Source organism: Brevibacterium sp. CSND-B09 (assembly GCF_052906525.1).
Window position 1 is genome coordinate 2922507 of sequence record NZ_JBREGI010000001.1, and the last position, 230686, is coordinate 3153192.

Sequence of the window (230686 nt, forward strand, 5' to 3'; positions counted from 1 at the left end):
CGGCTTCTGCCGCAATACGCACCGACTCGAGGAAGTCCCTGGTCTTCTTTCCTTTGTCGAGACGCCCGCCCCAAAAGATGATGCTCGGGCGCTGGCGGGTTTCAACAAGCCTGATATCAGCGCTGTCTCCCTGAAAGAACCATCTGATCGTTCGATCGGAGGCCTGCCCATCGTCGTAAGGGCCGAATTTCGCCTGCGCTCGTCGGTATTTCTCATCGGGAGTGTATGACCGAGCTGTCAGGTCGCTGACTGTCGCAATCAGCTCGTCGCTTGTTGTGACGATTGGTCCGGGGAGCTCACTCTTGTCGAGTAGGAGTCCGCGCTCTTCCGCGTATGCCTCGTAGTCATACAGGTAATGGACGATAGGTTTGTTCGTGGCCAAGAAGTCGAAGAAGATGCTTGAGTAGTCGGAGATGAGCAGGTCCGTGACAGCAAGCAACTCGTTGGTGACAATGCTGGGTGGCGGCACGATGATATTGCCATAGTCGACGTCCTTGATGTGCCGGAGCATGATGTGGTGGGCCTGGAAGACCACGTTCGCATCGAGCTTGGTCAGGCTGTCGATGTCCTTTTCGAGCTGGTCCGCATCGAAACGAGCTGTGCCCTTGTTTCCACGCCAAGTCGGTGCGTACAGCACTGTCTTCCTGTCGGGGTCGAGTCCCAGTTCCTCCTTGATGCGGCTTGCCCGATCCTGGTGCATATTCAGCATCAGGTCTTGTCTCGGATATCCGATCTCAGCCAGAGATCCTGAGAAGACTCCGCGCAGAGAGAACCTCGACAGTTCGGTCTCGGTCATGAACGGGCAGGGAGTGAGAACATGAGTGGCCTGAAGCAGGTTGTAGACACTTCCCGCGGCACCTAGAGGCGAATCCTCGGTTCGGCCCAAGGCCTTATATGCAATCCCATGCCACGTGTTGAGGTACTTCTGATCGGTCTTCCGCACAAAATGTTCTGGCAGCAGGGAGTTGCCGATGATGTGTCCGGCCAACGCAAGGAAATACATGTGAGCGTCGGTATTTCGTGTGACGAAGGTGACTCGTGGCTCATCTTTGAGCTCGTCTGGCACCAGATCCTGAGATCGGACCGACCACACGTGGTGATGGTCGCGAAACGCGGGATCGTCGAAGATGCGAGCAAAGAGAGCGTATGGTGAGTCCATCATTCGGGCGCCCGACATGCTCTCGTAGAAGATCACTTTGGCGTTCGTCGGGACGGCTTCGTTGTATTCGGCTTGTCGAGTTTTCAACTCTTCTGCGTCACGCAGCTTCTTCTTCCAGAACTCGTCGCCGGTTGTTCGACGATGGCGTAGGAGGCCCTTTGGCGCTTCTAGGGTGTTGCGGCCTGGCACGTCTGGACTCTCCGATCGATTGTTGTTGGCCTGGCGGTGCTTTGCGAAAAACACGGATCTGTGGGTTCACTGCTGCGGTTGTGCAGGTACGCCATGCTTTCATGTCGTTGCCGATGCCAGCCCCGTCCGCCGTTAGAATACCCAATGACGAAGAATTCACTATATCTTTGATCGCCGTCGGCCCGGCGTTCATTTTCTGGTCATTGAAACTGATTTGGAGCACTGTGCACTTAGGACCTCAGACAAAGCAAGTTCTGTTGAAGACACTGCCGTCGGCACTGTCGGCCTATCTTCGCCGAGAGCGCGTCCAGTGGGCGAAGCAGCTTCGACAGAACAGACAATCGCTCTCATCCGCGGTGAAGTCACGAGCGTTCGTCAAAACTCTGTCGGCTCCGGTGCGCAAGAAGACGATTGTGTGGGAGTCGTTCTCGGGAAACGGCGCACTCTGCAACCCAGAAGCACTCTTCCGACAGATGATCGAAGATCCCCAATACCGACAGTTCCGTCATACCTGGGTCCTGTCTGCCAAAGCCTGGGACTCGCCATTTCGCGGAGAGTTCGCCGACCACCCGCGAGTGGACTTCGTCAAGTACAGATCCACGAGTTACTTCGAGAAGCTGGAAAGCAGTCAGTACCTTTTCAACAACGCCACTTTCCCTGCTGAAATTCATCAAGAGGCCCGACCAGACCTATGTCAACCTGTGGCATGGTACTCCGCTCAAGAAGATGGGCTATGACATTGAGAACGGGGCTGACGGCGCCAGAAACGTTCTACGCAACTTCATGTCAGCCGACTATCTGGTCTCCCAGAATTCCTTCATGACGAATGAGATGTATCTGGGTGCGTACAAGCTGGCGAATGTCTTCGACGGCGCGATCATCGAAGAGGGCTACCCGCGAACCGATTCGATGTTCGCGTCCAATGCCGGCAGTCTGGCCAGAAAGGCGCTGCGCGGACGCGGCATCGAGACGGACGGAAAGAAAGTCCTCCTCTATGCGCCGACCTGGCGCGGTGAGTCGTTCTACAAGCCGAATGCGGACGCCAATCGACTGAAGGCCACGGTCCGGGCACTTCGTGAACGTCCTGAACTCAAGGACTGGGTAGTTCTCCTCAAGGCTCACCAGGTGATCTTCGACCAGCTGATCGAAGATCCGGAACTTTCAGATTTCCTGATCCCCAATGATGTGCCCGCAAATGAAGCGCTGGCCATGTCTGACATTCTGCTGACAGACTATTCGAGCATCTTCATCGACTATCTGGCAACAGGTCGGCCGATCGCGTTCCACATTCCGGATTCCGACAGCTATTCGAGTGATCGCGGAATGTATCTCGATCCGACAGACCTCCCCGGCCCCACGTCTCGCACAGACCAACAGCTGGTGGAGAACATCGTCGCTATGGCCGAAGCCGAGCAACTCGCATCGGCGTTTCCGCTAGAGCGCGATCGCTATTCCAAACTGGCGTCGGAACTCACAGGCAAGGACGACGGCAAGGCCGGATCTCGCATTCTCGATGTCATATTCGGAGAGAACGAGGCCAAATACAATGTCAGACGCGGATTCAGCGACGGCCGTAAGAAGCTGGTCATCTACCTCGGAGGAATGATCACCAATGGGATCACCTCCTCCGCCCTGAACCTGCTTCACAGCATCGACAGCGATGAATACGACGTCACGGCATTCTTCTATCGTTCCGGGCAACGCGACCGGAAAGAGAACGCTGCAATGATTCCTGGGCACGTACGACAAGTGATCAGGGACGGAAGCATTCTTCAATTGCCTTTGTTGGGCAGCATGAACGACTTGGAGAATTCGAGTTTCGAAGAGCTTCCCGAGACCGACGATGCTGAAACCATCTGGGACTGGGAATGGCGACGGATCTTCGGGCATGCTCAATTTGACGCAGCTGTCGATTTCAGCGGTTACTCCTCGTACTGGACCCGAATAGTCGCACATGCGACTGCGCCGCGGAAAGTGATTTGGCTACACAACGATCTGGTCGCCGACGCCGAGCGTGAAGTCAACGGCGTGCGACCTCACTTTCGGAACCTGACTGGAGTTTTCAAGCTCTATCGAGATTTCGACGCACTGGTCTCTGTCTCGCCTGACTTGGACGGGATCAACCGGGAGAGTCTTGGCAGGTACGTCCGCGGTCAGAAGTTCACCAGCGCTCGCAACACCATCAACGTTGACCGAATTCGTTCCGGCACTGGTGGATCTATGGCGAGCAACGACGCCGGAGGAGACACTTCACTTCAGAATCTGGGCGACGCAGTCAAAGCGCTCGGGCAGCTCTATTCATATGACGAGATCATCACTGAGGCTTCCAGACAGCGCAGTCTCTCGAGTTTTGTGGGCGACAACGGCGGGTCTACCTTCGTCACCGTGGGCAGACTTTCGCCAGAGAAGAACCACGCAAGACTGATCAGAGCATTTGCGCAGATCGCCGTGGACGAGCCCGACGCGAAGCTGGTGATCATCGGCGAGGGCCCGTTGCAGAACGAGTTGAAGCAGCTGTCCGTTTCCTTGGGTATCGCCGGTCAGGTGCAGTTCACTGGTCGACTGCGAAACCCGTATTCAGTGATGTCCGCCTGCGACTGCTTTGTGATGTCGAGTGACTATGAAGGTCAGCCGATTGTCATCCTTGAAGCCAGAGTGCTGGGGTTGCCGATTGTGACGACCCGATTCGGTTCCGTCGAGAGTGCTATGGAGGACAGCGGAGGACTCATCGTCGACACGGACGAGGACGCACTCGCCGAGGGGTTGAGGAAGTTCCTCGACGGGCAGATCCGCGCTCGTGCATTCGACGGGGACGACTACAACCGAACGGTCATGAAAGAGTTCGTCGACGTGGTCTTCGGAACTGACGAAGATACGGTTGCAAAAGCGACGTCGGCGGCCCGGCCGGTCACATCCACTTCTTGACTCGGAAGACGATATAGAGGACGACGCCCAATCCGAACATGAGTCCCAGGGCCATCGGATATCCGAACGCCCAATGGAGTTCGGGCATATCGTCGAAGTTCATGCCATAGATCGCTCCGACGAGGGTGGGGGCGAAGAGGATCGCTGCCCAGCCGGAGATCTTCTTCATGTCCTCGTTCTGCCGCTGCGCGACGAGGGTGGAATTGACGTTGAGGATCTGCGACAGGGCTTCTCTCAGTTCGCCCGCTTCGGCGAGAACTCGCGTGAGGTGGTCGGTGACATCATTGAGGTAGGCGCGAAGGTCGTCGGGAATCGCATACTTGGCTGCCCCGTTCCCCAGCGCCTGCGTCAGCCGATTGAGGTGGGTGGAGTTGTGAAGGACATCGATCACCTCCTGGCTGAGGAGATAGATGCGTTCGGCCGCGGCAGTGTCTCCGCTGAAGACCTGTCTCTCGATCCCGTCTTTGTCGTCTTGCAATCCGTCGAGAACAGGGAAGTACCCATCGACCGCGGTGTCGAGCAGGCGGTAGATGAGTGCTTCTGGTCCGAGCGCGAGCAGTTCGCGGTCTTTCGTCCAGCTGCGCTTCTCGTTGGCGAAGTACTCCTGGATTCCACCTGTGTCCGACGGAATCGGGGTGCCATCGATGAAGCGGTCCCCTTGGCAGATGATGACGAGCGCATCGCCCTTCATAAGAAGATGGAATTCGTTGAACTCCACCTCTTCTTTGGCATCGATGTAGACCGCAGACTTGAGTACGACGAAGAGCACATCACCGTATCGCTCGACTTTGGCCCGCTGGTCAGCGTGAAAGAGATCGTCGACGAGGACCGGATGCAGGTCCCAGGCTGAAGCAAGTTCTGCGAGGAGTTCGGGAGTCGACCAAGGAATGATCACTTGAGTGGTCGACTCTGTCACGTTCGATTCAGAGCTATCGGCAGTAGACGCGGTCAGGACATCGTGAAATGTATGTGCGGTGTGCAGGTCTCGAGGTTCGCTGCTGACGATCCTGCGGCTGAATAGTGCCGTAGCCCGAGGTATGGACTCTTCGGAGCCGGGAGTCGCTCGTTTTCGCAATGACGGACGATCGAACCGTTGACGGCTTTCAGGCGGCATGTGCTCCCTTTCGCAGAATCTCACCCAAAACTAGCCGATTGGTGCTGGATGAGTCGATTGAAGTTCGCACAATGGTTCACCAGGAACGGAGGCTGAGTTCAGGTCGAACACAGATAGGCATGCACAATAGTCTCCATGACCTTCCTACCGGCAGAACTGCCGCATACCGCAGTCCGTGGTGCCTCTTTTGCGCAGTCAGTGGCCAAGCTCGCGGCGCAGCGATTGCGTGAACGCGTCCGTGAATCACGGCTATCCGACGATTTCAACCCCCAGGACGACGACGAATTCGTCGTGGCCGCGTACTTCGCTGGGGATCTCAGTTCGGTCTATCAGCTCGAGCAGTGGCTGTGGCCCTTCGAACAGCTCGAATCCCGTCTGCAGGAACTCGGCTACAGTGATCGTCCGTTCGGCATCATCGTCCGAAATTCGCTCGTCGCCAAACACCTGAAAGGTGTCACCTCTTTTCCCGTCCGCTTCTCGCGTCTGACAAAGGGACTGGACGAGTTCATGCAGTCGTCGACTCTGCGTGCGGTGTTCTATGTCAATCAGGGAACGAGCAATTTTCAGGCCCTGCGTTACCCTGAGCCGGCTCACGTACACCTCAGCCACGGCGAGAGCGAGAAGATCTCGATGATCTCCAACCAGCTCAAAGGTTACGACTACGTCTTCACCGCCGGCCAAGCCGCCAGAGAGCGGATCGCACAGACGCTCTACGGCATGGGTGATGAGCGGATGTTCGACGTCGGACGGCCCCAATTGGATCGACCGCGATCAGTCCCTCCCGAGTGGAAAGAGTTCGTGGCGAAGAATCCAGATGGCAAAGCCGTGTTCTACGCGCCGACGTGGGAAGGAGACTCTCCGTCGATGGCGTATGGAACCATCGCCTATAACGGAGTGGAGATCGTCAATTCGCTTCTGGAAGCCGGTCACCGAGTGATCTTCCGACCGCATCCTCGCACCGGAGTGATGCGCCACGAGTTCGAAAAAGCTGTAGAAGATGTGGCGGAGATAGTCGAGTCCGATCCTCGAGGCTTCCTCGACGAGAGCCCAGATGTGTCGTGGCAGTTGGATGAAGCCGACGTGGCCGTTGTCGAGATGACTTCGGTGGCTTTCGACTGGCTCGCGTCCGGAAAGCCCTTGGTGATGGTCAAGCCTCATGAGCCAGACGCAGAAGTGCTCGAGGGCGGTCTGCTCGATCGATGCCCAGCAGTCGATCCAAAAACCAGTGACGACGTCGTCGACCTCATAGATGCCGCTGTAGCCAGTAGCGGCCTGGCCGCTGAATTGGCCCAATTGTATTTGGGCGACACTGCGGCAGGCGAGCAGACAGAACGGTTCATCCGGTCGAGCGAGCGAGTGATCAGAAACCGGTCGGAAGAACGTCGCCTGAAGCACGCTGAGTGAGCCGTGTGACATTTTCTTAACTTGAAGTAACAGAATGATAAACTAACGCGGAACTAATTCTGCGGCTCACGAGGTGAGCTTTGACCTCTGGACGGAATCAGCAATGAAACGAGTCATCACGTACGGAACTTTCGACCTGCTCCATTATGGGCACATTCGACTGCTCCAGCGATGCAAAGAGCAGGGCGATTACCTGGTCGTTGCCTTGTCGAGCGACGAGTTCAACGCTGGCAAGGGCAAGAAGTCGTACTTCTCCTACGAAGAGCGCAAGCATATGCTCGAAGCCATTCGCTATGTCGATCTCGTCATTCCTGAAGACAATTGGGAGCAGAAGTCGACCGACGTGGAGAAGTATCACATCGACACCTTTGTCATGGGTGACGATTGGGAAGGTAAGTTCGACTTCCTCAAGGACAAGTGCGAAGTTGTCTATCTGGAACGCACTCCCGAGATCTCGACCACGCGAATCAAGAGCGAGCTGGGCAAGTCCTGACTGTAACGGCGCGAACTTCGCGCTATCGTTGCTGGACATCATCGATGGATCTGAGAGGAACGGACGTGCCCGAAAAGTCGTCGGCGAAACATCCGACACTGTCGGAGCTTCGGGCGAAAGCACAGCCGATAGAGGTCCGCAGTCGCAAGAACGCGGAGCACTGGTCGGCGCAGCTCTACCTCCGCCATATCTCGATCTACTTCACGATGCTGCTCGTGCGCACAAGGATCAGCGCAAATGGCGTCACCGGCCTGATGATCTTGGCCGGCTGGTGCATCGCCTTCAGCCTTCTGATTCCGGGTATCTGGGGAGCGGTCCTTGCTGTCTTCTTCTCCCAAGTTCAGATGTACATTGACTGCTGTGACGGTGAGGTCGCCCGATGGCGCGGAACCAGCGGCGCCAAAGGTGTGTTTCTGGACAAGGTCGGCCACTATACGACCGAAGGCCTGGTGGCGGTTGCGCTCGGAATCCGAGCGGTGGGGGAGTGGAACAATCTCATCGACGACCCCGCCGGTTCCTACCCGCTCCTGCTTGCCGGAACGGTTCTGGCGGGACTGGTGCTTCTCAACAAAGCCCTCAACGACATGGTTCACGTCTCTCGTGCATTCAACGGACTCGATAAGCTCGCGGATTCGAAGGAAGCCACAGCGCTGAACCCCGGAGTTGTTGCCACTCTCAAACGAATCGCTCGGTTCGTGCCTTTCCACCGCATATTCCACTCGGTAGAGATGTCATTGATGGCACTGGCGGCGAGTATCGTCACCGCGATAGCAGTATCGGCAGGAGCTGAGCCTCTATTCGGCGAACGATGGCTCGTCCTCATCATGGCTCCGCTGTGCCTGCTCTCCGTCATCGGCCATTTCATGTCGATCATGGCATCAAGGAGGCTGTCATGAGCGAGTCATCGAGGATCCTCTCCCAGCGCTTCGAAGACAATCGACGTTACACGTTCGGCGTTGTCGTTCTCAGCCAAGGCAAGCGGCTGGACGACCTCAACCGTGGATTCGAGTCGCTGCTGGCGCAGAAGGGCGTCGATCTCGACATCGTCTGCGTAGGAAACGGCTGGGAGCCGGAAGGCATACCGGACCAGGTCAAGAAGCTGGGATTGCCAGAGAACCTCGGAATCCCTGCCGGCCGCAATGCCGGAGTCCCTCACGTCGACGGCGAGTTCCTGTTCTTCCTTGACGATGACGCATGGCTGCCGGACGACACGTCGCTGATGCGCATGGCACAACTGATGCGGACTAAACCGCAGATCGGACTGATCCAGCCGAGGGTTGAGGAGCCCGGTGGGCCAGATGCACCGAAACGGTGGATTCCCAGGCTGAAGAAGGGAAGCGCCGACCATTCATCGAATGTGTTCTCGGTGTGGGAAGGCGCAGTCTGCATGCAGCGTCGAGCCTTCGACGAGTGCGGAGGATGGCCTGCGCCATTCTGGTACGCGCACGAGGGAATCGAACTCGCGTGGAGGGTCTGGGACGCCGGCTACATCGTCTGGTATATGGGTGACCTCGCCGTCGCCCACCCGGTGATCGACCCTAGGCGCCACGACGAATACTTCTACATGAATGCGAGAAACCGAGTTTGGCTGGCGCGGCGTAATCTGCCGTGGCCGTTCAGCTGGGCCTATGTGGGTTCATGGACATTGATGCAGTTCATCAAGTGGGCCAACAAGCCACACCAACTCAAAGCGTGGATGGAAGGATGGCGTGCCGGATGGCGTCTCGACCCGTGGGGTCAGGACGAAGACCGGCAGAAGCTGTCAAGAAGAGGTGTACTTCGAATGTCCCGGCACGGCCGGCCGCCCATCGTGTGACCTCACGCCGCTATGGCGGAGAGGTGCGCGTCGATACAGCAGCAATCAAACTGGAGGAGTCTCCGGGGAGCATGCTGTCTGCCGCGTACCAAAGAAGCGAGTAATGACAGGGACCGCAGTCGGGTCCGAACCAACCGGCTGAGAAACTGAGTGGAGCCGATTGATGCAGTCGACAGCCCCCGTCGCTGAAAACTCCCCACAGAGGTCGAGCGTGCCCGAATCCTCGGGATTCCGTTCCGATATCCAGGGGCTGCGAGCCCTGGCAGTGGGAATCGTTCTGCTCTATCACCTGTGGCCCGATCGGTTCGTCGGCGGGTTCGTCGGTGTCGACGTTTTCTTCGTCATCTCCGGCTTCCTGATCACCAGCCACCTCATCAAGTCCCCGCCACAGAGCTGGGGGGACGTGGCAAAGTTCTGGGCACGACGGGTTCGTCGATTGCTGCCGGCGTCCCTGCTCGTCCTGTTCCTCGTCGGTATCGCAACTTTCCTCGTTGCTCCACAATCGATTTGGGCTGATACCGGGCGCCAGATTCTTTCCGCAGGGCTCTACGTCGTGAATTGGGATTTCGCCATTTCCAGCGTTGACTACCTGGCTGCGGACAACGCCCCGTCGCCCGTTCAGCATTTCTGGTCGCTGTCGGTCGAAGAGCAATTCTATTTCGTCTGGCCGATGATCATCGGCTTGGCTTTCCTCGTAGGGACGAAACTCGGAAGGTCCAAGAAGTTCGTCGGATTCACCGTCCTCGGGATCTTCCTTGCCTCGTTTGTCTTTTCTATCTGGTACACCGCCAACGAACCTGCAATGGCCTATTTCATCACCCCGACCCGGATGTGGGAACTGGCCACCGGCGGCCTCGTCGCCGTCTTCGTGCTCTATGTTCGACCAGAGCGGCTTCCATTCAGTTCAGTGCTCGGGTGGAGCGGTCTCGCCGGTATTGTGGCTGCCACTTTCCTCGTCCGCGCAGACATGCCGTTCCCCGGCTACATCGCGCTGGTCCCTGTGGTGTCGACTGCACTCGTCATCCTCGCCGACTCCCGGGGCAGGGCGTCTGTGCTTCCACTGTTGTCGCTGCGTCCGGTGCGCTTTCTCGGTGACATTTCGTATTCCGTCTACCTCTGGCATTGGCCCCTCATCGTCCTCGTGCCGTACCTCTCGGCCAAGCTCGGACGTTCGGAGAGTCTCGGCGTCCTGGACAATATCGCCATCATCTTGGTCTCGATCATCGCGGCCTGGGCTTCGACAACCTGGGTCGAGAACCGATTCCGCAAGTCGTCGTTCTTCAGCAATTCGAAGAAGACTTTCGCATTCGCGGGACTTGCTATGGCTCTTGTCGCTGCCCTGGGGCTCAGCCAGATGGTCATCGCCAACACCATCGTCGAGCAGAACGAAGACAAACTGCAGGCCCAGTTGGACGATCCCGACTCCTGCCTCGGCGCCGGGATTCTCCTCCCCAGTGCCAAGGACAATTCCAACTGCGAAGACAAGGACTCGCTGCAGATGGAGCCCGCTGCGGCGAAGAAGGACAAGTCAAAAGCCTACGCTGATGGCTGTTGGGCCAGTGCCCCATACGCAAGCAAACCGGAATGCACCTATGGAGACGGGTCGAAACATGTCGCGCTGGTTGGAAATTCACATGCCGGTCATTGGCTGCCGACACTCGAGCGCTTGGCAGATGAACAAGATCTGACGATCACCACTTTCCTCGCCTCGAACTGCAGCATCTCTACCCTGCCTCAGGACCTTTCGACGCCGGACGAAACCAAGGGGTGTCAGGACTACGCCGATTGGGTCTCGAAGAGAACGACCGAAGGAGGATTCGACGCAGTGATCACTTCCGAGCGGCAGTCCACGCCGCTGGAAGGTATGGACTGGGAAGAAACAGAGAAGAAGGCGCCTGAAGGGCATCGTGAGATCCTGCAGCGTTGGGTCGATGCTGATTTGGATGTTGTGGTCATTCGGGATACCCCATACCCAGGCGGGGCAGGTGTCACCGTGCCGGATTGCGTTGCCAAGCATGAAGACGACCTCGAAGAGTGCTCCGGAACTCCGGAATCATGGCACTGGATGGATCCGCTCGCAGCCTCCGCGAAGACCATAGATTCGAAGAAGATGTCGGTCATCTACCCCCAAGACTGGTTCTGCCCCGAGGGGCGCTGCGAGCCTGTCATCGGCGGCGTCATCACCTATTTCGACACCGCCCATATCACCGCGACCTATGCGCAGACCCTTGCCCCGCAATTCGACGCTAGCCTCCGCAAGACGGGCCTCGGCACCTTCGATTGAGACCGCTGCGGTTCAACGAACTGACAGTCAAGTCGTATACCGTGTGCCTGATTGCTCTTGACCACCGACTGCTACGAACGACCGATCACCGAAACCTCTGCAAAGGACTGAACGAGTGACCACTGGACGAAACGCTGCCGACCGATACTTCAGCAAGGGACGCGAACTGGTGAAGCCAGTCGTCCACGGAATCGCCCGTCGCGCCCTGCCCGTGGTCGAGCGGGCCTCGGGAACGAAATACGTGCGTGAACGTGCCGCCGGGGGAGCTGGAGCGGGGAAGTCTGGCGGTTCTGCGAAGAAGATTGCGACGGACACCGCTCGCGCGTATCGGACGCTGGCCTCAGGGCTCAAAGGCAAGACGGCGGACGACACGAACGGTTGGACCGTTGCGCCGTCAACTCGAGAGGTCGACGCAAAATCGCGCCAATTGGCTCGCGTCAAGGCTCATGCGACCCTTTCGGAAGCACTGGCACAGGGTGAAGCTCTCGGGGAATCAGTTGTTGACGCGGGGAGAGTGATCGTCGGAGAGGGTTACCTGGCGGAGGCTGTGTCCATCGGACTGAATCTGCGCAGCCACGTGTCGACCGAGGAAGCAGGCAGAGTGATCCTCGGAATGGCCCATCAGCGATCATCAGACCCGGAAGTGGCGTGGGCCGAGTTTGAGAAGATCGACGACCGCGACATCATCGTCTCCGCAGCCGAAGAATACTTTCCTACTGCGATCGACACACTAGGGCAGGAGGCTCTGCCGCTTCTCGACCACTCGAAGCAAGCCGGCGAAACCGACCGTTGGAGCGACAAAGCAGTGCTGCGCACCGCTGAATCGGCATTCTGCATCGGAGCCTTCGACCATGTGCGCACCCTCGTCGAGGCACGTCTCGATAGGCCGTCGGATCAGATGGACTCGGCGGTACGCTACGAGCTCAACCGCATGCTCGATTGGCTTCCGGGCGGAAAGCACCTCGAGCCTCTCCCGACCACAGTCGGCAAGCGCAACTTCGGTGTGCTCAGCTATGACCAGCCGGGAATCCGTTCCCGCAACATCGGCGACTACATCCAAACGATCGCGTCGATCGGTCATCTTCTGCGGTACGAAAACCTCAGCTTCTCGGGTGACCAGGGGTTGACCGAGCTCTTCAAGAAGTTCCGCAAATCAGTCAAAGAGGAACGAAAGTACGCTGGACCTGAAGCTGAACTTAATCTCGTCGAGGTCTACAGGGACGGCAACGTCTATCAGGACATTCCGGAAGACACCTGGTACATCGCCTTCGGCTGGTACATGCACGACATCTTCGGAAAATCATTCAACATCCCGTTCCACCCGAACCTGCGGCCGATTCTGCTCTCAGTCTTCGTCCGGTACCCGGAGATGCTCACCCCCGACGCCATCGACTACTTGAAGAAGTACGGCCCGGTGGGATGCCGTGACTGGCAGTCGGTCGCGGTGCTCAGAGCCGTCGGTGTACCGGCATTCTTCTCCGGCTGCCTCACCACCACGGTCGATACCCTGTTTCCTGCTCCGCCGACTGACCGCCGGTCCGGCACGCTGCGAATCGATTGGACCAAGGGTGGAAAAGGTCCGAAGAAAAAGCAGACAGTCACTGCGATCCGTGACAAGAGCTTCCCCGAGAACCTGGAACTTGCTCGCAACTGGGTCGCCGACTACGCCTACAAATACAAGCGAGTTCTCACCTCGCGGCTACATGCGAACCTGCCCGCGCGGTCGGTGGGTGCTGAAGTCGATTTCGAACCGAAGAACAAATCGGATTCACGTTTCGGTGGGCTGATCGGCATCGACGAGAACGAGTTCGACGCCATCCGGGACGGGATCCTAGACAAACTGTCCGTAATGATCCCGCTCATCGCGACTGGAGCTTCGGAAGACGAGATCTACTCGAAGTGGTCAGAGATCACCTCGGACGACATGGCCGCCGCCGATGAGTATCTGGCAACAGCTGAGCTTCCCATCGAAGACAGCACTGCGATCGATGCGGCAGTGAACAAGGTGGACAAGGTAACTCCCGAAGCACAGGTCACCGACGTCTTCATGACCGTCGAGAAGGGCGAAGAATCTCTGGTCTCAACGGCCATTAGGTCCATCGACGCCCATGCCTCAGGACGGTACCGCATCTGGCTGCCGTCAGGAGCAGCGAGTGCGGAGGGCATCGCCGAGATCCAGGCACAGCTCTCGCTGGGAGCCGTCGAGAGCTTGGGCGCTTTGTCCTATGCAGACATCACGAACGAGAATGACCTGGCACAGGCTCTGCTTCCGGTGCTGTTCCCGAATCATGAACGCCTCGTAGTTGTTCCCGCAGCCGGCGAGTTCTCCTCAGACATCGTGGAGCTCTCGAAGGCTGACCTCGGGACAGCACTGATCGCCGCGAAACATGATGTGAGGAAGAACCGCTCCAGCGGTCTCACTCTGATGAGGAGGATCGCAAGCTCATTCGGCGACGATCATGTCGGAGCACTCAACTTCGTCTTCGCAAGTCATGCCGGCCTCACCGAAGATTTCGTTCCCTTCGACCCGCAGATTGCCGTACTCAACCTCAGCCAGCTGCGCAGCGAAGATCTCGTCAGCAAGATCATCGGTCTGATGAATGACCTCAAGCTGAGCTATGTTGATGCAATGCAGATGATCATCTGTGGGCGGTACTCTGACATCGGCGACGAGTGGAACGTCCGTGCACAGTGGGAGACTTCGGACAACCCTAAGCTCGTCAACTGGCGTCGTCAGACACGCCACTATGGTCGTATGGCACTTTCACGTTGATCAATGCCGCTGAGACCGACGCACGACCAGAGCTGAGAAGGATACCACTTGTGAAGTTCATGCCTCGACAGACGTATGACGCCAACGACAACCTTCGGGTTCGGAATGCGTCCGACCACAAGCTCGGAACCGATGAAGTGCACGTCTACAACGTCTTGTGGTGGATCCCTGAATCCATGGGTGGGATGACGACTGCGGCACTTCGCCGCATTCGCAGCTTCCAGAGCTTCGGGAAGACCTTGTCGCAGACCATCCTGACGTTCAGTCCTCGAATGGACACAGATGAGATCCGAGATGGATTGATTTCGTCGGGACGTATGCGCGATGACGTCGATCTGGTGAACATCTGGCAGGATCTGCGCAACAGGTCCGACCACGAACTCTCGCAGCTCGCGGGCGAGCAACCGCGGAGTCCGATTCCGGACGTGGACGGTGAAATCGAGAACATCACCGCCTTCTACGATGCGGTCCGTGACGCGCGCAGCGGCAAGATCACCCGTCGTCACTATTACAGGGAAGACGGAAGTCTTCTTGTCGCGGACATCCGGGATCCGAAACTGGGCAGAAGGTTCATCCTCCATTCGCTGGACGGAACGCCGATGACAGAGTGGCGACGACCACGAGATTTCTACAACTCTTGGATCAAGTCAGTTGTGAACAAAGAGCCCGCTGTCGTCATCGTCGATGACAAGAAGGTCAGCGAGTTCATCCACGAGATCTCGGATCGGAATTTCGCGCTCGTTCTGTTCCTCCACGGAACTCATCTTCGCCATCCGTGGAATGGCGACCATGGCCAGGTGCTTCCTCGCAGAGTTGAAACTGTGCGCAACTTCGACCGCTTCGACGTGGTGGGTGTTCAGACACGTCAGCAGGCGAATGCCGTTCGCGCCATCGGTTTCACTGACGACAACATCAAACTTCTGACCGGTGAACTGCCGGCAGGGTCGGTGCTGACGGAGGCCCCGAAAGAACGGCCGATCAACAAGGCGGTGATGATCGCCAACCTCATCGAGCTCAAACGTGTGGACCATCCGATACGGGCGGTGGCGAAACTGCGTGACCGCGGAGTCGACGTCTCTTTGACCATTTTGGGGGAGGGACCGGAGCGAGACCGGCTGGAACGCCTCGTCAATGCCCTAGATGTTCGAGATCGAGTGGAATTGCCCGGCTACGTCAACGATGTCCCCGACAGGTTGAAGTCTGCTTCATTCTCCATGCTGACGAGCACGAGTGAAGGGCTTCCGCTGTCGATGATGGAGTCGATGGGCGCCGGGTGCATTCCGATTGTCTACGACATCACGTACGGGCCGCGTGACTTGATCGAGCAGGGGCACAATGGTTTCATCACGCCGATGGGCGATGTCGAGGCCCTGGCCGATCAGATTGAGAAATTTCTCTCTCTGAGCGCAGATACCGTTTCGGTGATGCGCAGCTCTGCCATGGATACAGTCGAGCATTATCTGCCTGAAGCTGGGTACCGTCGCTGGAAATCGGTCATCGAGGAATTTCCGGTGGCGCAGGTCTATGATGATCTCATCCAATCAGCGGGCTCTCCTGTCGCAGTGAAAAGAGCGGCGTGCGAGAGCTTGTCTGAAGTCTGTCGGATCGAACTCGAATTCGCTGATCTCCGTCGAGACGTCAGTGAAAACGTGGAGATGGTCGTGTCTGCACGCGACGTCAATACCTTCTTCGTGTGTGGAGGCTCTTTGACGTCCACTGGTCGGATGGGCAGGCGGCATGCGGTGTCATTCGACGTGGACTTCGAAAGTTTCTCTGAAGCGATGGGGGAGACTTTTGACGTCTATCTCCGAATGCCCCGCAGCCTGTGGGAGTCGAAGCGGAGGATTCGACTCCCTAAAGGATTCCGTGCAATGCGGACAGGGCAGTGGGAATGGTATTCCACGAAGTACGGGAACCTCTCGGTACGACCTGTGAAATCAACGTAGCAAGAACAACCACCCTGAACTGGGAAACCGCCGCCAGGTGGAGCTGCTTACCGCCGCCTTCTATTCGCTGGTGGATTCGTCCTCGGACTCGGCGTTGATGCTGTCATCGGAATGGAAGTGCTCCAGGTCGACTGTACGAGCGGCGATCAGTTTCGACACCGCGTCGGTGAACAGGACTGTCGATGTTCCCTTCCCGCCTTCGCCGAAGTAGTGACGACGAAGATCGAGACGGGCCTCCGCAGCCGAATCCTCGGACAGAATCGCTTGGAACATCAGCTCCAAACCGTCGGCCGTCGTTCGGTCGATGATCGGAGTGGCGCGACTGATCGGCGCTTCTGCGTTGAGCGAAATGGTGTCATTGCGGCGATCCGTCAATACAAGCGGCTTCTCGGGGTGCAGGTAGAGAAAGTCGAGCCCGACACTGGAGATATCGGTGACGAGCAGATCGACCGCGTCGAACATAGCAAGAATATCGCCCTGCATGAGCACCTGATGTTGCATGGACTCGTCCGAGATCGAATCGTTAGCCGCCTCGAGGAGTTCAAGGATCCGAGCGTTCGCTTCAGTCATCGCCGGGTCATTGGATGTCTCAACTCGGGGATGCGGTTTGTAGATCACTCGGGCATTGGGAATCTGCAATGCCGCTTCGACGATCTGCGGACCGAAAAGATCGACGGACGTGTAGTTGTTGGATTCGTTCTCACCCTCCCACGTGGGCGCATACATGATGGTTCGCGCGTTTGAGGGTTCCAGCTCCACCGGGCGCTCGATGTCGAGCTGTGGCCGTCCGACCTTGACGAGGGCGGACTCATCGAAATCGATGAGGGCTCTGCGGTGCCGTTCGATAGCGGCGTCGCCAGCGACGAACACTTTGTCGTATGACTTGGCTTGGTTCGAAACCATGCTCAACTTGTCCGACTCTCCGTGGTTGACGTGCACGTGCACCATCGGGGCGAAGGCCAGCGACTGGAAGTTCGTCATCCCGTTGTTGACGTAGAGCGCCAACTTGAAGTCGTTGGCATGGTAAAAGGTGTGCAACGGGTCGAACCGTCGTTTGAACACCACTGGGAGGTTGGTGGTTTCGAGCGTGCGAAGCAGCGCAGAGCCTTTGCGCATGACCAAAACGACCCTGTGACTCTTATGGAGTTCTTCGAGCACAGGAATCCACTGCTCAAGCTGATAGAACTTCGAGCTCCGATCGCCGAAATAAACCACTACCTCGGCCTTGACGTAGCTACCGTCGTACTCGTCTTCGAGTCGGTTCCACTTCTCAGTGCCCCTGATCCATTTGCTGGTGCGTTTCCACGCGCTAGAGCTCACCGCGGTGCGTGCGACCCATCGGACCGGGTTATCCACTGTTTGAACTCCTCGCAGTTGTGAATGCGCAGCGGCAACGGCTCAGTGCCTTAGATGCAACCGACGACTCGGCCAGACTATCGTTTCATGACAGCCTATGAGAACACGAAGTCATCGACTCGGATGCGGCCCACGGGCGTGTAGTTAAGTTACCGACTGCCACAGGCAAACTGCTAGGCTATCAACGTTAACTGAGAATGAACGAGTCGCGTCAGCATTTCAAAATCATGCTGGTGAGGGGAACCTGTGGTCGATGAGCTGACAATTGAAAGAATCTCGTGGGAACGTGTGATTCTGACATTTATCGTCAGGGTTTCCGGTGATGCCCCTGACTCATTTTTTCTCACGTCGAACTCGCGTCCATACGAAGTTGAGCTCCCCGTTCGCTCAGAACCCTTGGGAGAGGGACGCTTTCAGCTCACGATCAACGTAACTCAATTCAATCGTCGGGCTCAGGTCCCCAACGGAACGTACTATCTCGTGGCTCGACGGGGGGAAGAGAATCTGCCTGCTGCCTACCCCTTGGAGAGAGCTGAAGAACTCGGGGATGCTTCGCGAGCATTCGTCTACAACAAGAACTTCTCTGCCTATACCGTGACGTTCGGTATCTCCGACGACGAGGCGGCGCCTTTTCTTCTCATGCGCACTTACTCCTTCGGGCGTTCCGGAGGTAAGCCCTCGTCCACGGTGGCACGCCTGAAGTCGAAAGCTCGAAAGAAGTGGACGAAGACCAAGCGGAAGGCTCTGCGCACCGTATTCGCCATCTCTGCTTTCAAACGGCCGTCTGACGGAAGCAATATCCTGTTCGCGTCCGAAGCCCGTCCTAATATGCAGGGCAACCTCAAAGCTGTCCACGATCGTATGCTCGAACGGGGTCTCGACTCTCAATTCAAGTTCGGCTATTCGTTCCGTACGGGGCGAACTAGCAGCCGCCAGAGCGCTTTCGCCCTTGCTTGGGAAATGGGCAAAGCCAACACGATCCTCATCGACGACTACTTCGCCATCCTCAAAGATCTGGGGAATCGAGACGAGCAGAAGATCATCCAGCTTTGGCACGCTGGCAGCGGATTCAAATCAGTGGGGTACAGCCGATTCGGGCAATATGGATCGCCGAATCTGAAGAACGCGCATCGTCTCTATTCCTACGCGATCTGCGGATCCCAGCATCTGCGCGACGTGTACAGCGAAGCGTTTGGAATCGAGCGAGAGGCTGTAATCGCAACCGGACTTCCGAGGATCGACGGGTTCCTGCGCGAGGGGCGTGCCGAGGAAGTCCTCGCCGACTTCGAGACTGATTTCCCGGCGGCAAAGGACAAGCGAAAGATCCTCTTCGCTCCCACATTCCGGGGCCGTGGTTCAGGCGATGCTCACTACGATTACGAAAAGATCGATTTCCGCGAACTTTACAATTCTTGCGGCGAGGATACGGTCGTTCTGTTCCGTCAGCACCATTTCGTGCCGGATCCAGCACCCATTCCGGAGGAGTTCAGCGACCGGTTGATCGACGTCGCCGCATACCCCGATACGAATGACCTGATGCTGATCTCCGATGTACTCATTACGGATTATTCCTCAGTCATCTACGAGTACTCGCTGCTTGAGCGTCCGATGATCTTCTTCGCCTACGACCTTGACACGTATTCGGCAACCCGAGGCATGCACAAAGACTATCGCGAAGCTGCTCCCGGACAGATCGCCACTACATTCGATGAACTGGCCGAGCTCATCCGCGCGCCTGAACTGAGTAACAAGGAGACGAAGGAATTCGTCAAAGAGAATTTCGACTATGTGGACACTCACAATTCCGACCGGGTGATCGACTCCCTCATCCTCAGCGAGCCCGCTTCGGAACCGCAGGTGCCCACCGAAGGCGAAGAGCAAGAGATCACCGAACGTGTCGGTGAGGAAGATCCGGGTGCTCCCGGCCAAGAGGACCAGCTGAACGAGCCGACAGACAACGACTCCGAGAGCGGCTACAAAACCGAGGAAGAGGACGAAGAGAACCAATGGCAAACATCGCAGTAGTCTTCGCAGGAGGCGTCGGCGCTCGAATGGCGCACAGCTCACGTCCGAAGCAGTTCTTGGAGATCCACGGCCGACCGGTGATCGTGCACACGCTCGACATCTTCCAGCAGCATCCGGAGATCGACTCGATCGCAGTCGCTATCCTTCCGCAATATCGCGAGCACCTGGAACGCCTGGTCAAACGTTACGAGCTGGACAAGGTGCAATGGATCGTCGACGGCGGGTCGACCGGCCAGGAATCGCGACACAATGCGCTCAAGGTCGTTGCCGAACACAACGACCCGGACAGCATCGTGCTCATCCACGATGGTGTCCGGCCCTTAATCGACGCCGACCTCGTCTCCCGGAACATCGAGAGTGCTCGTGAATTCGGTTCGGCAGTCACCTGTACGAAGATGACAGAGACAGTCGTCGTCGAAGAAGGCGCCGGCATCAAAGAGGTCATTCCTCGGGACCCGTTGTGGACCGCCCAGGCCCCGCAGACATTCCCGCTCAAGGACGTCCTTGCCGGATACGACCGTGCTGTCGCTGAAGGCGAGAACGATTCCATCGACACATGCACGCTCATGAACGGCTTCGGATATAACGTGCACCGAGTCGAAGGTCCGCGGACGAACATCAAAATCACCACTGCCTCGGACTACTATGTTTGCCGGACATTCCTCACTCTCATCGAAGACAGGGAGGCCTTCGGTGGCGAATGAGCACGGAGCGGTCGCATCTGTTTCGGAAGCAACGGACGTCGTTCTCTTCGACACGCCGGTATTCGCTGAGGACGTCGCACGCATCGCCTCGGCTCGGCTGCCATGGGAACAGTATCGGAATTCGAAGATTCTCGTTACCGGTGCCTCCGGCATGATCCCGATGTACATTGTCGGTTCACTCCTGGCCGCGAACGATGCCTACGACCTCGGACTCCATGTCACGGGAATGGTGCGCAACTGGGACAAGGCAGTAAAGCGATTCGGCTCCGCGCTCGAGCGCTCAGATTTCACCTTGCTGACTGGCGACGTCATCGACACGAAGAGTTTCGAACGCAAGTTCTCGACGATCTTCCACGGCGCTTCTCCGGCTCGGCCGAGCTTGCATAAGTCGTCCCCCGTCACGACCCTTAAGGCGAATACCCTCGGAACGATCAACCTCCTTGACGCGCTTGTCGACGCACGTGGGAGGTCCTTTGTCCTCCTGTCCTCGTCAGAGGTTTACGGGGCGGTCAAAGGCAGCGGCCTTATCAGCGAAGACGACGAGGGAACCTTGCAGCATTTCGCGCCGCGCGCCAGTTACTCAGAAGGCAAACGCATCGCCGAGACCGCCCTGGCTGCCTATGCTGATGAGTTTGGTATCAGGGGACTCAGCCTGCGTTTCGGGCATATCTATGGCCCCGGGATGGCTCTCGACGACGGCCGGGTACAGGCTGACTTCCTGGCAGATGTCGTCCGTGGGCGCAACGTCCGGATGATGAGTGCCGGTGCTGCGACGCGGACCTATACCTATGTCGCTGACGCAGTTGAGGGGCTGTTCTTTGCGCATCTGCTGGGCGAGGAGCAGGTTTACAACGTCGCCGACCTCTCAGGGAACATCAGCATCCGCGAGCTCGCCGAGGCCTTTGCGGGGGCTCGACCTGAAATGAAACTCGAACTGGACTTTGCCAATCCAGAGGACGGCCGTGCTTTCTCTCCAGTGGCTTCACTTGGTTTGGACTCGCGTCGGCTCAAGAAGCTCGGATGGGACGCTAAGACGTCATTATTTGAAGGTGTCTCCCGGACAATCAGATCGTTCGAGGATGGTCCCCTCGTCCGCAGATGAGTATGCGGACGCACGGTCCGAACTTTGGATGGCATTTCATGCCACAATCTCGATTATGGCGAAGTTCGCCGCGGTGATGAGGAGACCTGAACCACAATGAGCCCAACTCGAATCCTGTTGTTGACGAATCGTGATTCCGACAATGTCGGAGATCAGATCATCGAAGCCACGGTGATTTCGATTGTCAAAGGGGTGATGAAGAATCTTGGATTCACCGCTGACGATTTTGTGATCTCCAGTCGCGCTGCCGGCATCATCTCGAAGAAATATATGAAGACCAGAGATGAGGAACTGCTCAAACCGGCGCGAGATGCCATCTCTGCTGCCGATCTGATCATCTTCGGCGGCGCTCCGCTGTTCAACTACAAGTATCAGAATTTCTATCTGCGCACTATCAGGACTCTTGAGCTAGCGCAGGAGTACGGTGTGCCCGTCATCTTCTCGAGTATTGGCGTCGAGGCGTTCGATCCGACGAACAAGAAGTGCATCGCACTCAAAGAAGCTTTGGCGCTCCCTGTCGTCCGGCAGATCACCACTCGAGACGACGTCGAGTCATTGCGAAAGTACGTGGAAGGCACTGATATCCCGGTCGCACATGTGGCCGACCCGGCAGTCTTGGCCGATATCGTGTATCGGAAGAAGCAGGAGCCAGCTCCTGCGCCGAAACCGGTGCCGTCGATACCAGTGCGAGCAAAACGCAAACTCAAGAGGATCCTCCGTCGTGTGGCCGCATCTGCAAAGCCGTCGGCAGCCGAATCTGCCCCAGTCCTGAGCAGCTCGAAACCGACGGAGTCCACGGTCGCGGAGACGAAACCGAAGCGGATCGGGCTCGTGGTCACTCGCGCCGGTATCTTTGCCGACAACGGGATCGAGTTCTCGGAATCGGATCAACGCCGGTTCTGGTTGGACACCATGGCGATGCTCGAGGAACGCGGTTACGACTATAAGCTCTTCACCACCGGCCACTTCTCTGACGAGGTCTTCCTCGACTCGCTCGTCAAAGACAAAGGCATTCCGGCCGCACACGCTGCGGTAACCGTGAACTCCCCCGACGAGTTGCTGCGGGAACTGAGAGCTTGTGATGGAGTCATCGCGTATAGGCTGCACGCCAGCATTACTTCCTTCGCGTTGGGCATTCCATCGGTCGGTCTGTCGTGGAACTTCAAGGTTCCGTACTTCTACGAGTCCGTCGACTATCCCGAGAGAGCGATCGAACCAGAACGCTGGACCGCCGATGAGGTCGTACCTGTGCTCGAAACCGCAATGGCCGAAGGGGTTCACAAGGACTACGAGTTCCTCAAATCGGTCTATGACACACTCTTCAACGGAATAGGCAGTGTCGTTGCTCCGGAATCTGCTGTCGAGCCATTCGCGTTCGACGCCCTCTGGGAAGGTCTTCCTCGGCAGGTCGCAATCGGTCCGAAGGGCTACCGGGAGCGCGTCAATCGTAAGTTCCGTCGCACCTACGAGAATTATCAGAAACTCGCGCTCAAAGCCCAGAACTCCTGAGCCCTGTCGCTCCAAGAGAAAAGGTCCGTTCCAATGCCCAACACTGAAGTGCTGCTGCTGACCAATCGCGATTCAGACAATATCGGTGATCAGATCATCGAAGCATCCGTGATCAGCTTGCTGAAAACGGTCGGGAGCAACCTGGGTATCGACCCAAAGTCGCTGACGATTCGGAGCCGAGCCGCGAGCATCATCAGCCGCAAGTACATGAGCACTCGAGATGAGTCGCTCCTGGAACCCGCGAGACGAGCCATTTCTCGCGCAGACGTGATCGTGTTCGGCGGTGCTCCTCTATTCAACTATCGCTATCAGAGCTTCTATCTACGGACGATTCGAACCCTGGAGCTTGCGGCAGAATATGATGTTCCGGTGCTCTTCTCAAGCATCGGTGTGGAGCCGTATTCGGAGACCAACGACCGATCACAGCAGCTGAAGCAGGCTCTCCGTCTGCCCGTAGTCCGGCAGCTTACGACCCGGGATGACCTGGAGTCAGCGAAGAAATATGTGGAGGGGACCCAGACTCCCACTGCGCTCGTTTCCGACCCTGCGGTTCTGGCGGACTCGGTTTTCGGCGTCGATTCTCGGCCCGTTGAAGATTCTCAGGCAGACTCTGGCAGGTGCATAGGCCTGGTGGTGACCCGCGCTGGAATCTTCAAAGACAACGGCATCGATTTCAGTGAAGCCGATCAGCGTCGATTCTGGCTCGACATCATCAGTCAGCTGGAGTCTCGCGGAGATGACTACAGGATCTTCACCACGGGCCACTTCTCCGACGAGATGTTTCTCGACTCACTCGTTCGTTACCACGGTGTACCGAACAAGAAGGCAGCTGTCACGCTCAACGCTCCTGAGGAGCTGATCGCGGAACTGCAGAAGTGCGACGGTGTTATCGCTTACCGTCTGCATGCCAGTATCACATCATTTGCACTTGGAATTCCTTCGGTGGGTCTGAACTGGAATTTCAAAGTGCCAGACTTCTATCGGTCTATGGGCTACCCCGAACGGGCGCTCGAGAATTCAGATTGGAATTCCGCAAAGGTACTGCGAACGCTGGACGTTGCTATGAGTGAAGGCGTTGCGAAAGACCCGGATACGCTGATGTCCGTCTACCGGACACTGTTCACTGGCATGAAAGGAATCATTGCCCCGGATTCCGAGGCTGATGCCTATTCACTTTCTGAAATTGAGAGAGAAAATGCCGACCTACGCCGGAACGTCTCGGAAGCAGTACCAAGAGAAGATGCGACGAAAGCTGCGACGCTCCTACGAGTATTACCAACAGCGGATCAGCATGGATGTTGCGAAGACAGAGAAAATTGGGGCTGCGAGTGACAATAGTCGTTCCGGGCTCCGGCGGCTGAAGTCTAGCCTCAAACGTGCACTGAATCGATAAGGTCACCTGCGGGTCCGTTCTGATTGAGCGGTGTCAATAGTGTCCAAGAGCATCCGCTGCACAACCGACCGCTGTTCTGATTAACGGCTGACGCCAATCGAAGGTAGGGTGACGACGTTTCCCTCCTTGTCAGTCAGTCGTAACGCCCAACCCTGTCGTTTCGTCAGTGACCGAGAAGCCACAATTGACGCGTGAGTTGTCGAATGAATGAAGAGTTTGGCAGGCTTCTCTTTTGCTGTGCCATTCGCGCGTATGGAAGCGGAGTCCAAGTGCTCGCAAGGTCCATTGAGAACTAGGACTGCGGACCGTCCGACTTGGAAATTGTCGATGATCTGAATTTCGCTGCTCGTGACAGGATCGAGGTGATTTTCCGTCGGTCCGATGTCAACGGCGAGTGTCTCGTTTCGTGTGAAGAAGGCAATCGCTTCCGTAGGATCACCTACGAGAATTGGGCAGGTCTCTAATGCGTTCGACCGCAATTCACCGAAAGGTTGACGGAGCACGACTGAAGACCAGCTGGCCTTGATGATTGCTTCCCAAACACCCGAGTCGTTGAACTTCGTCAAGTCGACTATTGAGGTAAACCGTGCACGAACGCCAAAGCTGCGGCTGTAGGTTCGGGAGACGTCGAGCTTGAAAACGACTTTGGTCCCGAGCTTCCGATGGCGAAAAATCAGTTGAGCGCTGTCCGACGCAACCTCTACACCGGGTATGCCAATCTCTCCTCTGATTTTGAGCGAGCGACCTACTGAGGAGATTGTTTCAAGAGTCGCCTCAGGTTTGATCCTCAGGTCGCCGATTGAAGCACCAGTATCCGGGACGTAGACAAATTGATTGCGATCGCTGTCGAAAGTCAGTGGCAAGGGCTTCTTTTCAAGCAGAAGCTGACTGACGGTTTCGATTTCGTCGAGATCGTTGCGAATCGCCAGGTCTACAAGTATTTGAGACACGGGTAAGCCGTGGTCGCGGATAGGTGGATTCCACAGTGGTGTGACGAGATCGCGAAACTCTTTGAGCATCGCTTCACGTTCGAGGCGGTCGTGGGCGGGCAGCATCTTCTTTCCGAACACCGAGGTAACTCCCGATGATCCGATGATCGGTCGTCGCAGCAACCTGTCGCGCAGTTCGCCGGGTTCAGTGTTGTCGACGATCGTCCTGATGAGCGTCAGTATTCGTTTCAAGTGTTTGCGGGGTGGCTGACCAGTGCTGGTGACATTGGTTCCGTCACCTCGGCCGCGAGCCCAGTAGTAGACCTTGTCGGCGAGAATTGACACGTGAGGGCTGTGGAGGTATGCCTGCATCGTGAAGGCCTGGTCCTCCCCAACGACAAATCCCAGAGGAAAACGCACGTTGTGCTCTTTGATGATTGAAGACCGAAAGAGCTTCAATGCGCCCAGCGTGGACGAAGCTCGTGACTCGACGAAATCGACCGCGAACTTGGTCGCGCCGAACGCAGCCGAGGGGACATTGCCAGCTCGTTTCCCGGCACCGAACTCTCCCATCTTGCACAGGACTACCCCAGAGCCGGTTTCGTCTGCCGTAGTAACGGTTTTGCGCAAAGTATCGGGAGCCAATTTGTCGTCGGCGTCCAGGAAGAATATGTACCGCCCATGTGCTTTGTCCACACCTTGATTTCGGGGCGCTGCCGCGGATCCGCTGTTCGGGATCGAAAACACTCGCAAATCCGATTCGCCGTTTGCAAGGCGATGAAGAGTCTCGAGCGAGCCATCGGTTGAGCCGTCATCAACGGCGATGATCTCGTAGCGTCCTTCGCCGATATCCTGTGCGCGCACTGATCCGACAGTTTCCTCGAGGTATCGCTCGCAATTGAAAACAGGTATCACCACGCTGACGTCGACTTGGGGCTCGTCGTCTGTGGACGTTGTTGAGGACGTATCGGGAATCAAGTGCGGCTCCGGGCGGATCTCAGAAGTTCTCTTGCTAACTAAACAGGCTACATCTGAAGTTGCTTCAGCCATAGGAGGCGCGGCGTATGGTCGGCAAGTGGCAGAAGGTCTCGGTGTTTGGAAGAGTGATCTGACGGCAGCGGGCTACCCCGAATCCCAGTAAGTCTTGCCAAAATCGCAACTTGTGTGCAGACTGTAGTGGTGGTCACGACAGGCAATGGTGCTGAAAGCACAGAGACGTCTCTGGTCAGTCGTGTCCGCATCGCCATCAGAGACGCGGGAATCAACCACAGCGAAGTCGCCCGACAGATCGGACTCGACGCGAGCAAACTGTCGAAATCCCTCGCCGGAACACGAAGATTCCGAGTCGAGGAGATCTCTCACATCGCCGAACTCACCGGGGTCACCACGGATTGGCTGACGACCGGGCGAACGGCACGGCCGCCTCGGCGAACAATGGTCGCCGACGTTCTTCCTGCTCTCAGTGAATCACCTGCCGACGATTTCGCAGATGATCTCGCGGATGATGTGCGCATGGAGCTGGTCGGTGGGGGAGCGGCTCTCGGGCCGACCTCCGAGCAGGACTGGATGTCGAGGGGCACCCGCAATCGGCTGAAGATCATCGCGGCCGCCTGGCGACTCTATGCCGATCTCGGCATCGACAAGGTCCGAACCGAAGACGTCGCGGACGTCGCCGGGGTGAGCGCCTCGGCGGTGAATTACCACTTCCGGACGAAAGACCAGCTGCTGCAGGCGGCCCTGCGCCACTCCCTCGACGTCATCGCCGAGACCCGCCACCTCAACGATTCCGCCGACCCCATCGGCGTGCTCCGCCACTTCGCACGCATCCATGCCGGAGTCGACCTGAAGATCCGGAGAGTGTGGTCGATCTGGCTCCAATGCTGGGCCCGTGCAGCCACCGACGAAAGCGCCCGTGCGAACCTCACCGCCGTCTACGGCGAATGGATGGACATGATCACCACCGTCATCGACGGCGGCCAGCGCATGGGAACGATCCGGGAAGGCAACACCCCACTGATGGTGAAATCCCTGTCGATTTTCATCGACGGCCTCGGCGTTGCCCGCACCACCGAGCACATGCCCATCACCGATGACGAGGCACTGACCATGCTCGAGAACTACCTCGCCGCTCACATCCTCAACAATGACGCGTCCACCGACGACAACCGACGCCCGAAGTCAGACCGGGCCGCCACTGCCGGCCGACTCGACCCGACGTCCTAGGAAGAAGGCACATGAACACACCGAACCGAAGACAAGCGCTGGGCGCAGGCCTAGCCGTGGCCGGAGTCGCCGGGCTGAGCGCCTGCGGCGGCAGGGAAGTCGGTGCCGCCGACGCCGGCAAGCCTGTCAAAGGCGGAACCCTGCGCGTCGGTGTCACCGGCGGTAACTCCGCAGACACCGTCGACGCCCACATCCCCGTCAACAACGGCGACGTCTGCCGAGCCGTCAACCTCTACAACGCCCTTTACGGCTGGGACGACGACTCCCAGGTCGTGCCGCTGCTGGCCGAATCGATCAAAGCCAACTCCGACTCCACCGTGTGGACGTGCACGCTGAAGGACGGCATCAAGTTCTCCGACGGCAAGCCGATCACCTCCGAAGACGTCGTGTTCACCTTCGAGCGGATCAATGACCCCGACGATCCGAAGACTGCGGCCGCAAACTTCTCCATGCTGGAGAAAGTCGTCGCCAAAGATGACCGCACCGTCGAATTCCGACTCAGCGAACCCAACGGCCTGTTCAAGGACGCCGTCGCCGAATACACCGCCGCCATCGTCCCCGTCGGCTACGACCCGGAGAACCCGGTGTGCTCGGGACCGTTCAAACTCAAATCCTTCACCGCCGCCCAGTCGACGGTGCTCGTGCCCAACGAGCACTATTTCGACTTCGACAAGATGTACCTCGACGAGGTGGAGGTGCTCAATTTCAACGACGACGACGCCCTCATCAACGCCCTACTGTCCACCCAGGTGGACGCGATCGCCGGCATCCCACTCGCCCTCGTCGAAGTCATCGCCGCCGATGAGCGCATGTCCATCCTCAACTCGAAGACTGGCATGTGGCTGCCCTTCACCATGCGCGTGGACAAGAAGCCCTTCGACGACGTCAAGGTCCGACAAGCCTTCCGGCTCGTCGTCGATCGCGAACAGATGATCGAGCAGGTGCTCTCCGGCTACGGCACCCTGGGCAACGACATGTTCGGCCCGCTGAGTGAGAACTACCCGAAATTCCCGCAGCGCAAACAGGACCTGGACAAAGCGAAGAAGCTCCTCGCCGAGGCGGGCTACCCTGACGGACTCGACGTCGAACTCGTCACCGCCCCCATCCAATCCGGAGCAGTCGAGGCCGCCCAGGTCTTCGCCCAGCAGGCCGCCGACGCCGGAATCCGGGTCAAGATCCGCAAGGTCGACGCCACCACGTTCTTCGGCGACGGATACCTCCAATGGGACTTCGCACAGGACTTCTGGTACACACGTGACTTCATGCCGCAGGTCATCTCCTGCGCACTGTCCGAATCACCCTTCAACGAAACCCACTGGGACGAACCGAAGTTCAACAAGGTCTTCGACAAAGCTCGAGCCATTCCCGACGCAGGGGAGCGGCGAGACCTTGAGCACGAGCTGCAGAAGATGCTCTACGACGAAGGCGGCTACATCGTGTGGGGCTTCGCCAACCAGGTCGACGCCTTCCAGAAGTACGTCGGCGGGCTCGTCCCCAACTCAACAGGACGACCCCTGAGCGGTTGGAGATTCGACCGCGTATGGATCGGAGAGGTCTGACATGTTCGGAAAAGTCATCGGTAAGCGGCTGCTCTTCTCCGCGTTCATCCTCATCGCAGTCTCCCTGCTCGTCTTCGGCGCCACCCTGCTGCTGCCCGGCGACGCCGCTAGGGCGATCCTCGGCCAACAGGCCACACCGGAGCGCATTGCGGCCCTGAACGAACAGCTGGGACTCGACCAACCCGCCTGGCAGCGGTACTTCACCTGGCTGGGAGGACTGTTCGTCGGCGACTTCGGAACCTCCTCGGCGACGGGAGGATCCGTCGGGGCACTCCTCGGCGATCGGATCGGGGCCTCCTTCATCCTCATGGGACTGGCCGCGATCATCTCCGTGCCCTTGGGCATCGGCCTCGGCGTCTATCAGGCTCTGCACCGCGGGAAGCGCCGCGACCAGGCGATGACCGGAGTCAGCCTTGTGCTGGCGGCCATGCCCGAGTTCGTCATCGGCATCGGCCTCATTGCCATCTTCGCCACCTCGGTATTCCAGATCCTGCCGGCCGTCACCCTGGCCCCGCCGGGAGAACCCGTGTGGAACCGGCCGGAGCAGCTCATCCTGCCGACCCTGACACTCATCCTCGTCGTCACCCCCTATATCGTGCGAATGATGCGAGCGACGATGATCGAAGTCCTCGACTCCGGTTTCGTCGAGATGGCCAGGCTCAAAGGTGTCCCGGAGAAGCGCGTGATCATGCGCCATGCCGTGCCCCACGCACTCGGACCGGTCGCTCAAGTCGTCGCGATCCAGCTGGCGTGGCTGGCCGGCGGTGTGGTCGTCGTCGAGTTCCTGTTCCGCTACCCGGGACTCGGCCAAGCACTCATCGATGCGGTCACCTACCGTGACGTGCAGGTCGTCCAAGCGATCTCCATGCTCGTCGCCGCCGTCTACGTCGTGGTGAACCTGGCGGCCGATGTCGTCGGCATCCTCACCAACCCGAAACTCAGGAGCGCAGCATGAGCACCGACGCCAACAGTCTTGATGACCTCAAGTCCGCGGCCACCGATGCCGCAGAGGTGCCCAAAGAATCCGCCACCACATACGTTCCCTTCTACAAGCGGGTGCTCGCGCAGAAACAGGGCAAGATCGGCCTGATCATCACCGTGGTCGTCGTCGCGCTCGCCCTGTGCGGTCCGCTGCTGCTGCCCTGGGCGACCGGCAACACCGCTACCGAGTTCGTCACGAAGCCGTTCAGTCCCTACGGTCTGTTCGGTTCGGACAACCTCGGCCGCGATGTGTTCTCCCGGTTCCTCGCCGGCGGTGTGACCCTCATCGTCTACGGTGTGCTCGCCACGGCGCTCGGCATGGTCGTCGGTGCGATCATCGGCATGCTCGCCGCCTATGTCGGAGGAACCTTCGACGCCGTGATCATGCGGCTCAACGACGTCATCCTCGCTATCCCGCAGCTCGTGTTCGCCCTCTTGGCAATCACAGTGTTGGGCCCGCAGGGATGGGTGCTCGTGACCGTCATCGGCCTCACCCACGCTCCGCGCATCGCCCGTGTCGCGAGGTCCGCGACCCTGGGCGTCATCACCGAGGACTACATCAAGGCGGCAGAGATGTACGCGATGCCCCGGTGGAAGGTGCTCATCCGTGAGCTGCTGCCCAACATCACCGGACCGCTGAGCGTGGAGGCGGGCCTGCGCCTGACCTACTCGATCGGCTACATCGCGTCGCTGTCGTTCCTCGGACTCGGTCTGCAGCCGCCCGCGGCCGACTGGGGTCTGATGATCAACGAGAACCGCATCGCCCTGTCCATCCAGCCCTGGGGTGTGCTGCTGCCGGTAGTTGCGATCGCGCTGCTGACCATCGGCACCAACCTGCTCGCGGACTCCTTCGCCCGAGCCACCGCATCGACATCCGTGGAGGCATGATGAGCCCGAAGACAGAGACCGTTCGCCACGATGATGCGAACGAACCGAACGAGAAGATCGTTTTGCGCGTCAGCGACCTGCGCGTGCTCACGAACGCCGGGGACGAGATCCTCCACGGTGTCGACTTCGCCCTGTCCCGAGGCGAGATCCTCGGGTTAGTGGGGGAGTCGGGTTCCGGTAAGACCACGGCTGGTCTGGCCTGCATGGGGCACTTCCGGGAGGGCCTGAAGTTCGGGTCCGGGTCCGTGAGCATCTGGCCGCGGGGCGACGCCATCCACCTTGAGGTCGGCGACCTCGACGAGGTGGCCCTGCGCGATCTGCGCGGATCCCGAATCGCGTACATCCCTCAGGACCCGGCACTCTCGCTCAACCCGGCCATGCGTGTGGGCGAGCAGATCCGGGAGGTCCTCGACATCCACGGATTCGGAGCCTCGGATCGTGAGCGAACTGATCGCGTCGCCGAGGTGCTCGTCGACGTCGGACTGCCCGGGGATCGTGCCTATCAGCGACGCTGGCCCCATCAGCTGTCCGGCGGTCAGCAGCAGCGCATCGGCATCGCCATGGCCTTCGCGATGTATCCCGACGTGCTCATCCTCGACGAACCGACGACCGGCCTGGACGTGTCCACGCAGTCCGTCGTGCTCGACACGATCCGGCAGATGACGGTGGCGAACAACGTCGCCGGTCTCTACATCACCCACGACCTCGCGGTGATCAAGGACATCTCCGACCGGGTGGCTGTGATGTTGCGCGGCGACCTCGTCGAAGAAGGGCCCGTATCGGCAGTGCTCGAACGTCCGCAGCACGAGTACACGAAGATGCTCATGGCAGCAGTGCCCGACCTTGCCGGACGCAAGACCATCGGCGACGGGGCCTCGGAAGCGAAAGCCGTCGCCGAGGCTGATGAGAAGACGCACATACTCGTCTCGGCGGGGGAGAAGCCCGGCGATTCGGAATCGGATCGGTCCGGTACTGACGGGGCGGCCGCCGCGGCGAAGGACCGGGGCAGCGGGGCCGCGAATGCACCTCTGCTCGAGGTCAAGGATGTGGCGCTCGCCTACGGGAAGGCGCAGATCCTCGACGGGATCAATATGGTCCTGGAACCGGGGGAGTGCACGATGCTGCTCGGCGAATCGGGGTCGGGCAAGACGACACTGTCACAGTGTGTGGCCGGGCTCAACGACGACTACAAGGGATCTGTTCGACTGCGCGGCACGGAACTGGCACGGTCGACGCGCAAACGCACGAATGAGCAGCGCGTGGGCATCCAATACGTGTTCCAATCGCCGTTCTCCTCGCTCAACCCGCGGCGGTCGATCGGTCAGTCGCTGACGGTGCCCTTGGAGATGAGCGGTCAGGAGACGGCCGCGAGCAGGAAGGCCGCTGTCGAGGAAGCACTCGATTCGGTGCGGCTGGGACGATCGTTCTATCACCGGCGTCCCGGTGACCTCTCCGGCGGTGAGCGGCAGAGGGCCGCGATCGCCCGAGCGCTGGTCAACGCGCCGTCGGTGATGGTCTGTGACGAGATCACCTCGGCGCTCGACGTCAGCGTGCAGGCGTCGATCGTCGCCCTGCTGCGGACCCTGCGGGAAGAGCGTCAACTGGCAATGCTCTTCGTCACGCACAACATCGCGCTGTCGCGGCATATCGCCGACAACCTCGCGGTGCTCAACAAGGGCAAGATCGTCGACTACGGACCGACCGCGCAGGTGCTCGAGGATCCGTCGCACGAGTACACGCGGGCGCTGATCGCCGACGTGCCGAAGTTCTGAGGGGCGTCTGTCCGGTAGGGCTGGGGCGAGGTCAGCGCAGCAAGGCCCCGCCCCCTTTTTTCGCTGAGTCTGTGGGTTGCTGCGTCTGAGAGCTGGGGATGGCTGCAGCCGGAAGGCGCAGCCAAACTGCGTCCCCTATGTCAGTGACGACAGATACAGTCGATCTATGTCACAGCAAAGACGCGCTGGCAGCGATTCGAGATGCTGCACCCGGCAAGATTCTCCCTTGGTTTGGCGGGACTATGTTGATGATCTGCACCCGTCCGTGGTTGCAATGGACCGTTGGTTGGATGGCCTTGTTCCGTTCGAGAGATTACATCAAGAAGGGGAGAATGCAGAGCTGATGGAAGCAGCTGCCGCCGGGGAGCTGTGGGACAGCGGCGATGAAACCACCCGAATCAAGCCGATTTACAGTGATCCTGATGTGTACGAATTGCGGAGACGAGCGTTGACCAAAGCTCTGCGTTTCTATCATGCTGAACCATTCGAACTGCCGACTTCATTGGTCTCACTGCACAGGCATATCAAGTCAGGTTTTCCAAGCCAGCAGCGTGAGATCGATTTTGCAGTAGAGCGCTACCGAGCTGGTGCGGGGAACGGTTGGCAACCGCGCTCCACGCCACCTAACAACCTGTAAGTTGTTTCTGTATAATGAACGATATGACTGCCGCGCGGAAGAATGCTTTGTCGACCCTGAATCCTGAGCTCGTGCGAGCGCGCGCAAAAGTTCTTGCGCGTGAAGATCGGGAGCTCAAGGCAGAATTGATCAGAATCCGCCAAGAGTCCGGTCTTACTCAGAAAGAGCTCGCCGACATCATGGGAGTGACGCAGCAGGCTATTCACAAACTTGAGCGATACGACTCTGATCCGAAAGCGTCGACGTTGCGACGATACGCGAATGCCCTCGGCGCGTTTTATGAACACCAGGTGCATAAGGATCAGGGGCAGTCGGTGTGGCTTGCAGCCCGCCGCGAGTGGGAGATTGCGCGAACGACAACTGTTTCAGTGTCTTCGGCTGGTGGTGGAAGTGCACCTGCCGCTGGTAGATCATGGCGCACCGTCAAGCAGTCCGACTTCGGACTTGCGAGGTGATCTTCCATGACGTTTGAAGGCGACGACCCTCTTGATGAAGTTCGAGCTCTCATGGACCAGGTGCAACTCGAATCTGTGGAATTCCATGAAGTGTCTGCCCGCCGTTTCGACTCCCGTTCGGACGGAGAGGACGGGGAGATCTCGATCGAAGTGCAGATCAGAGAAGGGCCAGGCGGGTTCGGCGTTCGGTTGATAGCCACCGCAGAAGTGGCAATTGGCGAAGCTGTCGTCAGCGTGGCGGGCGAGTATTCGATGTCTGAGGGCGCCGACCCCAGCAGTCGGACGATCAAGCAGTTCGTCAATGAAGTTGCTGTCATGACCGTGTTGCCCTACCTCCGTGAGGGGATGACCACGATCACCGCGAAAGTGTTCGGCAAGGCGCTGTACATACCGATCATTCCGCGTGGCGATATTGCCGTGGAGCTGGAAGGCGATGACGTTGTGGAAGAAGACGCTCAGGCGTAATCGGCTCATCCGAGCGTCGATCCACCCCGGCATCGGTCATAAGCTGCTGCTGTGATCTGGGCTGCGACGCCAGTGGACCGCCGAGGTGTCAGTCACCTTGTGCGGGAATCCGCGACCGCACCCGCCAGGTCGCCGGAGAGCTCTTCGCGGGTGAGGTGGGTGAGGCGACTGATCGCCCTGATGAGCCCATCGGATCCGAGGTAGCCGACGGATCGGGCAGCGGAGGCAACTGTGAATCCTGCGCGGATTCTGCGCAGGGCCAGGTTGAGTCGCTTCCGGGTCCTCCAATGCACGAAAGACATGCCCAGGTCGTCTTTGATGATCCGTTCGACGTGCCGTTTGCTCATCGAATGTCGCTCGGCAACGGCGGTCAACGGCACTATCAGGTTCATAGGGTCGTTCACGATCGCTTGGACTGCACGGTGCTGCGGTTCCGGAATCGGGAAGTCATCGACGGCGAAGGTGACCAGCTCTCCGTCGAGGGCTTCCCTGAGCGGCCGGCGCTCGGCCTCGCTGTTCGGAGACGAGGCGAGGATGAGCAGGGCGGTTTCGCGGATGGCAGTTGATCGGCGGATATGGAGGAACCCTTCGGGCGGTTCCGTCTGCGGTGACAGTCGCGGGCCGAGCATGATGGAGTCCGATTTCGTCGTGACCGAGTGGTCGATGCCCGACCCCAGCCACAGGCTGGACTCGGAGGCGAGGCTGAGATGCGTCATTCCGAACCCGCGTCCGCGCAGATGGACGTCCACGGAGCCGCTGATGACATGAACGAGCAGTGGGTATGAATGGCTGTGCCAATCATGCCCGGTGAGGAGCACTGGTCGTTCCGTCTCGCTGTCGTCTCGTCGCAGGCGAGCGTGTCGTGTTGGTCGGGTGATGATGTCGCCTTTGTCGTAAGTGGGCCGAGAAGTTTGGTTAGGCTGGGCTATGTTCTTCGAGTCTAGTCCGTGCCCGTCAAGCGAGGTAGTCAATGTCCGTGCTCCGTCGAATCAGTGCGCTCTTCATGGGGGCATGTCTTCTACTCATCACCGCTTGTGCAGGTCCCACGAATACGTCCGAGAATGGTCCCTCGGCGAATGGAACCGAGACCCGTACGATCGCGACCGAACAGGGCAAGGTCGAGGTTCCGGCCGATCCGCAGCGGGTGGTTGTGCTCAACTACGCTCTCGCCGGTTATCTCTTCGACCTCGATGTGCCGGTCGTGGGCACGACTCCCGAGGTCACGGAAACCGACGGGGAGTTCTCGCCGTTCTGGGCTGAGAAGGCTGAGGCCCAGGGAACCGAGTTCTTGCCGTGGAGCAACGATGGATTCGACCTCGAAGCCATCATCGAGGCCGAGCCCGACCTCATCATCGCCGGAGGGATCGGATTCCCGCTCAAACATGCGACCGACTCCTACGACAGACTGCAGGAAGTGGCGCCCACGGTACTCGTATCAGGAGACAAGCAGACCTGGCAGGACCAGTTCTCCTTCATCGCCTCCGAAGTGCTGGGCCGACAGGCGGACTATGAGGAGTTCGAGTCCGCGTATGAGGATCGCGCCGCCGAGGTGAAGGACACCATCTCGATCCCCGATGGAGAGATTTCCATCCTCACGCTCGACAGTAAGGACACTCCCTATATCCTCATCGAGGGCAAGAGCCTGTCGGCGGAGCTGGAGCCGCTCGGCTTCACAACCGCTCCGCTGTTCGAAGAGAACGATATCGAACCCTACACTGCGGGCGGAGACATGTTCGGACCCTCGCTCGAGGTTCTCCCGGACGTCCTCCGCTCCGAGACGTTGTTCGTGGTCGGCTTCAACAATGCGAGCATCGGCGTCGACGACCTCAAAGACGAAACGCCGTACGATCGCATACCCGCGTTCGAAACCGGTCAGGTCCACGATCTCCCGTACTGGTCGATGCGCGGCGACTATGACGAGGCGATGGCTCTGCTCGACATCGTCGAGGAAATGTTCCCCGCGAAGCAGTGACGACGAAGGCGGTCAGCGATCGGGCTGCTGGGGACGGGGGTTCCAGCTGCCAGTTCAACGGCGTATGGTCGTCTCAAAGTCGCTGTCGATCATCTGAAGGGGTGGGCCGCGATGAGCCGAGGTTGGTTGGCCGTGGTGTCTGCCGAACACGTTGCCATCGGAGTGCAGCGAGGTTTCGCGCAAGTCAACCACGGCAAGCGGTCACCGCTGGCGAAGATGGCTGCGGGAGATGCGCTCGTCTACTATTCGCCGACCACAGTGCGCGGAGTATCCGACGGATGCCGTTCGTTCACAGCAATCGGGACGTTGCCCGACGACGAGATCTGGCAGGCCGACGAAGGTTCGTTCAAACCGTTCCGCAGGCGGGTCGACTACCTGCCTGGAAACCATGTGCCGGTCAATGATCTGCGGGACAGGCTGGCGCTCGCTGCGGACGCGCGTTGGGGGTATCAGCTGCGCCGAGGATTCCTCGAACTGGACCCAGCGGACGTGCACATCATCCGCACGGCGATGACGGCACAGAAATAGTCCGCAGTCAGTGGACAGCGAAGGCGGTCATCGATCCGTTGAGGGCGAGTCGATCGTTGATGCGTCATCCTCGGAAGGCGCATCCTCGTTTCGGCTCTGATCCTCGCCGGTCTCGTCCTTCCGCCCGAAGTCGTCGGGGTCGACCTTGTCGAGGTACTCGGATGACGGTGCGCCTCCCGCCTCGTGGTCGAGGTTCTCCGCAGCCTTGCGCATGCCGTCTGATGTGCTGCCTTCGGTGCTGTTGTCGTCGGTTGACATTCTGACCACCTTTCGCTGGAGAGCGCGGACGGAAAATCAGTCTACGGGGTGGTCTTGAGCACGTCGGTCAGGCTTGAGGTCTGGAAATTTAAATACCTTTGAGGATAATGTATCCAACGGGTTAACGAAGTGTGTAGGGTTGGCTCATGGAGCCCCACCACTCGACGTCGCCCGGCGACGAAGTCATCCGACAGGCCCACATCCCGCGCCGAGTCCTCGTGCTCGGCGCGACCGGTTACATCGGCGGTCGCCTCGTGCCTCGACTTCTGCAGGCCGGTCACGAGGTCCGAGTCGGGGTGCGGCGACCTGAGAAACTCGAACAGGTTCCCTGGGTAGCCGACGTCGACGTGAGAGCTCTCGACCTCGACAGCGGTCGCGGACTATCCGACAGCCTCGTCGGCATCGATACGGTCTACTACCTTGTCCACTCCATGGGGTCCGGCGGGGACTTCGAAGCGGCCGAGGCCCAAGCCGCCAAGCGCTTCGTTCGTGAGGCCGCATCAGCCGGCGTGCGTCGCATCGTCTACCTCGGAGGGCTGCATCCGGAAGGGCGCAGATTGTCGAAGCACATGCGCTCGCGGGCGACCGTCGGACGGATTCTGCTCGACTCCGAGGTCAACGCGATCGTCTTCAACGCCGGCATCATTATCGGCTCCGGCTCCGCCTCGTTCGAAATGATTCGCCATCTCGCCCTGACGCTGAGGTGGATGCCGGCACCGGACTGGGTGGCCAACCGCGTCGAACCGCTGTCGGTCCGTGACGCTCTCTACTACCTTCTTTCCGCCGCGGATGTGGAAGGAGCGGTCAACCGCTCGTTCGATATCGGTTCGCGGCAGATCCTCACTTATGCGGACGTGATGCGGACCTTTGCCGCTGTCGCCGGCCTCAAGCCCCGTCACGTCATCGCGCTGCCGCTTCCCGCCCCGACCCTGTCAGGTATCTGGGTCGGGCTGGTGACACCGCTGCCGTTCCGCCTCACACTCCCGCTCGTCCAGTCTCTGCAGGAGGATGCGGTGGCCTCATCACACGATGTCGACGAGGTCATCCCACCGCCCGAGTCCGGGCTGATCAGGTTCGACGACGCCGTCCGACTCGCGTTGCGTCGTGAGGTCGAGGGCGCTGTGGATACGAACTGGGACGCCGACGCAGGAGGGCTCGACGAGGCTGCCCAACCGTTGCCCAATGATCCGCAGTGGTCGGGCAGGCGCATCTTCACCGATGAACGGTCGGCGACGATCCCCGGTCTCTCGGCCGCCGAGGTGTGGCCCGTGATAGAGGGCGTCGGCGGGTCCAACGGGTGGTACTCCTGGCCCCTGGCCTGGAAAGTCCGCGGATTCTGGGACAAAGCCGTCGGGGGAGCCGGCCTCAAACGAGGTCGGCGGCTGCCGGACACCCTGCGCATCGGCGACCCGGTCGATTGGTGGAGAGTCGAACGCCTGGAGCGAAACTCTCGCCTGTTGCTGCGCGCCGAGATGAGAGTCTCCGGTCACGCGTGGCTCGAATTCACACTGGCGGACTCCGACGACGGCTGCGAGTATCACCAGACAGCGACCTTCATCCCCACCGGGCTGCGCGGCCACATCTACTGGGCCCTCGTCGCCCCGTTCCATCGGTTCATCTTCCCCGCAATGGCGAAGAACATCGCCGCCGAGGCGCGGCGTCGTGTCCGACGGCGAATGATCCACGGAGCAGGCTTTGATCAGGAGCGGTCCATCAGCATCGATGCGAAGCCGTCCCGGTAGGTGGGGAACTTCAGTTCACCCACGAGCGAGCCGAAGCGAGTCCCATCGATCCGTTTGCCGCCCGGCTTCTCGTCCTCGACATGGCCGGGGACGGGCACGCCGAGGCGGTCGGCGATGAAGGCGGCGACCTCGCCCATCTGAGCAGGCAGGGAATCGACAGCGTGGACCAGGTCCGGCGGTTTCGAGTCAAGCGCCAAGCGCTCGAGGCCGTGGACCAGGTCGTCTCGGTGGACGCGATTCGTCCACCGCTGATGGTTGAACTGCTGTCCGCGTCGCACGGAGTCGATGAGACGGGTGCGGCCAGGCCCGTAGATACCAGCCGGGCGCACGATCGTGAGGTGGTCGAAGAGCTCGGCCGCCTCGGACTCGGCCGCAGCGAGGACCTCACCCGGCCCGGGCCCTGGAGCGATCGGAGCGTCTTCGGTGATCACACGCGTCGGGTCCTCAGCAAGGACACGCGTGGAGGAGACCAGGACGACTCGGCCCGGCTGTGACTCGAGCACGCGGGCCAGCCCCCGCACACCGCAGAGGTAAGAGCGTTCGTACCCGGCCCTTGTAGACTCGTCAGGAGTGAGGGTCACGATGACGGCGTCGAGATCGGCCAATCGAGAATCGCTGCGGGCGGAATGGTCCGCGCGACTGGCGGCGGGAGCACCGTTACGGGTGAGATCCATCGCGATGGTCTCGAAGGCATCGGGCAGTTCGGCGACGCGCCGACGCAGTCCTATCACCTCGTGCCCCTGTGCGACCAGCCGCAGGCCCAGTCTTGTGCCCAGGTCCCCGCACCCGGCCAGGAGAATCCTGCGTCCGTTCGTCGTGCTCATTCCGCCTCACTCTTCATCCGGTCATAGGCGGCCAATGCCGCTTGGCGCGATGCTTTGAGGTCGACGAGCGGCTCGCGATCGCCGTGTGACCGTTCCGTTCGGGTGAGACCGCCCGGTCCGCGGCCCAGCCACCTGCCGACGTACTCGTTGTGCGGGTCGAAGCGCTCACGTTGGCGTTCGGGATTGAAGATCCGAAAATACGGCGCCGCATCGGCTCCGCACCCGGCCACCCATTGCCAGGAGACGAGATTGTTGGCTTCATCGGCGTCGACGAGCGTGTCCCAGAACCACTGTTCGCCGTGCCACCAGTGGATGAGCAGATTCTTCGTCAGGAAGCTCGCCGTGGCCATCCGCACTCGATTGTGCATCCACCCGGTCTGCCACAGCTGGGCCATGCCGGCGTCGACCAAGGGAATCCCGGTCGTCCCGTTCTGCCAATGGTTGAGCGCCTCGGGGTCGTCCTCGTATGGGAAGCGCGCGAACTCCGGCCGCATCGGCTCGGACTCGACGTTCGGCAGATGGTAGGTCAGGTGCCAGGAGAACTCGCGCCAGTAGAGCTGGCGGATCCATGCGTGCCGATCATCGTCGCTGACCTCCGGCAGGTCCAGGGCCGCGGCCAGCAGCTGCCGCGGGGAGAGTTCGCCGAAGCGCAGTCGCGGTGACAGGCCTGACGTGCTGTCTGGGTCAGCCGGGACATCATGCGAATCGGCGTAGTCGTCGACCTTGTCGCTGAGGTCCGCCAGCGCTCGGGCCGCCTCTCGGCACCCGGGGCTCCAGTGTTCGGCCACAGTCGTCTGCCACCACTGTGGGGTCTTCGCCGAAGCGAAATCGCCCGAGCCCGTGTCAGTTCCGTCGAGGAGGCCGAGATTGTCGAGACTGCACACCCACGAGTGCCCTTCGAGAATCTGTCGGTGGGCCTTCGTCAGAGAGCGCTGTCTGCGCGGGGCGGGGAGGACATCTCCGACGCTGCGATCGCGTACGGCGTTGAAGTACGGAGTGAACACCTTGTAGAAGTCCCCACCCTGTGGGCTGACCGTCCAGGGTTCGACCAGCAGCGCGCCGGTATGGGAGTGCACAGCACACCCGGCGTCGGTCAGCTGTGTCTTGATCTGTGCGTCGAGGCGGCGGGAGGCCGGCGCATAGCGGCGCGACCAGCGCACGGCATCGACTTCCAGGTCCGCGGCCGCCTGCGGGACGATGTCCGCAGCGGAGCCTGCTGCGAAGATCAGCGGGATACCGAGCTGTGCGAGTTCGGTCTCCAGGAGGCGCAGCGACTCGTGCGCCCACCAGCGGGTGGCCCCGCCCAGCGGGCGTGGGCCCAGACCATCATCGTCTCGGCACTCCCTGATCCAGAGGCCGATCACCTGACCGTCGGCGCGGGCTGCAGTCAGGGCCTCGTGGTCCTCGACGCGCAGGTCGTCGCGGAACCAGACGAGGGTGAGATGCTCGTTGCTCATCAGTTGGTTTCCTTCTTCGCTCTTCGTAGACGACCGAGCAGACCGCGCCGCAGCAGCCCTTGCGGCGGCGGAGTCCAGATCGGGGTGCCTGCGACCCGCCAGGTGCTAAGCAGTTCGTTGGCGGCGAGATACCCGGTGGTCGCCGCGCGTTCCATCAGAGCCACCGGCAGTTCGCACCGAATGTGGTCACCGGCCAGGACCAGGCCGGGCAGCGTAGTGGAGACGCCCGGCCGGTCGGCCCAGGCTCGGGTGTCGCTGAGCCCGCAATCGGATTCGATGAGGAATTCGCGGTGGAGGATTTCGATGTGTCTGGTCTCCGGATATACCTCGTGCAGATCTGCCAGAAGCTGCTCGGCGACTGCGTCCTCGTCCACGGAGTCGGCAAGGGCGTAGGCATGGAGTTCGACGACGGATCCCGCGTGCTTCTCGGCCCACCGGGTGGCACCTGTCTCGAATCGTTCGAGTACGGAGACGTTGTCGAGCAGCTCAAAACCGCTGGTGCCCAGGAACGCGGGCCGGTCGGGCGCGACCGCCTCGGCGAACCAGAGCCGGAGCACTGCAAACGGTGGGGAGTTGCGCTGCGCGGCGACACGGGTGAACCAGTCATGCTGCTCCTGCTGAGCGGCCGAACCTTCCCGACCGGCACGAAGGGCCTCTGCAGAGTCGTCGTGCGCCTCGATCGTGGAGATCAGACGCCGAGTGCTCGCGGGGTCGGCGGCGAGGACGAGCGCATCGGAGTCAATGACCCCCGCAGTCGTGTCGACACTCCAGCCGCCAGGGGTTCGGGTGAGCGCGCGGGCTGCAGTGGTGGTCTCGATGCGCACTCCGAGGTCCTCCAAGTACCGTCCCAGCGGTGCCCACAGGGCGGTGTCGTAGTCGTCATCGGGGACGTCGAAGAGCAGCCCTTCGGCCGAACCGGCGAAGTAGGTGTGGAACATGGCGACGAGTTCCCCGGCGGAGAAGTCGCCCGGGTCGGCGAAGAAGGACCGCGCGAAGACCTCGAGGGCGAGGTGGCGCGCTTGCTCCGGGAAGCGGAGCCGGTCGAGGAACGCGGCCGCCGACTCCCCGTCATAGCGGGAGAACGAGTCCGGGAAGTCGACATCGATGAGTTCCAGAGCTGTGCCGAGGTCGACACGCGTCAGACCCAGCAGCGGGAAGGTCGGGCTGCTCAGCACGAAGCCGAGGAGATTCAGCGGGGGAGTCCGCGGGATCGAGGCGAAGGAATCGGTGGGTCCGCCTCGGCGAATGAGGGGATAGTCGGGGATCGGTCGGAGACGATCGAGGTCGGGGTCGGTGCGGCTGAGCAGGTCGCGCAGGTTGTAGTACTGCCGGAAGAAGGCGTGGAATCCCCGGCTCATCGTCCGGTCACCTGCCACCGGCCAGGCGCTGACCCGGCCGCCGAGGCGGGGACTCGATTCGATGATCGTGACTTCGGCTCCGCGTTCGGCCAGAATCGTCGCGGCCGACAGGCCCGCAATTCCGGCGCCGACGACCGTCACGGTCTTCGGGCGCAGCAGGCTGTGTCGTCCTGGGTCGGCGGGCAGCTGTCGAGCATGCGGATCGTGCGGGGTCATTTCGCCTCCTCGGGGCTGCGGTTGAGGTTCCACTGCCAGAGCATGAGCACCGCGGTGATCATGGCGAAGCCGAACCCGAAGTCTTCGATGGGGATGTCGAAGGGGACGCGGATGCCGAGGAACATGTCCGGGTTGTAGATGACGATCGGGTCGGACAGTTTCGTCAGCCAGCCGTCGACGAGGCATTGGAACCCCAGGCAGATGGCCAGGGCCGCCCAGTATTTCGCGCGGCGGAAGATGCCGCTGCGGAAGACGAGGAGTTCGAGTCCCACGACCACGATCATGCCGAGGGCGGTCATCACGGTGTACTCGGGGATCATCGGTGCTCGCCGTCGTTGGGTGGGCGGTGATCGGCCCTGCCCGGGCGGGCGAGGTTCGTCCGGCGACCGGTGCGGCGTCCCGCCCACCCGATCACAGTGCCGACCGCTTCGTAACTCAGCAGCGCGCAGACCGGGATGACGAGGAAGAACACGAGTTCCTCGAGCGGCAGGATCCCGAGGTCGATGCCCGTGACGAAACGCGGGTCGTAGGACCAGTGGTCGCGGGCGATGGCGATGATGTCCCAGACGGCGAATACGACGACCACCGGCAGCAGAGCCTTGAGCAGAACCTGCCAGCGACGGTAGACGCGGGCGGCGAACACGAGCTCGAGCGGCAGAGTGATGAGCAGGCAGGCGGCCATGAGGCCGAGGTAGTCCCAGTGTCCGATCATGGATGACTCCGCCGTGCGGGACCGCTGCTGCCGGGTGTGCGCGCGGGGCGGGCGGACACGTGGAAACCGAGGTCGAGGTTGCGGATCCGGTAGCCCTCGATGAGGTCGTCCCAGCCGACGGTGGGCTTCGTGAGCAGTCGCGGACCGCAGGAGAGCAGCCGGTGGAGAAGCGCATCGGTTTCGTACAGGGCCAGTGACTGTCCCGGGCAGCTGTGGGCGCCGTCGCTGAAGCTCAGGCCCGCGGCCGGGGCGGACTCGTTCCGATTCGGGCAGAGCGCTTCGGCGTCGGTGCCGAATCGGTCGGTGTCGATGTTGGTCTCGCGAACGCAGATGTCGATGAGGTCGCCGGCGGGAATGATGGTGTCCCCGCGGCCGTCGCTGATGTCGATGGGGGAGGTGGCGCGACGGTAGAGGTGGCCGACGACGGGTTCGAGACGGATGATCTCCTCGAGGATGGACAGCCGTCGAGGCTGCTCGGCCGCACGGTATTCACGTTGCAGCTCCTCGTTGTCGAGCAGATGCCAGCAGGCCATCGCGATGAACTCCCGGGTCGTGACCATGCCCGCGGTGCCGTAGGTGAGGCACTCGACTAGGATGTCACCGGTGCTGTGCCCGGAATCGAGGAGGTGGGAGATGACGTCGCTGCGGTGTCGACGTCGGTGGGCGCGGATGGCGGGGAAGACGTCGTGAGTGAAGAAACTGATGAGCGGCACGATGCCGTTGACCGCCGCCTGCGCCCATTGGCGCCTCGTGCGTCCCCAATCCTCTGCGGCAAGGTCGACCGGCGGCTGACGGAAGAACGCGGTGAGCCGCGCGGCCATGTCATCGGTGTCGGATTCGGTGAGTCCCACGACCTGCGATGTCACGTCGACCGTGAAGTGCAGAGCAGCCTCGTCGAGTCGACAGCGGCCCGTGGCGGCCGCCTCGTCGACGATCGCCTGGGCGGAGGCGGCGATGTGCTCGCCGTAGCGGTCGGCGATGACCGCCGGTGCGAAGAAGCGGGCGACCTCACGGCGCTGTCGGTCGTGTGCCGGTCCGTCGGAGATGAGGATCGGATGCGCGCGGAAGAGACCACGGGGGATCTTCTCCGCGGTGAAGCCTGCTTGAGTCGTCGACGAGCGGGCGCGCAGCACCTGCCGGGCCGGGGTGAGCGAGCGGATCCTCCACATCCCCCGGTCGGCCTCGACGGCAGGGGAGGCGGTCTCATCCGTGCGGCGGGCCTTGCGCAGACCCGCCCCGGAGCGTCGGCGCATCGGGGCGGTCGCGGTCACGGCTGCTTCGTCCAGTCGACGTTGTCCAGGGACAGTTCTTCGGTCATCCCGTTGAGGAAGCGGATGACGGCATCGCGTTCGCGGCTGGTGAGGTCGGCGGCGGCGTGGATTCGTCGGGCCTGCGTGCGCCCGACGGTCTCGCAGGCCGATCGGTTCGTCTCTGCCGTGACTTCGAGGGCGTATGCGCGGCGGTCACTGGGATGGAGCTTCCTGATCACGTGCCCTTCGCGTTCGAGGCGATTGATCAGCTTCGTCACCGAGGCCGCCGACATCGACATATGGGCCGACAGCATCTTCGGAGTCACGACCGCATTCTGCCGCTTCGCGGCGATGAGGTAGTGCATAGCACGCATGTCCTGCTCGCTGAGCTTCATGAACCTGCGGGAGGCCTCGGAGAGAGCGCGTTCGGCCTCGCGCAGCCGGGCGAGCGCTTTCATGACCGCAGCGATCTGCTCGCGGTCGGCAGCGGAGAGGTCGGAGGAATCGACGAGGTCACCGGGAAAGCTGGACTGCGATCCGGTGTACATGTTCTCTGTGATCGGGTCGTGAACGCCCGCGGCCTCCGTTGACTCCATAGCGGCATCTTACTGATTTTCAACCCTTGAACGCATAAGAATAACTCCGTGCATATAGTAACCTAAAGTGTAGTATATCGTTCAGGTTACTACAGATCGACCGAAGGACTCAGCGATGACCACTGCCGAGGGTGTCGGGTTCGGATCCCCCGTCACAGCCGACATCGAGTCCGAGGTTCGGCGTGTGCTCGATGCCCGGGCAGACCGAGTGGCGGCTCTGGGCCCGTCGATCATCGAGGCGTGGGACCGTCTCTCGAGCTGTCTGCTCGGGGGAAAGCTGCTGCGCCCGCGACTGCTCATGTCAGCCTTCGACGCGCTCGCCCCCGATCCGTTCTCGGATTTCGTCACCGAGGCGGCCCCGCTCCGATCGGGCGCGGCCGCCGACGGCGCGCCCGCGGGGAGAGGCCGGGCCCTGCGCATTGCGGCAGCCGTCGAGCTGCTGCACTTCGCTCTTCTTCTCCACGACGACGTTATCGACGGCGACCTCATGCGCCGCGGGCGCCCGAACTTCATCGGCCTCCTGCTCGAGGACTGGCAGGCTGCCGATGGTCCCGCCGCCGAGCCGACGTCGGGTGCCTCGGCGCTGCAGGCGGCACGCAGCACGGCGATGCTGGTCGGAGACCTGCTGCTGGCCTCTGCCCAGCAGATCGTCTTCAGTCAGGTGCCTTCCGGGGATGCGGGTGCGCGACTTCTGGAGCAGTTCGACCGAGCCGTGACCGAATCGGTGGCCGGTGAGCTGACCGATGTGGCGCTCAGCGCCGGACTCATCGGCGCGGACCTGGCCGGCGTGGTGGAGATGAGCCGTCAGAAGACCGCGACCTACTCTTTCGAACTACCGCTGCGTTCGGCTGCGATCCTCGCCGGTCACGGCCCGGAGGTCGAGGATGTCCTCGGCCGGGTCGGTGCCATGCTCGGGTTGTCCTACCAGCTCCAGGACGATCTGCTCTCGACCTTCGGGCATCCTGCAGACCACGGCAAGGACGCCTATTCCGATCTGCGGGAGGGCAAGGAGACGGCACTCATCGCCGTCGCCAGGCGTACGGCCGTCTGGCCGCTCATCGAACCGCACTTCGGAACCGGGGATCTCAGTGAAGGCGACGGAGCGAAGGTGAGGTCGCTGCTGTCCGAGTGCGGGGCCGAACGTGAGATTCGCGTGCTCATCGACGAACTCGCCGATAATGCGCGGGAACTCGTGGCGACCGCACCGTCGGGCATCGGGTCGGACATGATCGTGCTCATCGACGACCTCATCGCCGCACTCGACGGGAGACGATCATGAAACGCAGCGTGGACCGCTTGGGCCCCCTCGGGCGCTATTCCTTCGTGTCGACCCGGATCTCGCGGTCGGTCATCGGCGCGTACTCGACGTCCTTCGGTCTGGCGGCACGACTGCTAGGGCACCGCCACCGCGACCACGTGCGCAATATCTACGCCCTGGTCCGGGTCGCAGACGAACTCGTCGACGGGGTCGCCGCCGAAGCGGGCATCGCCATCGACGAACAGCATCAGATGCTCGACCGGCTCGAAGCCGAGACCGAAAGCGGGATGAGCCTCGGCTACAGCAGCAACCCCATCGTCCATGCCTTCTCCCGCACCGCCCGTGCGGCCGGATTCGGAGACGAACTGACCCGGCCGTTCTTCGCCTCCATGCGCACAGACCTGCAGACAACGGCATCGGGCGATTCGACCGCTGCCGCCCAGGGGCGGGTCGGCTTCGGTCGGAGGGAACATGCCGATTATGTCTACGGGTCTGCCGAGGTCGTGGGGCTGATGTGCCTGCGGGTCTTCGTCCGCGATGAGTCGTACTCGAAGGAGGAAGAACGGCTTCTCGAACACGGTGCCCGCAGCTTGGGTGCGGCCTTCCAGAACGTCAACTTCCTTCGCGACCTCGGCGATGACACGCAGCGTCTGGGGCGAAGCTACCTCACCGAAGAGGCCACGGTCGACGACCGAACGCAGGAGCGATGGATCATTGCCATCCGCGAACAGATCGCTGCCGCCGCGCAGACGATTCCGCTTCTGCCCGGTGACGCCCGCCTGGCAGTACTGTCCGCATTGCGGCTGTTCTCCGCGCTGACCGACAGATTGGCCGAAGTGCCGGCCGCAGAGCTTCCACGTCGACGGGTCCGAGTGACGGGCCCGGACAAGGCGGCGCTCGTCCTCCGGGCGATGTACGAGGTGCGGACGGGGGCGAAGCGATGAGTCGGGTGATCGTCATCGGCGGGGGAATCGCCGGACTCGCCACCTCGGCGCTTCTGGTCCGCGACGGACACGAGGTCACTCTGCTCGAACGCAACAGCCGCCTCGGCGGGCGTGCGGGAAGCGTCGAGGAACACGGCTTCCGATTCGACACCGGTCCTTCCTGGTTTCTCATGCGGGAGGTCTACGACCATTTCTTCGCACTGCTCGGTACGAGCACGGAGGAGCAGCTGGATCTGCGGCTCCTCGACCCCGGGTATCGGGTCTTCTCGGAGCCTGATGACGTGGCCGGTCTGCGGAGCGTGGAAGTGCCGCACGGCATCGAGGCGGTGGCCGACCTGTTCGAGAGCATCGAACCGGGAGGAGGTGCCGCGGTGCGGACGTATGTGAGATCCGCGGGGTTGACGGCCGAAGTCGCGCGCAGTCGGTTCCTCTACAACCCCTTCACGAAGCTGAGGCCGGCCCTCGGCCGGGATGTTCTCCGGTCTCTGCCACAGCTGACCCGACTGCTGCTGCGGCCGCTCGCGACATTCGTGGATCGGCGGTTCGAGGCATCGATCCTGCGCCGGATCCTGACGTATCCGGCAGTGTTCCTCGGCACCGACCCCAATCGTGCTCCCGCGATCTATCACCTGTTGAGCGCATTCGACCTGGATCAGGGAGTCTTCTATCCGATGGGTGGATTCTGGGCCGTCGTCGAACGTCTGGAAGCGCTGGCTCGCCGAGCCGGGGTCACGGTGATCACCTCGGCGGAGGCGACGGAAGTGATGACGCAGGACAGGGGCGGTCGAACAGTCGTCAGCGGAGTCCGCTGGACCGACTCCGACGGTCGATCGCATGTCGAACCGACCGATCTCGTCGTGTCCGCAGCCGACCTGCACCATACCGAGACCGAGCTGCTTCCGCCACGGCTGCGCAGCTACCCCGAGCCGGTCTGGTCGAAGGTGGAGAGCGGGCCGGGGGCGATCATCGCCATGCTCGGCATCGACGGGGCCTTGCCCGAACTCGCTCATCACTCGCTGTTCTTCACCGATGAGTGGGAGGAGAACCTGCAGGCGATCTTCGGTGCCGAGCAGAAGATACCCGAGCCGGCATCGCTCTATGTGTGCAGACCCAGCGCCACGGATCCCACGGTGGCACCGGCCGGGTGTGAGAATCTCTTCGTTCTCATTCCGGTTCCGGCGGACGTGGAGATCGGCAGTGGGGGATCGGACGGGAAAGGAAGCCCCGCCCTCGAGGCGGCAGTCGATGCCGCGCTCGAGCGCATCGGACTGTGGGCAGGAATCGAGGACCTGCGCAGTCGGATCAGACTGCGCAGGACCCTGGGCCCGGCCGATTTCGCCCGGGACTTCTACTCGTGGAAGGGAGGAATGCTCGGGCCATCACACATCCTCCGACAGAGCGCATTTCTGCGGATGCAGAACCAGTCACGACGCGTGGACGGACTCTTCTACGCCGGAGCAACGACCGCGCCGGGGATCGGTGTGCCGATGTGCCTCATCAGCGCAGAGCTTGTGGCCAAACGCATTCGCGGAGATCATTCGGCAGGGCCGACGCCCGCGTGATGTGCGCCGGTGCTCCGCTGGGATCGTCTGCTGGACTCAGCTGCTGGTCGAGTAGACCTGCTCGGATCCTCCGGTGCGCACCCGATTGCGGCGGCGGGTCTCCGGGCTGGTGCCGCGCGAATCGGATGAACGGCGGTTGGCCGGTTGACCGGAGCGCGTTGTCGAACCCTGACCACCGGAACGGCTGCTGCGAACCGACTCGCGACGGCGGCTGCCCTCGGCGCTGCGACCGCCCTGGCCGGCTCCGCCGCTGCGACCGGAACCATTGCCACGACCGCCTTGGCCGGAACCGGTGCCGCGGTTGTTCTGTCGGGAGGCGTTGCCGTTGCGCTCTCCGCCGTTGCCGCGGGACTTCTCGCGGCTGCGACCCGACTCGTTGACGGCGCCATCGCGGCCCGCACTTCCACCGCGTCCGCCACGGCCGCCTCGGCGACGGGGCGAGCGACCACCGGACTTCGCCGGTTCGGTCTTCTTGCGCGGCTGGACGGGTTCCTTCGGCTGCGGGGCGACGTATTCGGCGATCTCACCGACGAGCTCGGTCACCTCGGGGGACTCTGCGGTGACCTTATGCGGGGTCGCCTTGATGGCGGCCTTGCGCAGGAGCATCTGGGTGTCCTTGCGCTCTTCGGCGGTCATCACCGTGACGACGTCACCGGCGCTGCCGGCACGTGCGGTGCGACCGGAACGGTGCAGGTACGCCTTGTGTTCGGTCGGGGGATCGACGTGGACGACGAGCTCGACGGAATCGACGTGGACGCCGCGGGCAGCGATGTCTGTGGCCACGAGCACCTTCGCCTCACCATCGGTGAACGCGGCGAGGTTGCGATCGCGAGCGCCCTGCGACAGGTTGCCGTGCAGATCGACGGCGGGAATGCCCGCTGCCGTGAGCTGGCGGGCGAAGCGTTTGGCCCGGTGCTTCGTGCGAGTGAAGAGGATGCGGCGGCCCGTGCCGGAGGCGAGCTTGTGCACGAGTTCGTTCTTGTCGTCGACCGACACCTGGAACACGTGGTGGGTCATCGCCGAAACGTGGGAGGTCGCCTCGTCGACGGAGTGGAGGACCTCGTTGTGGAGGAAACGACGGACGAGCTTGTTGACGTCGTTGTCCAAGGTGGCGGAGAAGAACATCCGCTGTCCCTCAGCCGGGGTCTGGTTGAGGATTCGGGTGACTCCGGGCAGGAACCCGAGGTCAGCCATGTGGTCGGCCTCGTCGAGGATGGTGACCTCGATGTTCTCGAGCGTGAGGATGTCCTGCTGGAGCAGGTCCTCGAGGCGGCCGGGGCAGGCCACGACGATGTCGACGCCGGCCTTGAGTGCGACCTCCTGTCGCCGCTGCTTGACCCCGCCGAAGATCGTCGTCGTCCGCAAGCCCACGGCCTTGGCCAACGGGTCGATGACCTCGGTGATCTGCGTGGCGAGCTCACGGGTGGGAGCGAGCACGAGTCCGCGCGGATGGCGGAACTTCTGCGGACTCTTGCCGGATTCGGCCAGTCGGGCGACGAGCGGAATGGAGAATGCCAGGGTCTTGCCGGACCCGGTCTTTCCGCGGCCGAGCACATCGCGGCCGGTCAGCGTGTCGGGCAGAGTGTCCTGCTGGATCGGGAAGGCCTGAGTCTTGCCTTCCTTGCTCAGCGTGTCGACAAGCTTGGCGGGAACACCGAGTTCGGCGAACGAGGTGGGGGCTGAGGAGGCCTTCTTCGTGCGATTGCCCGTGCTGCTTGTGGTGGTGTTGCTGTTGCTGCCTCCGCGGGTGCGGGTGCTGCGGGGATTGGTGCGAGTCTGTGACGTAGTGATGGGGTGGCCCTTCGACGTGCCGGAGGGCGTGCCGGTGCCGTGAATAGGTGGCAGGCAGCCGCTTCCGGTCATGGAATGAGCGCTGTCGGCGCTCTCGATCGCCGAGAGAAAACGACTTCGGAAATGCGCGGGTGCTTTCACCCAGCTGCAGAGACGAGGCGTCCTGACGACGCAGGGAACCCGAAAACGGGTTCGCAAGTACCTTCAGTATACGGCCAGCAGAGCTCGGAGCAGAATCGGCCGGTGCCCAGCCCGGCTCAGACTGGTCTAAGCCGGACGCCCGACGCGCTCGTCGGGTGTCAGCTCCGGGGCGTCGTTCGGGATCGTGTCGAGCGGTTCGGGGGCGGCCGCCTCGGCGTCGAATTCCGGGTTGGGGACGGCATCGGTCACTGAGCTGGGCACGGTGTCGGGCACGGGGAGGGACACGGTCGAATCCGAGAGCTCATGTGCGGGCGCGACCGGCCGCGAACGGTTTCGGCGATGTCCGGTCACCCGAGCGGCGATCATCACCGAGGCCCAGCCGATGCCGATGCCCGCGATGTCGTCGAGGATGTAATGCCAACCGAAGTAGAGCGTGGCCACGACCGTCACACCGAAGAAGATCCAGGTGAACACCTGGACGGCGCGATGCTGTTTCGTCAGCGTCATGAATAGAGCGGCGGCGAAGGTGACGGAGACGTGCAGCGATGCGAACGCGGCGACACCCTGGATGGAGTCACTGCCGATCGGGTTGCTGAGGTAGTCGAGGCGAGTGTCGATGAGGGATTCCTGGAGCTCACTGACTCCGGTCTCGGGCAGCGCCCGGAAGACCTCCGGATGGCTGAACACCGGGCCGACCGATGGCAGGAGATAGTAGCTGACAGTGCCGAGCACCCAATTGAGACTCAACATGGTCGTATACCAAGCGCCGACGGCGAGTCTGCGATTGAGCACGAGGACCGCGCCGAGGCTGATCGGAATGAGCGGCAGGTAAGCGAGGTAGGCGATCGACAGCAGGTTCGCCGCGATGTCGGTGCCGAGGAGTTCGTGCAGGAGCACAGCCGGAGTGTTTCCGCCCATGAGCCAATGGTCGAGGCGGAACAGCTGCTGATCGAAGAGGGTGCCCTCGCGGAACACCGGCAGCACGCTCTTGAGATTGCGGTAGGCGACGTAGCAGACGTAGAAACTCAGCAGCCCGGCACCGATGCACAGCAGACGGTGTGTGTTCCACTCCTTCTTCGCGACGTCCACGACAGACGTCGGCAGATTTCGCCACCCGCTTCGCCGCACCGTTTCCACGATCAGCCCGCCGCCGATGAATCCGAGGACCAGCAGTGGCAGCCGGATGTATGAGGGGCCGAGGAATCCGTCGGGGTCCCGCAATGGGAGATCGAGGAAGAGGGAGGAGAACACGGCGGCCGCTCCGACGAGGAGGGACAGCGCCATGGCAAAGGTGTAGGGCCAACGTCGCAATCTGGTCATCGGAACACCGTAGTAATTCACTTTTAGTACATCTTCGGATTTCCCTCGGAGGCGGCTGACCGGAGCCCCGTCTCGCCCGCGCTGGCGGGGCAGAACAGAATGGTCCACCCACTGTGCGGCTCGCGGCATTAGTGTTGGTTCATGACAGAAGGTCCATTGAACGCGCCCCCGAATCGCGATGACCCGATACCCGAGGGACTCAGACTCGGTGCCCGCTTCACCGGATACCTGCTGGTGATCATCGCGGGAATCACAGTCGCGATCTTCGTGGCACTGCAGGTCGCACAGATCGTCGTTCCTTTCCTGGCCGGGCTCGTCCTCTCTGCCCTCCTGGTGCCCATGTCGACGTTCCTGCAGCGGCATCGGTGGCCGAAGTGGTTGGCGGTGGTCACCGTCTGGGTCGTCGTCCTCGGCCTGTTGGCCGGACTTGTCCTCCTCATCACCTTTCAGATCAGAAGTGAGATACCTGAGATCCAGAAGCAGGTGGCGACGACCCTGGACGCGGCGAGGCAGCTCTTGGCCACGCAGCCGTTCGGAATCACCGAAGCCAAACTCAACGACCTCGTCGATTCCTCGGGGAAGTGGCTGCAGGACAACGCCGCCGGTCTCGGCTCCGGTGCCGCCGAGGTGGGCACGACGGCGGCTCATGTCATCGAAGGCGTCATCATCATCCTGTTCGTCACCCTCTTCGCGCTCATTGACGGACGCGGCATTTGGACCTGGGTCGTCAACATCTGGCCGAAGAAGGCGCATGCGCGGATCTCCGCGGCCGGTGAGGCCGGTTGGAAGACGCTGACGAACTTCATTCGGATCCAGCTGGTCGTCGCGGCCAGCGATGCGATCGGAATCGGAGTGGGTGCACTGATCCTCGGCGTCCCCTTGGCAGTGCCGATCGCCATGGTGGTCTTCCTCGGTGCCTTCGTGCCGTTCGTCGGAGCGATCGTGGGCGGAGCGGTCGCAGTGGGCTTGGCACTGCTCTTCAACGGCTGGGTGCACGGCCTGATCATGCTCGGAATCGTCATCGTCGTCCAGCAGCTCGAAAGCCACGTCCTGCAGCCGTGGCTGACAGGACCCACAGTGAAGATCCACCCCTTGGCGGTGATCCTCGGGGTGACAGCGGGAGCAGCGGTGGCGGGCATCGCCGGGGCCTTCTTCTCCGTGCCGGTCATCGCGACTCTCAATGCGATGATCCACGCGGCCAAAGACTACAGAGTGGGACAGCGTTGAGGCGGGCCGGGCCACGGTTGAATCGAGTGCGGATCGTCAGGGGCGCTCTTCGGCGCCTGCTCGACGACGAGTGCCTCGACAGAGCAGCCGGGCTGAGCTTCTACGCTCTGCTCTCTGCTGCCCCGGCGATCCTCGCCATGGTGTCGCTGCTCGGCGTGGTCGGGGAAGCCGAGTCGACCACGAAGGCGGTGCTCTCCCTGGTCCACGGAGTCTCGGCCGAGGCGGCCACGGCGATCCGTCCGTTCATCGTCGAACTCACCGAGTCGTCCTCGGCCGGAGCCACCCTCATCGGCAGCCTGCTGCTGGCGATCTGGTCGTCGTCGAAATACATCGGCGCATTCGGCCGTGCCCTGAACGCTGTCTACCGGGTCGAGGAGACTCGGCCGTACTGGAAGTTCAAACCGCTTATGCTCCTGATGACCGTGGTCACGCTCATCGTCCTGGCCGCTCTGGGGCTGCTGCTCGTGCTGTCCGGGCCCATCGCCGAAACGCTCGGCGAGCTCATCGGAATGGGCGAGGTTGCCCTGCTGATCTGGAACGTGGTCAGATGGCCGGTCTTCGTCTTCTTCGTCATGCTGCTCATCGCCCTGCTCTACTACGTGACCCCGAACGTCAGGCAGCCGAAGTTCAGGTGGGTCAGCCTCGGTGCGTTCGTCGCGCTGCTCGTGCTGCTCGCCGTGTCGACCTGCTTCGTTCTCTACATCAACAACTTCAGCAGCTACAACGTCACCTATGGGTCGATCGGGGGAGTGATCGTCGGGCTCGCCTGGGTGTGGATGGTCAACCTCTCGCTGCTTCTCGGCGCCGAGTTCGACGCTGAGATCGAACGCGAGCGGCAACGGCAGTCCGACGGTGCCGCAGACCGCAGGAATCAGTTCAGACGACGTGCGGCGAACTCGGCGGCATTGTGAAGCACGGTGTTCGTGTCATCGAGGATCCGACCGAAGTGGAGGAACGAATGGAGCACATGCGGATACTCCTCGAAGCGGACGTCGTTGCCTGCCCGCTGCAGGGTCCTGGCCAATGCCCGGCTGTCATCGCGCAGCGGATCGAGCCCGGCGGCCGCGACGAACACCGGCGGCAGACCGGACAGATCGGCGGTGAGGTGCGCGACGAACGGTGAATGTTCGTCCTCCGGGGTCGGCAGGTAGTCGTCGAGGAGGTTGCTGAGGTCGTGGATGCCCATGCCGTCCCAGTCGCCGCCGTAGAGCCTGCGACTGGCCGAGTCGATGAGACCGTGGCTGCCGTAGATGGGCAGGAGGGTGCGCAGGGCCGAGAAGCTCGCGGGACTCGCCCCGATGGTCTCCGGTTCATCGCGCAGAAGCAGAGCTGCGCCGAGGGTGAGAACCGCACCAGCGGAATCTCCGGAGATGGCCAGACGTGTGCCGTCGATGCCGAAATCCTCACCCTGGCCGACGAGGTGGTCGACGACCCCGGCACACTCGTGCAGCGCCTGCGGGAACTTCACCTCCGGCGACAGCGAATAGTCGACTCCGATCACGGCGAAGCCGCCGGCAGCGGCGAGCACGCGCATGATCCGGTCATGTGTATCGAGGTCGCCGAGGCTGAACCCACCGCCGTGGAGGAACACGAGACCGGGCAGGACCGCCTCGGTGGTGGGGCGATGGATGCGGATCGGAACGTCGACGTCGGCGGTGCGGATGTGGTGATCATCGGTGCGGCTCATGGTGGGGCCGCCTTCGTTCCACAGCGTGCGTTCGGTCCGGTATTCGGCGCGTTTGGCGGCCAAGGACCGAGCGGCAGGGGAGAGGTCACCGGCGGCAGCGGCGAAGTTCTCGCCGGCTCGGCGGCACGCGTCGGCCCGAGTGGCCTGGACGGCCATGACCTCGCGCATCTGTGGCGACATCGATGCCACGATGTCGGCAGGAATGGTGGCCAGCAGCGCTTCGGTGAGCTCGGGGTCGACTGTCACGCCGGGAATCATCAGCCTCATTCTTGGTCGGCGGCAATGATTCCCAGCTTAGCGAGGCCAGCGGCGGCGGCCACGGTAGGACTCACCTGCGAAGATCCGGAATATCCGCCGAACGTCGCTGTTATGACAAGGGGACTGTGACATCAGTCCTTCACCGCCGAAGACACTGCAGGAGCGAACCCTTGACCGAACATATGCGCAGGCACGAGACCGATCACGAAATCCCATGGTCACTGCCGATCGTCGTGCGCCGGTCCAAGACCGCCATCGCTCGCCACATCGACGTCCTCGAGACCACCTCTCGTGCTGTCGTGACCTTCCTCGACGATCCGCGCTTACAACCGGGCGGGGACTGGAACGAGGCCGTCGAATACTGGCGTGACGGAGCGATCCGCAAGGTCGTGCGCCGCGGTGACGGGAAGAAGCTCGAGGACGCCCGGGCACTCGGATGCGTGAGCGTGACCTTCGGCGGCACCGACGATTTCGCCCCCGCCGAGGCGTCCGTCTTCGCACCCGGCCCCGTCGAACCCCTGCCACCGGAGCTGAAGAAGCTTCAGGTCGGCGGCACCGAATTCCCGGATGAAGGCGAATCCTCGATCCCCGCCGCCGAGGCGGTCGTGACGATCGAACTCTCTCCCGAGCTGACGCTCACGACCGGGAAGGCCGCCGCGCAATGCGGACACGCCGCGCAGCTGGCGTTCGAGCAGATGCCCGACGAGGTGCGGGACCGTTGGCGTGAGTCGGGGTTCAGCCTGCGAGTGCAGACTGCGACGAAGGACGCATGGGCGGCGAACGACCAGCAGATCAGCGTCGTCGACGCCGGCTTCACGGAAGTCGATGGGCCGACGGAAACGGTGCGGGCCTCGTGGTGAGGCCGCAGCTCGCGAGGACAAGACCCCCCTTCTGTGCTGATCTCCTCCGCCGGGAGACATGCCGCGGCGATGGTCGGTGAGGCCCGGGCGCCGGGGCTCCGGAGTCTTGACAGCTGACGGTGCCAGGACAAGCCTGGAGGGCCAGGCCGGGCCACGTCGCAGCACGTCGGCTGGGCACATTCGACACGCGAGTATTCGTGAGGAGAAGGCACATGGCGACCTCCGTCAGCGACTTCATCATCGATCGGCTCATCGCCTGGGATCTGCACCACTGGTACGGATACCCCGGCGACGGCATCGGCGGCTTCGACGGGGCTATGGGCCGAGCGCAGGACGAGGGCAAGGACTTCACCTATGTGCGCCCCACCCACGAGGAGGAGGCGGCGTTCATGGCCACCGCCCACGCGAAATTCACCGGTGAGGTGGGCGTGTGCGTCTCGACCTCGGGCCCCGGCGCCATCCACCTCATGAACGGCCTCTACGACGCCAAGGGCGACAACGCCCCAGTCGTCGCCATCGTCGGGCAGCAGGCGCGAGTGTCGTTGGGTTCCGAATTCCAACAGGAGATCAACCTCGAACGACTCTTCGCCGACGCCGCGGTGTTCGTGCAGACAGTGGCCGCGCCGATGCACGCGCAACTCGTCGTCGACAAAGCCGTCCGCATGGCCAAGGCCTACCGCGGTCCGGCCGTCGTCGTCCTGCCCGCCGACGTACAGACTATGGACATGGAAGAGCCGGCGGTCGAGCATTTCGTCTCCCGCACCGGCACCGGCTACGCCGAGGACCGCCTGCGACCCGACGACGACGCGCTCGCCCGCGCGGCCGAAGTCCTCAACAGCGGTGAGAAGGTCGCCATGCTCGTCGGACAGGGCGCGATCGGAGCGACCGATGAGGTCATCGCCGTGGCGAAGCGCCTCGGTGCTGGTGTGATCACCACCCTGCTGGGCAAACAGGTGGTGCCCGGTGATGTCGACTTCCACACCCAGCAGCTGGGTCTGCTGGGATCGCGGCCGAGCTACGACATGATGCAGAAATGCGACACCCTGCTGATGGTCGGCACGAACTATCCCTACGGCGAATTCATGCCGCCGACCGGCCAGGCACGTGCCGTGCAGATCGACCTGTCGCCGCGTCACCTGGGGATCCGCTATCCCACCGAGGTCAACCTGTGGGGCGACGCGAAGACCACGCTGGCCGCGCTGCAGTCGCATCTGAGCCAGCACGAGACCGGGTGGCAGGAGAAGATCGCTGATGAGAACCGGGCGTGGATGAAGGAGAACACTCGGGTCGCCATGACCGAAGCCGCCCCGATCAATCCTCGCCGGGTCTTCGTCTCCCTCAACGAACATCTGCCCGAGAACGCGATCATCACCTGCGACGCCGGGAGCACGGCCGACTGGTACGGCTTCCACATCGAACTGGGACCGAACCAGATGGGCAACCTCTCGGGTCGGATGGCTTCGATGCTCGCCGCGATGCCCTATGCGCTGGCGGGCAAGTTCGCGCATCCCGATCGTCCGGTGGTGTGCACCATCGGTGACGGAGCTTTCCAGATGATGGGAATGAACGGTCTGCTCACCGTCAAACGGCACTGGCGGGAATGGTCGAACTCCGCCCTCGTCGTCCTCGTCATCGACAACGGGGACCTCAACCAGGTGTCCTGGGAGATGCGGGAGGCCGGTGACCCGAGGTGGGACACGGCCCAGCTGGTCGAGTCGATGGACTACGCCGGCTACGCGGAGCTGCTCGGGCTCAAAGGCATCCGCGTCGACGATCCGGAGAAGATCGACGGGAGTCTCGACGAGGCCTTCGCCGCCGACCGGCCGGTCGTCCTCGACGTCCGCTGCGACCGCAACACGCCGCCGCTGCCGGCCCACATCGCTTTCGCGCAGGCCAAAGGCCTCGCGGAATCGCTGCTGGCCGGAGACCCCGAGCTCGGGCAGGTGGTCAAGCAGAGTTCACGGGCCACCGCCGCACGGCTGTTCGCACGCATGGGCCTGACCTCGGATGATTGAGGAGTTCTCTGCGCGCTGCGAGTACGCTGCCGAACCCATCGTGGGCGGCTGGTTCGCGATCAGGTCTCGGGCGCCTCGTCGAGGTCTTCGAGTTCTTCTTCGGACAGCGGCCGCGTCTTCGTGCCGTTGCCGAATTCGTCGAGGTAGATGACGTGTTTGACCATCTCGCCGGTCTCTTCGTCCTCGACTTCGATGATGTCACCAGGTTGGGTCGCTGGCTGGTAGAAATCTTCATTGACTCCGGTCATCGTGACCACCTCCTATAGGTATCTTCACCATACGATGCTGTGATCTGAGTCTCAAGGGATCCCCTTACTACCTGACGGGGGCCCAGCAACCTGGCGCCAGGTTGCTGGGCCCCCGTCAGGTAGCAATAGAGGGTCTTCAGGGTGCGGAATCGGTAGTCTGAGTTCATGGAACGACAGAGATATCACACCACCGGAGGTCGCGATCGCAATGTCGCCGAGGAGGCCCGCCCCGGAGAGGACGAGTTCCGCGTCGATATCGAACGGATCCGGTTCTCCCCGTTCTTCTCCCGCCTGGCCTCGGTCACTCAGGTCATACCGCAGGCCGGGTCCGGCACGGTCATCCACAACCGGCTGACGCATTCGCTCAAGGTCTCCGCTGTGGCCCGATCGATCGCGATCACGTTGAACAACGCTGACGAGGCGACCCGGGAAACGGTCAGCCGCCTCGGCGGGTGTGATCCGGTTGTCGTCCAGGCGGCCGCGGCCGCCCACGATCTGGGGCACCCTCCGTTCGGCCACCTCGGCGAGAAGGAACTCGACCGGGTGTCGCGGCAGGTTCTGCGCCTCGAGGACGGGTTCGAGGGGAATGCGCAGACGTTTCGAATTCTCACCGCCCTCGACAGCTGCGAGGCCACGGCGCGCGGTCTCAATCTCACGCGCGCGATTCGGGCTGCGGTGCTCAAGTATCCGTGGGAGCGCGGGGAATGGACAGGCAACCGGGCTTCGTCGGCGGCGCGGATGCCGCGCGGGGTCGGTGACGATGTCAGTGAGGGAGCGATGAAGTTCTCCGCCTATGCGACCGAGGTCGAGGAGATGGCGGACGTGCTCTCGGCGTTCCCGGCGATCGGGCAGTATCAGCAGACGCTCGAGTGCGCGGTCATGGACGTCGCCGACGATATTGCGTATGCGGTGCACGACCTGGACGATTTCTACCGGTCGAACGTGCTGCAGTACACGGCTGTGTCCGCTGAGCTCGGGCGGTGGCTACGCGATCATCGCGAGTTGGCGGCCTTGGACACTGCGGAGTTGGATCGACGCCGTCCTGGCCATGCGCTCGAGGCGATCCGGCGGCACATCGGGGAGAAGGACCCATGGATTGCGTCGGAGGAGGCGTTCCGGGATTCGGTGGAGCGCGTCAATCGGGACCTTGTCGAAGGTTTGCTCGGGGTTCCCTATGACGGGGGACTGGAGGCGGATCGGGCGGTCACCGGATTCACCCGGCGGTGGATCGACCGGTTGCAGGCGTCCATCGTCGTTGATCCGGATCCGCATATCCGCAGTGGTCATGTGCGGCTGAGCCAGGAGGCTTGGCACGATGTCGTGGTGCTGAAATTCGTGCATTCGCGCTTCGTGCTCGAACGGTCTGACCTGGCTGTGTATCAACGTGGGCAGACGCGGATCATCGCGTCCCTGGTCGAGGGATTCCATGAGTGGCTGCTCGACCCGGATGAGTCGACGCGGATTCCCAGGCGTCTGGTCGATTCCGTCGAGGCGGCCACGCAGGAGTATTCGGATCTGTATGCGCGCAACCCTGCTGCTTTGGGGGAAGAAGGCGCGGCCGGGATCGTAAGGCGTGGTCGAGCACGGGCGGTCGTGGACTACATCGCCTCGTTCACCGATGCGCAGGCGATGTCGGTCAACGCCCTGATCACCGGTGCCTCGGAAGAGCCGTGGGAGGCCGGGCGCGGGTTGTAGGTCTAGTGCGTCGGGGTCGGGGCTCACCGCGGTCCCTTGTCCGCGGTCGAGGCCGTGGCCTGTTGTCGGCGGTTAGGAAGCGACAGGCACGCAAACGACGGGCATGCGAACGGCGGGGCCGGAGTTCTCACTCCGACCCCGCCGTTGGCGGTTTCAGCTCAATGACTGAGCTGGGTCACCCTCAGTGCTTGCCTGCACGGTAACGGCGAGTTGCCCACACCGCTGTTGCGCCGCCGGCGAGGAGCAGTGCGGCGAATCCGACCATGGCCGGGAGGCCGTCGGCACCCGTCCGCGGCAGGTCGCCACCAGCATTGCCCGAGGCGTTCGTGCTCGAACCGGCCGAGGTGTTCGAACCGGATCCGGCGTTGGCTGCCGAACCTGCGTTGGCCGATGCGGCCTGGTCCGAATCAGCCGAAGCCTCATTTGCATCGTCTGCCGACGAAGCGTTGGCCTCGTCGCCGTCGGCCGAGGCGTTCGCCTCTGCGCCTTCAGCAGCTGCGTCAGCCTCAGCGCCGTCTGCCGCTGCAGAAGCAGAAGCCTCCGAGGAGGAGTCCGCCGTCGACGCTGCCGAAGCGGCGGCACCGGCGTTGGCGTTGGCTGCAGCCGATGCCTGTGCGTTGCTGTCATCCGAGTTGTCGGCGTTCGCGGCGGCGTTGGCTGCCTGCTGCGCCGAGGCGTTCGGATCTGATGTCGCATCCGCCGAGGTCTCCGAGGAGGCCTCTTCGTTAGCGGCGGATTCTGCTGCTGCTTCGGCGTTCTCGTCAGCTGCTGCCGATGCCGTGTTGTTGGCATCGTTGTCAGCTGCTGCCTGAGCGGCTGCCTGTGCCGCCGGATCTGCGTCCGCATCGGCGGTGGCCGTGGCGGACGCCGAAGCCGAGGCCGCTGCGTTCACATTGGCGTTCGCGTCCGAATCATCCGAAGCGGTGGCCGCGGCTCCGTCATCAGCTCCGTCGGCATCCGCAGCGGCTTCAGCCGAAGCTGCAGCCGAGGAATCGGCGTTCGCTGCCACCGAAGCGGCTACCGCTGCATTGGCATCGGCTTCCGCGGTGGTATCTGCGCTCGCAGAGTCCTCATCGTTGCTGTCGGCCGTTGCTGTTGCTGCGGCCTGGGCTGCAGCGTTGGTCTCGGTCGTCGCGTCGGCTGAGGTCTCCGAGGTCGCCTCTTCGTTGGCGGCCGATTCGGCAGCTGCCTCGGCGTTCTCGTCCGCCGCTGCAGATGCTGTGTTGTTGGCATCTTCATCGGCCGCGGCTTCGGCTGCTGCCTGAGCAGCAGGGTCCGTGTCAGCGTCAGCCTGAGCGGATGCAGCGGCCGAAGCCGAAGCATTCGCGTTCGCGGTGGTCTCATTGCTGGCATCCGCGACCGTGGAGTCATCCGCATCTGCTGCAGCCGAGGCCGAAGCTTCCGAAGAGGAGTCCGCCGTCGCTGCGGTGCTGGCTGCTGCCGCCGCGTTGGCATCGGCCGCTGCTGAGGTATCAGCGTTGGTCGAATCCGAGTTGTCGGCGTTCGCGGCGGCGTTGGCTGCCTGCTGCGCCGAGGCGTTCGGATCTGATGTCGCATCCGCCGAGGTCTCCGAGGAAGCCTCTTCGTTAGCGGCGGATTCCGCTGCTGCCTCGGCGTTCTCGTTCGCTGCTGCCGATGCTGCGCTGTTCGCATCGTTGTCGGCTGCAGCCTGAGCTGCAGCCTGAGCGGCGGGATCGCCGTCGACGTCAGCGTCGGCAGATGCCGAAGCCGAAGCCGCTGCATTCACGTTCGCATCTGCTTCATCAGCGGCATCCGCGTTGGGATCGGCATCTGCCGATGGATCGGCGTCGGCGTCTGCCGCTGCGTTCTCCGATGCGGTGGCTGACGAATCTGCCGTCGAGGCCGCCGACGCAGCTGCCGCCGGGTCGGCGTTCGCTGCGGCGGAGGATTCCGCATTCGTGTTATCGGTGTTGTCGGCGTTCGCTGCGGCCTCGGACGCGGCTGTCGACGACGCGTTCTCGTCTGTCGTCGCGTCGGTCGAAGCGGTGGTTGATGCGTCTTCCGTCGCCGCAGCCTCAGCCGCAGCTTGTGCATCCTCGTCGGCGGCGGCCGAAGCGGTTGACGTGGCGTCGTCGTTGGCCGCGGCCTGCGAAGCTGCCTGGGCAGCTTCGTTGCCGTCGTCATCGGCGGTTGCCGATGCGGCAGCCGAAGCCGCTGCATTTGCGTTCACATCATCGTCACCGGGCTCCTCCGGAGCGTCCGCGGTCGCACGGACCGAGGACGACGCAAGGTTGATGTCGATGGCGTCCGCGGCTGGGAGCAGTTCCAAACTCACTGCACTGACCGTGAAGCCAGGCCCATTGTTGCCCTTGACCTGGCTCTCCTCTGCCGGATCCTTCGCAGTCGGCTGCTCGTTGATCGTGAGATCGACGACCTGATTGAGTGCGTTGAAGACCGGGTCGAGGGAGGTCAGGAGTGGGTTGACGATGCCGGTGACACTGTCAGCGACCTGCTCGGCTGTTGAGTCAAGGATTCCGCCGATGAGTGGCTTGGTGATGCCGAGCAGCTCGCTGATCAGCGGCTCTGTGATGGCATTGAGCAGTGTGCCCACTGGAATCCCAAGCAAGTCAATGTCGGCCTTGATGGTCGGATCAGTGTCATCAGTGCCTGCCAGCTGTCCAAGAGTGGCGTCCACGTTGATCGCGCCGCTTGCCGCGCTTCCGCCAAGCAGCCTGATACTGGCCGGCAGATCGATGACAAGGTGCACGTCGTTGAGCGCATCGGTCAACGTCTCATTGACCTTGCCGGACAGGGCGCCGAGAGCGTCGGCCACAGCATCGGTGATCTTCGAGATCGTGTCCGAGGTGAGCACCTGGGTATTCGGGTCGAGACCGTTGAGGTCTGAGGCGTCTCCGCCCTTGACGATCTTTGCGAGGTCGATCTGGATATCGCCGTTGCCGAGATCGATCGAGACGATGCCTGCATCGTCCGCGAGCTTCTCCTTGACGACATTCTCGACGACGCTGTTGAGTGCGTCTCGCACCTGTACAGAGACCTCCGCATCGTCGCCACCGATGTTGACCGATGCGAGTAGCGGAATGTTGACATTGACGCCGACACCGGTGAGGGCACTGACTAGCCCCTCGTCACCGATGACCTCTTCGAGAGTGCCACCCGCACCATCGACGACCTCATCGAGAGCGCCCGAGAGGTCGCTCACTGCGGGGCTCGAGACCGTGAGGATGCCATCGGCGACGGCGTACTCTGAGTCATCGGCTTCGCCGTTGCTGTTGGCCGTCGACGCGATCGCGCCGAGCTCGAGGCTCAGTTCATCGACGATCTGATCGGTGACCCCGTCGAGGTTGAGCTGGCCGAGCACTGAAGTCAGATCGACTTTGGCGTTGCCGTACTCGCCATTGTTGATGTCATCGAGATTGAGACCGCCGTCCGTCCCGACGGCACCGGCACTGGCCGTGGCGTCGTTGTAGGCAGGAGCGTTCCCATAGGCATTTAGCGCTCCGCCCTCACCGAGCTCGAGGAGGCCGTCGCCGCCCTCGTTGCTGATGAGCGGGATGCCGATTCCGGGGAGTTCGACTCCGATGGCTTGGAGCACCTCAGCGTTGATCGGAGTGCTGTCCGCGTCCGTGCTGGACGGAGAACTGCTGTACGCCGAGAGAGCGTCGACAGCGTCTGCGGTCAAAATGTCGGCATCGATCAGTTGCCCGTAGGCTTCTGAGTCTTCGTTCGGATTCTGTTCATCGGCGGCACCGGGCGAGGTCGTCAGCAGGGTCAGTCCCACCGCTGTCGCTGCGGCGACAGACCCCACCGCGATCTTCCGACCGGCTCCGGGCCGGCCTCTCAGTATTCTCATGGTTCTCCACATCGTTCAGACCCTGATCAGGTCCAGGCGCCGCCTGGACGGAAACAGGCAGTTTCCTGACAGGACGCTCACAACGTTACGGAGTAATCAAAAAGTAATCAGCAGATCACAGGAAAAGTTACCTCGTCGTTATAGTTACGCCAAGGTAGGTTCGGATGGCTGCTGCGGATGTCTGCGGCGGCAAGCCTCGTTTCTGCGCGATTCTATGAATCTGCAGGTGAAAAGCTTGCTAAGAGGAGTGCAATCTGACGAATTGAAATTTGCCACAGTCATAGTTGGGTCACTGCGTACTCCCTTTTATGTCACTTAATGAGACACGAACTGGCGACTGCGAAATCTTTCTGTGACCGTATGGCGACCGGCAAGGTCACGACTCCCGCGGTGTGGACGGGACGCGCAAGACACCTCGCCGTCGCCTAAAGTCGACTCAACCGCAGCAGAGACGGCAATCAACGAAGGAGTTGACACATGGCGAAGAAGACACGATGGGCAGTCATCGGCGCAGGAATCATCGGAGCCGCCGTTGCCCGCGAGATCCTCAACCGCCACGACTCCGCCGACGTCACCCTCTTCGAAAAAGAAGACCACCCTGCCGCCCACCAGACCGGTCACAACTCCGGAGTCGTCCATGCCGGCCTCTACTACGAACCCGGCAGCCTCAAAGCCACCCTCTGCCGTCGAGGCGTCTCCCTCCTGACCGACTTCGCCGCCGAACACAACGTCGCCTTCGACGAGTGCGGCAAGGTCGTCGTCGCCACCGACGACACAGAAGTCGAACGTCTTCACGCCATCCATGACCGTGCCCTGGCCAACGGCGTCCCAGACATCGCCCTGGTCGACCGTGACAGCCTACGTGACGTCGAACCGAACGCAGAGGGAGTTGCCGCCCTCCACTCACCCCACACCGCGATCATCGACTACCCCGGCCTCACCGACGCCCTCGTCGCCGACTTCCGCGCCCACGGCGGCCGCGTCCGCTTCTCCACCCCGGCCAAGAACATCGATCACCGAGGCGGCCCCACCCGTGACACCGCAATCGTCCACACATCGGTCGACGCCCAGGAATTCGACCATGTCATCGTCTGCGCCGGGCTCCAGTCCGACCGCCTCGCCGCTCGCTCCGGACAGAAGCGCACTCCCACCGTAGTGCCCTTCTTCGGGCAGTACTTCATCCTCGACGAGGAGCACAGCAATACGGTCAACGGACTCATCTACCCCGTCCCGGACCCGAAGTATCCCTTCCTCGGGGTACACGTCACCCGACGCATCGATGGCGGTCTGATGATCGGCCCCAATGCCTTCCTCTCGTTCTCCCGCGAAGGATACCGAGGGCTCGGACTCAACATCCCCGACTCTCTCGCCGTGGCCGCCGACCCCGGATTCTGGCGCTTCGCCGCAGGCAATATGGCCACCGCTGCCCGTGAGCTGCCCGGGGTGCTCTCGATCGAGAGATTCGTCGCCGAGGCGGCCCGCTACGTCCCCTCCCTCACCGGAGCTGACGGCCACCGCGCCACCCGCGGAATCCGCGCGCAGGCCATGAATCGGGACGGAACACTCGTCGATGACTTCGTCATCGATCGGGCGGGAGCCACGATGTTCGTCAGGAACGCGCCCTCCCCGGGAGCCACCTCGGCGCTGGCCATTGCCGAACACCTCGTCGGCATCATCGACGGGCGATGATGCCGGTGCCGGGCGTCGACAACGAAGGGCCGCCTACCCGACCGTGAGGACGGGAGGCGGCCCGAAGATCAAGGTGGCTGCTCAGTCGCACCGACTCACTTGGGTGTGCGGGTCTCTGCGCTGATGAACCAGGCCTGCTGCTCGAGTTGAGCGATGTAGCTGTGGAAGATGTCGGCGGTCGTCGGGTCCGCGGAGTCGACCTCGTCGTGGCAGTCGCGCATCGAGGCCACGGTCGCTTCGATCGATGCGACCATGTGGTCGATGGCGTCGTGGGTGCTGATCTCGCCGTTCGGGAACTCCGGCAACCCTGTCTGTTCGGCGATCACCGCGGGGCGACCGTCCGGCGAGGCGTGGAGGGCACGCATGCGTTCAGCGATCTCATCGCTGCCTGCACGGGCGATGTCCGTGACTTCGTCGAGGTTGAGGTGGAGGTCGCGGAAGTTCGTGCCCACGATATTCCAATGCGCCTGCTTGGCAGTCAGGCTCAGAGCGATGAAGTCGACCAGAACCGTTTGGAGGTTCTTGGTCAGGGCGTCGGAGGCGATGAAGCCGCGTTCGGCGTTCTCGCGAGTGGTCTTCTCTGAGCCATGGGGGTCGGGAACTGTCACTGACTGTGTCATGATTCTTGCTCCTATTCTCTCCGGTTTCGCGTTGACCCGGAGTCTGGGGCCACCATAACGCTGCCGCAGATGGCACGTAACCCCCCCCGTCAGGATGTGCCGGTCTCGTCGTCCTGAGCGATATAGACGCGGGAACGCAGCCGCTGGGCGTGCGTGAGATTCTTGAGGTCGATGTCGCTGTCGAAGCTTGAGCCGAGTGCGCCGGCGACGACGCCCATCGCTGCGCTCAACCACGCGATGTCGAGGTAGTTCGTCAGTCGAGCCTCGGGCCGGTGGATCGTCTGGGCCATGAACTCCGGATCGATGACGATGAGACTGCCGGCGAGGATGCCCACGACGAGCAGCGCATAGAGACCGGTCACGCAGACGATGAGCGTGAGCACTGTGGACAGGTTGTAGTAGAAGACGACCTGAGCCAGGCGTTCATTGACCGGGCGATCCCACAGGCGATTGATCGTCAGCAACCATCCGACCATGACAGCGATGGCGATGATGCCGATCGAGATGAGTCGGAGAGTCGAGAGGTGATGCGACATCTGCCAGATGGAGCTGTAGAAGATGCCGAACGCCCCGGTCGCGGCGGCCGCAGCCATGGCACGGGAGAGTTTCCGCGCCATCCGCAGCGGCTCATTGGCCATGGTCATGCCCAGCACGAGGCGGGTCCCACCGGTGAAGGTGTGAGCGTGGAGGGTGCGGCGGCCGGATTCGGTTCGATTCGACCACTGTCCCCAGCGCGGAAGCCGATTCCTCTTCGCCGGCACATGCCCGTCGGGCAGAAGCTGATTGACACAGCTCATATAGATCTTGAGCAGACGGCGCTTGGTCGTCATCGCACCGAGGGTGGGGCAGGAGATCACGGCGACTTTTCGGGCGGGCAGCACCTCGGCGATCAGTGGTTTGCCCTGGGTGTGGCGGGGAATGTCGGTGAGCATGATGACGAGATCGGCATCGGGATATTGGGCGACGATCGCGTCCAAGGTGGACAGCTCCAGCTGGTGGTCGGCATGGACGCGCAACGTCTTCGTGCACACATCGACAGTGACCTCGGTCTCGAAGTCCTGTTGGAGGTGGTCGAGGAACTCGTCCTGGATCGAGGCCACACGGCGGCTCGGGGGGCCGGGATCGGAGATGAGGAGGACGTGCATTTTCTCACTGTGGCAGGGGCTTCTCCCGCATGGCCAGGGCGACGGCGAATTCCGACGCTTTCCCCACCGCGCATTCAGGCCGAATCTGATCTCGGACCCCTGAACGCGTATTCTGATACCGACGTGTCGACGAGACGAAGGAGGACGCGGTCAATGGCAGTTCTGGTGACCGGAGGGGCAGGTTACATCGGTTCGCACGTGGTGCGGCTGCTCACCGAACGCGGAGACGATGTGCTCGTCGTCGACGACTTCTCCACCGGCATCGACGCTCGCGTCGAGGGCCTGCCCGTGGTCGATCTCGATCTGGCTGCGGCCGATGCCGAGGAGCGCCTGGTGTCCGCGATCAAGGAACACGGCGTCGACTCGATCATCCACTTCGCGGCGAAGAAGCAGGTCGGCGAATCCGTCGAGGAGCCGGTCATGTACTACCGGCAGAACATCGGGGCACTGACGAACATCCTCGCCGCCGTCGAGGCGACCGGCATCGAATCGCTCGTCTTCTCCTCCTCGGCCGCGACCTACGGCATGCCCGATGTCGACATGGTGCCTGAGGATCTCGACTGCCGCCCCATCAACCCGTACGGCCAGACGAAGCTCATCGGCGAGTGGATGATCGACAACCAGATCACCGCCTCGCAGATGCGGGGCACTACATTCAACGCCGTGAAGCTGCGCTACTTCAACGTCGCCGGTGCCGGCTGGAGCGAACTCGCCGACACCGCCGTCATGAACCTCATCCCGATCGTGCTCGAGCGGCTGAAGGACGGTAAGGCGCCGATCATCTTCGGCGACGACTACGACACCCCTGACGGCACGTGCATCCGCGATTACGTTCACGTCAAGGACCTCGCCGAGGCGCATATCGCCGCCCTCGACTACATGAAGGCCGGCGGCACCACGGAGACCGTGTTCAACGTCGGCACCGGGACCGGCGCCTCGGTGAAGGAAGTCATCGACACCATCGCCGAGGTGACCGGCCGTGACATCGTCCCCGAAATCGGCGAGCGTCGCGCCGGTGACCCGCCGGCGCTGGTCGCCGACGTCACCCGGATCTCCGCCCTGCTCAGCTGGAAGGCCGAGTTCGGTCTTGAGGAGATCGTCCGCAGCGCTGTCGAGGCCGCGGGGATGTTGCCGAACCAAGAACGATGACGCAATCGGACCCAGCCGCAACAGCACTTCACTGGGTCCGAGCACGTTCCGCGCCAGGGCACGAGCTGCCGGTCGGGGCGCGGGTGGCACTGCATTTCCATCCCGGTGATGACGCCTCTGAGGCTGGGGTGCTCGAGTCGATTCTCGAGCTGGGACAGTATCTTTCCCAGTTCGCCACAGGCACGAGCAATGGCGGTCTGACGGCCTTCCCCGGCGGCGACCGGTGGCTCTGGGAGCAGAGAATCTTCGGTGGAGCCTATGACAATGTGGAGGTGCACCACCGACCGGTCTATGGGGCACTTGACCTCGACGGCGACCCCTTTGGGCCGGCACCGCGGTTCGGGTCGGCCTACCTGCGTCTCCGTCCGGAGGTCCTTGCGCGAGCGACGTTCGCTTACCCGGACAGCACCTTTGAGCCGGAGCTCTTCGGGGTTGCTGACCGGATGAGGCTCATTGCCGACTATCGTCGTGACGAGCGGGCTGCCGACCAGGCTGCTGCCCAGGGATGCGGCATCGTCGACCGTCTCGATCACTACATCGAGGCCCATATCCACGGAGGGGTGAAGATGCCCGATGATGTTGAAGCATTGGTGGTCGATCCAAGCTTCGCCGATCATGCGGTCGTGGAGAGAGCCGGCCGCTGCGGCCTCGTTGTCGAGACTCACCCCGGCTATGTCGCCGAGGTTGCCGAAATTGCGGCGCACCCGGAATATCGGGGCCAGGATGTGGTCGAGCTCGCGCAGCGGATCGTCGAGAGGCTGGCGAACTCAACCCAGTTGCTCCCCATTCATGTCGCACGTGCCAGACGGGTGTGGGACCTCGACGGGCAGCAGAGCAAGAAGCTTTGGCACTGCCTCGCACGATTTGGTCGGACCTGGTGAACCACTCCGTTACTTCGCGGGTTTCATCTCGCTTTCGACGACCCATTTGTGGTTCGTCATCTCCATCTCATCGGTCTTGACATCGACCATGTAGACGGTCTCGTCCGTCGCTGAGTCGATCGTCGCCTCGGCACCCTTCATTCCGGGCATATGATCGGCGTTGACGGTGGCCTTGTCGCCCTTCTTCAGCGGTGCCTTGCCCGGGTCCTTGAGCTCTTCGTGGACGACCCATTTGTGATCCTTGACCGGGTCGCCGCCGTCGGTCGGCGTGTAGCTGATTGAGTAGGTCGTGGTGTCGAAGGCGCCGGAGACTGTTGCCTCGGCGCCCTTCATTCCCGGCATGTGGTCGGCGGAGAGGACAACTGTGTCGCCGACATCGAACTTCGGGTCGGCGGCCTTCGTGATTCCCTTCGGCGGGTCGCCGCCATCGGCGGCGTGCCCTTCGTGCCCACCTGATCCGTGTCCGGATTCGCTGTGGTCCATGTCGTCGTGTTCGGAGCCGCCAGTTTCGCTCGAGGCGGACTCGTGGCTGCCGTGGGGGTCTTCTCTGCCCGATCCGCGGCCCTCGTCATTCGCAGTTGAGCAGCCTGCCAGAGCCAGTCCGAGTGCTGCGGTGACCGCAGTGAGGCGGGCGGCTGGATTGAGCTTCTTCATCAGTGGTCTCCTGGTTCGGTGAGACGGTCGCGTCGGATTCGCTCGGCGGCAGATGGGAACCTTTCAGGGCATCCCATCTCGTGGACCCGCCACGGTCACCCTATACCCCTTATGGGTATGATTGCCAAGACGGCATACGTGCTCTGCATCCGTAGTGACATGGGGATATATATGAAGACGACACAATTCGTGTTGGGGGCTGCGGCCTTCGTTCTTGCCCTGACCGGGTGTTCTGCTTCTGGAACGGGAAGCGAAGCATCCACAGAATCAGGAGAGTCTGCAACAGTGCAGTCGGGTTCGGCTGAAACGCTGCTAGCTGACCTCGATCTGGCCGACGAGGACGTCACAGGAGTCATCGATCAACTCGATCGCCTGCCTGTCGACGAGAGGCCCACCGACCTCATGGCCTCGGTGCAGCCTGACGAACTTGTTCTCACCGATGGACAGCAAGAGGCGACGATGGCACTGCCGGAGGGGAAGAGCTACGTCTCCATCGCTCCTTTCGTCGATGAGACGCACGACTGCTTCTACCACAGCCTCACGACCTGTCGGGGCGAGTTGAGCGAGAAGGACGTCGATGTGGTGATCACAGACTCAGAGACGGGCGAAGCAGTGGTGGATGAGTCGACGACGACCTTCGATAACGGGTTCGTCGGCTTCTGGGTGCCGTCCGGCATCACCGGTACCATCGAGGTCAACGCCGAGGGCAAGACCGGTACGACCGATTTCTCCACGAGAAGCGATGGGCCCACCTGCGTGACCGACCTCAAGTTGAAGTAGGAACTGGAAGGGGAGACTGGCGTAGTTCATCTTCGCAGAGGGCCTAGTTGCTAGATGATTGTCGTCTAGCTATCTCGTAAATTGATCTGATTTACATCTTGTTTTGATCGGATCGAATTCATAGACTCGGCTGTCATGAACACAACCACAGTTGCTTGTGTCACGCGTCGTCCGGGAGCACGGCGATGAGCGAAGTCAGCCTCAAGCAGTTGCGCTGTTTCCTCGCTGTGTACTCCGAAGGCAGCTTCACGAAAGCCGCGAAGTCCTTACACATGGCACAGTCGCCGGTCAGCCAGTCTGTTGCCTCATTGGAGCGGCACTTGGGCGAGAAACTCTTCGAGAGGAGGCCGCGTGAAGTCATCCCCACTGCCGCGGCTCGCGGGCTCTATCCCGAAGTGCTCGAGCTGCGACGCCGTGCCGATTCGCTTCCACAGCTTGCAGCAGATATGCGGGACGGGACGAAAACCCAGCGGATCCGCCTCGGTGGAGTCAGCTCGGCCTTCCCAGCCATCATCGCCGGAGTGCTCGCAGCCCTCGCCGACCACTCAATCGTCGTCTCCGACGGCAGCAGCTCCGACCTCACGCTGGCCGTCGACAACGGGGACATCGATGCCTGCCTGGTGAGGGAGTTCGGCAGTCACCGGACCGATGAGAAGATCGCGTTCCGGGAGAAGCTGTGCGTGGCATTTCCAAATGGCCATCGATTGGCCGACCGCGGCGAAGTCCATGTCGGCGAGATCAGCGAAGAGACGGTCGTGTTGTTCCACCGTTCCTCTGCTCCCGTCGCATTCGACCTCGTCGCCAGCATCTTCATTGAGCACGGACGAACGATGCGCACGGTCGCACATGTGTCGAACGAGCAGGCTATCCTCGGGCTGGTCGCCGCCGGGGCGGGCATCAGCCTCGTGCCGGAATCGGTTGCCGTCCAATCGTGGAGCGGTGTCGCGTTCGCCTCCCTCGCCGAGGCACGGCACACCTATCCGCTGACGATTCGCACCGCACCTGGAGACCCGTTGAAACTGCTGGACCCGCTGACCGAAGTGCTCGGCAGATGGGCGGCAGAAAACGACCTTACGCCCTGACTTCTTAATCAGCCCTCTCATCCACGAACCGCTTTCACAGGAGACTGCTCTCATGGAACCCACGGAATTCAGCCCCTCAGCGCTGCTCGTCGATGCCGGACTCATCGGCGGCCTGCTCGTCATCGGCACGATTCTGCGAGCTAAGATTTCGGCGATCCAAACGATGATGATTCCTGCCGGAGTCATTGCCGGTGTGCTCGGTCTGGTGCTCGGTCCCAATGTTCTCGGCTGGCTGCCGTTTTCGGACCAGCTCGGCGAATACACCTCCCTGCTCATCGTCCTGGTCTTCGCCTGCCTGGCCATGACCAGCGACTTCAACATCCTCAAGATCGGGCGATCGGTCGCGGGTTTCGCGAGCTATGGTGTCCTCATCTACGCCGCGCAAACGGCCATCGGCATGGGGCTGGTTCTGCTTGTCCTCGGTCCACTGTTCGGGGCGCCTGATCATGTCGGGCTGCTGCTGTTCGCCGGCTGGGCCGGTGGCTTCGGTTCAGCGGCGGCGATCGGTACGGTATTCGCCGATTCCGGCGACCCTGCCGTGCAGTCCCTCGCATTCACCGCAGCCACAGTCGGTCTGCTCGTCGGAGTCGTCGGCGGTATCATCCAGGCGAAGTATGGTGCGGTGAAGGGATACGCGCGTGAGTTCTCCGGCCTTGACAAGGTGCCCGCCGAGTTGCGGACCGGAATCCTCGACGACAACGTCGAGCAGCCTGCGATCGGTACGCACAAATTCTCCGGCAGTGCCATCGAATCGTTGACGTTCCAAGCCGGAATCGTCGCCGGGGTGTCCGCGGGCGCCTACGGAATCAACGTCATCCTCGGCGAACTCATCCCTTCTGTGGCATTCCCGCTGTTCTCAATCGCGTTCCTCGTCGGCCTCGTGCTCCGGGCGCTGCTGTCCGCGACGTCGACGACGAAGTTCATCGACAAGGACACCCAGAGTTCCATCTCCGGATCTGCGACTGACGTCCTCATGGTGTGCGGTATCGCCTCAGTAGTGCCGAGCTTCGTCGTCGACCAATGGCTCTCACTTCTCATTCTCTTCGTCGTCGGTCTGGCCCTGTGCCTGTTCCTGGGCCTGTGGGTCGCCCCGCGAGTGATGGAAGAAGGGTGGTTCGAACGGCAGCTCTTCACCTGGGGCTGGGCGACAGGGGCGGTCGCCACAGGCATCGCACTGTTGCGCATCGTTGATCCGAAACTCAACTCTCGCACCCTTGAGGACTTCTCTCTGGCATACCTCCCGGTCATCCCGGTAGAAGTCACCGCAGTGACCTTCGCTCCATTGCTGGTCATCGCCGGCGCCTCCTGGGCAGTTGTGGGAATCTGGGGTGCGATCACCGTCGTCGCTGTCGCCGCAGCATTCGTCGTTGTCGCAGGCAACAGACGCAGCCGGATCCAGGTGTGACGCACCCGCGCGAGAGACCAAATACCCAACCACCTCTTGAGGAGAACAGCTTTGACCCACCACATCGTCATCGGAGCCGGGTTGGCCGGTGCCGCGGCCGCATGCTCACTGACCGCGCGCGGCGAGGACGTCACTGTGCTCGAACGGCATACCCCGGCCAACGACCGTGGCAGCTCCCATGGTTCGGCCCGCATCTTCCGCTACGCCTATCCGGATCGCCTCTACACCGAGCTCGTCGTGCGTGCGCGTGAGCTGTGGGACGACCTCGAAGCGAAATCGGGAACTGAGCTGATCACTCGCACGGGAGCGCTCGACTTCGGCGACGCCCGGCACACCGATCTGCTCGCCGAAATCTTCGATGAAGTCGGCGTTGAGTACGAGGTCCTCGACCCTGAGAGTGCCGCAGAACGGTGGCCGCAGTTCGCCTTCGACACCGACGTGCTGTGGCACCCCGACGCCGGCGTCATCGACGCCGTGACCACGGTGACGACCATGCTCGACCGTGCAGTGGACACCGGGCGTGCCCGGATTCTCACAGATTGGACGGTCACCGAGGTGGCCCGACGATACGAGGGCGGCTTCAGTGTCACCTCGGCGACGGGGGACGTTGTCGAAGGTGACCGCGTCATCGTCGCGGCGGGCGGGTGGTTGCCCGACCTCCTCGGCGTTCTTGGTTTTCCGCCAGCGTTCCTTGAGGCGCTGCCGACTTTCGAAGTGCGGCAGGAACAGGCGTTTCACATGCCCTACCGCGATGCCGGTGCTGACGGGCGGCCGAGCACACTGTGGCCGACGTTCATCCACAAATCCGGGGAGATGTTTACCTACGGACTGCCCGGCGGGCGGGACGCCGGTTTCGCGGGACAGAAGTTCGCGCAGTTCAACGGTGGGAAGGTGATCGGTTCGGCCCTTGACCAGGACGGACAGATTACCGAGGAGATGCGGGCTCGGATGATCGATTATGCGAAGCGGAACCTGCCGGGACTTATTCCGGAACCGTATGCGGAGACGACGTGTCTGTTCACTAACACTCCGAACGAGGATTTCGTCATCGACGAGGTCGACGGTCTCGTCATCGTCTCGGCCTGTTCGGGGCACGGGGCGAAATTCGCGCCGCTGCTCGGCGAATTTGCCGCCGACCTCGCTACGGGTGCCGGCGATGTTCCGGATCGGTTCCGGGTAGGTAGCGCTTCGACGATGTGATCGGGTGGCGTGGTGTCTCAGCGTTCTGTCGCGATGAATTGCCTCAACGCTTTGACGCGATGATGAGGTGCCGCGTCGAATGGGCAACGAAGGGTTCACCCCTACGCATCCGGGCATCGAGTTCACGCAGTTGCGGAAGGTAATCGGAGACTGCGAAGTCGGGCACCCACCATGGACATTTGCGCAGGATCCACACGATCGCACCGACGTCGAAGAACTCCATGCGGCAGCGCGCGGTGCGCAGCGTTTCGACCGTGAGTCCGGCCGCCTCGGCGGCGTCGGATTCGGTCTGCGGGTGCCGTGCGCGGCGATTTTCCGGCAACGGTCCGAGGAAGAACTCGATGAGCTCGAACGCCGAGGCCGGACCGACGTGCTGGGCGAGATAGGTGCCGCCGGGGACGAGCACCCGGGAGATCTCCGACCAGGCGGGGCTCACAGGATGTCGGGAGGTGACAAGGTCGAAGCTGCCGTTGGCGAAAGGCAGCCTGTGCGGGTCGGCTTCGACGACATCGACGCCACGCGGACCGAGCCGGTGCCGGGCCACAGCGATATTGGGGCGGTACGACTCGGTCACCGCCATGCGCGGCGGCAGCACCGGTGCCTCGTCGATGACCTCGCCGCCGCCGGTATCGATATCGAGGGCCGCCGTTGCCGTCGACAGTCTCCTGGTAAGAAGACTTGCGTAACCCCAGGGCGGTCGCTCCTCGGTGGCGCGCCCATCGAGCCAGCCGAACCCCCACCCGATGACATCGGCGGATTGTGCCTCGGTGACGAGCTCGTCGAATGCGCGCATACCGCCATCTTCGCGCACACGACTCTCACACGTCGAGCCAAGCGGTCACATCGACGAGCAGATCGTGCGGTGCCTCGAGCGGCACAAGGTGGCCCGAGCGCGGAAAACGGGTCATGTGCGGGTTTCCGGGCAGCGCTTCGGCGAGGCGATCGGCTTGGTCGGCCGGAATCCACGGATCGTCCTCACCCCATCCGATGCGAACCGGGCAGCGCACCTCGCCGAGGCGGTCGACGATGGGCGCCGTGTGCTTGGGGCGCAGCGCGGCGATCTGCCGGTAGAAGGCAGCTTGACCGGCTTTGGTGCACCAGGGTTCGCTGAGTGCGGCGATCCATTCCTCGCTGAGACTCGAGCGGTCGTCGCCCGACGGAGATTCGTCGGTCGTCGGGGCTGCCGCCCCGGAAATGTATTCGCGGGCCAGTGCACGATGAAGTCGAGGAGGGAGGGCTGCGAAGACCTTTTCGTTCTCCGCGACGAGGCGGAAGAACGGTGAACCCCACGGGTCGAGAGTGACGACGTCGAGCAGATACAGCGACGCGAAATCGCAGCCCTCGAGCAGGTGCGCGCCGAGCGCGACAGCACCGCCGATGTCATGGGCGATGACATGGGGATTCGAGACGTTCCAACAGTCGATGAGCTCGGCCAGTCGACGACGCTGGGTGATGAGATCAACGGCGGGGGACGCCTCGGCGGGGGAGTGGCCTGTCGGCTGTGCCGACGTTTCGGAGGGATCGGGGATGGAATCGCCGGATGTGGCGGGAATCGAGTCGCCGTAGCCGGGCATGTCCCAGAGGCGGACGCGGTTCGTCTGGGCGAGCTCGCGGGCAAGCGGCAGCCACATCCGTGCTGACCACGGGGTTCCGTGGCAGATGATGACCTCGCCGAGGCGGTCCTGGACGTTGTCGTGGGAGGTCGGTTCGAGGGTCGTGGTGGCCACCTCGGCGCCGTCGCTCAAGGTGATGCGGTCGGTGGATATGCGGAGGGCGGGGCTGCGATCGGTCGGTGTCTTCATGGATCGACGGTAGAACTTCAGGTCAACCTGAAGTCAAGGTGTCATCATGGAGTCATGAAGATCGGGGATGCGGCAGCGCAGCTGGGAACGGCCGCGCATGTGCTCAGGCACTGGGAGGACGAAGGCGTCGTCGTGCCGGACCGCACTGCGGCCGGGCACCGTGAGTATTCGGATGAGCATCTGAGCCGGTGTCGGATTGTGCTGTCGTGTCAGAGCGTGGGCATGAGCCTTGCCAAGATCAGGGCGATCCTGCATCGCGGTGAGGCGGGGCGTGCCTCGGTAATTGCGGCTCGCTTGTCGGCGATTCGAGCGCAGCGGACCGCGCTGGACTCAGCTGAGAGGTTTCTCCTCCATGTTCGCCATTGCCGGCACGACCTCATGACTCGGTGCCCGGAGTGCTCGGAGTATGCGGGGTGAGCGGTCAGCCGCCTTGGTGTGGGCTCGCCAAACGCTCAGTGGGAGTTCCGCGATTTGCTCAATGGGAACATCGCGAAGTGCTCAGTTGGTTACGCGGCGGTCGGCCGCCTCGGCGAGTTCGATGTTGCGGTGGGCGGAACTCAGTGCACATTGCGCGAATTCTCGGGTCGGTGATGGTCACAAAATCTCGCAGAACGGGCATGATGGCCTTATGACCACAGATATGGATATTGCGCTCAGCGCCGAGCTCGATCCCATCGTCGATATCGCCGCTGGGCTGGGTCTCGACGCGAAGGACATCATTCCCCACGGATGGACGAAGGCGAAGGTGCCGATCGACATCCTCGATCGGGCGGCCGAGAACGCCACAGACGGCAGGCTCATCCTCGTCACCGCCATGAGCCCGACCCCGGCAGGGGAAGGAAAGACCACGACGAGCATCGGCCTGGCCGACGGACTCAACGAACTCGCGCGGTCGAAACCCGAGGTCGGCAAGGCCGTGCTGGCGCTGCGGGAGCCGAGCATGGGCCCGGTCTTCGGAATGAAGGGCGGGGCGGCCGGAGGCGGATACGCGCAAGTCGTGCCGATGGAGGACATCAACCTCCACTTCACCGGCGACTTCGCGGCCATCGCTGCGGCGAACAACCTTGCCGCGACGATGCTCGACAACCACATCCATTTCGGAAACGAGCTCGACGTCGACCCGCGGCGTATCCACCTCCGCCGTGTCGTCGACCTCAATGACCGCGCCCTGCGCGGAGTCGTCGTCGGACTCGGCGGGCTCAACGGGGGAGTGCCCCGCGAGGATGCCTTCGACATCGTCGTCGCCAGCGAGGTCATGGCGGTGTTCTGCCTGTCCACCTCGCTTGCTGATCTCAAGGAACGGCTGGGACGGATCGTGCTCGCCCACAGTAGGGGGCGGGAGCCGATCACCGTTGCGGACATCGGGGCGGCGGGCGCGATGACCGCGCTGCTGCGCAACGCACTGGCGCCGAACCTCGTGCAGTCCCTGGAACATTCGCCGGCGTTCATCCACGGCGGACCGTTCGCGAACATCGCCCACGGCTGCAACAGTCTCTTGGCTACCAAGGCCGGGCTGGCGCTGGGGGACTGGGTGGTCACGGAGGCCGGTTTCGGTGCCGACCTCGGAGCCGAGAAGTTCCTCGACATCAAGTGCCGCACCGCCGGGATCTGGCCCTCCGCCGTGGTCGTCGTCGCGACTCTGCGGGCCCTGAAGTACCACGGGGGAGTCGACGTGGCCGACGTCAACTCTCCCGATGTGGCGGCAGTTTTGGAGGGTATGAGCAATCTCGAGCTGCACTGTCGGAACCTGCGTGAGATCTACGGACTGACCCCGGTCGTGTGCTTCAACCGGTTCCCCACGGACACCGACGAGGAGATGGCTGCGGCGATCAAGCATTTGGATGGTCTTGGAGTTGCGGCCGTGGAGTCCACGCACTGGGCCGACGGCGGCAAGGGCGCTTTGGCTCTGGCGGAGGCGGTCGTCGAGGCTGCGAGCGGGGCGCCGGAGGATCCGGCCGCCTCGGCGAGGTATTCGTACGAGCTCGGGGCACCGCTGGAGGACAAGATCCGCACGATCGCGCAGCGGATCTACCAGGCCAAAGATGTCGACTTGCCGGCCAAGGTGAAGCGGAAGCTGCGTCAGTTCACCGATGAAGGCTACGCCGATGCGCCCGTGTGCATCGCGAAGACGCAGTACTCGCTGTCGACGGACGCGAGCCTGCGTGGGGCGCCGACCGACCACGTCATCGAGATCAAGGATGTGCGGCTGTCGGCCGGAGCCGGGTTCATCGTCGTCATCGCCGGCGACATCATGACGATGCCGGGCCTGCCGCGCGAACCCTCAGCGCTGAAGATCGACGTCACCGAGGATGGCAACATCACCGGCCTCTTCTAAGAGCTAATTACTACCCGACGGCGGCTCAGCAACCTGGCGCCAGGTTGCTCAGCCGCCGCCGGGTAGCAATAGGGGTCAGTCGGGGCGGGCAGCCAGTTCTGTGGTTGCTCCGTCTGCCTCTGCCCTAGCGTGCTTCGACGACCTGCTTGATCGCTGCGAGAGTCTCGGGAATGCCGGTCTGCGCAGACGCCGTCCGTGCGGCGATCTCCTCGGATGCCCGTGCACCGTACTTCTCTGCGAAGAACTCCTGCCCCTCCGGCAGGAACTCCCATGATTCGGTGAGCAGTGTGCCTCCATCCGCATCCTGCATACTGTAGGTCCAGTTGACTCGGCCGGGTCCCACGTTCCATCCGAAAGCCCGCCCATGGTCGGCGACGACTACACGACTGCGAGTCTGCCACTCACGGTCAGGGGTGACGTTGCGACCGGTGAACCAAGCTCCTACTCGTGGACCATCGCCTTCGTCCCACCAGCACTCTCGGCAGATCGGCGACCACTCTCCAGTCCGAGTCACGTCCGCAACAGTCCTGTAGACCGTCATGGGGTCGGCGTCGATGTGGATGGAATCTGCGAAGGTGAGAGACTCGGTCATGCTGGTGATCCTAGCGACCTTCGGAAGCGTACGGGCGATCTCTCAAACAGTGGTCGGGCAGGCACTTTGAACGGTCAGGTCAGTCTCCGGCGTTTCCTGTGACGCGGTCGAATACGGCGTCGAGATTCATCGCCAGAGAGTGGCGGTTGGCCTCGTTCATCCACTCGTTGTTGAGCATTTCGTTTAGGCCGCCCGGGGTTTCGTGAGCTGCGACCAGGTCGTCGATGGGGTCGGTGGTCTGGGCGAGAGTGGTGCCGAGACCGACGAACTGACCGCGGATGAAGTGATCGGCATCCGCCTGGTCCCAGCCGCGGTTGACGAGCCATGCCGTGATCGTCTGCAAGAACGCGAAGTGCGCCGACATCGTCGCGGTCACGGCCGAGAGCGTGGAGAACATCGTCTCATCGGCTGCGGTCACCGATCCGCCGAGGTGGCTCAGCAGCTCTTCGACCGCGTCATTGGCCGGGTACACTGCGGTCACTCCCTTGCGCTCGAGGACAGCCGGCAGGGGGATGACGCGCACGATCGTCGGGGAATGCGGAAGATGGGTCCCGAGCGTGGGCGTCGAAACTCCAGCGACGGCGCTGACCAGGGTCTTCTCTGCCGGGATGTCGAGATCGTCCAGGACTGCGTCGGTCTGCTGCGGCAGGACCGCGAGCACGATGAGGTCGCTGCGGTCGACGACGTCCTGATTGCTCTGACAGACCGTAGCAGACTCGATGGACTCAGCGAGTTTCGCTGCACGGTCGGCATTGCGTGGGGAGAGGAAGATCTGGAGGTCGGCTTTCGCCTCGCTGTCGGCAAGACCTGCGACCATCGCCGAGGCGATCTCTCCGACTCCGATGAATCCGATGCGTGTCATGTGCTCCTCCTTGAGTGGCGTGTCCCTGTTCGCATTGTGTCATTGACTCAATGGTCCGGGTGCGGGGACCTCGAAAGGGAGGTGAGCTGCCGTGCGTCCAAACAACCCGACGGCGGCTCAGATACCTCGCGCGAGGTATCTGCGCCGCCGTCGGATAGTAATTCGAGCGGGGCGGAGTCACTCGAATTCGGCGAGGACCGCCTCGGCGACGGCGGCGACCAGGGCCGGTCCGTCCTCAGATTCGGGGTCGTCGGTTTCTGTCATCACGGAGATGACGATGGGTTCGCGATCAGGAGGTGTCACCACTGCGATGTCGTTCTGAATGGCGTCCGAGTGTCCCGATTTGTCTCTGACCACCCAGCCTTCGGGAGCGCCGGCGCGGATGAGAGGATCGCCCGTCTCATTTGCCGACATCCAGTCGAGAAGCACCCTGCGATCATCGTCCGAGAGTCGGTCCGGGGCGAGGAGTCCCTGCAGACCGGCGGTGAATGCGGCCGGGGTGGTGGTGTTGTCCGTGCTGCCCTCTTCGACGTCGTTGAGCTCCGGCTCTTCGTCTGTGACCTCGGTGGTCGTGTCTCCGGCCTTCTCCAGGGCATCGTCGAGAGCCTCGGGACCGCCGAGCTCATCAAGCACAATGTTCATCGCCAGGTTGTCGCTGACCCTCAGCGCGCTCTCGGCCACATCTTCCAGTGGCAGCCCGTCGTCGACGTGCTTCTCCGTCACCGGTGTCCATCCGGCCTCATCGACATCGGCCTGAGTCCAGGTCACGTTCTTCTCAAGCTCTTTCGGCGTCGTGAGATCGAGGAGTTCGGCGACGGCGAAGACCTTGAGCGAGGAAGCGAAGCCGAAGCGCTCGTCTGCACGGTGGTCAACTGATTCGCCGGACTCGGTATCGAGCGCGCTGACTCCGACTCTCGCGTCGTAGCGGTCTTCGAGGTTCGTAAGCTGCTCTTCGAGTCGCTGGTGGTCGTTGTTGTCAGTCGGGCTGTTTGAGGTTTCGGTCTGTGTATTGGACCGGTCCGGCTGAGCCTCACTCGGAGTGCAGCCGGCCAATGCCATGGCTGCCAGTGTCGACGCAGCGACGCACTGCAGGATACGGGCGTTCATCGATTCGTTCCGTTCTCTCCCCGACGGGAGTCGACTTCAGGTGGATCGGCGGGCCGAGCACTGTCTCGGGTTCGATGTGCTTGCGATGCTCGCTGTTGAACATCTTTCTCCACTGCTGCCATGCGGTCGAAGACTGAAACCCTCGTTCTCATATCGATAGCGCATACCATGAGGTCATGGACCTGGTAGACGCCTGTCGGACATTCACCGCTGTCAGCGAACTCGGCAGTATGTCACTTGGTGCTGCCGCCGACGGAATCCCGCAGCCGGTGGCCAGTCGGCGCATCGCAGGGCTTGAGAAGCAGCTCGGTGCGCGGCTCCTCGAACGGACCGGACGGGGAGTGAGTCTCACACCGTTCGGTCGCGACATGCTGGTCCCGGCAACGCGGCTGGTCGAACTGGCAGACGAGCTGCTCATCGGTGCAGACCGGGCAAAGTTGCGGCCCATCTCTCTGGCAGTCCCGACTTCCTGCTCGACACGAAATCTTGCGGTGCTGGCGGCATCGATGAAGGACCGGGGGCTTCGGGTCGACTTCCGCTCGAGTCCGCCGGGAAGGCGGTCCGACGATCTCGCCGGGAGACGAGTGCGCGCTTCGGTGCAGACCGTTCCCGCAGACGAAGGCACTTGGATTGTCGCGTTGGGGTGTGCTCATCGCTCTCCGCTGACGGCTCCGGTGCGGATCGCAGACCTGCGGAGATCTCGGGCGCGGGTCCCCGGCGATGATCTCGAACTTGCAGGTCGACGCCTGCGAGTGATGAGCGAGGACAACGTTCCGCACATTCGCGACCGGGTCCGACGGTCCGCCGAGACCGCTGGTCTGCTTCCCTACCAAGTCATTGTGGACACCTCAGACCCTGACGCGGTCGCGGCGGTGCTCAGTGACGGTGATCTGCTGCTGTGCAGCGAGGCCGAGGCCGCAGAATTGGATCTTCCCTGGGCACCGCTCATCGACCCGACGATTTCTCGGGGCTATGAATTGGCGGCCGCCGCGGACGAGGACATAATGCTGCTTGCCGACTTCACCGAGGAGGTCGCTGATTGCCTCGGCGGATCGGTCGCCTCCGAGGCGAACAGGCGGCCTTCGAGGTCGGGAAGGCGACGATCGCTGTCCAGCGGTGCCGCCTCGGCGCCCGTTCCGCGGACCACGCGGTCGAGGGGTGAAGCGCCATGATCGAACGGAAGAGAGTCATCAGGGCGGCCGGAGCAGAGCTTGAACAGGCGGGTCTGAGCGCCAGAATCATCGCCCGTGATCTCGATACGAACGCCGAGGTTGCGCTCGCGCCCGACGGAGCGCTGCCGCTGGCGTCGCTGGTCAAAGTGCCGATTGCAGTGGCAGTGCTCAATCGGATTGTGGCGGGGGACCTTGCCGCCGACGAGCAGGTCCGAATCGAACCGGCCGTTGCCGAATCTGCGAGTCCGACAAGTGCTGCACGCTTTCGGCATCCGGCGCGGATCGCGGTCGAGGATCTGCTCACCTTGGCCGTGTGCTTCAGCGACAACACTGCTGCCGATGCACTGCTTGACCTTGTTCCTGCAGCCGAGGTGCAAAGGGATCTCGATGCTCTCGGGCTGCGGACCATCGATATCCGCCACCGGCTCGATGCGCTGACGATGACACCGTTGGAGAGCCTCGACAGAGCCGAAGCGCACCTGGCCTACGACCTCGCACAGATTCGATCGTCCCAGGGCGACGGGCATCGGATATGGCAGCTCGACGTCTCCCGCGCCAACTCCGCCACGGCTCGCGGGCTGATGGGCCTTCTCGCCGAGGTCTGGCGCCCCGCGAGGCTCGACCTCGGCGTCGCCGCCCGGCTGCGGGAGCTGATGTCCGGGAACGTCGTTCGCCACCGACTTGCGCCCGACCTGATGTCCGATTCGGCTCGGTGGTCGTCGAAGACGGGCACCTTGCTCCATCTCAGGCACGAGATCGGTGTCGTCGACCACGCCGACGGTCAGGCGATCGCCATCGTCGTGCTCAGCGAATCGAGCAATCCCGCTTCGGTTCAGCCCGCCGCGGAGGCTGCTCTCGGTGCCGCTGCCCGTGCCCTTCACGATCTGCTGAGGTGAGGGGAACGTCGGTCCGCAGACACTCTTTCCCGCCCAGAACTACCTGACGGCGGCTCAGCAACCTCGCGCGAGGTTGCTGAGCCGCCGTCAGGTAGTAATTCAGAAGGAGGGGAGGACGGAGCCGTCGGCCCACTTCTTCTCGATGAACTTCTTCACCTCGGGGGAGTGGAGCAGCTCGTCGAGCTTCTTGATGTTCTCGTCGTCCTTGTTCTCCGTACGCACGGCGAGGAAGTTGCCGTATGGGTTGTCCTCGGCCTTCTCCAGCAGGATGCCGTCCTTGGCCGGGCTCAGACCGGCTTCCAGGGCGTTGTTGCCGTTGATGACCGAAGCATCGACGTCTTCGAGGGTGCGAGCCAGCTGCGCGGCGTCGGCCTCGACGAACTTCACGTTCTTCGGGTTGTCCTCGACGTCGGAGAGCTTCGCGTCGACCGCGTCCACGCCGTCCTTGAGGGTGATGAGCTTCGCGTCTTCGAGCATCTTCAGCGCGCGACCCTGGTTCGACGGATCGTTGTTGATGCCGATCTTGGCGTTCTTCGGGATGTCCTTGACGTCCTTGATGTCCTTCGAGAACAGCGCGAAGGGCTCGAGGTTGATCGGCTCGAAGCCGGTGATCTCGTAGCCCTGGCCTTCGACTTCGGAGTCGAGGTACGGCTTGTGCTGGAAGTAGTTCGCGTCGATGTCGCCGTCGTTGAGCGCCTTGTTCGGCAGCGTGTAGTCCGTGTACTCGGTGACCTCGATGTCGAGGCCGGCATCCTCGGCGAGGTTCTCATCCACGTAGCGCAGGATGTCGCCCTGCGGCACCGGGGTCGCACCCACGGTGAGCTTCGTGATGTCGCCGTCCTTCTCGCCGACGGAATCCGTGCCGCCGCCGACGAGTCCGCAGCCCGAGAGCAGCAGAGTCGCGCTGGCCGCGATCGCAATGAGCTTGGTCTTCATGATTCTCCTTGATGTGTTCTGTGTGTTGTGCAAAGGGATGAGCAGTGGTGGCCGTCAAATGTGCGCAGATTGCCGGTTTCGTCGCCGATTCGGACAATCTGAGCACACTTAACTCGGAGTTCCGTCGCCGCGCCGGACGTGATCGACGCCGCCGAGGCGGTTCACCGGTGGTCGACCGTGCGGGCCAGCCGATCGCCGATGAACTGGATGATCGTGACGACGAGGACGAGAACGATGATGCAGGCGATCATCGTGTCCGCCTGGTAGCGCTGATAGCCGTAGGAGATCGCCAGCGCACCCAGGCCGCCGCCGCCCACGGCACCGGCCATCGCGGTATAGGACACCAGCGTCACCGAGGTGACCGTGGCTGCTCCGATGAGACCGGGCAGAGCCTCGGGAACGTAGACCTGGCGGATGACCTGGCCGTTCGAGGCGCCCATCATCAGTGCGGCTTCGATCTTGCCTTCGGAGACCTCGCGCAGCGAGTTCTCGACCAGACGGGCATAGAAGGGGATCGCGCCGATCGTCAGCGAGACCACGGTCGCCTGCCAGCCCAGCGCCGAGCCGACGACGAATCGGGCGAAGGGGATGAGGGCGATGATGAGAATGATGAAGGGGATCGAGCGCGTGATGTCGACGATGAAGGACAGCACCCGGTAGACGACCGGGTTCGAGTTCAGCCCGCCCTTCGACGCGGTGAACAGCCAGATGCCCAAAGGCAGTCCGAAGAGGACGGCGAGTCCGGTCGACCAGGCCGTCATGAGCAGAGTCTCGATGGTGGCCGGCCACATCTGATCGGTGATCGCCGGGTTGTCGAACCATGTGGGATCGTTCATCAGGCAGCCTCCTCCGCATAGATTCCATCGGCTTTCAGGGCGTTGATCAGCTCTTTCGCCTGTTCGGCCGAGTCGACGGAGAAGCGCAGCCGACCTACCTGGCGGCCTTCGATCGTCTCCACGGCTCCGGCGAGGATCGCCTCGGCGCTCGCTCCGGCATTCCGTGCGGCGGTGAGCACGGTGGGCAGATCGGTGCCGGCCAGGGACACCTCGACGAGGCGGCTCGCCCCGTCGTCGAGGCTGACCGGAGGCAGAGGGACGAGATCCTTGGCCAGGACCGAACCGGGCTCGGCGATGACCTCGGCGAGTTTCCCGGTCTTGGCCACGCGCCCGTCGGCGAGCAGCGTCACGGAGTCGCAGATCTCGCGGATGACGGACATCTCGTGGGTGATGATGAGGACGGTGATGCCCAGACGGTCGCGCAGCGAGCGGATGAGGCCGAGGATCTGATCCGTCGTCGTCGAATCCAGCGCCGAGGTGGGCTCATCGCACAGCAGCACCTTCGGCTCTGCGGCCAGTGCTCGGGCGATGCCGACGCGCTGCTTCTGTCCTCCCGAGAGCTGAGCCGGATAGTTGTCGACGCGGTCGCCGAGGCCGACGAATTCGAGGAGCTCCCGGGCCTTGGCCAGGCGTTCGGCCTTCGGCACTCCGGCGATCTTGAGCGGGTGGGCGACGTTCTTCAGCGCGGTGCTCGAGTCGAGGAGGTTGACGTGCTGGAAGACCATGCCGATGCTGCGACGGGCCTCGCGCAGTCCGGCACCGGACTGGTTAGTGAGGTCGACGCCGTTGATCGACACTGTCCCGGAGGTGGGGGACTCGAGCCCCGTCAGGCAGCGGATGAGCGTGGACTTGCCGGCGCCGGAGCGGCCGACGATGCCGTGGATCTCTCCGGCGGGGACCGAGAGGTCGATCTCCTCCAAGGCGACGGTCTCTCCGAACACCTTCCGCAGTGCGCGCAGTTCGATCACAGGCGCCTCCTCGTGTGGTTGACGAATGCCGCGCACGGTGGTGGACGGCAGAGATTTGGGGATGGGCCGGTCTACGGTCCAGTAGGGCCGACGATTCAGGATGACAAGGAATCGCCTCGGCGGCGTCATGAGATGTCATAAAAGGACGCATTGGCGGCTCATCGTGACGAAGAACTCACTGCGGCGTGGAAGGGTGTTGTTGCTCTCTTCGGTGTCAACTGATCCCGACCGCCTCGGCGGCAGAGATGACGAGACGGTGAACGGCGGTCGAAGTCGGGGCAGAATCCAGCAGCATTTTCCTCCGACGTAACCCGATGTCCATGTCCGGGGCGTAGCTGTGGTTGATCGACAGGTTCGCTTGTCCGGTGTACCCGGCGGGCGGACGAGCTCCACGACGGGACCGGTGAATGTACGAAGAATCGAGCAGGATCGCGGCGATCGTTCCCTGCCACAACGAGGAGATCACCGTCGCCAAGGTCGTCGGCGACCTCAAGGCCGCCGTCCCGGGCATCACGGTCTACGTCTATGACAACTGCTCGAGCGATCGCACCTCGCAGCGCGCTGCCGAAGCCGGTGCCATCGTGCGCAAGGAGAACGTCCCCGGCAAGGGCAATGTCGTCCGCCGCGCCTTCGCCGACATCGATGCCGATGTCTACGTGATGATCGACGGCGACGATACCTACGAGGCGGCCCACCTGCCCGAGATGATCGACACCCTGATCTCCGGCCCTTACGACCACGTGCTCGGTGTTCGCCAGGACAATCAGGAGACCACGTCCTACCGTCCCGGCCACGAAGCCGGGAACAAGATGTTCAACCGGCTGACCGGGTGGCTCTTCGGTTCGCAGGTGTCCGATATGCTCTCGGGCTACCGCGTCTTCTCCCGCCGTTTCGTCAAGTCGTTCCCCGCGATCAGCCGCCGGTTCGAGATCGAGACCGAGCTGACCGTGCACACGATGTCGCTGCGCCTTCCCACCACCGAGGTGGCCGTCGACTTCCGTGACCGACCCGACGGAAGCGAGTCGAAACTCTCGACCTTCAAGGACGGGTTCCGCATCCTCGGGCTCATCTCGGCTCTCGTCCGCCACGAACGACCCCGCCTGTTCTACGGCACGCTGACGGTCGTGCTCGCCGCCCTGTCGCTGGTCTTCGGTCTGCCCGTGGTGTGGGAGTTCTGGCAGACCGGGCTCGTGCCGAGGTTCCCGACTGCGATTCTTGCCACCGCGCTCATGGGGCTGGCGTTCCTGCTCGGCAGCGTCGGACTGACCCTGGACGGTCTGCGCAGGGCTCGCCGCGAGACTTCCCGCCTGGTCTATCTCAGCTTGCCCGCGGTGACCGGTCGACCCGTCACGCAGCGTCAGACGCCGCAGCAGACTGCTCCCGCGGACCGAGAGTTTTCAGCCCCGGAGGCAGAGATCTTTGCCGACGCAGCACGGATGAAGCCGAACCGGCAGGTGCGGGCACGCTTCGCTTCATGAGTCGTTCTGCTATTCGCAGGTGGCTGACGTCCCCGCTGGCATGGGACCTGCTGCTTGCTCTCTTCACCGTCGCATGGTCGTTTATCTTCCTGCGCCTGTTCTGGCCCGGCCGGGTCAACGTCGATATCGCCAATCAGTACTTGCAGGCAACCGGAAAGATCCCGTACTCCGATTGGCATGCGCCGGTGATGAGCGCGGTGTGGAGAATTCTCATCGACATCACCGGAGACCCGGGCAGTCTGCTCCTGCTGCAGGTCGGCCTGCTCGCCGCGGCCGCGTGGGGGATCGGGGTGTTCGTCCACCGATCTGGGGCGCCGAGGTGGGTGTCGCTCTTGGGTCCGACCATCATGGTCACTCCCTGGGTCGTCTCCCAGATGACGACGCTGTGGAAGGATTCGCAGATGGCCGTGGCCATCCTGCTCGCCGTCGTCCTCATCATGATCACCCGCTTGGTCCCGAAGACATGGCTGCTGTGGCTTCCGGCGCTGGCCCTCCTCGTCTACGCGGTGGGGGTGCGCAAGAATGCGGTGTTCGCGGTCGTCCCGATCGCCGTGTACGGCGGGTGGTGCCTGGTGCATCTGTGGCGCCATCGTCGAGGGCGACCTGGAGACTCTGCCACGTCTGCAGGCACCGCGTCACCGGAGACTTCAGAGCCGACAGCAGACTCCGCGAAGAAAGGACGCCCTTTTCTGCTGACGGCGGTTTCGTCGCTGATCGTGCTCGGACTCATCGGCGGAGGCGTCAAAGTCACCGACGCGGTCATCGACTCGCAGAAGGGAGTGACGAAGACCGGCCAGATCTCACAGATCTTCCTCGACGACGTGATGTTCTCCGTGCCGGAATCTCGACTTCAGTCGTCTGACGCACCCAGAGCGCTCAAAGACCACATCAGTTCTGCGCGCGACAAATGCCTGAAGAGAGGCGAGATCTGGGACGCCTACTGGAACTGCTACGGCAGAGGCACGACTGGGAAGGCATTCAGTCCCATTGCCTACCAGGATGAGCTGAAGTCGCTGTGGTTGAACGAAGTCGTCACTCATCCGGTCAGCTACATCGAATATCGGATATCGGTCTACTCCTCCTACTTCTTCACCTCGAAGCTCGAATACTGGGAGGCCGACTGGGATGGTGATGCGCAGAAGGCACGCTTGCCCGCAGGGAGCGCAAAGGCTGACTACATCGTCCGACCATATGTCGAGGACTTCGCGCTGGGAACTTTCCCGATGCTCTTCAAGCCCTGGTTCTGGGCCCTCGTCGCCGTTCTGCTGCTCGGTCTCGGGTACCGATCGCACTGCCGCACCCGTCGCGAACTGAACGCGTCTGCCCACCGGCCGCGGTCCTTCTGGCCCGAGATCACGGTCCTGGCCACCTCGGCGCTGTGCTACATCTTCGGGTACTTCCCGATCGTGCCGGCGAACCATTTCCGGTACACGTTCTGGCCGGCGCTCGCCGTCACCTTCGCGTTCGTCCTCTGGCTCGCCCAGCACCGCATCCAGCGAGTCCGAAACATCGGGCCATAGACTGAGTGCAGTTATGAAAGAGTCATTCTCGGACCGTCTCCGGCGCCTGGCGGTGGAAGCCTTCAAGTTCCTCACCGTCGGCGGGCTCGGCTATATCGTCGACGTCGGCCTGTCGAACCTTCTGGCCTACGGGTTCGGTCCGATCCCCGCCCTCCTCGAGGGCAGTCCGATCAAGTCGAAGATCATCTCGACTATTCTGTCGATGATCGTCGTGTGGATGGGCAATAAGCTCTGGACCTACGGCGACCGGACCACGAACTCGAACATGCGCGGCATCGTCCTGTTCGTCGCGGTCAACCTCGTCGGCATGATCATCACCGTCATCCCGCTCGGTGTGACCTGGTACCTGCTCGATATGCGCGACCAGCTCACCTACAACATCTCGACGAATGTCATCGGCATCGGACTGGCGATGATCTTCCGCTTCTACGCCTACCGCACCTGGGTGTTCAAGGACCAGGCCCCCGACACCGAGGTGGTCGTTCCCATGGAGGAATCGAGCCGGGTCCCCGACGACCGGGGCTGAGCGCCACCGGCCGACAGCGCCGGCGTGCTTATCGGACTAACGAGGGTTCGAAGACTGGTTGCGAGCTATTCGGTGCATCACGGCCAGTACCGCAAGAAGCACTGGACAGAGCATCGCAAGGCCGGCAGCAGCAAAGCCGAGTCCGACAAGCCACTCGGAACCGGAGAATCCGCCGCCTTCAGTGGAGAACGTGACTGCGGCTATCGCGAGGATCGTCAGAACGCTGCCGCCGAACAGAGACAGCAGAGCGGTCACAATCGGCTTGGGGACGGTCATCGGATTCAGTGTCCTTTTGGTCGCTGCTTTGTCTGTGAGGTCGTGTGGTCGATCAGCTTACAGGCCGCTGCTCATCCGACTCCCGGAAACGGCTGGGCGAACCATCGCGTTCTGAGCTCCGAAAAGCGCTGTTCACCCCAGAACCTAGGTCAGCATCGGATAGTCTCGGGCGCCGAAAGTATCCGATGCTGACCCATGTTTGAACCCGAACGTCCGTTGGTGACCTATTCTCGGGGCGCCAGGGGTTGGCCGTCAGCGGGTGCGGCGCAGCTTGCGGTAGGCGCTGACGACGGGAGCCGGAGTGACGGTGCGCAGTTCGGCTCGAATGAGCATCCGCTTCTGCTTGAGCAGTGCCGACCGACGGTTCGGCAGTTGACCGGCCCGTGCTCGGGTGGCCAACAGCCCCAGATCTCGGCGCAGCTGTCCGTCTTGCGCGTGGAAGTAGTTCTCGGTCAGCCATTCCGGGTCAGGGAATCCGATTGACCCGGCAGTCACACCGGCCAATGTGCCGGTGGCACCGGAGTCTGCGAAGACCTCGTTGAGCAGCTCGGCGTTGAAGCCGAAGTCCGAGATGAGCAGGGTCGGAATGCCCCGATCGATGGATTCGAGTGCCGCAGTCGAGGACACAGTGACCAGTGCCGAGTCGTCGGTGAGGAAGTCGCTGAGGGGACCATATCCGAGCTCGATGCGGTCCGCTCCAGGCACCCGGCGGGTGCGGAAGTCGTCGAGGATCTCGAAGTAGGAATGCTGTTCGTGATGGGTTTCGAACTCACCGGGACGCGACCGCATCTTGATGACCGCCGTCGAATCCGGGTGCCGGTCGGCGAACTCGGCCAGTGCCGCGATGATCGCCTCACGGTCGGCTCGCTCGGCAGGAACCTTCGCCTGCGGGGCGAAGAGCAGAGTCCGTGGGGCTGCAGGGGCACCGGTTCGTGCGGCACCCGCCGAGGACGGCGCGGTGGCGTCGGATGGTGGGGTCGCCTCGGCGAGGGGTTCCGCAGGTGCCGCGAGCTGCGGTATGCCCTCCGAACGCAGCATCGGCAGGCGCGCCAACAGAACTTCGCAGGGCACCTGCGACCGGGCACTCGCTTCGGTGTAAGCGGCAACCTCGGCGGAGGAATGGGCGATGAACGCATCCATCAGACGGCGATAATTCATCCCCTTGCCGCTGGCAGGCAGACCCATTCCGGGCAGCCCCGAGATCAGGGCCGGACGGTCAGCGCGGGTGTGCGCGGTGAGGAAGACCTGGGCGACGATCGGGCCGGTGGCGGCACCGAGGACGATATCGGGGGAGTGATCGGCGATGACCTGCGCGAGGTCGGCCCGCGCGATGACGGGGACCTCTCGGTGTTCCCAGTCGGTGCCGGCGACGGCGCTGGCGATCTGCTCATCTGTCGGCAGAATCGGATTGTCGACGAGGAACACGCGTCCCTCCACGTCGGGCAGGGACGACAGAAGCTGGGTCGCCCACTTGAGATACGACTCACTGTCGGAAATCGAGAGGATGCGGATGGGCGCAAGCCCGGCCGATCGCCGAGGCGGGAGCACCGGACCGTCCGGGAAGTTCGACTGCGACGACTGACCGTCCGCGCGAGTGCGCTCGGTCAGATGCGAGGGCCGAGGCGGGGCGTCGGAGAGCGACGGCGGCATGATCGGCCCGCTGTAGTGGGGATCGCCTGGTTCAGGAATCGTCATCTGCCTTGACCGACTGGGCGTTGAGGGACTTTCGCAGACTATCGGGTGAGGCGCCGGTCCACCACTTCGCGGGGATCTCGGTGACATCGATGGTCACATCCGGATTGAGTACGGCCAGGGACACCGCCGCTGTCGACGGCAGGCTGCGGATCGTCGAGTCCGGCGGCAGGTTGATCAACCGCAGCTCGATGGGCAGGCCGAGATGTTTGATCCTCACGCGTTCGTCCTGGGCGAGATCGGCGAGGAATTCCTCGGTCTCACGGCGGTGCGGATAGTAGGTGATCGATCCGTGAGTGTCGATGATGTCATCGACCCACGCCCGGTAGGCAAAGGCATCGACGAGGCCGTCGGCGGCCAGGGACGAACCGATGACCGGATTGTCCCGGGGGTGGCTGCCGCCGGTGGGCAGAGTCTGGAGATGTTCGAACCGGTGGCGAGTGATCTCACCGCCTGATTTGAGGAAAGCCTTGCGCAGCGGTTTCGCCACCGGCAGCGCCGTGTGCCAGCGCAGCTTGCCCACAGTGGCGAGGTGGCGAAGCCGGTCGGCGACGTGAGCGGCCATGACCGTGCGCGAAGCTTTGAGCTTCTGCCGGGGACGGACGAGGGGACCGCGCTTGGCGGTGAGGATCTCGATCGCAGAGTACGTGGCCAGACCGTCATCGAGAATGACGACCTCCGGCAGACGACGTTCCAGGTATGCCAGCGCCAAGGCTCTGTGCACCTGACCGGAGCAGGCATCGCCGAGGTAGATCCGGTCGAAGTTCGTCTTCCGCAACACTCCCGGTTTCGCCCCATCTCGCTCGAGGCGGACGTTCTTCGGCAACCAAGCCGGATCGAAGGCATCGAGGAAGGACGTCATCCCCTTCGCGCTCGCCCGAGCCCGAATGAGCAGATCCTCAGTCGGCTCATGTGATTCGAGCGCCGAAAGGAACTGCAGTGGGGATTCGACGAAAGCGACGGCGCTCCGGCGCTTCTTCTTCGGTGTCACCGCTGTTGGATCCGTTTCATGATGCGTTGTTGTTTTCTTGCCACCGCTTTGATCACGAGCGTTCCCGATCGTTTGATCATCCGCTTCGGAGCAAACGCCTTCGACGTGCTGCCCGGCAGAGCGAGCGCGGTGAGGCGTCGGCGTTTGAAATAGCGACTGAATCGGTCAGCTGACTCGCCGCGGCCTGTGCTGACCTCGAAAACCTCTGTGAGGAAGTCTGTTGCCGCGTCACGCAGATCGTGCGACAGCGTCGGCGCCATGCAGTAGGTGACGGCTGCGAGCAGACGCCCCAGCTGCGGATGCGCGTCGGTCTTGTCCGGGGCGCTGCCGTCGCAGATCTCGGAGATGATCGTCAATGGGATGCGATTGCTGTTCTGATAAGGAGCGATGGCTTCGAGCAGCAGATCCGTACCCACAGCCAGGGCAGGTACCTGATAGATCTGGCGAGCAGTCATCAGTGCGGTGGAGAACCCGCCGACGATGAGGTCGGGAGCCAGACGATCGATGATGACCTCGGCCATGACGGGCAGGTCGAAAAGCTGCAGAGTGATCCCGAGTCTGTGTGCCGCCTCGAACAGTGGTCCTGTCTGCGAGGGAGGAGCGGCCGGGTGCGGTTTGAACACGACGACTTCCATTCCGCGCGCAGCGGCGGCCTCGATCATGTCGATGTGCAGCTGCGTCTCTTCCTCAGAAGTGATGAGTCCGAGCGCCGACAGATACTGGCCGACGACCAGTGCCCACGGACGATTGCTCGACGGCGCGGCGCTGAGAACCCCTCCCAGCTCGTCCTCCAGCGCTTCGGCCGAATGCTCGCCGAGCTCGCGCACCACACCGGTGAACGACTCGACACCCAGTGGGCGGTGGACGATTCCGAACTCGCGGAGCAGCTTCGGCGAGATTCCCGGCACCAGTGGCAAGTAATGCAGCACGGACATCCGCTGACCGTTCGTCAGCGGAATCTGATTGCGGGTCGGGCCGAAGCTCATCAGTCCGTCGGCATGTACCCTGATCGTCGCGCGGGAGAACACTCGGCCAAGCGCAATGGCCGGGTTGACCTGGGGTGATTCGATTACGAGTTCGATCTCGTCGGTATCGTCCAACCCCCACCGGCCACGCAGATACGATTCCACGACCGGCAGATCCGTATGATCGGGCCGCCATGACGAAGGATGGACGTGCAGAGGCGCGAGCGCCTCATTGAGGTTGACGACCCGATCGAACCGGGCGATCAACGAGGCGGCTCCCGGCGAATCGACGAAGGATTCCGAGAGCTCCATGACCACGGCGTTGTTGCTGACCAGCAGGATCCGTTCGGTCGGAGCCGGGGTGTCCTCGGGCGCGAATCCATCGGTTCCCATCAGCGCCGGAGCCGCCGGCCGGTCGTAGTCACCGCCATCGATTCCTGCCGCCAAGCAGACGAGTTCGAACAGGGTCGAGGCCAGAAAGATCTGTTTCACTTCACCATCTCCAGCATTAACGAAGGTGCGTCATTGAGGTAGCTGCTGACGTTGAGCTGTCGTCCCTGTTTCTGCAGAACGAATTCCTCACGCAGATACTCTGGCGGAATCTTCGCCGAAATCGTTCGTGCACCCCTTCGCAACTGGTTTCGCAGGGACGCCGGCGACGCTGCGAAACGATTGATCTGATGGTCGAGGATTGCCAACCAGTTGCGGATCGCCTTCGGCCACAGTCGGTCGGCGTCCGGCTCGGCAGCGACGAGATCGAAGATCTGTCCGAATGCGCGGATGAAATCCAGCTGTCGAATGTCGACGATACGCGACAGAGAACCCGCCATCCCTCTTCGATAGAGAATCCCTGGAGCATCGACGACCGCGAAGGACTCGGCCTGCAGGTGCAGTCGCCAGATCCAGGACCGGTCTTCGGCAGTCATGAAGTTCTCCGGGAAATGGAGGATCCCCTGTTCGAGCACTCGCCGGTGGAAGATGCCGGCCCAGGCGAACGGATAGTCGACCATCGTCGATTCGTAGACGGGCAGGATCCCCACCTTGGGATCCAATGGCACGTCTCGGACCGACATCGGCGCGAGTTTGCGCACCCGCTTGGTCCCCTCGACCGTCGTATGGTCACAGCGGATGAAATCGACTCCGAGCCTATGTGCTGCGGCAAGCATCGAGGACAGATGCCCCGGGGCCAACCAGTCGTCCCCATCGAGGAAGATGATGTGCTCTCCCCGGGCAGATGCCAGGCCCTTGTTTCGGGCATTGGCAAGTCCCGTCGCCTCCGGGTTGGTGAGGACCTCGAAATGAGGGAACCAAGTGCTGAACTCATCGAGCAGCTCCGGCGTCTCATCACTTGATCCGTCATTGACGAAGATCAGCTGAGTGCGGTCCCAGACGGGGCCCTGCTGCCTCAGCGAACGGAACAGCGTGCTCAGGTAGGGGGCACCATCTTTTGCGGGAATGATGATGCTCAGGTCGAAATCGGTCACGGGCCTTCTCCGAAGATTGCGGTCATGGGTTGGTCCACCAGAAAATCAGTGGATCGGACATGGAAGAGCCACCTCGGCGCAGAAAATCCTCGCCGAGGTGGCTCAGCCGATTGCTCAGGCCGTGACCTTGCGCAGGGAATCGATCTTCGATTCCTCGCCCGGCATGACGCGCTTGACTCCGTCACCGAATGCGGTTTCGAGGACGCGAACGCCCTTGACGAGGGAGGCGAATTCGCGCGGTTCCATCGACGCGGACTGGTCGGATCCCCACATGGAGGAGTCGAGGGTGATGTGGCGTTCGATGGTCACAGCACCCAGTGCGGCTGCGGCGAACGAGATCTCGAGGCCGAGCTCGTGGCCGGAGTAGCCGACGGGAACACCGTAGCGTTCGCGCATGGCCGGGATGGCCTTGAGGTTGACCTCTTCGGGCGGCAGCGGGTAGGTCGAGGTGGCGTGCATGAGCACGAGCTTGTCGCGGTCGAAGACCTCGACGGCCTTGTCCAGAGTCTCCCAATCGGACATGCCCGAGGAGCACAGGACGGGCTTGCCGGTGGCGGCGATCGCGCGCAGCAGCTCGAAGTCCGTCAGCGAGGCCGAGGCCACCTTGTAAGTGAGCGCATCGAATTCGTTCTCGAGGAAGTCGACGGAGTCGGTGTCCCATGGGGACGCGAACCACTGGAGTCCGACTTCCTTGGCGTAGCGGTCGATCTCGGAGTATTCGTCGATGCCGAACTCGACGCGGTGCTTGTAGTCGATGTAGGTCATCTCGCCCCACGGGGTCGAGCGCATCTTCGACTTCTGGTGTTCGGGAACGGCCACCTCGGGGTTGCGCTTCTGGAACTTCACTGCCTGCGCACCGGCGGTGACGGCGACATCCATGAGCTGCTTGGCGATGTCGACGTCGCCATTGTGGTTGATGCCGATCTCACCGATCATGTACACGGGCTGGTTCGGGCCGACGAGGTGCTCTCCGATGGCCACGGGGGCGAGTTGGTCAGTCATGAAACCTGCTTTCGGTTGGCACGCGAAATCTCCGCGCGGTTGGTGAACTGCGGCTGGTGCCGCGGGACGGATGGTTGCTGGTCGGGGAAGGCGGACGCGTGGCCGGACAGGGCCGCCGACTGGTGGCCGGCCGGGCGTCCTGACTGGTGCCCTGCCAAGGTCGATGGGTGTCCGGTGGGCGACCGCAGTGAGGTCAGGGTCGGATTCGGCAGGGGTTCGGCCGCCTCGGCGGGGATAGGAATGAGGTCGCAGACCTCACGCACCGCACCCCGTCCGCCTGGCCGATCGAGGATGACGCGGGCGGCGGCGAGGACGCGCGGGTGGGCGTCGGCGACGGCGATGGGCCAGCCGACGACGTCGAAGGCCTCGAGGTCGTTGATGTCGTTGCCGACGTAGGCGACGCGGGCCGGGTCGAGGTCGTTGGCGGTGATCCATGCGTCGAGGATGCTGGCCTTGTTGTCGATGCCCTGGGCAACGTCGACGCGCAGCTTCTCCGCACGGCGGGTCACGACGGGGTTGCGTTCCTTCGACAGGATCATCACGGGCACGCCGGACTTCACGAGTCGGGAGATGCCCATGCCGTCGCCGCGGTGGACGCGGACCTGTTCGTTTCCGTCCTCGTCGACGTAGGCGCCGTCGTCGGTGTGGACGCCGTCGAAGTCGGTGACGAGGGCGTCGACGTCGATGACCTGCGCGGTCTCCTGTGTCGAGGCGATGGCGCGGACGAGGGTGAGGTCGGACATGTCGTCGATCTCGCGGGCGTGCTCGGGCGGGACCTCTTCGATGCCGATGCGGCCGAAGAAGCGGTGCTCGTGCTCGATGAGGCCGGAGGTGCGCATGACGTAGAACGCGCCGGTTTCGTTGAAGTGCTTGGCACGGTCCTGGCGGCGCGGCCGGAAGCTGGCTTCGTGCCCGACGGCCACGGCCTGGGTGTCGTCGTCGAGGCGCCACAGGAAAGAGTGGTCTTCGACGGCGGAGAAGACGACATCGGCGTCGTCGTCACGGACCGTGCGCACCGCGTTCTCGATCGAGGCGGAGTCGATGAAGGGGGAGGTGCACTGCATGAACACGGTGATGTCGAAGTCCTCATCGAGGGTCGAGAGTGTGTGGATGAGAGCGGATTCGCTGGTGGCGGTGTCGCCGGCTATCTCGGCAGGGCGGTGGGCCACCTCGGCGCCGGCGCGCAGGGCTTCGGCTGCGATTCCGTCGTGGTCGGTCGAGACGATCACGCGGTCGATGCTGGGGCTGGCCTGGGCGGCATTGATGGCGCGGGCAAGCAGGGAGATTCCGGCGACCTTCTGCAGGTTCTTCAGCGGGATGCCCTTGGATCCTCCGCGCGCGGGGATGATCGCGACGGTGCGGTGGGGAGTGGGGGAGGTGGTGCTGGTTGATGCGGTGGTGCTTTCTGCCGCCTGGTTCGCGGCCACGGTGGTGCGCGCATCCGGCTTCATTTCCGACTGAAACTCGGTTGCGTTGGGCTCGTAGGTCGTCGATTGGTCATTCACAATGATTCGACGCTAACGACGGGGTGTTACCTCAAGGTGAACACGCCATGTCGCCGAGGCGACTCCTCGATGGCGAACCCGTGACGGATGTGCCGGTGGGCCGCGGGCGGGGCCGTGCGGCGACGTTCAAGCCGGTCCCTGTGCCCGCGGGCGGTGGGTGCTGAGTGGGCAGAGCCGGTGGGAGTCTCATCGACTTTTGGGTAGTTGCGCGAAAACGTCTCATCGACTTTTGGGTAGGCAGGTGAATCGCTTCATCGACTTTTGGACGAATAATCCGGTTCGAACATGAGTATCTGATCAAAAGTCGATGACGAGTGGGACAAAAGTCGATGACGCGCGGCCCGAAGCTGCCGGCGGCGTGATTCGACGGAGCCAGCGCGGTGCGTGGGTGCACGCCAACGTCAGCCGGTCAGCGCCAGGTGATGTTCCACATGCGGTTGTTCCAGGCCGAGAACGGGATGACCTCACCGGTGTAGACGGGCCAGAAGTAGGCGAAGGCGAGGATAGCTGCGACGAGGATGAGCCCGACGCTCAGTCGCCTGGCGAACAGCGCCGCGGAGGTCCGCGCGAAACGCTGCTTCGTCGACGGCCCTGGCGAGTCTCGCCCGCCAACAGGCGCCCGACCCCAGACGAGGGTCAGACAATACGTCACGGCCAGCACGACGAAGGGCACCATGACGATGGTGTAGAAGGTGAAGATCGTCCGCTCCTGGTAAGCGAACCATGGCAGCCAGGTCGCTGCCAGCCCGGCGAGGATGACGGCGGGGCGGACGTCCCGGCGGATGATCCACACGATGAGGCAGACGAGCACAGCCAAGGCGGCCAAGCCCCAGATCACAGGGTTGCCCACCGAGGTGATCGCCGAGGAGCACTTCGCGACCGTGCACCCCATATCGCTGCGGTCGTAGGACTCGTAGTAGAACGACGTCGGCCGCCACTGCACGATCCAACCCCACGGGTTCGACATGTACGGATGCTCCGAGTCCAGCCCGACATGGAACGAGTACGCCGTGTAGTGATAGTGCGCCAGCGACGGCAGCCAGTCCAACCACTCCGGCAGCGCACGCCACCAGCCGAAATTCTCCGCAGCCCACTGTCGGTCCCACGCATCGTCCGACCGGATCCACCCGGTCCAGCACGCCACATAGGTCACGAGCGCGATCGGCACGAGCTTGAAGAACGAGGGAATGCTGTCGCGGATGAACATACCCAGCCACGGATGCACGACCCCGGCCCGATACCGCGAATGCACATCCCACAGCACGAGCAGAATCCCGAACGCCGCCAGCGCATACAGACCCGACCACTTCACTCCCGTAGCCAAGCCGAGACTGATCCCCGCAGCGAAGATCCACGGACGCGCGCCGAGGCGGGGCCCGAAGTTGATCACGTCCCTGGACTTCGTTCGACGCCGACGTCGGGCTTCCGCGGTGGGCGGGGCCGCCTCGGGGAGTGGGGCGGTGGAGATGATCGACTCGCTGAGTTCGGTCGGGAAGGTTCGGGGGACCTCCTCGGGGTCGGATGAGGAGGAAGCGGCCGCCTCGGGGAGGGGATCTGGATTCTGCAGTGTGCGGGACGGAGCGGAGCTGTCGATCTCCGCGGTGCGCTGGGTCCAGGCGGCCAGGCGCTTCGTCACCTGCTCGCGGTCGAGGAGGATGAAGAAGAAGGCGAGGAGGACGAAGGCCATGAGCACGATGTCGAGCAGGCTCGTGCGGGAGTGGACGAAGTGCTCGCCGTCGATGGCGAGCAGGCCGGCGGCGACGCAGGCGAAGAACGCCGAGCGGAAGAGCTTCCAGGCGATGACGCCGAGGAGGAAGATCGTCAGGGTGCCGATGATCGCCACGGTGAAGCGCCAGCCGAACGAATCGTCGGCGCCGAAGAGGTCGATGCCCCACCCGATGAGCCATTTGCCCAGCGGCGGGTGGACGACGTATTCGGGGGTGGGCTCGATGACGCTGGGATCGCCAGCGTTGAAGGAATCGTCGGCGTTTTCGGGCCAGGAGCGTTCGTAGCCGAAGTTGAAGACCGAATAGCCGTCCTTGACGTAGTAGGTCTCGTCGAAGATCAGGCGGTGTGGGAAGTCGAGGCGGAAGAGTCGCAGGGCCGCACCGATTCCGGTGATGACGAGCAGGGCCGGCCACATCCACAGCGGTGCTCGGGTGGCCCACATGCCGGCGTGGAAGGTTTCGCGGCGCATCGCAGCGGCGCCGGAACGCACCTTTTCGCGTTTCCTCGCCAGGCGCTCGCGGGCGATGCGCCTGGTGGGGGCCGGGGAGTCTGCGGTGTGTGTCATCGGAGTCCAGTTTAGAGATCTCGGCGGGCAGGGCTCTCATGCGACCCGCAGGGAAGGGCGGGGCATTGGGAATGATCGGGCCGGCGGGGTGGGGTCGAAGGGGAGTGTCGGTCGGGCGTAGGTCGGGGAGTGAGGGTGTGCCGGGTGGGGCCGACGAGGTGGGGGAGTGAGGGCGTGCCGGGTGTGGCTGGCGTAGGTCGGGAAGGGGAGACCGGCATGAGGTTCGGCACCTTGAGCAGGATTCTTGGGCATTCGCCACCGTGCATCACTAGAGTAGTGGGAGACAGCCGGAGTCAGAGCGAATGGTGCACAACGTGTCGAACAACCCCAACTACCGCCCGAGCGATCCTCCCCAGGTCGGCTCGCAGCAGTTCAACAACAACTATGGTTCCCAGCCGCAGTACGGTCAGGGACAGTCGGGTCAGTACGGATCCGGTGCCGGACAGTACGGGTCCGGTGCGGGTCAGTATGGGTCCGGTGCCGGACAGTATTCGCAGGGACAGCCGTATGGGCAGCAGAACTCCTATGGACAGTCCGGCGCCTACGGTCAGCAGAACGCGTACGGACAATCAGGCGGATACAGCCAGCCCGGTGCCTACAGCCAGTCGGGCGCGTACAGCCAGCCGATGACCTACGGCGCGCAGCCGGTCTTCGTCCGGCCCGCACCCAACAAGATGGCCGTGTGGTCGATGTGGATGGGCATCGCCGGTATCGGCGGCGGATTCGTCTGCGGCCTGCTGTCGATGATCCCGGTCATCGGCATCATCTTCAGCATCATCGCGATGTTTCTGTGGATCGCACCGGTGCTCGCCGTCATCTTCGGCCACATCGGCCTCGGCCAGATCAAGCGCACAGGCGAAGAAGGCCGCGGACAGGCGATCGCCGGGCTCATCATCGGATACGTGACTATCGCCCTGGGGCTCATCATGGCGATCGTCATGATCGGCATCCTGGGCATCGGCTTCTTGGGCATGATGAGCAGTTACTGAGCTGCGCCGCGTGACCTCGGCGCTGCCCGGGGTGACTTCGGCGCCGCCCGCGTGACCTCGGCGCTGCTCCGGATGACTTCGGACGGGTGCCGAGGTCACGCTCGATTCGGACGGTCGGGCCGCTCTGCACGACCCTGAAAATGCCTGCCCGCAGCGTTGCGTGCGCCCCAAGGCCACGCGGGTACGGGCCGGTCGGGCCGCCTCGGCGAGGGGAACCTGCAACCTGTGGTGCAGGACTGCAACACGATTCGGCCGCCGCGCTCGCTGCACGTAGGTAGCGTTGATGACAGATATCGGGACACCTGTCGAGGACGGCCCCGAGCAGATTCAAAGATCAACGACAGCCAGCGGAACGGAACGGACATGAACACTCGCGTACTGCCTCTCGGGAACACCTACACCAGATCGAAGGGTTCGGTCCACGCCCCCGTCGCAGTCCACACGCCCGCACCGGTTCATACTCCGGCCCACCCTCATGCCCTGGTCCAGGCCCCCGTGACGTACGGGAACCGAGCACCGGTCGTCGTCTACCAGCAGGTGGCGCCGACGAATTCCTCGTCGATCGTCGCGCTGGTGCTCGGCCTCATCTCGTTCATCTCATCGTTCTTCTTCCTCGGCTTCGTCGGCATCATCTTCGGACACATCGCCCGTTCGCAGATCAAGGCCCGCGGAGAGCGTGGCAACGGAATGGCCGTGGCCGGGCTGTGGCTGGGGTATCTCAGCGTGATCTTCTGGGTCGTGTTCTGGCTGCTCTACTTCGGCGTCATCGCGCTCGTCATCGGCGCCTCGATCGCCGCTGGAAACGCAACCGTCAGCTGAGGCTCGGGATTCCGGGAAGCCCACCCCGGCAGACGACCTGGCGCACGGTCTCAACGTCCGACACACGCGCCCGCCCCGGCATCACATCGCAAGGTGCCCACCCCGCCAACTGTGATTGACCTGTAACCGCCCCGCCTTTTGCCGCCACCGACGACTCTGTACCGTTGAAGGCAACCACAAGGAGACTTCGCTATGAGCAGCCAGAACAACTGGAACAACCCGGACATGTACTACCAGCAGCCCCAATCGAACGCGGGCGACTCATACAGTGCACAGTCCTACAGCCAGAACAGCGCCTACGCGGCCAATGCACAGTACGCCGGCGGACCCGGCTACGTGTACCAGCAGCTGCCACCGACGAACGTGCTGGCCATCGTCGGCATGTGCGCTTCGATCTTCGGCGTCATCTCGTCCGTCTTCATCGGCGGCATCGCCGGCATCATCATGGGCCACATCGCCCGCAAGCAGATCCGCGAACGCGGAGAACGCGGCGACGGTATGGCCATCGCGGCTCTGTGGGTCGGTTACATCGGCACCATCCTCTGGATCCTTTTCTGGGTCCTCTACGTCGGGGTATTCGTCCTCATCTTCGGCGCGGCAATGGTCGGCGCGGGTTCGACCAGTTGAGTTCAGACTCCTTCGCGTCGTCCGGCCAGGGTGCCGATACGGATCTTGGGTTCGGTGACGACGACAACCCCACCGAGGCGGCCGGCCACGGAGCCGACGACAACCCCACCGAGGCGGTGCCGTCCGACGACATCGACCTGACCGATGACGCGGGGCCAAGAATCGGTCCGAACCTCACCGGCGGTCGACTGATCCTGGTCGGGACTCCGATCGGCAACCTCGGCGATGCGAGCCCGCGGATGCGGGATGCCATCGAAACTGCCGATGTCATCGCCGCCGAGGACACGCGGCGGTTCCTGTCGCTCGCGCAGCGACTCAACCTCACGCACACGAAGCGTGTCATCAGCGTCTTCGACCACAACGAGGGCCATCGCGCCCCCGAACTCGTCGACATCATCGCTGCAGGTGAGACCGTTGTCCTGCTCTCCGACGCAGGGATGCCCGCCGTCTCCGATCCCGGCTACCGCGTGGTCAAGGCCTGCGCCGAGGCGGGACTTCCGATCACGTCGACACCGGGGCCATCCGCGGTGCTCATGGCGCTCGCGGTCTCGGGACTGCCGAGCGACCGGTTCAGCTTCGAAGGGTTCCTGCCGCGCAAGTCCGGGCAGCGCAAGACCCTGCTGACCGAACTCAAGGCGGAGAAGCGGACGATGGTCTTCTTCGAAAGCCCGCACCGCATCGCCGATGCGATAGACGACTTCGCCGAGATCATCGGCGCCGACCGACCCATGGCCATCAGCCGCGAGCTGACGAAGACCTACGAGGAGACTCTGCGCGGAACCGTCGGTTCATTGCGCGATCAGGCTGCCGAGGGTCTGCGAGGGGAACTGACCCTCGTGCTCGCCGGTGCCACCGAGGTCGAAACGGCTCCGGAGGACCACCTCGGTGAGGTCAGCGCTTTGGTCGACTCCGGAGTGCGTGCCAAGGACGCGGCCGGCCAGGTGGCGAAGAAGTTCGGCCTATCCAAGCGCGACGTCTACGAGGCCTGGCTCCACCGCGACTGACACGACTCGTGTGCAGTGGGCTGTGGATAGTCAGTAGCCCAGTTTTGGGTGGATGGCCCATGTCGGGAGGTGGGCTATCTACCTCAAACTGGGCCATCAGCGCGGTTGAGATACTCCCCAAGCGAGCCTGGTGCGAAAGGCACGATCTGCCGAAGCCGGTCGACGACTCGACTCGAGCGCTGAGGCTTGTTGATTGACTCCTTACTGAGACGCTGTCGCCATGTGGACCCCGGAGTTGATTCCACAGCAACAGGATTGAGCATTGCTGAATCAACGCGGATTTCGGCAGTGTGCCGGCATGAAGAACAACGTCGTGTATTTCACGGACCTTCGCAATGCTGGAGCCTCAACGGCAGAAATCCGCAGCGCTTTGGGCTGCTGTCTGCGAAAGCTCTCTCGTGGAGTCTATTCGGTCGTCAGACGTTGTGAAGTCCGTGCCCACCGATACCTCTCTCCCTTCGCCACGGACTCGGATTGGATGACGTATCACGAGGAAGGACGCGACAAAGAGCGGTCCCAGCAACGCAGATACGAGGCGAATCTGAAGCGTCTGCAAGTCCTCCACTATCCCCACTACCGCGCAGGAGACATCGTGTTCGGGATCTCGGCGGCCCGCCTGCACAGAATCGGTATGTTCGACGAGCCGGACGAACCAGTGTCGGTGTTCCACCCCATATCAAGCACCAAGTCACCCGAGCTGATCAGGCGACGCAGAACAATCGCAGCTGATGACGTCTGCCAGGTGGAAGGGCTTCGCGTCACTACTCCGGCTCGAACTGCCTTGGATCTGCGGGCCGAACTCGGCAGCGCTGCGGCGTTTGCCGCGATGGAGCAGGTGGTCAGATGGCATCTTCTCGGCGACGACGAGGATCTGATCTTCAGGCTCGGGTATCCGGCACATCTGCTGGACGAGGTTCCGGGTGCAGTCGCAGCTCTGTTCGCAGCGCCCATTGACCGCCTGGCACGGGGCGCAAAGGTGGCCGCGAGACTGGTCTCACTCGCATCACCGTTGTCCGAAAGCTATGCGGAGAGCAGAGCCGCCTTCAATCTGCATCTTCTGGGTCTGCACGACTTCGTGCAGCAGGTGAATATTGCCGATGGCAGCCGACTTCTCACGAGACTCGACTTCCTGTTCCGTGACGATAGAGTCGCACTCTACGTCGATGGGACGCAGAAGTACGTTGATGGCGGCTTCGACGTCATGAACAAGGAGAGCCGACAGCACAATCGTCTGCTGGCGATGGGCTATAAGATCGTGCGCTTCAAATTCAATGAAGTTCTGGACCCGAAGACCTTCGGACAGAAGCTCTTCTTACAGGCACCTGAACTACGTCGTCGATGTGGGAAACCGCTGGTTCTGTGAACTGGTGTCCAGGTGCGAACTGTTTCAGCCCAGTCCGAGGTGAGCCGCCCATCTTCAAACGTGGGCTACTCACCGCAAATTGGGCTATTCGCGAATCCTCGGCAAAAACTCGCTTGGGTCCACCAGCACCAGCCCATGCGCGCCTGCGCGGCGGTGTCCCTTAGACTGAGTTCCCTATGGGTTACTACTTGACGACAGCGATTGCCTACCCCAACGGGGCCATTCACATCGGGCATGCCTATGAGTACATTGCGGCCGACACGATCGCCCGGTTCAAGCGACTGGACAATCACGATGTCTTCTTCTGCACCGGCACGGACGAGCACGGACTGAAGATGCTGCAGGCGGCGAACAAGCTCGGCATCACCCCCAAAGAACTCGCTGACGACAACGCGAAGAACTTCCGCGACACCCAGCTCGCCCTCGGCTCGACCTTCGACCGGTTCATCCGCACCACCGACGAAGACCACTACGCCGCCTCGCAAGCCATCTGGCGCAAGCTCGAAGAGGCCGGCGACATCTACCTCGACACGTACTCCGGCTGGTACTCCGTGCGCGACGAGGCCTTCTACACCGAGGACGAGACCGAAGTCGTCGACGGCGTGCGCCTGTCCAAGGAGACCCGCACCGAGGTGACCTGGACGGAAGAGGAGTCCTACTTCTTCCGTCTCTCGAAGTACCAGGACAAGCTGCTCGAGCTGTACAAGAACCACCCCGAGTTCATCGGTCCCGACTCCCGCCGCAACGAGATCGCCTCGTTCGTCGCCTCCGGGCTCAAGGACCTCTCCATCTCCCGCACCACCTTCGACTGGGGTGTGCCGGTGCCGGGCAACGACAAACACGTGATGTACGTGTGGATCGACGCACTGACGAACTACCTCACCGCCGCCGGCTACCCCGATGACCAGGAGCGCCTGAGCAAGTGGTGGCCCGCCGACGTCCACATCATCGGCAAGGACATCATCCGCTTCCACTCGGTCTACTGGCCCGCGTTCCTCATGAGCGCCGGCATCGAACTGCCCAAGCGGGTCCACGCCCACGGCTTCCTCTTCAACTCCGGTGAGAAGATGTCGAAGTCCGTCGGCAACGTCGTCGACCCCCTCGACCTCGTCGATGCCTTCGGCCTGGACACCCTGCGCTTCTTCCTCTTCCGCGAGTTCTCCTACGGCCACGACGGCTCGTATACGAAGGACTCGATCATCACACGGAAGAACTCCGACCTCGCCAACGAGTACGGCAACCTCGCCCAGCGTTCGCTGTCGATGATCCAGAAGAACTGCGACGCCCAGGTGCCGCAGCCGGGTGAGCTCACCGAGGCGGACGAGAAACTCCTCGCCCTCGCCCGGGCCGTGCCCGACACCGCCCGACGCCACGTCGACACCCAGGCCCTCCACCTCTATGTCGAGGCCTGCTGGAAGGTGCTGTCCGAGGCCAACCGCTACTTCTCCGCGCAGGAGCCGTGGAAACTGAAGAAGACCGATCCCGATCGCATGGCCACCGTGCTGTGGGTGACGATCGAGGTCGTGCGCATCATCTCCATTCTCATCCAGCCGGTCATGCCCGAATCCGCAGGTAAGATCCTCGACCTCCTCGGTGTGCCCGCCGGCGTCGGTGAGGCCGGTGCGAAGGTCCTGCCGACCGCCGTCGATTCCGGGTCCGGCGCCGAGGCGATGGGAGCCGTATCCGCGAGCGCGGCCATCGGCGTCGCCGCCGGTGCGGCATACGCTTCGGCCGCCCTGGCGCCGAATGTCGCCGAGGCCGCTGCCGACGGCATCGCCGCCGCCGAGGCGGATCCCCGGTCGTTCGCGGCCGTCGGGTTCCCGCTCGGACCGGGCACACCCCTGCCGAAGCCCGAACCCGTGTTCCCGAAGTTCGTGGAGGAGACCGAATAATGGCCTCGCGCGCCGCCGGAACCTATCCACCGGTGCCCGAACCGCTCGCTCATCCCATCGTTGACACCCACACTCACCTCGACATCTGCACGGGTGTGCGGCTGCCGCTGGGTGCTGGTGAACCCGAACCCGAGGTGACCCCGAACGCGGACGAAGAGTTCCCGTCGCTGGATTTCTTCCATGACACCGCCTCCGAGGCGGGAGTCCGTCGCATCGTCCAGATCGGCTGCGACCTTCCGGCAGCCCGGTGGACGACCGCGCTCGTGGCTTCCCAGTATTCAGGCACCCCCGCCGAGGCGGCCACGGAGGTGGGATCCCTCGCCGAGGCGGCCGACCCCCGTACTGTGCCGGGCCCTCCTGCCGAGAGACGGACGTGGATGATCGGCGGGGCCGCCCTCCACCCGAACGAAGCCCCGCGGCTGGCCGAGCGCGGCCTGCTCGATGACGCTCTCACCGAGATCGAATCGCTCGTGAGCTCGCATGAGCGCATGCGCGTGGTGGGGGAGACCGGTCTCGACTACTTCCGCACGGCAGAAGAGGGAGTCGCCGAACAGCAGCGCTCCTTCCGAGCTCATATCGAGATCGCCAAGCGCACCGGACGTGCACTGCAGATCCACGATCGGGAGGCACACGCCGATGTGCTGCGCATCCTCAAGGAGGAAGGCGCTCCCGAGGTCACGATCTTCCACTGCTACTCCGGCGACGAGTCGATGGCCCGCGAATGTGCGGCCGAAGGCTATTACATGTCCTTCGCCGGCAACCTCACGTTCAAGAACGCCGACGAGCTGCGGCGGGCCGCGGCGGCCGCTCCACTGGAGCTCCTGCTGACGGAGACCGACGCACCCTTCCTCACCCCGCACCCGCATCGCGGTCAGCCGGGAGGTCCTTACCTCACGGCGGTCACGGCGCGGAAACTCGCCGAGGTGCGCGGGATGAGCGAAGAGGATCTGTGCACGGCCGTGTGGAACAACGCGGAGCGGGCCCTCGGCAGCTGGGACTGAGCCGGGCTCAGCCCTTCGTTCTGTGAGCGAGATAACGGGACGCAGCGCCGCCTCGGCGGGGGAATGTCACGATCGGGAATGCCCCTGAAACACGGGGAACTCCTGGTCAGGCACGCCCTCAGGAAACTCACACCGTTACATTTCCGTGATATTTTGCGAACCGTGTAACGAATCGGTTACAGTGAACGGGTCGATAAACTCTGCTCAGGGATATTTTTGTGATTGATTTTCTGAAGAACCGCAAGGTTCAGATCGCTGCACAGGCGGTCGTGATCACCGGACTCGTCGGTGGCACGGGCGCAGTTGTGACTATGAACAAGCCTGTGACCTTGGAGGTCAACGGACAGGCCGAAGAGATCCGGACCTTCGGTGGAACGGTCGGGGACATCCTCGACAGCCACGAAATCGATGTCGATAAGCGCGACCAGGTCAAGCCCGGTGTGGGCACCAAGGTCGACCGTGACATGACGATCACCGTCAACACGGCGAAGAAGGTTGCGCTGTCCGTCGATGGCAAAGAGACGAACGAATGGACCAACGCGAACACCGTGGGTCAGGCTCTGGCCGACCTCGGTGTCGACGCGAAGGGCGCCGACCTCAACGCGAAGGCCAGCCAGCGTCTGAAGGACGAAGGCAATGACATTGAGGTGACCACGTCGAAGGACCTCACCGTCGTCGCCGACGGCAAGGACCACAAGGTCTCGGCCGCTGTGGGCACCGCCAAGGAAGCCCTCAAGGACACGGGCGTCAAGCTCGACAAGGACGACTTCCTGTCCGTGCCGATGTCCGCCGAGGTCTCCGACGGCCAGGTGCTGACCGTCAACCGCGTGAAGAACGACACCGTCAAGGACAAGCAGGCCATCAAGGCCAAGGTCGAGACCAAGAAGTCCGATTCCCTCTACGAGGGTGAGACCAAGGTCGAGACCGAAGGCAAGGACGGCGAGAAGCAGGTCACCTACAAGGTCAAGACGATCAACGGCGAAGAGGTCAAGAAGGAGAAGAAGGACGAGAAGGTCCTCTCCGAACCCAAGACCAAGGTCGTCATCCAGGGCACCAAGAACAAGGAGGAGCCGGCTGACACCGGCGGTTCCGACTCGGGTGACTCCGGCGATTCCGGTTCGGGCGACTCCGGTGACTCCGGTGACTCGAGCACCGGCGGCGGCTCCGGCGGCGGTTCCATGTCCACCGCCGAGATCAAGGCGATGCTCGGCGGACCCGGTTCCAAGTGGTACCAGGTCGTCGAGTGCGAGTCGAACTTCGACCCGAAGGCTTCGAACGGCACCCACTTCGGACTGTTCCAGTTCCTTCCGCAGACCTGGCACTCCATGGGAGGCAGCGGCAACCCCTCGGATGCCAGCCCGCAGGAGCAGTTCCAGCGTGCGAAGAAGCTGCAGGCCGAAGCCGGCTGGGGTCAGTGGACCTGCGCCTGATCTGAGATCAGGTTCGCAGCAGCCGACTGAGCGCCTGTATAGGCCATGAACTCTGGCCGCCATTGACAACAGATATCGACAACTGAGCTGAGGCGGTCAGCAAGGAGCGTGGGCCCCGAGGAGAGATCCTCGGGGCCCACGCTTTTCGGTGCCCCGCTGCCCCGGCTTCCGGGGGCCAATCTGAACTTTCGCCCAGAGCATGACGAATTGCTGGCACTCAAGTTGACCGAGTGCTAAGAGCGTTCTAGAGTCAGAATTAGCACTAGCACTCATTGAGTGCCAGTTTCATGAGACGGTCGAATCGCTCGGCACCCGCGACGACGAGAGGTTCATGGCATAAGCCGCCGTCTGACTCGATGAAATAGAACCCAGCGAAGGGAGAGGGCCCGATATGTCGGTCTCCATCAAGCCACTCGAAGATCGGATTGTCATCCGTCAGGTCGAAGCAGAACAGACTACCGCCAGTGGTCTGGTCATTCCCGAAACCGCCAAGGAAAAGCCTCAGGAAGGCGAAGTTGTCGCAGTGGGCCCGGGCCGTGTTGCTGACAACGGTAACCGCGTGCCGGTCGACGTCGCCGTCGGCGACAAGGTCATCTACTCCAAGTACGGAGGCACCGAAGTCAAGTACGCAGGCGAAGAGTTCCTCGTGCTCTCGGCTCGCGACGTGCTCGCCGTCATCGGCTGAATCCCCTGAACAACTACTTCACTGACAGGAGGACGAATGCCTAAATCATTGGAATTCAACGACGAAGCCCGTCGTGCACTCGAAAAGGGTGTCAACACCCTGGCCGACACCGTCAAGGTGACGCTGGGACCCAAGGGCCGCAACGTCGTGCTCGACAAGAAGTGGGGCGCCCCCACCATCACGAACGATGGTGTGACCATCGCCCGTGAGGTCGAGGTCGACGATCCTTACGAGAACCTCGGCGCACAGCTGGCCAAGGAAGTCGCCACCAAGACCAACGACATCGCCGGTGACGGAACCACCACCGCGACCGTTCTCGCTCAGGCCTTCGTCAACGAAGGACTGCGCAACGTTGCCGCAGGTGCCGCACCCGGACAGCTCAAGCGCGGCATCGAGACCGCCGTCGAGGCCGTCTCGCAGCAGCTGGGCACGATCGCCCGCGACGTCGCCGACTCCTCGGAGATCGCACACGTCGCCGGTCTGTCGGCTCAGTCGCCTGAGATCGGCAAGCTCATCGCCGATGCCTTCGACAAGGTCGGCAAGGACGGCGTCATCACGATCGACGAGTCGCAGGCCGCGTCCGTCGAACTCGAGATCACCGAAGGAATGCAGTTCGACAAGGGCTTCCTGTCGCCGCACTTCGTGACCGATGCCGATCGCCAGGAGGCTGTGCTCTCCGATGCTCTCATCCTCATCAACCAGGGCAAGATCTCCAACATCCAGGAGCTCCTGCCGGTCCTCGAGAAGGTGCAGCAGGCAGGCAAGCCGCTGTTCATTATCGCCGAGGACATCGAGGGTGAAGCTCTGTCGACCCTGGTCGTCAACAAGCTGCGCGGAATCATCAACGTCGCCGCCGTCAAGGCTCCCGGCTTCGGTGACCGTCGCAAGGCCATCCTCGAGGACCTCGCCGTCCTCACCGGTGGCCAGGTCGTCACCCCGGACATGGGCATGAAGCTCGACCAGGTCACCCTGGAAGAGCTCGGCAACGCCCGCACCATCACCGTCACCAAGGACAACACCACCATCATCGATGGTGCCGGTGCCGACGATGCTGTTGCCGGTCGTGTCGCTCAGATCCGCGCCGAGGTCGAGAACACCGATTCCGACTGGGACCGCGAGAAGCTGCAGGAGCGCTTGGCCAAGCTCTCCGGCGGAGTCGCCGTCATCAAGGTCGGCGCCGCCACCGAGGTGGAGCTCAAGGAGCGCAAGCACCGCGTCGAAGACGCCGTGTCCGCTACTCGAGCCGCCATCGAAGAGGGTGTCGTCGCCGGCGGTGGATCGGCTCTGATCCACGCTGCGAAGGTCCTCGACGGCAACGACCTCGGACTGTCCGGTGACGCACTCACCGGTGCCGAGATCGTCAAGCGCGGAGTCGTCCAGCCGCTGCGCTGGATCGCCGCCAACGCCGGCCAGGACGGCTACGTCGTCGTCGCCAAGGTCCAGGACCTCGAGTCCGGCCAGGGCTACAACGCCGCCATCGACGAATACGGCGACCTCATCGGTGCCGGAATCATCGACCCCGTCAAGGTCACCCGTTCGGCGCTGCGCAACGCCGCTTCGATCGCCGCCCTGGTTCTCACCACCGAGACCCTGGTCGTCGAGAAGAAGGACGAGGAGGACGAAGCCTGAGCCATTCGCTCGGACTGAGTCGTCTCTGACCACGACAGTGGCCCGGAACATCACGTTCCGGGCCACTGTCGCATTCATCGGCGTATTCACCCTCACCGAGGCGGCCCACCCCATGAGATCGCCCGTGCCGTTCCGAGGTCGCCGCCTTTGCGGGGTTCGGCCTGTCGACCCCGCCTCTGTTCACTCGACTGTCGCGCCTCATTCACTTTCCCGAGGTCTCTCGAGGCTATGGTGTCGCGGAGGCCCCCCGATCCGGGGCCTCACCGCAGATCCAAGGGAGATATGAAGCGCATTACGATGATCGGCGATGTCGGGTGGAGCCGGTTCTACCACCTCGGCGATGAGGCGATGACGGAGCTGGCTATCGAAGCGCTCCAACGCAGAGGCGACATTTCGATCACCCTCATCGCCGGTCAGCCGCAGCACGCCAGCGAGATGTATGGTGTCGATGCCATCTCTCGCATCGGATTCAAACGCGATCGCGAACCGAATATCACGCGGATGGAGCGCATCCTCGAGTTCGCCGAATCCGAAGGTCGCAGCCGCACTCTCACCCCGAACGACCCTGCGCGCACTGTCATCGAGACCGTTCGCGACTCGGACGCCGTGCTCATCGCCGGTGGCGGAAACCTCAACTCCATGTTCGCCCACCACATCTATGAGCGGGTGACACTGGGGCGATTGGCGAAACTGTTCAATCGACCTTATGCGCTCACGAGCCAGACCCTCGGCCCTCTCATCTACGACGAGGATCGCAAGCTCGTCTACGAATTCCTCGCCGACGCCGAATTCGTCGGCAGCAGGGAGAGCTATACGACCACTTTCGCAAAGCAAGTCGGCGGCAAGCGTGCCGTCGTACGCAGGCAGGTGGATGACGCCTTCTCACTGACTGCCCGGGAAGAGGACCGCGAAGCAGTCGACGACCTCACGGCTGAGCCGTTCATCTTGGCCAGCTACGCGGAGAAGGCATCCTCCCCGGTGCTCGCGGACAGCGACTATCACGCCCATCTCGTCGACATCACGCGCAGGCTCGCCGACGAGACCGGACTGAACGTTCTGTTGGTTCCCCACGGAGGCGGCCTGCCGCCTGCCCTGCCGACAAGGGACCAGCTGACCAATGACCAGATCGCCGGTGAAGTCGGACGCGAGTCCGTCACATCCACGAGGATGCTCACGGCCAGAGAGCTTATCGCTCTGACCGAAAAGGCGGAGTTCGTCATCGGCACTCGCTATCATGCGGGGATCTTCGCCGGTGCCGCCGCGGTTCCGTTCATCTCGCTCGTCCCGAACCTCTATTCGTCCATCCGCATGCGAGGGGCGGCAGAGAATGTGGGGATGGAACAGTTCGTCCTACCTGTGGACAGTGTCGATGATGTCGTCGCGACAGGAGTCGGAGTGGCGCAGAACCGGGCTGAGTTCCACGCCGCGCTCACCGACAGCTCTGCCCGCAGACGCGCCGAACACGACGACTGGTGGGACTTCGTCGTCGCTCATACCGTCGGCGATGGGTCAGGCGAGACTCCTAGCGCGTCCTCGGTGCCGGCCCCAGATTTCTTCCACGCGGACGAGGTGGATAACCGATTCGATTCTGCGGCAGCAGCCAATCGCGCACGGCTCTCAGCAATCGAAGAATTCGGTCTGCTGCTGGCCAAGCGCGACCGCCAGCTGGCTGTGGCACGAAAGCAGGCGAGGGACGCAGCTGCCGCTCTGGAGATCAGCAACGCCAGACATGAGCGGCAGGACGGCATGCTCGCGGTGAAGGCAGCCAGGAAGGTGCGGAGCTGGCAGCGGAAGGTCAAGCGGCGCGTTCGGCGCGGTACGAAGGCCGTCGGCAAACGCTTCACTGAGGCAGCGCAACGCCGCGGTGAGTTGGCAACGATGCAGTCGCGCAAGCAGGTCTGAGCGGGCCTCGGGCGCGCAGAATTCCACTTTCGACACACCCTGCTCTGAAATGCACACTGAAGAACCTGGGCAATTCAGAGACAGGTGTACAAAAGGCCTGAAGCCACTGTGACCCAGCCGTTGTTGCGCGCTTTGTGCCGTCTAGGGCGTGCTCGGGCGTGGGGCCGTGTCATTGGTGTCGGCTTTGTGCACGCGCGCGAGGCCTGGACGAAGGGTGCTCAGGCAGGGCGTGTTCAGGCGCGGTCGCTCTCGAGCTGAGTGCGCAGGCGGACGAGGTCGGCACGAACCATGTCGGCGTCCCGGTCGAACTGGGCGTCGTCGACTCCTGGCAGACGGAACAGAGTGAAGACCACCTCGGCGCCGGTGCCGTTGGCGAGCACCCGCAGGGGATTGTGCACGATCGTGCCGTCGGGGAAGATCACGTCGTGATCGAGGATTCCCAGCTCCGTGTGCGGGCCGAAGCGGACTTCGACCTCGCCCATCGGGGAATCCGTGATCCAGCGGCCGCCCGCCTCGCGGATTCCATTGCTCAGTCCTGCGGCCCAGGCCGGAAGGTTCGCGGGATCGCCGGCGAAGGCCGCCACCTTGGCGGGTGAGGCGTCGATGGACGTCGATAGGTGGAGCGCTGGATTCGTCATCTCCCAAGTGGACCACAAGAGAAGCCGCGCGGCCAGGGAAAGGGAGCGGACCATGGCAGGCGGGTCGGTACCTCGCACGCGGGTCGACCATCGCACGCGGGTCGGTACCTCGCACGCGGGACGGCCATCGCAGGCGGGTCGGTACCTCGCACGCGGGCCGGCCCAGAGTGCCCTCCCTCGTGCCGCTCGCAGCAGACCGTACACAGCTCGCTCACACCTACTGGCCAGTCGCTTTTCATGTTTCTTGAGCCCGATCCTCGTTAGTCTGGAAATGACAGCTTGCACCGACGCATGAGGAATCTATGACCACCGGCCCAACGATGCCCATCGCCCGACTTCGCGACGTTTCGAAGGTCTTCGATCCGAAAGGGGCAGCGGTCACGGCTCTCAGCGGGGTCAGCCTCGACATCGCACCGGCCGAACTGACCGCGGTGATGGGGCCCTCGGGCTCGGGGAAATCAACACTCATGCACGTCCTCGCCGGACTCGATCGTCCCACCTCGGGCTCAGTCCACCTCGGCGAACAGGAGATCACGAAGCTGCGCGACGACGACCTCACCGCCCTGCGCCGCCGCCGGATCGGATTCGTCTTCCAAGCGTTCAACCTCGTGCGCACGCTCACCGTCAAAGAGAATATCCGCCTGCCCTTCGAACTCGACGACCGTCGGCCCAATGCCGACGAACGCGCCTGGATCACCACGGTCGTCCACCGCCTGGGGCTGGAAGAGCGCCTCAAACACCGACCCAACGAGCTCTCCGGCGGTCAACAGCAGCGCACCGCCATCGCCCGGGCGCTCGCAACCCGCCCCGACATCCTCTTCGCCGACGAACCGACCGGCAACCTCGACGCGAAGTCCGGTCGCGAAGTTATGGCGATCATGGTCGAGGCCGTCCGCGACTTCGGCCAATCTATCGTGCTCGTCACTCACGACCCGATCGTCGCCGCCCACGCCGACCGCGTGATCTTCATCGCCGACGGCACCCCCGTGACGGAACTCAACGACACCATCACCGCCGAAGCGATCGCCTCGACCATGCTCGACATCGACGAACGCGCCGAACCCGCGGTGAGTCGATGAACCCGCTGCGCCAAATTCGAACCAACCCGCGGCAGTTCTTCCCCAGCATCCTCGTCGTCTTCATCGCCGCTCTCTTCGGCACCGCAATCATGCAGGGCATCGCGATCCTGACCGCGTGGCTGTCGTCCGAGAAGATCATCGCCGAGTCCGAGACCGCGCAGAACTTCCTCTCGATGATCGGTGTCACCTTCTTCCTCATCGCTCTCTTCGTCTCCGCGATCGTCATCGCGAACACGTTCTCGATCATCATCGCCGGTCGCAGCCGCCAGCTGGCTCTGCTGCGCCTCATCGGGGCGTCGTCGAAACGGCTGCGCAGGGCCGCCTCGGTGGAGGGCCTGGTCATCTCCGTCCCCGCCGCGGTGCTCGCCTTCGCGGCGTCGACCGGGCTGGCGAAAGCGGCCCAGAATTATCTGGGCAACGCCATCACCGAGGAGGTCGCCCTCCTCACCCCGACCATGGCCGTTCCCGCGCTCGCCACTATCATCGTGACCTGGTTGTCGGCGTACCTGGGCGCGCGCCGCATCACCGGGATCTCACCGATCGAGGCGACCTCGCAGGCGGTGGAGCTCCGGCCCGAGGACGCCCGGGCCTCACTCGGCGGACTCACCGCCTCGCTGATTCTGCTGTCCATGGGGCTGACGTTCCTCGTCAATTCCGTGATCGGGGCCGCCGATCATCGGATCAGCGTAATCAGCGTGGTGCTCACCGCATTCGGCTCGAGCCTGACCTTCCTCGGCGTCATCATCGGCCATCCGTGGATCCTACCGCCCCTGCAGGCAGCGATCGGCTGGCTGTGCGGACGCACCGCGGTGTCCCGGTTGGCCGCCTCGACGATCGCCCGCCATCCCACCCGGAACGCGCGCACGGTCATCGGTCTCGTCATCGGCATCACGCTCATCGTCATGTTCGCCACCGCCATGACCACCTTCCGTGATCAGCTGCTGCGGTATGCCAGGTCGCTCGGCGAGGAAGGGTGGGGCGGCCTCGAAGACGCGCTGGCCACCGTCATCGACAAGTCGATGCTGTTCGCGCTGACCCTCATCCTCTTCTCCGTGATCATCGCCGTCATCGGCGTCGCGAACACGCTCATGCTCTCCGTGCGTCAGCGCACTCAGGAGATCGGGCTGCTCATGGCGCTCGGCCAGACCCCGAAGCGCGTTTGTCGGATGATCACTGCCGAAGGCCTGCAGCTGAGTCTGACCGCCTGCGCGGTCGCCGTCCCGCTGGGCATCGGCTTCGGCTGGGTCGGCGCGCTGACCCTGCTCTCGCCCCTGCTCGGCCTCTTCGCGCCGAGCGTGCCCTGGACGGTCGTCATCGCCGTCATCGCCGGCACCCTCGTCGCCGTGTTCGTCGCCAGCCGCGAACCTGCCCGCGCGGCCACATCGATCAGCCCCGTCGAAGCGCTCGAAGCCGTGTGAGGTGCGGGTGCTGCGGATGGCTACCGCCGAGGCGTCGGGCAACGCCGCGGCGAGCAGCCCAGTTTGAGGTGAGTAGCCCTGTTTCAAACATGGGCTATTCAACTAAAACTGTGTAGAACTGTCGCCCGGGCTGAATCGAGCTCTGCGCGTCAGTCGATTTCGATGACGGTTCCGTTCGACCCGTCGACGCGGACGCGCTGGCCGGAGGTGAACCGGCTCGTCGCGTCGCGCACGGCCATGACGGCGGGCAGCCCGAGTTCTCGAGCGGTGACCGCTCCATGTGAAAGTGCTCCGCCGCTTTCGGTGATCACCCCGCCCGCCTGGTAGAACAGGGCGGTCCATGCCGGGTTCGTGGTGCGCACGACGAGGATCGCTCCGTCGGGGAATGATGAGAAGTCAGCGGGGGAGTGGACGACGAAGACCTCGCCTTCGACGGTCCCCGGGCTGCCTGCGGTGCCAGTGATGTGGTCGCTGTCAACGTCGACTGCGGCTGCTGCTTTGCCGTACTCCCATTCGGGTGTGCGATCGACCGCAGCCTGGTAGGCAGCCTTGTTCTGTGCGGCGATCTCGGTGAGACTCGTCAGAGCGGATCCTGTTCCCGTGGTGCCTGTGACCGGGCTCGTTGAGGCGCGGGTTGCGGCAGCGTCGGTGGCGTCGGTGGTGTCCACCTCGCGGTCCGCGGCGTCGGCACGGATCGCTGTGTCGAGGTGCTCGAAGTCGATGAAGTACACGTCCGAGGCCTCAACGAGGACCCCGGCATCGACGAGCCTGCCGCCGAGCTCCTTCAGCGCACGCCGCATCGGCAGGGTCAGCCGCGTCGTCTGATAGTGCTCAAGGTCATCGAGTGCCGTGTAGGTTCGGGCCAGACGGATGACTTCCTGGACGAGATAGCGCAGCTTCTCAGGTGCCGCATTGACGACGGCGAGTTCGGTCTCTGCCTGCACGATCTTGCGCTCCATATCCGTCATCGGCGCGGACGCGGCCCCTGTGCCCGAACCCGACTCCGGCGAGCCGATTGTCGCAGCGGCCGAATGGTCTCCACCACCCGCTGGACTGGCCCCGGCGTCCGAGGTCTCTGCTTCGGCCACGGTCCGTGCGGCGAGCAGACGGATCTGGTCGAGCACGATGTGCGGAGCCTCGACCCACGTCGGATGGTAGGCGTCGAAGTCGAGTTCACGGTGTCCGTGCTGCTCGAGGAACCGGTCGAAGGATGCTTTGAACTTCGGGAACCTCTCCAGCTCCGCGACCCCGGCCTTACCATGGTGGGCCTCGAGTGCAGTGAGCAGATCAGCATCGGCGGCGACAAGCTGCGAGAGCTCGCGCAGCTCGGCGTTGACCTGCGATGTCTTCGTCTCCGTCGACGCCATGAGGCGTTTGAACACGACCTGTGCCTGATCCTCGTCGAGAGCGAGCGAGAGCATGTGCTGCAGAGCCGCATAGAGTGTGCCCTGGGTCAGCGAGATCGCGATGTTCGGCCGGAAATACTCGGTGCCGAGGTCACTGATCGCAATGACGTGATCCCACACCTGTGCCAGTGACTTGTCTTCCAACGGCTCGTTCGACAGGCGACCGATCCCGATGAGATACGTGTCGAGATCACGCATCCACTGCACCGGCAGCTCCTGCACCCACCCGAACTGCCGAGCGATCTGGGGCAGCGACTCGGTGATCGTCTCGACGCTGGAGAGCATGTTCGTCGGCAGCCGACCGGCGTAGAGATCGACTGCGGTCTGATTGCCGTAGATATAGAAGTCGCGCATGACGAACCATTTGTCATCGAACGGCGGCAGCCCCATGAGATCGAAACTGTGATTGAGCGAATGATGGAAGCCGGCCTCCACGAGATCCCAGGTCAGCGGTGTCACCGGGGTGGGGAAGCGCTCCGCGGACTCATCGCGGGTCCACCGCGGAGCCACCCGCGTGATCGGCCGCGACTGCAGCAGATAGAGATCGCCGTCATGCAGCGCCCATTCGATGTCTTGAGCGAACCCGAAATGGTTCTCCGCGGCCACCGCGAGCTCGGCGACCTGTTTCGCCTGCGCCGTTGTCAGCGCCGGACGCGTGCGCTGCTCCGCACCGAGGTCGACGACCGTCGTCCCCGCGCCGCCTCCCTCACAGAGGCGGTCGCCTCCGACGTCGTGGCCAGCCCCGTCGCCCGCGCCGTTCCCACCGCCGCTCATGATGAGCGCGGTGGGCTTCTCAGCGATCTCGGCTGCGACCTGCTCGCCGGTTTCCCTGCGGACCCGGAATTCGTCGACCGGTTCCTCCCCGCCGACGACCGTTTCGCCGAGACCGAAGGCCGCGTTGATGAGCACCTCGTCGGTGTTGCCGCGCACCGGGTCGACGGAGAACGCGACTCCAGCGGCTTCGTCGGCGCTGACTGAGACCATGAGCTGGACGACCACGGCCATCTTCGCCTCAAGCTGATCGACGCCGAGCTGCCGGCGGTAGCGGAAGGCGTGCTCGTTCCACAGTGAGGCATAGCAGTCGCGCACCGCCTCGGCGATGGCTGCGGTTCCACGCACGCCGAGGTAGGTGTCGTGCTGCCCGGCGAACGCTGCACCCGGCAGGTCCTCCATCGTGCCCGAGGACCGCACTGCCACGGCCTGCCCGGTCAGTCCCGCCTCGGCAACGGCTCCGTCGAATTCGGACAGCCACGCATCGGGGAACGGGGTGGCACGGATGAGGTCGGCGATCGCCTCGGCGGGAGAGTCGGTGCCGATGAGCTCGGCGATCCGTGACTGCAGCGGTGCGATGAACTGGGAATAGGCGTCGGCGGTGACGATGAAACCGCCGGGCACGGGCAGGTTCTGCGCGGACTTCGCCAGGCTGGCGCCCTTGCCGCCGGTGCGGGCCAGATCGGTGGCGAGGGGATCGGTGAAGCGGAGTGTGAGGCTCATCGGGGCTCCTTCGGGTCTGCGGTTCACGACACTGTTCATCGGGTGTGGTGCGGTTCGTCGAGGGTGGTGCGTTTGAGAGGTCGGTGCGGTTGAGAGGGTGATGCGGTCGTTGGGTCGGTGGGGTTGAAGGGACGGTGCGATGGGTGGCTTGCCGGGGTTCACGGTCGGATGCGGCGGACTCCCAGCAGCAGCCAGCCGAGCACTCCGCTGAGGACACCTGCGCCGATGACCGCGGGCCAGAAGAACGCCGCGATGATCAGTACCGGTACCCAGACCATAACCGCTGCGAAGCCCGCGAGGATGCGAAAGAATGTGACAGTATTGCGACCGTCCGCGCGTGACCCGGCGACCGCGGCGGCCACAAGGATCGGGGCGAAGAGCCACAGAGCCAAGAATCCGACCCACCTGATGACGGGATAGGTGCGCGGTGTCGTGGGGACATTCGCCGAGGTGGGGCCGCCGTCCGCCTGGCCCGCACCGGTAGGGCGGTCGCCGTCGGGAACGGCGGATCCGACCTCATTCTGCAGCTTGAGAAACGCCTGCGCATAGCTCGCCGAGGCGCCCGGAGTCCTCCGCGCCCGGTCGAGGGCACGGGCTTCGACAGCGGCGAACGTCGTTTCGTCCGGGCAGTTCACCGACACATCGTCAAGGGCGGCACCCATCGCCGAGGCGACCGCCGCCTCCCATTCTTTGTCCTCCCTGCCGTCGCGGTCGGGAATCGTGACCGCGCGACCGCGGACCACCTCGGCGCGGGAGCGGAACCGATCCGGGGTCGAATAGAACAGGCCCACGGGGATGACCTCGACGTCGATGCCGTCTTCGATGAGGGCACACGCGATCCGGGCAGCGCCGGACTTGTACGGCTGCGGACGGTGGCCCCACTCGCTGCTGGCCTCGGGGAAGATGCCGAGGTCACCGCCTCGGCGCAGGTGGGCGAGTCCTGCCTCGACGGGGCTGGCCACGGAGGCGGGATCGAGTCCGTAGCGCTCGACGTCTTTGGGACGGACCACGGGGATGCCGGCAATGAAGAGGCGGAGGAACCAATGGCGCAGCAGCTGGATCGAGACGAGGAACTGAGCGTGCGGGAACGCTGCTAGCACCTGGTGGCCATCGATCGCGCCGTTGCGGTGGCTGGCGATGATGAGGCGCGGTCGCCGGGCGGGACCTCCGTCGGGCGCGGAAGGAGAGTCAGCGGATGCGGCGGGACGGCCGGCACCTGAGGCGGGGGTCGCCTCGGCGGGAGATGATGCCGGCTTCGGTGACTGGGAATCCGGGCTCGAGCTGAGGTCGAGCACGCGGATGCGGCCGAAGTACACGGTGCGCATGGCCGCGTTGATGATCCGGTGGCGCAGGCTCAGTGAGGCATCGCTCATGACACCAGTCCACCACAGGTCCGGGTGGGATGGGACGTCCTGGCTATGCAATCGACGGTCGGCCAGGACGACCGCGGCTCTCGGCCTTCGTCAGTCGGCAGCCACCTCGCTGCGCAGTTTGTGCTTGAGCAGTTTGCCTGAAGGGTTGCGCGGAAGTTCGTCGATGACGAAGACTTCGCGTGGCAGCTTGTAGCGGGCGAGCTTGTCAGCCAGGTGGTCGCGCAGTTCCTCGACACCGAAGTCCTCACCATCTGCAGTCGTGATGAAGGCGACGACCTGCTCGCCCCATTGCTGATCCGGCTTCGCCACCACCGCGACATCGGCGACCCGGTCGTGAGTGATGATGGCCTCCTCGACCTCGAGGGAGAACACGTTCTCACCGCCGACGATGATGACGTCTTTCGAGCGGTCGACGATATAGAGGTACCCGTCCGCGTCGAGCCGGGCGAGATCACCGGTCTTGTACCACTCGCCCTCGAAGGCCGCCTCGGTGGCTGGGGGATTGCCGAGGTATTCGCGCATCCGGGTGTCACCGGCGAACCAGATCTCGCCGGTTTCCCCGGGACCCGCCTCGGCCCCGTCGGCCGTGACCACCCGCATCGCGTTGCCGACCATCGCGTGCCGACCGATGGATCCTGCCTTGCGCAGCTGATCCTCGGGCCCGAGAAGACAACCGGTCGGACCCATCTCGGACATGCCGAAGAGGTTGTAGAACTGGTTGGTCCCGTAGGCGTCGATGAGCATGGCTGCCGTCGATCGGTCGATCGGGGCACCGCCGTAGTTCCACCGGCGAATGGAGGAGAAGTCGTAATCACCGAAGTCGAGGCCGAGCTTCTTCGCGGTCATGATCGGCGCAACATAGGCGACGGTGGGTCCGAAGAACGTCGTGATCTGCTCCGCGGCGATGATCTGCATCGATTCGACCGGGTGATACGCCCGCTGGAGGACGACGGTTCCACCCATCTGGATGGTGGGGACGAGGGCGATGTTCAGCGGCGCCGAATGCCAGATCGGCATGCAGATGAGGTACCGGTCATCGCTCTGGTAGCCCATATTGAGGTTGATGAGTGTGCCGACCTGGACGATATTACGATGCGAATGCACGCACCCTTTCGGCGAGCTCGTCGTGCCCGAGGTGTAGAGGATCTGCGCGACCTGTTCATCGGTGAAGTCGCCTGGCGCGGCCTCCGTGGCGTTCTCGAGCTGGACATCGAAGCTGCCCGGGTCGTTGGGTTCTGTCTCCAGCCAGGTGACGTCCGGTGCCCCGGCCCGCGCGGTTCCGGCGAGTTCGGTGCTGACGATGCCGAGCTTCGCTCCCGAATGCTCGACCGTGTATTTGACTTCCGGAGCTTGGAACTTGTGATTGATCGGCACAACCGTCGCCCCGAGGTACCAGGCACCGAAAGCGGCGAAGACGAAACCTGGAACATTCAACGTCATGATGCCAACGGCGTCGCCGGGCCGGATTCCGTTGTCGGCGAGCACCTGCGCTGCCTTGAGCGCCCGGTGCCGCAGCTCGGCATAGGTGAAGCGCTGATCCTCGTAGACCACGGCCTCTTTGTCCGGGTTCCGCAGGACGGTGGTGTCGAGCATGGTTCCAAGCTTCATTGCTTCTCCTTGTGACGAGTGCCATACTGAGAACAATTGAACCACGATTCATTTCTTTGGGGAAGCGACAGTTCGGGCTGGCGCCGAGGTTGATGACGTCGACACCGTGGTGCCGCTGCGACCGATGGGGTGAGGATGGCATATCGCGCAACCCAGCGCACTCGGGCCAACGCCGAGGCGCGCCGCGCAGGCATCGAACGTGCTGCCCGACACGTCATCGCCCGCGGTGGATTCGCCTCGGCGAATGTGGCCGCCGTTGCCGTCGAGGCCGACTGCAGCGCCGGGTCGATCTACACGTATTTCAGCAACCGGGATGAGCTGTTGCGTCTCGTCTTCGCCCAAGCAGCCGGTCACGAGCTGGATGTCATCGCTGGCACAGTCGCCGAAGCATCCACGGCCTCTGAGATCGCGGAATCGACTGTCGAGGTCTTCGTTCGCCGAGCCGTCGCGGGGCGCAGGCTCGCCCACGCGCTGCTGCTTGAAGAGGTCCCCGAACCCGTGCAGAGCGAACGGCTGCGGCTGCGCCGAGGATACGTCGCCGTCATCGGAACCGCCCTGGACCGCGTGGGCGGCACGCAGATCCCCGCCGAGGTGGCCGCCCGTTCTATCGTCGGATGCGTGGGAGAGAACCTCGTCGACATCCTCGACCCGACTACCCCGAATCCGAGTCCTGTGGAGATCGAAACTCTCGTCAAGGCACTGACCACCTTCACCCGATCGGCATTAGGAGAACCATGACCACGACCGCAGAACCGACCGCCCCGCGGACGACGCATACCGTGTTCAACCAGGCACCACCTCGGCGAGATATCAACGAGTTCACGCTGAATACGGCCCTGAAGGACGCGCTCGCCCACTATGCGCCGGATGCCTCGCTTGACGAGGTCGAACGCATCGGAGCGCTCGTCGGCAGTGCGGACTTCATCAGCGACGCCCGCCTGGTCAACGTCCACGGACCGGAGCTGCGGACCCACGACGACTGGGGCAACCGCATCGACGAGGTCGACTTCCATCCGGCCTATCACCGGATTATCGGAGATGCGCTGGAGGCGGAAGCTCACTCCTACGCCTGGACTCATCCCGGGCCGGGGGCCAATGTCGAACGTGCCGTACGGTTCATGCTCTTCTCCCAAGTCGAGCCCGGACATGCGTGCCCGGTGTCGATGACGCACGCGGTCGTGCCGTCCCTGCGTGCCGATCCCGCGCTCGCCGATTTCTGGGTGCCACGCGCCACGGCCGCCGGCTATGATCCGCGGCGGATGGACCCGGCGTCGAAGTCCGCAGTGACCTTCGGCATGGCGATGACGGAGAAGCAGGGCGGATCGGACATCCGCGCGAACACCACCTACGGCGTTGCGTTCGGCGACCACTACCTCATCACCGGCCACAAATGGTTCTGTTCGGCTCCGCAGTCCGACGCGTTCCTCGTCATCGTCCAACTCGATGAGGGCCCGAGCTGCTTCGTCGTACCCCGTGTTCTGCCTGGCGGAGAACGGAATACGTTCCGGATCCAGCGGCTCAAGGACAAGCTCGGGAACAAGTCCAATGCCTCCTCGGAGGTCGAGTTCGACGCCACACACGGATGGCTTCTCGGGCAGGCGGGCAAGGGTGTCCGCACGATCATCGAGATGGTCGCCCAGACCCGCCTCGACTGCGTCCTCGGTTCGACCGCTGGGATGCGCCAATGCGTGGCCGAAGCGGCATGGCACGCTCGCGGGCGTGCGGCCTTCGGGGCTGCGCTCATCGACCAGCCGCTCATGCGCGCCGTCATTGCCGACCTCCAGCTTGAAGCTGAGGCAGCCACCTATACGGCGCTGCACCTGGCCGCGTCCTATGACGACGATAGCGACGAGGCGGCCGACTTCCGACGTCTGGCCACCGCCGTAGCGAAATACTGGATCTGCAAACGCGGTCCCGAACATGCTTATGAATCGCTCGAATGCCTCGGTGGCAACGGATACACGGAGTCCTTCCCTCTGGCTCGCCGCTACCGAGAGCAGCCGGTGATGGCCGTGTGGGAAGGCTCCGGAAACGTCATCGTCCTCGACGTGCTGCGTGCCTTGGCCCGCGAACCGCGCAGCGCGAAGACGTTCCTCGGCTTCCTCGAGACCGGGCTGGGCAGACACGCGGACTTCGATGCGGCGTACGAGTCGTTGGCCCGGTCGCTGCAGTCGGCGGTGCAGGATCTGGATTCCGGGGATGCGGCAGCGCAAGCGGCGCTGCAGGCGCGAGGCCGTGTCCTTGTGGAGAAGATGGCGCTGCTCATGCAGGCGTCGATCCTCTTCGAATCCGCCCCAGCTGAAGTGGCGGCCAGTTTTGCGGCGGCCCGCCTCGGTGCCGATCGGGGCCGCGAATACGGTGCCCTGCCCGACGGAGTCGAAATCGACTTCCTCGTCGCCCGAGCGTGAGCGGGTGGCCCGGGCGCTGAAAGCACAGTTTGAGTTGAACAGCCCATGTTTGAAACTGGGCTATTCAACTCAAACTGTGCTGTAGCCCTCGGGTGACCTGTGTTCTCAGCCGCGATGAAGTGCGGAGACGCGGCGGAACTCAGTCGCGGCGGTGAGCGGAGACGCAGCGGCGGCGGTCGACGCGCATGACTCGGCCGCGGTTGCGCAGTCGACGCTGAACGCAGTCCGGCGGTCCCTCGAAATCCGGTCGCGGAGTGCGAGAGACGACAGCAGGTTTGTGCTCGAGGGCGAATGAATCGGCCTCCCATTCCGGGGCGCGTCGCGCACCGAACTCAGAAGTTTCGATGAACGACCGGAACTCCGCGACCAGGCGCTCCTGCATGTCGTAGAGGCTCTCATCGTTGCCTGGGTAATCGAGGAGGACTTCAATGGCCTCCTCGGCGACGACGATCCGCGCGAAGAGCCGACGCTCGTCTTCGGTATCGCGGAGCATCGCGATGCTGTCCCACTCGTGATCGGCGAACATCGCGAGAACGATCGGAGTGACGACCTTCTCGCAGAGGACATCCTGCGTGAGTTCGATGCGGTCCATGTGTCCCACCATATGTGCTCAGTCGTCGGGAGTTCGAAGGCGTCTCGGAGTTTTGCGGAAACCGCGGCCGATCTGCGGTATGCGGCAGACTTCGTGCGGTTCCACGCCAATGCTTCCGCGACCGCGACGACGACGGGGCACCGCAAAGACTGGGACGGAGACGGCACCACAAAGACTGGGACGAAGACGGCACCGCATAGAATTGACCCCATGCCCCGCAGTCCGCTCTCGCCCCGAGAAGGAATCTCGGCGACCGCGCTGCGCGCCCCCGGCGGCAAGGCCACCCATGCGAAGAATCACCTGCCCGTTCCCGATTCGATCGGTCAGTGGCTCGAATCCGAATTCCCCGAAGCGGCCCCCGATTCCCGACGGGCGCTGCTGACAGATGGGGACATGCGCGACGAGGCGGGGCTCCCGGTGGCCTGGGACGATCCGGTCATTCCCGGCGGGTTCTACTTCTTCCACCGTCCGGTCCCGCCCGAAGAGCGAATCCCGTTTGAGGTCGGGATCGTCTTCGAGGACGATGACCTCCTCGTCGTCGACAAACCCCATTTCCTCGCCAGTACCCCGAACGGACGATTCGTCCGCGAATGCGTCGTCACTCGTCTGCGCGTCGACCTCGGCCAGCCCGATCTCGTCGCCATCCACCGCCTCGACCGGATCACCGCCGGACTGTTGGTCCTTTCGAAACGGCCCGAGACGCGCGGCCGTTACCAGCGCCTGTTCCAAGACCGACGAGTCAGCAAAACCTACCGCGCCCTGGCGCCGGCCCCGCAGCCGGAGCTCGAATTCCCGCTCGTTCGCGAATCGCGCCTGGTCAAACCCGTCGGCGGACGCCAGGTGCACGAAGTCGCAGGGGAGCCGAATGCGGTCAGTCGGATCCGACTGCTTCGGACCATCACCCCACCGGACGGCGAGCCATCGCGAGGTGACACGGATACCTCGCCGCCACCTCGGCGAGGTGGAGCTGACGGTGCCCCGTCCGAGCGGGCGGGGGACGGAAACGGAGCACCACCTCGGCGAATTGATGCGATTGCCGAATACGAGCTGAGTCCGGTCACGGGCAAGACGCACCAGCTGCGGGTGCACATGAACGCGCTCGGGCTGCCCATCCTCGGTGATCCGGTCTACCCGGTCGACCTCGCCCCGGACCCCTACGACTTCTCATCACCGCTGCAGCTGTTGGCCGCGGAGATCGCCTTCGATGATCCGCTGACCGGGCTGAGCCGACGATTCGAGAGCGGACTCGAACTCGAACCCGCCGCAGTCAGCTCCGATCCAGGCGAAACCCGGTAGCCTGGTGTTATGAGTCCACACGCCCCCGGATGCACATCAGAGGCCATCGTCGCCCTTGTCCGCACCCGCATCACCGACGGTGAATACCCGGCAGGAAGCCCGGTCCGCGATGGTGCCCTGGCCAAGGAATTCAACGTTTCGCGCAACACCGCCCGCGAATCGCTGAGCTTGCTGCGCCACGCCGGGCTGCTCACTCAGGAACCCAACCGGGGCTTCTTCGTCTCCACCTTCGGCATCGACGAACTCAAGGACCTCTACCGCGCGCGCCGGGTTTTCGAGATCCGCGCCGTCCAGGAATCCCAGGACGCCACCGACGAGGCGATGGCCGCCGTCGAAGCCTCCGTGGTCCGGGCCGAAACCGCACCGAAGAACGAAACCTGGGCCGATGCGCAGGAACACTCGGCATCGTTCCACCGTGCGATCGTCGGCCTGCTGGGTTCACCGCTTCTCGACGAGTTCTACCTCAATCTCATGGCCCGACTGTCGACGACGTTCTCGCGCTCGCCCGAACCCGGCAAGTACCACTCGCACTGGGCGAACCCGCACCGGGACATCCTCGAGAAGATGAAATCCGGGGACCGGCAGGGCGCCGAAGGACTGCTGCGCATCCACCTCGACGATTCCGAAGCCTCGACCCTCGACCTCGCACGGTCTGTGGGGGAGGGGCGCTAGCGCTTCGGTGAGGATGGGGCGCAGCGACGGTCTGTGCCTGTAGGGCACGGAAAGCGGGGCGGAGTCAGTCATCTCTGTGCTCGACAGCGATGCCGTACTGAGCGACCTCATCGACCAGTTGGCGCCTCGCTTCGGCCTCGGCTAACTCCCACACTCGCATATTCTCGTTCGTGTCCCACCCTGTTGCTGTCGGAGTGGTCCAGAAGCTGGTGTCATGGCGTTCCCAGAAGTCATGGAGTGCTCGGAGATTCAAAGTGAGCTCATCGGAGAGATCGAGGTCAGAGGGTTTGAGGCACAGTTCGTCATGCTCCACGTCGCCCCAGAGCGGCCAGCGGCGTCCGTGGCTGGGAAACATGCGGATCTCCGGCGTCTTGATCATGGAGCCAGGCTACTGGACCGGATTCCAGCGCGAGGCGCATCGACGTGCTAATTTCAGCGCCAGTGCCTGTGTAGCCAGTCTCACAGTGCCCGGTGCTTGAACCCATAGCGGTCGACTCTCTCGCTCCGATAGCATTGAGCCACCGTATCTTCGCGTCGAAAGGCTGTCTTCATGGGAAACCCTGAGCAGGAATCACAGGCCGCAAACGATCCGTTCTCGCTGACGGGACTCACGTATGACGATGTCCTCCTCCTGCCAGGCGACACCGATGTCATCCCTTCCGAAGCCTCCACCGCCTCCCGGCTGACCAAGGAGATCGAGCTCAACATTCCGCTCGTCTCCGCGGCGATGGACACCGTGACCGAATCCCGGATGGCGATCGCCATGGCCCGCATCGGCGGCCTGGGCATCATCCACCGCAACCTCTCCGCCGAGGATCAGGCGAACCAGGTCGACTACGTCAAGCGCTCCGAATCGGGCATGATCAACGACCCGCTGACGATCACCCCGGACAAGACTCTGGAAGAGCTCGACGAGATCTGCGGCAAGTATCGCATCTCCGGACTGCCGGTCGTCGATGAGAACAATGTGCTCGTCGGCATCGTGACCAACCGCGACCTGCGCTTCGTCACCCGCAGCGAATTCCCCACACGCACCGTCGCCGAGACGATGACGAAGATGCCGCTGGTCACCGCGCCCGTCGGCGTGGCTGCCGAGAAGGCGTTCGAGCTGCTCGCCGAACACAAGGTCGAGAAGCTGCCCCTCGTCGATGACAACAACGTCATCCAGGGCCTCATCACCGTCAAGGACTTCGTCAAGACCGAGGAATATCCGCTGGCGACCAAGGACGACGAAGGCCGCCTGCGCGTCGGTGCCGCCGTCGGATTCTACGGCGACGCCTACGAACGTGCAGGACTGCTCGCCGAGGCGGGAGCCGACGTCCTCGTCGTCGACACCGCCAACGGCCACGCCCGCGGAGTCACCGAAATGATCAAGAAGATCAAGTCGGACCCGGCGTTCTCCGCCGTGCAGATCATCGGCGGAAACGTCGCCACGAAGGAAGGCGCGCAGGCGCTCGTCGAGGCCGGAGTCGACGCCGTCAAGGTCGGCGTAGGACCCGGATCGATCTGCACCACCCGCGTCGTCGCCGGTGTCGGCGTCCCGCAGGTCACTGCCGTCCACCTTGCTGCACAGGCCGCTCAGGCCGCCGGGGTGCCGGTCATCGCCGACGGCGGTCTCCAGTACTCCGGTGACATCGGCAAGGCCCTCGTCGCCGGTGCCGATACCGTCATGCTCGGCTCTCTGCTGGCGGGATGCAACGAATCGCCGGGCGAACTCATCTTCGTCAACGGCAAGCAGTACAAGGCCTACCGCGGCATGGGTTCGCTGGGCGCGATGGCCCCGCGCAAGGGCAAGTCGTATTCGAAGGACCGCTACTTTCAGGCCGATATCGCCACCGACACCGACCTCATCCCCGAGGGCATCGAAGGCCGAGTCGCCTACCGCGGTCACCTCAAGCAGGTCGCCCACCAGCTCACCGGAGGCCTGCGCCAGACGATGTTCTACGTCGGCGCGCGCACCGTCGGCGAGCTCAAGGCCAAGGGCAAGTTCGTCCGCCTGACCACGGCAGGGCTGAAGGAAAGCCACCCGCACGATATCCAGATGACCGTCGAGGCCCCGAACTACGTCGTGAAGTGACGTAGGCAGGCACATCTGACGGAGATGCCTCTGGTCGATGAGAAGCCGCACCTTCCGCGTTTGAGCGGAGGCTGCGGCTTCTTGCGTGTGCGGTCGGCTGAGGGCACGGGGCGAATTCCTGGCTGTTCAACGGAAATCTGTGACTCTGCAGTGCCTGAGCAAATTGTTGGGTCGATCCACGGTGTTCTGCGGTCTGAAACGCGGGGTGTCAAGCTGTTTGGAGTCACTCACGCTGCTTCAGCAGTGATTTCTTGGACTTCGACTAGTACTGGTTCGTGATTGATACCGACCACACTGGCCGGCTTCGGCACCTGCGGTGGCGCATGGAAACGCTCGGGATGCCTGGCGTAATACTCATTATTCGCCTTCACCCGGGCGTTCCACGCTTCTTCCCACGACCCGTCATGGACCTGATTCGGGGTGAACAACGCGATCCCTGAATGCCGGTGCTCCGTGTTGTACCAGACGACATAGGCATCGATGTGGGCTCTAGCTGCCTCGAGTGATTCAAACGTCTTCGGATAGTCCGGGCGATACTTCATCGTCCGAAACTCCGATTCCGAATACGGGTTGTCATTAGACACATACGGTCGGTTATGCGATAACTCCACCCCGTGTGCCTCGAGTGCGTTCTTCAACGCATTCGACTTCATCGCCGCTCCCGAATCGGCATGCACAAACTCAGGCACACCGTGCTCGGCGATCGCGGCCTCAAACATCTCAACAGCCAAATCATCGACTTCGCGGGACTCGACCCGGTAACCGACGATCTTGCGGGAGAAGATATCGATGATCGAGTATGCCTTGTACGTCACCCGACTCCAGATCGACTTCACATCCGTGATGTCCCAACTCCACACCTGCCCCGGCCGGGTAGCCACCAGCACAGGTGCTACTCGGGGCGTCCTTGTCTCACCGCGGGACGGGACCCGGGGCCTCTGCGACTGATCCACGATCGCCTCAGCAATACGCCACCATGTGCGCCTGGATGCCAACATCACACCCTCGTCCCACGCTGAAGCAAACGACGCATCCACTGACCGGCCCTGCAGCCAACCGGCCTGGATCCGGTCCTCGATGATCTGCCGGTCGGCAGCGTCGATCCTCATCGAGTACTCCCGCTGTTTCTGCTCTATCGGGTCAGATAGTCGGGGACGAGGATTGACCCGGTAGTGCCACACCGATCGGGCCAGGCCCACCAGTGCCAATGCCTTCCGCTGTGAGGACAGAACGTCAGTCAGTTCGATGACCAGGGAGTTCTCGATGGTCAGGAATTGCCCGGCTTCGGCGTCGTCGGGGTTACGTCGGGCTCTTGTGCGTTCCGATCGTGCAAGAGCCCGATAGCTTTTCCCAAGGCTTCGTTCGCTGCCTCGAGTTGAGCATTGCGTTCTTCGAGTTCGGCGATGCGTTTGGCTTGGTTTTCTTCGATTGATGATTGCATCAGTTGCCTCGGGTTGTAGGGAACTTTGCCTGCCCGTGACCGTGGGATCAGGCCACGGTCGAGGTCACCGTTGAATGTCGCTAGTCGCCACTTCCTGAATTGATGGCGGCTGAACTCTTGCTCCGCTAACCACAGGGACTTATACCCGTGTGGGATCTTCTCGTGTTGGTAGACGAAGTTTCGGATCTCTTCGACAGTGTATCCAGGGGTGATGGCCATGATGCTCCGGTTCCTCTCTTATCCGGAGTGGCTCACAACCAGCCTGACACAGAGGGAAACCACCGTGGATCGACCCAACAAATCGCGGTCACCCGGGCGCCCTTGGTCTCACGATGCTGGATGACACACCCCGATGTGACGAATGCCACTCGCCCATTTTCCGGCCGATGCACCCGTAGTGCGAACGGCCGCCTTGCCGTGTGAACGCTGGGAAGCGGGGCATCGTCCTTGGTGAGGGGTCTACTTCCGTAGTCATCGAATCCGCCCGGAGGCTCTTCGGGAACAAAAGAACTTAGGGTAGGTTTCCCTAATGCGAGCCGCGCTTCGCGGTGCGCATCATCGAAGGAGGAAACCTCACAGTGACGACTTCTCTGCTCTACGACACCGAAGCGACACCCACTTCAGCACCCCTTCAGACTCCCGAAATTCCCCACCCGGACGCCGCCGGCACCTTCAGCGATCGTGGCGCCCGCACCGATGCCCTCCTCGGCGCCCACAGCGCAGACGAGTACACATCGCTCATGCACGACGTCGTCGACATCCTCGGCGATCGGTTCCGCACAACTGAGCGGGCCGCCTCGGCGAAGGAACGCTCCGGACTCCAGGCCGCCGTCGACGCCGTGGATCTCGACACCGCAGGCGTCGGCAACGCCGAAGCCCTGCGCGAGGTCGACGCTCTCTACGCCGACAATGCCGTGTGGTTCCACCACCCCAGCTACGTTGCCCACCTCAACTGCCCGGTCGCCGTGCCCGCCGTCGCCGCCGAAGCGATGCTCGCCGCCATCAACACCTCGGTCGACACCTACGACCAATCCGAGGTTGCCACCCTCATGGAGCGCCGCCTCATCGACTGGACCTGCGGCCATCTCGGCTTCGCCGGCGGCGATGGAATATTCACCTCCGGAGGCACCCAGTCGAACCTCCAGGCACTGTTCCTCGCCCGCGAAAACGTCCTCGCCGAGGCAGCGGGACACGTTGAGGCCAATGACGCCGAATCCCGCCGAGGCGGCCCTGACCTGGGCGCGCCCAACCGCCGCGATCTACTGTCCCGGCTGCGGATCCTTGCCACCGACCAGGCCCACTTCTCAGTGTCCCGTGCGGCATTCCTCCTCGGCCTCGACGCCGAGGCGGTCGTGACCGTCCCGACCGACCGGTCCGGCCGCATGGATGCCGAAGCACTCAATGCCAGCCTCCTCGCGATCCAGGCGAACGACCAGATCCCCATGGCCGTCGTCGCCACCGCCGGAACCACCGACCTCGGTGTCATCGACCCGCTCGAGAACATCGCCGAGGTCTGCGAATCAGCGAACGTGTGGCTGCACGTCGACGCCGCATACGGCGGCGGACTGCTCTGGGCCCCACAACGCGCCCACCTGCTCGACGGGATCTCCAGGGCCACCTCGGTGACCATCGACTTCCATAAGACGTTCTTCCAGCCCGTGTCCTCATCGGCCCTGCTCATCAGGGACGCGAGCCTGTTCGCGCCGACGATCCACCACCACGACTACCTCAATCCCGAAGCCGAAGCGCAAGAAGCCGACGCCGAACCGAACCAGGTCGACAAGTCCCTGCAGACCACCCGCCGCTTCGACGCGCTCAAGCTCTGGACGACGCTGCGCGCCCGCGGAGCAGGGGAGATCGGATCGATGCTCGACGCCGTCTGCGACCTCGCGACCGACGTCCGGGCGCTGCTCGAGGACCAGGCGGACTTCGAAGTGCTCGGCGCCTCGGACCTGTCCACGGTGCTCTTCAGATTCACCCCGGCGACCGCGGACCAGGTCACCTGCGACGAACTCGTCCCGCTCATCCGCCGAGTCCTCTTCCGCTCCGGCCGCGCCGCCATCGCCCGCACCGTCATCGACGGCACGCCGTGGCTCAAACTCACCCTGCTCAACCCCGACACCCGCATCGACGACGTCACCGCCGTGCTCGACCTCGTCCGTGCCACCGGGCACGGCATCCTCGCCGGCCGGGACCTCGAGGACGCAGCGACAGAAGGAGGCGCAGCATGAGCGCAGATTCCACACACATCCACGACATCCTCGGCGTCGGCATCGGACCCTTCGGACTCGGCCTGGCCGCGCTGTCGGAACCGCTCGACGACGTCGACGCGATCTTCCTCGATCAGCGCCCCGAATTCCGTTGGCACCCGGGCATGATGATCGAAGGCTCGACCATCCAGGTGCCGTTCCTGGCCGACCTCGTCACCATGGCCGACCCCACCTCGCCATACTCATTCCTCAACTTCCTCAAGGAGCGCAAGCGGCTCTACCCGTTCTACATCCGCGAATCGTTCTACCCCCTGCGCGCCGAATTCGACGAATACTGCCGGTGGGTCGCCGTTCAGCTGGATACGCTGCGATGGAATCGTCGCGTCGTGTCCGTGACCAGGGACGACGGTGTGTACACCGCCCTCGCCGAGGTGGTCGATGACTCCGGTTCGATCCTGACGACCGAGACCTACCGCGCTCGGCATCTCATCCTCGGGGTGGGAACGCAGCCGGTGCTGCCACCTGCGTTGCAACGGCTCGGGGGAGGAGCCGCCGACTCGCCCGCTGCCGGCCGGGACGGTGCCGTCGGCTTGCCCGCCGCCGGCCCGCTCATCCACACCGCCGACTATCTCGAGAACCGCGAAGCGCTGCTCGACTCGGGGGCGATCACGATCATCGGCAGCGGCCAGTCCGCCGCTGAGATCTACCGTGACCTCGTCGACGACGCAGAAGACCGCGGAGTGCGCCTGGACTGGGTGACCCGGTCGCCGCGGTTCTTCCCGATGGAGTATACGAAGCTCACCCTTGAGATGACCTCCCCGGAGTACACCGACCACTTCCGGGCGCTGCCCGATGAACTGCGCGAACGGGTCGGCCGGGAACAGCGCACGCTGTACAAGGGCATCTCCGCCGACCTCGTCGACGACATCCACGACACTCTCTACCGACTCAGCCGCGGCGGGCGAGAGCTGTTGACGAACCTCGTCTCCGAAGCCGAACTCGAAACCGCCGAAATCGACCCGATCAGCGGCGAATACCTGCTCGGCTTCCGCAACACGGCACTGGACAAGACGTTTACTCGGCGGTCCGGGTCCGTGGTCGCCGCGACCGGATACAAATCACAGGTGCCGGACTTCCTCAGCCCCCTCGGCGGCGACATCCGACTGGACTCCCGGGGCCGCCTCGACGTCAGCCGCCACTACACGATCAACGACGAAGGAACCATCCACGTCCTCAACGGCGAAGAGCACACCCACGGCGTGACCGCCCCCGACCTCGGCTTCGGCCCGTGGCGGGCCTCGGTGGTGCTGGCCGCAGTGACCGGCCGGGAACCCTATCCGATCGAACGGACCATCGCCTTCCAGACCTTCGGGGTGCCGGCCGACGAATCCGATGCCGTGCCCGATGCCGCCTTCGCACTCGACGACTCCAAGGAGATGTCACACGCATGACCACCGAACTCATCACCAGCCTAACCACTACCGAGGCGGACGAAACCGATCCGACCGATTCTGCTGTTGGTGCGAACGCCGCCGGTGCGCGCACGGACCGCAGTTCGGACGTGAAGCTCACGGCCGCCTCGGCGACAGTGACCATCCGTCCGCTCGACGTCGACCGGGACACCGCCCGGATCCACGGGTGGCTGACCCACCCGCGCGCTCACTACTGGATGATGACCGACCTCGACGAGAACGAGGTCCGGACCTACTTGGATGGCATTCGCGACTCCGCGGACGACGCCGGTTGGGTCGGCTCCGTCGACGGCACCGACTGCTTCTACGTCGAGACCTACACTCCCGACAGCCTCATCCCGCAGAACGTCGTGGCGACCGGGCCCGCGGACATCGGGATGCACCTGCTCGTCGCACCGCCGGCAGGACCGGCCGTGCACGGCCTCACCGACCGCATCATGGCCGAGGTCATCGACTTCTGCCTGAAACCTGTTGACCAGGGAGGACGCGGTGCCGAGCGCGTCATCGTCGAACCCGATGCCAGGAACGATGCGATCATCGAGAAGAACCGAGCTGCCGGTTTCACCCCCATCACCGAAGCGACCATCATGATGGGCGAGATCGAGAAACCGGCGCTGGTCAGTGTGTGCAACCGCGCGGATTTCGAGGCCAGCGCGCTGGCACCGTTCGTCACGGCCGGTGCTCGGGAGTCGCGCGTGGCTGAGACCGGCGAGTCGGACAGTGACCAGAGGTCCACCGAATTACGCACTGGCCGGACCTCCGTAACTCCGCCGGCACCGTACGCCCACCTTAACGGGGATGCGTTCGCCGTCGTGCAGCGTCACCTCGTCGCCAAAGCCCTGTCCGAATTCGCCCACGAACGCCTCATCGCACCGGTGGACGTGGGCGAAGGCGAGCGAGCCGCCGCGAACGGCAGTGCACATCTGGTCGGGGGAGTCGCCTCGGCGAATGGCGAAGGCGAGACCTGGGAACTGAGCATCGACGGCGCCAGCCGATACACGTTCACCGCGCGTGTGCTGCCGCTCGAACACTGGGTGATCGACGAAGCGAGCATCACCCGGTGGCGCGACGGTACCGAGGTGCCGCTCGACGCGCAGGAACTCGTCGTCGAACTCCAAGACGAACTCTCCATCCCGGAAGACCTCATCTCCACCTACCTCGAGGAACTCGCCTCGACCCTGGCCGGGGCCGCGTTCAAACTCGAGGACGCCCGAGCCGGGGGCAGACCCGATGCACGTGCACTCGTCGAAGCGGATTTCCAGACCACCGAGGCGGCCATGACCGAAGGCCATCCGGGGTTCCTCGCGAACAATGGTCGCATCGGCTTCGGTCTCAGTGACTTCCGCAAGTGGGCGCCGGAGAACGGACAGCTCAACCGCATCGAATGGGTGGCAGTGAGGCGTGAACTCAGCCATCTGTCTTTGGGAGTCGGACTCGACGAGGAGAACCACCTCGGTGAGGCTCTCAGCGAAGCCGAACGGGATCTCTTCGGGTCCCGGATCCGGGCGGCGGGACAGGATCCTGCGGACTTCCACCTCATGCCGATCCATCCCTGGCAGGCCGACCACCGCCTGGCGATCACCTTCGCCGCGGACATCGCGCGCGGCGATCTGCTGCCGCTCGGGGAAGGGCTCGATAAGCACCAGGCGCAGCAGTCCCTGCGCACGTTCTTCAACCATTCGCGGGCCGGAGCTCCGTATGTCAAGGTCGCGCTCGCCGTGCAGAACATGGGATTCCTGCGTGGGCTGTCGCCGAAGTACATGCGCGACACTCCAGCCATCAACGACTGGGTTGCTGGCTTGGTGGGATCCGACCCCACCTTCGCCGAGGCGGGCTTTCGAGTGCTGCGGGAGCGCGCCGCACTCGGCTACACCGGTGATGTCTACCACCGGACGAAAGAGACGAACCCGCACCGGAAGATGCTCGCCGCCCTGTGGCGGGAGAACCCCGTCGAGCAGATCGATCCAGGTCAGAAGCTCATCACGATGGCTGCCCTGCTGCACCGGGATCACCAGGGGGTGTCGCTGGCCGGCGAGCTCATCAGCGCATCAGGCCTGAGCACCGCGGCATGGCTGCGCAGCTACCTGCGGGCGTACCTGAAGCCGCTTGTCCATGCGCTGCTGGCCCACGATCTCGTGTTCATGCCGCACGGGGAGAACCTCATCCTCGTCCTCGACGAGCATGTGGTCACCGGGGCGTTCATGAAGGATATCGGTGAGGAGGTCGCCGTGCTCGGCCACCGCGAGCTGCCTGCCGATGTCGAACGCATCCGCGCCGTGGTGTCGGGGGAGGAGAAGGCCCTGTCGGTGTTCACCGATATGTTCGACGGGGTCCTGCGGCACCTTTCCGGCATCCTCGACGCCGATGGACTGCTGCCGGCCGAGAGATTCTGGGCGATCGTCGCCGAGACCCTCGACGACTACGAAGCAGAGCACCCGGATGATGCGCGCGGTGTCAGCGGCGACGTGGATCTGCGTGCCGACCACTTCGCTCATTCGTGCCTCAACCGGCTGCAGCTGAAGAACACGAAGCAGATGGTCGATATCGGCAATCAAGCCGAATCACTGCTCTACGCGGGCACGATGCCCAACCCTGTGGCTCGCTGAGCCATAAGGGGCCACGCCGACCGCTCACATGAGCGCCGACCGTTCGTCGCATAACTTGATACAGCGACGGTAACCCGAGCGCTCAGTGGAGGATGACTGAGCCAGTGCGTGCGCTCGCCGCTGCGCTGTGCTGTTGATGAATCGACGCAGCGGAACACGCCACTCGCCGAGGCGGGGCTCCGGAAAGGGGCCCCGCCTCGGCGAGTACGTTCAACGAGTTGATCCGATGGCGGAATCGGCGCCATGTTTCTGAGCGCGTCTGCGGGCGATGAGCAGGCCGAGTGACCAGGCCAATGGGATGGGGATCAGCGGTCCGCAGATCAACCAAGTGAGTATCATCGCGACACCGGCCGAGATCCACCCGTCCTCAATGGTGCTCGCCCAGATGGTTACGACAATGCAGAATCCCAGGAGAAGAAGACACACAACTGACACGGCGGCGTAGAACCAGCGGCCCACTGTGGATTTCGGAATCACTCTGTCCTTCCGCAATCGCGGCGTACTGTGAGATTTGACGATACAGGCAATCTTGTCGAACTCATGTTGATTTTCAAGCGGTTACGGCATAATTCGATAAAGGCATCACCGTCGTAAACCACTCGTTTGGAACACTGCAGAGCCGACCGGAGGCCACTGATATGACTCCCGAGCAGACTTCACTTATCGAACGAATCCGTGCACTCATTGTCGAAGAGCCCGTGGTTCGAGAGGTCTCGATGTTCGGAGGCCGCGCGGTCATGGTCAACGAGAAGATGATCGTCAGTGCTGGTAAGACGGGTGATCTGCTGGCGCGTGTCGATCCCGACTGTCACGACAAGCTCATCGAGCGACCAGAAGCTGCACGGGCCACGATGGGGGCCGACCGCGATATGGGGCCCGGGTGGATCAACGTGAGCGCAGAGTCTGTCCGTGATGGCGAAACCTTGGCGTTCTGGGTCGAGACCGCTTTGGATTTCAACCGGCCCTAAGCCGTGCGGATATTTCGCGCCGAGACCTGATTGTTGCAAACGGTTAGCCCTATTGCGGGGACAGCGCGAATAGAGTGTCCAGAAGCACACAGGTTTCAGTGGTGTGTTCGGATCAGGCAGTCCATCCGTGCGGGATTTCGTGCGACATCTCAAAGGCGACAAACATGCTCAGACTCAGTGCGGCCCTCGCCTCATGCGGTGCCGTCTACGCCGCCTATGTTCTGTTCGACAGCGCCGATTTCGAGGCCGGAACCGTCAACTCCTACCATTCGATGTGCGCGGCTTTCGCACTGATCGCCAGCACGCTCATCATTGCGGCACTGCCTCAGATATCAGCGGCGAGCGTTGCTGTGAAGTCAACAGGGGGCCTTGCCCTTGTTGTCGGTCTGTCGATAGCCGTGGCCGCCTGGTCGATTCCGTCTTCAGATGACTCGGGCTATCTCGGAATCATCACCGTCATGTTCGGGTTGCCAATGCTCGGGCTCTTGTCGGTGGCTGCCGTTCTGGTGGCATTGGGCACACTGATCGCCGAACTTGTCGCATCCAAGGCAACCGGACGGTGACAGGCCGGCACAACTGAGTCCGCCGCGCGAGCGGTTAGTATCATTCCAACGGTTGCCTGTGCGTCGATGCGCAGATTCACGAACCGGTTCTCAGACTCAAAGGTGTGCGCATGGCGAAGCAGAACGATCGGCCGACCCTGGCCACGGTCGCTGCGCGTGCCGGCGTGAGCATCAAAACCGCCTCCCGCGTCCTCAACGGCGAAAAGCACGTTGCCGCCTCGACGGCGGAGAAAGTCGAAGCTGCCGCCGAAGAGCTCGGATTCCGCCTCAACCCCACGGCCAGACGCTTGCGTGCCGGAGGCCGTTCACCCTATATCGGCGTCGTCCTCTCCGACGCCGGTGATGCCTTCCAAGCCCGTGCGTTCGCAGCAGTGGAAGCCGAGCTCGCAACCCTCGACCTGCGCCCGGTGGTGACCGTGGTCGGAGACGACCCCGACCGGGAGGAAGCCTTCCTCGACGAATGCCTCGCCAACGACCTGACCGGGATCATCGTCATCCGCGCCCACCCCGAGGCGGCCGAGACCTACGCGCGGGCCGCCTCGGCGCCGGGCACCCGAGTCGTCTCGCTCGACCCAGCGGTCGAAGGCCCTGGAATCGGCATCGTCGCAGGTGATGACCGTGAAGCGGGACGCCTCGCCGCCGAACAGCTGCTCGCTCATGGGCACAGGGCACTCGGCGTCATCGGCGACCATTCGCCCAGCCTCATCACCACCCGCCGGCTGCAGGGAATCCAGGACGCCATCGCCGGCCGTCGCGGCATCGGATGGCGCGCCTATATGCGCGAGGACGCCCACGACGAAGCCAGCGCGAAGAACGTCGTCGCCGCTTGGCTCGGATCCCGCAGCGCACCCGGAGCCCTCATCACCCTGTCCGCCACGGTGACCCAAGGTGCCATCGACGCCTGCCGCCGCCTCGGCGAATGGCCGGCCCTGGTAGGCATCGACGATTTCCCCACGGCCGAACTCCTCGACGTCACCGTCGTCGATCGCAACGTCGAATCCCTTGCCGCCGAGGCGGTCCGACGACTCCGGGTCGGTGTCGAACCCAGCGATGCTGGCGAGGGCGGGGACCGCCTCGGCGAAGGGGATGGCCCGATTGCGGGGGAGGCGAACCGGCGCGATCGAGTCGACGACGGCGTGCCCGATTTCGACAATGCGCTGTGCGTCATCGCTCGTGGCAGCGGTGAAGAGCCGCCGGACACCCGCTGAAGATTTTTGTCGAAACAGTTGACAGCAGGCGGCGTTCAGCGAATCATATTCAACAGCCTGACAACGTTGTCAGAAAGATTGAAAGGTTCACAATGAGGCACAACCTTAAGTCCCACAAAAAGCTGGCGCTCCTCGGTGCCTCCGTCGCGATCGGCGCTCTTGCGCTCAGCGGCTGCGGCAATCAGAAGGGCCAGGGAAACGACGAGGCCGACAGCGGATCCGGCGGCGACGGGGACGTCACCATCGCGCTGCTGCTGCCCGAGTCGAAGACCACCCGGTACGAGTCGCTCGACAAGCCGAACTTCGAGAAATACCTCAAAGAAGCCAACCCAGAGGCGAAGGTCGAATACCGCAACGCCAATCAGGACGCGACTCAGCAGCAGCAACAGGTTGAGGCGGCCGTGACCGAAGGCGTCGACGCCATCGTCCTCGACCCCGTCGACGCTTCCGCAGTCTCATCCGCGCTGTCGAAAGCCGAAGCGAAGAAGATCCCGGTCATCTCCTACGACCGCTTCTTCGAAGGTGCGGATTACTACACCTCGTTCGACAACAAGAAGATCGGCAACCTGCAGGGCCAGGCCGTCCTCGACGGGCTCAAAGACGCCGGCGTCGACCCGAAATCGGGACCGGTCTGGATGGTCAATGGTGATCCGAAGGACCCGAACGCCGCGGACTTCAAGGCCGGCGCCGAAGAGACCCTCAAGGGCGCAGGCGTGGACATCGCCGCCAGCCACGACACCCTCGACTGGAACCCCGACGACGCCCGCCAGTGGGTCGAAGGTCAGCTGCAGGGCAAGGGCGAGAAGCCGATCGCGATCTACTCTGCCAACGACGGCACCGCCGGCGGCGTCATCGCCGCAACGAAGAAAGCCAAGGTCGAACCCGTCGTGACAGGTCAGGACGCCGAGGTCGACGGTCTGCAGAACATCCTCAAGGGTGACCAGTACGCCACGATCTACAAGTCGATCCCACCGCAGGCCGAGTTCGCCGCCAAAGCCGCCCTGGCCCTGGCCGCAGGCGAGGACGTCGACGCGGGCACGACCTACAAGGACACCCCCACGGACTTCGTCGAAGCCAAGGTCGTCACCACCGACACCATCAAAGATATCGTTGGTGACCAGATCAAGGCCGAGGACATCTGCACAGGCAAGGTGGAGAAGCTCTGTGCCGATGCCGGCGTGAAGTGAGCGCGTCCGCGTTCACAATCTGACGTGACCGACCTCGAGCCGGCGACCGCCACCGGTCGCCGGCTGCCGGGGTCAACGACTGCGACAAGTAGGAACAGATGACATCAGAGACACCCGACCCGGCAACTGAGGCGACGCGGACGCCGGGCAGCGACAGCGAGCCGGTGCTCGAACTGCGCGGAATCAACAAACGGTTCGGTGCAGTCCAAGCCCTGACCGACATCCATCTCAGCGTCGGTCGCGGCGAAGTCGTCGGCCTCGTCGGCGACAACGGCGCCGGCAAATCGACCCTGATCAAGGTCATCGCCGGAGTCCACGCCGCCGATGACGGCGAACTCATCATGAACGGGACGGCGCAGAGATTCTCCTCCCCGAAGGATGCACAGAAAGCCGGAGTGGCCACAGTGTTCCAGGATCTGTCCCTGTGCGAGAACCTCGACGTGGTGGCCAACCTGTTCCTCGGACATGAGAAGACCCGCGGCGGCGTCCTCGACGAAGTGACGATGGAAGCCAAATCCTGGGAGCTGCTGCGCAGCCTCTCGGCAAAGATCCCGAGCGTGCGCGTACCGATCGCGGCCCTGTCCGGCGGTCAACGTCAGACGGTCGCGATCGCCCGGTCCCTCCTCGGCGAACCATCCTTGGTCATGCTCGATGAACCGACGGCGGCACTCGGCGTCGCCCAGACGGCCGAAGTGCTCAACCTCATCGAACGGCTCAAAGAACGCGACCTCGGCGTGCTGCTCGTCAGCCACAATATGGCCGATGTGCAGGCGGTGTGCGACCGGGTGCACGTGCTGCGGCTGGGCAAGGACGCCGGTGATTTCCCCGGTGACGAGCGCACCGATGTGCTGGTCGCCGCGATCACCGGAGCCAGCGACAATGTCGTGACCAAACGCGCCGCACGGAGGGGTGAGCGTCGATGACCCGCAATTCCTTCATCACCGATGAGCGGATCTCCTCCGAAGGCGTGATCGGCACCTTCGTCCGCCGGGTCAAAGAGGGGCAGCTGGGGTCGTTCCCGGTCATCCTCGCACTCATCGTCATCGTCATCGTATTCCAGTCGGCCGACTCGAACTTCATCTCTCCGGCCAACCTAGTCAACCTCTCCACTCAGGTCGCGTTCCTCGCGATCCTGGCTCTCGGCATCAACCTCATCCTGCTCCTCGGCGAGATCGATCTGTCTCTGGCGCAATTGGGCGGTTTGGCCGCCTCGCTGCTCGGTGTCTTGGTGGTAAGGCAAGGTGTGCCGCCGGCCTTAGCGCTGGTCATCATGCTGCTGCTCGGCCTGGTCGTCGGCGCGATTCAAGGTTGGTTCTTCGCCGTCGTCGGCATCCCGGCGTTCGTCGTCACCTTGGCCGGTCTGCTCGCGTTCACCGGTCTGACTCTGACGACATTGGGCACGCAGAAGAACCTGTCGATGTCGGACACCTTCGCCTTCGACTTCGCCAGCTTCTACTTTCCTGCGATCTGGGCCTATATCTTCGGCGCCGTCGCGATCATCGGCTTCGGCGGCGGCATCATCTATTCGAAGCTGCGCCGCCACCGGGAGGGTCTCAGCGCTCCGAGCTGGACCTCTGTGATCGTGCGGATCGTGCTGCTGGCCGCGATCGTGTTCGGGTTCCTCATCCTCGTCAATCAGGACTTCGGTCTGGCGATGCCTTTCTTCCTCATGATCGTCATTGCGATCATCATCGACCTCGTGCTGCGCAAGACCCGCTACGGTCGTTCCATCTACGCCGTCGGCGGCAAGGTCGAAGCTGCACGGCGTGCCGGCATCCGCGTGACCTGGGTGCGCATCAGCGTGTTCATGGCAGCCGGAGTGCTGGCCGCATTGTTCGGCTTCATCAAGACCGGTGTGACGACAAATGCGGGATCGACGCTGGTGAGCACGCAGGACCTGCTCAATGCGATCGCTGCAGCTGTCATCGGCGGCACCTCGCTGTTCGGCGGACGCGGAACCGCCTGGGCAGCCGTGCTCGGTGCTCTGGTCGTCGGTGCGATCAACAACGGTCTCTACCTCATCGGCTTCAACTCCGATGCGCAGCAGATCATCACCGCACTCGTCCTGCTCACCGCCGTCGTCATCGACGCGCTCAGCCGCCGCGGTCAGAGGTACGTCGGGCGCGGGTAGCGGGGCGTGAAGCTCTCTCTGCCGACCGCTCGCCATAGCGTCGAGCGCGCAATGCATAGCTTGATACAGCGACGTTGAGTCGAGCGGTCGGTGCTGAGCATCCAAGCAGAGTATGGAGTCGCCCGTGTCCGACCGGGCTGATACAGTCGGAGCCAATGACATGGGGTGCCTCATGAGGATCCGTGCGCACCAAAGAGTTGCGCGCGGAGGACACCGAGGCTGAGAGAACACCCATCGAACCTGATCTGGGCCATACTAGCGAAGGGATCGTCATGGTTGACTTCGACCTGCGTTCTGCGAATGCGCGACTGCGCGCAAGCAATCCACTCATCCAGTGCATCACGAACACCGTCGTGCAGCAGTTCAGCGCCAACGTGCTCCTGGCCATCGGCGCCTCCCCGGCAATGCTCGACCACGAAGCAGACGCCGGTCAGTTCGCCGGGATCGCCAGCGGAATCCTCGTCAACTTCGGAACCGCCTCGAACCACCAGCTGCTCGCCGCCGATGCCGCCATCGACGTCGCCAACACCGCCGGAAAACCCTGGGTCCTCGACCCCGTGAGCGTCGGCGCCGTCGACTTCCGCACCTCCCGTATCCGCCGCGCCGCCGCCGATCACCCGACCGCCATCCGCGGCAACGCCTCCGAGATCGCGGCACTCGCCGGAGTCGGACTCGGCGGTCGTGGAGTTGACTCCACCGACGAAGTCGACGCCGTCCTTCCCGCCGCCGCGAAACTGGCCAGAGAAACCGGTGCCGTCGTCGCCGTCTCCGGACCAACCGATGCCGTCGTCGCCCACATCGACGGCACTGACCACGTCGCCCGCATCTCCGGCGGACATGAGTTCATGCCGCTCGTCATCGGCACCGGCTGCTCACTCGGTGCCGTTACCGTCGCCTACCTGGCCGCCGTCCGAGCCGGACTCGCCGACCCCGACGCCGACGTCTCAGCCGTCAACGCCACTGAGCAGTCCGCGAACGGTGGGGCCGCCTCGGCGAAGTTCGAAGCCGTCGTCGCCGCCCACGCCCACTTCGCGGTCGCCGGGGAACTCGCCGCCGGCGGTGCGAAGGGTCCGGGCAGCTACTCGGTGAACTTCCTCGACGCGCTCCACACCGTCGATGGTGACCGACTCGCACAGGCGAGAATCGGCCTCGACACGCTCACTTCTGCGAATGAAACCGCCGGCGAAGGCGTCCAGGCATGACCGCCGGATCCGCCCACATCGCTGACAACCCGGCTGACGACGGCGCGACCGTGAACGACCGAGACGGCGCGACCGACCGCTTCGCCGGAATCGACACGCGCCTCTACCTCGTCACCGACTCCGCGCAGTGCGAGGCCGCCGGCCGCAGCGTCGCCGAGACTGTGCAGGCCGCCGTCGCCGGGGGAGTGGGCATCGTCCAGGTCCGCGACAAAGACATCGACGATGCAGGCTTCTACTCGCTCACCCGCCAAGTCATCGCCGCCGTCGACGCCGCCACCCGCGACACCGACCGCACGGTCCCCGTCGTCCTCAACGACCGCGTCGAGGTGGCCCGCCGCCTCATCGACGAAGGCGAGAACGTGCACATCCACGTCGGCCAAACTGACACCACCGTCGCCGAGGTGCGCGCCGCCCTGGGTGCGGAACCGCTCATCGGTCTCTCGGCCGCGAACAGCGACGAATTCGTCGCCGCCCGAGACTCCGGAGTCGTCGACCTCGTCGGCATCGGACCGGTCTTTGACACCTCTACGAAAGCAGACGCCCCCGACGGCATTGGCCCGGACCGTCTCGGGGAACTGGTGGCAGAAGCGGGCATCCCCGCGGTCGCGATCGGCGGTATCAACGCCGATCGTGCCCCTGACCTGCAGGGACGTGGGCTGATCGGGATCTGCGTGGTCTCGGCGATCTGCATGGCCGACGATCCGAAGACGGCAGCAGAGGAGCTGCTCGACGCATACGCCGGGAGTGCACAGTGACAACCCGCCCGCCGATCACCCTGTCGATCGCCGGCACCGATCCCTCTGGCGGTGCCGGAATCCATGCCGACCTCAAGACCTTCACCGCGCGGAAGACCATGGGCACGACCGTCATCACCGCCCTGGTCGCGCAGAACACGCACGGTGTGTCCCGCGTCTATCCGATCGACGTCGATTTCGTCGCCGATCAATTCGACTCCGTGCTCGGCGACCTGCCCGTCGATGCGACGAAATCGGGGATGCTCGGCAGCCGTGACCTCGTCGAACTCGTCGTCGATCGCGCCGCCGAAGGCCGGCTCGGCTTCTATACCGTCGACCCGGTGATGATCGCGACCTCCGGCCACCGCCTCCTCGAGACCGATGCCGTCGAGGCCGTGCGCACCCACCTGTTGCCGGTCGCCGACCTCATCACCCCCAACCTCCCCGAGGCGGCCCTGCTGATCTCCGACGACGAACCCGAAGCGCAGACGACTGAAGCCATGCGTGACCAGGCTCGGCGCCTGCTCGAACGCGTGCCCGGAGCTGTCCTGCTCAAGGGCGGGCACGGCAGCGAGGACGAGGTCATCGACATCCTCGCCACCGCCGATGGCCAGGTCCGCGAGTTCACCCACCCCCGCGTGACGACGATGAACACGCACGGAACCGGGTGCACTCTGTCAGCCGCGATCACCGCCGAGGTGGCTGTCCTCGGCCGCGAACGCACAGAGATCGGGTCGGACATCCTCGGCGAGGCCGTCGGCAATGCCCTCGATTATCTTGCTCGCGCTCTCACCTCGGCTGCGGACTGGCAGCTGAGCCTGAATCCGGAGGGCGCCCACGGACCCGTCGACCACCAGGTCGACATCGTCCGCGGTCGACCCGCCTGACGTATCCATCCCGCCTGACCACCACCTCACGCGAACCGCCAACTCACTCGATCCACCACGTCACTCGAGCACAAAGGAGTTCCCATGACCGTCACCTTTACCGCCGGCCCATTGACCACCCAGCTGTGGGACCGTGTCCGCCCCATCGTCAAGCAGATCGAAGAGCTGCCGTTCCTCGCCCAGCTCGCCGACGGCAGCCTCGATCCGAAGGCCTTCGTCAACTACATCTCGCAGGACAGCCTCTACCTGAACGGATACGCCAAGGCCATGTCGTTCCTGGCCGCGAAGACCGTCGACCGTGACGAATCCCGGTTCTGGGCCGGATCCGCGGCCGAGGCGATCACCGTCGAAGAGGAGATGCACGGAGAGCTGCTCTCCGACGCCCGACTCGCCTCGGCGCTGGAAGAACTCACCGCGGAAGGCTCCCGTTTCAAGGCCTCCCCGACGACGCTGGGTTACGTGTCCTTCCTCGTCGCCACGGCCGCCAGCCGTTCCTACGGCGAAGGCGTCGCCTCAGTCCTGCCCTGCTTCTGGGTGTACGCGCATATGGGCAAGGTGCTTGTCGACCGGGCCGGGCAGATGGCCGACGACCACCCCTACCGCACCTGGGTGCAGACCTACGATTCACCAGACTTCGACGAATCGACCCGCCACGCCGTGCAGATCCTCGAACAGGAACTCGCTAAGGCCCCGAGCGAGGAAGCCGCCCGCATGCGCGCCGCCTTCGAGCAGGCCTGCGTCTTCGAACTCCACTTCTGGGCCTCGGCGCACGCCATGCAGAACTGGGACGTCTCCGTGTTCCTGCCCCAGGAAGTCACCGTCTGATTCCAGGGAGCATCGGATCCCCCTCGCCGAGTTGGCCCTGACCTTGAGTCGGCCACCTCGGTCGGCGGGCGGAAGCGTTCCCGCCTCAGGCGCGGGAGGCTCCATAAGGGTCATCCGGGTAGTGAGTGAGCGGACCGAACGATCCGAGAGCATGCCAACCGCGGCGCAGAGTCGTCCACAGAAGCACGTGATCGACCTCGATGAGGGGCACTCGGTCGTGCTTCGGGCAGGCGAACCGACCGATGAAGAACACAACGGTCGCAAACATCACTGCGATCATGAACAGAATCAAAAGATCCATGGCGGCCCCCTCACATCCTGATACGAATGCCTCTCTTTCAGTCTCGCCCCAAAATACAGAGAAAGATAGGGCTATCCCACCTGGTGAGCGTGAAGGTGATCAAAATCAACTCGGGTGTGAGACGCCGTTCATGCAAAGGACGAGGCGAGGCTCTCGGCAGCGCTGATGACGGCTCGGGCGGCCGCTCGTCCCTGGTCGGGGGTGATCGAGGACGGGAAGGTGAAGCGCACACTCGTCTGCGCGGCCTCGGGCGCGACCCCTAAGGCCGTGAGCACATGGGAGGGCTCATCGGAGCCGACCGCACAGGCGGAACCGCTCGAGGCCGTCACCCCGAGGCGTTCGAGCTCGAGCAGCACTGCCTCGCCGGAGGTGTTCGAGAAGCAGAACGACGCATGATTCGGAGTCCGAGTCGCCCGGCCGTCAGGGCCGGCCGTGCCCGCCGCGCCCGTCAGAAACGACCCGGGGACATGGCTGAGCACTGTGGAGATGAACTCATCGCGGATGGCTCGGACACGATCGGCGGCCTCATGCCGATCCGCCTCGGCGAGTTCGAGTGCCGTGGCGAACGCAACGGCCAAAGCCACGTTCTCCGTGCCCGATCGTCGGCCCGACTCCTGACCGCCGCCGTGGATGAGTGGTTCGACGGGGACGCGGGCGCGGATCGCGGCCACACCGATGCCCTTCGGCGCCCCGACCTTGTGCCCGGCCAGGCTGAGCGCATCGACGCCCAATCCGGTCAGCGGCAGCCACCCGGCCGCCTGCACGGCGTCAGTATGGAAGAGAGCACCGGCCTCATGGGCGATTCCGGCCAGGGTCGGAATGTCGGCAACGGTGCCGATCTCATTGTTCGCATATCCCACGCTCACGAGCACGGTGTTCGGGTGGATCGCCGCCGTGAGGGCTTCGGGGGTCACGGTCCCATCGGAGGTCGGGGCCACCTCGGTGACGGTGAATCCGTGGACGCGGGTCAGGAACTCCACCGAGGCGAGCACCGCTTCGTGTTCGATGGGGGAAGTGACGATATGTCGCCGAGGCGGCACCGCGGTCCCCGCCCGACCCTCGGGCTGAGCCCGATCTTGGGTGTGCGATCGACCCTGGGTCTGAGCCCGATCCTGAGTCCGAGCGCCGAGTGCCATGCCGATGATCGCGAGATTGTCCGCCTCGGTGCCGCCGCTGGTGAACGTGATGTCCGTGGCCCTCATTCCCAGCACCTTCGCCACGCGAGCACGGGCATCGGCGAGGGCTTCGGCGGGTCCGCGCCCGAATTCGTGGTGGCTCGACGGGTTGCCGAACGCCCCGGCCAGATACGGCCAAGCGGCTTCGAGGGCCTCCCTGCGCACGGGAGCCGCGGCCGCGGTGTCGAGGTAGAGGCGTCCGGTCATCTCAGGCCTCGAGGGAAAGGTCGAGACCGAGGTCGATCGCGCGGACGCTGTGGGTCAGCGCGCCCGAGGAGATGACGTCGACGCCGGTGGCGGCGATCTCCGGGATCGTCTCCAGGGAGACGTTGCCGCTGGCTTCGATGACGGCGCGGCCGCCCACGAGTTCTACGCCTTCGCGCAGCAGAGCCGGGGTGAAGTTGTCGAGCATGATGATATCGGCGCCGCCGTCGAGCACTGCGGGCACCTGGTCGAGCCGGTCGACTTCGACCTCGATCATCGTCGTATGCGGCAGACGGGCGCGGGCGGTGCGGATCGCCTCGGCGACGCTGAGTCCGGCACCGGTGAGCACGGCGAGGTGATTGTCCTTGGCCATGACCGCGTCGGAGAGGCCGAAACGGTGGTTGTGTCCGCCGCCGCAGACGACGGAGTGCTTCTCGAACGCGCGCAGCCCCGGAGTCGTCTTGCGGGTGTCGACGATGCGCGCCCGCCCGGCGGCGGCATCGACATAGGCGCGGGTCTGGGTGGCGATTCCGCTCATGCGCTGGCAGAAGTTCAACGCGATCCGTTCGGCCTGCAGCACCGCCCGAGCGGGACCGGCGACCGCGGCAAGCACCTGACCTGCGGTGAAAGCGTCTCCATCGGCGGCGGCGAGGTCGACCGTGACGCTCTGGTCGACGAGTGCGAAGGCACGGGCGAAGACCTCGATTCCGGCGAGCACCCCGTCTTCGCGGGCACGCAGCTCGGCCCTCGCCGAGGCGGTGGCGGGGATGAAGACCTCGCCGGTGATATCGCCCCAGGGAGCGTCTTCGTCAAGGGCTGTGCGCAGTGCGGAATCGATGGTTGAAGCGGTCAGCATGCGGAGGCCTCCTGAAGCAGAACGGTGGGCGGAGTGGCGGTGGACGGCGCGGTCGTCGACGGCGTGAGTGTCGTATCCGTGCGGGTATGCGCGCCGAGGCTGTGCTCGCGGGCCAGGGCATGCCGAGCCATATGTTCGGCGATGAGGGCGAGATTCGCGGTCTCGAGTGCGTCGGCGAGGGCCGCAGCTGGGGTGGTGGGGTGATCATCGGCGTTGTGGGCACGGTTGGCGGAGGTGCCGGCATTGCGGGTCCCGTCGTTGCGGGCACCGTCACCGAGGCGGTCGAGCAGGGTCCGTAGGCCCGTGGCGGTGCGCTCCACGCCGAGATGAGCCCAGGTCAGGTCCTGCAGCTCGGTTCGTGTCAGTGCCGTCTGGTGGAGTGAACGGGACTGGGGGAGTGGGAGTTCATGGTCTCTGTTGACCGGCAGTGCGTCGATCGCCGCGGCGGCGCGGGCGGCGAAGACCGCGCCTTCGAGCAGAGAGTTCGAGGCCAACCGATTGGCTCCGTGCACTCCGGTGCACGCGACCTCGCCGATGGCGAAGACTCCGTGGATGCTCGTGCGACCATCGCGATCCGTGGTCACCCCGCCCATGAAGTAGTGGGCGGCGGGAGTGATGGGGATGAGGTCCCGGGACAGATCGAGACCGTGAGCGGCCAGACCGGCGGTGATGCTCGGGAACGTCGCCTGCACATCCGGGACGGCCCGCGCATCGAGGAAGCACGGGCGTCCGTCCTGAGCCGCCTGGCGACGGTGCAGGGCGAGTGCGACGACATCACGAGAAGCGAGCTCGGCGCGATCATCGATGTCAGTCATGAACCGGTGGCCGTGCTCGTCGAGGATGAGAGCGCCGGCCCCGCGGACGGCCTCGGAGATGAGGAAACCGGGACCTGGAAGGGCGGTGGGGTGGAACTGGAAGAACTCGAGATCGGAGACCTTAGCACCGGCGCGAATGGCAGCGGCCAAACCGTCTCCGGTGGCAGCTGCCGGGTTCGTCGTGTGTGCGAAGAGCTGCCCGACACCGCCGGTGGCCAGCACGATCGCATCAGCAACCAGGGCCGCGACGCGGCCTTCGCGGAGCACGGTGACTCCGGTGGCTGTGGCGACTCCGGTGGCTCGACCCTGTCGGCGCTCGTGGGCGTCGGTGGTGAGGATGTCGACGAGCATCGTGTCCTCGAGGAGGGTGATTCGCCCTGCGGCGACTTCGGTGCGCAGCTTCTGCGCCAGGGCGGTGCTGATCGCCCGACCGGTCTCATCACCTCCGGAATGGAAGATGCGCGGATAGGAATGCGCCCCTTCTATACCCCTGGCCCAGGCTCCGGTCGGATCGGTGTCGAAGTCCACCCCCGCCTCGGCGAGCGAGACGATCGCGTCCCCACCGGCTTCGCACAGGAAGCGCACGGCCTCCGGATCACAGTGCCCGGCGCCGGCCGTGAGCGTATCGGCGATATGGGAATCGACCGTGTCGTCGGGTCCGATGACACCGGCGATGCCGCCCTGCGCCCACTCGGTGTTCGACTCGCCGAGGCGGCCCTTCGTCACGAGCGTGACCGTGTGGCGGCCGGACAGGTGCAGTGCCGCGGTCAGCCCCGCGATCCCGGAGCCTGCGACGATGACGCGGCTCATCAGATCCGCGGCTTCGCGGCGAGCATCCGCTCCAGGGACACACGGGCAGGTTCGACCACCTCGGCGTCGACGGAGATCTGATTGACGACCTGTCCGTCGATGAGCGATTCGAGGACCCAGGCGATATAGCCGGGGTGGATGCGGTACATCGTCGAGCACGGGCAGATGACGGGGTCGAGGCAGAAGATCTCGTGCTGAGGGTGTTCGGCGGCCAGCCGCTGGACCAGGTTGATCTCGGTGCCGATGGCGAACGTCGTCGGTTCGGTCGCCTGTTCGATGGCCTTCGTGATGTACGCGGTCGATCCGGCCTCATCGGCGGCCTCGACGGTCTCACGCGGGCATTCGGGGTGAACGATCACGCGCACGTCCGGGTGCTCAGTGCGGGCCTTGTCGATCTGGGCGGGGGTGAAGCGTTTGTGCACGGAGCAGAATCCCTGCCACAAGATGACCCGAGCCTCACGCAGCGTCTGCTCGTCGTTGTTGCCCATTGGCCTGGCGGGGTTCCACAGCGGTATCTCGTCCAGACCGATGCCCATGTTCACCGCGGTGTTGCGGCCCAGGTGCTGCTCGGGGAAGAACAGGACCCGCTGCCCGCGTTCGAACGCCCATTCCAGAACCACCTCGGCGTTCGACGAGGTGCACACGATTCCGCCGTTGCGGCCGCAGAAGCCCTTGATCGCGGCCGAGGAGTTCATGTAGGTGACGGGGATGACCGGGACGCGACCGTCGGCATCGGCTTCGGTGCCGAAGACCTCGGCGAGCTGCTCCCAGCAGTCCTCGACCTGGTCGATGCTGGCCATATCGGCCATCGAACAGCCTGCGGCGAGGTTGGGCAGGATGACCGACTGCTCCGGCTTCGACAGCAGGTCGGCGGTCTCGGCCATGAAGTGGACGCCGCAGAAGACGATGGCCTTGGCCTCCGGATGGTTCTGGGCGGCCTGGGCGAGCATGAACGAGTCGCCGATGTAGTCGGCGTGTTCGACGACCTCGACTCGCTGGTAGTGGTGGCCGAGCATGACGACACGATCGCCGAGGGCGGCCTTGGCGGCACGGATGCGGGCATCGAGCTCCTCAGGCGCGGCCTGCTTGTACTCCTCGGGGATATCGCCCTGACGTGGGGCGGCGACCGGAATCGGGTCGGCCATCGAGGAACCGGGACCGTAGCCGGGACGTTCGTCGACATCCCACGGGGCATCGAGCAGGTCCGTCGAGCACATTTCGTCGTTCGCTCCCGAGGCAGAGATGTCCTTGAGGGTGAGTTCGATCGAAGCTGTTGTGGTCATCATCGTCCTTCGCTCGGTGGGCGGGACCCGTGCCTGAAGTGCCTCGCACGTGGTGAGAGCCGCCCGAAATCTTTTGCGCAATTGTGCGTTTATTTCTTTGCGCAGATTTGAGCTTAATCCTGTCGGCGGGCGATGTACAACTCGCCGGCGATGGCTCTGCGCCGGGGGATGCAATAGGCTGTGGTCTGGCTCGCAATCCGAGTCGATGCGCACTGCGGTGGGCGCCCCCGTGAGAGTCACCGAGGCTTCGGACCGAAGCGTCGGTCTCGCCCCGCCCGCGCCGGCACCGACGACATCGCATATCTGAAGGATTCTCATGCCCGAAGCGGCACACTCGAACCAGTTCACCTCCACCACCGGCATCGCGGGCAACGCTGCTGCCGGTGACAATGCCCCGGCCGGCCTCGGCGCCCCGGCCAGCCCCGACGCGACGGCAGGGGCCGCCTCGGCGGAACAACCAGCCCCGTACGGCGGTCCGGTGTCCGCACCGGCAGCGCCGCCTCGGCGAATCCGGACCCTCGATCTCATCAAGGCCAAGGCCGAAGGCCGGCGGTGGGCGATGCTGACCAGCTACGACCAGTACACGGCGGCCCTGTTCGAGCAGGCCGGTGTCGAGGCCCTGCTCATCGGCGATTCGGCGGCGAACAATGTCTATGGCCACACGACGACCCTGCCGGTCACCGTCGACGAACTCATCCCGCTGGCCAGAGCAGTCGCCTCGTCGACGAGCCGGGCGCTCATCGTCGCCGACCTTCCATTCGGCAGCTACGAGATCTCCGATGAACAGGCCGTGGCCACGGCCGTGCGGTTCATGAAGGAAGCCGGAGTCCACGCGGTCAAACTCGAGGGCGGGGCGCGGATGGCCTCGCGGATCAAGGCGATCACGACGGCGGGGATCCCGGTCATGGCGCACATCGGCTTCACCCCGCAGGCCGAGCACAACCTCGGCGGCTACAAGGTCCAGGGCCGCGGCGACGCAGGCAGCGCCCTGCTCGACGATGCCCGCGCCGTGGCCAAAGCCGGAGCCTTCTCCGTGGTCATGGAGATGGTGCCCTCCGGGCTGGCCGGCCAGGTCACATCCGAACTGACGATCCCCACCGTCGGGATCGGCGCCGGTGCGGACTGCGACGCCCAGATCCTCGTATGGCAGGACATGGCGGGCCTGCGCACGGGGAAGGCCCCGCGCTTCGTCAAGCGCTACGCAGACCTGCATTCCGTGCTCACCGAGGCAGTCGGCACCTATGTCGACGAAGTGAAGTCCGGGGTCTTCCCCGAGCCCGAGAGGAGCTTCGACTGATGGAGGTCGGCGGCATCCAGGCACTGCGCCGGTGGCGGGCCGAGCAGTCGGGCCGCATCGGTCTCGTCCCGACGATGGGCGCCCTGCACTCCGGGCATCAGGCACTCATGACACGTGCACGCGCAGAGTCCGAACTCGTCGTGGCCTCGATCTTCGTCAATCCGCTTCAATTCGGTGCCGACGAGGACTTCGTCCAGTACCCGCGGCCGATCGAAAAGGATCTGAGGAAGTGTGAAGAGGTCGGAGTCGACTTCGTCTTCGCCCCGGCGCTGGCCGAGATGTACCCGTCCGCACCCGAAGTGCGGGTCGTCGCCGGGCGCATGGGGGCCGTGTTCGAAGGCGCGGCCAGGCCCGGGCACTTCGACGGCGTGCTCACCGTCGTGGCGAAGCTCTTCACCCTCATCGCCCCCGACGTCACGGTATTCGGGCTCAAGGACATCCAACAGTTCGTCCTGGTCAAACGCATGATCGCCGACCTCAACTTCGATATCGAACTCATCGGCCTACCCGTCGTCCGGGACGCCGACGGGCTGGCCATGTCGAGCCGCAACTCCTACCTGGCGCCGGACGACCGTGCCCGTGCTCTGGCGATTCCACGGGCTCTCACCGCCGCCTCCGAGGTGGCCGAGCGAGGCCGTGGGGCGGCGGAGTCCGGCGCCGGTGGCGGTTCTGGCTCTGGGGCCGGCACCAGTGGTATCTCTGCTGGCTTGCCCGCTGCCGTCGAGGCGGCCGCGCTCGCCGAGCTGGAGCCGGCTGCTGAACGTGGGGATCTCGAGATCGTCTACTGCAGTCTCGTCGAGGCCGCGACCCTGCGGCCGTGCCCGCCGGCCTTCACGGGACCGGCTCTGCTGCTCGTCTCCGCGACGGTCGGTGGGACTCACCTCATCGACAATCTGCCGCTGGAATTCTGACGCGATATGCAATTGTGATAAGTTTGTGAAGATTCTGTTGAGCGATCGACATATGCATATGTAACCGACCGAGATCCATCGACAACTGTGGTTTGAATTAACGGCTATCAGTCGCTGGACCCTTGTTCTCAGTGTTCGCTGAGAATAGACTCAAAATCAGCAAGAGAAAATGAAACTTGCCGATTCGCTGAGTTCGAAGCAGATAAGCGACATGCAAGATCTGGATATCTGGTCGGTCCTGACGAAAGTCGGACTGGCAATCGTCATTCTCATTGTCACCTGGATTCTCGCCGCCATCGTCAAATGGGCGATCGGCAAACTCGTCACCAAGGTTCCCGCACTTCAACGCGACGGAAGCAATGGTCAGCAGATCGGAAAGTCGGTCGGGCAGATCGCCGGTCTCGTCATCTGGCTGCTCGGACTCATCGCCGTGCTCCAGCTGTTCAACCTCGATCAGGTGCTGACTCCGCTGCAGGGCCTGCTCGATGGAATCTTCGGATTCCTGCCCAATATCATCGGCGCGGGATTCATCTTCTTCATCGGCTATGTCTTCGCGAAGATCGCCAAACAGCTCGTCCAGACCGCCCTCAACGCTGTGGATCTGACGAAGCTGACGTCGAAGTTCCGCTCGCTCGGCGACAAAGCCACCGGAGTGGCCGAGGGTGCCGGAAATGCTCAACCGCATCCCGACGCCACTCAGCAGTACGCCGCACAGGGTCAGCAGGGCATGCCGCCGCAGGGGCAGCAGGGTATGCCGCCGCAGGGCGGACACCCCGGTCATGCACCGAACCCGAACGCGGAGGCGAACGCGAAGATCTCGAACCTCATCGGCAACCTGGTGTTCGGAATCATCATCATCGTCGTTGCGATCTCGGCGCTGCAGGTCCTCGGCATCAAGGCGATCTCGGAGCCTGCCCAGCAGATGTTACAGATCTTCCTCAACGCGATCCCGCTCATCATCGCCGCCGGCATCCTGCTGGCCATCGGCTTCGTCATCGCCAAGTTCCTCGGCAATCTGCTCGAACAGATCCTCCAGGGCATCGGCACCGACAAAGCCATCAACGAGATCGGGATCGTGCCCGAAGGCACCAGCGCCTCCAACGTGATCACCCGTCTCGTGCAGGTGGCGATCATGATCTTCTTCGCGATCATGGCCGCCCGGATGCTCGGATTCCCCGAGATCACGAACATCCTCAACGAGATCCTCGACCTCGGCGGCAGCGTGCTCTTCGGCGCTGCGATCATCGCCGCAGGATTCCTCATCGCCGCGATCATCGGCAAGTTCATCACGAACAACCTCGCCAGCAAGGTGCTGCGCTACTCGGCGATCGCCCTGTTCATCGCCATGGGCCTGCGCTACATGGGCCTGGCCGATTCGATCATCAACCTCGCCTTCGGAGCCGTCGTCATCGGCGGTGCCGCAGCGGCCGCTCTGGCCTTCGGCCTCGGCGGACGTGAGGCGGCCGCGAAGATGCTCGACAAGGTCGACCTTGCCGAGGCGGCCGAAAAGACGAACCCGGACGCCGTGGACAGCGGCGCACCGGGGACCGGAACGCGCACTGACGGAGGTGGCAGCGGGAACGGGGGAGCCTCCTCGGCGAATGAGAGCTGAGTGAGGGTCTGCCCACCGAACCGAAAGGGGCGGGGCACCGAGGATCGACCTCGGTGCCCCGCCCTTATCTTGTTTTCCGGGCAACCGCGGCTCAGATGGGGATCGCGATGACGGCGATGCCGATGATGAGCAGGATGAGCGTGGAGGCGGCTTCGATGAAGAAGTCGGCGCTGCGGTGGGCCATCGCCGATGCCGCGAGACTGGCCAGGCATGCGAGGACGAGCTGGTACGACAGAAGCACGCCGAGGATCAGGGCGACGAGCACGGTGTAGTCGATGCCGGTCGGGGAAGCAGGGACGAGGGTCGGCAGGATCGCGAGGAAGAACAGGCCGACCTTCGGGTTGGACAGCGACGAGATGATGCCGCGGCGATACGACACGAACGAGCGCAAGTGGCCCCACGAGGTCGACTCCATGACGTGAGCGATCTCGGTCACGGGCCCGTCGGGGGAGTCGGGGGCGGTCGATGGGGTGGGGGTGGCATTCGCGGTGGGGCGGTCGGTCGCCTCGGCGGCCTTCAGCTCCCGGCGCAGGCGAAGCGCCTGCCGACCGGCGAGGACGCCGAGGAGACACAGATAGAGGCCGCCGCCGATCTTGAGCACCTGCACGGCAGCCGGATAGAGGGTCAGCAGTGCGGAGACGCCGGTGAGCGCGAGGGCCATCCAGATCACGGTGCCCGTGGCCGTGCCGAGCGCATAGACGAGTCCGGCCTTGCGGCGCAGCGAGGACAGGCGGATCGTCAGGATCGTCTCGGGTCCGGGGGTAACGGCAAGCGCGGCCGCTGCTCCGGTGATGGTGAGGATCTCGGGTCCGGTCACGGCAATCCTTCGGGGGTGATGGGAATGGTCAGCGGGGATGGTGCACGGGTGTCTCGGGGCATCGTTCGATGGCATCGGGAACGAACACCATTCTGCCGGAACCGATCAATCGGGAAAAGCAATTGATCACGAATGATCATCAGGCAGTGCCTAATGATTTATCCGGCGTTCGGCGGCTACTCTTGGAGGTATGTGGGATCTCAATCGTCTGCGGGTGTGGCGGGCCGTCGCGGCCACCGGTTCCGTGGTCGACGCGGCGAAGAACCTCAACTACACACCGGCGACCGTCAGTCAGCACATCACCACGCTGCAGAAGGCCGTCGGGGCGCCGCTCTACCGGCGGTCGGGGCGCGGCATCGAGGTCACCGAGCTCGGCCGGCGTCTGGCCGATGATTCGGCGGAGGTCTTCACTGCGGTCGGCCGCCTCGACGATCTGGTCGAAGGCTTCCGCAGCGTCAGCAGGCCCCGGCTGCGGATCGCGGCGTTCACTTCATTCAATGCGCGCCTGCTGCCGGGCATCATCGATGCTGTGGCCCTGGAGCATCCGGATCTGCGTTTCGACATCCAGCTCAACGAACCGGCGAAGAACCGCCGCGGGCACTGCCTCATCGAGATCCGCGCCGAGGCTCCGCAGGACGGGGAGAACCATCTGCCGGAGATGACGCGCATCCCGCTCTTCGACGACGACTATCGGGTGGTCGTCCCCGAGGGGCACCGATTCGCAGGCCGTGAGTCCGTGCCGTTCATCGACCTCGAGGACGAGCACTGGGTCGACTACGACATGTGGGCCGGACCCTCGAGCAAGGTCGTCGACCATGCGTGCGCCGCGGCCGGATTCGAACGTAGAAGCTTCGCCGCCTGCGAGGACGACTTCGCGGCATTGGCCCTCATCGCCTCAAACATGGGCATCACGGTCCTCCCACGGCTCTCGACTCTGCAGCTGCCGCCCGGCCTCGTCGCCGTCGACCTCACCGACCCCGTCCCGATGCGCCGGGTCGTCATGCACATCCGCGACAAAGACGCGCACTTACCCCACGTCCGCGCCTTCGCCACAGCCACGTCGAAAGCGGTCGAGTCCCACCTCGCCACTCCCTAGTTGCTACCCGACGGCGGCCCAGCAACCTGGCGCCAGGTTGCTGGGCCGCCGTCGGGTAGTCCTGGGAGGGGAGATGCGCTGTTCCTCATAGTGGGCTGAGACGTTGCGCCAAGAGTGGTGGGATAGGCTGTTGGGGTGAGTTCTGAAATCGAAATCGGAAGAGGCAAGCGCGGCCGTCGCGCCTATTCGCTCGACGACATCGCCATCGTCCCCGCTCGGCGCACCCGTGACCCCGAAGACGTGTCCCTGAACTGGCAGATCGACGCCTACCAGTTCGAGCTGCCCTTCATCGGCGCCCCCATGGACTCGGCCATGTCCCCGGAGACCGTCATCGCGCTCGGCCGATTCGGCGGACTCGGCGTTCTCGACCTCGAAGGTCTGTGGACCCGGTACGAGGACCCCACCCCGCAGCTGGCTGAAATCGCCCAGCTGCCGGCCGAGATGGCGACCTCCCGGATGCAGGAGCTCTACTCCGCACCCATCCAAGCCGAACTCATCACCGCTCGCCTCGAGCAGATCCGCGAAGCCGGAGTCACCGTCGCTGGTGCTCTGACCCCGCAGCGGACCCAGGAGTTCTACAAGACGGTCGTCGACGCCGGAGTCGACATCTTCGTCATCCGCGGCACCACGGTCTCGGCCGAGCACGTCTCGACCCACACCGAACCGCTCAACCTCAAGCAGTTCATCTACGAACTCGATGTGCCCGTCATCGTCGGCGGAGCCGCCACCTACACCGCTGCCCTGCACCTCATGCGCACCGGTGCCGCCGGCGTCCTCGTCGGCTTCGGCGGGGGAGCGGCAGCCACGACCCGCAAGACTCTGGGCATCCACGCGCCGATGGCCACGGCCGTCGCCGACGTCCACGCCGCCCGGCGGGACTATATGGACGAATCCGGCGGCCGCTACGTCCATGTCATCGCCGATGGCGGACTCGGCACCAGCGGCGACATCGTCAAGGCCTTCGGGGTCGGCGCCGATGCCGTCATGCTCGGCACCGCCCTGGCCCGGTCGACCGAAGCACCCGGCCGCGGAATGCACTGGGGCGCCGAAGCTCATCACCCGGATCTGCCACGCGGACACCGTGTGGAACTCGGCACCGTCGGCAGCCTCGAGCAGGTGCTCTTCGGCCCCGGCCGCACCGCAATCGGCGAACTCAACCTCGCCGGCGCCCTGCGTCGGGCACTGGCCACCACGGGTTACCTCGACCTCAAGGAATTCCAACGCGTCGACGTCACCGTCTCGCCCTACCAGACTGGTTCGGTGGTCTGAACTGTTCCGCCTGGCACTGACTCCCAAATGGCTGGGGTCCCTGCTCCTCGTCCTGGTGCTCGTCACCTGCTTCGTCGGACTCTCCGCGTGGCAGGTCGACCGGGCCCAGCACAAGAACGACGTCGCTGCGTCCTCCGGAGTCGATGAGCTCAAGGACTTCAACGACGTCATGGATGCCCAGGCTCCGATGCCCGGCATCCTCGCCGACCAGCGGGTCAGCCTGTCAGGACACTGGATCCCCGATGCTCAGATCGTCGTTCCCGGACGCGTCCAGGACGGCGATACCGGGTATTGGGTCGTAACGATGTTCGCCCCGGACGGCGGTCACCTCGGTGAAGGTGTCGAGGCCGCGAACGCCGACGAGAAGACGATTGCGATCCCCGTCGTCCGCGGTTTCACCACCGACGAGGACACGGCGATGACGTCGGAGGCCATGGACGGTCAGGTCGAGCTGACCGCGCGCATCGGACCTATCGAGGGCCCCGTCGAGGGCAACGATCTGCCCGAGGGGCAGGTGCACACGGTCTCGACCTCGCAGATCATCAACCTGTTCCCCGACCTGCTCACTTACTCCGGATTCCTCATCCCGGAGAAGGCCACAGGCGCCGCCGCCTCGGTGGGCACCGACGGTCTCGCACAGGTTCCGACTACGACGACACGCGACGAGGGCGGATTCGATCTGCAGTCGGCGGTCTACGCTCTCGAATGGATCATCTTCGCGGCCATGGCCCTCTACATGTGGTTCCAGCTGCTGCGCGATGATTACCTCCGGCGCCGCCTCGGCGAGGATTCCCATGATTCGGAGAAGAGCGTCGAGTATGTTGTCGTCAAACCCGCGGGCGACGCGACCATCGACCCCGAGGTGATGTCCGGACTCACCGGACTGCCGGCCCACCGCCACGGAGGCGCCAGGCCCGGCAGGAAACGAAGCAAGAACGCCGATGCCCGAAACACTGACACCCGCACGACCGGAGGAAACTGAGCGTGAGCGAAGAACACGAGTCCTTGGACTCCCGCCCCGACTTCGACGAGAACAACGTGTGGAGCGTCAAACGCTTCACCTCGGCCCGCAATGCGCTGAAGTTCTACCGCGTGATGGCGCTCATCACCGGTACGATGCTGCTCATCCTCACGGTCGAGATGATCTACAAGTACCTCATCGCCGCGGACGCCGAGACGGCCCTGAACTTCGGCGGCTTCAACCTCGCCGCAGCCATCGCGATCTGCCACGGCTGGTGCTACGTGGTCTACCTCATCGGCTGCTTCTGGCTCAACCAGCAGATGCGCTGGACGCTCGGCCGCTACCTCATCCTCGCCCTGGCCGGAGTCGTGCCCGTGATGTCGTTCATCCTCGAGCGCCGCATCCACCGTCAGGTCGACGCCGAGCTCGAAGCCGCCGTCGTCGTCGCCCCCAAGTCCTAAGAGGGACCCCACCTCCGCCGAGGCGGCCCGCCGACCCGCGGTCATCCGCGGCGGCGAAACCGGCCCGGCCCACCCTCGCCGAGGCGGCCCGCCGACACGTGCTCATCCGCCCTGCGAAGGGAGCACGACCCGAATTCGGGCGTCTGGTCGCCGACGCTTAGAATTGGATCATGACGCAATCCCAGAGCACGCAGGTGCCCCCCGTCCTCGTCGCCGATTTCGGCGCCCAGTACGCCCAGCTCATCGCGCGCCGCATCCGCGAAGCCGGCCTGTACTCGGAGATCATCGCCCACGACGCCCCGGCGTCCGAATTCGCCGCGAAGAACCCCGTGGCCATCGTGCTCTCCGGCGGACCCTCGAGCGTCAACGACGCCGGCGCCCCGAGCTTCGACACGTCCGTGTTCGACCTCGGAGTGCCCACGATGGGCATCTGCTACGGCTTCCAGCTCATGTCGACCGCACTCGGCGGGCGCGTGGCCAAGACCGACAAGCGCGAATACGGATCGACCCCGGTCTCCGTGTCCCAGACCGGCTCGCTGCTCGCCGAGACCCCTGAGAACTACAAGGTCTGGATGTCCCACGGGGACTCCGTCGCCGAGGCGCCCGACGGCTTCGACGTCCTCGCCTCCACCCCGGACACCCCCGTCGCGGCCTTCGAATGCGCGGCGAAGAGGTTCGCCGGCGTGCAGTGGCACCCCGAGGTCCTCCACTCGGAGAACGGGCAGAAGATCCTCGAGAACTTCCTGTTCAACGTCGCCGGCCTCGAAGCCGACTGGACGAACGAATCCGTCATCGACGAACAGGTCGAACTCATCCGCGCCCGCGTCGGCAACAAGAAGGTCATCTGCGGCCTGTCCGGCGGAGTCGACTCCTCCGTGGCCGCAGCGCTCGTCCACAAGGCCATCGGCGACCAGCTCACCTGCGTGTTCGTCGATCATGGGCTCCTGCGCCAGGACGAACGCGTCCAGGTCGAGAAGGACTACGTCGATTCGATCGGCGTCCGCCTGGTCACCGTCGACGCGCGTGAGCAGTTCCTCTCCCAGCTCGCCGGGGTCACCGACCCGGAGGAGAAGCGCAAGATCATCGGCCGCGAGTTCATCCGCACCTTCGAAACCGCCGCCGCCGACCTCGTCCTCGAAGCACAGGAAGGTGAAGGCGAGGAGATCGCGTTCCTCGTCCAGGGCACCCTCTACCCCGACGTCGTCGAATCCGGCGGTGGATCGGGCACCGCGAACATCAAGAGCCACCACAACGTCGGCGGCCTGCCCGATGACATCCAGTTCCAGCTCATCGAACCCCTGCGCGCCCTGTTCAAGGACGAGGTCCGCGCCATCGGCCGCGAACTCGGCGTGCCCGAGGTCATCGTCTCCCGCCAGCCGTTCCCCGGCCCCGGACTGGGGATCCGTATCATCGGCGAAGTCACCGAGGAGCGCCTGAACATCCTGCGCAAGGCCGATGCGATCGCCCGCGCAGAGCTGACGAAGGCCGGCCTCGACGGAGAGATCTGGCAGTGCCCGGTCGTGCTCCTGGCCGATGTCCGCTCCGTCGGCGTCCAGGGCGACGGCCGCACCTACGGCCACCCCGTCGTGCTGCGCCCGGTCTCGAGCGAGGACGCGATGACCGCCGACTGGACGCGCATCCCCTACGATGTGCTCTCCGTGATCTCCAACCGCATCACTAACGAGGTCGACGACATCAACCGCGTCGTCCTCGACGTCACCTCGAAGCCTCCGGGCACGATCGAATGGGAGTGATCCTCCGCGACCGTTGAGGGGGCACTGCGCACGTGAACGTGCGGATTCCCTCGCCGAGGCGGCCTCGACCGCGACCCCGAATACCGCTCCTGAACACCGTTCAGTTACAGTGGGAAGGTGCTCGAGGCCGCCTCGGGCGTCCCCGATCCCGGTCGGGGAGGATCACGACCAATGGAGTACTCATGACACCGACCCACAGCACCACCTCGGCGGGAATCACCCGTCCTCGCTCGGCCGGCAGCGATATCGCCCTCGTCGCGGTCTTCGCGGCGATGCTCGCGGCCTTTGCGATGATGCCTCCTGTCCCGGTGGGTCCCCTCGGTGTGCCGATCACTCTGCAGACCTTCGCGATCGCACTGTGCGGGATGGTGCTCGGACCCTGGCGCGGATTCGCAGCCACCCTGCTCTATGTCGTCCTCGGTCTCGTCGGACTCCCGATCTTCTCGGGAATGCGCGGCGGAATCGGCGTCCTCGCAGGTCCGAGCGCAGGCTACATCCTCTCTTTCGCGCTCTACGCTCTCCTCGCCGGGCTCATCGCCCGCTGGGCCGTGCGCCGCTTCAGCGGAATGAAGCTCGGCGTGGTGCTGTTCCTCGGCGGCTTCGGCGGCAGCCTCCTGCTCAACCACCCGCTGGGCATTCTCGGCATGTCGATCAACGGCGATCTGCCGCTCGGCGTGGCTGCGGTCGCGGACCTCGCCTACTGGCCCGGTGACATTGTGAAGAACATCCTGGCCGCCTCGGTGGCGGTGCTCATCCACCGTGCATTCCCCGACGTGCTGCGCCGTCGCGGCATCAGCGTCGAATCGGTGTCGGCCGGGCAGGCACAGGGCGCGAAGTGACTCGTGAGATCCGGTTGAGCGACGTCGGCGTCGGAGTCCTCGACTACGGACCCGACGGCGATGTCGTGCGCCCGATCCTCCAAGAGGTCAATCTCACCCTCACCGAGGATGTCGTCGCCGTCATCGGTGCCAACGGCTCGGGGAAGTCGACCCTGCTGCAGCTGTTCAACGGGCTGGTCACCGCGAACGTCGGAGAGGTCCTCGTCGACGGTTTCGACCCGCGCCGGCAGGCGGCGAAGGTGCGCTCAATGGTCGGCTTCGTCTTCACCGATCCGGCCGCGCAGCTGGTCATGCCGACCCCGATCGAGGACATCGAACTGTCCCTGCGCAAGTCCGTGCCCAAACGCGAACGGCGGGCAGCGGCACTGGCGGTGCTCGACGAGCTCGGCATCGCCGACCTGGCTGAACGCAGCGTCTACGAACTCTCCGGCGGTCAGCGTCAGCTCGTGGCACTGGCCGCGGTGCTTGCGGTGGATCCGCAGATCCTCGTCCTCGACGAGCCGACGACCCTGCTCGACCTGCGCAATAAGGAGCGGCTGCGCGTGCATCTCCAGGAGCTCATGGACAGGCGCGGGGTGCGCATCATCCTCACCACCCATGACCTCGAGTTCGCGCAGACCGCCCAGCGCGCGATCGTCGTCGACGACGGTCGGATCGTGGCCGATGCCGCCCCCGCCGAGGCGGTCGCCGCCTACCGGAATCTCATCATGAGCGATACGCCATGAGTGGGAAACGTCCTGTCGGGGCCGGTCATACCGGCGTTGGTGCAGGTGACACCGGAACGACGTGGCGGAAGCACGCCGGCATCAAGGCCCGACCGCAGCTCTTCGGGAAGGTGGCGCATCCTCGGGGATGGCTGCATGCAGTGCCGACGGGAGTGACGCTGGCGGTGATCGCCGTGATCGGCATCGTTGCGCTCATCTTCCGTGATGCGGCGATCAACTGGTCGATGTTCGCTGTCCTCGTGGTCCTCGGCTTTACCGCCCGGCTGCGGGTGAAGCACTTCCTGCGCACATGGATCTATGTGGCGGTGCTCGTGGCGATCGTCATGGGGCTGCAGTACTTCTTCGGGTCCATGGAGTCGGGGCTGGCTGTCGGCGGGACCGTGTTCGCCTGTGTGCAGGCGGCCCTGATCCTCACCCTGACGACGTCGGTGGCGCAGCTGCTCGACACGTTCACGGTGCTGGTCTCGCCCTTGCGGTTCTTCGGCGCAAACACCGAGGCGATCGCACTGACAGCGAGCCTCATGGTCAGGGCGATCTCCCATATCTCCGGTCTGCTCGGCGAAGCCGAACGCGCAGCCCGGGCCAGGGGATTGGACTCGAGCATCAGGGCCCGAGTGGTGCCGGCGATCCTGCGGTCGGTGAAATACGCGCAGGACACCGGTCGGGCCCTCGACGCTCGCGGCATCGTCGACTGAACCGCCCCCGTCGGTCGTGTCAGGACCGCCCCATAGAGTGTTCGGCACATCATCGGATGAGAGCAATGCTGCTCGAAGAGAGCAGCGTTGCCGGATGAGAGCGGAGGTATGTCGAGCCCAAACCTGCGGTCACCTGCACTGGAGAGGTTCTACCTCGCCGCTGTCCCGAACCCGATCGCGTTCATCGACGAGTCGATGAGGCAGCCGACAGGCGCGGCGGAGGGCACCTTCTCTCGAACGCGGTTGGGTCCGGCGGAGGTCTCGTTATATCAGATGGCCGCGGTCATCTTCTCTCATGCGCGCTTGGATTCCATTCGCGAGCGATTGGTGGACGTGGCCGACGGAACCTACTGGCATACGAACAAGAAGTTCCGCGGAAGCGACTTCGACCGCGGTGACATCGTCGAGATGGTCGAGACGATCACCGAGGAATCGGTGTGGAATGTCATTGCTGTGAAGATGCCGTTGGCGGGCAGTTCTCAGGGCGACATTGCGAGGGCCAGGGCGCTGTGTCTCGGCCGGCTCGTCCGTAACCTCACGAGCGGTACCGGAGAGGGGGCTGTTCGGGGGATCGTCGCTGACAACAATAGGGATCAGAGACTCAACCGGGCAGATGAGCGGGTGGTCGATAGTTTGCGGAGGACGGGCGCGATTCACCCTGGTGTCGCCTTCACTCACGGCGGAATGGCGTTCGAACCGTTGTTGTGGTCAGCAGACGCGATCTCATGGGCGATGCAACGTGACATCGCGCGCGATGATGTCAGATTCATCGAGCCGGTTCTGCAGGAAGGCAAGTTGACGGTCATCAATGCTGTCGACGGAAAGCTCTTGAATATGAAGCACCCCCTGGGTGCTTCCGCATTCGCCAGGGGGCCGTCTTCCCAAAGGCCGGGATTATCCGGTAGCCCGGGGCATGACGTTGCTTCATCATCCAGGATACCAGCGCGTTATGCGGTCGACAACGGCGCGTTGTTTGCTCCCGGCCAGTCGGTGGGCCATGATCTTCTGCGCCAGATCCGCGCCTTGGGCGAAGCGGCTCGACGGAAGGCAGGCGGTTGAAACGATAGGTCCGTGAATATGAAGCACCCCCTGGGTGCTTCCGCATTCGCCAGGGGGCCGTCTTCCCAAAGGCCGGGATTATCCGGTAGCCCGGGGCATGACGTTGCTTCCTCTTCATCATATCGATGCCGCCTTCGGCGGACAACGGCACTCCACTGCTAGCCGTCGCTCCGGTCTCAGTCGGCATTGAGCCTCGACTCAGCGGACCAACTGGAGTCAGGAGTAACCTCGGCGGAAGAGGGAATCAGCCCCACTCGAACCGAAGGAGACATGATGACCGGAACCGACAGCACCGTTCTCTTGGCCATGGATTTTCAGAACGGCATCGCAGGTGACGACGCCTTCGCCTCGACCGGTGTGCTCGAACGCGCACGTGACGCCGTCGCCGCGGCTCGCAGCCACGACATCCCCGTCGTCTGGGTGCGAGTGGCGCTGCGCGAGGGGCATCCGGAACTGTCGGCAACGGCATCGTTCGCGCAGATCGCCGCTCACGGCGACCTTGACGAGACCCATGCCTCGACGAGCATCCACGACACCCTTGACCGGCATCAGGGCGAGCCGATCGTGACCAAGCGTCGCATCAGCGCCTTCACCGGCAGCGATCTCGAGGTGCTGCTGCGCGGCTACGGGGCATCGTCTCTCGTGCTCGCCGGAGTTGCCACGAGCGGTGTCGTGCTCTCGACGGTGCGCCAGGCCGCCGATCTCGACTTCGAGCTCACTGTGCTCTCCGACGCCTGCGCCGACCGCGACCCCGAGGTCCACGCGGTGCTCACCGAGAAGATGTTCCCCAAGCAGGCGACAGTGACGACTGTCCAGGACTGGACTGCTGGCCTCGGCTGAGCTCGGCAGCTGAAGGCTCGCGCGCGCCGACCGCTCACCTCGGCGCCCAGCGCTCACCGTATACGGAAATTGTCAACCTGTTTGATACAGCGGCGGTAACTTGAGCGGTCGGCGAAAGGGCCGGAAGCTGAACTGCGCGATCGCCTCAGTAGGGCAGTGGATTCTCCAGTCCGGAGTTGACCATCGAGCTGAATCCGCGGCCGAGCACCTGCGGGGCTGGATTCTCGATCGCCCGCGAATAGTGGCCGACGAGCTGTGAGCACACGCTCTTCCAACTCCTGGCCTGCACCTGCTCACGACCGGCGACCCCGAAGGCCCGCCGTTTCGCCTCGTCGCCGAGGAGGTCCGCCGCATGCGCTCGCATGGCACCGAGATCCTTCGGGGTGTAGAGCCACCCGGTGCGCGAGGAGTCGACGAGGTCGAGTGGGCCGCCTCGGGCGGGAGCGATGACCGGCACCTCGGAGGCCATGGCCTCCTGAATCGTCTGGCAGAAGGTCTCGAGCTCACCCGGGGCGACCATGAGGTCGAAGCTCGCCACAGCTTGGGCCAGGGCATCCCCGCCGAGGAACCCGGTGAAATGAGCCTCCGGCAGCAACCGCTGCAGACGCGTCCGCCAGGGACCGTCACCGACGATGACGACCTTCGCCCCGGGCAGATCGGTGAGCGCGGCAAGGTCTTCGACCTGCTTCTCCGCAGCCAGCCTGCCGACGAAGCCGATGATCTTCTCACCATTCGGGGCAACGCTTCGACGCCAGGCCTCGGACCGGTGACCCGGGTCGAAACGGGAGGAATCGACCCCACGGGCCCACAGTGCCACCTCGGCGACACCGAGGCCTTGCAGCTGATCGATCGTGTACGACGATGGGGCCAGCGTCAGAGAGGAATGCTGGTGGATGTTGCGGACGTGGTTCCAGAGCATGGCCTCGATGCCGTGCATTCCGTACCGGGCGGCATAGGCGGGAACCTCGGTCTGGTAGATCGCCACAGTCGGCAGATTCAGTGCCTGGGCGGCGAGGACCCCGCGCCATCCGAGGACGAACGGGCTGGCCAGATGGACGACGTCCGGGGCGAACCGCTGCAGCAGTCGGCGGATGCGGGTGACGCCGCCGGGAGCCACGCGGATGCGCCGATACTTCGGCAAGGCGATCGAGGGAACCCGGACGATGCGGGCGCCGGCGACCTCCTTCGGACCGTCCCTGCGTGTGCCCGGAGCGATGACGAGGACTTCGTCGCCGCGGTCGGCCAGATGGTCGAGGACCCGCAGGAGTGAGTGGGTGACCCCATTCATATTGGGGAGGAAGGATTCTGCAATGATCGCTACTCTCACGACTTCCAGCTAAGGCCCGCCGAGTGACGAACGCATGACCCGAAGGCGACAGGTCGGCGACATCTGGCCGAAATCGGTCCGCACTCTCTGCGGTGACTGCAGAATGCCGGGCCGGTGTCCGGGCGCGGTCCTTCTCGGTGACTCTTCTCAGTAGCCTCGGTGTCCGGATGATGACCTGTTCGCGACGAGTCTGAGCCCCGCGTAAACTGAGGTGTCGGAAATGCTCGTGCAGCACATGGAACGAGGGGAATGGCCGTGGTCTGGTTCATCGTCGGCGGTTGCGTACTCGCCGCTCTCATCGTCCTCTTCGTCATCCTCACCGTCCTGCGCTTCAACCAGCTGTCCATGGCCCGGTCGCTGTGCGATGAAGCCAAGCGCCAGCTCATCGGCGAGATTCGCGCCCGCCACGCTCTCGTGCCGGCCTATATCGGCACCCTCCAGCAGATCGCCGGACAGGACCTGTCCCGGCTGGAACTCGCGCTCGCCTCTGCCGAACGCGCCCCCTTCGACCACCGCGGCGCTGCAGCCGAAAACGCCCTGACCGACGCCGTCGATGACGCCGCACTCATCCCCGCGGCGCTGACGGAGAGGTCCCTGAACTCGGACTCTGCCCGTCCCCAGCGGGCTGCGGTCAATGAGGAGATCGACACGACGATCCAGCTTCTGCACGGTCAGCTGCAGGTGCTCACCGAACGGATCCTCGCCGGCGCGCGTTTCTACAACACGAACGTCGAGCGCTATCACCGGCAGCGGGCGCGACTGGTCTCCCGCCTCTTCGGAGGGGTCTTCAAGCCCCGCGCCCCATTCACCGAAGCGATCGATGACGATGGCGGACCCGGAACGGCGGGCCCCGCCTCGGCGAGGACGACCCGATGACCCGCTTCCGCCTCGACCTGGGCTATCGCGGCACGGATTTCCATGGCTGGGCCAAGCAGCCGGGGCTGCGCACGGTCCAGGCCGCCATCGAATCCGGACTGGAGAGGATCACCGGCACCGAGGTGGCCACCGTCGTCGCCGGCCGCACCGACTCCGGCGTCCACGCTCGCCGTCAGGTCGTGCATATCGATCTGGGCGATGAGGCGATCGGCAAGCTCATCGGCCAGTCGAATCGATCCGCCGAGGCGGCCCTCCTGTCACGTCTGCGCGGAGTCCTCATCGCCGGTGAGTTCCACGACATCGTCGTCCACGCGGTGGCCGAGGTGCCAGAGGACTTCGACGCCAGGTTCTCTGCGCTGTGGCGGTCGTATCAGTACCGGTTGGCCGATCATCGGTCATTCATCGACCCGCTGCTGACGCAGGTGACGCCGCGGCACAAGGGCGAACTCGATGCCGAAGCCATGGCCGAGGCCGCGAGCGAGGTCCAAGGGCTCCACGACTTCCTGCCGTTCTGCAAACCCCGGGAGGGCGCGACGACGATCCGCACCCTCCACGAACTGCGAGTCTCGCGCGATCAGGATGCTGTGATCACCATTGATCTGCGCGCCGACGCCTTCTGCCATCACATGGTCCGTGCACTCGTCGGCGGACTGATCAAGGTCGGATCCGGCAATTGGGCGGTGACCCGCCCGGCCGAACTCATCGCCGAGGCGGACGCCGGGCTGACTCCGGATGTGCCCATGTTCGTCACGCCTGCCGAAGGACTCGTCCTCACCGAGGTCGGCTATCCGGCACCCGAGGACTACGCGGCTCGCAACGCCCAGACGATGGCCCGCCGCGACCAGGAATAGGCCGACGGTTCGTCGGGTCGTCGGCAGAAGCATCAAGCCGCCTTTTATCGCGCGAGTCGCGATCATGTGAGAATTCCTCTTTCCAGTTGTGAGAATCCTGTGTAGATTCACACTTAAGTAACTTTCAGTTCGCATTGGCACTGCAGGATGGAATCCGTCTTCAATCCCACCGGCACGGTTGATGTGCGCCTCACTGAACGATCGAAGGAACCGAATACATGTCGAAACTTGTGACCAAAGTGCTGGCCACGGGCGCCGCGGTGTCAATGCTGACTCTGCCCGGCCTCGCGCCTGCCATCGGGGCACCCTCTCTGGGCAACGGAAACTCCACCGACGACAGCGCCACGGCACCGAGTGAAGCGGCTCCCGCGGACCCCGACGAGTCGTCGAACGATTCGACCGACGGCAAGTCCGCGCCGTCGGACAACGCCGGCGACGAGCAGGATTCCGGCAGCGATGCGCAGTCGGCGCCCGAGGGCACCAAAGTTCAGCTGCTCAATATCACCGACTTCCACGGACGCATCTCCGAGGCAGGCACTCAGGTCGCCTCGGTCGTCGAGGAGGAACGAGCGAAGTTCGGCACCGGCGGCGACAATATGGGCACTGCTCTGCTCTCGACCGGTGACAACATCGGTGCCTCGACCTACACCTCCTCATCGCAGAACGACACCCCCACGCTCGATGTCCTCAACGCCATGGGCGTCGAGGCCTCTGCTGTCGGCAACCACGAATTCGACAAAGGCATCGATGACCTCACGGGAAGAGTGAGCGACGAAGCCGACTTCCCGTACTCGGCGGCCAACGTCTACGACAAGGGAACTCAGAACGTCGTCGACGGCCTCGACGAGTACTCCATCGTCGACGTGTCGGGAGTCAAGATCGCCGTCATCGGCGTTGTCACCAAGGACACCGCCTCACTCGTCTCACCGGACGGCATCGCCGACCTCGACTTCGGTGACCCCACGGACGCAGTCAACCGCGTCGCCGACGATCTCGAGAACCTGCCCGAGGACGAACGACCGGATATGACGGTCGTCGAGGCCCACCTCGGCGCGTCGTCGACCGAGAGCCTGGAAGACGCGAAGGCGTCGAACGCGGAGTTCAAGAAGCTCGTCACCGAGGCCGACGCCTCGGTCGACGCCATGTTCACCGGCCACACCCATATGCCGTATGCCTTCGAAGCACCGGTGCCCGGAGAACCCGATCGCACCCGTCCCGTCATCGAGGCCGGCAGCTACGGCGAATACGTCGGGCAAGTGACCATGAGACTCGACGGCAACAGCGACTGGCAGGCCAGCGGCATCGATCTCATCGAGACCGAGGGCAAGAGCTATGACTCCGAGGTCGTCGACAAGGTCGCAGGCATCGTCAGCGACGCAGAGGAGAAGGCCAAGGAGCTCGGCTCGGAGGTCACCGGCACGATCAGCGAGGACATCACCCGAGCGAAGAAGGACGGCGAGGAGGACCGCGGTGCCGAGTCCACGCTCGGCAACCTCGTCGCCGATGCGCTCAAGGAAGGCGTCGAAGAGACCCAGCTGGAAGAAGCCGACTTCGGCATCACGAACCCCGGCGGTCTGCGCACCGATCTGCTCTGCGATGACATCTACAACTCCGAGGAGAAATGCGAAGTCACCGTTGCCGAGCTCAACAGCGTGCTTCCCTTCGCCAACGACCATGGTGTCGTGACGATGAAGGGTTCGGACGTCATCGGCCTCTTCGAAGAGCAGTGGCAGCCCGACGGTGCCTCCCGGTCGTTCCTCCACCTGGGCATCTCCGATGACCTCGACGTCGTCTATGACACTGATGCCGACAAGGGCGAGCACGTGAAATCCGTCAAGGTCGATGGCAAGGACATCGATCCGAACAAGGACTACCGGGTTGCGACGCTGAGCTTCCTCGCCACCGGTGGTGACAACTTCTCCTCCTTCGCCAAGGGTGATTTCGAACAGTCGGGACTCACCGACTTCGAGACCTGGGAGAACTACTTCAACAAGCACCAGGCCGAAGACAAAGACGTTACCCCGGATAAGAACGAGCGTCAGGCAGACGCAGCCAAGGACGTCATCGACAAGGGTGATCTGAGCGCCGAGCTGACCGGGCCGAAGGCCATCAAGCCCGGTGAGAGCGCTGAGTTCGCGCTCAAGACGAACGCGAAGTCCGAGGTTGCGGGTCCCATCGACGTCACCGTCGACCTGCCGGAGGGCTATACCGCCGAGGCGGCCGCGCAGTCCGAGTCCCGGTCTGCTTCCAGCAGCGCCACCAAGGGCAGGGCCCCCGAGGTCAGCGCCGAGGCGGCCAAGACGATCACCCTCGATTCGATCCCGGCAGGTGCGTCCGAGACTCCTGTGACGGTGACCGCGCCGAAGGACGCCTCCGGTGAGGTGACCGTCAAGGCCAGCGTGCAGGCGAATTCCGATGGTCCATGGTGGGATGACAACCCGCTGCCGCTGGCGCATGAGTTCGAAGCCACCGCGGCAGTCGGTGACGATGCGAATGCCTCGGCCGGCGATGACGGTTCGGCCGACGGCGGCAATGCCGATGGTGGTTCCGCCGATGGCGGCGCCGCTGACGGAGGAGACAGCGCGGCCGGCGGCAATGCCGATGGCGGAGACAGCGCGGCCGGTGGGTCGGACGGTTCGTCGAACGCCGGCAGTGGAGCCGACGGTGGTTCGGCCGATGGCTCCGGGGCCGATGCAAACGGTTCGAAGGACGGCGGCGACCTGCCGCGCACCGGCTTCGAGACCGTCAACATCGTCGCCGCGGCACTGGCACTCATCGTTGCCGGCGGTACAGCGGTCACGATCGTCCGCCGCCGCAAGCTCAGCCTCCAGAACTGAGCCAGTCTGTTCAGAAGCACCTGACACTCAGGCGAGATCATCGCCGAGACGGGCGGGGCCGGAGAGTACTTCTCTCCGGCCCCGCCGTCGTTTCCAGACACTGTCCGTACGAACAACCCCTCACCGCTTGCTCCATATCCACCACGCAGTTGCACAGTGCACCGGTGCACGAGTGCGAATTGCTGCTGCGTGGGTGTTTTGCGAGGAAGCGGCGGGGACGCCACTGACGGTGAGGGATGCCTCGGCGAAGGTCGTTCTCTGCGCGGCACCATGCGCCGTCAGTGTCGTCTCCTACAGGTAGCCGCATTGCGCACCGGTGCAAAGGTGCCTTTTGTCGCCACGGAGGTGTTCTGCGGCGAGCGGTGGATGTTGAGACTACCGGTGCGTGATGCCCGCAGTGTCAGGGGCGTGACGATGAATCGGAGCCGTCGGCGTCGGCCTCGGCACCGGAGTCGTCGCCGTCGGCGTCGGCGCCGTCCTCGGCACCGGAGTCGGCAGGGGCCGCGTCAGCATCGTCGGCACCGTCGCCGGAGGGCGTCGCCGCTGGGACCGGCGGGCGACCGGCGCGGAAGGTCTCGAGGTGAGTGAGCACCGGGACGAGGAAGAGGATGCCGACGGCCGGCACGACGATGCCCGAGTCGTTAATGAGAGTGCCGACTCCCAGCAGGATCGCGAGGCTGATCATCGTCGCCCTCAGCAGTGGGATCCGGCGGTAGGTGTCCTGGAGTCCGTGCAGTCGGAAGCGCGCTGGATCGAGCGCCATCCAGAACACGCCGATGATGACCAGCGGCAGCACCAGAGTCATCCACGACTGGGTGAGGATGTCGATGTTCATCCCGATCTTTCGAGCCAGAACGCTGACCGCCTGACCGCTGATGATCGAGTCGAAGAACCGTCCGAAGTGCGTGCGCTGATCGGCCGGGCGCAGCCAGTCGAGGAACAGCACGGTGAGCATGACGAACCCGGCGATGCCCACCGTCAGTCCCAGCCGTTTGAGCGAGAACCGGATGCTCGCCGCGGACAGAACGAGGTAGGCGACTCCGATGATGAGGGTCGGTACGGACCCGAACTTCGTGCCCAGACCTGGTGCTGCGAGGATGACGCAGGAGGCGAGCACGGGAACGGTGACGATGAGGACCCGATGCAGCGGCTTGGTCACCAGTGACGCGAACCCTGCGACCGCCAACAGCAGCGCACAGCAGTACAGCGCCAGCGCCGAGTTCCCGATCCCGTAGAACCGGGAGGCGATGAGCAGGGGCTCACCCAAGAGCGTCGACATCTGCAGCTGGGATCCGGTGACGACGTCGTAGGCGAGCACGGCGACGGTCACGGTGGACACGAAGAGCACCGGCCCGAACTTGTGCCGCCGCCAGGGGCCGAGGAGCGCCAGCACCCCGAGCAGCAGCGCCCACCCGGCCAGGGCTCCGAGCATCGCGATGTCCGGATTCGTCGCCCGCTCCCACGGCACGGTATTGACCAGATACGTCGAGATCGGCATCGCCGCGAATACGACACCGAGGCGGTACGCCCCGGAATGGACGAGCTCCCGGTGGTTCTTCCGCATGAACCACGCCAAGGCCAACAGTCCGATCATGAGCACGGCGACCACGGGGAAGAACCACGTCGACAGATCGTTCTGCGTCTTCACCGCCACCTGACGATCGAGGACCGCCTGATAGCGCGAATGCCAATCGGACCCATGCGCCCCCGAGGTCATCGGCGCCCCGGCCGCATTGTCCATCTCCTCGGCACCGGACAGTGCCACGAGCGTCGGTGCCAGGTCGGGCACCTGCACCAGTCCCGGCTGCCGCGTCGACGAGGAGGTGAGCAGTCCAGCCTGCTCGCCCGGGGCGATCATCATCGTCGCCTGCATCGACGAACCTTCATGCGTGCCGTCGGCGATCGATGAGAACACCACGGGAACGCGTCCTTCGCCGAGGCGGTTCGGCTGATCCGCGCTCATCCATCCCGTCGATTCGAGGATGTCCCCGACCTGAGCGTCGAGGCTCTTCAGCGAGTAGCCGTCGGCGGCGGTATTGCCGAGATCGACGAGCGTAAGCTCGCCGTCTGCGGTCGATTTCGCGACGTCCGCTCCAAGGTCGGGTCCGACGGGCGACCAGTTCTCGACGCGGCCGGTTGGGGTGGCCGCGGCGATGGCGGCACCGTTGCCGAAGGCGCGGATATCGGGCACTGCCTCGGCCAGGGCCCCGAGGGAGGCATCGTAGTTGTCGCCGCGGGCCACCTGCGCGTACACGTCCCAATCGGCGACCCAGCCGTCGAGCGGAGATGCCGGTTCGCGGCACTGATCGCGGGGTTCGTCGGCGGCCCGCCGCCCTGATCCGAGTCCCAGCCAGCCGTCGACCGGGCAGCTCGTCGAGCGCACGCTGCGCGGTGTGATCGTCCCGATCTGCCCGCCCTTCATCATCACCCACAGGTGCGGTGTGGTGCGCGGATCGAGATCCTCGAAGCTGAAACCGGAGACGCTGATCGACACGACCCCGGGATTCGCCGAGGCGGTCCCGCCGTCGCCGTCGTCCGAGGCCGGAGCCGTGCCCCCGTTCCCGCCCGCCGCCTGGGCGTCGGCTCGAGCCGACGCACCCGCGGCCGCATTCGCGCCCGTGGCAGCATCCGCGTTCGAGCCCGCGCCCGGGAGCGCCTGCCCGGCTTGAGACAGGCCAAGGACGAACAGGGCGATGGCCAGGATCCCGAGCAGAACCCGAGCGGCGGGGGAGGTCACGGGGGCTCTCATCGGTGAGCCTCCTCGGCGTGCTCAGCACTGAGCGCCAGCAGGAAGGGCAGCAGAACCATGGCTCCGGTCGAGGGCACGGCGACCCCGGAATCGGTGAGCACGAGCCCGACGCCGAGCCCGGTGGCGGCGGCCAGGAATCCGTAGTGCAGGTCTGAATCGGTGAAGAGCTGGGGGAGGCGTCCGCGCCATTTGTTGACCAGGCGCCCGGTCCGGCTGCCGGCGTGGACGCGGGGGAAGTGGAGGAGGTAGCGGAGGAAGATGAGGATCGCGATGGCCGCAAGCGGGGTGACGATGGCCAGGGCCGGGTTGACCTGGATGATGTGGAGGTTCGCGCCGAGCTTGCGGCCGACGACCTGCAGGGCCTCACCGGTGACGATCTGGTCGAAGAATGTGCCGAAATGTGAGCGTGCCCCGGCCGGGCGCAGCCAGTCGAGGAAGGCGATGCCGATGAGCACGGCCAGCGAAGACAGACCGATGAGGGCGAGGCGCAGCAGAGTCAGTCGGATCTTCGACAGCAGTGCCAGCAGGACCATGAGACCGGCGAGGATGGCGATCGTGCCGCCGAACTTCGCACCCCAGGAGGGGTTGCCGGAGACGAACACGGCGGCCAGCCCGACGACGACCGGCACGATGATCACGGCTTTTCGGTGGCCGCGCGTCCGCAGCCAGGACACCACAAGCCCTAAGAAGATGAAGAGGCTGACGATGAAGATCGCCGCACCCTGATTGCCGAGTCCGTAGTAGCGGCCGCCGACGATCGGGTTGTACCCGAGCAGCGAGTTCGCCTGCAGATGGGACCCGGTGGCCAAGTCGGCGGCGAGGATGAGCAGGTTCGCCCCGGCCAGGGCGCCGACCCGTCCTCGCCAGGTCCGACCCCATGGCGGGATGAGGGCGAGGACGAACAGAACGGCGGCCGTGCCGATGACCGAGAGGAACAGGCCGAGCCCGGGATCGGCCATCCTCGACCAGGGGAGGAGCCCGGCGAGGAACGCTCCCATCGGCAGGGACGCGACGCCCAGGGACACCCACCCGAGGAAGCGGTGGACGTGGGACGCTCGGGTGGCACCGCCTCGGCGGCCGAGGATGGAGCGGTTGAGCAGGACCGCGCACGCGATGAAGAGGATGTAGAAGATGACGTCGAGGGTGATGGAGAACGTCGAGAGATTCTGATGGATCGTCGTCGACTTCTGCGCCTCGGCGACGAGATCGTCGATGCGCTGCTGCGGATCATCATCGGTCGGGGTGGAGTCGAAGCCGATGGCGCGCGGGGAATCGACTTCGAGGACATCGAGGATGCCCGGCGCCAGATCGGTGATCTGCAGCAGCCCCGGGGTGCGGGTCGTCGCCGAGGACAGGGACCCGGGTTCGAAGCCGGGCCCGGACGCGATGAACGCGCGCAGCTGCGGCAGACCGGAACTGTCACCGAGGCCGGCGACGATTATCGTCGGATCCGCGGCCCCGTCCTTCGCGTTCTCCCGCACCTCCTGCAGGCGCACGCCGAGGCGGCGGTCGGCTTCGGCGACGCGGGTCTCCCGGTCGTAGTTCGGCGGAACGGTATAGGAGTAGTTCGGGATCGGGTCGAACAGCCAGGAGCGGATGCCGATCGCGCCGAGGTCGACGACGTCGAGGCGGCAGTCCGTGGCCAACGCATCGTCCGTGAAATTCGTCACCACCCCGTCTTCGTCCGCGGCGGCATATGCTGCGCCGGGGCCTTCGGCTGCGACGCAGGGTTCGAGCAGGGAGTCCGCATCGGTTGCGTCGGTGCCGGCGAGCACGGCGCTGCCGGCTTCTGTGACGGCGCGCGCGAGCATGCCGTAGTCGACGGAGTAGCCGGAGCCGATATTGGGTTCCTTGACCGCATCGAAACCTTCGATCCGAGCCGTCGTCGTTCCGGCCGCGGAATCGTCGCCATGAGCTTCATCACTGTTCGTCGCCCCCTTCGCCGAGGTGGCCCCGTCCTCGGCATCCGCGGAACCGTCCGTGGTGGGGGCGATCATGGTCGGGCAGCGGGCCGAGTCATCGGGGTCGGCATCCTCGGCGATGGGGGAGGGGCCGGCCTGCGCGCGGGCGCCCGCGCCGAAGGACAGCCAGCCGGAGGCGGGGCAGGTGGCCGAGCCGATCGTGCGCACGTTGAGGTTCGCTGCCGCGCCCTCGGAGAGCAGATGAAAGAGGTTCGGAGTGCGCTCGGGGTCGATATCATCGATGGTCAGGCCCGGAATGCCGAAGACGACCGTCTGCCCGGCCGGGGGCCTGCCGGTGTCAGTGGACTGCGCGGAGGACGCATTCGCGTTGGCCGAACCGTCGGTCGGTGCCATGCTGTCCGTTGATGCCGAGCCGTCGGTTGATGCCGATGCGGAGGAGGGGCCGAGTCCGAGGCCTGCTGTCAGGAGCCCGACCAGGAGACCCAGCATCAGGATTCTCAATGCGGGAAGTCGGAAGGGCAGGCTGGAGTGAGTCGGCACAGATCAATACTATCGGCTCGGGTTTCAGCTGGCCCTGAGACCGCTCTGGGCGTTTGCTCCCCGGGCCTGAGGGCATGTATATTTGATTGTCGTTGTGTGTGCTTGTCGCACTCCCTTACATAGCCTCATGCGTTGCAGGCCCGTAGGTGAGGGGAATGCGTCGATAGGTTCACCCGATTGAAGACAACCAGCGCTTGAGACCCATTGGACTCACGACCCGATGAGGATCCGGCGCTGCACTGAACACAGATACGAAAAGAAGGCTACTTTTGCGTACGTATACAGCTAAGCCCGGTGACGTTGAGCACCAGTGGCACGTCATCGACGCCACTGACCAGGTGCTCGGTCGCCTTGCTTCGCAGGTTGCACGCCTCCTGCGCGGCAAGCACAAGACCACGTTCACTCCGAACACCGACACCGGTGACTTCGTCATCATCATCAACGCCGACAAGGTCGCGCTGACAGGTGCGAAGCTCGAGAAGAAGCGCGCTTACCGCCACTCCGGATACCCCGGCGGCCTCAAGAGCGTGAACTACGCCGAGCTCCTCGCCACCCACCCCGAGCGTGCAGTCGAAAAGGCTGTCGCCGGTATGGTCCCGAAGACTCGTCTCGGACGTGCCCAGATGCAGAAGCTGAAGGTCTATGCAGGTGCCGAGCACCCGCACGCCGCTCAGAATCCGCAGCCGTACGAACTCAGCCAGGTCGCGCAGTAAGCGCCTGAGCTCTAGACATACCGAGGAGAACCGTGGCTGATACCACCAACGCGACAGAAACTGTCGAAGAAGAGATCACCGAATACACTTCCGAGACTCCCGCATCCGCTGGCCTGGGCGAAAGCACCGCCGGTGGACGTGGACAGTCCCTGACCGCCCCCGGCAACGGAGTCGGCCGCCGCAAGCAGGCAATTGCTCGTGTGCGCCTCGTCCCCGGCACCGGTGAGTGGACCATCAACGGACGTACTCTCGAGGAGTACTTCCCGAACAAGCTGCACCAGCAGCTCGTCAACGAGCCCTTCACCCTGCTGGACCTGGGCGGACGTTTCGACGTCATCGTCCGGATCTCCGGTGGTGGACCCTCCGGCCAGGCCGGCGCCGTCCGCCTGGGCGTGGCTCGTTCGCTCAACCAGATCGATGCGGAGTCCAACCGTGCCGAGCTGAAGAAGGCCGGATACCTCAGCCGCGATGCTCGCGTTCCTGAGCGCAAGAAGGCCGGTCTCAAGAAGGCCCGTAAGGCACCTCAGTTCTCGAAGCGCTGATCTCGCTGGCGAACCGACTGCGGCTGGTCTGCCACTGAGTCGCAGTCATCGACAGTTCAGCATCATGAACATGAGAATGCGGTCCCGAACCAGGTTCGGGGCCGCATTTCTCATATCCGGACTCATCTCACACGGTCACTGACGTGGCCGGCGTTGCGCGCGACCGCGGCTGCGGTCGGGTGTGCCGCCTCGGCGCATAGTCCGTCGTTCAAGCCTGAGCGCGAATATCGCATTGTGCACCGCACGATAAGCGCGCTCCGCCTTGAACGAACTGATCACCTTCCGCTCGTTCCCGTCGTTCAAGGCGACGCACATCTTTCGAGCTGTGCACCGCGCGATAAGTGCGCTCGGCCTTGAACGGACACTCGCGACGCCGCAACCACAGGAGCCACGGCTGCGGGTGAGCCGCCTCGGCGAGGACGCCGACATCACGAGCGACACACAGCGGATCGACTAAGATCGACTCCGACATTGACGAAAGGATCTCCACTATGTCTCGACTCTTCGGCACCGATGGAGTGCGCGGACTGGCCAATCGCGATATCTCGGCCAAACTCGCGCTCCAGCTCTCGGTCGCAGGTTCACGCGTGCTCAGCAGCGGCTGGACGGGTGAGAAGCGCCCCTTCGCCGTGGTCGGACGTGATACGCGCGTGTCCGGCGAATTCCTCTCCGCCGCACTGAGCGCCGGAATCGCCTCGACGGGAGTCGACGTCCTCGACGCGGGCATGCTGCCGACGCCGGGCATCGCCCAGGTCGTCAAGGACACCGGCGCCGCTTTCGGCGTCGTCATCTCCGCCTCCCACAACCCCATGCCCGACAACGGCATCAAGTTCTTCGCCGCGGGAGGCACGAAGCTCGACGACGCGGTCGAAGACGAGATCCTTGCGATCTTCGATGAGGATTGGGACCGTCCGACCGGCGCGGATGTCGGCCGCATCTCGCGCTACCCGGCCGCTGCAGACGAGTACACCGAACACCTGGTGCGCTGTGTCGACGCCGACAATGTGCGCCCGCTGTCGGGACTCAAGGTCGTCGTCGACTGCGCTCACGGTGCGGCGTCCATCGTCGGACCCGCCGCCCTGCGTCAGGCCGGTGCCGAAGTCATCGTCTCCGCCGCCGAACCCGACGGCTTCAACATCAACGACGGTGTGGGATCGACCCACCTCGGACCGCTGCAGCGCCTCGTCGTCGAGACCCAGTCCGATCTGGGCGTGGCTTTCGACGGTGACGCCGACCGCTGTCTGGCCGTGGACTCCTTGGGGCGGGTCGTCAATGGCGACCAGGTCATGGGCATCCTGGCGGTCGGGCTCAAGGAGCTCGGTGAACTGCGCGGCAACACCCTCGTCACGACCGTCATGTCGAACCTGGGTCTGAAGCAGGCGATGGACAAATACGGCATCGATACCGTGCAGACCGCTGTCGGCGACCGGTATGTGCTCGAGCGGATGCTCGCCGACGGGTATGCGCTCGGCGGGGAGCAGTCCGGACACGTGCTCATGCTCGATCACGGCACCACCGGCGACGGAGTGCAGACCGCCCTGCATCTGATGAAGCGGATGGCCGATGCCAAGCGCACCCTGGCCGACCTCGCCGCGGAGATCCCGCAGCTGCCGCAGGCGCTCGTCAACGTCAAAGGCGTGGACAAGAACAACGTCGATCACCCGCAGGTCGCCGCCGAGGTGGCCGCTGTCGAGGCCGAACTCGCCGACACCGGTCGCGTGCTGCTGCGCGCCTCGGGCACGGAGCCGCTCATCCGGGTCATGGTCGAAGCCGCCACCGAGGATGCCGCCTCCGCCCAGGCCGAGCGTCTGGCCGCGTCGGTCAAGGAGCACCTCGCGCTGTAAACGCCGAGTCACCGGCTCCGGCGTGCCTTGCGGGGCGCCCTCAGCCGACCGATCAAGGGGTCGCCCGGATATGTCGCGGTCTGCCGCAGCATATTCGGGCGGGCCCTTGATCGACGTTGAGAGGCGTAGGGTTTGCCGAGTGCGCAGTGCCGCGCCGATCGCCAGTTTCAGAGGGGCCCTGCCATGGCGACCGCGGGGTTCAACGACCTTCTGCCGCGGCGTTGGTCAGTCAACTGTGCGCAGATTGCACAATTTCGGCTCGAAACCGGCAATCTGCGCACACTTAACTCGAGGAAGTCTCTGACCCTGCGGCGTCGATGCAGGGCTCGCACCGAGCGGAAACGAGGCGGGCGCGCACTCAGCTCGAGGCGAACTGGGTGGCGTAGAGTTCGGCGTAGCGGCCGCCGCGACCGACCAGCTCCTCGTGAGTGCCCTTCTCGATGATGCGACCGGCCTCGACGACGAGGATCGTGTCGGCCTGCCGGATCGTCGACAGACGGTGGGCGATGACCAGGGCCGTCCGCCCGTGCATCGCCTGGGCCAGGGCACGCTGGATCGCGGCCTCATTCGTCGAATCCAAGGCCGAGGTGGCCTCATCGAGCACGACGATCTCAGGAGACGCCAGCAGCATCCGGGCGATGGTCAGGCGCTGACGCTCGCCTCCGGAGAGGCGGTACCCGCGCTCTCCGACGACGGTGTCCAGTCCATCTGGCAGTGCATCGATGACGCCTCTCAGCTGTGCCCGGTCGATGGCATCGAGCATCTGCTCCTCGGTGGCGTCGGGATTGACCAGCGCCAGGTTGGCGCGGATCGACTCGTGGAAGACATGACCGTCCTGGGTGACGACGCCGACGGCCTCGCGCAGATCGGCGAACGACAGATCGCGAACATCGACTCCGCCGATGGTGATCGTGCCGCCGGTGACGTCGTAGAGCCGCGGCAGCAGCGACGCGATCGTCGACTTTCCCGCACCCGAGGATCCGACGAGGGCAACGGTGTGCCCGGCGGGGATCGTGAAGCTCAGGTCATGGAGAACCTGATCGCCGCCGCGGGTGTCAAGCACGGAGACGTCCTCGAGGCTGGCCAGGCTGACCTGCGAGGCGCTGGGGTAGGCGAAGTCGACGTGGTCGAACTCCACATCCAACCCACCGGCGGGCAGGGCCTTCGGCTGCGAAGGTTCCTTGAAGTAGGGCACGAGATCGAGGATCTCGAACACCCGCTGGAACGACACCACGGCGCTCTGGATGTCCAGGCGCGCGTTGGCGAGCATCGTCAGCGGCGTGTAGAGCCTGGTCAGCAGCAGTGCCAGGGTCACGACCTGACCGGCGTTGAGGTTGCCGACGACCGCCTGTGCACCACCGACGCCGTAGACGAGAGCCAGCGCCAGGGCAGAGACCAGAGTCAACGAGGACACGAACGTCGACTGCAGCATCGCGACCTTGACCCCGATATCGCGGACCTGGCCGGCGCGGTCGGCGAACTCCTCGTTCTCCTGGCGGGGATTGCCGAAGAGCTTGACCAGGGTGGCACCGGCGGCGGAGAAGCGCTCGGTCATGCGGGTCGACATGTCGGCGGAATTGTTCGCCGCTTCGAACTGGAGGGACGCGAGCTTCCCGCTGAGCATTCGGGTGGGGATGATGAACAGCGGCAGCAGCAGGATCGACAGCACGGTCACCTGCCAGGAGATCGTGACCATGACGCCGACGGTCAGGGCCAGGGAGACGAAGTTCGACACGATGCCGGACAGGGTGTTCGAAAACGCTCTCTGCGCACCGATGACGTCCGTGTTGAGCCGGGAGACCAAGGCGCCGGTGCGGGTGCGGTTGAAGAACGCGATCGGCATCGACTGGACGTGATCGTAGACGGCTGTGCGCAGATCGAAGATGAGTCCCTCGCCGATCCGTGAGGACAGGTACCGGTTCGTGATCGAGATGGCCGCATCGGCGATGGCCAACCCGCCGATGGCCACGGCCAGCCATACGACCGTGGACACGGGCCCGCCGCCGGTGATCGCGTTGACGACGTCGCCGGCGAGGACCGGGTTGAGGACGCCGATGCCCGCGGTGAGCACGGACAGCAGCAGGAAGATGATGAGTTTGCGCTTGTGCCGGGTCGCATACCCGGCGATCCGCTTGTAGATGCCCGGTTGGATGCGCGTCTCGGGGGTCTTCTTGCTCTTGACCGAGGAGTACATGAGGTGATGTGCGGATGGCACGCTCATACTGGGTCCCTTTCTGCTGCCGAAACGACCGAGCATGCACGGGGGAGCCCGTGACGGCGCGAGGATCGCTCGCATCCGGCCGCCGCCGCGGGCGGGTGGCCTGCCGGCGGTGAGTAGTTCAGTGCACACTGTGCAACCGCCAGAGCGGTGAAACTATTTCCTCACCGCCCGGCGACTCCCATCACAGGTACCATCGCAAGCTCGCCGAGGCGGCCCGCCCCGTCCGAGGTCCCAGACCCACCAGCGACTCCCGTCACAGCTTCCGCAGCTGCACCTTCCGGATGGTGTGGTCGGAGGATTTGTGGAGCACGAGATCGGCTCGGCCGCGGCTGGGCTGGACGTTCTCGCGCAGGTTCGGGAAGTTGATGGAGTCCCAGATCTCCGTGGCCAAGGTGATCGCCTCGTCGTCGTCGAGCTGCGAGTATCGGTGGAAGTAGGAATCCTCGTCCTGGAACGCACCGTGCTTGAGTTTGAGGAACCGCGAGATGTACCACTGGCGGATGTCACGGGAGCGCGCATCGACGTAGACGGAGAAGTCGAAGTAGTCGCTGATGGCCAAGCCCACGGTCCCGTCCTGACGGGGGCGGGCGGGTTGGAGGACGTTGAGGCCCTCGACGATGAGGACATCGGGGGAGCGCACGACCACCTCGGCGCCGGGAACGATGTCATAGGTGTGGTGCGAGTACACAGGCGCACGGACCTCGGGGGCCCCGGACTTCACGGCGGAGATGAACTTGAGCAGCTTGCGCCGATCGTAGGATTCGGGGAATCCCTTCCGCCCGTTGAGGCGGCGACGGTCGAGTTCGGCGTTGGGGTAGAGGAATCCGTCGGTGGTGATGAGCTCGACGCGCGGAGTGTCGGGCCAGCGGGCGAGCAGTTCGCGCAGCACACGTGCCGTCGTCGACTTGCCCACGGCCACCGATCCGGCGACGCCGATGACGAAGGGCGTTCGCTTGGCATCCTGCGGTTCCAACCCGCGTTCGTGCAGCGGAGAGAAGAATTCCCTGGTCAGGTCGTGCTTCGCCCGCCGTGCAGAGACGTAGAGGTTGAGCAGTCGTGACAGGGGCAGATAGACCTGGGCCACCTCGTCGAGGTTGATCCGATCCCCGAGCCCGCGCAGCCGTTCGATATCGCGCTGCTTCAGTGGAAGAGGCGTAGCCTGGGCGAGCGTACCCCACACCTCCCGATCGAACTCCCAGAACGGAGACGTCGTGTCCGGCTCGCTGCGCCGGGCGGTATTGAGGCCGGCGAGCTTGCGCGCACGGTCCAACTGAGGGTCGACATGGCTCATCCCACCATTGTGTCATGCGTCATGTTCGCCGCCCGCCCCAGGTCGGCGAAAGCCCCCCACCCCCACCGAGGAGCCCCACCCCACCGAGGCGCCCCACCCCACCGAGGCGCCCCACCCTCACCGAGGAGCCCCACCCTCACCGAGGTGACCGTTCCGTCTCCGGCCCCGTCAGGTGTGCCCCGACCATCTTCTCCCGCGCCCGCGTGCGCGTGCAGTTCGTCACGTTGACCCGATCGTGACTCGCCGGAATACCCGAGATCGGCTATCAGTGCGTAAAATCTCCCTCATGTGTGGAATCGTTGGCTATGTATCCAAGGCCCCCGTTGACAATGCCGACCACTCGGCGCTCGATGTCGTGCTCGGCGGCCTGAAGAGGCTCGAGTACCGCGGCTACGACTCGGCCGGCGTCGCGCTCGTGACGCCCGAGGGTCAGCTCGCCTCGGCGAAGAAGGCCGGGAAGTTCTCCGCCCTGACCGAGGAGATCGAGGCCAACCCGCTGCCCGCTGCGCAGACCGGAATCGGCCACACCCGCTGGGCCACCCACGGTGGACCCACCGACCTCAACGCCCACCCGCACCTGGCCGACGGCGGCAAGCTCGCGCTCATCCACAACGGGATCATCGAGAACTTCGCCCACCTGAAGAAGGACCTCGTCGCCGAGGGCGTCGAGTTCCTCTCCGAGACCGACACCGAGGTGGCCGCCGCCCAGCTGGCGAAGAACTACAAGGCGACCGGCGACCTCACCGCCGCGATGCGCAAGACCGCCACCGAACTCGAAGGTGCGTTCACCCTGCTCGCCGTCCACGCCGACGCTCCCGGTCAGGTCGTCGCCGCGCGCCGGAACTCACCGCTGGTCATCGGCCTCGGTGAGGGCGAGAACTTCCTCGGCTCCGACGTCGCCGCGTTCATCGACTACACCCGCACAGCCGTCGAGATCGGCCAGGACGAAGTCGTCACCATCACCCCGGAGACGGTTACGATCACGGACACCGAAGGCAACTCCGTCGAGGGCGAGCAGTTCGAGGTCGACTGGGACACCGCCTCGGCGGAGAAGGGCGGCTTCGCGTCCTTCATGGACAAGGAGATCCACGATCAGCCGCAGGCCGTGGCCGATACCCTGCTCGGCCGCCTCGACACCGAGGGCCGCCTGACGCTGGACGAGATGCACATCGATGAGAACGTGCTCAAGTCCGTGGACAAGATCGTCGTCATCGCCTGCGGCACCGCAGCGTACGCCGGTCAGGTCGCGAAGTACGCGATCGAGCACTGGTGCCGCATCCCCACCGAGGTGGAGCTGGCCCACGAATTCCGCTACCGGGATCCGGTGGTCACGGAGAAGACGCTCGTCGTGGCGATCTCGCAGTCCGGGGAGACCATGGACACGATCATGGCCGTCCGCCACGCACGTCAGCAGGGTGCGAAGGTCATCGCGATCTGCAACACCTTCGGCTCGACGATCCCACGCGAATCCGATGCCGCGCTGTACACCCACGCCGGCCCGGAGATCGCCGTGGCCTCGACGAAGGCCTTCCTGTCGCAGGTCGTCGCCTGCTACTTGCTCGGCCTCTACCTCGCCCAGCTGCGGGGCAACAAGTTCCGCGACGAGATCGGCACGATCCTCGCCGAGCTGCAGTCCATCCCTGCGAAGATCCAGCACATCCTCGACGAGACCAAGTCGCAGGTCCTCGCGCTGGCCGACCGCAACCAGGAGGTCGGTTCGGTGCTGTTCCTCGGCCGTCACGTCGGCTACCCGGTGGCGATGGAGGGTGCGCTCAAGCTCAAGGAGCTCGCGTACATCCACGCCGAGGGCTTCGCCGCAGGTGAGCTCAAGCACGGACCGATCGCACTCATCGACGACGGTCAGCTCGTCATCATCGTCGTCCCATCCAAGCGAGGCCGGGATTCGCTGCATGCGAAGGTCATCTCGAACATCCAGGAAGTCCGCGCCCGCGGTGCGAACACCGTCGTCATCGCCGAGGAAGGCGACGAAGAGGTCGATCAGTTCGCCTCCGAGGTCATCTACGTGCCCGAGACGACGACGCTCATGGCGCCGCTGCTGACGACGGTTCCACTGCAGATCTTCGCGATGGAGTTGGCCACGGCCAAGGGCCTCGACGTCGACCAGCCGCGCAACCTCGCGAAGTCGGTCACGGTCGAATGATCCACCTCGGTGCCGGGCACGACAATGGTCGGTCCGGCATCTGAGTCGGTCGGGTATCTGAGGAGGTTCGGTTGTGGCGATTCTAGGGATCGGCACTGACATCGCCGACGTGCCGCGCTTCGCGGAGCACATCGAACGCGTGCCTGAGCTGCTCGACCGCCTGCTCACTCCCGGTGAGCAGCTCAAACGCAACGGCAAACGCCGGACGGATGCCTCCTTGGCGGCGCGATTCTCTGCGAAGGAGGCGCTGAAGAAAGCGATCGGCTTCCCCGGATGGCTGCCGTGGCAGTCCGCCGAGGTGGTTCCCGCCCGGTCCGGTGCGCCGAGTTTCCGTCTGCGCGGGCTCGTGCTCGAGCACTTCCGTGCCATCGGCGGGACGAACATCCACCTGTCGATCACCCACGATGCTCACCTGACGATGACCTTCGTCATCGCCGAGGGCGACGGGCCGTCCCTGAGTCCCGGCATCGACGGGGCCGCGGAGCACTTCACCCATTCGATGTACAAGCGAGTTCTTCGGCCGGAAGACTGAATCCGCGGCAGGAAGACTTACGCTGCAGCTGGGACAATGATTCGATGGACTCAATGACTAGCAATGTGGCGGTAGTGCTCTTCGACGGCTTCGAAGTTCTCGATGTATTCGGCCCCGTCGAACTCTTCAGCCGTCTCCCGGATTCCTTCACCCTCTCCTATGTCGCCGCTCAGCCTGGGCCCGTCCGCAGCGCTCAGGGCATCGAGGTTATCGTCACCGAGTCCTTCGACACAGCGAGCAACCCGGACATCGTCATGGTTCCCGGCGGGATGGGCACCCGGCAGCTGGTCGACGACCGAGCATTCCTCGACCGCCTCGTGAACTGGTCGGCCGGTGCCGAGCTCATCACCTCTGTGTGCACCGGTTCGGCGGTGCTCGCTGCCGCCGGCCTGCTCGACGGGTACCGGGCGACGTCGAACAAGAAGGCTTTCACGTGGGCGTCCGAACACGGCGAGGATGTCACCTGGATACCGCAGGCCAGATGGGTCGAGGACCGGGATCGATGGACCTCATCGGGTGTGGCCGCTGGCATGGACATGACTGCGGCACTCATCACCCATCTCTACGGCGCCGAGGCGGCCGCCACCGTCGCCCGTGAGATCGAGTTGGATATCCACACCGATCCCGATTGGGATCCCTTCGCCGCCCACCACGGGCTGGTCTGAACCGTCGACTTCTTGCACAGTCGAGCATCATCGGGACGCGAGTCTCAGTAGACCAGCATGTGTTCGGCTGAACCCGCACGAATCATGATAGAAAACTTCGAGGTGCGGCTCATAGTCGACATGCACCCATTCGCAGCCGGCGGCTTTGATTTCATGAACGAGAGTCTGGACCAGTCGTTTTCCGATACCACGCCTCTGATGTCCCGGATCAACAATTGTGTCGAGGACGAACGCGTGCACCCCGCCGTCCCAACAGGCGTGGACGAACCCGATCAACTGGTCGTCGGCGAACGCACCGATCCACGTCAGGCTGTGCCGCTTCAGGCGCGCTCCCCACGGTTTCACCTCTCCACCTGAGTGTCCAAACGCTCGTGCATGGAGCGCAGATAGGTGGGCGTCATCAACAGTGAATCGCACACGAAGGTCTATGTCCTGGGCCATGACGATCAGTATGCCGTATCGATCAACATGGTGAGCTTCGCTGAATTCTCTGTCTGCCACCGAGAACCGGGACCCCTGACGCTTCATGAGATCCGTCCATCGCCCACCACCGCGTACGGTTCACGTCCGATGGAGGTGAATGTATTCGCAAGGAACTGTTATATGGCCTGGTTGAGTCGCTCCCGATCTGGGAGAATAGATTTATGGAATCCGCCGTGGTACTCGACACTGACGCAATCAGGAGCGCTTGCGAAAGATTCGGTGTGGAACGGCTTCGCATTTTCGGGTCCGTGCTCACGGATCGGTTCAATCCGGAGACGAGCGACATCGACTTCCTCGTCACTTTTCGACCGGAACGGGACAATCTATTCCACGACTACTTCGATCTGAAGGCTGAGCTGGAGCGGATCGTCGGACGGCGAGTCGATCTGGTCATGGAACGCTCGGTGAAGAACCCCTTCTTCAAAGCGGCCGCGTTCGAGAGTGCGCGGGATGTCTATGCAGCGTAAGACAGGTGCGCATCTCTGGGATGCCGCTGAAGCGGCTAAGCTGGTCCGTGAGTTTCCTGGCGGCAAGACCGAAGAGGAATTCATTTCCGATCTCGTCGTTCGCTCAGCGATCGAGCGCCAACTGGAGATTTTTGGGGGGAGGCGCTGAAGCGCCTCCGCAGAGACGATGCCGACACCGCTGCTCGTGTGCCCGGACTCGAACGAATCGTTGGGCTGCGGAACGTCCTTGCCCATGAATACGGTGACATCAACTACGAAATACTTTGGTTGGCGACCACAACCGAAATCCCCGGCCTGATCACGATCCTCAATGAGCTCGTCGATGAGGCCAGAGACGCTACAGGACTGTAGCGGCTCCATTGCGAAGACTGCTGATCGATCACTGCCGCCGGAAGAATCACGCGTAGCGCGCGGATTTCTAGGAAGGCTGATCGGTCTCAATCCGCCTGCGCCTGGTGGGTAATAGACTCAGGGCATGAGCTCACTTCCCAACGACACCGACAACACCGCCGCTGCCGACCTCGCCGCCCCCACGATCCCGACCCCCGTCGAGGCGGCCGCCACCCAGGTGCACCTGCCCACCGCCGATGACGCGAACGACATCGCGCCCGGTCTGGTCACCCTGCGCCGTGCCCTGCACGAGAACGTCGAGGTCGGACTCGACCTGCCGGTGACGCAGAAGCTCGTCCTCGACGCCATCGAAGGCCTCGACGTCGAGGTGAGCACGGGGGAGAGGCTGTCGTCGATCGTCGTCGTCCTGCGCGGCGGTGCCCGCAAGGAGGACTCGACCGGAGTCGTACCTGCCGTGCTCCTGCGCGGGGATATGGACGGACTGCCCGTCGCCGAGGCGACCGGATTCGACTTCGCGGCCACTTCGGGGAGGATGCACGCCTGCGGCCACGACCTGCACACCGCCGGGCTCGTCGGCGCACTCAAACTCCTCCACCGCGACCGCGACTCCCTGCCCGGCGACGTTGTGTTCATGTTCCAGCCCGGTGAAGAAGGCTATGACGGGGCCGGGAAGATGATCGACGAAGGCGTCCTCGACGCCACGGGTCCCCGCGTCAAAGCCGCCTTCGGCATCCACGTCTCCGCCGACGCCGACCTCGGGGTCGCCAGCTCCCGCCCCGGTCCGTACATGGCGGCGTTTTCGAAGATGACGATCACCGTGAACGGCAAGGGCACGCACGCCTCCCGCCCGGCCACCGGCAAGGACCCCATCCAGGTCGGTGCGATGCTCGTGGGCCAGCTGCAGGAGTACGTCACCCGCCGCTTCGACATCTTCGACCCGCTCGTGATCACCGTCGGCCAGTTCAACGGCGGCACCGCTCCCAACGTCGTCCCCGACTTCGCGACCTTGGTCGTCAGTGTGCGCACGTTCTCGGAAGCTGTGACCTCCCGCGCCGAGGCGGAGCTGCCTCAGCTTGTCCGTGACCTCGTCGCCGCCCACGGTCTGACCGCCGACGTCGAGTACGAGCAGATCCTGCCGCCGACGATCAACGACGACGCCGAAGCCGAGTTCTTCCTCTCCACCTTCACCGACCTCTTCGGCGAGGAACGGACCGTGCGCAAGGCGAATCCGCTGCCCGGTTCCGAGGACTTCTCCCGTGTACTCGACGCCGTGCCCGGAGCCTATGGACACTTCGGAGTCGCCCTGCCGAATCTGCCGGTCGAAGAACGCGAAGCCAATCATTCCCCTCGCGCCCGCCACAGCGACGACGGTCTCGCCGACCAGGCTCTGTTCCTCGCTCATCTGGCCGGGCGCCGGCTGGCGCAGCTGTCCGAGGGATGATCCGCCCGACCCCTGGCCTGGACGGTGGAAACGGCATACGGTGCAGGGATAAGTCCCGTGCAGGGCGACGTCGTATCAGGAGCAGAGTTGTGAAGAGGAACAGTCGATGAGCATGTTCGCCTACCCGAGTGAAACCATCAGGGAGGCCGAGAATCCGCTGCTCGAAGCCGGCATCCCGCTCATGGCCAGGGCCGCCCGAGCACTGGCGAACAGTGCGGCCGCCATGCTGAAGGCCGACCACGGACAGGTCACCGGCACCCGCGTGAGCGTACTGGCCGGGCCCGGCAACAACGCCGGGGACGCACTCTTCGCCGCGGCGACTCTGGGAAGGCGCGGTGCCGCCGTCACGGTCATCACCCTCTTCGATCGCACTCACGACGATGGACTGGCCGCGGCACACAGCGCCGGTGCGCAGGTCATCGCGTTCACCTCGGCCGAGTCCGATGCGGCCCGGGCCGACGCTCTGCGGGAGCTCTCCCGGGCCGATCTCGTCCTCGACGGCATCCTCGGCACGGGCGGTCGGCGCGGACTGCCTGACCACATCTCCTCACTTACCGCCGATTGGGCCCCGCACCGGACCGGCCGCCTCATCGCCGTCGACGTCCCCTCCGACCTCGACCCGAACCACACCGGGGCAGAGAAAAGACTCCACGCCGACCGCACTGTGACCTTCGGTGGACTCAAGGCCGAACTCATCGATCCGCGTGTGGACGAGTTCATCGGAACCATCGACGTCATCGATATGGGCCTCGGCCTCGACCCCCGCTCGGCCGCCGCGGAGCTGCTCGATCACGATGATCTCGTCACCGGATTCCCGCGCCCCGATGAGACCGGGCACAAGTACTCCCGCGGTGTCACCGGGGTCCTCGCCGGCTCCGAGGACTACCCTGGCGCGGGCGTGCTCACCACCACCTCGGCGGTGAACACCGGAGCAGGGATGGTCCGCTATCTCGGCTCCCCGCTCGTCGCCGAATACGTCCTCGGCCTCCACCCCGAGGTCGTCAACGCCTCCGGACGCATCGACTCCGTCGTCCTCGGCCCGGGCGACCCCGAACCCGAATTCGTGCAGGGCGTCGCCGAGGCGCTGGCCGGCAACCGCACACCGGTCGTCGTCGACGCAGGCGGCCTCGACATGATCGCCCGCGCCGAATCGATGGCAGGCACCTGGCTGGCCGACCGCCCGCTCATCATCACCCCGCACGCCGCCGAGCTGGCGCGGCTGCTCAGCCGCCTCCTCGGCGAGATCATCACCGCCGGTCGGATCGGGGCGAACCCGATGCGATGGGCGCGGCGAGCCGCGGAGCTGACCGGAGCGATCGTCCTGCTCAAAGGCCATCACACGGTCATCGCCGCCCCCGACGGACACGTCGTTCTGCCCGCGCCGGGGCCGGGCACCCTCGCCACGGCGGGCTCCGGGGACGTGCTCGCCGGGATCCTCGGCACGCTCGCCGCGATCACCGCCGCCCACGGCCGCTATGACAGTGACGATCGGACGCGTCCACCCCGCGAGTGGGCTCGCCTGGTCGGAGTCGGAGTGCTGCTGCACAACGAGGCCGGCCGACGCGCGGTGACCGCGTCCGGGTTCGCCGATGCCCTCGCCGAGGTGGTCGGCGAACTCATCCACGGCACTGACTGAATCCGCTCACCCGGTCACGCCGACGACCTTCCGTGGGTGCATGACGAGCATGGCGGCCACACCGACGGCGACCGCAGACAGATGCGCGACTCGGCTGACGAGGATCACCGCTCCGGGGCCGTCGAGACCGGCGAAGTAAGCGCCGAGATCGGCATCGCCGAACAGCCACATGACGGGTTCGACGAGCAGAGTTGCCGTCCCGATCACGCCGAGCCCGACGAGCAGGACGATCCGAGCCCACTGCCTGCCGCGAGCGAATCGGAGGATCACGACGGCGACGAGGGCGTAGACGGCCAGGCGGATGACCACCGCCCCGGCGTTGTCCGCAAGGTCGGTGAATGGCCACAGATGTGCGGCCATTTCGACGATTCCGGCCGCCAAAGCGGTGAACAGCGCCGTCACCGCCAGGCGTCTGGGCGTCCAGGCGCCCTGCCGCTCGTGTACGTCTGTCTGTTCAGTGGATAATTCTGTCTGTCGACTGGTTCGTTCCATGTCGCTGTCCTCCTCGTCGTTGAGTCCCATATGAGCCGGGAGTCCAGCTCGGAGGCATCACCAAGAGGTAGCGAATCGCCGCCCTATACGTAGTCCCTGCGGGGGATGGTGTCGGACTGCGGATTGCTCCGAATCAGTGGAATGGTTCGAACAGTCGGGACAGGCCGAACAGTCGGGACGGGGCAGAACCTCAGTGGATGAGGATCTGCGTCTTCGTCGAGCCCTCCCACTTCATCGCCTTGACGAGACTGGACTCGTACATCGACACACAGCCGGCGGTCTTCATCGACTCCGTGTTCGCATGGAGGAAGATCGCCGATCCCTTCCCCGGCGTGCGAGCCTCGTTGTAGCCGATGACCTGGGCATACTTGTACGGCTTCGGCTGGTAGAGGGATTCGCCCTTGTACCCTTCGGACTTCCGCTGCATCGTGTTGTAGCCCTCGGCATTCGTCGCGTCACCGTCGACCCAGACATGATCGCGGGTGACCTTCGTCCACGGCTTGCCCAGCCCGGGATTCGCCGAGGTGCCGAAGCCATCGCGCATCCAGAACACACCCTTCGGGGTCTTGCCGTCACCTTCCCGTTTGCTCGACGTGGTGCCGTTGTAGCCGAGGCGGGCCTTGAACGGGCCGCTGTCGCGGACGTACCGGTCGCCGGACTTCTTGCACAGGTAGATATCGGCGGTGATCGTCGACCGCTGCTTGACCTCGATGGCCTTCGCGGCCGTGACCGAACTGTTCGACTCGACGCCGGTGCAGTACTTCGCGGCCGCCTCGGCGGGACCGGTCTGTCCGATCACGGTGAGGCCCGTCGCAAACAGGACGGCCGCGACCACCATCGCGAGGATGCGGGCTGGTGTGGTGTGCATGATGTCTCCTTCTTCATCGAATGGCTCGTCGAGCCGGTCTTCGCCGAACACGTCGTCGGCTGCACCTGCGACACCGGCACCGGAGCCGAATGCCGCGGGGGGATCAGCGTAGCGAAGGTGCTGGTCGACGGGGGTCGGCGGTAGTCTTATCCAGTGACATCTTTCGACATCCCCGAGGCTCTCGTACGGGCCGAGATCGACGAGGCGGCCCTGTGCGACAACGCCGCCGTCCTTGCCGATCGGCTCTCACCCGCCCGCCTCAAATGCGTCGTCAAAGCCAACGCCTACGGCCACGGCATCGACCTCGTCGCACCCGCTCTCTTCTCGGCCGGGTGGCGCGAGTTCTGTGTGGCCACGATCCCCGAAGCCCTTCGTCTGCGCAGCCTGCTCGGCCCCGAAGCGCAGATCCTCGCCTGGCTCTACGGACCGACCACCGACCTCGACGAGGCGGTTCGCGCCGGCATCGAACTGGGAATTTCGACGGTCGGCGCCCTCGACCGACTCGCCGAGGCGGCCCGCCGCACCGGCGTCACAGCCCGAGCCCATCTCAAGATCGACACCGGTCTCGGCCGCAACGGTCTGTCCCCGGAGGCTCTTGTCCGTGCCTTCGACTGGCTGCGCCGTCACGCCGAAGACAGCCACACCGACGACTCCAAGACACACGATGCCGGAGCCGATATCCGCATCGTCGGAATCATGAGCCACTTCGCCGTCGCCGACGAACCCGAACGCCCCGAGACCGCAGCGCAGAGCGCGGTCTTCTCCTCCGCCCACGGGCAGCTTCGGGCCGTGCTCGACGCCGCGGACGGCCGCCTCGGCGAATCGGATGACCTGGATGTGCACATCGCGAACTCACCGGGAGCGCTCACCCTGGGACCGTGCCCGGGCACCTCGGCGAGGGTGGGGCTCGCCCTCTACGGTCTGTCCCCGCTCGAAGACGGGGATCCGGCGGCTCTCGGGCTCCGCCCGGTCATGCGGCTGACCTCCAGCGTCATCAATCTCAAGGACATCCCAGCAGGTCACGGCGCCTCCTACGGGCTGACGTTCACCGCCGCGACCGACACCCGGTTCGCGCTCGTGCCCGGTGGGTACGGGGACGGACTGCCGCGGGCAGCCTCGAACCGCGCCGAGGTGGCCATCCGGGATCGTCGTTACCCCGTCGTCGGGCGTATCGCCATGGATCAGATGATCATCGACATCGGTGCCGGCAACGATGAGGTGGCCATCGGCGATGAGGTCGTCATCTTCGGTCCCGGTGGGCCGAGCGCGGCCGAATGGGGGACCTGGGCGAACACGATCAACTACGAGATCGTCACCCAGCTCAGCGCCCGCGTCGACCGGGTCGCCCGGAAGGGAGACGGGCGATGAGGGTCCATCTCGAATCCTTGGAGCAGATGCGCACGTTCGCTGCGGTCCTGGCCGACCATCTGCGCGCCGGTGATCTGCTCATCCTCACGGGCAACCTCGGAGCGGGGAAGACGACGTTCACGCAGTCGCTGGGCAAAGCCCTCGACGTGGCTGGGCGGATCACGTCGCCGACGTTCGTCATCGCCCGCGAACACCCGTCGCGCTCTGGCGGACCCGCCCTCGTCCACGTCGACGCGTATCGGTTGGCCGACGGGGAGGAGCTCGAAGATCTCGACCTCGACTCCGAACTCGACGAGTCGATCACGGTCGTCGAATGGGGAGCCGGCCTGGCCGAGCAGCTCAGCAGCGATCACCTCGACATCACCATCACCCCGGTGTGGGATGAAGCCGCGGGGGACGATGACTCGGTCGGTGTGGACGACGAGGACGAGGTGGAGGACGAACGACGCACCGTCGACCTCACCGGCCGCGGGGATGCATGGATCGAACGCATGCCAGCGGTTGAAGCCGCTGTCTCGGCGCTGGCAGGCGTGCGAGTCGACGACCCGGCCTCTGCAGATCTGCCTGCCGAGGACTTCGCGGATGAGGGAGACGAATCATGATCGTTCTGGCCATCGACACCTCGCAGTCGGCCTCTGTGGCCCTCGTGGATACGGACACCGGTTCGGTCATCGCGGCCGAACAGGCCGATGACCAACGTCGACACGTTGAGTTCATCGGTCCTGCGCTCGCCGGCGTGCTCGCCGAGGATGCCCAACCCGAACTCGTCGTCGTCGGCATCGGACCCGGACCCTTCACCGGTCTGCGGGTGGGCATCGCCTCCGGAATCGCCGTCGGTCAGGCTCGTGGGATTCCCGTCAAGGGACTGCTGTCCCAAGCCGCGATCGTCGAAGAGTTCGTCCGCAGTGCCGAAGGCTCCCCAGCACTTGCGTCGGAGGTCGCGTCGCCCGCCGCGACCGAATCCGTTCGCCCCGTCCTCATCGCTTCGGACGCCCGCCGCAAAGAGGTCTATTTCAGCGTCTACGACTCCGCCGACGCCACGCTGAACGCCGGGCCGTTCGTGGCCAAACCGGCCGAGGTTGCTTCAGTTCTCGCCGACAACGGCTACCGGCTCGATACGATCGATCAGAAGCTCGGCCGCGGATTCCTCCTCTATCCGGACGTCCTCGGAGCGTCGACCTCTGAGTCGATCACCGATCCTCGTGCCGAATATCTTGCGTTCGCGGCGGCACGGGAACTCGCCGCCGGTCGAGACCTTGCCGACCCGATCCCCGAATACCTGCGCGAACCCGATGCGAAAGCAACCCCGGTACGCGAGAGCTCATTGAAATGACCTCCACGACCATCGCCGAGCTTCCCTGGTGGGACCTCGCCGAGGTGGCCGACCACGATGCGGCGATCTTCGGACCCACAGCCTGGACGCTCGGCTACTACTGGTCGGTCAAGGCGCAGAACGGCACGGTCATGCTCGCCGCCAGGACCGCCTCGGCGGGGGGAACGGATGTGGACGGCACAGCCACGGATAGTGAGTTCACCGCCTCGGCGGGGGAGTTGGCAGGGTGGATCGTCATGTCGGGGGCAGGTGCGGAAGCCGATGTGATGACGATCGCCACCACCGAGGCTGCGCGCGGCACAGGCATCGGTCGCGCCCTGCTGCAGGCGGGAATCGATTGGGCGAAGGAACGCGGTTCCGAGGTCGTCCACCTCGAGGTCGACGAACGCAATGCTGCGGCGCTGGGGATGTACGCATCCTTCGGGTTCGAGGAATGGGGGCGGCGCCCGGACTACTATCCGGGCGCCGCGGGAATTCTCATGCGTCTGCGGATCGGCGACTGATCCTTCTCAAGTCGCGCCCTAGGCGACGGGAACCGCACGGTTATCGGTCGCCTCGGTGAGGTCGACGAGCAGCGCTCCGTTGAGTCGGAACGCTTCCATCGTCTCGTCGACGACGATCTGCTCGTCACCGCCGGTTGCCGCAACCTGGTCGAGGAGTCGGCGGTAGGCGTCCTTGTACGGCTTCGTTTTGCCGAGCTCGGCGAAATCCCACATCGTCAGCGAGGTCGCCGGCAGACTGTAGTGCCGGCCCATGAGGGTGCCGATCGCCTGACCGCCGGAGAGGTCGCCGAGGTAGCGCGTGTAGTGGTGGGCGATGACCTGCTCGGCGCGGTCGAGTCCCGCCAGGTGCGCGGCATAGGCGGTGGCGCTGGGCATGACAGGCAGTTCGGTGCCGTCGAGCGCGGCCAGGTCGGCGGCGATGCGGTCGGCCCGGAACAGATGGGCGTCGAAGAACGGCGCGAAGACAGGATCGTCGGCGAACTCCCGTGACTTCGACTCGAGCACGCCGTAGATGACGTCGTACTGCTTGAGCAGCAGGGCGTAGGCCCTTGCGTCGAGCCGTCCTTCCATGAGGTCGACCATGAACGTGGTGTGTTCGACCTCGTCGTGGATGGTGGCGGTGCTGGCCTTGAGGCGAGCGGAGAACGGTTCAGACATGATGTTTCCTCATTGGGAGATCGTCGATCCGAATGACGGTTCGCGATAGTGGGACTATGGGGGTGAGTCCGTCCCGGTTCGGAACTCTCGTGCCGAACCGGGACGGACTCGCTGGCTCACTACAGAACTTGTCTGAGGCCAGTCTAGCGCTTGCGCATCCGCGAGAACATAACAGAACCTGCGCCGAGGATGAGAAGACCGATCGCGATCGGCAGAGTCATCAGCTCGGCACCGGTACGCGGGAGGTTTCCTCCGTCGGAGCTGCCCGACTCGGAGCCGCCTGTCGACGAACCTTCGGATCCGGCAGAGGACGAACCTGCTGCGCCGGAGCCGTCGGACGCACCGCCTGAGGCGCTCGAGCCGCCGTCGGAACCGGCTTCGGCTCCGTCGGTCGCACCGTCGTCACCGGATCCGGCGGCGTCGGCTGACCCGCCGTCCGAGCTGCCTTCGCTGCCGGCGTCGTCATCGGCGGCTTCGTCCTCGGTCACCGTGACGGTAAACTCGGCGGGGTCGGACGGAACACCGTCGACCGTGGCGATTGCCGAGTAGGCGTACGTGCCCTTGGCGCTCGGGGCCTTGGCGGAGAAGTTGCCCTCAGCGTCGGCAGTCACCGTGACGTTGTCCTCGGACGGGACCTTCGCGGCGAAGGCCTTGATCTGGCTGTCCGCGTTCTTCTCGACCACGGGGGTCCAGGCAAGATTCACCTCGGCGTTCGGGGCGGTCTTGCCCTTGACGAGACGGTCCTCGCCGACTGTCTGGTCTGCGACGACCGGCTTGGCAGGCTTGTCTTCGTCACCGTCGGAACCGCCGTCGGAGTCATCACCGTCGGCAGCGCCTCCGGCATCCGAGTCGGAACCGTCGGCCGATCCGTCTGCTGCGGCGCCGGCCTTCGACCCGTCGGCTTCGCCTTCGGCTGCATCGGCCGTACCGTCGTCACCGGCTTCAGCGGCATCCGACGCCCCGTCTTCCGCACCCTCGGCTGCATCGGCTGAACCATTGTCGTCGGACTCGGCACCGTCGGCTTCGCCTTCGGTCGCATCGGCTGCGCCCTTGTCGTCGGCTTCACCTTCGGCAGCGTCGGCTGCACCGTCGTCACCGGCTTCAGCACCGTCGGCGCCCGTGTCTGCGGTGCCGTTATCGTCGGCTTCGCCTTCGGCCGCATCGGCTGCGCCCTTGTCATCGGCTTCGCCCTCGGCGGCGTCGGCTGCACCGTCGTCACCGGCTTCGGCTCCGTCGGTCGCGCCGTCGTCAGCTGCATCATCTGCATCGTCGTCACTGGGGAACAGGGCGTTCTTCTGCTCGTCGGTCAGTTCGATGGGTTCGCGATAGAGCTCGGCATCTCCGGTGGGCAGGCCGTGGGCGACCCAGGTCAGCACGTCGTAGTCCTTCGACTCGTCGAGGTCGACGGTCTTTGCGGTGACATCGACGTCGATCTTGCCGTCCTTGATCTGCGGCGGCATCACGTACTGCACAGCGGTCGTGTTGCCGGCGGTGACATCTTTGCTGGCGAGGTCACGATCAACGATGGCGGCATACGCGCCTGCCGACGGTTTGCCGAGGCTGGAATCGGGGAGATTGTCGTAGCCATCGCCTGTGACGTTGACGGTGAGGCCGTCCTCGGCGCTTGCGGACTTCACGGAGTGTGACGTCGAGACGTCGGGGGCTGGGGCCTGAGCTGTGTACTCGACAGTGAGCGGATTCGTCTTCTTCCGCGGCTGGATCGAGGTGCTCGCTCCGGCGGTGGTGTACCAGTAGGAGTCCTGACCGGTCTCGACGTTGAAGTCGATCCAGTCCTGCGGCATGGCGCCCCACCAGGACTCGTTCTCAGACGACTTCGGCGACTGCAGGTTGCGGCCGTCGGTGGCAGTCTCCACGCCGAGGTAGTCAGGGGTGAACTCGAAGCCCGAGTCGGTGACATCGACCTCGCCCTGCTGGATTTCGACGATATCGCCGTCACGCGCATCGAGCTTCTTCCAGATGCTCAGATCGTCCATATCGGCACCGAACCCGGAGTAGGTTCCGGTGATGTTGCCCTTGCCGTTCTTGACCTCGAGCTTCGGATCCGAGATCGTCCAGTAGGTCATTCCGCCGTAGTACGCGAACGACCAGGAGCCCTCCCACTGGATGGAGGCATTGTCGTTGTCGGGATCGACCGTTCCGGTGCCGTTCTTGATCTCTACGTGGTCACCTGTGTGGTTGTTCGGCGCTTCGGCGTTGATCTTGCCGTTGACCTTGTTGCCCTCACCATCGGTGCAGCGGCTGTCGAAGTCCGACAGTTCGCCATTCGTCTTGACGATCGAGGTGTTCCCATCGGTGAACTTCCCCGCGTCATCGACGGAATAGATCGATCCTGCGTCCTTGGCGGTCCAGATGCGAGCCATGCCCGTGTCTCCGGCTTCACCCGCTGCGAGGAAGTTGCACCCACCGAAGTAGGCGCCGCCGGTGGACTCGTTGTTGACCGACCAGCTGAACACAGCATCGTCAACGGTCTTGTCGACCGCTCCGAATGCCGGGGCGCTCATGCTCATCCCCAGCAGTCCGGTGGCGGCTGCAATCGCCGCTCCGGCCGCCAGCGGCGAAGTCAAGCGTCGTGCCTTCGCGGCACGTGCGCGCGCACTCTTGTGCGTCATAGATTCTCCTCATTTTCAACGTCGCACACGGCGAAGACCGCGTGGTGCCAGGCCTCGGAAAAGATCCTGGATTCATCATCAGCAGAAGTTGTGGATTCGCTGAACGATAAATAGACTACACAGACATATCGTAAAAAGCCAAGGTTAGCCTTACTTATGAATGAGTAGCCTTGCCTTAATTAAATGACTTTCAGGGATGTTCGAGTAACTCATGCAGAAGTGGTCTTTGCGCAGGACTGTGCGCCGTCGATCGTTCCGCCGGACCGCGTGGCTCGCCGGCGGTCTGGTGCTGGCGGTCCTGCTGTGGAACAACGGAATCCACAACATCGGTTCGATCAACGCCCAAGGTGAGGCCGCATGTCAGCAGCCTCCCGCCCGGTCGACGCCGAATCTGCCCGACGTTCCCGACGTCGACCGGAAAGCTCTGCCCGACCCGACGGAGATCACGGGGCAGACGACTGCGTATACGCAGGCCGGCGAGATTCCGCCGGTCACCGATACGGCCGCGCACGAAGCGAACCTGCCGGTGACGGTGAAGAGCAATGACGGTCCCGAGCAGACGGTGAAGAAGACCGACCGAATCCTCGCAATGAACCAGAACGGCGGGATCGCCGCCGCGGTGGTCGGTCTCGGACTCGGCTGCAACCTCGTCGGCAGAGACATCGCCACTGACTTCACTCAGCTCGTCCCCGGTGCCGAGCAGCTGCCGCTGATCACTCAAGGCGGACATGAGATCAACGCCGAGGCGGTGCTCGCGCTCTCGCCCGACGTCGTCCTCACCGATACGACCATCGGCCCCTACGACGCGCAGCTGCAGCTGCGCAATGCCGGCATTCCCGTCATCTTCATCTCATCGTCGTATTCCGACGGCGTGCGCTCCGCGGGACCGCAGATCCGGGAGGTCGCGGATGCTCTCGGTGTGCCCGAACTCGGTGACAAGCTCGCCGAACGCACCGTCCGCGAGATCAACGACACGCAGAAAGCCGTCGCGAGGCTCGCTCCCGAGGATCCCGCCGATCGCCCGCGGACGGTCTTCCTCTACCTGCGCGGCAACATCTACTACTGGTTCGGCGTCGGCTCCGGCGCGGATTCGCTCATCCAATCCGTCTCCGCCCGCGATGTCGCCGCCGAAGTCGGATTCGAAGGCATGTCACCGACGAATTCAGAAGCACTCATCAAGGCAGCCCCCGACGTCATCATCGTCATGACCCTGGGGCTCGCCTCGGTGGGAGGCATCGACAAGGCTCTCGAACTGCCCGGCATCAAACAGACTCCGGCAGGGAAGAATCGGCGGCTCGTCGATATGAGCGACTACGAAGTGATGAGCTTCGGCCCGCGTTCGGCGCAGGTGCTCGCGGCTCTCGGCACCGCGATCTACGCGCCCGAGCTCGCCTATCACCCGGACCATCCGCCGAAGTCCATCGAGAAGCGACTGAAAGAGATCAATGAGGAACTGGAAGAGGATGAGGCATGAGTGAGTCCACCGAGATTCGGGACACCTCGCTGCGCCGATCCCGCCGCCGCCCCGACCCGGCCGAAGTCGGTACCGGTCCCGCCGCCCCCGCGGCGGGCGGACGCCCCGACCCGACGAGCCGCCTCGACGCCGTCCGAGAAGATCAGGGGCTCGACCTCGGACGCATCCGCGGTCAGCGCACCGCCCGGGCGGGAACCCTGTTCCTCGTCCTCACCATCGCCCTCATCGCCGCATGCGTGCTCTCTGCCGCAATCGGTCAGCTCTTCATCCCGCCGCTCGAGGTCATCGGCTCACTGCTGGGCAAAGTCGGACTCGACTGGCTGCCGGGACCGAGCCACGATTTCGGCGAAGAGGCACTGTGGCAGGTGCGCTTCCCCCGCGTGGTCATGACCGTCCTCGTCGGTGCCGCTCTCGCCGTGGCAGGAGCCATGATGCAGGGCGTGTTCGGCAACCCGCTGGCCGAACCCGGCGTCGTCGGAGTCTCCTCGGGAGCAGCGGTCGGCGCCAGTGCCTCGATCCTCTTCGGCTGGTCCTTCCTCGGTGCCTTCACCACCCCGACCTTCGCCTTCGTCAGCGGTCTGATCACGACCTTCATCGTCTACACGGTCTCCCGCTCGGGAGGGCGTACGGAGGTGATCACGCTCGTGCTCACGGGTGTCGCGGTCAACGCCATCGCCGGGGCCGCGATCGCGTATATCACCTTCGCCGCACCCACCTCGGCGCGGGAACAGATCGTGTTCTGGCAGATGGGCAGCTTCAACGGCAGCCTGTGGTCGCAGGTCGGACTGATCCTCCCGCTCATCGTCTTCGGGATCATCATCGCCCAGACCCTCGCACCCGGCCTCGACATCCTGTCGCTCGGGGAGAAGAGCGCCCGTCACGTCGGAATCAATGTCGAGCGGCTGCGCATCATCGTCATGGCCGTCGTCGCCCTGCTCGTCTCCGCAGCTGTAGCCTTCTGCGGGATCATCGCCTTCGTCGGCCTCGTCGTCCCACATATCATCCGCATGATCATCGGCCCCGGGCACCGGCTCCTACTGCCGGCCAGCGTGCTCGGCGGGGCCGTGCTGCTCTCGATCGCCGATCTTGCCGCTCGCACCCTCGTCGAGTTCGCCGATCTGCCCATCGGCATGCTCACCTCGCTGGTCGGCGGGCCGTTCTTCTTCTACCTCATCAGACGCAGCCGCAAGGAATCAGGAGGATGGGCATGAGCATCATCACCGTGGGCAGATCGGCCGTGCGCCGCCCGGAATTCCCCGTCGCCGGCAAGCCGATCATCTCCGTGCGCGGAGCCGAGGTGAGCTTCGGCGAACGCACCATCCTCGCCGGCATCGACCTCGACATCCGATGCGGGGAGGTGCTCGCCATCGTCGGCCCCAACGGCGCCGGCAAATCGACCCTGGTCAATGCCATCACCGCCGACGTCGAGCTCGACGCCGGGAAGGTGTTCATCGACGACGAAGTGGAGTACTCCTGGTCGACCCGAGAACTGGCGATGCGCCGAGCGGTCCTCCTCCAGGACATCGGAATGGCATTCCCATTCACCGTCCTCGAGGTCGTCGAAATGGGCCGCTCCCCGTGGGCGGGCATGCGCGAATCCCAGCACGACGACCTCATCGTCGCCGGATCGATGTCGAGGACGGAGACCGTGCAGTTCGCGGCCCGGAAGTTCACCTCCCTGTCCGGAGGCGAGAAGGCCCGGGTCGCGCTGGCCAGGGTGCTTGCGCAGGCGACCCCGGCGCTGCTCCTCGACGAGCCGACCGCACCGATGGACATCCGCCACCAAGAGCTCGTCCTCCAGCAGGCCCGCGACTATGCCTCGACCGGAGGCGCCGTGGTCATCATCGTCCACAACCTCGATCTCGCCGGTGCCTACGCCGACCGGATCGCGATGATCTCCGACGGTTCGATCATCGCCGACGGTCCACCCGCCGAGGTGCTCACCGCCGACCGCATCAGCGACGTCTACGACTATCCCGTATCCATCGTGGCCGACCCCAACACCGGAGCACCGTTGGTCGTGCCCGTGCGCGTCGGCCGAAAGGAAGACTGACCCATGTTGACGACTGCATTCCATCGGACCATCGCCTCGGTGCCGGTGAAGCGGATCCTTGCGCTCATCACGATCTCCGCGCTCTTGGCCTTCGCCGTGGGCGTGACGACGACGATGCTCAATCCGACCCCCGCCGAGGCGGCCCCGAAGGTGTCCGTGTCCGGCACCCCGAAGGCCGACGGCGAGTCGACGCTCAAACTCTCCGGCTCCGGTTTCCAATCCGTCGAAGGCGGATTCGGTGGGATCTACGTCCTTTTCGGCTGGGTCGACGACGCCTCCGGCGGATGGCGGCCGAGCAAGGGCGGAGTGACTGGGTCGAACTACCGCTACGTCTATGACGACGAGACCAAACCGGCCGGATATCAGCTGTTCGTGACCTTTCCTGGATCGAGCACAGCGTATGCCGCCAACGGCGGCGAAGTCGCGGCGAACGGGACCTGGAGCGGAACCATCAAAGTCCCCGGCGAGAAATTCACGACCTATGACCGGTCGCAGAACGAGACCGAAGTCGACTGCGGCGAGGTCCAGTGCGGCATCATCACGATCGGCGCCCACGGTGTCGACAACGCGAACAACGAATCCTTCACGCCCGTCGACTTCTCCGCCTCCGGTGCCGCCGCAGGCAAGGACGCCGAGAAAGACGAGAAGAGCGAGAAAGGTGAGAAGACTGAGAAGTCCGGAGGCGATGAGAAGAGCGAAGAATCAACCGGTGGTTCCGGTGACGATGGAGGCGGAGCGGAAGCGAGCTCCGGCAGCGGCAACTCCGGCGGAGGGGACACCCAGACCGTTGACCCTGCACAGAACCCGAAGGTGGCACCGGTGGCCAGCGAACCGCCGACGAGCACATCATGGCTGATCTTCTTCGCCATCCTCGCCGGAGTGCTCGTGCTCGGGTCGATCATCGCGATCGGTCTCGGGTTCGGCATCGGCGGCTACCTCGCGGTCAAGAGTCTGCTGCTGGGAGTCAGCCCGGCGGCGATGGAGAAGGAACGCGACCGACGCGAGCGGAAACGGATTCGGACCCAGCACAAGCTGGCCAAACGTCGGCTCGTGATGCAGCGGAAGAAGAAACTGCAGCTGGCCAAGCTCGAACGCGGCTCCGAGCGTGCCGTGGCGCACGCGAGCCACCAGAGCCTCGGTCCCGGCACCGGGAAACTCCCTCCGCAGGTCATCGCCTTTTTCGAGGACGAGGACCGGAAAGCCGCGGGCAGCCGCGGCGACGAAGGCGTCGGCGCTGCGCCGAGCTTCTACACCGGAGGCGTCATCACAGCCGAGTCCGGCGCCAACAGCACGGGACCCGGGGACGGTGGGGCCGCCTCGGCGGGGGAGACCGACCCGGAGGTTCACAAGGACACGCGAGTCCTCACGGCGGTCGCTCCGGACGGCACCGACAACTCTGACCACACGACGACGCACTCATGACACACGAACGGATCGTCCTGCGGGACGAAAACGGACGAGGAACGACGATGCACACTCACACCTCCACCCACAGGGGTCGAATTCTCACACGCACCGCGGCAGGGATCGCTGCCCTGGGGCTGCTCGGTTTCGGGCTCACCGGACCCGCACAGGCGATGACCGCGCCGTACTCGGTGCCGGGAGCCGCCTCGACGACTTCGCCTGAGGACGAAGCGACCGACTCGGGCGAGCAGGACATCGACGACGCGGTCTTCAACTGGTCGGTCAATGACGAATCCACCGGCGGATCCTACTTCGGCGGATGCAACTACCTGGCCGCAGGTGAGGCCGGGGATTCGGGAATGGCACGCATCTGGACGGACAAGGACGCCGGCACTCTGTTCAAGACGAACAAGGATGGGAACTTCACCGACGGCAACGTCTCCATCGTCAAGGAGAACGGAAAGTACTCGACGTTCCAGTCGCGCTGCGAAACCGGGGACGGCGCGCTGGTCAACGGCAAGGTCAACGCCGAGACAGAGAACAACCACACCGGCGATTCGGTGAGGATCACCAACGGCAAGGGAACCGTCGACCCGGAGACGAACAGTGCCTCGATCCAGTGGAAAGGTTCCTGGACCTTCGCCTACTACGGCGGGATGACCTACTGGACGATCTCAGACCCGAAGCTCGAGGTCGAGAACGGCAAGGGCACCATCACCGGAACGTACTCCGGCTTCGGCGCGGACATGGACGATCTGAGCATCTGGAAGAAGCTCAAGGCTCGTGACGGCACGATCGTCGAACTCCAGAACGGTTCGGTCGACATCTCCGACAAGGGGTTCGAATTCACTCCGGACTTCCTCGGAGTCAAGACGGGCGCGGACGGACGCAATTCTCAGACCCCGAAGACAGCGGAGAACGAATCCTGGTGGGGAGCGATGCCGCAGGACTGGATCGACTTCAACCTCGAGACCGGCCAGGATTCCTACTGGTACACCACAGCTGGGGCGAAGACCTCGATCCAGCCGCGGAAGACGACCAATGACCTCGAGGTCACCTATTCCCAACCGGTCGACGACCCCGACGACGGCGACCACACTGAGAACCCAGACGACAACCCGAAGGAACCCGGCAAGCCAGGCGATGACGGCAAGGACGATGACGACAAGAAGAGCGCCGGCGACGGGTCCGCGACTCTGTACTGGTCGTTGAACCGGGAAGCCAACGGCGGAGCGTTCTTCGGCGGCTGCAACTTCCTCTCGGCGGGCAAGGCGAAGGACTCCGGCAGCGCCCGGGTCTGGCCCTCCGGTGGTGTTGGATTCTACAAGTCGAAGTCCGGGAACGTGACGATCCAGAAGCCGACCGGGTCGACGTTCAAGGAGGCCTCCTGGGACTCCCGGTGCCTCGATGCCGACGGTGAGGCTGTCTCCACATCGCGTAAGGACTCATGGACCCAGTCACGGGTGGCCATCAAGGACGGCGAAGTCAGCGAGACCGACAGCGGTGTCTCCGTGCAGTGGAAGGGCAGCTTCACGGTCGCGTTCTACGGCGGGATGACCTATTGGTCGGCGACCGACCCGAAGCTCGAGGTCGACAGCAGCGGGAAGGGCCGCCTCGTGGCGGACCTCAGCGGTTACGGAGCCGACATGTTCGACTCGTCGAAGTGGGTCACCCTCAAACCCGAATCGATCACGATGGCGAACTTCGAGAACATCGACGTCGACGCCCTCCTCGACGACGGACACATCACGGCCACCCCGGACTACCTCGGCGTGAAATACGACAACAAGGGCAAGTCCGGCTCGTCCGGCAGCGCGGTCGGCGGTGCTGATGAGAACGCCTCGGCGCAGGCGAAGAAGACCGGTGAGAACAGCGACTACTGGGGTGCCTTCCCGCAGGACTTCATCGACTTCCAGCACAAAACAGGTCAGTACTCCTACTGGTTCACTTCCGACGGAGCGCGGGATCCCTACAAGCCGGCCCAGCCGATGACCATCTCGCTCGGAGACTACGAGCCGGGCGCTGGAGACTACGCTCCGGGTGCAGGCTCCGGCGCGCCCGGTCAGAACGCTGCGGGCGGCGGCGGTCAGCCGGGAACCGGGCAGGCCAGTGCCGGAGGAGCCGGCAGCGGAGCAGGCGCCGGCAGCGGATCAGGCGCCGGTGCGGGCAAGGGGGCCGACGGCAAGAAGTCGGAGAAGAACGGCGACATCGACGACGAGACAGTCTTCGCCCAGGAGGCCGAGGAAGCTCGAGCCGCCTCCGAGGTGCCCATCCGGGCCTGGATCGTCATGGGCACCGGGTTGGCCGTGGCGATCGTGGCAGGGTTCGGCATCCGGTCGGGAATCCGCCGCCACATCGGCCTCGATCCCTCGGACCTCGTCTGAGAGCGGGGACCTGGCCGAGCAGGGCTCGGTTCGCGGTGGATCTCACCGTGAACCGAGCCCTGACCGGAATGTTTCGGAGGGTAGTCTGGAGGGTATGACACGTGTGCAATTGGCAGATACCGATCTCTTCGTTCACCCTCTTCAGTTGGGCGGCAACCCCTTCGGCTGGGGTGCGGATCGGGATCAGAGCTTCGCTGTCCTCGACGCCTATGCCGAGGCCGGCGGAAACTTCATCGACACAGCCGATGCGTACTCGGCCTGGGTCGAGGGAAACTCGGGCGGAGAGTCCGAGACGATCATCGGCGAATGGATGAAGGCTCGCGGCAACCGCGACGAGATGGTCATCGCCACCAAGGTCGGCATGCATCCCAAGCGCAAGGGCCTTGACCCGGCGAATATCCGCATCGCCGTCGACGACTCGCTGCGCCGGCTCGGCACCGACCACATCGATGTCTACTACGCCCACAGAGACGATGATGACGTCGATCAGGTCGCCGTCGCCGAGACGTTCGACGCGCTCGTCCGCTCCGGCAAGGTCAGCTACCTCGGGGCATCGAACTTCAGCCTCGAGCGACTGCAGAAGGCTCGGAAGATCTCGACGAAGCTCTCCTTGGCCTGCTATCGAGTCGTCCAAGACCGATTCAACCTCGTCTCCCGCTCCGCGGTCGACCCGCAGAAGCAGGCGTACCTGCGATCTGAGGGCATCGCCGAACTGCCCTTCCACTCACTGGCCTCCGGGTTCCTCACCGGAAAGCACACCGGCGGTGACGCCACCGGCAGCGTCCGCGGTGACCGGGTCGCCGATTTCGTCGACGACCAGAAGGCCCTCGGTGCGCTCGAAGTCCTTCACGATGTCGCCGCCGACCACGGGGCAACGATGACGGCCACGGCCATCGCCTGGCAGCTCACTCACGATTTCATCCCCTCGACGATCGCCTCGGCGCGCGTGCCCGAACAGCTCACCGAGCTGCTCGCCGGAACGCAGATGCAGCTGAGTCCTGATCAGAAGGCTGCCCTCGACGGAGCTTGGGTGGAAGCATGAGTGGGACCAGCCCGCGCCTGGTCACCTGGGAGAACGGCACCGATCTCGTCATCGAGCTGCTCCTCGAACGTGACGTCGAAACGGTGTGGAACGCACTGACCGATTCCGATGGTGTGCGGACATGGTTCGCGCCGTTCCGCCTCGGCGAGGATGGAGAGACGCGCACGATCACGTTCGCACTCGAGGATATCGACCTGAACGGATCTGTTCTCAGCTGCGAGGACTTCGATCACGTGCTGCTCGAACTCGACGATTTCGGAGTGCTCGGCCTCCGCGTGCTGCCGATCGAGGGGGAGACCGGTCAGGAGACCCTGCTCGTGTTCACCCATACCGCTCCTGATGCCGAGACCGCCCGCGGTCAGGCCGCCGAGGTGGGGCCGATGTGGGACACGCATCTGCGCCTCTTCGCCCGCACCCTCGGTATGGACATCGCCGAGGTGACCGAACCCGAACTCGTGGCCATCTACTCCGACCTCGACCTCGAAGCCGCGGAGTCTGCCGACGCCCCGGAGGACGGATCATGAGCGACCCACTCGTCCTCGGCATCGAATCCTCGTGCGACGAAACCGGGGTCGGCATCGTCCGCGGCCGCACGCTGCTGACGAACACCGTCTCCTCGTCGATGGACGAGCATGTGCGCTTCGGCGGGGTCGTGCCCGAAGTCGCCTCCCGCGCTCATGTGCAGGCCATCGGCCCGGCCATCGCCTCTGCCTGTGAGACCGCCGGGGTGGAGCTGTCCGATATCGACGCCGTCGCGGTGACCGCCGGACCGGGTCTCTCCGGTGCACTCATGGTCGGGGTCGGCGCGGCCAAAGGGCTTGCCGCGGCGCTGGGCAAACCGCTCTACGGAGTGAACCATCTGGCCGCTCACGTGGCCGTCGACCTCGTCGCCGAGGACGTCGACGGATTGACCACTCCCACCATCGCCCTGCTCGTCTCCGGTGGGCACACCGAGATTCTGCGCATCGGCGACCTCGTCGAGGACATCGAACTCCTCGGCGCCACCATCGACGATGCCGCAGGTGAGGCCTTCGACAAGACCGCGCGCCTGCTGGGGCTCAACTATCCCGGCGGACCGAACATCTCGAGGGCTGCTCTCGGCCTGCTCGACGGCACCGGGATCCCCGGCGACCGGAAGGCAGTGAGATTCCCGCGCGGACTCGCGAAGAAGCAGGACCTGCGCGACCCCGAGCGTCGGTATAACTTCTCGTTCTCCGGGCTGAAGACCGCAGCCCTGCGTGAGGTGACGAAGGCCGAGACTCTGGGCGCGGACCTGAGGGTGGCCGATATCGCCGCCGGGTTCGAAGACGCTGTCGTCGACGTGCTCGTGACCAAGACTCTGCTCGCTGCGGCCGACACCGGCATCAACCATGTCGTCCTCGGTGGGGGAGTGGCCGCGAACTCGCACCTGCGTGAAGTGCTCGCTGACCGCTGCGCCGAGGCGGGCGTGACTCTGCGGGTGCCGCCGTTGAAACTGTGCACGGATAACGGAGCCATGGTCGCGGCTCTCGGTGCGGAGCTCGTCTCCCGCGGAATCGGACCGAGTGACCTGTCCTTCGCCGCCGTCTCCTCATTGGATGTCGATCATGTCCTCGTCTGAGAACGACCCGAACAGCGCCGCCGAACGCAACGCACAGGCGGCGAAGTCAACGAGTCTGCCTGCCGGTCGGCCGCCTCGGCGATCGGGTGACGGGTGGACGTACGGGTCCGATGGGAAGAAGCATTGGGGTCTCAACGGGGCCGCGGGGCTCATGCTCGTCGATCCCGAGCGCGGGGTGCTCATGCAGCACCGGGCGCTGTGGTCGGTCGAAGGTGGGACCTGGGGATTCCCCGGCGGCGCCCGCGATATGGGCGAGTCGGCGGTCGAGGCCGCGGTCCGGGAGTCCTGGGAAGAGGCCGGGGTGCCTGACCAGGATGGATCGGGCATCGAGATCCTCGAGACGCACATCCTCGACCTGGACACCTGGTCGTACACGACGGTGATCGCGAAGACCCTGCGCCGCTTCGACGCTGTCATCAATGACCCCGAGAGCATCCAGCTGTCGTGGGTGCCGCTGGACGAGCTCAACGACTACGAACTGCACCCGGGAGTCGCCTCCGCGCTGCCGACGCTGTTGGAGCTGCTCCGACCCCATCTGTGAGCTCGGCTCGCTCGCCGTTGGGGCTGTGCCTGCGGGCCCACGTGTCTCCTGTGGGTGGATCCGTCTCGAAATCTCCTTGCGAATCGTGGTGGATCCACCCCTAGGACGCATGAGGGGCTGATGCGGCCGCGGGTGGGCGCAATCGAACCCGGAAGAGCCGCCTCAGCTGTAGGAGTTCCGGAGGTCGCCGATGAGCGAGCGGGTCACCTCGGTGAGCGAGCCCGTGGTTCCGAAGACCTTCTGCAGGCGCTGGTAGGGCACGCCTCGTTCGATGATCGAGGTGATCGAGTGCAGCTCGTCGACACAGCCGAGTCGTTCGGCGACGGGCGAGAGGCGCTCGATCTCGTCGGCCAGGCACTCGGTGACGAGACGCTCGTCGGCTGCGGCGTTCTCGATGATGATCGCGTCCATGCCATAGCGGGCGGCGCGCCACTTGTTCTCGTTGTGGAACCAATCGGGCATCGTCGGCAGGGTCTCACCGGCGTCGAGGCGCTCGGACATGTCATCGACGAGGCACTGGATGAACGCGGTGACCGCGAGGATCTCCTCGAGGGTCGGCAGTCCGTCGCAGACACGGACCTCGACGGTGCCCCAGTGCGGGGCGGGGCGGATGTCCCAGCGGATCTCGTTGATGTTGTCGATGATCCCGGTGGTGAGCATATCGTCGACGTACTTCTCGTAGTCCGCCCACTGATCGAACTGGAACGGCAGACCGGCCGTGGGCAGCTGCTGGAACATCATCGCCCGGTTCGAGGCATAGCCGGTGTCAGTGCCGCCCCAGAACGGAGACGACGCGGACAGTGCCTGCAGGTGCGGGACATAGGCGAGCAGTGCGTTGACGATCGGCAGCACCTTGTCGCGCGAGTCGATGCCGACGTGGACATGGACGCCGAAGATCAGCATGTTCCGACCCCACCACTGGGTGCGATCGACGAGTTCGAGATAGCGGTCCTTCGCTCGGACCTCCTGCGACTGCCACTGCGCGAACGGGTGGGTGCCCGCCGACATCAGTTCGACACCGCGTGCCTCGGTCAGCTTCCGCAGCGCCCCGATCGAGGTGGCCAGATCCTCGGCGACGGTCGACACCTGTTTGTGCACGCCGGTGACGAGCTCGATGGTGTTCGTCAGCATCTCTCCGACGATGTGCTTCTCGTACTCGGGCGCATGCTCGGCCACATCCGACAACAGAGTCTCGGCAGCCGGGGTCAGATCCAGGCTGCGAGAATCCAGCAGAGCCAGTTCCCACTCGACACCGAGGGTGGAGCGGGGAGAGCGTGCGAAATCGACCATGATCCGATCATAATCGCGCACGCCCGATTCCCCTGACTCAGCGGCGACTTTCGAGCTGTGTGATGCCCCGCATTCCCCCGCCGAGGCGGCGCCGTCCCGCGGTGCGCTCGCCTCCGTCGGCGCGCCGGTCACGAGGTCCGCCGGTCACGCGGCGCGGCGTGCGTCCTCGGCCAATCGGCTGCCCGAATCGGTGTCGAAGAGGTGCAGGCGTGCGGCATCGGGAGCGACGCGCACGGTGTCCCCGCGGCGGATCGTCGATCGGCCGGCGACGCGAGCCACCACTGTCTTCTCGCCCGAGGCCAGGACTGCTCGACCGTGGACGTAGGCATCGGCGCCGAGCTCCTCGACGAGATCGACGGTGACCTCGAGGCCTTGCGTCTCGGTGACCTGCAGATCCTCCGGACGGATGCCGACGGTGACCGTCTCACCGGTGACCTGCTCACGCTGTTCCGCGGTCAGTGAGAGTTCGACACCGCCGAGGCGCAGCGACGTTCCCTCGACCGGCACCTCGACGAGGTTCATCGCCGGCGAGCCCATGAAGCCCGCGACGAAGAGGTTCGCCGGTCGATCGTAGAGGTTCGCGGGAGTGTCCACCTGCTGCAGCCGGCCATCGGCGAGGACCGCAACCCGGTCGCCCATCGTCATCGCCTCTACCTGATCGTGGGTGACGTAGACGGTGGTGACGCCGAGGCGGCGGGTCAGCGAGGCGATCTGTGCGCGGGTCTGCACCCGCAGCTTCGCATCGAGGTTCGACAGCGGCTCGTCCATGAGGAAGACCTGCGGGGACCGGACGATGGCACGCCCCATCGCCACTCGCTGTCGCTGCCCACCGGACAGCGCTTTCGGCTTGCGATCGAGGTACGGCTCCAGGTCGAGCAGGCGGGCGGCCTCCTCGACGCGCTGATCGCGTTCCTGCTTGGCGACTCCCGCGATCTTCAGGGCAAAGGCCATGTTCTCGCGCACGCTCATATGCGGGTAGAGCGCATAGTTCTGGAACACCATCGCAATATCGCGTTCTCTGGGGGAGAGATCCGTGACATCGTGGTCGCCGATGCGGATGTGCCCGGAATCGACGGGTTCGAGCCCGGCGAGCATGCGCAGAGTCGTCGACTTCCCGCAGCCCGAGGGGCCGACGAGGACGAGGAACTCCCCGTCGGCGATGTCGAGGCTGACCTCGTCGACGGAGGGTTTGAGTGCCTCGGGGTATTGACGAAGTGCTTTGTCGAAGGTGACTGTGGCCATTGTTCTCAACCTTTCACGGATGCGCGCGCACCCGAAGATCCACGGTGATCGGTCAGTGATTGATCGGACGATGAGCATTCGGACAGAGAGGGTTCTGACGAAGTTGGTTCCGACGTTGTGTGTTCAGGCGAGACGAGACTCGCCGTCTGCTGTGCAGCCGTCCGCGCTGCACAGGACCGGTACTGCTGCCGCACCCGCGATGGACGCGGATGCAGGGTGGCGACGAGCTCGACTGTCCAGTCCGGCAGGGTCCCCGAGAGTGTCCACGCCGCCTGCCGAGCCGCCCCGATGGCGACGTATTCGGCCTGTTCGGGCACGTCGATGGGCACGGTGAAGATATCGCGGGCGACCTCCCGGACGGCAGGATTGCGTGCCGCCCCGCCGATGAGCAGCAGCCGTCCGGCCTCCAGACCCTGCGCCTGCACCGCGTCGAGCCCGTCCGCCAGACCGCACAGCATTCCTTCGACGAAGGCGCGGGCGACGTTCTGCGCCGAGGAGTTCGCCAGGGTCATCCCCTCGAGCCGAGCGGTGGCATCGGGCAGGTTCGGGGTGCGCTCGCCCTCGAAATACGGGACGAGCGTGAGCCCGTCCGCTCCCGGCCGGGACGCCAGCGCCAGGGCCGCGAGTTCGTCGTGGCTGACCCGCAGCAGCTTCGCCGCCGAATCGAGGACACGGGCGGCATTGAGCGTGGCGACCAGCGGCAGGCGCCCGCCGTCGGCCGCGGCGAAACCGGCGACCGTGCCGGACGAATCGGCGATGGGCAGGTCGGTGGTGCCGAAGACCGTACCGGACGTTCCGATCGAGATGACGAGATCCCCCGAGGTGACCCCGAGTCCCAGCGCCGCGGCCGCATTGTCGCCGGCCCCGGGGCCCACGACGATTCCGTCCGGGCTGTGCCCGGCCGCCTCGTCGGGGGCGAGGACGCGGGGAAGGACGATCGCCGAGGCGGCTTGCCCGTTCCCGCCCACGTTCGGTGAATCCGCCTCCACGTCCGTATCCGCGGCGCACGGCAAGCCCGCTGCCTCACGAGCGGACGCACCGAAGGCGATGCGGAAGAGATCGAGATCGTAGCGAGAGGCGGAGGGGTCGAAGTAGGCGGTGCCGCTGGCGTCGGACGCGTCGGTGACCAAGGCCTCGAGCACGGGACCGCGGACGGAGGAGTCGGCAGGGCCGTATCCGAGGAAGCGCCAGCTCAGCCAGTCGTGCGGCAGGGCGACGGCGGCGACCCGGTCGGCATTGTCCGGTTCGGCATCGCGCAGCCACCGCAGTTTGGCGGCGGTGAAGGAGGCGACGGGCAGGACCCCGGTGAGTGCGACATAGTCGGCGGCTCCGACCTCGGCGATGAGGTCTCTGGCCGCGGCCTTGCTGCGCAGATCGTTCCACAGCAGGGCATCGCGGATGACCCGGCCCTCGGCGTCGAGGGCGACGAGTCCATGCTGCTGACCGCTGATGCTCAGGCCCGCGACATCGTCGAGTCCGCCGGCGGCCGTGATCGCCTCCTGCAGAGCCGTCCACCACGCTTCGGCATCGACCTCGGTGCCGGGAGGGTGCGGAGCCGAACCGGTGCGGATGATGTCACCGGAGTCCGGGTCGGCGATGACGACCTTGCAGCTCTGGGTCGAGGAGTCGACACCGGCGACGAACCTGCGATTCGCACTCATCGGAACTCCTCCTCAGCTGGCGCGGCACCGGGGTCGGCCGCCTCGGCGAGGATCTCATCGGCCAAGGAGCGGTCGATGATCGCGATATCGAGGATCCCGGCGGCACAGGCGGCACGGACCGCGCGGGCGCGCTCGGCCCCACGGGCGACTCCCACGGTCGTCGCAGCCCGGCGGAGCTGATCGAGGGTCACGGCGATGACGCGATCGTCGATCGTGGTGACTTCGGCTCCGTCGGCGGCGAAGAGACGTCCGGACACCTCGGCGATGGCGCCGTCGTCGATGCCCGCCTGACGCTGGGCGGGGGAGCATTTCTCCCACACCGAGGACAGGCCCTCGGCCCAGGAAGCCACGGAGACCACGGCAAGATCGAGGTCATCGGCGGCGGCCAGGGTCCCGGAGATCTCGGGCAGTGCCCGCAGGTCAGCAGCGGTTCCCGCCTCGGTGACGAGCAGCGGGGCGGGCAGACGGACCATGCTCACCGCCGGATCCTGGCCCAGCCGGGTGAAGATCTCCGAGCTGGGACGATGCGATTCCAGGCGCAGCGCACCGGCGAGCTGGACGATCGTGCAGCGGGGCAGGGCCGGAGTGAACGCGGCCGCGGAATCCAAGGTGCGCGACCAAGACAGGCCGATGCGCATCCCCGCATGGGCGTGGCGGCCGACCAGCGACAGCGCGGCCCGACCCATCTGCTGGGAGGCCTGGGTCTCGTCGGGGATGTCGACGATGACGACCGAGTCGAGGCCGAGCGCTGCGGCGACCTGCTCGGCCAGACCGTCGGCTTCACCGGCGTCGGCTTCGATGGTGATGGTCACGACTCCGGTGTCGACGGCCTCTTGGAGGAGGCGGGCGACCTGGAACCGGCTGAGTCCGTTCGCCTTGCCGATCTCGACCTTGGACCGCCCCTCGAGGTAGTGATCGCGGGCCAGCTGCGCGAGGAAGCGGCGGTGGCGGGCGGTGGGCACCGTGGACATGGTCCTCCCTTCGGCGTCGACGACTCTGTGTTCGCTCATATGTGAAGTGTTGCACATCTGATTGGTTCGTGACACAGTATTGCACATATGAGCACGGATGCTCATATGATTTTCTCGCAGCGAACCGACGGCGGGCTGCGATCCCGCAAGGACGAGGGAAGGCGCAACGATGAAACACCTGATCACAGGCCGGAGAGCCACTTGGGCGGCCATCGGCATGGTCGGAGCACTGGCATTGTCCGGCTGTGGTGGTGCCGGCGGCAGCTCGGCCGGGGGCGGCGGCGACGAAGTCAACGTCCTCATGGTCAACAACCCGCAGATGCAGGACCTGCAGAAGCTCACAGCCGACCACTTCACCAAGGACACGGGCATCAAGGTCAACTACACCGTGCTGCCGGAGAACGAGGTGCGGGCGAAGATCGGCCAGGAGTTCGCCGCTCAGGCCGGCAACTACGACGTCGCCTCGATGTCGAACTACGAAATCCCGACCTACGCGAAGAACAAGTGGCTCACCCCCATGGACGAAGGCGTCGTCGATGCCGAGGGCTTCGACCAGGACGACATCCTCGCCCCGATGGCCGAGTCGATGACGGTCGACGACCAGGTCTATGGTGAGCCGTTCTACGGTGAGGGCTCGTTCCTCATGTACCGCACGGACATCTTCGACAAGGCCGGCGTGGAGATGCCGGAGAATCCGACCTGGGACGAAGTCGCTAAGCTCGCGGCGAAGGTCGACGGTGCGGAGAAGGGCACGAAGGGCATCTGCCTGCGCGGACTGCCCGGCTGGGGCGAGATGTTCGCTCCGCTGACGACCGTGGTCAACACCTTCGGCGGAACCTGGTTCGACGAGGATTGGAACGCGCAGGTCGATTCCAAGGAATTCAAGGAAGCCACGAACTTCTACGTCGACCTCATCAAGGACCACGGCGAATCCGGGGCCCCGCAGGCCGGCTACACCGAGTGCCTGACGAACCTGCAGCAGGGCAAGGTCGCCATGTGGTACGACTCGACGGCCGCCACCGGAACCCTCGAGGCCGACGACTCTCCCGTCAAGGGCAAGATCGGCTACGTCGCGGCACCGGTGAAGGAGACGGAGTCGAGCTCCTGGCTCTACACCTGGGCATGGGGCATCCAGGCCGCAGGCAAGAACCAGGACGCGGCGAAGCAGTTCGTCGCCTGGGCCTCGTCGAAGGACTACGAGGAGACCGTCGCCGAGGAGCTCGGCTGGCAGCACGTGCCGGCGGGCAAGCGGACCTCGACCTATGAGAACCCCGAGTACCAGAAGGCCGCGAAGCCCTTCTACCAGCAGACCGAGGACGCCATCAACTCGGCCGATCCGGTCAGCCCCGGAGTCCAGCCGCGGCCGACGCTGGGAGTCCAGTTCGTGACGATCCCCGAATTCGCGGACCTCGCCACGGGCATCTCCGAAGACGTCAGCTCCGCCATCGCCGGTCGGACGTCGGCCGATGCGGCCCTGAAGAAGGGCCAGAAGGAAGCCGAGAAGGTCGGAGACAAATACAAGAAGTGACCGAGCGCCTCGGGGCGGGTGATCGTCACCCTCCCCGAGGCGGCCCCGGCCCCATCCGCACCACCGCCTGACCGCACCACCCGCCTGACGAAGGATGTTCGAAGTGTCAGCTCCAGCCGCCGAGCGTGCATCGCAGCCGATCACGCCGCCGAAACCCCGTGCCAAGGACCGATGGCTCAAGCGTGCGCCCATGCTGCCGGCGCTGATCTTCGTCATCCTCGTCACCCAGATCCCGTTCGCGATCACGATCATCATCTCGTTCATGAACTGGAACGCCGCCTACCCTGATGACATCAGCTTCGGCACCGTCCAGAACTACGTCACCGTCTTCACCGATGCGAACCTGCTCAAGGCCGTCATCGTCACCGTCGGGCTCACGGTCGGCGTCGTGCTGGCCTCGGCTCTGCTGGGTCTGGGCATCGCCCTGCTGCTCGATCGGAAGTTCATCGGCCGCGGTTTCGTCCGCACCCTGATGATCACGCCGTTCCTCGTCGTCCCCGTCGCCGCCGCGCTGCTGTTCAAACATGCGATCTTCAACCCTTCATACGGGCTGATCAATGGGCTGCTGACCACCGTATTCGGCGAGAACGCCCCGCAACCGGACCTCATGACCTCGAACCCGCTGCTGGGCATCGGGGTCGTGCTCGTCTGGCAGTGGACTCCGTTCATGATGCTCATCATGCTCGCCGGGTTGCAGTCACGACCCATGGACGTCTACGAGGCGGCCCTCGTCGACGGCGCCGGACCCTGGCAGACCTTCCGCTTCATCACCCTGCCCCACCTGCGCCGATACATCGAACTCGCCGCACTGCTGGGCACCATCTACATCGTCCAGAACTTCGACATGGTCTTCACCATGACCTCCGGAGGGCTCGGCACCGCCACCCTGCCGTATGTCATCTACCAGGAGTTCTTCGTCGCCCAGGACTACGGAGTCGCCTCGGCCGTCGGCGTCATCGTCGTCATCGCGTCCCTCATCACTGCGACGTTTGCCCTGCGCACCGCATCGACCCTGCTCAAGGAGGAGAACTCATGAGCACTCCCGACCTCACCGTGGATGCCCACCCCGCACCAGGGGTGACCCCCACCCCGACCGAACCGGGCGGACCCGGATCCGCAGAGCCGCCTCGGCGAAAGGCGACCGCACCGAGGCGGCCCGGCCAGGGGCGGGCGGGCAAGATCCTGCTCGGCCTGTTGGCCTGGTTCGTCGGACTCCTGTTCGTCTCACCTCTGCTGTGGATGCTGCTGACCAGCCTGCACGCGGAGACCGACGCCTCGACGAATCCGCCGAGCTACTTCGCCCCGCTGACGCTGGAGTCCTTCGTCAACTTCTTCGGCGGCGGCAACGGCGCGAACCCCTGGCCGTTCCTCATCAACTCCGCGGTCGCCGCCATCGTCTCGACCCTCATCGTCCTCGTCCTCTCCACGATGGCCGCGTACTCACTGGCGATCCGCCGCATCGAACGCTGGTCGGACGTGCTGTTCTTCCTCCTGTCGACGAAGATGCTGCCGATGGTTGCGGGCCTCCTGCCCGTCTACCTCGTCGCGAAATCCTTCGGCATCCTCGACACCTGGCTGCTGCTCATCATCATCTACTCGGCGATGAACATGCCGATCGCGGTGTGGATGATGCGCTCCTTCCTCGCCGAGGTGCCCGTCGAAGTCCTCGAAGCCGCCGAACTCGACGGCGCCCGCCTGCCGCGCGTCTTCCTCCAGATCCTGCTGCCGCTGACCGCACCCGGACTGGCCGCGACCGCACTGATCTGCTTCATCTTCTCGTGGAACGAACTCCTCTTCGCCACCGTGCTCACCTCCACGGCGGCATCGACGGCACCCGTGTTCCTCACCAGCTTCGTCACCTCCCAGGGTCTGTTCCTGTCGCAGGTGTGCGCGGCCTCGCTCATTATCTCCGTGCCCGTGCTCGTGGCCGGAATCGCCGCCCAGGACAAACTCGTCCAGGGCCTGTCCATGGGAGCCGTCAAATGACCGCACCGACCACCGCGCTTTCCCTCAACATTCAGAACCTCGCCGAGGTGGCCGACCACGGTATCGCCGTCCCCGCCTATGATCGGTCGGCCGTGAGCCCCGGCATCGTCCATTTCGGAGTGGGCGGATTCCACCGCGCGCACATGGCCATGGTCCTCGACGATCTGCTCGGGGCTGGGCTGGCCTCCGACTGGGGGATCGTCGGAGCCGGAGTGCTGCCCCACGACGTGGCCATGCGCGATGCGCTCGCCGACCAAGATCACCTGTACACGCTGACTCTCAAACACGCCGACGGAACCAAGGAACGTCGGGTGATCGGGTCGATCATCGACTACCGATTCGGGCCCGATGACCCTGCCGGACTGCTTAACCTGCTCACCGATGAGACGATCCGGATCGTCTCCCTGACCGTCACCGAGGGGGGATACAACGTCAACCCCGTCACCGGGGAGTTCATCACCGATGAGCCGACGATCGCCGCCGATGTCGAGGCGCTGCGGGCCGGTGAGCTGCCGGCCACCGTCTTCGGCTATGTCGTCTCCGCTCTGCGGGCACGGCGCGAGGCCGGAGTCGCACCGTTCACCGTGCAGTCGTGCGACAACATCTCGGAGAACGGCGATGTGGCGGCGAAGATGTTCTCTGCCTTCGCTCGCCTCGTCGATGCCGAACTCGCGGAGTGGATCGCCGAGTCCGTGGCGTTCCCGAACTCGATGGTCGACCGCATCACCCCGGCCACCACTGACGGCGACCGCGCCGACCTGGTGGCCGACACCGGAGTCACCGATGCCTGGCCGGTCGTCGCCGAGCCCTTCTTCCAGTGGGTGCTCGAGGACGATTTCACCTCCGGCCGTCCTCCCTATGAAGAGGCTCGAGTACAGGTCGTCGACGACGTTCAGCCCTATGAGCATATGAAGCTGCGCCTGCTCAACTCCGGGCATCAGGGGCTCGCGTACTTCGGCCTCCTCGGCGGATACACCTTCGCCCATGAGGCGATGGCGAACCCGGACATCCCCGTCTACCTGCGCCGATACATGGACGAGGAAGGCACACCGAGTCTGGCACCGCTGCCCGGAATCGACCTGGACGCCTATAAGGACTCGCTCATCGAACGTTTCAGCAACCCGGAGATCCGCGACACTCTCGCCCGCCTCGGCGCAGAGTCGTCCGACCGGATCCCCAAATGGCTGCTGCCGGTCGTCAAGGACAACCTCGCCTCGGGCCACCCGATCGAGGTAGCCGCGGCGATCTGCGCCTCGTGGGCCCGGTATGCCGAAGGGCACGACGAATCCGGCGGTCGGTTCACCATCGTCGATCGCTATGCCGACGAACTGCAGGCAGTGGCCGCGACACAGGCAGAGGACCCGCTGGCTTTCGTCCGGCAGGAACAGTTCTTCGGACCGCTGGCCGAGGAGCCGAGGTTCACCGAACCGTATCTCAAGGCACTGACATCGCTGCACGAACGGGGAGCGAAGGAGACCGCCCGCCGTCTGGCCGCTCACGAAGAACTCTGAACGGGCGTTGAGCTGGCGGGAACGTCTAGCATGGAGACATGTTGCGTTCTCGCCTGAGCCTCCTGGCCCTGACCACGACTCTCGCGCTCGTCGGCTGTTCCGGCGGAGCGTCAGCCCCCGAATCCTCCACGGCCGGACAGAAGTCCTCCGCCGATTCCGGTGCTGAGACCCAAGCGCAGTCTGAAGCCCAGTCCGAATCGTCCCTGGACAACCCCGCCGACGCGGATCCAGCCGACTTCAAGGACGAGGCTGCGGACATCGTCGGAGACTTCTCCGACGAGGAACTCGCCGGGTCCCTCATCATCGGCACCTGGGAAGGCACCGACACGCAGACCCCGGTGGACATGGTCAAGCAGAACCACCTCGGCGGGGTCATCGTCATGGGCTACAACCTGGCCGAGAACCCGACGAAGGACCAGGTCACGGAACTGACTGGTCAGATCTCCGGGGCACGGTCGAAGGGTCAGCCCGTATCGATCGGCGTGGATCAGGAAGGCGGACCGGTGTCACGCCTCGGCACCGCAGCCCTGCCGTTCCCGCCGCTCATGGGCCTGGCCGCGACCGAGGATTCCGATCTCATCACCGACGCCACGACCGTGCAGGGGCAGAACCTCACCGATTTGGGCTTCACCATCGACTTCGCTCCGGACTCCGACGTCACGGTTGGGCCGAAGGACAAGGCGATCAACGTCCGCTCGGGCGGCACCGACCACGAGGATGTCGCCGAGGTCGTCGCCGACGCAGTCGAGGGATACCGGTCAGGTGGGGTGTCGAGCTCGGCGAAGCATTTCCCGGGGCACGGCCGCCTCGGCGTGGATTCGCACGAGAGCCTGCCGGTGTCGGAGAAGTCGATCGAGGAGATGGAGGACACGGACCTCCTGCCGTTCAAGTCCGCGGTCAAGGCCGGGGTGCCGATGGTGATGATGGGTCATATCGGGCTGCCCGATGCGAAGACGACGCCCGCGACGCTGAACAAGAAGGCGTACTCTGCGCTGCGGGAGACTCTCGACTATGACGGTGTCATCACCACGGATGCGCTGAACATGAAGGCCGTGCCGCAGAACCTCAATGGTGGAGAGACGGTCAAGGCGCTCGCTGCTGGAGCCGATATCGCGCTCATGCCCCCGGACTCCGGTGCGGCACAGAAAGCGATCGTCACGGCGATGGGGGACGGGACGCTTGAGAAGAAGGACCTCGTCGAGAAGTCCGAACGCGTCGTCGCCGCACAGCTGGCCACCGCCGAGGCCCAGAAGAGCGTGCGGGCCGGGGACTCGGATGCGAAGGATCCGAAGAAGGTCCTCACCGAGGTCGCCGATCAGTCCCTCACCGTACTCAAGGGCGAATGCTCCTTCACCGGGACCGATTCGATCTCGATCGTCGGCGGCAGCGACAAGGAGAAGGCAGCACTGAAGGAAGCAGCCGAGGCCGAAGACCTCACCGTCGGATCCGGTGGAACCTCCGTGAGTCTGAGCCCGTCGACCTCCGCCGAGGTGGCCGTAGGCACCGCTGCTCCGTGGACGATGCGCAGCACCGCGGCGAAGTCCGCCGTGACCGCGTACGATTCGAACCCGTACGCGCTGCGGGCCGTGGCGAAGTGGCTGAAAGGCGACCTCGAGGCATCGGGTCAGCTGCCTGCCGAATACGACGGCAGCGACAAAGCTCCCGACTGCGGGTGACTAGCAGGCTGCGCTGATGGTCGTGAACGAGCGGCGCACATAAGAGATCCCCTCGCCGGCACTGTGCCGACGAGGGGATCTCTGTGTGTTCGGTTCCGAGGTGGGGCTCAGAGCACGCGGATGAACTGAGCACCCTGCTGGGTCATCCAGTCGACGCTGCGGTAGCTGGTGTTCACTCGAGTGTTGCCAGCGTCATACATCATGCCGTCACCGGCGTAGATGCCGACGTGGCCCGGTGACCAGATGATATCTCCGGCCTTCGCCTCGGAGGCCGAGACGATCTGCCCGGCACCCTTCTGCGCCTCGGACGTGCGCGGCAGGTTCACGCCCACCTTGCCGTAGACGAATGAGGTGTAGCCGGAGCAGTCCCACCCGCTGGTCGAAGTCCCGCCTAGCACGTACGGCGTGCCGACGTACTGCTTGGCGATGGCGATGACCTGCTCGGCCTTCGATCCGTCCGGGACCTTGACGTCCCCGGAGCCCGAGTCCGCGCCGTCGTCCTTGCTCTTGTCGTCGCCCGAATCGGCCGGACCCTCATCGCTGGTGCCGGCGGAGTCATCGTCCGAGGACTCGCTCGGCTCCTCTTCCGGCTCTTCAGCGGGAGCCGGCTCGGCGACGGTCGTCTCCGGCTCTTCCTTCGGCTCGGGCTTCGGTTTGGGCTTCGGCTTGGGCGCGGCCTCGGCGGTGACGACGTCCGTGTCGACGGTGACTTCAGCTTCCTGATCGCCCTTCTTCGACGCGCCGCCGGCATCGATGGTCGGTGTCTGGTTCTTGAACTCGACCGGCGCCTGCTTCTCGGACTCGGCTGCGACCTTCGCCTCGTCGTCGGCTCCCTGCCCGGCAGCGGGGAGGACTGCTGCGGTGAGCAGTCCGCCGCTGGCGGCGACGACTGCGGCACGGCGGCCGAATGCGCCGGAGTTTGCTGCGAGCAGTTCGCTCAGCTCGGTCAGTGGTGTCTTGGCCTTGGCGTTCGCGGCGCGGCGGCCGTGCTGCTTAGATGCCACGATTTCCTCTCGTTGCCTGTCTGAGTGTGACGATGTCCTCCACTGTAACGAATTCGTGATCTTCTGTCACGTTTTTGTTACAAAAGGATTCTCGGGCAGGTTCGAGGGCATAATCCCAGGTCACAGGGGCAGTGTGGATAAGAATAGCTGGTGGTGGGCTGTGGTTCCGCCTGATTGCGACTGTGATTCAGCGCTCAGTCTCAGTCTTGAGTAACGTTTCGTGACATTCGCGAGCCGCGATTCTTGGGTCGATCCGCGGCGTTATTCGCGGCCAAACCACCGTGGATCGACCCAAGAATGCCGTCGACGTTTTATTGCGCGCGGACGCGGTGGCGCGCACGTGCGGTGATGACTGAGCGTCAGGCTCCGGTGGTGACTGAGCGTCAGGAGCCGGTTTCGACCGGTCGATTGGGATCGGATGACCAACCGGACCAGCTCGCGGGGTAGAGGCTGGCCTCGACGCCGAGGGTCGCCAGCGCCAGAGCGTTGTGGCAGGCGGTGACTCCCGAACCGCAGTACACGCCGACGGGACCATCGAGGGTGCCCAGTTCATCGAAGCGTTCGCGCAGCAGCGCCTCGGGCAGGAACGTCCCCGCAGGAACGTTGTCCATGGCCGGGGCGCTCTTCGCCCCGGGAATGTGACCGGCCTGCGGATCGAGCGGTTCGGTCTCTCCGCGGAAGCGCTCACCGGCACGGGCATCGAGCAGGACTCCATCGAAACCGGCTGCCGCCTCGGCATCGATGACGGGCAGTCGACCCGGGCTGATCTCCACGGCACTCGGTGCGACCTCGGGGGAGTCGCCGGTCTCGAGCGTCCCGCCGGCGTCACGGAACGCTGCGAGCCCGCCGTCGAGGACTCGCGCGCTCAATCCCGCCCAGCGCAGCAGCCACCAGGCCCGGGCCGCTCCGAGGGAGGAGTTGTCGTCATAGACCACGACCTCGGTACCTTCGTCGATGCCCCAGGAGCGCACTGTCTCCTGAAAGGCTTCGGGGCTCGGCAGCGGATGACGACCGGCCGTCGGATCGGTGGTGCCGTGGTCAGCGAGCTCCGTGTCGAGATCGACATAGACGGCACCGGGGATGTGCCCCGCGGCGAAGTCCTCGCGGCCATCGGGCTTCGACAGGGTCCAACGGACGTCGAGCAGCCTCGGCGCTGGGGAGTCGGCCATTCGGATGAGTAGTTCATCGGCGCTGATGAGAACGTCGGAGCGGGACAATTCGATCTCCTTCACGGGCGGATTTCTTCACGAACAGGTTGAAAGGGTCACACCGGTTGGGTGAGCAGCACGACGTGCTTATCGCCGAGCCGGGTGAATACGAGCGTGGCTTTGTCTCCCTTGGGCAGTTTGAGTTGGCGTCGGACCTGGTCGGGCACGATGTCGGCACCGCGTTTCTTGATCACGACCGAGCCGATTCCGCGGGAGACGAGCTCCTTGCGCAGGCTCGAGACCTTCGCGGGCAGAACGTCGACGACCTCGTAGGCGGTGACACCTGCAGAGGCCGGCCCGCTCGGTTCGACGTCGGTGGTCAGATACGCGATCTTCGGGTGCAGTCGGCGCGCCTGCAGCGGTGCACACAATGCGGCGACGAGTCCGGCGCGCACGATCGCCCCGTCGGGTTCGAGCAGATACTTCCCGAGCTCCCCGATGCCCGACTCGTCCTCACGAGGGAGATTGTGTTCATGGACGAGGAGGGTGCGTTCGCCCATGACGAGGGCTCCGCGGCCGGGGCGCTGCCTGGCTGCACCGAAGTAGAGGCAGACCTCGACGACCTCTCCGTTATGGGAGACCCACTGGGCTTCGGCATCCTCGGGAACGAGGTCGTGGTCGAGTGCCGGGCCGAGCTTCACTCCGGCCGCCTTCGCCGTACTCGCCTTCTCGATCACCCATGACAGAGAAGGGGAGAAGGCCTCGGGGTCGGTGATGCGGGAAGTCGATCCGCGTTTGTCGGCCTTGCCGATGGTCCGCCGGGCCGGATCGAACCAGAGGGCATCGAATCCATCCAGGTCGACATCCTCGGCGCGAGTATGTTCGACGGCCGCATCGGGCAGGTGGCGGAGGTTGAAGGCGGCGATGGCAGCGGTGACCTCGTCGGCATCGACAGCCGAGACCTGCGCGCCCATTCCGGCGAAGGCGACCGAGTCCGCGCCGATCCCGCATCCGAGATCGGCGATGCGGAAGGACTCACCCTCGGCCACGTCGCCGATGAGGCGACGCGCATGATGAGCGGCGACCGGCAGCCGCGTGGCCTGGGCCAGTCCGTCGCGAGTGAAGAGCATGTCCTCCGCGAAAGGTCCGAGCTTCGCTGCCGCCTCCTGACGCAGCCGCGCCTGAGTGAGCAGGGCCGCAGTCACCTCGGCGGAGTAGCCCTCCTTCCGCAGGGCCGTGGACCGGGCGAGCTCATCGCCCTCGAGGTCGTCGATGCGGTCAAGACGTTCGAGGACGGCGACGTCGAGCAGTTCGGTCAGTGCCTGCGGATCCATAGGCTTCACCCTATCGTCTGCGCGGTGAGGTCATTCCCTGCGCCGAGGAGGTCCACCCGAACCGCCGGGCCGCTGCGGTGATTGTGCGAGCCGACCGTTGCGGTAAGTTGTTGGCTGTGACGTTATTGACCGCCCGCGATATCCGCGAATTAGCCGCTGACATCGGTCTGCGCCCGACGAAGCAGAAGGGCCAGAACTTCGTCATCGACCCCAACACCGTGCGCTCGATCGTCACCGCCGCAGGGCTCGAAGAGAACTCGAACGTCGTCGAGATCGGTCCGGGACTCGGTTCGCTCACCCTCGGCCTGCTCGAAGCCGGTCACAGGGTCACCGCGGTCGAGATCGACGAACTGCTCGCACAGAAGCTGCCGAGCACCGTCGACAGGTTCGCCGGCAGTGACGCACCGTTCCAGCTGGTCAACGCCGATGCACTCGGCGTCACGACGCTGCCCACGCCGCAGCACACCACCAAAGCCGCGACCGACACGCCTGACGCCGGTGCGAACCAGCCCGATGCGCTCGTGGCGAACCTGCCCTACAACGTGGCCGTGCCCGTGCTGCTGCACTTCCTCGAGAACTTCCCGAGCCTGACAACCGTCCTCGTCATGGTCCAGCTCGAAGTCGCCGAACGGCTCGCCGCCGCACCCGGCTCCCGCACCTACGGAGTCCCCAGCGTCAAAGCCCAGTGGTACGGGGACGTGCAGCTGGCGGGCAAGATCGGCAAGAACGTGTTCTGGCCGGCCCCGAACATCGACTCCGGACTCGTCCGCATCGACGTCACCCGCACCGACCGCGACCCGGCCGTGCGCAGCCGCCTCTTCACCCTCATCGACGCCGCTTTCGCCCAGCGCCGCAAGACCCTGCGCGCAGCCCTGTCCGGATGGGCCGGCAGCCCCCAGCAGTCCGAAGACCTGCTGACGGCCGCCGGAATCGACCCGAAGACCCGCGGCGAGGCCCTCACCGTCGCCGACTTCCAACGCCTCGCCGCCGTTGCCGTCGACGACGGTGGCACCTCCAACGGAGATGCCGCTGCACCGGCCCCGCCCGCCGAGGATCCCTCACCATGACCGTCCCGCTGCATCCGCGCATGACGATCCCGGCCCCGGTGAAAGTGCAGGCGCCGGGGAAGATCAACATCCACCTCGGTGTGGGTGCGGCGAACAACGGATATCACGAACTCGCGACCGTATTCCAAGCGCTCAACCTCGGCGAGACCCTCACTCTCATTCCCGGCGGAACACGAACGATCATCGTCCAGGGCCGCTACGCGGATGCCGAGGTCCCACGCGATGACTCGAACTTCGCCAGACGCGCCGTCGACCTCCTCATCGCCGCGCTCGAGGGCGACCGGGATGTCGATGTGCTGCGCGACCTCGACATCGTCATCGACAAGCAGGTGCCCGTGGCCGGCGGAATGGGCGGGGGGTCGGCCGATGCGGCCGCCGCCCTCGTCGGAGCCGCTCACCTCGTCGGCGGAGTCGATGAGGCGATCCTCCACGAATGCGCGGTCGCCGTCGGGGCCGACGTCGCTTTCCTCCTGCGCGGGGGCACGGCCATCGGCCACGGTCGCGGGGAGAAGCTGAGCCCCGTGCTCACCCGCGGAACCTTCCACTGGGTGATGGCCACCTCGGCGTCGCCCCTGCCCACCCCGGACGTCTACGCCCGCTTCGACGAACTCAACCCCGACCCGGCACCCGCGACCGTCCCCGATCAGGTGCTCACGGCGCTCGCCGCCGGCGAACCGGACTCGCTCGCGGAATTCGCGGCGAACGATCTCACCGAGGCGGCCGTGTCCTTCATGCCCGAAATCGCCGAGGTGATGGAGGCCGGCCGGGACGCCGGCGCCGTCCTGCCCCTGCTCAGCGGGTCAGGGCCGACGATCGGCTTCCTCGCCCGCGACGCCCACCACGCCCTCGACCTCGCTGTGCTCCTGCAGGCTACGCGCGGCGTCAACGAAGCACTGCGCACCACCGGGCCCGCCCCCGGAGCGCATATCGTGGACGGCGGCTGACCGTGGGGGAGGCGAACCAGACCCCCGCCGAGGCGGCCGACAGTCCGAAATCGAGCCCGGAGAATCGCGGCAACCTCCATGAAACGCTGCGCGATCAGGTCGGACAGGACATCGTCTCCGGGCGGCTGGCCGCCGGGACGATCATCAAGGCCGAAGATCTGCGTGCCCGCTACGATGTGTCGCTGTCGGTGGTGCGCGAAGTCGTCCGAGTCCTCGAATCATTGGGCATGCTGCAGCCGATCCGTCGGGTCGGCCTCGTCGTGCTCGCGATGAGCGAATGGATGCTGCTCGACCCGCTCGTCATCCGCTGGAGGATGACCGAGGCGCCGGCGCGGCAGCTGCGGTCGCTGACGGAACTGCGAGTGGCCATCGAACCCGAAGCGGCCGGACTGGCCGCACAGTATGCCCCTGCAGAAGCCGCCGAGGAGATCATGGGTCTGGCCGCTCGGATGCGAGCCTCGGGCAGGCAGGGCGATGTCGAGGCGTTCCTCGAAGCCGATGTGGAATTCCACCGGGCAGTGCTCGGCGCCGGAGGCAACGAGCTCTTCGCCGCCTTCGACACCGTCATCGGCGAGATCCTCGCCGGCCGCACCGGAGCGGGACTGATGCCGAAGTTCCCGCACCCGGATGCCCTGCAATGGCACTTCGACGTCGCCGATGCCATCGGCGGGCAGGACCCGGCCCGGGCGAAGGACGCGATGGCGAAGATCGTGGCCAAAGCCGATGCGGAGATGGGCAGCGTCTGGGCCGACGAACCCCGGCACCCCGGCAGCTGACAAAAGTTCCGAGGCGCCCGGGCAGCGGAGCACCCAAGCGCCCGGGCGGCTGAACACCGGCTTCAGAACAGGCTGACGACTCCGTAGAGGGCGAGGCTGAGCAGGAATCCAACGGTGCCGAGCAGCGTCTCGGCGACGGTCCAGGTCTTCAGAGTCGTCTTCGTATCCATGCCGAAGAAGCGGGACACCAGCCAGAAGCCGGAGTCGTTGACGTGGCTGGCGAAGACCGAACCGGCGGCCAGAGACAGCACGATCGCCACGACCTGCAGGCTCGAGAAGTCCGGATTGCCGACGACGATCGGCTGGACCAGCGCCGCCGCGGTCGTCAGCGCCACCGTCGCCGAACCCTGTGCGATGCGCACGATCGCGGCGATGACGAAGCCGGCGACGATGACGGGCAGGCCGAGGGCAGCCAGCGAATCGGCCAGGGAATCGCCGATGCCGCTGGCACGCAGCACTCCGCCGAACATGCCGCCGGCACCGGTGATGAGGATGATCGAGCACACCGGGCCGAGCGCGGAGTCGACGACGGTCTCGATGAGCGACTGGTCCTTCTTCTGCTTCCAGCCGAGCAGCCACATGGCGATGACGACGGTGATGAGCAGGGCGATCGGCGTCTCTCCGAGCAGTCGCAGGGAGCTGATGCCCACCGATTCGATATCGACCCACCCTGCTTCACCGGCGAAGTTCAGCCCGGTGTTGAGGAAGATGAGCACGAGAGGCAGGACGAGGAGGAAGATGACGTGGCCGAGCTTCGGGCGCGAGGCGAAATCTTTGAAGTTGTCGTCCTTCCCGGCCGAAAGGACCGTCGGGACCGGGACGTCGATGCGTTTGCCGATGATGAGCCCGAACAGATACCCGGTGAGGTACCAGGAAGGGATGGCGATGATGATTCCGCAGATGAGGACGAGGCCGACGTTCGCGCCGAGCAGTCCGGAGGCTGCGACAGGGCCGGGGTGCGGGGGTACGAAGATGTGCATGGCGGAGAATGCCATGGCCGCAGGCATCGCGTAGAGCAGCAGAGACCCGCCGAGGCGGCGCGCGATCGTGAAGATGATCGGCAGCATGACGACGAGGCCGGCGTCGAAGAAGATCGGGAAGCCGAAGAGCAGCGAGGTCACGCCGAGCGCGAAGGGTGCGCGCTTCTCACCGAAGAGGCGGATGAGGGCGTCGGTGAGCACCTCGGCGCCGCCGGAGAGTTCGAGCATCCGCCCGAGCATCGCACCGAGTCCGACGAGCAGGGCCACACTGGCCAGGGTGGATCCGAAGCCGTCGTAGAGGACGTCGATGAGGTCGCCGGGCATGATGCCGGCGGCCAGTGCTGTGATCACTGAGACGATGACGAGGGCGATGAAGGCGTGGACGCGTGCCTTGATGATGAGCAGGAGCAGCACGGCGATCGCCGCGGCTGCGATTCCCAGCAGGGCCGGAGTCGGCAGGGTCCAGGCCAATTCGAGTTCGGTCATTGTTCCTCTTCCTTGAGGTCAGATGGATGGGCGGACGGTGGACGGGACGATCATGCGTTCAGCCGCTTCACGGATTCGAGGATCGCATTCAGGACCTCGGGAATCGACCGGTCGACGTCGACGGTGGCGTGAGCTTCCTCGGCAGCGAGCGGTTCGAGGGTGGCCAGCTGCGAATCGAGCAGATCGGGAGACATGAACTCGTGGTCGCGGCGGGCCAGATGGTCGGCGATGACCTCGCGAGGACCGTCGAGGTGGATGAAGACGAGTGAGGGTGCCGACCTGCGCAGCAGGTCACGGTAGGTGCGCTTGAGCGCGGAGCACGCGATGACCGGGGCCGGGGTGCGGGCGGCCTCGACGGCGACGCTGTTGAGCCAGGGGGAGCGATCCTCATCCGTGAGCGGCACCCCGGAACTCATCTTCGCTTTGTTCGCCGCGGAGTGCAGATCGTCGGCGTCGACGAATCGACGGTCGAGGGCGTGCGCCACCTGCGCGCCGAGGACGGTTTTGCCGGTTCCCGAGACACCCATGATGACGAGCGGTGGAAGGAAAGGGCTGTGACCCATAACCGAAACCTCTCGATAAAATATGAAGAAATATCTATAATCAGTTATTAAAACAGATTTATTGCACCGTAGTGCTGGTGGGAAGCGACTGTCAACACTGCTGATCGCAGGGAAGAAGGATGCTCATGAAGGCCGATGTCGCGGTGATCGGAACCGGCGTGATGGGGTCGAATCTCGCCCGCAACCTCGCCCGTGAGTCGGGCCGCCGAGTGGCCGTCTACGACCGCGACGTCGAGCGCGCCCAGAACCTGGCGCAGGACTTCCCGGAGGCGGACTTCCTCGTCGCCGCCGACCCGACCGACCTGGCCGGGAAGCTCAACCAACCACGAGTGGCGATCCTCATGGTCAATGCCGGAGGCGCCACGGATGCGGCGATCGGCGATCTCGCCGAGGCGTTCGCCCCCGGAGAC

Annotated in this window: 198 protein-coding genes, 1 pseudogene and 1 riboswitch (2 of these 200 only partly in view); of the genes and pseudogenes, 129 read left to right on the forward strand and 70 right to left on the reverse strand. The window is 64.2% G+C overall.

Annotation, left to right across the window (positions count from 1 at the left end; all coding sequences use genetic code 11):
- A protein-coding gene (locus ACU4IU_RS13115) for a CDP-glycerol glycerophosphotransferase family protein (protein ID WP_446656968.1) crosses the window boundary here: on the reverse strand, nt 1-1348 show its 5' portion. Its footprint begins 389 nt before the window's first position; the window shows 1348 of its 1737 coding nt (coding positions 1-1348); it begins with the start codon at nt 1346-1348; its stop codon lies beyond the left edge, outside the window.
- Between the two features lie 113 nt (nt 1349-1461).
- On the opposite strand from ACU4IU_RS13115, the pseudogene ACU4IU_RS13120 reads away from it, so the two are divergent.
- Both ACU4IU_RS13120 and ACU4IU_RS13125 read left to right on the forward strand, forming a co-directional pair.
- A pseudogene (locus ACU4IU_RS13120) lies at nt 1462-2812 on the forward strand (CDP-glycerol glycerophosphotransferase family protein); the annotation flags it as partial.
- Between the two features lie 756 nt (nt 2813-3568).
- On the forward strand, nt 3569-4273 hold the full coding sequence (locus ACU4IU_RS13125; protein WP_446657600.1) for a glycosyltransferase: 705 nt from the start codon (nt 3569-3571) through the stop codon (nt 4271-4273).
- On the opposite strand, the gene ACU4IU_RS13130 is transcribed toward ACU4IU_RS13125, so the two are convergent.
- On the reverse strand, nt 4257-5189 hold the full coding sequence (locus ACU4IU_RS13130) for a magnesium and cobalt transport protein CorA (RefSeq protein ID WP_446656969.1): 933 nt from the start codon (nt 5187-5189) through the stop codon (nt 4257-4259). The genes ACU4IU_RS13125 and ACU4IU_RS13130 overlap by 17 nt on opposite strands.
- A gap of 396 nt (nt 5190-5585) precedes the next feature.
- Between ACU4IU_RS13130 and ACU4IU_RS13135 the strand changes: the two genes are divergently transcribed.
- The 7 genes from ACU4IU_RS13135 to ACU4IU_RS13165 all read left to right on the forward strand — a co-directional run bounded on the left by ACU4IU_RS13135 (nt 5586) and on the right by ACU4IU_RS13165 (nt 16103).
- The gene (locus tag ACU4IU_RS13135) at nt 5586-6791 is read left to right on the forward strand and encodes a CDP-glycerol glycerophosphotransferase family protein (protein WP_446656970.1); all 1206 of its coding nucleotides are present in this window, start codon (nt 5586-5588) and stop codon (nt 6789-6791) included.
- A 103-nt stretch (nt 6792-6894) separates the two neighbouring features.
- Nucleotides 6895-7284 carry a glycerol-3-phosphate cytidylyltransferase gene (gene tagD, locus ACU4IU_RS13140; RefSeq protein ID WP_101639558.1) on the forward strand — a complete coding sequence of 130 codons (390 nt, stop codon included), beginning with the start codon at nt 6895-6897 and terminating at the stop codon, nt 7282-7284.
- Between the two features lie 65 nt (nt 7285-7349).
- On the forward strand, nt 7350-8180 hold the full coding sequence (locus tag ACU4IU_RS13145; RefSeq protein WP_139908806.1) for a CDP-alcohol phosphatidyltransferase family protein: 831 nt from the start codon (nt 7350-7352) through the stop codon (nt 8178-8180).
- On the forward strand, nt 8177-9100 hold the full coding sequence (locus ACU4IU_RS13150) for a glycosyltransferase family 2 protein (RefSeq protein WP_039206953.1): 924 nt from the start codon (nt 8177-8179) through the stop codon (nt 9098-9100). The genes ACU4IU_RS13145 and ACU4IU_RS13150 overlap by 4 nt, the downstream gene beginning before the upstream one ends.
- A 211-nt stretch (nt 9101-9311) precedes the next feature.
- The gene (locus ACU4IU_RS13155) at nt 9312-11384 is read left to right on the forward strand and encodes an acyltransferase family protein (protein WP_446656971.1); all 2073 of its coding nucleotides are present in this window, start codon (nt 9312-9314) and stop codon (nt 11382-11384) included.
- A 115-nt stretch (nt 11385-11499) separates the two neighbouring features.
- A complete protein-coding gene (locus ACU4IU_RS13160; RefSeq protein WP_446656972.1) occupies nt 11500-14157 on the forward strand; it encodes a hypothetical protein in 2658 nt (885 codons plus the stop codon).
- 59 nt (nt 14158-14216) lie between these two features.
- Nucleotides 14217-16103 carry a glycosyltransferase gene (locus tag ACU4IU_RS13165; RefSeq protein ID WP_446657601.1) on the forward strand — a complete coding sequence of 629 codons (1887 nt, stop codon included), beginning with the start codon at nt 14217-14219 and terminating at the stop codon, nt 16101-16103.
- A 60-nt stretch (nt 16104-16163) separates the two neighbouring features.
- Here the strand turns inward: ACU4IU_RS13165 and ACU4IU_RS13170 are convergent, their stop codons facing one another.
- On the reverse strand, nt 16164-17261 hold the full coding sequence (locus ACU4IU_RS13170; RefSeq protein WP_446656973.1) for a CDP-glycerol glycerophosphotransferase family protein: 1098 nt from the start codon (nt 17259-17261) through the stop codon (nt 16164-16166).
- 444 nt (nt 17262-17705) lie between these two features.
- Between ACU4IU_RS13170 and ACU4IU_RS13175 the strand changes: the two genes are divergently transcribed.
- The 5 genes from ACU4IU_RS13175 (at nt 17706) to ACU4IU_RS13195 (ending at nt 24131) form a co-directional block, all read left to right on the forward strand.
- Entirely contained in the window at nt 17706-19484 is a 1779-nt protein-coding gene (locus ACU4IU_RS13175; RefSeq protein ID WP_446656974.1) for a CDP-glycerol glycerophosphotransferase family protein, read from the forward strand.
- Nucleotides 19466-20188 carry an IspD/TarI family cytidylyltransferase gene (locus tag ACU4IU_RS13180; RefSeq protein ID WP_172170624.1) on the forward strand — a complete coding sequence of 241 codons (723 nt, stop codon included), beginning with the start codon at nt 19466-19468 and terminating at the stop codon, nt 20186-20188. The genes ACU4IU_RS13175 and ACU4IU_RS13180 overlap by 19 nt, the downstream gene beginning before the upstream one ends.
- Nucleotides 20178-21290 carry an NAD-dependent epimerase/dehydratase family protein gene (locus ACU4IU_RS13185; protein ID WP_446656975.1) on the forward strand — a complete coding sequence of 371 codons (1113 nt, stop codon included), beginning with the start codon at nt 20178-20180 and terminating at the stop codon, nt 21288-21290. Before ACU4IU_RS13180 ends, ACU4IU_RS13185 begins: the two co-directional genes overlap by 11 nt.
- A 120-nt stretch (nt 21291-21410) precedes the next feature.
- Nucleotides 21411-22799, forward strand: coding sequence for a polysaccharide pyruvyl transferase family protein (locus ACU4IU_RS13190; protein WP_446656976.1), 1389 nt, complete (start codon nt 21411-21413; stop codon nt 22797-22799).
- 33 nt (nt 22800-22832) lie between these two features.
- Nucleotides 22833-24131, forward strand: coding sequence for a polysaccharide pyruvyl transferase family protein (locus ACU4IU_RS13195; RefSeq protein ID WP_446656977.1), 1299 nt, complete (start codon nt 22833-22835; stop codon nt 24129-24131).
- 141 nt (nt 24132-24272) lie between these two features.
- On the opposite strand, the gene ACU4IU_RS13200 is transcribed toward ACU4IU_RS13195, so the two are convergent.
- Entirely contained in the window at nt 24273-26171 is a 1899-nt protein-coding gene (locus tag ACU4IU_RS13200; RefSeq protein ID WP_446656978.1) for a glycosyltransferase family 2 protein, read from the reverse strand.
- Nucleotides 26172-26300: 129 nt separating this feature from the next.
- On the opposite strand from ACU4IU_RS13200, the gene ACU4IU_RS13205 reads away from it, so the two are divergent.
- The 8 genes from ACU4IU_RS13205 to ACU4IU_RS13240 all read left to right on the forward strand — a co-directional run bounded on the left by ACU4IU_RS13205 (nt 26301) and on the right by ACU4IU_RS13240 (nt 34101).
- On the forward strand, nt 26301-27344 hold the full coding sequence (locus ACU4IU_RS13205) for a TetR family transcriptional regulator (RefSeq protein ID WP_446656979.1): 1044 nt from the start codon (nt 26301-26303) through the stop codon (nt 27342-27344).
- An 11-nt stretch (nt 27345-27355) separates the two neighbouring features.
- Nucleotides 27356-28903 (forward strand): ABC transporter substrate-binding protein, encoded by a 1548-nt coding sequence (locus ACU4IU_RS13210; RefSeq protein WP_446656980.1) that lies wholly within the window; start codon nt 27356-27358, stop codon nt 28901-28903.
- A gap of 1 nt (nt 28904) precedes the next feature.
- Nucleotides 28905-29858 (forward strand): ABC transporter permease, encoded by a 954-nt coding sequence (locus ACU4IU_RS13215; protein WP_446656981.1) that lies wholly within the window; start codon nt 28905-28907, stop codon nt 29856-29858.
- Entirely contained in the window at nt 29855-30772 is a 918-nt protein-coding gene (locus ACU4IU_RS13220) for an ABC transporter permease (protein WP_083532784.1), read from the forward strand. The genes ACU4IU_RS13215 and ACU4IU_RS13220 overlap by 4 nt, the downstream gene beginning before the upstream one ends.
- Nucleotides 30772-32544 carry an ABC transporter ATP-binding protein gene (locus ACU4IU_RS13225; RefSeq protein ID WP_446656982.1) on the forward strand — a complete coding sequence of 591 codons (1773 nt, stop codon included), beginning with the start codon at nt 30772-30774 and terminating at the stop codon, nt 32542-32544. Before ACU4IU_RS13220 ends, ACU4IU_RS13225 begins: the two co-directional genes overlap by 1 nt.
- 166 nt (nt 32545-32710) lie before the next feature.
- Nucleotides 32711-33181 (forward strand): hypothetical protein, encoded by a 471-nt coding sequence (locus tag ACU4IU_RS13230; RefSeq protein ID WP_446656983.1) that lies wholly within the window; start codon nt 32711-32713, stop codon nt 33179-33181.
- Nucleotides 33182-33204: 23 nt separating this feature from the next.
- Entirely contained in the window at nt 33205-33636 is a 432-nt protein-coding gene (locus tag ACU4IU_RS13235; protein WP_446656984.1) for a helix-turn-helix domain-containing protein, read from the forward strand.
- Nucleotides 33637-33642: 6 nt separating this feature from the next.
- On the forward strand, nt 33643-34101 hold the full coding sequence (locus ACU4IU_RS13240) for a hypothetical protein (protein ID WP_446656985.1): 459 nt from the start codon (nt 33643-33645) through the stop codon (nt 34099-34101).
- 92 nt (nt 34102-34193) lie between these two features.
- Here the strand turns inward: ACU4IU_RS13240 and ACU4IU_RS13245 are convergent, their stop codons facing one another.
- Entirely contained in the window at nt 34194-34850 is a 657-nt protein-coding gene (locus ACU4IU_RS13245) for a helix-turn-helix domain-containing protein (protein ID WP_446656986.1), read from the reverse strand.
- Nucleotides 34851-35071: 221 nt separating this feature from the next.
- On the opposite strand from ACU4IU_RS13245, the gene ACU4IU_RS13250 reads away from it, so the two are divergent.
- Together ACU4IU_RS13250 and ACU4IU_RS13255 are read left to right on the forward strand one after the other, a co-directional pair.
- On the forward strand, nt 35072-36073 hold the full coding sequence (locus ACU4IU_RS13250) for an ABC transporter substrate-binding protein (RefSeq protein ID WP_446656987.1): 1002 nt from the start codon (nt 35072-35074) through the stop codon (nt 36071-36073).
- A gap of 111 nt (nt 36074-36184) precedes the next feature.
- Nucleotides 36185-36601, forward strand: coding sequence for an EVE domain-containing protein (locus ACU4IU_RS13255; RefSeq protein WP_446656988.1), 417 nt, complete (start codon nt 36185-36187; stop codon nt 36599-36601).
- Nucleotides 36602-36628: 27 nt separating this feature from the next.
- On the opposite strand, the gene ACU4IU_RS13260 is transcribed toward ACU4IU_RS13255, so the two are convergent.
- On the reverse strand, nt 36629-36859 hold the full coding sequence (locus ACU4IU_RS13260) for a hypothetical protein (protein WP_446656989.1): 231 nt from the start codon (nt 36857-36859) through the stop codon (nt 36629-36631).
- Between the two features lie 146 nt (nt 36860-37005).
- Here ACU4IU_RS13260 and ACU4IU_RS13265 point away from each other — a divergent pair, with 146 nt between their 5' ends.
- Entirely contained in the window at nt 37006-38601 is a 1596-nt protein-coding gene (locus ACU4IU_RS13265) for an SDR family oxidoreductase (protein WP_446656990.1), read from the forward strand.
- Here the strand turns inward: ACU4IU_RS13265 and ACU4IU_RS13270 are convergent.
- From ACU4IU_RS13270 to ACU4IU_RS13300, 7 genes are read right to left on the reverse strand one after another with little or no spacing between them, the layout of a single operon-like run.
- Nucleotides 38559-39425 (reverse strand): NAD-dependent dehydratase, encoded by an 867-nt coding sequence (locus ACU4IU_RS13270; protein ID WP_446656991.1) that lies wholly within the window; start codon nt 39423-39425, stop codon nt 38559-38561. The two genes, ACU4IU_RS13265 and ACU4IU_RS13270, sit on opposite strands and share 43 nt — an antisense overlap.
- Nucleotides 39422-40882 (reverse strand): cryptochrome/photolyase family protein, encoded by a 1461-nt coding sequence (locus ACU4IU_RS13275; protein WP_446656992.1) that lies wholly within the window; start codon nt 40880-40882, stop codon nt 39422-39424. Before ACU4IU_RS13275 ends, ACU4IU_RS13270 begins: the two co-directional genes overlap by 4 nt.
- Nucleotides 40882-42456: an FAD-dependent oxidoreductase gene (locus ACU4IU_RS13280; RefSeq protein WP_446656993.1), complete on the reverse strand. Its 1575-nt coding sequence runs from the start codon at nt 42454-42456 to the stop codon at nt 40882-40884. Before ACU4IU_RS13280 ends, ACU4IU_RS13275 begins: the two co-directional genes overlap by 1 nt.
- Complete coding sequence (locus tag ACU4IU_RS13285) at nt 42453-42776, reverse strand: lycopene cyclase domain-containing protein (protein WP_446656994.1); 324 nt, start codon at nt 42774-42776, stop codon at nt 42453-42455. The genes ACU4IU_RS13280 and ACU4IU_RS13285 overlap by 4 nt, the downstream gene beginning before the upstream one ends.
- Nucleotides 42773-43168 (reverse strand): lycopene cyclase domain-containing protein, encoded by a 396-nt coding sequence (locus ACU4IU_RS13290; RefSeq protein ID WP_446656995.1) that lies wholly within the window; start codon nt 43166-43168, stop codon nt 42773-42775. Before ACU4IU_RS13290 ends, ACU4IU_RS13285 begins: the two co-directional genes overlap by 4 nt.
- The gene (locus tag ACU4IU_RS13295) at nt 43165-44439 is read right to left on the reverse strand and encodes a cytochrome P450 (protein WP_446656996.1); all 1275 of its coding nucleotides are present in this window, start codon (nt 44437-44439) and stop codon (nt 43165-43167) included. Before ACU4IU_RS13295 ends, ACU4IU_RS13290 begins: the two co-directional genes overlap by 4 nt.
- Nucleotides 44436-45014, reverse strand: a complete 579-nt coding sequence (locus tag ACU4IU_RS13300) for a MarR family winged helix-turn-helix transcriptional regulator (protein ID WP_446656997.1) — start codon at nt 45012-45014, stop codon at nt 44436-44438. Before ACU4IU_RS13300 ends, ACU4IU_RS13295 begins: the two co-directional genes overlap by 4 nt.
- 115 nt (nt 45015-45129) lie before the next feature.
- Between ACU4IU_RS13300 and ACU4IU_RS13305 the strand changes: the two genes are divergently transcribed.
- Genes ACU4IU_RS13305 through crtI form a run of 3 tightly spaced genes read left to right on the forward strand, consistent with a single transcriptional unit; the run spans nt 45130 to nt 48778 of the window.
- Entirely contained in the window at nt 45130-46293 is a 1164-nt protein-coding gene (locus ACU4IU_RS13305) for a polyprenyl synthetase family protein (RefSeq protein ID WP_446656998.1), read from the forward strand.
- Nucleotides 46290-47216, forward strand: a complete 927-nt coding sequence (locus tag ACU4IU_RS13310) for a phytoene/squalene synthase family protein (RefSeq protein WP_446656999.1) — start codon at nt 46290-46292, stop codon at nt 47214-47216. The genes ACU4IU_RS13305 and ACU4IU_RS13310 overlap by 4 nt, the downstream gene beginning before the upstream one ends.
- Nucleotides 47213-48778, forward strand: coding sequence for a phytoene desaturase family protein (gene crtI / locus ACU4IU_RS13315; RefSeq protein ID WP_446657000.1), 1566 nt, complete (start codon nt 47213-47215; stop codon nt 48776-48778). Before ACU4IU_RS13310 ends, crtI begins: the two co-directional genes overlap by 4 nt.
- Before the next feature lie 36 nt (nt 48779-48814).
- Here the strand turns inward: crtI and ACU4IU_RS13320 are convergent, their stop codons facing one another.
- Together ACU4IU_RS13320 and ACU4IU_RS13325 are read right to left on the reverse strand one after the other, a co-directional pair.
- On the reverse strand, nt 48815-50641 hold the full coding sequence (locus ACU4IU_RS13320; RefSeq protein ID WP_446657001.1) for a DEAD/DEAH box helicase: 1827 nt from the start codon (nt 50639-50641) through the stop codon (nt 48815-48817).
- 195 nt (nt 50642-50836) lie between these two features.
- Nucleotides 50837-52030: a phosphatase PAP2 family protein gene (locus ACU4IU_RS13325; RefSeq protein ID WP_446657002.1), complete on the reverse strand. Its 1194-nt coding sequence runs from the start codon at nt 52028-52030 to the stop codon at nt 50837-50839.
- Nucleotides 52031-52171: 141 nt separating this feature from the next.
- Between ACU4IU_RS13325 and ACU4IU_RS13330 the strand changes: the two genes are divergently transcribed.
- Together ACU4IU_RS13330 and ACU4IU_RS13335 are read left to right on the forward strand one after the other, a co-directional pair.
- Entirely contained in the window at nt 52172-53257 is a 1086-nt protein-coding gene (locus ACU4IU_RS13330) for an AI-2E family transporter (protein ID WP_446657003.1), read from the forward strand.
- 26 nt (nt 53258-53283) lie between these two features.
- Complete coding sequence (locus ACU4IU_RS13335) at nt 53284-54168, forward strand: YihY/virulence factor BrkB family protein (protein ID WP_446657004.1); 885 nt, start codon at nt 53284-53286, stop codon at nt 54166-54168.
- Here the strand turns inward: ACU4IU_RS13335 and ACU4IU_RS13340 are convergent.
- Nucleotides 54129-55190 (reverse strand): alpha/beta hydrolase fold domain-containing protein, encoded by a 1062-nt coding sequence (locus ACU4IU_RS13340; RefSeq protein ID WP_446657005.1) that lies wholly within the window; start codon nt 55188-55190, stop codon nt 54129-54131. The genes ACU4IU_RS13335 and ACU4IU_RS13340 overlap by 40 nt on opposite strands.
- Nucleotides 55191-55372: 182 nt before the next feature.
- Between ACU4IU_RS13340 and ACU4IU_RS13345 the strand changes: the two genes are divergently transcribed.
- Together ACU4IU_RS13345 and ACU4IU_RS13350 are read left to right on the forward strand one after the other, a co-directional pair.
- Nucleotides 55373-56062, forward strand: coding sequence for a peptidyl-tRNA hydrolase (locus tag ACU4IU_RS13345; protein WP_446657006.1), 690 nt, complete (start codon nt 55373-55375; stop codon nt 56060-56062).
- 212 nt (nt 56063-56274) lie between these two features.
- Complete coding sequence (locus tag ACU4IU_RS13350) at nt 56275-58077, forward strand: thiamine pyrophosphate-requiring protein (RefSeq protein ID WP_446657007.1); 1803 nt, start codon at nt 56275-56277, stop codon at nt 58075-58077.
- A 59-nt stretch (nt 58078-58136) separates the two neighbouring features.
- Here ACU4IU_RS13350 and ACU4IU_RS13355 read toward each other — a convergent pair whose 3' ends face one another.
- A complete protein-coding gene (locus ACU4IU_RS13355) occupies nt 58137-58325 on the reverse strand; it encodes a hypothetical protein (RefSeq protein ID WP_139468354.1) in 189 nt (62 codons plus the stop codon).
- 165 nt (nt 58326-58490) lie between these two features.
- On the opposite strand from ACU4IU_RS13355, the gene ACU4IU_RS13360 reads away from it, so the two are divergent.
- Nucleotides 58491-60020: a deoxyguanosinetriphosphate triphosphohydrolase family protein gene (locus ACU4IU_RS13360; protein WP_446657008.1), complete on the forward strand. Its 1530-nt coding sequence runs from the start codon at nt 58491-58493 to the stop codon at nt 60018-60020.
- 181 nt (nt 60021-60201) lie between these two features.
- Here the strand turns inward: ACU4IU_RS13360 and ACU4IU_RS13365 are convergent, their stop codons facing one another.
- On the reverse strand, nt 60202-63852 hold the full coding sequence (locus tag ACU4IU_RS13365; RefSeq protein WP_259357584.1) for a choice-of-anchor G family protein: 3651 nt from the start codon (nt 63850-63852) through the stop codon (nt 60202-60204).
- 477 nt (nt 63853-64329) lie between these two features.
- Between ACU4IU_RS13365 and lhgO the strand changes: the two genes are divergently transcribed.
- Nucleotides 64330-65541: an L-2-hydroxyglutarate oxidase gene (lhgO, locus tag ACU4IU_RS13370; RefSeq protein WP_446657009.1), complete on the forward strand. Its 1212-nt coding sequence runs from the start codon at nt 64330-64332 to the stop codon at nt 65539-65541.
- A gap of 95 nt (nt 65542-65636) precedes the next feature.
- On the opposite strand, the gene ACU4IU_RS13375 is transcribed toward lhgO, so the two are convergent.
- Together ACU4IU_RS13375 and ACU4IU_RS13380 are read right to left on the reverse strand one after the other, a co-directional pair.
- Nucleotides 65637-66161, reverse strand: coding sequence for a Dps family protein (locus tag ACU4IU_RS13375; protein WP_101543431.1), 525 nt, complete (start codon nt 66159-66161; stop codon nt 65637-65639).
- A gap of 89 nt (nt 66162-66250) precedes the next feature.
- The gene (locus ACU4IU_RS13380) at nt 66251-67306 is read right to left on the reverse strand and encodes a hypothetical protein (RefSeq protein ID WP_446657010.1); all 1056 of its coding nucleotides are present in this window, start codon (nt 67304-67306) and stop codon (nt 66251-66253) included.
- 153 nt (nt 67307-67459) lie between these two features.
- Here ACU4IU_RS13380 and galE point away from each other — a divergent pair, with 153 nt between their 5' ends.
- Together galE and ACU4IU_RS13390 are read left to right on the forward strand one after the other, a co-directional pair.
- Entirely contained in the window at nt 67460-68455 is a 996-nt protein-coding gene (gene galE / locus ACU4IU_RS13385) for a UDP-glucose 4-epimerase GalE (protein ID WP_376905705.1), read from the forward strand.
- Nucleotides 68452-69336, forward strand: coding sequence for a DUF3626 domain-containing protein (locus ACU4IU_RS13390; RefSeq protein ID WP_259357588.1), 885 nt, complete (start codon nt 68452-68454; stop codon nt 69334-69336). The genes galE and ACU4IU_RS13390 overlap by 4 nt, the downstream gene beginning before the upstream one ends.
- Before the next feature lie 9 nt (nt 69337-69345).
- On the opposite strand, the gene ACU4IU_RS13395 is transcribed toward ACU4IU_RS13390, so the two are convergent.
- Nucleotides 69346-69990, reverse strand: a complete 645-nt coding sequence (locus ACU4IU_RS13395) for a YdhK family protein (protein WP_259357589.1) — start codon at nt 69988-69990, stop codon at nt 69346-69348.
- A gap of 171 nt (nt 69991-70161) precedes the next feature.
- Between ACU4IU_RS13395 and ACU4IU_RS13400 the strand changes: the two genes are divergently transcribed.
- The 4 genes from ACU4IU_RS13400 (at nt 70162) to ACU4IU_RS13415 (ending at nt 74457) form a co-directional block, all read left to right on the forward strand.
- A complete protein-coding gene (locus ACU4IU_RS13400) occupies nt 70162-70770 on the forward strand; it encodes a CueP family metal-binding protein (protein WP_181272552.1) in 609 nt (202 codons plus the stop codon).
- Nucleotides 70771-70955: 185 nt separating this feature from the next.
- The gene (locus ACU4IU_RS13405; protein WP_446657011.1) at nt 70956-71852 is read left to right on the forward strand and encodes a LysR family transcriptional regulator; all 897 of its coding nucleotides are present in this window, start codon (nt 70956-70958) and stop codon (nt 71850-71852) included.
- A gap of 52 nt (nt 71853-71904) precedes the next feature.
- On the forward strand, nt 71905-73257 hold the full coding sequence (locus tag ACU4IU_RS13410; protein WP_181272542.1) for a sodium/glutamate symporter: 1353 nt from the start codon (nt 71905-71907) through the stop codon (nt 73255-73257).
- Between the two features lie 51 nt (nt 73258-73308).
- Nucleotides 73309-74457, forward strand: a complete 1149-nt coding sequence (locus tag ACU4IU_RS13415) for an FAD-dependent oxidoreductase (RefSeq protein ID WP_446657012.1) — start codon at nt 73309-73311, stop codon at nt 74455-74457.
- A 43-nt stretch (nt 74458-74500) separates the two neighbouring features.
- Here ACU4IU_RS13415 and ACU4IU_RS13420 read toward each other — a convergent pair whose 3' ends face one another.
- Nucleotides 74501-75250, reverse strand: a complete 750-nt coding sequence (locus ACU4IU_RS13420; protein WP_181272540.1) for a class I SAM-dependent methyltransferase — start codon at nt 75248-75250, stop codon at nt 74501-74503.
- A gap of 25 nt (nt 75251-75275) precedes the next feature.
- A complete protein-coding gene (locus tag ACU4IU_RS13425; RefSeq protein WP_446657013.1) occupies nt 75276-76259 on the reverse strand; it encodes an alpha/beta fold hydrolase in 984 nt (327 codons plus the stop codon).
- Between the two features lie 54 nt (nt 76260-76313).
- Between ACU4IU_RS13425 and ACU4IU_RS13430 the strand changes: the two genes are divergently transcribed.
- Nucleotides 76314-76676: a MerR family transcriptional regulator gene (locus ACU4IU_RS13430; RefSeq protein WP_446657014.1), complete on the forward strand. Its 363-nt coding sequence runs from the start codon at nt 76314-76316 to the stop codon at nt 76674-76676.
- A gap of 211 nt (nt 76677-76887) precedes the next feature.
- Nucleotides 76888-78594 (forward strand): formate--tetrahydrofolate ligase, encoded by a 1707-nt coding sequence (locus ACU4IU_RS13435; protein ID WP_172170706.1) that lies wholly within the window; start codon nt 76888-76890, stop codon nt 78592-78594.
- 124 nt (nt 78595-78718) lie between these two features.
- Here the strand turns inward: ACU4IU_RS13435 and ACU4IU_RS13440 are convergent, their stop codons facing one another.
- The 3 genes from ACU4IU_RS13440 to bla form a co-directional block, all read right to left on the reverse strand.
- Nucleotides 78719-79186 (reverse strand): SRPBCC family protein, encoded by a 468-nt coding sequence (locus ACU4IU_RS13440; protein WP_172170708.1) that lies wholly within the window; start codon nt 79184-79186, stop codon nt 78719-78721.
- A gap of 79 nt (nt 79187-79265) precedes the next feature.
- Complete coding sequence (locus tag ACU4IU_RS13445) at nt 79266-80048, reverse strand: NAD(P)-binding domain-containing protein (RefSeq protein ID WP_446657015.1); 783 nt, start codon at nt 80046-80048, stop codon at nt 79266-79268.
- 177 nt (nt 80049-80225) lie between these two features.
- Entirely contained in the window at nt 80226-81155 is a 930-nt protein-coding gene (gene bla, locus ACU4IU_RS13450) for a class A beta-lactamase (protein WP_172170712.1), read from the reverse strand.
- A 176-nt stretch (nt 81156-81331) separates the two neighbouring features.
- Here bla and ACU4IU_RS13455 point away from each other — a divergent pair, with 176 nt between their 5' ends.
- Both ACU4IU_RS13455 and ACU4IU_RS13460 read left to right on the forward strand, forming a co-directional pair.
- Complete coding sequence (locus ACU4IU_RS13455; RefSeq protein ID WP_172170714.1) at nt 81332-82327, forward strand: LysR family transcriptional regulator; 996 nt, start codon at nt 81332-81334, stop codon at nt 82325-82327.
- A complete protein-coding gene (locus tag ACU4IU_RS13460; protein ID WP_172170716.1) occupies nt 82324-83223 on the forward strand; it encodes a serine hydrolase in 900 nt (299 codons plus the stop codon). Before ACU4IU_RS13455 ends, ACU4IU_RS13460 begins: the two co-directional genes overlap by 4 nt.
- Nucleotides 83224-83322: 99 nt before the next feature.
- On the opposite strand, the gene ACU4IU_RS13465 is transcribed toward ACU4IU_RS13460, so the two are convergent.
- The 3 genes from ACU4IU_RS13465 to ACU4IU_RS13475 all read right to left on the reverse strand — a co-directional run bounded on the left by ACU4IU_RS13465 (nt 83323) and on the right by ACU4IU_RS13475 (nt 85963).
- Nucleotides 83323-84159 carry a MetQ/NlpA family ABC transporter substrate-binding protein gene (locus ACU4IU_RS13465; protein ID WP_139468371.1) on the reverse strand — a complete coding sequence of 279 codons (837 nt, stop codon included), beginning with the start codon at nt 84157-84159 and terminating at the stop codon, nt 83323-83325.
- A 161-nt stretch (nt 84160-84320) separates the two neighbouring features.
- Nucleotides 84321-84995, reverse strand: coding sequence for a methionine ABC transporter permease (locus tag ACU4IU_RS13470; protein WP_139468372.1), 675 nt, complete (start codon nt 84993-84995; stop codon nt 84321-84323).
- Nucleotides 84995-85963 (reverse strand): methionine ABC transporter ATP-binding protein, encoded by a 969-nt coding sequence (locus tag ACU4IU_RS13475; protein WP_376906718.1) that lies wholly within the window; start codon nt 85961-85963, stop codon nt 84995-84997. Before ACU4IU_RS13475 ends, ACU4IU_RS13470 begins: the two co-directional genes overlap by 1 nt.
- Before the next feature lie 407 nt (nt 85964-86370).
- On the opposite strand from ACU4IU_RS13475, the gene ACU4IU_RS13480 reads away from it, so the two are divergent.
- From ACU4IU_RS13480 to ACU4IU_RS13490, 3 genes are read left to right on the forward strand one after another with little or no spacing between them, the layout of a single operon-like run.
- The gene (locus ACU4IU_RS13480; protein ID WP_446657016.1) at nt 86371-87441 is read left to right on the forward strand and encodes a glycosyltransferase; all 1071 of its coding nucleotides are present in this window, start codon (nt 86371-86373) and stop codon (nt 87439-87441) included.
- Nucleotides 87438-88961, forward strand: a complete 1524-nt coding sequence (locus tag ACU4IU_RS13485; protein ID WP_446657017.1) for a hypothetical protein — start codon at nt 87438-87440, stop codon at nt 88959-88961. Before ACU4IU_RS13480 ends, ACU4IU_RS13485 begins: the two co-directional genes overlap by 4 nt.
- Nucleotides 88962-88974: 13 nt before the next feature.
- The gene (locus ACU4IU_RS13490) at nt 88975-89487 is read left to right on the forward strand and encodes a GtrA family protein (protein WP_101543404.1); all 513 of its coding nucleotides are present in this window, start codon (nt 88975-88977) and stop codon (nt 89485-89487) included.
- 36 nt (nt 89488-89523) lie between these two features.
- Here ACU4IU_RS13490 and ACU4IU_RS13495 read toward each other — a convergent pair whose 3' ends face one another.
- From ACU4IU_RS13495 to ACU4IU_RS13530, 8 genes are all read right to left on the reverse strand, one after another.
- Nucleotides 89524-89763: a hypothetical protein gene (locus ACU4IU_RS13495; protein WP_446657018.1), complete on the reverse strand. Its 240-nt coding sequence runs from the start codon at nt 89761-89763 to the stop codon at nt 89524-89526.
- A 252-nt stretch (nt 89764-90015) separates the two neighbouring features.
- Nucleotides 90016-91458 (reverse strand): DUF6716 putative glycosyltransferase, encoded by a 1443-nt coding sequence (locus ACU4IU_RS13500; RefSeq protein WP_446657019.1) that lies wholly within the window; start codon nt 91456-91458, stop codon nt 90016-90018.
- Nucleotides 91445-92446 carry a hypothetical protein gene (locus tag ACU4IU_RS13505; protein WP_446657020.1) on the reverse strand — a complete coding sequence of 334 codons (1002 nt, stop codon included), beginning with the start codon at nt 92444-92446 and terminating at the stop codon, nt 91445-91447. Before ACU4IU_RS13505 ends, ACU4IU_RS13500 begins: the two co-directional genes overlap by 14 nt.
- Nucleotides 92443-93903 carry a polysialyltransferase family glycosyltransferase gene (locus tag ACU4IU_RS13510; RefSeq protein ID WP_446657021.1) on the reverse strand — a complete coding sequence of 487 codons (1461 nt, stop codon included), beginning with the start codon at nt 93901-93903 and terminating at the stop codon, nt 92443-92445. Before ACU4IU_RS13510 ends, ACU4IU_RS13505 begins: the two co-directional genes overlap by 4 nt.
- Nucleotides 93900-94895 (reverse strand): glycosyltransferase family 2 protein, encoded by a 996-nt coding sequence (locus ACU4IU_RS13515; protein WP_062243296.1) that lies wholly within the window; start codon nt 94893-94895, stop codon nt 93900-93902. The genes ACU4IU_RS13510 and ACU4IU_RS13515 overlap by 4 nt, the downstream gene beginning before the upstream one ends.
- Before the next feature lie 114 nt (nt 94896-95009).
- Nucleotides 95010-95897, reverse strand: a complete 888-nt coding sequence (locus ACU4IU_RS13520; RefSeq protein ID WP_139908744.1) for an N-acetylneuraminate synthase family protein — start codon at nt 95895-95897, stop codon at nt 95010-95012.
- Nucleotides 95894-97348 carry an acylneuraminate cytidylyltransferase gene (locus ACU4IU_RS13525; RefSeq protein ID WP_248283932.1) on the reverse strand — a complete coding sequence of 485 codons (1455 nt, stop codon included), beginning with the start codon at nt 97346-97348 and terminating at the stop codon, nt 95894-95896. The genes ACU4IU_RS13520 and ACU4IU_RS13525 overlap by 4 nt, the downstream gene beginning before the upstream one ends.
- A gap of 463 nt (nt 97349-97811) precedes the next feature.
- Nucleotides 97812-99695, reverse strand: coding sequence for a dolichyl-phosphate-mannose--protein mannosyltransferase (locus ACU4IU_RS13530; protein ID WP_446657022.1), 1884 nt, complete (start codon nt 99693-99695; stop codon nt 97812-97814).
- Nucleotides 99696-100009: 314 nt separating this feature from the next.
- Between ACU4IU_RS13530 and ACU4IU_RS13535 the strand changes: the two genes are divergently transcribed.
- The 11 genes from ACU4IU_RS13535 to ACU4IU_RS13585 all read left to right on the forward strand — a co-directional run bounded on the left by ACU4IU_RS13535 (nt 100010) and on the right by ACU4IU_RS13585 (nt 113036).
- The gene (locus ACU4IU_RS13535; protein WP_446657023.1) at nt 100010-100684 is read left to right on the forward strand and encodes a DUF4190 domain-containing protein; all 675 of its coding nucleotides are present in this window, start codon (nt 100010-100012) and stop codon (nt 100682-100684) included.
- Nucleotides 100685-101047: 363 nt separating this feature from the next.
- The gene (locus tag ACU4IU_RS13540; RefSeq protein ID WP_446657024.1) at nt 101048-101503 is read left to right on the forward strand and encodes a DUF4190 domain-containing protein; all 456 of its coding nucleotides are present in this window, start codon (nt 101048-101050) and stop codon (nt 101501-101503) included.
- A gap of 192 nt (nt 101504-101695) precedes the next feature.
- Nucleotides 101696-102130, forward strand: a complete 435-nt coding sequence (locus tag ACU4IU_RS13545) for a DUF4190 domain-containing protein (RefSeq protein ID WP_446657025.1) — start codon at nt 101696-101698, stop codon at nt 102128-102130.
- A 131-nt stretch (nt 102131-102261) separates the two neighbouring features.
- The gene (rsmI, locus tag ACU4IU_RS13550; RefSeq protein ID WP_446657602.1) at nt 102262-103134 is read left to right on the forward strand and encodes a 16S rRNA (cytidine(1402)-2'-O)-methyltransferase; all 873 of its coding nucleotides are present in this window, start codon (nt 102262-102264) and stop codon (nt 103132-103134) included.
- Between the two features lie 298 nt (nt 103135-103432).
- Complete coding sequence (locus ACU4IU_RS13555) at nt 103433-104497, forward strand: hypothetical protein (protein ID WP_446657026.1); 1065 nt, start codon at nt 103433-103435, stop codon at nt 104495-104497.
- A gap of 176 nt (nt 104498-104673) precedes the next feature.
- Nucleotides 104674-106389, forward strand: a complete 1716-nt coding sequence (metG, locus tag ACU4IU_RS13560) for a methionine--tRNA ligase (protein ID WP_446657027.1) — start codon at nt 104674-104676, stop codon at nt 106387-106389.
- Nucleotides 106389-107390, forward strand: coding sequence for a TatD family hydrolase (locus ACU4IU_RS13565; RefSeq protein WP_446657028.1), 1002 nt, complete (start codon nt 106389-106391; stop codon nt 107388-107390). Before metG ends, ACU4IU_RS13565 begins: the two co-directional genes overlap by 1 nt.
- A 218-nt stretch (nt 107391-107608) precedes the next feature.
- Nucleotides 107609-108820, forward strand: a complete 1212-nt coding sequence (locus ACU4IU_RS13570) for a ubiquitin-like domain-containing protein (RefSeq protein ID WP_446657029.1) — start codon at nt 107609-107611, stop codon at nt 108818-108820.
- A gap of 391 nt (nt 108821-109211) precedes the next feature.
- Nucleotides 109212-109505 (forward strand): co-chaperone GroES, encoded by a 294-nt coding sequence (gene groES, locus ACU4IU_RS13575; protein WP_039209993.1) that lies wholly within the window; start codon nt 109212-109214, stop codon nt 109503-109505.
- 36 nt (nt 109506-109541) lie between these two features.
- The gene (groL, locus tag ACU4IU_RS13580) at nt 109542-111134 is read left to right on the forward strand and encodes a chaperonin GroEL (RefSeq protein WP_172170740.1); all 1593 of its coding nucleotides are present in this window, start codon (nt 109542-109544) and stop codon (nt 111132-111134) included.
- A gap of 282 nt (nt 111135-111416) precedes the next feature.
- Nucleotides 111417-113036 carry a polysaccharide pyruvyl transferase family protein gene (locus ACU4IU_RS13585; protein WP_420096816.1) on the forward strand — a complete coding sequence of 540 codons (1620 nt, stop codon included), beginning with the start codon at nt 111417-111419 and terminating at the stop codon, nt 113034-113036.
- Nucleotides 113037-113269: 233 nt separating this feature from the next.
- On the opposite strand, the gene ACU4IU_RS13590 is transcribed toward ACU4IU_RS13585, so the two are convergent.
- A complete protein-coding gene (locus tag ACU4IU_RS13590; protein WP_139468386.1) occupies nt 113270-113674 on the reverse strand; it encodes an SRPBCC family protein in 405 nt (134 codons plus the stop codon).
- Between the two features lie 302 nt (nt 113675-113976).
- Here ACU4IU_RS13590 and ACU4IU_RS13595 point away from each other — a divergent pair, with 302 nt between their 5' ends.
- A complete protein-coding gene (locus ACU4IU_RS13595; RefSeq protein WP_446657030.1) occupies nt 113977-114753 on the forward strand; it encodes an ABC transporter ATP-binding protein in 777 nt (258 codons plus the stop codon).
- Entirely contained in the window at nt 114750-116171 is a 1422-nt protein-coding gene (locus tag ACU4IU_RS13600; RefSeq protein ID WP_446657031.1) for an FtsX-like permease family protein, read from the forward strand. Before ACU4IU_RS13595 ends, ACU4IU_RS13600 begins: the two co-directional genes overlap by 4 nt.
- Before the next feature lie 149 nt (nt 116172-116320).
- Here ACU4IU_RS13600 and ACU4IU_RS13605 read toward each other — a convergent pair whose 3' ends face one another.
- The 3 genes from ACU4IU_RS13605 to ACU4IU_RS13615 form a co-directional block, all read right to left on the reverse strand.
- On the reverse strand, nt 116321-119071 hold the full coding sequence (locus tag ACU4IU_RS13605; protein ID WP_446657032.1) for a PEP/pyruvate-binding domain-containing protein: 2751 nt from the start codon (nt 119069-119071) through the stop codon (nt 116321-116323).
- A 158-nt stretch (nt 119072-119229) separates the two neighbouring features.
- Entirely contained in the window at nt 119230-120444 is a 1215-nt protein-coding gene (locus ACU4IU_RS13610; RefSeq protein WP_446657033.1) for a hypothetical protein, read from the reverse strand.
- 90 nt (nt 120445-120534) lie between these two features.
- The gene (locus ACU4IU_RS13615) at nt 120535-122052 is read right to left on the reverse strand and encodes a class I adenylate-forming enzyme family protein (protein WP_446657034.1); all 1518 of its coding nucleotides are present in this window, start codon (nt 122050-122052) and stop codon (nt 120535-120537) included.
- Between the two features lie 135 nt (nt 122053-122187).
- Between ACU4IU_RS13615 and ACU4IU_RS13620 the strand changes: the two genes are divergently transcribed.
- Together ACU4IU_RS13620 and ACU4IU_RS13625 are read left to right on the forward strand one after the other, a co-directional pair.
- On the forward strand, nt 122188-122790 hold the full coding sequence (locus tag ACU4IU_RS13620; RefSeq protein WP_446657035.1) for a TetR family transcriptional regulator: 603 nt from the start codon (nt 122188-122190) through the stop codon (nt 122788-122790).
- Nucleotides 122787-124460, forward strand: coding sequence for an acyl-CoA dehydrogenase family protein (locus tag ACU4IU_RS13625; protein WP_446657036.1), 1674 nt, complete (start codon nt 122787-122789; stop codon nt 124458-124460). The genes ACU4IU_RS13620 and ACU4IU_RS13625 overlap by 4 nt, the downstream gene beginning before the upstream one ends.
- A gap of 139 nt (nt 124461-124599) precedes the next feature.
- Here the strand turns inward: ACU4IU_RS13625 and ACU4IU_RS13630 are convergent, their stop codons facing one another.
- Nucleotides 124600-125052, reverse strand: a complete 453-nt coding sequence (locus ACU4IU_RS13630) for a hypothetical protein (RefSeq protein ID WP_446657037.1) — start codon at nt 125050-125052, stop codon at nt 124600-124602.
- A 210-nt stretch (nt 125053-125262) separates the two neighbouring features.
- Between ACU4IU_RS13630 and ACU4IU_RS13635 the strand changes: the two genes are divergently transcribed.
- Both ACU4IU_RS13635 and ACU4IU_RS13640 read left to right on the forward strand, forming a co-directional pair.
- Nucleotides 125263-126348, forward strand: coding sequence for a pseudouridine synthase (locus ACU4IU_RS13635; RefSeq protein ID WP_446657038.1), 1086 nt, complete (start codon nt 125263-125265; stop codon nt 126346-126348).
- 9 nt (nt 126349-126357) lie between these two features.
- The gene (locus ACU4IU_RS13640; protein WP_025776861.1) at nt 126358-127020 is read left to right on the forward strand and encodes a GntR family transcriptional regulator; all 663 of its coding nucleotides are present in this window, start codon (nt 126358-126360) and stop codon (nt 127018-127020) included.
- A gap of 64 nt (nt 127021-127084) precedes the next feature.
- Here the strand turns inward: ACU4IU_RS13640 and ACU4IU_RS13645 are convergent, their stop codons facing one another.
- On the reverse strand, nt 127085-127399 hold the full coding sequence (locus tag ACU4IU_RS13645; RefSeq protein ID WP_181272453.1) for a hypothetical protein: 315 nt from the start codon (nt 127397-127399) through the stop codon (nt 127085-127087).
- Between the two features lie 171 nt (nt 127400-127570).
- Between ACU4IU_RS13645 and guaB the strand changes: the two genes are divergently transcribed.
- On the forward strand, nt 127571-129097 hold the full coding sequence (gene guaB / locus ACU4IU_RS13650; RefSeq protein WP_259357641.1) for an IMP dehydrogenase: 1527 nt from the start codon (nt 127571-127573) through the stop codon (nt 129095-129097).
- A gap of 227 nt (nt 129098-129324) precedes the next feature.
- On the opposite strand, the gene ACU4IU_RS13655 is transcribed toward guaB, so the two are convergent.
- Nucleotides 129325-130206 carry a transposase gene (locus ACU4IU_RS13655; protein ID WP_446657039.1) on the reverse strand — a complete coding sequence of 294 codons (882 nt, stop codon included), beginning with the start codon at nt 130204-130206 and terminating at the stop codon, nt 129325-129327.
- Nucleotides 130207-130364: 158 nt separating this feature from the next.
- On the reverse strand, nt 130365-130757 hold the full coding sequence (locus tag ACU4IU_RS13660; protein ID WP_181272604.1) for a hypothetical protein: 393 nt from the start codon (nt 130755-130757) through the stop codon (nt 130365-130367).
- A 359-nt stretch (nt 130758-131116) separates the two neighbouring features.
- Between ACU4IU_RS13660 and ACU4IU_RS13665 the strand changes: the two genes are divergently transcribed.
- The 13 genes from ACU4IU_RS13665 (at nt 131117) to ACU4IU_RS13725 (ending at nt 146531) form a co-directional block, all read left to right on the forward strand.
- A complete protein-coding gene (locus ACU4IU_RS13665) occupies nt 131117-132769 on the forward strand; it encodes a pyridoxal phosphate-dependent decarboxylase family protein (RefSeq protein WP_446657040.1) in 1653 nt (550 codons plus the stop codon).
- A complete protein-coding gene (locus ACU4IU_RS13670; protein ID WP_446657041.1) occupies nt 132766-134199 on the forward strand; it encodes a lysine N(6)-hydroxylase/L-ornithine N(5)-oxygenase family protein in 1434 nt (477 codons plus the stop codon). The genes ACU4IU_RS13665 and ACU4IU_RS13670 overlap by 4 nt, the downstream gene beginning before the upstream one ends.
- On the forward strand, nt 134196-136826 hold the full coding sequence (locus tag ACU4IU_RS13675) for a GNAT family N-acetyltransferase (protein ID WP_446657042.1): 2631 nt from the start codon (nt 134196-134198) through the stop codon (nt 136824-136826). Before ACU4IU_RS13670 ends, ACU4IU_RS13675 begins: the two co-directional genes overlap by 4 nt.
- A 638-nt stretch (nt 136827-137464) precedes the next feature.
- On the forward strand, nt 137465-137794 hold the full coding sequence (locus ACU4IU_RS13680) for a TfoX/Sxy family protein (RefSeq protein ID WP_139908724.1): 330 nt from the start codon (nt 137465-137467) through the stop codon (nt 137792-137794).
- A gap of 74 nt (nt 137795-137868) precedes the next feature.
- Nucleotides 137869-138357, forward strand: a complete 489-nt coding sequence (locus ACU4IU_RS13685; RefSeq protein WP_180987692.1) for a hypothetical protein — start codon at nt 137869-137871, stop codon at nt 138355-138357.
- A 110-nt stretch (nt 138358-138467) separates the two neighbouring features.
- On the forward strand, nt 138468-139565 hold the full coding sequence (locus tag ACU4IU_RS13690; protein WP_446657043.1) for a LacI family DNA-binding transcriptional regulator: 1098 nt from the start codon (nt 138468-138470) through the stop codon (nt 139563-139565).
- Between the two features lie 92 nt (nt 139566-139657).
- Complete coding sequence (locus ACU4IU_RS13695; RefSeq protein WP_446657044.1) at nt 139658-140752, forward strand: substrate-binding domain-containing protein; 1095 nt, start codon at nt 139658-139660, stop codon at nt 140750-140752.
- Nucleotides 140753-140850: 98 nt separating this feature from the next.
- The gene (locus ACU4IU_RS13700; protein ID WP_259357645.1) at nt 140851-141675 is read left to right on the forward strand and encodes an ATP-binding cassette domain-containing protein; all 825 of its coding nucleotides are present in this window, start codon (nt 140851-140853) and stop codon (nt 141673-141675) included.
- Nucleotides 141672-142883: a sugar ABC transporter permease gene (locus ACU4IU_RS13705; protein ID WP_139468402.1), complete on the forward strand. Its 1212-nt coding sequence runs from the start codon at nt 141672-141674 to the stop codon at nt 142881-142883. The genes ACU4IU_RS13700 and ACU4IU_RS13705 overlap by 4 nt, the downstream gene beginning before the upstream one ends.
- Before the next feature lie 151 nt (nt 142884-143034).
- Nucleotides 143035-143168, forward strand: a riboswitch (TPP riboswitch).
- Nucleotides 143156-144085, forward strand: a complete 930-nt coding sequence (locus tag ACU4IU_RS13710) for a hydroxyethylthiazole kinase (RefSeq protein WP_446657045.1) — start codon at nt 143156-143158, stop codon at nt 144083-144085. It overlaps the preceding riboswitch by 13 nt.
- Nucleotides 144082-144840, forward strand: coding sequence for a thiamine phosphate synthase (gene thiE, locus ACU4IU_RS13715; RefSeq protein WP_446657046.1), 759 nt, complete (start codon nt 144082-144084; stop codon nt 144838-144840). The genes ACU4IU_RS13710 and thiE overlap by 4 nt, the downstream gene beginning before the upstream one ends.
- Nucleotides 144837-145706 carry a bifunctional hydroxymethylpyrimidine kinase/phosphomethylpyrimidine kinase gene (gene thiD, locus ACU4IU_RS13720; protein ID WP_446657047.1) on the forward strand — a complete coding sequence of 290 codons (870 nt, stop codon included), beginning with the start codon at nt 144837-144839 and terminating at the stop codon, nt 145704-145706. Before thiE ends, thiD begins: the two co-directional genes overlap by 4 nt.
- An 84-nt stretch (nt 145707-145790) precedes the next feature.
- A complete protein-coding gene (locus tag ACU4IU_RS13725; RefSeq protein WP_446657048.1) occupies nt 145791-146531 on the forward strand; it encodes a TenA family protein in 741 nt (246 codons plus the stop codon).
- A gap of 85 nt (nt 146532-146616) precedes the next feature.
- Here ACU4IU_RS13725 and ACU4IU_RS13730 read toward each other — a convergent pair whose 3' ends face one another.
- The 5 genes from ACU4IU_RS13730 to nadA form a co-directional block, all read right to left on the reverse strand.
- Nucleotides 146617-146832, reverse strand: a complete 216-nt coding sequence (locus ACU4IU_RS13730; protein ID WP_139468407.1) for a hypothetical protein — start codon at nt 146830-146832, stop codon at nt 146617-146619.
- 128 nt (nt 146833-146960) lie between these two features.
- On the reverse strand, nt 146961-148214 hold the full coding sequence (locus tag ACU4IU_RS13735) for a cysteine desulfurase family protein (RefSeq protein ID WP_446657049.1): 1254 nt from the start codon (nt 148212-148214) through the stop codon (nt 146961-146963).
- A 1-nt stretch (nt 148215) separates the two neighbouring features.
- Entirely contained in the window at nt 148216-149067 is an 852-nt protein-coding gene (nadC, locus tag ACU4IU_RS13740) for a carboxylating nicotinate-nucleotide diphosphorylase (protein ID WP_446657050.1), read from the reverse strand.
- Nucleotides 149061-150692 carry an L-aspartate oxidase gene (gene nadB / locus ACU4IU_RS13745; RefSeq protein ID WP_446657051.1) on the reverse strand — a complete coding sequence of 544 codons (1632 nt, stop codon included), beginning with the start codon at nt 150690-150692 and terminating at the stop codon, nt 149061-149063. Before nadB ends, nadC begins: the two co-directional genes overlap by 7 nt.
- Complete coding sequence (gene nadA / locus ACU4IU_RS13750) at nt 150692-151975, reverse strand: quinolinate synthase NadA (RefSeq protein ID WP_446657052.1); 1284 nt, start codon at nt 151973-151975, stop codon at nt 150692-150694. The genes nadB and nadA overlap by 1 nt, the downstream gene beginning before the upstream one ends.
- Before the next feature lie 316 nt (nt 151976-152291).
- On the opposite strand from nadA, the gene panB reads away from it, so the two are divergent.
- The 3 genes from panB to ACU4IU_RS13765 all read left to right on the forward strand — a co-directional run bounded on the left by panB (nt 152292) and on the right by ACU4IU_RS13765 (nt 155795).
- The gene (gene panB / locus ACU4IU_RS13755; protein ID WP_446657053.1) at nt 152292-153272 is read left to right on the forward strand and encodes a 3-methyl-2-oxobutanoate hydroxymethyltransferase; all 981 of its coding nucleotides are present in this window, start codon (nt 152292-152294) and stop codon (nt 153270-153272) included.
- Nucleotides 153272-154183 (forward strand): pantoate--beta-alanine ligase, encoded by a 912-nt coding sequence (gene panC / locus ACU4IU_RS13760; RefSeq protein ID WP_446657054.1) that lies wholly within the window; start codon nt 153272-153274, stop codon nt 154181-154183. Before panB ends, panC begins: the two co-directional genes overlap by 1 nt.
- Before the next feature lie 211 nt (nt 154184-154394).
- Nucleotides 154395-155795: a mechanosensitive ion channel gene (locus ACU4IU_RS13765; RefSeq protein ID WP_446657055.1), complete on the forward strand. Its 1401-nt coding sequence runs from the start codon at nt 154395-154397 to the stop codon at nt 155793-155795.
- A 91-nt stretch (nt 155796-155886) separates the two neighbouring features.
- Here the strand turns inward: ACU4IU_RS13765 and ACU4IU_RS13770 are convergent, their stop codons facing one another.
- On the reverse strand, nt 155887-156612 hold the full coding sequence (locus ACU4IU_RS13770; RefSeq protein ID WP_259357658.1) for a LysE family translocator: 726 nt from the start codon (nt 156610-156612) through the stop codon (nt 155887-155889).
- 190 nt (nt 156613-156802) lie between these two features.
- Here ACU4IU_RS13770 and ACU4IU_RS13775 point away from each other — a divergent pair, with 190 nt between their 5' ends.
- From ACU4IU_RS13775 to ACU4IU_RS13820, 10 genes are all read left to right on the forward strand, one after another.
- Nucleotides 156803-157708, forward strand: a complete 906-nt coding sequence (locus ACU4IU_RS13775) for a LysR family transcriptional regulator (protein ID WP_446657056.1) — start codon at nt 156803-156805, stop codon at nt 157706-157708.
- Between the two features lie 135 nt (nt 157709-157843).
- The gene (locus ACU4IU_RS13780) at nt 157844-158977 is read left to right on the forward strand and encodes a GuaB3 family IMP dehydrogenase-related protein (protein ID WP_139468415.1); all 1134 of its coding nucleotides are present in this window, start codon (nt 157844-157846) and stop codon (nt 158975-158977) included.
- Between the two features lie 55 nt (nt 158978-159032).
- A complete protein-coding gene (locus tag ACU4IU_RS13785; protein WP_446657057.1) occupies nt 159033-159959 on the forward strand; it encodes an SURF1 family protein in 927 nt (308 codons plus the stop codon).
- A gap of 2 nt (nt 159960-159961) precedes the next feature.
- The gene (locus tag ACU4IU_RS13790) at nt 159962-160399 is read left to right on the forward strand and encodes a DUF3817 domain-containing protein (RefSeq protein WP_139468416.1); all 438 of its coding nucleotides are present in this window, start codon (nt 159962-159964) and stop codon (nt 160397-160399) included.
- 170 nt (nt 160400-160569) lie between these two features.
- The gene (gene guaA, locus ACU4IU_RS13795; RefSeq protein ID WP_446657058.1) at nt 160570-162153 is read left to right on the forward strand and encodes a glutamine-hydrolyzing GMP synthase; all 1584 of its coding nucleotides are present in this window, start codon (nt 160570-160572) and stop codon (nt 162151-162153) included.
- Between the two features lie 182 nt (nt 162154-162335).
- Nucleotides 162336-162992: a biotin transporter BioY gene (locus ACU4IU_RS13800; RefSeq protein WP_062243406.1), complete on the forward strand. Its 657-nt coding sequence runs from the start codon at nt 162336-162338 to the stop codon at nt 162990-162992.
- Nucleotides 162989-163717, forward strand: a complete 729-nt coding sequence (locus tag ACU4IU_RS13805; protein ID WP_446657059.1) for an energy-coupling factor ABC transporter ATP-binding protein — start codon at nt 162989-162991, stop codon at nt 163715-163717. Before ACU4IU_RS13800 ends, ACU4IU_RS13805 begins: the two co-directional genes overlap by 4 nt.
- Nucleotides 163714-164412, forward strand: coding sequence for an energy-coupling factor transporter transmembrane component T family protein (locus ACU4IU_RS13810; RefSeq protein WP_446657060.1), 699 nt, complete (start codon nt 163714-163716; stop codon nt 164410-164412). The genes ACU4IU_RS13805 and ACU4IU_RS13810 overlap by 4 nt, the downstream gene beginning before the upstream one ends.
- Nucleotides 164413-164520: 108 nt before the next feature.
- Entirely contained in the window at nt 164521-165471 is a 951-nt protein-coding gene (locus tag ACU4IU_RS13815) for a hypothetical protein (RefSeq protein ID WP_446657061.1), read from the forward strand.
- A gap of 273 nt (nt 165472-165744) precedes the next feature.
- Nucleotides 165745-166311, forward strand: coding sequence for a cysteine hydrolase family protein (locus tag ACU4IU_RS13820; RefSeq protein WP_259357664.1), 567 nt, complete (start codon nt 165745-165747; stop codon nt 166309-166311).
- A 145-nt stretch (nt 166312-166456) separates the two neighbouring features.
- Here ACU4IU_RS13820 and ACU4IU_RS13825 read toward each other — a convergent pair whose 3' ends face one another.
- A complete protein-coding gene (locus ACU4IU_RS13825) occupies nt 166457-167638 on the reverse strand; it encodes a glycosyltransferase family 4 protein (protein ID WP_248283937.1) in 1182 nt (393 codons plus the stop codon).
- Between the two features lie 249 nt (nt 167639-167887).
- Between ACU4IU_RS13825 and ACU4IU_RS13830 the strand changes: the two genes are divergently transcribed.
- The 3 genes from ACU4IU_RS13830 to ACU4IU_RS13840 all read left to right on the forward strand — a co-directional run bounded on the left by ACU4IU_RS13830 (nt 167888) and on the right by ACU4IU_RS13840 (nt 172202).
- Complete coding sequence (locus ACU4IU_RS13830; protein WP_259357666.1) at nt 167888-168514, forward strand: LemA family protein; 627 nt, start codon at nt 167888-167890, stop codon at nt 168512-168514.
- Entirely contained in the window at nt 168511-169365 is an 855-nt protein-coding gene (gene truA, locus ACU4IU_RS13835; protein WP_139468419.1) for a tRNA pseudouridine(38-40) synthase TruA, read from the forward strand. The genes ACU4IU_RS13830 and truA overlap by 4 nt, the downstream gene beginning before the upstream one ends.
- Nucleotides 169366-169583: 218 nt before the next feature.
- A complete protein-coding gene (locus tag ACU4IU_RS13840) occupies nt 169584-172202 on the forward strand; it encodes a bifunctional metallophosphatase/5'-nucleotidase (RefSeq protein WP_446657062.1) in 2619 nt (872 codons plus the stop codon).
- 400 nt (nt 172203-172602) lie between these two features.
- Here the strand turns inward: ACU4IU_RS13840 and ACU4IU_RS13845 are convergent, their stop codons facing one another.
- Together ACU4IU_RS13845 and ACU4IU_RS13850 are read right to left on the reverse strand one after the other, a co-directional pair.
- Complete coding sequence (locus tag ACU4IU_RS13845; protein WP_446657063.1) at nt 172603-174951, reverse strand: hypothetical protein; 2349 nt, start codon at nt 174949-174951, stop codon at nt 172603-172605.
- On the reverse strand, nt 174948-177266 hold the full coding sequence (locus ACU4IU_RS13850) for a hypothetical protein (protein ID WP_446657064.1): 2319 nt from the start codon (nt 177264-177266) through the stop codon (nt 174948-174950). The genes ACU4IU_RS13845 and ACU4IU_RS13850 overlap by 4 nt, the downstream gene beginning before the upstream one ends.
- A 416-nt stretch (nt 177267-177682) precedes the next feature.
- Between ACU4IU_RS13850 and rplM the strand changes: the two genes are divergently transcribed.
- The 4 genes from rplM to glmM all read left to right on the forward strand — a co-directional run bounded on the left by rplM (nt 177683) and on the right by glmM (nt 180512).
- Nucleotides 177683-178126 (forward strand): 50S ribosomal protein L13, encoded by a 444-nt coding sequence (rplM, locus tag ACU4IU_RS13855; protein ID WP_101554123.1) that lies wholly within the window; start codon nt 177683-177685, stop codon nt 178124-178126.
- A 32-nt stretch (nt 178127-178158) separates the two neighbouring features.
- Entirely contained in the window at nt 178159-178668 is a 510-nt protein-coding gene (gene rpsI, locus ACU4IU_RS13860; protein ID WP_025779545.1) for a 30S ribosomal protein S9, read from the forward strand.
- 262 nt (nt 178669-178930) lie between these two features.
- The gene (locus ACU4IU_RS13865) at nt 178931-179125 is read left to right on the forward strand and encodes a hypothetical protein (protein WP_446657065.1); all 195 of its coding nucleotides are present in this window, start codon (nt 178931-178933) and stop codon (nt 179123-179125) included.
- Between the two features lie 34 nt (nt 179126-179159).
- Nucleotides 179160-180512, forward strand: a complete 1353-nt coding sequence (gene glmM, locus ACU4IU_RS13870) for a phosphoglucosamine mutase (RefSeq protein WP_446657066.1) — start codon at nt 179160-179162, stop codon at nt 180510-180512.
- Nucleotides 180513-180870: 358 nt separating this feature from the next.
- On the opposite strand, the gene ACU4IU_RS13875 is transcribed toward glmM, so the two are convergent.
- Together ACU4IU_RS13875 and coaA are read right to left on the reverse strand one after the other, a co-directional pair.
- Nucleotides 180871-182733, reverse strand: coding sequence for an ABC transporter ATP-binding protein (locus ACU4IU_RS13875; protein ID WP_446657067.1), 1863 nt, complete (start codon nt 182731-182733; stop codon nt 180871-180873).
- A gap of 253 nt (nt 182734-182986) precedes the next feature.
- Nucleotides 182987-184024 carry a type I pantothenate kinase gene (gene coaA / locus ACU4IU_RS13880; protein WP_025779539.1) on the reverse strand — a complete coding sequence of 346 codons (1038 nt, stop codon included), beginning with the start codon at nt 184022-184024 and terminating at the stop codon, nt 182987-182989.
- Between the two features lie 286 nt (nt 184025-184310).
- Between coaA and glmS the strand changes: the two genes are divergently transcribed.
- The 3 genes from glmS to ACU4IU_RS13895 all read left to right on the forward strand — a co-directional run bounded on the left by glmS (nt 184311) and on the right by ACU4IU_RS13895 (nt 187382).
- On the forward strand, nt 184311-186185 hold the full coding sequence (glmS, locus tag ACU4IU_RS13885; RefSeq protein ID WP_172170812.1) for a glutamine--fructose-6-phosphate transaminase (isomerizing): 1875 nt from the start codon (nt 184311-184313) through the stop codon (nt 186183-186185).
- Nucleotides 186186-186258: 73 nt separating this feature from the next.
- Nucleotides 186259-186717, forward strand: coding sequence for a holo-ACP synthase (locus tag ACU4IU_RS13890; protein ID WP_139908697.1), 459 nt, complete (start codon nt 186259-186261; stop codon nt 186715-186717).
- Nucleotides 186718-186761: 44 nt separating this feature from the next.
- A complete protein-coding gene (locus ACU4IU_RS13895; RefSeq protein ID WP_229664269.1) occupies nt 186762-187382 on the forward strand; it encodes a DJ-1/PfpI family protein in 621 nt (206 codons plus the stop codon).
- Between the two features lie 27 nt (nt 187383-187409).
- Here the strand turns inward: ACU4IU_RS13895 and ACU4IU_RS13900 are convergent, their stop codons facing one another.
- Nucleotides 187410-187910, reverse strand: coding sequence for a GNAT family N-acetyltransferase (locus ACU4IU_RS13900; protein ID WP_367647461.1), 501 nt, complete (start codon nt 187908-187910; stop codon nt 187410-187412).
- A 116-nt stretch (nt 187911-188026) separates the two neighbouring features.
- Between ACU4IU_RS13900 and ACU4IU_RS13905 the strand changes: the two genes are divergently transcribed.
- The 5 genes from ACU4IU_RS13905 (at nt 188027) to ACU4IU_RS13925 (ending at nt 191760) form a co-directional block, all read left to right on the forward strand.
- Nucleotides 188027-188332: a nucleotidyltransferase family protein gene (locus ACU4IU_RS13905; RefSeq protein WP_139908696.1), complete on the forward strand. Its 306-nt coding sequence runs from the start codon at nt 188027-188029 to the stop codon at nt 188330-188332.
- The gene (locus ACU4IU_RS13910; protein WP_446657068.1) at nt 188316-188480 is read left to right on the forward strand and encodes a hypothetical protein; all 165 of its coding nucleotides are present in this window, start codon (nt 188316-188318) and stop codon (nt 188478-188480) included. Before ACU4IU_RS13905 ends, ACU4IU_RS13910 begins: the two co-directional genes overlap by 17 nt.
- 38 nt (nt 188481-188518) lie before the next feature.
- Nucleotides 188519-188683, forward strand: coding sequence for a HepT-like ribonuclease domain-containing protein (locus ACU4IU_RS13915; RefSeq protein ID WP_446657069.1), 165 nt, complete (start codon nt 188519-188521; stop codon nt 188681-188683).
- A 124-nt stretch (nt 188684-188807) separates the two neighbouring features.
- A complete protein-coding gene (locus ACU4IU_RS13920; protein WP_446657070.1) occupies nt 188808-190124 on the forward strand; it encodes a M20 metallopeptidase family protein in 1317 nt (438 codons plus the stop codon).
- Between the two features lie 106 nt (nt 190125-190230).
- Entirely contained in the window at nt 190231-191760 is a 1530-nt protein-coding gene (locus ACU4IU_RS13925) for a bifunctional ADP-dependent NAD(P)H-hydrate dehydratase/NAD(P)H-hydrate epimerase (protein WP_446657071.1), read from the forward strand.
- Between the two features lie 6 nt (nt 191761-191766).
- Here ACU4IU_RS13925 and ACU4IU_RS13930 read toward each other — a convergent pair whose 3' ends face one another.
- A complete protein-coding gene (locus tag ACU4IU_RS13930; RefSeq protein ID WP_446657072.1) occupies nt 191767-192252 on the reverse strand; it encodes a hypothetical protein in 486 nt (161 codons plus the stop codon).
- A 190-nt stretch (nt 192253-192442) separates the two neighbouring features.
- Nucleotides 192443-193120 (reverse strand): hypothetical protein, encoded by a 678-nt coding sequence (locus ACU4IU_RS13935; protein WP_446657073.1) that lies wholly within the window; start codon nt 193118-193120, stop codon nt 192443-192445.
- Here ACU4IU_RS13935 and ACU4IU_RS13940 point away from each other — a divergent pair.
- The 5 genes from ACU4IU_RS13940 to ACU4IU_RS13960 are packed head-to-tail and all read left to right on the forward strand — an operon-like array spanning nt 193115 to nt 196324.
- The gene (locus ACU4IU_RS13940; protein ID WP_446657074.1) at nt 193115-193264 is read left to right on the forward strand and encodes a hypothetical protein; all 150 of its coding nucleotides are present in this window, start codon (nt 193115-193117) and stop codon (nt 193262-193264) included. The two genes, ACU4IU_RS13935 and ACU4IU_RS13940, sit on opposite strands and share 6 nt — an antisense overlap.
- Nucleotides 193265-193273: 9 nt before the next feature.
- Nucleotides 193274-194488 carry an alanine racemase gene (alr, locus tag ACU4IU_RS13945; protein ID WP_259357682.1) on the forward strand — a complete coding sequence of 405 codons (1215 nt, stop codon included), beginning with the start codon at nt 193274-193276 and terminating at the stop codon, nt 194486-194488.
- Nucleotides 194485-195090 (forward strand): tRNA (adenosine(37)-N6)-threonylcarbamoyltransferase complex ATPase subunit type 1 TsaE, encoded by a 606-nt coding sequence (gene tsaE, locus ACU4IU_RS13950; protein ID WP_172170824.1) that lies wholly within the window; start codon nt 194485-194487, stop codon nt 195088-195090. Before alr ends, tsaE begins: the two co-directional genes overlap by 4 nt.
- A complete protein-coding gene (gene tsaB / locus ACU4IU_RS13955; RefSeq protein ID WP_446657075.1) occupies nt 195087-195821 on the forward strand; it encodes a tRNA (adenosine(37)-N6)-threonylcarbamoyltransferase complex dimerization subunit type 1 TsaB in 735 nt (244 codons plus the stop codon). Before tsaE ends, tsaB begins: the two co-directional genes overlap by 4 nt.
- Nucleotides 195818-196324, forward strand: coding sequence for a GNAT family N-acetyltransferase (locus tag ACU4IU_RS13960; RefSeq protein WP_446657076.1), 507 nt, complete (start codon nt 195818-195820; stop codon nt 196322-196324). Before tsaB ends, ACU4IU_RS13960 begins: the two co-directional genes overlap by 4 nt.
- An 18-nt stretch (nt 196325-196342) precedes the next feature.
- On the opposite strand, the gene ACU4IU_RS13965 is transcribed toward ACU4IU_RS13960, so the two are convergent.
- Nucleotides 196343-196981, reverse strand: coding sequence for a biliverdin-producing heme oxygenase (locus ACU4IU_RS13965; RefSeq protein ID WP_139908686.1), 639 nt, complete (start codon nt 196979-196981; stop codon nt 196343-196345).
- Nucleotides 196982-197124: 143 nt separating this feature from the next.
- Nucleotides 197125-199611: an LPXTG cell wall anchor domain-containing protein gene (locus tag ACU4IU_RS13970; protein WP_172170832.1), complete on the reverse strand. Its 2487-nt coding sequence runs from the start codon at nt 199609-199611 to the stop codon at nt 197125-197127.
- A 226-nt stretch (nt 199612-199837) separates the two neighbouring features.
- Between ACU4IU_RS13970 and ACU4IU_RS13975 the strand changes: the two genes are divergently transcribed.
- The 9 genes from ACU4IU_RS13975 to ACU4IU_RS14015 all read left to right on the forward strand — a co-directional run bounded on the left by ACU4IU_RS13975 (nt 199838) and on the right by ACU4IU_RS14015 (nt 210109).
- A complete protein-coding gene (locus tag ACU4IU_RS13975; protein ID WP_446657077.1) occupies nt 199838-201085 on the forward strand; it encodes a heme/hemin ABC transporter substrate-binding protein in 1248 nt (415 codons plus the stop codon).
- Nucleotides 201082-202296, forward strand: coding sequence for a FecCD family ABC transporter permease (locus ACU4IU_RS13980; protein WP_216656970.1), 1215 nt, complete (start codon nt 201082-201084; stop codon nt 202294-202296). Before ACU4IU_RS13975 ends, ACU4IU_RS13980 begins: the two co-directional genes overlap by 4 nt.
- Nucleotides 202293-203138 (forward strand): heme ABC transporter ATP-binding protein, encoded by an 846-nt coding sequence (locus ACU4IU_RS13985; protein WP_446657078.1) that lies wholly within the window; start codon nt 202293-202295, stop codon nt 203136-203138. The genes ACU4IU_RS13980 and ACU4IU_RS13985 overlap by 4 nt, the downstream gene beginning before the upstream one ends.
- 3 nt (nt 203139-203141) lie before the next feature.
- Nucleotides 203142-204560, forward strand: a complete 1419-nt coding sequence (locus tag ACU4IU_RS13990; RefSeq protein WP_446657079.1) for a hypothetical protein — start codon at nt 203142-203144, stop codon at nt 204558-204560.
- 47 nt (nt 204561-204607) lie between these two features.
- Nucleotides 204608-206926: an HtaA domain-containing protein gene (locus ACU4IU_RS13995; RefSeq protein ID WP_446657080.1), complete on the forward strand. Its 2319-nt coding sequence runs from the start codon at nt 204608-204610 to the stop codon at nt 206924-206926.
- Between the two features lie 94 nt (nt 206927-207020).
- On the forward strand, nt 207021-207968 hold the full coding sequence (locus ACU4IU_RS14000) for an aldo/keto reductase (protein WP_446657081.1): 948 nt from the start codon (nt 207021-207023) through the stop codon (nt 207966-207968).
- Complete coding sequence (locus ACU4IU_RS14005) at nt 207965-208492, forward strand: SRPBCC domain-containing protein (RefSeq protein ID WP_446657082.1); 528 nt, start codon at nt 207965-207967, stop codon at nt 208490-208492. The genes ACU4IU_RS14000 and ACU4IU_RS14005 overlap by 4 nt, the downstream gene beginning before the upstream one ends.
- Nucleotides 208489-209568 (forward strand): tRNA (adenosine(37)-N6)-threonylcarbamoyltransferase complex transferase subunit TsaD, encoded by a 1080-nt coding sequence (tsaD, locus tag ACU4IU_RS14010; RefSeq protein WP_446657083.1) that lies wholly within the window; start codon nt 208489-208491, stop codon nt 209566-209568. The genes ACU4IU_RS14005 and tsaD overlap by 4 nt, the downstream gene beginning before the upstream one ends.
- A complete protein-coding gene (locus tag ACU4IU_RS14015) occupies nt 209546-210109 on the forward strand; it encodes an NUDIX domain-containing protein (protein WP_259357696.1) in 564 nt (187 codons plus the stop codon). The genes tsaD and ACU4IU_RS14015 overlap by 23 nt, the downstream gene beginning before the upstream one ends.
- Nucleotides 210110-210271: 162 nt before the next feature.
- Here ACU4IU_RS14015 and ACU4IU_RS14020 read toward each other — a convergent pair whose 3' ends face one another.
- From ACU4IU_RS14020 to ACU4IU_RS14035, 4 genes are all read right to left on the reverse strand, one after another.
- Nucleotides 210272-211399 carry a glutamate--cysteine ligase gene (locus tag ACU4IU_RS14020; protein WP_446657084.1) on the reverse strand — a complete coding sequence of 376 codons (1128 nt, stop codon included), beginning with the start codon at nt 211397-211399 and terminating at the stop codon, nt 210272-210274.
- A 144-nt stretch (nt 211400-211543) separates the two neighbouring features.
- Entirely contained in the window at nt 211544-212641 is a 1098-nt protein-coding gene (locus ACU4IU_RS14025; protein WP_446657085.1) for an ABC transporter ATP-binding protein, read from the reverse strand.
- Between the two features lie 5 nt (nt 212642-212646).
- Nucleotides 212647-214302, reverse strand: coding sequence for a xylulokinase (locus tag ACU4IU_RS14030; RefSeq protein ID WP_446657086.1), 1656 nt, complete (start codon nt 214300-214302; stop codon nt 212647-212649).
- Nucleotides 214299-215312, reverse strand: coding sequence for a sugar-binding domain-containing protein (locus ACU4IU_RS14035; RefSeq protein ID WP_446657087.1), 1014 nt, complete (start codon nt 215310-215312; stop codon nt 214299-214301). The genes ACU4IU_RS14030 and ACU4IU_RS14035 overlap by 4 nt, the downstream gene beginning before the upstream one ends.
- 130 nt (nt 215313-215442) lie before the next feature.
- Here ACU4IU_RS14035 and ACU4IU_RS14040 point away from each other — a divergent pair, with 130 nt between their 5' ends.
- From ACU4IU_RS14040 to ACU4IU_RS14060, 5 genes are all read left to right on the forward strand, one after another.
- Nucleotides 215443-216801, forward strand: coding sequence for an ABC transporter substrate-binding protein (locus ACU4IU_RS14040; RefSeq protein WP_259357701.1), 1359 nt, complete (start codon nt 215443-215445; stop codon nt 216799-216801).
- Between the two features lie 94 nt (nt 216802-216895).
- A complete protein-coding gene (locus ACU4IU_RS14045; RefSeq protein WP_259357702.1) occupies nt 216896-217837 on the forward strand; it encodes a carbohydrate ABC transporter permease in 942 nt (313 codons plus the stop codon).
- A complete protein-coding gene (locus tag ACU4IU_RS14050; RefSeq protein ID WP_446657088.1) occupies nt 217834-218787 on the forward strand; it encodes a carbohydrate ABC transporter permease in 954 nt (317 codons plus the stop codon). Before ACU4IU_RS14045 ends, ACU4IU_RS14050 begins: the two co-directional genes overlap by 4 nt.
- On the forward strand, nt 218784-220298 hold the full coding sequence (locus ACU4IU_RS14055) for a mannitol dehydrogenase family protein (protein ID WP_446657089.1): 1515 nt from the start codon (nt 218784-218786) through the stop codon (nt 220296-220298). Before ACU4IU_RS14050 ends, ACU4IU_RS14055 begins: the two co-directional genes overlap by 4 nt.
- Nucleotides 220299-220336: 38 nt before the next feature.
- Nucleotides 220337-221974, forward strand: coding sequence for a glycoside hydrolase family 3 N-terminal domain-containing protein (locus ACU4IU_RS14060; protein WP_446657090.1), 1638 nt, complete (start codon nt 220337-220339; stop codon nt 221972-221974).
- 107 nt (nt 221975-222081) lie between these two features.
- Here the strand turns inward: ACU4IU_RS14060 and ACU4IU_RS14065 are convergent, their stop codons facing one another.
- From ACU4IU_RS14065 to ACU4IU_RS14075, 3 genes are all read right to left on the reverse strand, one after another.
- Nucleotides 222082-222978 (reverse strand): C40 family peptidase, encoded by an 897-nt coding sequence (locus ACU4IU_RS14065; RefSeq protein WP_446657091.1) that lies wholly within the window; start codon nt 222976-222978, stop codon nt 222082-222084.
- A 383-nt stretch (nt 222979-223361) separates the two neighbouring features.
- Nucleotides 223362-224195, reverse strand: coding sequence for a sulfurtransferase (locus ACU4IU_RS14070; RefSeq protein ID WP_446657092.1), 834 nt, complete (start codon nt 224193-224195; stop codon nt 223362-223364).
- A gap of 47 nt (nt 224196-224242) precedes the next feature.
- Nucleotides 224243-225460: a class I SAM-dependent methyltransferase gene (locus ACU4IU_RS14075; RefSeq protein ID WP_446657093.1), complete on the reverse strand. Its 1218-nt coding sequence runs from the start codon at nt 225458-225460 to the stop codon at nt 224243-224245.
- 116 nt (nt 225461-225576) lie between these two features.
- Between ACU4IU_RS14075 and rsmA the strand changes: the two genes are divergently transcribed.
- From rsmA to ACU4IU_RS14090, 3 genes are read left to right on the forward strand one after another with little or no spacing between them, the layout of a single operon-like run.
- Nucleotides 225577-226527 (forward strand): 16S rRNA (adenine(1518)-N(6)/adenine(1519)-N(6))-dimethyltransferase RsmA, encoded by a 951-nt coding sequence (gene rsmA / locus ACU4IU_RS14080; RefSeq protein ID WP_446657094.1) that lies wholly within the window; start codon nt 225577-225579, stop codon nt 226525-226527.
- Entirely contained in the window at nt 226524-227471 is a 948-nt protein-coding gene (locus tag ACU4IU_RS14085) for a 4-(cytidine 5'-diphospho)-2-C-methyl-D-erythritol kinase (protein WP_376906440.1), read from the forward strand. Before rsmA ends, ACU4IU_RS14085 begins: the two co-directional genes overlap by 4 nt.
- A 2-nt stretch (nt 227472-227473) precedes the next feature.
- Nucleotides 227474-228247 carry a FadR/GntR family transcriptional regulator gene (locus ACU4IU_RS14090; protein WP_376906439.1) on the forward strand — a complete coding sequence of 258 codons (774 nt, stop codon included), beginning with the start codon at nt 227474-227476 and terminating at the stop codon, nt 228245-228247.
- Between the two features lie 62 nt (nt 228248-228309).
- Here the strand turns inward: ACU4IU_RS14090 and ACU4IU_RS14095 are convergent, their stop codons facing one another.
- Complete coding sequence (locus tag ACU4IU_RS14095; protein ID WP_139908669.1) at nt 228310-229713, reverse strand: GntP family permease; 1404 nt, start codon at nt 229711-229713, stop codon at nt 228310-228312.
- A gap of 50 nt (nt 229714-229763) precedes the next feature.
- Nucleotides 229764-230276: a gluconokinase gene (locus ACU4IU_RS14100; protein ID WP_229664230.1), complete on the reverse strand. Its 513-nt coding sequence runs from the start codon at nt 230274-230276 to the stop codon at nt 229764-229766.
- 125 nt (nt 230277-230401) lie between these two features.
- Here ACU4IU_RS14100 and gndA point away from each other — a divergent pair, with 125 nt between their 5' ends.
- Nucleotides 230402-230686 carry the 5' end (the start) of an NADP-dependent phosphogluconate dehydrogenase gene (gene gndA, locus ACU4IU_RS14105; RefSeq protein ID WP_376906437.1) on the forward strand. It continues 1158 nt past the right edge of the window, so the window shows 285 of its 1443 coding nt (coding positions 1-285); its start codon is at nt 230402-230404; its stop codon lies beyond the right edge, outside the window.

What these genes read in the sequence shown, in the direction of transcription:
- ACU4IU_RS13125 (WP_446657600.1), top strand. Translation starts at nt 3,569, where the DNA reads ATGGCGAGCAACGACGCCGGAGGAGACACTTCACTTCAGAATCTGGGC.
- tagD (WP_101639558.1), top strand. Translation starts at nt 6,895, where the DNA reads ATGAAACGAGTCATCACGTACGGAACTTTCGACCTGCTCCATTATGGG.
- ACU4IU_RS13150 (WP_039206953.1), top strand. Translation starts at nt 8,177, where the DNA reads ATGAGCGAGTCATCGAGGATCCTCTCCCAGCGCTTCGAAGACAATCGA.
- ACU4IU_RS13165 (WP_446657601.1), top strand. Translation starts at nt 14,217, where the DNA reads ATGCCTCGACAGACGTATGACGCCAACGACAACCTTCGGGTTCGGAAT.
- ACU4IU_RS13180 (WP_172170624.1), top strand. Translation starts at nt 19,466, where the DNA reads ATGGCAAACATCGCAGTAGTCTTCGCAGGAGGCGTCGGCGCTCGAATG.
- ACU4IU_RS13195 (WP_446656977.1), top strand. Translation starts at nt 22,833, where the DNA reads ATGCCCAACACTGAAGTGCTGCTGCTGACCAATCGCGATTCAGACAAT.
- ACU4IU_RS13200 (WP_446656978.1), bottom strand. Translation starts at nt 26,171, where the DNA reads ATGGCTGAAGCAACTTCAGATGTAGCCTGTTTAGTTAGCAAGAGAACT.
- ACU4IU_RS13210 (WP_446656980.1), top strand. Translation starts at nt 27,356, where the DNA reads ATGAACACACCGAACCGAAGACAAGCGCTGGGCGCAGGCCTAGCCGTG.
- ACU4IU_RS13215 (WP_446656981.1), top strand. Translation starts at nt 28,905, where the DNA reads ATGTTCGGAAAAGTCATCGGTAAGCGGCTGCTCTTCTCCGCGTTCATC.
- ACU4IU_RS13220 (WP_083532784.1), top strand. Translation starts at nt 29,855, where the DNA reads ATGAGCACCGACGCCAACAGTCTTGATGACCTCAAGTCCGCGGCCACC.
- ACU4IU_RS13225 (WP_446656982.1), top strand. Translation starts at nt 30,772, where the DNA reads ATGAGCCCGAAGACAGAGACCGTTCGCCACGATGATGCGAACGAACCG.
- ACU4IU_RS13230 (WP_446656983.1), top strand. Translation starts at nt 32,711, where the DNA reads ATGTCACAGCAAAGACGCGCTGGCAGCGATTCGAGATGCTGCACCCGG.
- ACU4IU_RS13235 (WP_446656984.1), top strand. Translation starts at nt 33,205, where the DNA reads ATGACTGCCGCGCGGAAGAATGCTTTGTCGACCCTGAATCCTGAGCTC.
- ACU4IU_RS13240 (WP_446656985.1), top strand. Translation starts at nt 33,643, where the DNA reads ATGACGTTTGAAGGCGACGACCCTCTTGATGAAGTTCGAGCTCTCATG.
- ACU4IU_RS13250 (WP_446656987.1), top strand. Translation starts at nt 35,072, where the DNA reads ATGTCCGTGCTCCGTCGAATCAGTGCGCTCTTCATGGGGGCATGTCTT.
- ACU4IU_RS13255 (WP_446656988.1), top strand. Translation starts at nt 36,185, where the DNA reads ATGAGCCGAGGTTGGTTGGCCGTGGTGTCTGCCGAACACGTTGCCATC.
- ACU4IU_RS13260 (WP_446656989.1), bottom strand. Translation starts at nt 36,859, where the DNA reads ATGTCAACCGACGACAACAGCACCGAAGGCAGCACATCAGACGGCATG.
- ACU4IU_RS13265 (WP_446656990.1), top strand. Translation starts at nt 37,006, where the DNA reads ATGGAGCCCCACCACTCGACGTCGCCCGGCGACGAAGTCATCCGACAG.
- ACU4IU_RS13270 (WP_446656991.1), bottom strand. Translation starts at nt 39,425, where the DNA reads ATGAGCACGACGAACGGACGCAGGATTCTCCTGGCCGGGTGCGGGGAC.
- ACU4IU_RS13275 (WP_446656992.1), bottom strand. Translation starts at nt 40,882, where the DNA reads ATGAGCAACGAGCATCTCACCCTCGTCTGGTTCCGCGACGACCTGCGC.
- ACU4IU_RS13280 (WP_446656993.1), bottom strand. Translation starts at nt 42,456, where the DNA reads ATGACCCCGCACGATCCGCATGCTCGACAGCTGCCCGCCGACCCAGGA.
- ACU4IU_RS13285 (WP_446656994.1), bottom strand. Translation starts at nt 42,776, where the DNA reads ATGATCCCCGAGTACACCGTGATGACCGCCCTCGGCATGATCGTGGTC.
- ACU4IU_RS13290 (WP_446656995.1), bottom strand. Translation starts at nt 43,168, where the DNA reads ATGATCGGACACTGGGACTACCTCGGCCTCATGGCCGCCTGCCTGCTC.
- ACU4IU_RS13300 (WP_446656997.1), bottom strand. Translation starts at nt 45,014, where the DNA reads ATGGAGTCAACGGAGGCCGCGGGCGTTCACGACCCGATCACAGAGAAC.
- ACU4IU_RS13305 (WP_446656998.1), top strand. Translation starts at nt 45,130, where the DNA reads ATGACCACTGCCGAGGGTGTCGGGTTCGGATCCCCCGTCACAGCCGAC.
- ACU4IU_RS13310 (WP_446656999.1), top strand. Translation starts at nt 46,290, where the DNA reads ATGAAACGCAGCGTGGACCGCTTGGGCCCCCTCGGGCGCTATTCCTTC.
- crtI (WP_446657000.1), top strand. Translation starts at nt 47,213, where the DNA reads ATGAGTCGGGTGATCGTCATCGGCGGGGGAATCGCCGGACTCGCCACC.
- ACU4IU_RS13320 (WP_446657001.1), bottom strand. Translation starts at nt 50,641, where the DNA reads ATGACCGGAAGCGGCTGCCTGCCACCTATTCACGGCACCGGCACGCCC.
- ACU4IU_RS13325 (WP_446657002.1), bottom strand. Translation starts at nt 52,030, where the DNA reads ATGACCAGATTGCGACGTTGGCCCTACACCTTTGCCATGGCGCTGTCC.
- ACU4IU_RS13330 (WP_446657003.1), top strand. Translation starts at nt 52,172, where the DNA reads ATGACAGAAGGTCCATTGAACGCGCCCCCGAATCGCGATGACCCGATA.
- ACU4IU_RS13350 (WP_446657007.1), top strand. Translation starts at nt 56,275, where the DNA reads ATGGCGACCTCCGTCAGCGACTTCATCATCGATCGGCTCATCGCCTGG.
- ACU4IU_RS13355 (WP_139468354.1), bottom strand. Translation starts at nt 58,325, where the DNA reads ATGACCGGAGTCAATGAAGATTTCTACCAGCCAGCGACCCAACCTGGT.
- ACU4IU_RS13360 (WP_446657008.1), top strand. Translation starts at nt 58,491, where the DNA reads ATGGAACGACAGAGATATCACACCACCGGAGGTCGCGATCGCAATGTC.
- ACU4IU_RS13365 (WP_259357584.1), bottom strand. Translation starts at nt 63,852, where the DNA reads ATGAGAATACTGAGAGGCCGGCCCGGAGCCGGTCGGAAGATCGCGGTG.
- lhgO (WP_446657009.1), top strand. Translation starts at nt 64,330, where the DNA reads ATGGCGAAGAAGACACGATGGGCAGTCATCGGCGCAGGAATCATCGGA.
- ACU4IU_RS13375 (WP_101543431.1), bottom strand. Translation starts at nt 66,161, where the DNA reads ATGACACAGTCAGTGACAGTTCCCGACCCCCATGGCTCAGAGAAGACC.
- ACU4IU_RS13380 (WP_446657010.1), bottom strand. Translation starts at nt 67,306, where the DNA reads ATGCACGTCCTCCTCATCTCCGATCCCGGCCCCCCGAGCCGCCGTGTG.
- galE (WP_376905705.1), top strand. Translation starts at nt 67,460, where the DNA reads ATGGCAGTTCTGGTGACCGGAGGGGCAGGTTACATCGGTTCGCACGTG.
- ACU4IU_RS13390 (WP_259357588.1), top strand. Translation starts at nt 68,452, where the DNA reads ATGACGCAATCGGACCCAGCCGCAACAGCACTTCACTGGGTCCGAGCA.
- ACU4IU_RS13395 (WP_259357589.1), bottom strand. Translation starts at nt 69,990, where the DNA reads ATGAAGAAGCTCAATCCAGCCGCCCGCCTCACTGCGGTCACCGCAGCA.
- ACU4IU_RS13400 (WP_181272552.1), top strand. Translation starts at nt 70,162, where the DNA reads ATGAAGACGACACAATTCGTGTTGGGGGCTGCGGCCTTCGTTCTTGCC.
- ACU4IU_RS13405 (WP_446657011.1), top strand. Translation starts at nt 70,956, where the DNA reads ATGAGCGAAGTCAGCCTCAAGCAGTTGCGCTGTTTCCTCGCTGTGTAC.
- ACU4IU_RS13410 (WP_181272542.1), top strand. Translation starts at nt 71,905, where the DNA reads ATGGAACCCACGGAATTCAGCCCCTCAGCGCTGCTCGTCGATGCCGGA.
- ACU4IU_RS13420 (WP_181272540.1), bottom strand. Translation starts at nt 75,250, where the DNA reads ATGCGCGCATTCGACGAGCTCGTCACCGAGGCACAATCCGCCGATGTC.
- ACU4IU_RS13425 (WP_446657013.1), bottom strand. Translation starts at nt 76,259, where the DNA reads ATGAAGACACCGACCGATCGCAGCCCCGCCCTCCGCATATCCACCGAC.
- ACU4IU_RS13430 (WP_446657014.1), top strand. Translation starts at nt 76,314, where the DNA reads ATGAAGATCGGGGATGCGGCAGCGCAGCTGGGAACGGCCGCGCATGTG.
- ACU4IU_RS13435 (WP_172170706.1), top strand. Translation starts at nt 76,888, where the DNA reads ATGACCACAGATATGGATATTGCGCTCAGCGCCGAGCTCGATCCCATC.
- ACU4IU_RS13440 (WP_172170708.1), bottom strand. Translation starts at nt 79,186, where the DNA reads ATGACCGAGTCTCTCACCTTCGCAGATTCCATCCACATCGACGCCGAC.
- ACU4IU_RS13445 (WP_446657015.1), bottom strand. Translation starts at nt 80,048, where the DNA reads ATGACACGCATCGGATTCATCGGAGTCGGAGAGATCGCCTCGGCGATG.
- bla (WP_172170712.1), bottom strand. Translation starts at nt 81,155, where the DNA reads ATGAACGCCCGTATCCTGCAGTGCGTCGCTGCGTCGACACTGGCAGCC.
- ACU4IU_RS13455 (WP_172170714.1), top strand. Translation starts at nt 81,332, where the DNA reads ATGGACCTGGTAGACGCCTGTCGGACATTCACCGCTGTCAGCGAACTC.
- ACU4IU_RS13460 (WP_172170716.1), top strand. Translation starts at nt 82,324, where the DNA reads ATGATCGAACGGAAGAGAGTCATCAGGGCGGCCGGAGCAGAGCTTGAA.
- ACU4IU_RS13465 (WP_139468371.1), bottom strand. Translation starts at nt 84,159, where the DNA reads ATGAAGACCAAGCTCATTGCGATCGCGGCCAGCGCGACTCTGCTGCTC.
- ACU4IU_RS13470 (WP_139468372.1), bottom strand. Translation starts at nt 84,995, where the DNA reads ATGAACGATCCCACATGGTTCGACAACCCGGCGATCACCGATCAGATG.
- ACU4IU_RS13480 (WP_446657016.1), top strand. Translation starts at nt 86,371, where the DNA reads ATGTACGAAGAATCGAGCAGGATCGCGGCGATCGTTCCCTGCCACAAC.
- ACU4IU_RS13485 (WP_446657017.1), top strand. Translation starts at nt 87,438, where the DNA reads ATGAGTCGTTCTGCTATTCGCAGGTGGCTGACGTCCCCGCTGGCATGG.
- ACU4IU_RS13490 (WP_101543404.1), top strand. Translation starts at nt 88,975, where the DNA reads ATGAAAGAGTCATTCTCGGACCGTCTCCGGCGCCTGGCGGTGGAAGCC.
- ACU4IU_RS13495 (WP_446657018.1), bottom strand. Translation starts at nt 89,763, where the DNA reads ATGACCGTCCCCAAGCCGATTGTGACCGCTCTGCTGTCTCTGTTCGGC.
- ACU4IU_RS13500 (WP_446657019.1), bottom strand. Translation starts at nt 91,458, where the DNA reads ATGACGATTCCTGAACCAGGCGATCCCCACTACAGCGGGCCGATCATG.
- ACU4IU_RS13520 (WP_139908744.1), bottom strand. Translation starts at nt 95,897, where the DNA reads ATGACTGACCAACTCGCCCCCGTGGCCATCGGAGAGCACCTCGTCGGC.
- ACU4IU_RS13525 (WP_248283932.1), bottom strand. Translation starts at nt 97,348, where the DNA reads ATGAAGCCGGATGCGCGCACCACCGTGGCCGCGAACCAGGCGGCAGAA.
- ACU4IU_RS13530 (WP_446657022.1), bottom strand. Translation starts at nt 99,695, where the DNA reads ATGACACACACCGCAGACTCCCCGGCCCCCACCAGGCGCATCGCCCGC.
- ACU4IU_RS13540 (WP_446657024.1), top strand. Translation starts at nt 101,048, where the DNA reads ATGAACACTCGCGTACTGCCTCTCGGGAACACCTACACCAGATCGAAG.
- ACU4IU_RS13545 (WP_446657025.1), top strand. Translation starts at nt 101,696, where the DNA reads ATGAGCAGCCAGAACAACTGGAACAACCCGGACATGTACTACCAGCAG.
- ACU4IU_RS13555 (WP_446657026.1), top strand. Translation starts at nt 103,433, where the DNA reads ATGAAGAACAACGTCGTGTATTTCACGGACCTTCGCAATGCTGGAGCC.
- metG (WP_446657027.1), top strand. Translation starts at nt 104,674, where the DNA reads ATGGGTTACTACTTGACGACAGCGATTGCCTACCCCAACGGGGCCATT.
- ACU4IU_RS13565 (WP_446657028.1), top strand. Translation starts at nt 106,389, where the DNA reads ATGGCCTCGCGCGCCGCCGGAACCTATCCACCGGTGCCCGAACCGCTC.
- groES (WP_039209993.1), top strand. Translation starts at nt 109,212, where the DNA reads ATGTCGGTCTCCATCAAGCCACTCGAAGATCGGATTGTCATCCGTCAG.
- groL (WP_172170740.1), top strand. Translation starts at nt 109,542, where the DNA reads ATGCCTAAATCATTGGAATTCAACGACGAAGCCCGTCGTGCACTCGAA.
- ACU4IU_RS13585 (WP_420096816.1), top strand. Translation starts at nt 111,417, where the DNA reads ATGAAGCGCATTACGATGATCGGCGATGTCGGGTGGAGCCGGTTCTAC.
- ACU4IU_RS13590 (WP_139468386.1), bottom strand. Translation starts at nt 113,674, where the DNA reads ATGACGAATCCAGCGCTCCACCTATCGACGTCCATCGACGCCTCACCC.
- ACU4IU_RS13595 (WP_446657030.1), top strand. Translation starts at nt 113,977, where the DNA reads ATGACCACCGGCCCAACGATGCCCATCGCCCGACTTCGCGACGTTTCG.
- ACU4IU_RS13600 (WP_446657031.1), top strand. Translation starts at nt 114,750, where the DNA reads ATGAACCCGCTGCGCCAAATTCGAACCAACCCGCGGCAGTTCTTCCCC.
- ACU4IU_RS13605 (WP_446657032.1), bottom strand. Translation starts at nt 119,071, where the DNA reads ATGAGCCTCACACTCCGCTTCACCGATCCCCTCGCCACCGATCTGGCC.
- ACU4IU_RS13610 (WP_446657033.1), bottom strand. Translation starts at nt 120,444, where the DNA reads ATGAGCGATGCCTCACTGAGCCTGCGCCACCGGATCATCAACGCGGCC.
- ACU4IU_RS13615 (WP_446657034.1), bottom strand. Translation starts at nt 122,052, where the DNA reads ATGAAGCTTGGAACCATGCTCGACACCACCGTCCTGCGGAACCCGGAC.
- ACU4IU_RS13620 (WP_446657035.1), top strand. Translation starts at nt 122,188, where the DNA reads ATGGCATATCGCGCAACCCAGCGCACTCGGGCCAACGCCGAGGCGCGC.
- ACU4IU_RS13625 (WP_446657036.1), top strand. Translation starts at nt 122,787, where the DNA reads ATGACCACGACCGCAGAACCGACCGCCCCGCGGACGACGCATACCGTG.
- ACU4IU_RS13630 (WP_446657037.1), bottom strand. Translation starts at nt 125,052, where the DNA reads ATGGACCGCATCGAACTCACGCAGGATGTCCTCTGCGAGAAGGTCGTC.
- ACU4IU_RS13635 (WP_446657038.1), top strand. Translation starts at nt 125,263, where the DNA reads ATGCCCCGCAGTCCGCTCTCGCCCCGAGAAGGAATCTCGGCGACCGCG.
- ACU4IU_RS13640 (WP_025776861.1), top strand. Translation starts at nt 126,358, where the DNA reads ATGAGTCCACACGCCCCCGGATGCACATCAGAGGCCATCGTCGCCCTT.
- ACU4IU_RS13645 (WP_181272453.1), bottom strand. Translation starts at nt 127,399, where the DNA reads ATGATCAAGACGCCGGAGATCCGCATGTTTCCCAGCCACGGACGCCGC.
- guaB (WP_259357641.1), top strand. Translation starts at nt 127,571, where the DNA reads ATGGGAAACCCTGAGCAGGAATCACAGGCCGCAAACGATCCGTTCTCG.
- ACU4IU_RS13655 (WP_446657039.1), bottom strand. Translation starts at nt 130,206, where the DNA reads ATGAGGATCGACGCTGCCGACCGGCAGATCATCGAGGACCGGATCCAG.
- ACU4IU_RS13660 (WP_181272604.1), bottom strand. Translation starts at nt 130,757, where the DNA reads ATGGCCATCACCCCTGGATACACTGTCGAAGAGATCCGAAACTTCGTC.
- ACU4IU_RS13670 (WP_446657041.1), top strand. Translation starts at nt 132,766, where the DNA reads ATGAGCGCAGATTCCACACACATCCACGACATCCTCGGCGTCGGCATC.
- ACU4IU_RS13675 (WP_446657042.1), top strand. Translation starts at nt 134,196, where the DNA reads ATGACCACCGAACTCATCACCAGCCTAACCACTACCGAGGCGGACGAA.
- ACU4IU_RS13680 (WP_139908724.1), top strand. Translation starts at nt 137,465, where the DNA reads ATGACTCCCGAGCAGACTTCACTTATCGAACGAATCCGTGCACTCATT.
- ACU4IU_RS13690 (WP_446657043.1), top strand. Translation starts at nt 138,468, where the DNA reads ATGGCGAAGCAGAACGATCGGCCGACCCTGGCCACGGTCGCTGCGCGT.
- ACU4IU_RS13695 (WP_446657044.1), top strand. Translation starts at nt 139,658, where the DNA reads ATGAGGCACAACCTTAAGTCCCACAAAAAGCTGGCGCTCCTCGGTGCC.
- ACU4IU_RS13700 (WP_259357645.1), top strand. Translation starts at nt 140,851, where the DNA reads ATGACATCAGAGACACCCGACCCGGCAACTGAGGCGACGCGGACGCCG.
- ACU4IU_RS13705 (WP_139468402.1), top strand. Translation starts at nt 141,672, where the DNA reads ATGACCCGCAATTCCTTCATCACCGATGAGCGGATCTCCTCCGAAGGC.
- ACU4IU_RS13710 (WP_446657045.1), top strand. Translation starts at nt 143,156, where the DNA reads ATGGTTGACTTCGACCTGCGTTCTGCGAATGCGCGACTGCGCGCAAGC.
- thiE (WP_446657046.1), top strand. Translation starts at nt 144,082, where the DNA reads ATGACCGCCGGATCCGCCCACATCGCTGACAACCCGGCTGACGACGGC.
- ACU4IU_RS13725 (WP_446657048.1), top strand. Translation starts at nt 145,791, where the DNA reads ATGACCGTCACCTTTACCGCCGGCCCATTGACCACCCAGCTGTGGGAC.
- ACU4IU_RS13730 (WP_139468407.1), bottom strand. Translation starts at nt 146,832, where the DNA reads ATGGATCTTTTGATTCTGTTCATGATCGCAGTGATGTTTGCGACCGTT.
- ACU4IU_RS13735 (WP_446657049.1), bottom strand. Translation starts at nt 148,214, where the DNA reads ATGACCGGACGCCTCTACCTCGACACCGCGGCCGCGGCTCCCGTGCGC.
- nadC (WP_446657050.1), bottom strand. Translation starts at nt 149,067, where the DNA reads ATGCTGACCGCTTCAACCATCGATTCCGCACTGCGCACAGCCCTTGAC.
- nadB (WP_446657051.1), bottom strand. Translation starts at nt 150,692, where the DNA reads ATGAGCCGCGTCATCGTCGCAGGCTCCGGGATCGCGGGGCTGACCGCG.
- nadA (WP_446657052.1), bottom strand. Translation starts at nt 151,975, where the DNA reads ATGACCACAACAGCTTCGATCGAACTCACCCTCAAGGACATCTCTGCC.
- panB (WP_446657053.1), top strand. Translation starts at nt 152,292, where the DNA reads ATGCCCGAAGCGGCACACTCGAACCAGTTCACCTCCACCACCGGCATC.
- panC (WP_446657054.1), top strand. Translation starts at nt 153,272, where the DNA reads ATGGAGGTCGGCGGCATCCAGGCACTGCGCCGGTGGCGGGCCGAGCAG.
- ACU4IU_RS13765 (WP_446657055.1), top strand. Translation starts at nt 154,395, where the DNA reads ATGCAAGATCTGGATATCTGGTCGGTCCTGACGAAAGTCGGACTGGCA.
- ACU4IU_RS13775 (WP_446657056.1), top strand. Translation starts at nt 156,803, where the DNA reads ATGTGGGATCTCAATCGTCTGCGGGTGTGGCGGGCCGTCGCGGCCACC.
- guaA (WP_446657058.1), top strand. Translation starts at nt 160,570, where the DNA reads ATGACGCAATCCCAGAGCACGCAGGTGCCCCCCGTCCTCGTCGCCGAT.
- ACU4IU_RS13800 (WP_062243406.1), top strand. Translation starts at nt 162,336, where the DNA reads ATGACACCGACCCACAGCACCACCTCGGCGGGAATCACCCGTCCTCGC.
- ACU4IU_RS13810 (WP_446657060.1), top strand. Translation starts at nt 163,714, where the DNA reads ATGAGTGGGAAACGTCCTGTCGGGGCCGGTCATACCGGCGTTGGTGCA.
- ACU4IU_RS13815 (WP_446657061.1), top strand. Translation starts at nt 164,521, where the DNA reads ATGTCGAGCCCAAACCTGCGGTCACCTGCACTGGAGAGGTTCTACCTC.
- ACU4IU_RS13820 (WP_259357664.1), top strand. Translation starts at nt 165,745, where the DNA reads ATGACCGGAACCGACAGCACCGTTCTCTTGGCCATGGATTTTCAGAAC.
- ACU4IU_RS13830 (WP_259357666.1), top strand. Translation starts at nt 167,888, where the DNA reads ATGGCCGTGGTCTGGTTCATCGTCGGCGGTTGCGTACTCGCCGCTCTC.
- truA (WP_139468419.1), top strand. Translation starts at nt 168,511, where the DNA reads ATGACCCGCTTCCGCCTCGACCTGGGCTATCGCGGCACGGATTTCCAT.
- ACU4IU_RS13840 (WP_446657062.1), top strand. Translation starts at nt 169,584, where the DNA reads ATGTCGAAACTTGTGACCAAAGTGCTGGCCACGGGCGCCGCGGTGTCA.
- ACU4IU_RS13845 (WP_446657063.1), bottom strand. Translation starts at nt 174,951, where the DNA reads ATGAGAGCCCCCGTGACCTCCCCCGCCGCTCGGGTTCTGCTCGGGATC.
- ACU4IU_RS13850 (WP_446657064.1), bottom strand. Translation starts at nt 177,266, where the DNA reads ATGGCACCGACCGACGGTTCGGCCAACGCGAATGCGTCCTCCGCGCAG.
- glmM (WP_446657066.1), top strand. Translation starts at nt 179,160, where the DNA reads ATGTCTCGACTCTTCGGCACCGATGGAGTGCGCGGACTGGCCAATCGC.
- ACU4IU_RS13875 (WP_446657067.1), bottom strand. Translation starts at nt 182,733, where the DNA reads ATGAGCGTGCCATCCGCACATCACCTCATGTACTCCTCGGTCAAGAGC.
- coaA (WP_025779539.1), bottom strand. Translation starts at nt 184,024, where the DNA reads ATGAGCCATGTCGACCCTCAGTTGGACCGTGCGCGCAAGCTCGCCGGC.
- glmS (WP_172170812.1), top strand. Translation starts at nt 184,311, where the DNA reads ATGTGTGGAATCGTTGGCTATGTATCCAAGGCCCCCGTTGACAATGCC.
- ACU4IU_RS13895 (WP_229664269.1), top strand. Translation starts at nt 186,762, where the DNA reads ATGGACTCAATGACTAGCAATGTGGCGGTAGTGCTCTTCGACGGCTTC.
- ACU4IU_RS13900 (WP_367647461.1), bottom strand. Translation starts at nt 187,910, where the DNA reads ATGAAGCGTCAGGGGTCCCGGTTCTCGGTGGCAGACAGAGAATTCAGC.
- ACU4IU_RS13905 (WP_139908696.1), top strand. Translation starts at nt 188,027, where the DNA reads ATGGAATCCGCCGTGGTACTCGACACTGACGCAATCAGGAGCGCTTGC.
- ACU4IU_RS13910 (WP_446657068.1), top strand. Translation starts at nt 188,316, where the DNA reads ATGTCTATGCAGCGTAAGACAGGTGCGCATCTCTGGGATGCCGCTGAA.
- ACU4IU_RS13920 (WP_446657070.1), top strand. Translation starts at nt 188,808, where the DNA reads ATGAGCTCACTTCCCAACGACACCGACAACACCGCCGCTGCCGACCTC.
- ACU4IU_RS13925 (WP_446657071.1), top strand. Translation starts at nt 190,231, where the DNA reads ATGAGCATGTTCGCCTACCCGAGTGAAACCATCAGGGAGGCCGAGAAT.
- ACU4IU_RS13930 (WP_446657072.1), bottom strand. Translation starts at nt 192,252, where the DNA reads ATGGAACGAACCAGTCGACAGACAGAATTATCCACTGAACAGACAGAC.
- ACU4IU_RS13935 (WP_446657073.1), bottom strand. Translation starts at nt 193,120, where the DNA reads ATGCACACCACACCAGCCCGCATCCTCGCGATGGTGGTCGCGGCCGTC.
- tsaE (WP_172170824.1), top strand. Translation starts at nt 194,485, where the DNA reads ATGAGGGTCCATCTCGAATCCTTGGAGCAGATGCGCACGTTCGCTGCG.
- tsaB (WP_446657075.1), top strand. Translation starts at nt 195,087, where the DNA reads ATGATCGTTCTGGCCATCGACACCTCGCAGTCGGCCTCTGTGGCCCTC.
- ACU4IU_RS13960 (WP_446657076.1), top strand. Translation starts at nt 195,818, where the DNA reads ATGACCTCCACGACCATCGCCGAGCTTCCCTGGTGGGACCTCGCCGAG.
- ACU4IU_RS13965 (WP_139908686.1), bottom strand. Translation starts at nt 196,981, where the DNA reads ATGTCTGAACCGTTCTCCGCTCGCCTCAAGGCCAGCACCGCCACCATC.
- ACU4IU_RS13970 (WP_172170832.1), bottom strand. Translation starts at nt 199,611, where the DNA reads ATGACGCACAAGAGTGCGCGCGCACGTGCCGCGAAGGCACGACGCTTG.
- ACU4IU_RS13980 (WP_216656970.1), top strand. Translation starts at nt 201,082, where the DNA reads ATGAGTGAGTCCACCGAGATTCGGGACACCTCGCTGCGCCGATCCCGC.
- ACU4IU_RS13985 (WP_446657078.1), top strand. Translation starts at nt 202,293, where the DNA reads ATGAGCATCATCACCGTGGGCAGATCGGCCGTGCGCCGCCCGGAATTC.
- ACU4IU_RS13990 (WP_446657079.1), top strand. Translation starts at nt 203,142, where the DNA reads ATGTTGACGACTGCATTCCATCGGACCATCGCCTCGGTGCCGGTGAAG.
- ACU4IU_RS13995 (WP_446657080.1), top strand. Translation starts at nt 204,608, where the DNA reads ATGCACACTCACACCTCCACCCACAGGGGTCGAATTCTCACACGCACC.
- ACU4IU_RS14000 (WP_446657081.1), top strand. Translation starts at nt 207,021, where the DNA reads ATGACACGTGTGCAATTGGCAGATACCGATCTCTTCGTTCACCCTCTT.
- ACU4IU_RS14005 (WP_446657082.1), top strand. Translation starts at nt 207,965, where the DNA reads ATGAGTGGGACCAGCCCGCGCCTGGTCACCTGGGAGAACGGCACCGAT.
- tsaD (WP_446657083.1), top strand. Translation starts at nt 208,489, where the DNA reads ATGAGCGACCCACTCGTCCTCGGCATCGAATCCTCGTGCGACGAAACC.
- ACU4IU_RS14015 (WP_259357696.1), top strand. Translation starts at nt 209,546, where the DNA reads ATGTCGATCATGTCCTCGTCTGAGAACGACCCGAACAGCGCCGCCGAA.
- ACU4IU_RS14020 (WP_446657084.1), bottom strand. Translation starts at nt 211,399, where the DNA reads ATGGTCGATTTCGCACGCTCTCCCCGCTCCACCCTCGGTGTCGAGTGG.
- ACU4IU_RS14025 (WP_446657085.1), bottom strand. Translation starts at nt 212,641, where the DNA reads ATGGCCACAGTCACCTTCGACAAAGCACTTCGTCAATACCCCGAGGCA.
- ACU4IU_RS14030 (WP_446657086.1), bottom strand. Translation starts at nt 214,302, where the DNA reads ATGAGTGCGAATCGCAGGTTCGTCGCCGGTGTCGACTCCTCGACCCAG.
- ACU4IU_RS14035 (WP_446657087.1), bottom strand. Translation starts at nt 215,312, where the DNA reads ATGAGCGAACACAGAGTCGTCGACGCCGAAGGGAGGACCATGTCCACG.
- ACU4IU_RS14040 (WP_259357701.1), top strand. Translation starts at nt 215,443, where the DNA reads ATGAAACACCTGATCACAGGCCGGAGAGCCACTTGGGCGGCCATCGGC.
- ACU4IU_RS14045 (WP_259357702.1), top strand. Translation starts at nt 216,896, where the DNA reads ATGTTCGAAGTGTCAGCTCCAGCCGCCGAGCGTGCATCGCAGCCGATC.
- ACU4IU_RS14050 (WP_446657088.1), top strand. Translation starts at nt 217,834, where the DNA reads ATGAGCACTCCCGACCTCACCGTGGATGCCCACCCCGCACCAGGGGTG.
- ACU4IU_RS14055 (WP_446657089.1), top strand. Translation starts at nt 218,784, where the DNA reads ATGACCGCACCGACCACCGCGCTTTCCCTCAACATTCAGAACCTCGCC.
- ACU4IU_RS14060 (WP_446657090.1), top strand. Translation starts at nt 220,337, where the DNA reads ATGTTGCGTTCTCGCCTGAGCCTCCTGGCCCTGACCACGACTCTCGCG.
- ACU4IU_RS14075 (WP_446657093.1), bottom strand. Translation starts at nt 225,460, where the DNA reads ATGGATCCGCAGGCACTGACCGAACTGCTCGACGTCGCCGTCCTCGAA.
- ACU4IU_RS14085 (WP_376906440.1), top strand. Translation starts at nt 226,524, where the DNA reads ATGACCGTCCCGCTGCATCCGCGCATGACGATCCCGGCCCCGGTGAAA.
- ACU4IU_RS14095 (WP_139908669.1), bottom strand. Translation starts at nt 229,713, where the DNA reads ATGACCGAACTCGAATTGGCCTGGACCCTGCCGACTCCGGCCCTGCTG.
- ACU4IU_RS14100 (WP_229664230.1), bottom strand. Translation starts at nt 230,276, where the DNA reads ATGGGTCACAGCCCTTTCCTTCCACCGCTCGTCATCATGGGTGTCTCG.